We start from the raw sequence: 226,320 nt of genomic DNA on the forward strand, positions 1-226,320 counted from the left end.
AATGATGGTATCGAAAAATCGTGGCATTTCCAATGCGGTCCTCAATCTTCCCGATTCCGTGACGCATGGAACGGCGGCCAAGCTCGTCGAAATCAATCGTGGACTTGCCCTGGAAGAACAGGTCATCGACCTGAGCATTGGCGCGTTGGATACACGAACGGATTCACGAATCGATCGAGGTGTCATCGAGTTCGTACGAACGCGCTCCGATATCGTCCACGCCTTTGCGCCGGTCAAAGGGTTCCCGTTCTTGCTGGAATCCATTGCGGCGCGCATCGCGCGTTTGCATGACATCGCGTACGACCCGAAGAAAGAAATCCTGGTGACGCCGGGCGGCGTGAAGGGCTCGATTTCGGTGGCCTTCCACACGTTGCTGAATCCTGGCGACGAGGTGGTGATTCCCGTGCCCAATTGGCCGCACTACTCGGATATGGTGCGCCTGCACGAAGCCGTCCCGAAGACCATCCTGGTGACGGCGCGCGATGGCTTGACGGCCCCCGCACTCGAGAATGCCATCTCGGAGCGGACGAAGATGGTCGTCCTCGGCGATTGCATCAATCCAACGGGCAAGGTTTACTCGACCGAAGAATTGTCCGCCCTGGCCGAGGTCATCGCGGCGCACAATGTTCGCCGTGAGGCGCGCGGCGCGAGTCCGATTTACGTCCTGTTCGATAGCCCGTACGAAGCCCATATCCTAGGAGCCCGCGCCAAGACCTTTGCTGCCCTCGAGGCGGGGCTCGAGAATGGCACGCGCTGCTCCATGCGGCCATGGACGGTGGGGGTGACCGGGCCGGGCAAAACGTACGGCATGCACGGCGACCGAATCGGTTATCTATGTGGGCCGGCGGACATCGTGGATGGAGCTGCGCGCGCGCAGGTCAACCTCACATCTTTCGCGTCGACCTACGGACAGGTCGCCACGCACGTGGCGCTGCAGCCGGAGATGGACGAGGTGGCGACGTCGCGCGCGAAGAGCGCACGCGCCAATCTGGAGAGCATGCTGCAGGAGCTCAACGCGATTCCGTCGCTGCACGTTGCCCCTCCGCAGGGTGGCTATTTCCTGTTCGTCGACTTTTCCAACTACGCCGATGCGTACAAAAGGCACGGCTACGATCAGGCCGATCGCTTTCTCCTCAGCGAAGCCCGTGTCGCCACCATTTGTGGCAACCATTTCGCAGAGGGGGAGGCGTTGAATCACTTCGTGCGCATCAACTGCGGCCGCTCGCTCCATCTGGTGAGCAAGGCTGGCGCGCGCATCCGGCGGGCGCTCACGCGCTTGGTGTCCTGAAGTGCCAACCACGATGGGGGCTCTCAAATATTGCATCGTTGGCACCGGATTCGCGGGCACCTGCGCGCTATGGCATCTGGTCCAGCGCCTGACTGCACCGCACCAAAGCTCGTCGCCCGAAACATCGGCGATCACGATCATCACCGTGGAGCGCGGCACGGTGAACGGGCCGGGTTATCCGTATTCGAAAGACAATGTCCAGCTCGCCCACCGGTGCAACAACCAGGCGAGCACGATGTCCATCCATGGCAACGATTTCATCGATTGGATGACGGAGAACAAATCGCGCCTCATTCGTGATCATGCGGAGCTCGTGCTCGAAACGCACCCGGGCATCACGCTCGCCGATTGGCAGCCCGACAACGACGAATTCTATCCGCGGGCGCTGTTTGGGTTGTACCTCGAACAGCGCTTTCAGGAGGCTCTCGAGCGGGCCCTCGCCCATGGCATCCACGTGCACCAGTACATGCGTCACGAGGCCATCGATGGGCGTACCGAGGGAGAAACGTTCTCCCTCACCTTGCGGCAGCTCGACACGCACGAGGAGTTCACCATCGGCGGACTTGATCGCGTGCTCCTGAGCACAGGACACTGGCAGACCAAGGCCGCCGACGCGGTCGCGAAGAGCGATGGCTTCATGGCCTCGCCCTATCCGCCGGGCGCCGTGAAATCCGCCGTCGCGAACAAGGTGCGGTCGCAGCCCGGTCGCACCGAGCCACCGCGCGTGTTCGTGCAGGGGATGGGGCCCAGCGGCATCGATGCCATCCTGACCTTGTGCGACGAAGGCGAATTCACGTACACGCACGACGGCCACGTCGCATCGTACCGGGCGGCGGCCTTCCCCGGCGCAGGCGGTCCGCTCCACATCGTGGCGGGATCGCGCTGTGGGTTCTTTTCGCCCATTCGGGGGCCGCTCGCCACGTACGAGATGCACCACCTGACCGAGGAGCGCCTTGCGGCGATGCGGCGCGAGCAGAATGGGTACCTGAAGATCGACGCCATTCTGGAGTTGCTGGACCTCGAGCTGCGCCGGGCCACCGGCGGCGCCGTGGGATGGGCCGACGTCGTGAGTCCTCGATACCCTTCGGCGAGGGAAAAGCTCGCCGTCGATCTTCGGGATTCGTACACCGGCAACCTGGTGTACACGGTTGTCCTGAAGGCGAGGCGCATGCGCTTTTACAGCGTGCTCGAGCCACGCGACAAAGCCGTATACGATCGAATGCTGGATACGCACTTCATTCGGACGGCCGTTCCCATGCCCGCCGCCAATGCGGAAAAGCTACTCGCATTGATGGACGCTGGCGTGCTGAGCGTCGTGAAGCTGGGGTACGATGCGCCCGCGCCCGTGGTCGACGCCGACGGCGCATTTCGCATTGCGTGTCAGTCGGACGACGGACAACCGATCACCATCCGGGCAGACTGTATGATTCGCGCGAGCGCCCAAGATTTCGCGATGAATCTTCACCCTTCCCCGTTGATGCAGAATCTCCTGAGGCGAGGCGAGGTGGTGCCGCATGAAGAAGGTGGATATGTCACGGGCGGCATCGCACTCGCACCAGGTGGATATCGCGTGATGAAGCGCGCGGGTAGCGTTTGTATTCCGTCGGCGCACCTGGCATCCTTCGGGTCACCCGTGAGGTTCTGGCAAAACGAACGAAACTTCGCCGGCGCATTCGTCGAGGCTGCGGAATGGGTCGCCGACGAGTGGCTCGAGGTCGCGGTTGTCATGAGCGCGGCCGACAAGCCAAAACCGGCCGCGGGCCGCGGTCCGAGTATCGTCACCGTCGAAATGAGGAGATGAGCGATGGAGATGAAGGAATTCCATTACCAGGACGGCGTGCGGGTCAGCGTGTTCAACTTGGACCACAAGTCCATTCCGTATCATTTTCACAACCAAGTTTCGGACATGGTGTACTGCGCCAAAGGTCAGATCTCCATCGAGCTGCCCGACACGGGAGAGGTGTTCACCATCCATCCCGGCCAGATCTTCCAGGTCCCCAACCCGAGCAAGCACAGGTTCGTGAACTCCGCCCCCGTGGGGACTCCGGCTCGGTACGTGCTTTTGCAGCTCGGCACGTTCGACATCCACTTCATCCCCGCCGCCAAAGAAGTGGCGGCGAAGTTCGCGGGGCGCGCGCCGACGCACGTTTCGGACGGCGTCGTCTACATCGAAAATCGCAAAGACGACATCATCGAACTTGCAGATCGCTTCGAACGCGACAAGCCGGAAGTCTTGACCTCCGAGGAGCGCGACGACGTCGTGAAGGCGTTGAGGTTTCTCTCGTCCCAAGGGGTTCCGCAAGTGCATCCCCGTGCCGGTGCGACCCCATGATGCGCTGGAAGGCGCTCTGAGCCCGGTTCGAGGATATGGCCTTCGACGCAACGACCATCGCCGTCATCGTCGTGACGTTCTTCGTTGGCGGCTTGGTCAAAGGGCTGACTGGCCTCGGTCTGCCGCCCGTCGTCCTCGGCATCCTCACCGCGGCGATTGGGATCCAACCGGCGAAGGCGCTGATCCTCATTCCGACCTTTCTGACCAATGTTCTGCAGGCGTGTACCGGTGGTCGCGGCCGCGCCGTGACCGTGCGCACCTGGCCGTTTCTGGTTGCCGCCACGGCGCTGACGGCCTCCGGTGCCTTTACGTTGCATTACTTCGACGCATCGCTCATGTCGTCGCTGCTCGGCATGGGACTCATGATTTACGGTGTGCTGGGCCTGTTCAAAATGCGGCTGACCATCCGAGAGCGATGGGTGCACCCCACCGGGGTGATCTTCGGCGGCATCAATGGCTTTCTCACCGGATTGACCGGCTCGTCGGCGGTGCCGGGGATCTTCTACCTGCAATCGCTCGGGCTCTCGCGTGACGAGTTGATTCAGAGTATGGGAATCCTCTTTACGCTTTCGACCATCGGTTTGGCTTGGTCGTTGCGGATGCAGGACCTGCTCAGCGCAAACCTGGCCGTGATGTCCGCCATTGCCTTGATCCCGGCGACGATCGGAATGTCAATCGGAAACCGAATTCGCAAAGGGATCCCCGAGGAAAAGTTTCGAACGGTCTTTCACGTGGCTCTGCTGTCGCTCGGACTTTACATCGCCATCCGACACCTATCTCATTTAGGCTCTCACTAGGAGGAGGCAACATGAAACAGGCGCTACTCGCGGTGCTACGTGAGTTGGAAGAGTTCGGCAAAACCAACGATGCGGCAACGAGCGATCGAAGCCACAAGATGTTGAACATCACGCACGATACCGGCGTGTTCCTCGCCCTGCTCATCAAGGCTACGCGGGCCACCAATGTCTTGGAGATTGGCACCTCGAACGGTTATTCCACATTGTGGCTTGCCGATGCCGTGGGCGAGCGCGGCGTGGTCACGACCATCGAGCGAGCGCCGCACAAAATCGCAATGGCGGAAAAGAACTTTTCCCGCGCAGGGCTCGGCGCGCGCATCCGCCAAGTCAACGACGAAGCCGGGCAGTTCATCGCTTCGCGCGGCAATGGAGAGTACTCCTTCATCTTCTTGGACAGCGATCGTGAGCATTACGTGGATTGGTGGAGTTCGTTGCAACGGATCCTCCAGCCCGGCGGCCTGATCGTGGTCGATAATGCGATTTCGCACGCCGAGCAAATGGAAGGCTTCATCCGCCGCGTCGCCGCCTCGGAGGGCTATCTGAGCTCTCTGTCCCCCATTGGCAACGGCGAGCTCGTGATCTTGAAGGAGGCTGCAAGCTAACGTCTCTCGAGCAGCGCGCGCCCGATGGCCTTCGGCGGCTCGCTGCGCAGCACGAGGGACGTGGTGACGGCGCCGTAGCGCGCGATCGCATCGACGATGGTCTCCAGCTCGCCGGGCGACGGGATGAGCACTTTGAGGAGAAAGCAGTCTTCCCCGGTGAGGCGCAGCACCTCCACGATTTGAGGCATCTCCGCGAAGCGTTTGAGGCAGGGGCGGATGTTTTCGTGCGTGGTGCGCAGCCGAATGATGGCCATCAGCCCGAAGCCCAGCGCGCTCGGGTCGAGCCTGGCGCCGTATCCCACGATGATCCCTCGTTCTTCGAGGCGTTTCACCCGCTCCGAGGTGGCGGGCTGGGACAAACCGATGCGCCGGCCGAGATCGGAAATGCCGATCCGTCCTTCCGTTTGCAAAGTTTCGAGGATGGCCATGTCCATCCGATCCAGAGGGGTTCGTTTCGCGGTGCGTGCCATCTCGTACCTTCATTTCATCGGCTAGAACGACATTCTGCCGATGAGATCCTATGCCATCGTACCGAGAATTGCGCCACGATGTTCGCATGACGAATCAAGTGACGGATATCATCCTCGTCCCCGGGATTGGCAACTCGGGCGAGGCGCATTGGCAAAGCCGATGGCAGGAACGAAACGCATCGATGCGCCGAATGCGTTGTTCCGATTGGGACCGGCCCGATCTCGGCGAGTGGATCGCGGCGCTCGATCGCGAAGTGGCGGCCTCGAAGGAGCCACCGTGGCTCGTGGCCCATAGCCTCGGTTGTCTTTTGGTGGCCCATTGGGCCAGTACCGCCGTCGCGCGGGTCGCAGGCGCCTTTCTGGTCGCGGTGCCCGATCCGAGTTCGCCCGTATTTCCTTCGGAGGCGCATTCATTCGCGCAGGTTCCTGCCGCGCGCCTTCCGTTCCCGTCGCTCATCGTGGCGAGCACGGACGATCCCTACGCCTCCATCGATTACGCTTCGATGCGCGCTGCACAATGGGGAAGCCGCGTCGCGGTGGCAGGCGCGCTCGGGCACATCAATGGCGCGAGCGCCATTGCGGATTGGCCGCAGGGAAAAGAGCTATGGCGCGCCTTCGCGGCGGAGTTGGCTCGTGGCCAGGGCGGGAAAGACCTTGGACACTTTGTCGAGTAGGTACTCGCCATAGGTGCCGCGAAAATCGAACACGCTGCGCCCGTCCCATCGCGTCGTCTCTTCCAAGGAAGCGCGCGGCACGAGCGGACGCACGTCGGCGTCGAAGCTCGGGTCGAAGAAGAAGGGGAGCGAAAGCCGATCGCGCGCACTCGTATTCTTCACTCGATGCGGTGTCGACCGGTAGCGGCCGTAGGTCATGCACTCGAGCATGTCGCCGATGTTGCAGAGAAAGGTCCCCGGCAACGGCGGCGCCTCGATCCAGCCGCGGGCCGTTCGCACCTGCAATCCGCTTTCGTCGCTCTGCTTGAGAATCGTCAGAAGACCGTAATCCGTGTGCTCGCCCACACCCCACCGCGGCGTTTCCGCCGGCTCGGCGGGGTAATTGAAAATACGAAATAGCGTGAGCGGATCCCGAAGAAGGCTTGCGCTTACCTCACGCGCCTCGAGCCCGAGGCTTTCGGCGATGCCGGCCATCAGCCGGTGCCCGAGCTCCGTCATGGCCCTCATGTAGGAAAGGACCGCCTCGCGAAATCCACCCTCCGCTGGAAACAAATTCGGCCCATGGAGCGGCAGGCACGCCTGCACACGCGGATCCTCCAGAGCGAGCTCGGTGCCGAAATAAATGCCCTCTTTGGAATCGGGCACCCCCGACGTCAACTCGCCGCCCACTGGAAAATAGCCGCGCCATGCCCGCCCGCCGCGATCCATGGCAATCGCCATTTTCTCTTCGAGCGGCCGCGCGAAAAAGGCTCGTGCCCGCACCTCGAGCTCCGTTTGGAGCGACTCGGACACACCGTGGTTGCTCACATAGAAAAATCCATCCCGCTCGCACGCAACGCGGAGATCCGTCGCTACCTTTGCGCGCTGCGCATCGAGATCGACGACCGGGAGCTCGAGGTTCGACATTCTTCGTCCATGTTACCACGCCCCTACGGCCACTTCGCGCGGTACGCTGCTCGAATGGCTTGCTCGTCGTCGGCGGGTGGGGGCGATGTCAAATAGCGAAGTTGCAAATACGTGCATTTCAAGACGATGCCATCGAACATGTGCTCGTCGACGAAGCGGGCCATCTCGGCATGTGCGGCCGCCACCTTCGGCGCGTCCGGTTGAACGCGCGTAAAGTAGGCAATGTCCATGTCGAGTGACGCAAAATGCGCGTGGATCGCGAGTCGGTCAATCAAGAGGCCGGCTGCCGTCCCAGTCGGTCCGGTGCGGTCCCGCACGCTCGTCAGCAATTTTTCCACCGCGAGGTACTTCGCCCGCGCGTCCAAAAATCGTGGCGTGTCGCCGAACGCCGCATTCGGCCCGGTGTAGAGATCCCGGCCGGCGGTCTCCACATCGCGAAAATACGCCATCATGTCCGGTGCGAGCGCTGCCCCAAACCGGCGCACGACATGGTCGTTCAAGTAAGCTTTCACATCGAGCGCCGTATTCCAGGAAAGGGCTGCGACGAGGCGATGGTTCAATTCGTACGTGATCCAATCGGCAGGCTCGGAATACGTGCCCAGGCCCGTCGCGCCCAGAGTACGATAATGGGGAATATCCCCTCCGATGATCGTAGGAAGAACGACAGGCAGGGAGTGCCAGCTGTATTTCCTATAGTACTCGTAAATCGAAATGTCGCCCTTGAACCCGGCGTCGGCCCATCTTCGAACGAGTCCGTCGTAATAGACGTTGCGCGGATACGCCGTTCCGGAGAGCGGCTCGGCGTAGCTACGATCGTACGGAGCGAAATCGACGAGGGACGTCGCTTCGTACATCGATGCCGGAGACGGCGGGTCGGTCGCTGGTAGATAGGCGAGGCTCTCGAGTCGGACCGCGGGCGTTTCTTTCTTCAACGCATCGCCCAAATGCCGGGCGACGTGTGCCTGGGCATTCGAAACACTCCCAAACGCCTCCACATCGGCAGGAGTCCAGCGGGCGTTGTCCGGTGGCCACGCATCGAAAATCGCAATCTCCGGATGCGATTTCAAATAGGCGACGACGTTCTTCTCGTACTCGGCGAGTCCGGCCGGGTTGGAAACTTTGAATACGTTGTATCCATTCTCGTAATACCCAGGGTACGTAGTGGGCGGAATCCAGGACGTGTATCCATGGCCTCCCACCTCCAGCAGAATGCCGCGTTTTTCCAGCTCCGGGGTAAGATCGTTGCGCCACGCATCCCAACGCACGAGGCCCATGCCGCCGTAGTCGTAGGGAACGACGAGCGTATTCAGCTTGTTCTTCGCCATCCAATCGACGAGCTCGCGCATCGTTTCGTGGGTGTGGCTCCAGCCCTCTTCGACGTGCTTTCGTCGGTAGCGGAAGCTCGGCTGCTCGAGCACGTGCAGCGTCGGAATCCGAAGTGGATCCTGACGGATTATCGCCTCGGAAAAATCCCCTTCGCGGGTGCGATAAAAAGGATACGACGGCGCAAAGAACCGAGCCCCGGCTCGTTCGAGCAGATCGTAGACCGCATAGAGGGTGCTGCGGGGATGCCCTCCCGTCATGACGATACGATCGCGGTCGCCGGCGAGGACGAACGAATCGTCTTGCTTGCCGGAGAGCATCGCCGCGGCATCGTTCAACCACGAAGCAGAAAGCTCGCCCGCATGGGCCCCCGCGAGCAACACGACGGCACCGGGCAAGGTCGGCGCAGTATCTCCGGCGCGTAGCCGCCCCGCGTAGACCGGGAGCTTTTTTCCGGAGATGCGTTCGAGGTACGACTGCAGCTCGGACGCCGCGAACGCCGGCACCGGCGATGGCATCGGGCTCCACCACACGATGGCCGCACGGTCATCGATGACGAACTCCGTGCCGGCTTGCGGAGACTCCACGTGCGAGCCGCATCCGATGGCGGCCATGAGCGCCAAGAGCAAGACCGCGAGCCAGCATCGGTGCATTTCGAGAAGATAGCTCGCCTCAGGCGTGCTCGTCGGTGTAGGCCATCGGAGCGCGACAGGCGCGCCAAGCAGTGCTAGCGTCGGGCCCGTGTCCAACGCGGCTTCCCCTTTTCATGATCCTTCCCAACGTCCGCCGCAGAGCCGGAGGCGCGTCTTGCCGCGCTTGAGCATTGCCTCCGAGACACATTTTTCCGCGCCGGAGGTCTACGGCAGCAGGGCCATTGCGAACATTGCGCGCGCATTGCCCTTCGTCGAGCGCGCCTACGCCAGCGTTCGCTTCTCCATCCTGCGCCCCAAGCTTCTCAGCGTCATGGACCTGATGCTGACCGACGAAGGTCGCATCCTCGACGTCGGGTGCGGGTTCGGCCTGTTTGCCGCCTACTTCGGCCAGACGCAACCCAAGCGATCCATCGTCGGCATCGACCCCAATGCCCGCCGCATCGACATGGCGCGCGAGGTCGCGAAGTCCATCGGCTGCACCGCACACCGCTTTCACGTCGGCGACGTGCGCGATGTCCCGCTGCAGGGCAGCTTCGACGCGGCCTACGTGCTCGACGTCATGCACCACATTCCCGCGGAAGATCAGCGCCCCGTGCTCGAGCGTCTGCGCGATCTCCTCGTTCCGGGCGGCATGCTCCTCATCAAGGACATCACCACCGAGCCGCGCTTCGGACTCCTCTTCACCGAGGTGCTCGACCGGGTCATGGTCGGCTGGAAAGAGCCGCTCGCATACCGCCACCACCAAGATTGGGGCGCCATGCTCACGTCGCTCGGTTTCAAGGTGCGCATCGTGCGCGTGCCCGACGTGCTCCCGTACCCGCACGTCGTGATCGCGGCGACGAAGCTCTAGATCTTCCCGGTCATCGACTCGTAGCGCAGACGCCAGACCACGCCGATGGCCTCCATGAAGATCTTTCGGCTCATCTTCGAGGCGCCCAAGGTGCGGTCAACGAACACGATGGGCACTTCCTTCACCTTCATGCCGCGTCGCAGGGCGCGGTAGGTCATCTCGATCTGGAAGGAGTACCCGTTGGAGTGCACCGCACCCAGCTGGATCGCATCCAGCGCGCGGCGTGAGAACGCTTTGTAGCCGCTGGTCAGGTCCTTCACGCCGAGGCCCAGAATCGTGCGTGAATAGAACGACCCGCCTTTGGAAATGAAGTGGCGGCCGACCCCCCAGCCCTCCACGTCACCGCCGGGGATGTTCCGCGAGCCAATCACCACGTCCGCGCCCTCTTCCAGCGCCTGGAAAAAAGCAGGGAGGTACTTCACGTCGTGGGACAGATCCGCATCCATCTCGAAGAACTGGTCGTACCCCTCCGCCAAGCCCTGCAAGAAGGCCTGGATGTAGGCGGTACCCAGCCCGAGCTTGCCGGCGCGGTGCAGCACACGCACCTTCTTGTCCTTGGACGCAATGGCATCGGCAATGTCGCCCGTCCCATCCGGCGAATTGTCGTCCACCACCATGATGTCCGCCTCGGGTGCCGCACTCCGCACGGCATCGATGAACCGAGGAAGATTGTCCTTTTCGTTGTAAGTGGGCGTGACGATAAGGGTCCGTTTCATGGCTCTCTAGCGATGGGTCGGCGGCGCCCGCTGCAAGTGTACAGCGGGGTGAACGCGGCGACGTCCCCCGGAGGCCGCCTCGTCTGGACTCCTGCTCGTAGCCTCTCCTCGTCACCAGGTCAAACCAGTAGAATGGTGCGGTGAGCGTGAAGAGTCCGGTGCCGATTCCTTCGAGCCCGCGCCGCGTGGGCCTGGAATCCCGCGTGGCCGAGCTCGAAGAGGCGCTTGCCCGCGAGGTGCGTGTCACCAACGCGCTGCGCGAAGTGGGCCTGGCCCTCGGCACCACCCACGATCTCGACCAGGTTCTCGAGCTGATTCTCGAGAAAATCACCGACGCCCTCGATGCGGACCGCGCCACGCTGTACCTGCTCGACGAGGCCAAAGACGAGCTGATCTCCCGCATCGTCCTGGGCGACGAGGTGCGATCCATCCGCCTCAAGGTCGGTCAGGGCATTTCGGGACACGTGGCCCGAACCGGAAAGCCGCTTCACGTCAAGGACGCTTACAAGGATCCGCGCTTCAGCCCCGAGTTCGACCAGCTCTCCGGCTACCGCACCCGGTCCATTTTGGCCGGGCCCATGAAAAACCACCTGGGTCGCACCATCGGGGTGATTCAGGTGCTCAACAAGCGCCGCGGCGACTTCACCACCGACGATGCGGCCCTTCTGGCGGCGCTCGCCACGCAGGCCGCGGTGTCCATCGACAATTCGCGGCTGTTCCTGGCGACCATCCAGAAGAACATGCAGCTCATCGAGACCAAGGAGCAACTCGAGCGCCGCGTGCGCGATTTGAAGCTGCTCTTCGGGCTCGAAAGTGCGATGGCCCGCGCCTCCTCGCTCGAGGAGCTCTTCTTCGCCGTGCTCGGTGAGGCGATGCGCTCCTGCGAGGCGCGCGCCGCCGGCGTGGCCTTGCGCGATGCCGTGTCCGGCGCCCTCGCGATTCACCTCGTGGACGACAAGCACACGCGCCTTCGCCGCGTTTCGCTCGAGGAAGGGCAGGGCGTCGTGGGCACGGTCATGCGCCGCAACGATGTCGTTCTCGTGCGCGCGGACGGCGACAAGCGCGCGAGCAAGCTTCTCGACGACAAGCTCGGATTCCCCTGCCAGTCGGCCCTGGGCGTGCCACTCGAGGGTGAGGAAGGCGTCCCGATGGGCGCCGTCGTTCTCTACAACAAGCGCCACGAGAAGCAGTTCACCGACGAAGATCGCGGCCTTTTGCAGCTGATCACGGCGAATGCTTCCACCGCGATACAATTGCAACTTGCTCGCGAATCGCGCGAACGCGAGGAGCGGCTCACGACCATCGGCCGGCTGATGTCCGGCATGATCCACGACCTGAAGACGCCGCTCACCGTCATCCGCGGGTACCTGCAGATGATGCAGAAGGAAGACCGCCCGGAGACGCGCGAGACCTACGCCGAGCATGCGCTGAAGCAATTCGAGCATCTGAGCGCGATGACCCGCGACGTGCTCGAGTTCGCCCGCGGCGAGCGCACGGTGCTCATTCGCAAGGTGTACCTGAAGGAGTTCTTCGACTCGCTGAAGGCGCAGCTCGAACCGGAGTTCCAGCGCCGCGGCCTGGAGCTGGTCATCGAGCTGAACGACAAAGGCACCGCGCGTTTCGACGAGGGCAAGCTCCTGCGCGTGATCCACAACTTGGCGCGCAACGCCGAGGAGGCGATGGCGGACAAGGGCGGGCGCTTGCTGATCAAGGTCTCGCGCGAGAAAACACCGGACAACGCGCTGGTCATCACCTGTTCGGACACCGGCCCGGGTATTCCCAAGGAAATCGAGCATCGGCTCTTCGAGTCGTTCGTCACCAGCGGGAAGAAGGGCGGTACGGGCCTCGGGCTCGCCATCGTGAAAAAGAGCATCGAGGAACACGGCGGATCCATCACCGTGCACTCGACGAACCGCGGCGCCACGTTCAAGCTACGCCTTCCGCAGAAGTAGAGGGCTCTCTTCCCATGGCCATGGCGTCCCACAAGTTGCCGCGCAAGATACCGATGGCACGTATCGCTCTCGGCGCCATTGCGCTCGCGGCGTTGTTGCGGGCCGCGCCCGCGCAGGCGGATCGGGTGGGACGCGAAGTGCCGCCGTGGACCGATCCGAACGACCTTCCGCTGTCCTCGTGGATGCGATCCATCGTGACGACGCGGGGCGAGCCGGCGATTTTTTCGGTGCCGGGAAAGCTGGACAGCCGCCGCGGGACGATGATGCCCAACGCGCGTTTGCCGCTGTACGGCGCCAAGCGCGGGCCGAATTGCGGCGGGCGATGGCTGCTCGTGGGGCCGCTCGCCTGGGTGTGCTCCGACGTGGCGGACCCATCGCCCGACCCGGCATGGTCGGCCAAGGATCGCGAGCGCTGGGCGAGCGCGCCGACGAGCGATGGTCTGCCGTTTCGCTATTACCTGGTCGGCCAAAACGGCGCCTTCGGCTACGAGGACCCCGCGCGGGCCGAGGACGATACGCCCGCGCAGGAGTACGAAACGGGGTTCATCGTCGCGGGCGCCGAAGAGCGCGCCGTGGGCAATGGCCGCTGGATCCGTACGCCCCGCCGCCGATGGATCGCGTTGCGTGAGCTCTCGCCGCTGAGCCCCGCGAGCTTCCACGGCGAGAAAATCGCGGAGGAGGCGCGCGCCGTCGACGTGGCTTGGGTCATCTCCGACAATGCGAAGGTGCGCCGCGGCGCCCGGCCCAACGAGGCCATCACGGGCACGCGCCCGCGCCTCACGCGCGTCCCCTGGAAAGAGGAGCGCGCCGTCGCGGGTGGGGCCATGGTGCGCATTTCGGAGGATGGCGCGAGCCCCGAGGAATGGATGCTCGCGCGCGATCTCGCGCACCCCACGCCGTCGGAGCGCCCCACCGACGTCGCCCCCGACGAGCGATGGATCGACGTCGACTTGGCAACGCAGACCCTGGTTGCCTACGAGGGAACGCATCCCGTGTATGCCACGTTGGTCTCGTCGGGCCGGCCCACCAAGGGCGACGTCGAGACGGCCACCCCCAAGGGCGCGCACCGCATCTGGGTCAAGCTGGCGACGACCACGATGGACAACTTGGAGCGCGAGGACGCGGATCGCCGCTACTCGATTGAAGACGTCCCCTACGTCCAATTCTTCGACAAGGGCATCGCCCTCCATGGGGCCTTCTGGCACAAGGACTTCGGCCGCGTGCACAGCCATGGCTGCGTCAACCTGGCTCCCCTCGACGCCGAATGGCTCTTCAAATGGACCGCGCCACATCTGCCGGCGGGCTGGAGCGCGGTATTCCCCACGGCCTTGGAGCCGGGGACGATGGTCCGGGTGCGGTAGACCTTTCGGGCGAGAACTCGCAGTTCTCTCCGCTTTGGAAAAAATCGCCGCGTACGATTTCTGGATCGCAATCGGATGGTGGGGACACTCTACACATAGAACTTGGTGCTCATCCCGCAGGGCGGGATTGGTGCTTTCATCAATATGGCGCAAATTCAATTGCGCATTGCACGGACGGGAGCCCGTGACGACGCGAAGAAACGTTTTGCTCGGGATGTTGGGATTCCTGGGGGCGGCAGCATGTTCAGCACCGCCGGGCCCGGGAGGAAGGGGTTCGGGCACGGTGGTCTGCATCTGCGCGCACCCCGACGACGCAGAATCCGGCTGCGGCGGCACGCTCATTCGGCTCGTGCGAGCCGGCTTTCACGTCAAAGTCATTTACACGTTTGCCGGTGGTATTCCCGGCAAGACTGGCCGAGAAGTCGTGGAGACGAGGCGCGAAGAAGCCAAGCGGGCATGCAAACTCATGGGAGCGGAGCCTAGTTTCCTATTCGACGATCAAGGTGGTTCGAAGCTCGATACACCCTGGCTCCCGACGCTCATTGCCGATTTGAAGCAGGCAAACCCCGCCATGATCTTCTCCCACTGGTCGATGGATTCGCACCCGGACCATCAAATCGCAGCCCTCCTCGCCTTTCGCGCGGCCCAAGGTCTCGATGCGATGCCCGAAATGTACTTCTTCGAAGTCGAGCATGGCCGTCAAACCATGGCCTTCGACCCATCCGTCTACGTGGATATCACCGCCGTTCGCGCCGATAAGGTCAAAGCCCTCATGGCCCATGAAAGCCAAGAGCCCATGAAGCTCTACAAACGCGATCACGAGCAAATGGAACTATTCCGCGGCCGCGAAGCCGGCTACGCCGCCGCCGAAGCCTTCATTCCATTGAGAGCCGGCTACACGCGCCTCACCGACGCACTGGATTGAAACCGCTTCACGCCGGCTTCATGTACCAGACCTCGAGTCGGTGTCCGTCGGGGTCGAGGACGAAGGCCACGTAATCGTCGGGGCCATATTCCTGGCGAGGTCCTGGCGGCCCATTGTCTTTCCCACCGGACTCCAAAGCGGCCTTGTAGAATGCATCCACCTGCGCAGGGCTCTTCGCCCAGAAGGCGACGTGCATCGGGGTGTTTGCCTTGGTACCTGGCGGTGCACTGGCAAGGTAGAAGTCTCCATACTTCGTCGTGCCGTCGCCAAAGCCGGCCACGGAGACGGAGCCCGTCGTTTCCGGCGTGAGCTCCATCTCCACTTTGTAACCAAGCGGCGCGAGCACCGCGCGATAGAAGGCTTTGCTTCGCTCGAAGTCGCTCACCGCGAAGCTGATGTGGGCGATCATGGTGCCATCTTCGATGGGTCATCCGAGCCGCCCGTTGCTTCGTTGCCCTCGCTCGAAGGCGCAAAAATTCAACTTCGGTCCGCATGCCCCCCAGAATGGAACTGGCTAACTCAAGTGCGATACCGAGAGATAAGATGATTATCCTTTTGTATCGTACGCCTGCTCGCTGCCCGTGGATGCACGCCAAATCGACGTGGCCCGAGCCTTGCTCTTCATGCGCGCACGCTGCCCGTGGGACTTCGGCGTGACTTTCGACAACAGCATTTGGCGCAGAAAAAGCGGTCACGCCTCTTTCTCCCCGGGCGGCGTGCACCATGATGACCCTTCGAGAACGACAGGTGACGCGCGAGGATTGGCTCATGTTCGTCAATGCGTGCTTCGCATGCACCGGACAGCGAGAATTCTATTCCGACGCGCACGGGCAGTCCGTATCGATCGACTTTCTGCACCGCTACATCCTGGGCAATTACCGCCAGCTTTACGCGCGCGCCCTGGCCTGCGGCATCAACGACTTCAATCAGGCGCTCATCATCGTGAACCTCCTCGCGACGGGGAAGGCCGCGCCCAAGGACCATCGCGCCGAGGAGGGCGCGCTCATCACGCGCGCCCTGGAGCGCATGCCCCCGCACCGCGCGATGCACGTCGTCGAGCGCCTCGCCAAGCAGCGCGTGAACAATCGCCGAACGCGCGCCATCGTCGGGCGTTTTCTCGGGCGCCCCAAGGATCGCGACCTCCGCGCGGTGAAGTACCGCCGCTGCTTTCGCCGCGCGGCGCTGCATGCGCATTTGCGGCTCGACGGCGAGCTTGCAAGCTTCTTTCTGCGCGGTTGGAAGAGCCGCGTCTTCACCACGCCGCTCTTCGAGAGCTTTCGCCGCGCCCACTTCGGCAAGGACGCCGTCTACGACTTGCCGTACTCCATCGCGGAAGGTTTCGCTGCCAAGCACGGCATCGCGCGCGACGTATTCCTCCGCCGGATCGAGCCCAAGCTTACGCACCACGAACGTCTGCGCCTTCAAAACCGCAGCGCTGCGAGCCTCGATGAGGCGTACGCCTTGGATCCGACCAAGCTTTCTCCGACGAAGCTCGCGAGTTACATCCTTTCTCGGCCGCACGGCACCGGGCGAGACGCCCTCTGGAGCTCCACGCTTCGCGCGGTTCGCAAGACCAACGCGCGCTTTGGACGGGTCGCGTGCGTGCTCGACCGCAGCTACTCCTCGTATGGGTCCACTGAAAAGCGCCGCCGCCCCCTCGCCGTGGCCCTTGCCGTCTCGTACTTCCTTCGCGCGGCGTCTGCCGAGTACCGCGCGTTCTGGACGGTGCCCACCTCCGACGAGTTGCGCGTCGACGCCCGCGGTCAGACGGATCTCGCGACGCCCATCCTCGATGCGCTCGAGACGAATCCCGATCTTCTCGTCATCGTCTCCGACGGCTTCGACAACGATCCGCCCGGTGCCGTAGGCCAGCTCCTCCAAGTCGTTCGCACGCGCCTACGACGCGGAGCCCCGTTCATCGTTCACGTCAACCCGGTCTTCGATGCGGAAAGCTACGCGCCCAAGTCTTTCTGCCCCGCCGTGCCCACCATGGGCATCCGCGATGCCGAGGATCTTCCCACGTTGGTCCTTTTCGCCCGATTCGCCAGCGATGATGCCACCCTCGAAAGCGTAATCGAGCACCTCGACCGACGCGTGCGCCACTTCCTCCGAGTCACGTCATGATTTCCCATCTCCGAATCGCATCCCCGCAAGTGCTCGGCGGCATCCGCCTCGTGCCCCTCTGCCGTGACGACGCGCCCGGCGATTTGCGTATCCGCGCGCGCCACTACGAGGCGGTGCCGGCCATCGTCTCGCTCGACACCACCTGCTACGTCTCCTACGTGCCGCACGGCTTCGTCGTTTCCCACACGAAGGATGGCACGCAAGCGACCTTCGGCACCTCGTTGGGGGAGGAAAAAGGAAAGCGCGGGCGCGTGGTGAACCTCCTGCATCGCATGGTCAAGCGCGAGGACGAGACGCGTTTTCGTCTCTTGCCCCTTCATCTCGCGATGGAAGGATTCCTCGCGCTTCACTTCGATGGCCCGGACATCGTTTGGAACGAGTACTCCCAGCGGGCCATTCGCCGCGGCCTCGACCCGCGCATGGAGTTCAGCGTCGGCGGTGGATGCATCCGCGGCTTCGAGGAAGCTCTTCGCGTCTTCGAGATTCACCCCACGCAAGTAGGCGTCATGGTCTTCGTGGCCGAGGCGCTCGCCTCGGTCTTCGTCGTCTCCCATCCCGACGATTACCGGCTTCTGCATCGTAGCCTCCTCGAAGACTTCTTCGGCGAGCTGCTCTATCAGTACGCCGCCCTCTACCCGGAAATGCCACGCGCCGAGGCCACCATCGACGGCGCGAGGGTCTCCACGCTTGCCGAGCTTCGCGTGGAAGTCGCCCGCGTGCGCCGCGATTGGATCGAGTACACGCACCTGCTCGCCGACGGCTTCTTCCGTCGCGAGGTTCGCACCGAGACCGTGCGTCGACTCACGCCGTTCCGGCTCGAGCGCTTCATGCCCGAGTTCGATCCCGACCAGGAATGCCACATCGGCGAGCGCATCGTCCGCGACGACGGCACGCTCGAATACATGAAGACGTTCCGTCTCTCCGCCGCCCAAGTGCGCCGGGCCTACCTGCTCGAGCAGCTGTCCCGCGCGGGCTGGCACCTCGAAACGGCGGCCGAGCGCCTCCGGTGTTCCCGCCAGGAAATCGTCCAACGTCTCGAAAACGCAGGCTTTGGCTATCTGCTGAAGCCGCACCTGCGACTTTGCCGCTAAAGGCGAATCGGGATACCGTACGGGGGTGATCGGCGTCGTCTCCGCTATCCGCGATTTGGGCCGTCTGCGCGAGATCTCCACCGTGCTCGTGCGCCACGGCTTCGGCGAAATCGTTGCACGCGCCGGCTTCGGCGGGGGCAAAAAGCGCTCGCGCGAAGACGCGGCGCTCTCCGATGGGAACGGCGCCGGTCAAGTGGGGCAACTAGGGCAGGGGGCGCAACTTGCCGAGGGCACCGCGGAAGAGATCCCCGATGCCGAACGGCTCCGCGGCGAGGAGGAGAGAACGCGCATCTCCACCGCAGAGCGCGCCCGCCTCGTGCTGCAGGACCTGGGCCCCTCCTTCATCAAGCTGGGGCAGATCATCTCCACCCGCGGCGACATCCTCCCGGAGGAGCTCATCACGGAGCTGAAGAAGCTTCAGGACGAAGTTCCTCCCATCCCGTTCTCGGAGATCAAAACCGCCATCGAGACCAGCCTTTCGGCGCCGCTCGAGACCCTCTTCGTCTCCTTCGACGAACGGCCGCTCGCCACCGCATCCATCGGGCAGGTGCACCGCGCGGTTCTCGAGACCACGGAAAACGGCATCACCCGCAACGTGGACGTCGTCGTCAAAGTCCAGCGCCCGGGTGTCGCCGCCACCGTGGCACGCGATCTCGAGCTGCTCCACATCATGGCCGCCGCCATCGAGCGCGCCATCCCCGAGACGCGCATCTATTCGCCCATCGGCTTGGTGCAACAGTTCGATCGCTCGATCACCAACGAGCTCAATTACATGGTGGAGGCGGACAACGCGGAGCGCTTCGCGCAGAACTTCGCCTCCAAGCCCATCGCGCGTTTTCCCCGCGTGTACAAACACGTGAGCTCGAAGACCGTGCTCACCCTCGAGTTCTTCGACGGTCGCAAGGTCGACAAGGCCGTGGCCGATGGCTTCGACGGTCCGCGCATCGCGAAAGAGGCCCTCGCCGTGGTCATCAAAATGGCCTTCGAGGACGGCTTCTTCCACGCCGATCCGCACCCCGGCAACGTCATCGTGATGGGCACGCCCGAGCAGCCCATCATCGGTCTCATCGACGTCGGCATGGTCGGCCGCCTCTCGCCCGAGCTTCGCGACTACACCGTCGACCTCATGGTCGCCGCCTATCGGAAAGACTCCTACGGCGTGGCCGACGCGCTCTACAAAATCGGCCGCCCGACGAAGAAGGTCGACATGCGCGAGTACCGCGCCGAAGCGGCCATGCTCGCGGAGAAGTACTTGGGCCGCCCGCTTCGCGAAATCGAGATGTCCGCGATGATCCGCGATCTAGTGCAAGGCGCCATGAAGTACGGCATCGAGATCCCCACCGACTTCATGCTCGTCGGCAAAGCGCTGATGACCATCGAGGGCATCGGCAAGCAACTCGATCCTGATCTCGACGTCTTCGGCAGCGCGGGCCCGCACTTCATCGAGATCTTGCGCCTTCGCTATTCGCCGCAAAAACTAGGCAGCGAATTGCTGCGCGGCGTGGGCCAGCTCTCGCGCACCGGTTACGACATGCCGATGCAGGTCGGCGAGGTGCTCGAGGATCTCCGCCTCGGACGCCTCGCCCTGCGCACGCTGGATCCCGAGCTTCCGCGCGCCACGGATCGACTCGGACGGCGCATCTTCACGGGCGCCATCCTCGCCGCACTCATCACCAGCGGCACCTTGCTGCTCTCACACGGCGTCCACGAAGTGCTCGCCCAGGCCATGCTCGTCGTGGCCGGCGTCGTGTGGCTCGGGCACACCGTCCTAGATTTGTGGCGCGGCCCGAAGAAGCTTTAAATGAAATAAGCACCCGCGGCGCGTTTTCACGCACCGCGGGTGAAAGTCTTGGCCCTCGCCGCTGGTTTGGTACCGCGCGGGCGAGGAACGGGCTCAGATCTTCCCGAGGATGAACAGCGAGACGACGAGCGAGAAGAGAACGAGCGACTCGATGAGCGCCAGACCGAGAATCATCGGGGTCTGGATACGAGCGGCTGCACCCGGGTTGCGGGCGATGCCTTCGAGGGCTGCACTGGCAGCGCGACCCTGACCGAGGCCGCCACCGAGCACCGCGAGTCCGATCGCGACGCCGGCGCCGATCGTGCCCCACTTCCGGACGTCGCCATCGACGGCGTACTTGTCAGCGGTCTCGGCGGCAAAGGCGGCGGAGGAGATGAGTAGCGTCGCCAGGGCGGCGAGTACGGGAGCGAGCTTCTTCGAGGTCGACATCTTCAGGGGCTCCTTTAGGAGGTTCCCCGCGGGATTGCGGGGGCAAAACGGTGGTCAGCGATGTGAGTGCGTTTGCGAGCGTGCCGTTTAGTCGGAATCACTCGGTCCGCGCAAGAGCGTCGTTTGAGCAGGCAAGAGCGGGAGAGCAGCGAGGGGGCCTTTATCACGCGGGGGGCTGCACGGGAACCCGGGTGATGTCATGTTTTTTTCCGGGCTGATGGTCCTCGATGTGCTCGTCATGTTCCGTCGCCAACGAAATGTAGACGGTGGCCAGCAGGGTGAAGACGTACGCCTGGACGGCGATGACCAAGGTACCGAGCAGCATGACCGCCACCGGCACCACGAGGGCCACGAGGGTGTGGAAGATCGACACGAGAAGGTGGTCGACCGACATGTTGAGCATCAAACGAACCGACAGCGTGATCGGCCGGATGATCAGGCTCATCACCTCGAGCGGGAAGATGAGGAAGGCGAGCCACCAGACCGGGCCGGCCAGGTGCTTGATGTAGCCAATGCCGTTCTCCTTCAAGCCGTAGTAATTGAAGGCGAAGAAGACGACGAGCGCGCAGCCGAGCGTGATGTTCCACGACGACGTGGGGGGCGCAAACCCCGGGATGAGACCGAGCAGGTTGCCGAAAAAGATGAAGATGGCCGACGTGCCCACCACGGGGAAGTACTTCTTGGCGCGCTTCGGCCCCATGGCGTCCTTCATCGTGTCGTAGACGTAGCCCACGAACAGCTCGAGGAACGTGCGGGAGGTGAGCTTGTCCTCCGGAACGATCGCCTCGTCCGCGATGCCCTTCGGCGCCACGATCTTGGCCTTGGCCGCGAACGCCAGCAGCGAGAGCAGGATCACGATGAAGACGCTCACGACGAACGGCTCGATCGTGTGCGTCGTCACCTCCTGCCCGGTAGCCGTATGGCCGAGGGCGTGGGCGAAGTCCTTGAAGAAGGGCAGTTTCGCGATCAGGTAGGTGAAAAAGGAGGTGTGCTCCGGCATGTCGGCCTCCCCTCTACACTAAGGAGAGGACAATTTCACCCGGGAAAGAGACCCTGGATCACAATGCCGATCGGTAGTGCCCCAAGTCCCGCCAAAAATGGCAGCGGAAGGATGACTTTCAGCGACAAAAGAATGATGACCCCGCTGAAGAGGACCAGGAACTTAACGAGAACGACGGGGGCCCAGCGGGAGCCCTGCTGAGAAGGGTCGATGCCCGTGATGATCGTGACCATGCGCGTGATCACCCAGAGGTCGAGCACCGCAACGGCGACCCCCGCGGCCGTCGACACGGCGGTGTGCACGTCGAACGCGATGGCCGCGCCCAAGGTCAACAGGGCGCCCACGATCAGAACGGGACGCAGCGCGGGAATGCGCGCGCCGTTCTTTTCATCCGTGGTCATGGCGATCCCTCTCGCTGCTTTCTTCGTTCTCTCGGTCTTCTTTTTCGAGTGCGCGCTGTTCGAGTTGGGCCATGCGGAAGAGGGTGCGGAAGCTTGCGAACGTGCCGACCGTTAGCCCGATCCACACGAGGTAGCCGGTGCCGAGGCGCGCGTCGAGAAAGCGCCCCCCGAGAAAGCCGGCGGCAATGAGCGCGAAAAACTCGAAGCCCACCGCTGCATATCGTCCGAATTGCTTCACGTGTACGACATTCTAGCTGACGCCGGAGCTCCACGACGGCAGGAGTTTTCATGCGCAGCTCGAACCGCCGGGCTCTATCATGGCCGGTATGCACAAGCTTGAAATCGGTGTCTTTCTTACCGTTGCGCTGACATCGAGCTTGGCTTGGGCGCAGCAGCAACCCGCCGGCCCCCTTCCTCCACTGCCGCCGCCCACGCCTCATCAGCCTGCGCCCGCGCCGCCGCCGTACGTGTACCCGGGTCAAACCCAGCAGCCCGCACCACCGCCCCCGCCGCCGCAAGCCGCACCGTCACCGTACCCGGGAGGGCCCTACCTTTCGCAGGACATCCCTCCGCCCCCGCCGCCGATCGAATACGAGCCCGCGCCTGAGCCTGTTCACGCGCCGAACTATTCCTTCTACGCCGGAGCGTCGCTGCGCGCGTTGGGCTTTGGCGGCTACTTCTATACGAACGAGCTCGGCCGAGAGGAGACCACGGGCAATTTCCTTGGCCCCGGTCCCGCGGTCGAAGTGGACCTCGGCGCGCGACTCGGCAAGCACTACATCCCGTTCCTCTTTTGGGAACACGGATTCATGAGACAAGGTCATCGATTCGATGGAACCGATGCCACGTCGTCGAGTGATCTCATAGGCCTTGGATTCCGCTACGCCGCCGGCAACGTGGATCGCGCGAGTTTTCTCTCCGAACTATCCATCGGTCTGCGCACCGTGACGGTGAAGAACGGCAACGAGACCTTCAAGATGTCGACGTGGGAGCTTTTCCGCCTCGGCCTCGGAGCGGAAATCCGATTTTCGAAGTTGTTTACCATTTCGCCGATGGCCCACATCTCCAGCGGCGCGATGAACGATAGCGATGGAAGCGTGACCTTCAGCGCCGACGGCTCACGCGATTATGCGGCCGCGGCAGCTTCCGATCCGAATATTCGGGCGCCATTTCATCCAACGTTCGTCAATGGCCAAAATATCCAATCGGGAAGGAGCTATGTCGTAGTCGGTATTGGCTGCGGAGCTCACTTTGATATTTTCGGAAAATGAATTAGAGCAAAGGCATGTCGACGGCCGTCGGCGTTGATGGGTTGGGGAACGCGCCTTCGTGGCTGCGAGGCATTCGGGCTGCGGTGACCGTCCTCACGCGCGTGCCCGTGGGCGGCTTTCCGTATTCGGATGCGGACTGGCGATGGTCGGCGGCGTACCTGCCGCTCGTGGGCACCATGCTCGGGGCCCTGCTCTCCGGCGTGTGGATCCTCACCGTGCGCGCCGGGCTTTTGGTGGCCGCGGTCATGGCCGTCGGTGTTTCGCTCTTCATCACGGGGGCGATGCACGAAGATGGATTGGCCGACACGGCCGATGCGCTGGGCGGTGGGACCACGCGGGAGCGGGTGCTCGCGATTTTGAAGGACAGTCGCATCGGCGCTTTCGGTGCGGCGGCGCTGACCATCACCTTGCTTTTGCGTGTGGCGCTGCTCGAGCGACTCGGGCCCGTCGCGCCCATCGCGTTGGTCTTCACCCATGGCGCGGCGCGTCTCGGGCCCGTGTGGCTGATGGCGACGTTGCCCTATGTGACCGACGAGTCGGTGGCCAAGAGTCGATCCATCGTGGCCGCGGGTCGGGTGCAAGTGGCCGTTGCCACGGGATGGGTGCTCGTCGTGGGGGCGGCCCTCTGCTTGATGGACGCGCTCAACGTGTTCGAGGTCGTGTCGGCCTTGGCCGCGGCGGCCACCGTGTGCATGTTCTGCGCCTTCCGCTTTCAGGCTCGTGTGGGCGGCATTACGGGCGACTTCCTCGGCGCCGCCGAGCAAGTGAGCGAGTGCGCGATGCTGCTGACCTTGGCCATCGTGCGCGGCGGCCCACCTTGATCCTGTGGGTTGCACGGCATGCGCCGGTCGCGGATCCGGGAGCGCGCTGTTACGGCCGCACCGATGTAGCGGTGACCGTCCCGCACGATCGCGCGGCGGCGACGTTGGCGGCGTCCTTTCCACCGAATGAGCCACCGCCCGAGGCGGTGTGGACCTCACCGGTGTCGCGCTGCGCGGCCGTGGCCGAGCACCTCGCGGGGCATTGGCGTGCCGCCTTCCGCGTCGATGCGGCGCTGTACGAGATGAACTTCGGTGCGTGGGACGGCCTTTGCTGGACGGACATCCGCGCGCGGGATGGCGAGGCCTACGAGCGCTGGATGCGCGAGTGGGAGCACGTCGCACCGCCGGGTGGCGAAGCCCCGCAGGACATCGAGCGGCGGGTGCGGGCATGGTTGACGTCGCTGTCATTGGAGCCAGCCCAATCGCATGGGCTCGTGGCGCATGCGGGTGTGGTGCGGGCGCTTTATGTCGTGCTCGAGGGCTGCTCATGGCCCGATGCCATGGGGCGCACCGTCGAGCACCTCGCATGGGTCCCGTTTCGCTTGGGGCACTCTTGACATCGGATGCAGGCATCGACGAGCATGCGCGCCGTTGACAATTGAATCGCCTCGGGTGCCCGTAAGGGCACAACAGGGAAGCCGGTGAAATGCCGGCGCGGTGCCGCCACTGTATGTGGGGAGTCGTGCTTCGAAGCCACTCGATCTCGCTACTGAGACCGGGGAAGGGGAGCACGGCGCTGCAGCCTTCGAACAGCTGCTGAACCTACGAGCCAGGAGACCTACCCGGGGTTTCACGCGAGAGGTGCGCCATGCACTCTACTGCGTGGCGTTCGGGTGCGGATCTCACCCGGGCCACCGACCCTTCGATCGACACGTGCGTTTTGCTCGTCGGCCATGGGAGCCGAAATCCCGAGGCGAACGTCGAGTTCGAATCGCTGGCCGAGGTGTACCGAGCTACGGGCCGCCGCGTGCAGGTCGGCTACATCGAGCTCGCCCGACCACTCGTGTCCGAGGCTTTGACCTTGGCCGCACAATCGGCGCGTCGCGTGGCGTTGGTTCCACTTTTTCTTTTTGCCGCGGGGCACGTCAAAAACGATCTCCCGCTGGCCGTGGCGGAGGCGCGTCTCCGTTTTCCATCGGTGCAGATCGCGGTGGCGCCGCACCTGGGCGTGCACCCATCGCTGGTCGCCATGGCCTACGATCGGGCGGCAACGCAGCTCGGCGATGACGCGACGCGCGCGAAGACGCTGCTTCTCGTGGTGGGGCGCGGTTCGAGCGATCCCGATGCCAACGGCGAATTCTGCAAGCTGGCACGTCTTCTGGGCGAAGGCCGCGGGCTTTTCGACGTGCAGCCTTGCTTCATGGGCATCACGGCCCCGAGCGTCGAGACGGCGCTCGAGCGCATCGCGCGGGTGCGGCCCGAGCGGCTCGTGGTGTTGCCGTACCTGCTCTTCGCGGGGCGCCTGGTCGAGCGGCTCACGGCGCAGGTCGAGGCGTTTGCATTGCGCCATCCATGGATTCGCGCGTCCTTGGCGCCTCATCTCGGGACCGACGAGCGATTGCTCGCCTTGATGGACGAGCGGGCCCGCCAGGCACTCGAGGGCGAGTCCTTGTTGCCGTGCGACACGTGCCAATACCGGACCGCGCTGCCCGGCTTGGAGCAGCAGGTCGGCGGATTGCGGGCGCTGCTCTACAGCGTGCGCCACACGCTCACGCACGCGCAGGCGTCGATGCCGGTCCACGTGCACCGCCCGCTGAAGAAGCACGTGCTCGTGTGCCTCAACGCCGACTGCGTCGATCGCGGAAGCACCGCGGTGCTCGCGGCCTTGCGGCGTGAGGTGAAACTTTGTGGACGCGCGCGCGAGATCAAGGTCACGCGCACCGCGTGCATGGGCCGCTGCGGGGAGGGGCCGACGGTGGCCGTTTACCCCGACGGCGTTTGGTACCGCGGCGTTCGCGATTCGGACGCCGCCGAAATGGTGCACGAGCACCTTCTCAACGATCGGCTGGTTGGGCGGCTGGTCGACGACATTTTGCAGTGAATTCCAACGGGAGCGACATGATGAAGACAATTCTAGGGGTGGTCACCGCAGCGATTCTGTCCACGTTGGCCGCAGGCTGCAGCAGCTCGTCGGATCCGGGACCGGGGTGCCAGGAGAGCTACACGGTCACGTCGCAAGGCAGCTCGGGCAACTTGAAGAACCGTGCCTACGTCGCGAGCCGTGACTCGGGCAACATCACGGTCATCGACCTCGACACGCTCGAGATCGTGGGCTCCGCCAACACGTGCAGCCGCGGCTACCACATGGCCGAGCTCAGCGCGGACTTCACCAAGATTTACGCATCCAGCACGGACAACGGCAAAATCGACGTCCTCAACGCCCGCTCGCTGAATGTCACCAAGCGCGTTTCCGTGGGCGCGGATCCGTCGCATTTGAGCTTGAGCCGCGATGGATCGCTCATCGCGGTGGTCGACGAGAAGGACAACGCCGTCTCGTTCATCGACCCGAAGACCGACGTCGAGGTCAAGCGCCTGCCGGGCTTCTACACGCCGCACTTCGTGCGCTTCTCCGCCGACAACCGCCACGCCTACGTCGCCAACATGGGCGCGTACCACATCACGCGCGTCGACCTGCAGTCGCTCGCCATCGACGCGGAGATCGCGCTCGAGGGTCACGCAGGCCCGCCGGTAGCTGCAGCCGGCACCGAGGAGTTCGGCTTCGCGGACGCGCAGATCGACGAGAACGGCGTGCTCTGGGCCGCGCATTCGGGCACCGGGCAGGTGCTTCTCTACGATACGAAGACGCTCACCAAGCTGCCCGAGATCCGCGCCGGCGTGAATCCGTGGATTGTCTACGCCGAGCACCCGTTCAAAGGCATCGAGGCGCGCATCGTGCCGAACCATCGCGATCGCAGCGTGTCGCTGCTTCACCAGCTGCAGACCGTTTCGGCGGACACCATCGTCACGGAGGAGCCGGAGTCGTACGGCGTGAACTACACGCCGCTCGACCCCGAGAAGGCCTTCGTCATGAACCGGATGCGCGAAGAGATCGCGGTCATCGACACGCGCACCAAGAAGCGCACGGCGACCATTCCCGTCGGCGGCAACACCGAGACGGCGTCGACCACGGCCGATGGCAAGTACGTCATCGCTGCCGTGAGCAGCGCCAACCGCGTCGTGGTCATCGATGCGGTGACCAACGCGGTGGTGAAGACGTTCGACAACGTGGGCAACTACCCCTGGACGGTGACCATCCCGCAGGGTCAGAACTACTGCCACTGAGGCACCGGTCATGTCGCGGTTTGCCTCGTACACGCGGAAGCTTCATTTCACGGTGACGGCCATCGTCGGCGTGCAGCTCGTGGCTTGGGCGCTCACCGGGTTTGCCTTCACCTTGTTCGACTTCCGTGTGGTACGAGGCACCGATGACCGCGCACCGGTGGCGGCGCTCGATTGGGCGTCGGTGCGATTGCGCCCGGGCGAGATCGTCTCGGACGCGCAATCGGTGCGCCTGAAGATGCTCGACGCGCGCCCCGTCTACGAGGTCGTTCCCATGGAGGGCGAGCCGCGGTTGGTCGACGCGGCCGACGGCACCGCCGTGGCCATCGACGAGGCACGCGCCGCGCGCATCGCAACCAAGGCCTACCGCGGCGAGGCGCACGCGCGCAGCGTGGAGCGCAAAGACGACGAAGGCAAGGCGATCTGGGTGGTGCATTTGGACGATGCGCGCGCCACCGACGTCGCCGTGGACGCGGCCACCGGCGACATTGCTTGGTGGCGCAATGAAACGTGGCGCTCGTTCGACGTCCTCTGGTCGATCCACGTGCTCGGCTACGTCAATCGTCACAGCCCGGCACATTGGCCGCTTCGCATCGTCGGCTTCCTTGCGGCCATCGCGGCCACGAGCGGCGCGGGCCTCCTGCTGGTGCGGTTGGCGCGGCGCCTCTCGACTCGAAAAGCAACCCCAACCCGATAGGAAATACGATGGCTTGCCACGAGATTGCAGCACTTCGTCTGGGACTCATGAACATCCTCGGCGTGAACGACGAGGCCGAAAAGGCGCACGAGCTCGCGGAGCTGGGCGAGGCCGCGCGCACCCCAGGGCCGCTTGCCTCGCTGACCGTGGCCTCGGATCTCGACGGGCTGGTGAAGCTCTTCTCCACGTCGCTGGTCGACTTGAACGAGAAGGTCGCGCGCACGCCCGCCGGCGATCCCAAGCTGCCGTACATGCGAAGCTTGGTCGTGCTGACGAAGAAGGTCGAGCTCGAGTTGCGCGCGCACGTGGAGAGCTTGGGGCGCATGAACCGCGAGCTCGAGGAGATGCACGATCTCGTGCACGAGCTCTTTCCGGCGGAGTGACCCATGGCTGCGAACCCGAAGACCCTGCGCGTCGTGGCCGCCCATTCCGAGGGCACCTCCGCGCGCGTGCTCGAGATCGAGACGGTCGATGCGAGTCCGCTCACGCCCGTGGCGGGCAAGTACATCATCGTGAACACGGGCGTGATGGCGGGCGACAAGCCGGTCAAGCGCGCGTACTCGCTCACGTCGGCCTACGGGCCGGTCCATCGCGCGCGCCTCATGGTGAAGAAGCTCGGCCCCGGTTCGAGTGCGCTGCACGAGGCACCGCTGGGTGCGGAGTTCTCCTTCAGCGGGCCGTGGGGCAAGCTTTTGCCCGAGGCGGGTGAGCTGCCGCGAACGCTGGTCGTGGCCACGGATACCGGCATCACCACGGCCATCGGCCTGGCCACGCAGGCGAGCACGCTGTCGACGTGCCGCGTGGTCGAGGTGCTCTGGCTCCGCGGCGAGGGCGAGACGTTCTTGGACATCGACGACGTTCGACATCGCATCGAGGCCGCCGGCGTAAAATATGTATGTGCATCTATTTTGTCCGCGCACGATCCGTCGCGCGTGACCGACGCGTGGGCGCACGTCGAGGCGCGCGTCGCCGAAACGGGCGCCGAACTGGTGCTCGCCTCGGGCGACGGTGCGATCATTCACCCGCTTCGTGAGCGGCTGAAAGTTCCGGTGCGCATCGAGTGCTTCTTCCACAACCCGGAGAAGAAGAGCGCGTAAACGATGGACGCTCCGCGCGTGCTCCGCACCGTCGTTCCCCCGCGAAATCCGAAAGGACAGCGCGAAGGGTTTACCACGGGTGCGTGCGCCGCGGCCGCGGCCAAGGCTGCTACGCGTCTCTTGGTGCGCGGCGGGGCCTTGGTGGACATCGAGACCACGCTGCCCAATGGCCAGCGTCACACCTTCGTGCTCGAGCGGAGCGAACGCGAAGGTGACGTCGCTTGCTGCAGCATCGTCAAGGACGCCGGCGATGATCCGGACTGCACGCACGGCGCAGAAATCGTGGCCCAGGTGACCCTTCGCGCGGAGCCGGGCATCGAATTGCGCGGCGGCGAAGGCGTGGCCTGCGTGATGAAACCGGGCCTCGGGCTCGAGGTCGGCGGACCGGCCATCAACCCCGTGCCCCGCCGCAACATCACGCAGATGGTGCTCGAGGAAATCGCCGGCAGCGCCTTCCGCGGCGCCATCGTCACCATTTCCGTGCCCGGCGGCGAAGAGCTGGCGAAGCAGACCATCAACGCGCGCCTCGGGCTCATTGGGGGCATTTCCATCCTTGGCACCACCGGTATCGTGAAGCCGTATTCGACGGCCGCGTACAAGGCCAGCGTGGTGCAAGCCATCGACGTCGCCCGCGAGCGCGGCATCGACGTCTTGGTGCTCACCACCGGCGGCAAGTCCGAGGCGTACGCCATGCGCCTGTACCCGGACTTCGCCGAGGAGGCCTTCGTGCAGGTGGGCGATTTCGTGGGCGTCGGCGTCAAGCATTGCGCGCGCCGCGGTGCGCTTCGCGCGGTGGTCGTCGGCATGATCGGCAAGCTCTCCAAAATGGCCGACGGCAAAACGATGACCCACGCCGCAGGCTCCGAGGTGAACATGGAGCTCCTCGCCGGCATCGCGCGCGATCTCGGTGCGTCCGACGCAATCGTCGAGGAGATCCGCGCCGCGAACACCGCACGCCACGTGCTCGAGATCGCCGAGCGCGAGGGCATCACCACGGTGTGCAGTGCCATTTGCGAGCGCGTCGTGGGGCATTTGGGGCGGCATGCCGGTGGCGCCATCCAGGTTCACGCGGTGCTGGTCGATTTCAATGGGACGGTGCTCGGGCGATACCCGCCCGAGGTTACGGAGGTCCGCGGCTCCGCCGCGGCTGACTTTCAACGCGGAGGCTTCATGACGGACATGCGACAGATGACCGCGCTCGGACGCGGCATCGAGGACAAGAGCTTCGCCATCATCGACGCCGAGGTCGGCGCCCACGATTTCCCCGACGCCGAATGGCAAGTCGTGCGGCGAGTCATCCACGCCACCGCGGACTTCGAGTTTCGCTCGCTGATGCGCTTCAGCGGCGATGCCATCACCTCGGGGGTGCGTGCCCTTCGCGGCGGGTGCCCGCTGGTGGTCGACGTCAAGATGATCGCCGTCGGCCTCAACGAGCAGCGCCTCGCTTCGTACGGCTGCCACGTGCACTCGTTCATCTCCGACGAAGACGTGATCGCCACGGCCAAGGCGAACAACTCGACGCGTGCCATCGAGTCGATGCGCAAAGCCCACGCGAACGGCGTTCTGGACGGCGCCATCGTGGCCATCGGCAATGCGCCGACGGCGTTGCTGGAGGTGTTGCGGCTCGTGCGCGAGGAAGGCGCCCGCCCGGCGCTGGTCATCGGCGTGCCGGTCGGGTTCGTATCCGCCGAGGAGTCGAAGGATGCGCTCATTGCTTCCGAGGGGGTGCCCTTCATCGCCGCGCGAGGCCGCAAAGGCGGGAGCCCCATCGCCGTCGCCATCGTGCATGCGCTGTTGATGCTTTCCGCGCAAAACGAGGGGAGCGCGTCGTCGTGAAGCAGCGCGCCGTTACCGTGATCGGCATGGGCGACGATGGCTGCGCAGGCTTGACGAGCCGCGCGGCCAACGCCGTGGCACGCGCCCAGGTGCTCGTGGGCGGGGAGCGCCACCTGGCCTTCTTTCCGCAGTTCACCGGCGAGCGCATTCCGCTCAAGGGCGGGCTCGGCGCGGCACTGGATCGTGCCGCGCAGCTTGCCGAGGAGCACCACGTCTGCGTGCTCGCATCGGGCGATCCGCTGTTTTTCGGGGTGGGTCCCATGATTGCCAAGCGGCTCGGGACGGAGCACGTGGAGTTCCTTCCCGCGCCGAGCTCCATCCAGTGGGCGTTCGCGCGCACCGGCATCGCCTGGGAGGACGCGGACATCGTGTCGGTGCACGGGCGGAGCATCGATGGCTTCGTCGCGCGCCTTCGCCGCAGCACCAAGGTGGCCGTGCTCACCGACGCCGAAAACACGCCGGCCCGGCTGGCAGCGCGGCTCATCGAGCACGGCGACGGCGCGTGGAACGCGTGGGTCTGCGAGCGCCTCTCGGGCCCCGAAGAGCGCGTGCGCCGGTTCGCGTTGGCCGATCTCGCGGCGGAGAAGGACATCGACCCGCTGAACGTGCTCCTGCTCGTCCGCAGCGACGAGGCATGGCGCACGCCTCCGGCCATCCCGTACCTGCACGAGGACGCCTTCGCCAAGCGGATGCCCAAAAATGGGCTCATCACGAAGCGCGAGGTGCGCCTCTTGTCGCTCGCGTCGCTGGCCATCCGCCCCGACGCCGTCGTCTGGGACATCGGCGCTGGGTCGGGCTCCGTCTCCATCGAGGCTGCGATGCTCGCGCCGCGCGGCGCCGTCTACGCCATCGAGGTCGACCCCGAGGGCGTGGCCATCTGCCGTGACAACGTGCGCACCCACGGCACCGACAACGTGCACGTCATCGAAGGAAGGGCCCCCGAGGTGCTCGTGGGTCTTCCCGCGCCCGATGCCGTCTTCGTCGGCGGAAGCAAGGGAAGCATGGCCGATATCGTCATCGCATCGCTCGATGCACTTCGCCCCGGCGGACGCCTCGTGGTCAACGCCGTCACCATGGAGAACGTGGCCGAGGCCTACGCCGTGCTGCGCGCACGCGAGCTCGATCCGGACATCACCTTGGTCCAGATCTCCCGCGGCGTCCCGTTGGCGCGCTACCGCCGCTACGAGGCACTGAATCCGATTCACATCATGGCGGTGGAAAAAACATGACCGCGCTGGGAACCCTTTACGGCGTGGGTGCAGGCCCGGGCGCCTCCGACCTGCTCACCTTGCGCGCGGTGAACGTGCTCAAGTCCGTCGACGTCCTCGCGCTGCCGCGAAGCTCCGACTACGGCGCCTCCGTCGCGTGGGAGATCATCGCGCCTGCGCTCGGCGAGTTGGCCGAACTCCCGCCTTCGCAAACGCGCCTGCGCCTCACGTTTCCCATGAGCAAAGACCCGGCACGCGTGCGTCCCCACGTGGAGTCCGCGGTGAACGCCATCGGTGCGCACTTGGTGGAGGGGCGCTCTGTTGCCTTCGTCACCGAAGGGGACCCTTCCGTCTTTAGCACCTTCGGCTACGTGCGGCAGGAAGCGCAGAAGCGCTGGCCCGAGTTGCGGGTCGAGGTCGTGCCCGGCGTCACCTCCATCACCGCGGTGGCCTCCATCGGCGGGGTGCCGCTCGCCGACGGGCACGAGCGTGTGGCCATCGTGCCCGCGACCTACGGCGTCGACGACTTGGTCGACCTGCTTCGCCGCTTCGACACGGTGGTGCTCATGAAGCTTGGCGCAGAGATGCCCATCATCCTCGCCGCCTTGGAGCAGACGGGCCTCACCGACCGCGCCTTTTTCGTCCACAAGGCCACCATGGCCGAGCAGCGCTTCGAGCCCGACGTGCGCAAGGTGCGCGACGAGCATGGCGGCTGCTTCTCGATGCTCATCGTCAAACGCCGCGATCGCAGCGGCGTGCTTCTTGGGAACGAACCATGATCACCGCACGCCGCCCCTTCGCCGTCTACGCCATCACCCGCCACGGCATCGCCATCGCGCAACGCCTCATGGCCGGCCTTCCCGATGCGGATCTCTTCGTCTCCGCCAAGCTTGCCTCCCTCGCGCCCGCGACGGCAAAGCCTTTCGCGCTTCCCATGGGCCCGCTCTTGAAGGAGACGTTCACCGCCTACGACGCGCACATTTTCATCATCAGCGTCGGCGCGGTGGTGCGCATGATCGCGCCGCTCCTCGAGAACAAGAAGGTCGATCCGGCCATCGTCTGCGTCGACGACGCGGCCCGCTTTTCCATCTGCGTGCTCTCCGGCCACGTGGGTCGCGGAAATGTTTTCACCGATCGCGTCGCCTCCATTTTGGGCGCCGCGTCCGTGGTGACCACCGCATCCGACGCCATCGGCACACTCACCGTCGACATCCTCGGCCGCGACCTCGGGTGGACCCTCGACGACATGGATCGCAACGTCACCCGAGGCTGCGCTGCCGTGGTGAATGCCACGCCCGTTCTCTTCGTTCAAGAAACGGGGGAGCCGAATTGGTGGCCCCTCGACCGCGCGCTGCCCGAGGGCGTGCGTTATGCGACGAGCCTCGAGGGGGTCGATCCTGCGGCCTGGGAAATCTTGCTCATCGCGAGCGACCGCACGCGCCTCGACCCGGCGGCGTGGGAAAACTCCGTCGTGTACCGGCCCAAAAGCCTCGTCGTGGGCCTCGGCTGCGATCGCGGAGCGTCGATCGAGATGGTGGAGCGCGGGGTGGACGCGCTCTTGAAGGAGCACGGCCTGTCGCCCAAGTCGGTGAAGGCCATCGCCACCATCGACAAGAAAGGCGATGAGGAAGCCTTTCTCGCCTTGAGCGAACGCCGGCAGTGGCCACTGCGCACCTTCACGCCGGAGCAACTCGATGTCGTTCCCGGAATCGAGAACCCCTCGGAAACCGTGAAACGCTACGTGGGGGCGCGCGGTGTGGCGGAGCCGGCGGCGTTGCTCGCGGCGGGGGCGGAGAAACTCCTGGTGCCCAAGCAGACGTACACCGAAGAAGGCGCCGGGAGGTCGATGACCTTCGCCGTCGCACGCATTCCGTTTCCAAAGCGGAAGGAGATCGAGTCATGAGTGATGTCTTTGGTGATACGCCAGCAGCAAAAGGCGTGCTCTCGATCGTCGGCATCGGGCCCGGCGCGTCGCAACACACCTCGCCGGCCGCCTTGGAGGCCATTGTCTCGGCCGATGTGGTGGTCGGTTACATCACGTACATCAAGTTGGTGCGCGACCTCATCGAGGGCAAAGAGGTGATCCGCACCGGCATGACCGAGGAGATCGGCCGCGCCCGCGCCGCCGTCGAGCGCGCGCGCGATGGCGCCAAGGTGGCCATCATTTCCTCGGGCGACGCGGGCGTGTACGGCATGGCGGGCCTCGTTTTCCAGGTGCTCCAGGAGATCGGCTGGAAGCGCGGCGACTCGCCCGAGCTGCGCATCGTGCCGGGTATGACCGCGCTCAATTCGTGTGCCTCGCTGGTGGGTGCGCCGCTCGGTCACGACTTTTGCGCCATCTCGCTTTCCGACTTGCTCACGCCGTGGCCGGTCATCACCCGCCGCATCGAGGCTGCCGCATCCGCGGATTTCGTCATTGGCTTGTACAATCCGGCGAGCGGAAGGCGCACGCGTCAAATCGTGGAGGCGCACGACATCATCGCGCGCTACCGCCCGGGCAATACGCCGGTCGCCTTGGTGAAGAGCGCGTACCGCAAGCTCGAGAACGCGGTGCTGACCGATCTGGATCACTTCCTGGAGTTCGAGATCGGGATGCTGACCACCGTGCTCGTCGGCTCGAGCAACACGTTCGTCTTCGAGGGCTACATGGTGACGCCGCGCGGGTACACGAACAAGTACACCTGGGACGGCAACGCCATCGCAGGGCAAACGCCGGGGCGGTCGTTGGTGCTGCCGGAGGGCGAGTAATGTCGCGCGTGACGCGTCTTTCCGGCGCCATCCTGGCCGAGTCCCAGGGTGAGTATTTTTTGATTGGGAATACGAAGTCGCCGTGCGACTGGGCCGCCGCCGGCTTCGAACCACCGGGCGAACTCGATCCATTGAAGCGACCGTACATCCGTCTTTCGGGTCGCGGTTCAGGGGACGCGCGCGGGGGGGCCTTGATCCTCGACCTCGAAGGCGAACCCCTCGCCCAGGCCTTGGCCCAACGCTTCCTCATCGAGCGAAACGGCTCGGTGAGTGAGCGCCTCTGGCGTCTCGTCCTCCACGGCGGCGATCCCGACGCCGAGGGCATCCCCGACGCCGACGTCGACGCCCGCTGGCTCGGCGAAATCCCCGCCCCCCTTTGGCAAATCATCCGCGACACCGTCCTTCGCTGCCTCTAGGAATCCCATGCGCGTCTACATCATTGGAGCCGGTCCCGGCGATCCCAAGCTCATCACCCTTCGCGGCGCGGAGCTCATTGCGCAATGCCCCGTCGTTCTGTACACGGGCTCCCTCGTGCCGAAGGAGGTCGTCGCCATGGCGAGCCCCGAGGCCAAGGTGCTCGATTCCTCGAGCATGACCTTGGACCAGATCCTCGAGGTCATCATCGAGGCCCGCGACGCCGGCCATGACGTCGCGCGCGTGCACACGGGCGATCCGGCCATCTTCGGTTCCACCGCGGAGCAGATGCGCAAGATGGCGGAACTCGGCATCGAATACGAGATCATCCCCGGCGTCTCCTCGTTCACCGCGGCGGCGGCGGCCCTGGGACGCGAGCTCACCTTGCCGGAGCTCTCGCAGACCGTGATCCTCAGCCGCGCCGAGGGGCGTACACCGATGCCCGAGCGCGAGAAGCTGCAGGAGCTCGCCGCCCATCGCGCGACGCTGTGCCTCTTTTTGAGCATCACGTTGCTGCGCGACGTGACCGAGGCGCTGATCCCGTCCTACGGTGCCGACTGCCCCGTGGCCGTGGTGCACAAGGCCAGCTGCCCCGATCAGCGGATCGTGCAGGGCACCCTCGCCGACATTCGCGAAAAGGTGCGCGCCGCCGGGATCAAATCGCAATCGATGATCCTCGTGGGGCATGTTCTCACGGCCACGCACTTCGCCAATTCGAAGCTGTACGATCCCGAGTTCAGCCACCGCTTCCGCCGCGCCGTGCGTCCCCCGCGCACCACGGACGGAGACGCCTCGTGAGCACGGCGCAAAAAGAGCCGCCGCGTGGCCTGCTCGTGGTCTACACGGGGCACGGCAAGGGCAAGACGACGGCCGCCTTGGGCATGGTCTTTCGTGCCCTGGGGCGCGGTCTTCGCGTCACGGTGGTGCAGTTCATCAAGGGCAAATGGAAAACGGGCGAGCGCCTCTTTGCCGAGACATTGCCCCAGTTGCGCTTTCACGTCATGGGGCTCGGCTTTACATGGGAAAGCGACGACCTCGCGCGCGACAAAGCCGCAGCGCGCGCGGCTTGGGAAACGGCGCGCCAGGAAATCGCCTCGGGTGAGCGCGATTTGGTGGTGCTCGACGAGCTCACGTACACCTTCCACTACGACTTCCTCCCGCTGGAGGAGGTGCTCGAGGCCCTGCGCACGCGCCCTGCGCACGTGCACGTGGTCATCACTGGACGCAATGCGCCCGAAGCGCTGCTCGAGATGGCCGATCTGGTGAGCGAGATGGTTGCCGTCAAGCACCCCTTCACCGCGGGCGTGAAGGCGCAGATCGGGGTGGACTTCTGATATGAGCGACCTTGCGTTTCCGCGGCTCGTGATCGCCGGTACGTCCAGTGGGGTGGGCAAGACCACGGTCACCGTGGCCTTGGCGCGTGCCCTTCGCGCGCGTGGCCTTCGGGTGGCGCTGTTCAAGTGCGGGCCCGACTACCTCGATCCGACGTACCACGCGCGGGCCATCGACGCGCCTTCGCAGAACCTCGATGGCTGGATGATGGGCCACGAGGCCGTGCGCGCGACCTTCGCCCATGCCGCACGCGACGCCGACATTTCGCTCATCGAGGGCGTGATGGGCCTCTACGATGGCGCCAGCCCCACCGGCGAGGAAGGCTCCACTGCGGAAATCGCCAAGTGGCTCGAAGCGCCGGTGGTTCTCGTGGTCGACGCGGGCGGAATGGCCCGCAGCATCGCCGCCCTCGTGGGGGGCTTCGCGAGCTTCGACCCGAAGCTTCACGTCGCCGCGGCGATCGCCAACCGCGTCGGGAGCCGAAGCCACCTCGATCTTCTGCGCCGCGCCTTGCGCACGCCGCCGATCTTGGGCGGCTTCCCCCGCGATGAGGAACACGCCTTCGCCGAGCGCCACCTCGGCCTTCGCACCGCCGACGAAAGCGCCCTGCCGGCTTCGCTCCTCGATCATTGGGCGGAACAAGCTTCGTCGTGGTTCTCGCTCGACGCGCTTCTGGCCCTCGCCACGTCGGTGCTGCCCGTGCCCGTGCCCGTGCGCGTGCCCATGCCCGCGACCTCTGGCTGCCGCATCGCCATCGCCCGCGATGACGCCTTCCACTTCTACTACGCCGACAACCTCCGCCGCCTCGAATCCCTCGGCGCCGAGCTCGTGCCCTTCTCGCCGATGCGCGACGCGACGCTCCCCGATGCGGACGGCCTCTACCTCGGCGGAGGCTATCCCGAGGTCCACGCCGCGGCCCTCTCGGCCAATGTGGCCATGCGCGAAGCCGTCGCCTCCTTCGCCCAGGCCGGAGGCCCCATTTACGCCGAATGCGGAGGGCTCATGTACCTCACGCAGGCCATCGTCACCACCGACGGCGAACGTCACCCCATGGTGGGCCTCGTTCCAACGGAAGCTCGCATGTGCGCCAAGCTGCAGGCCCTCGGCTACGTCGAGGTCGAAACGCAAACGAAGACCATCCTCGGCGGCGCCGGTTCGCGCTTCCGCGGCCACCAATTCCGCTACTCCGAGCTATCCCCCGAGCCCCCGCCCAGCATCGAGCGCGTATATTCCCTCCGTCGCCGCCGAGGTGACGAAACCTCGCGAGAAGGCTTCCGCATCGGCAACGTCATTGCTTCGTACGTCCATGCGCACTGGGCATCCAACCCGCGCATCGCCGCATCGTTCGTCGAAAGTTGCGCCGCGTATCGAAAGACGCGCACGCCATGAACGCCAGCGCGCAACTGCTCCCGGCCCCCCTGGAGGTGACATTGGCCCTCGCCGAGCGCGATCGCTGGCTCATTGCCTCCTTCGCCGAGACCGTGCGCGCCTGCAGTTGGGCCATCGTGGGCGGTGGCCTCGCCGATGTTCGGCATGTCGCTTGGCTCGAAGTGCGCAATGGCGATCTTCGCCCTTCGGTCGATCCCGCACGCATGCTCACCGAGCGCCTTCACGCGCGAGGCCTCCATTTTGCCGTCGGGCTCCTCACGAGTGCAAACATTGCACACTACATCGATGACTCGGCGGAACAGGGCGGCGTGACCGCACGGTGCCTGGCCACCGTCGGTCTGGGCAATGCCCTTCGCGCGGGAGATCCGCCCTGGCTCGCGTGCCGTATCGGCACGATCAACACGATGGTGTACATCGACACGCCGCTCACGGACGAGGCGTTGCTCGAGGCCAGCGCCATCGCGACCGAGGCCAAATGCGCGGCCGTCCTCGAGGCCGGTGTTCGCAGCCGGATCAGCGGCCGCCCCGCCACGGGCACCGGCACCGACTGCACCGTCGTTGCCTGCGCGCGGTCCAACGCGCGCGGTGCGCCGTATGCGGGAAAGCACACGGCCATCGGCTCCGTCGTGGGCGGCGCCGTGGAGAGCGCCATTGCCGAGGGCGTGCGCCGCTGGAAGGAGACCTCGCCATGAGCTTTTCCCTCATTGGTGGCGGTGCCCGCTCCGGCAAGAGCGCGTTTGCACTTCATCGCGCGCTGCAGCGCGGACCCAAGCGGCTCTTCATCGCCACCGCGCAGGCCTTCGACGATGAGATGCGCGTGCGCATCGATCGGCACATCGCCGAGCGCGGAAGCGACTTCACGACGTTGGAGGCCCCGCACGATCTCGACGAGGCCATTGCCCGCGTCGCGCAGGATCCCCCCGACATCGCCGTGATCGACTGCCTCACCTTGTGGCTCTCGAACCTGCTTCTCGCCGATGCCCCGCACGAGGCCATCGAGCGTCGCGTGGACGCGTTGGCCGATGCGCTCGCGTCGGCCTCGTTTCACACGTGGCTCGTGACCAACGAAGTCGGCATGGGCCTCGTTCCCGAAACGCCGCTCGGGCGCGCCTTCCGCGATATCAGCGGCCGTGCCCACCAGCGGCTCGCGCGTTCGGCCTCGGAGGTGTACCTCGCCGCGCTCGGCACGGTGTTGCGTCTGCGCCCTGGGCCCGTGGAGCTCGCGGACCCATGATGGCGCCCCTCGTGCTTGCGGCCGCGTATGCCCTGGACGGCGCCTTTGGCGAGCCGCCGAATCGCCTCCACCCCGTGGCCTGGATGGGAAGCATCATCGGGCACGCCCGCCGCTGGGCGCTCGGTGCCCAAGGTCGATGGGGCCAGCTCGCGCGCGGTGCGATCGTGGCACTCGCCATCCCCGCCGCCTTCGCCGCAATGGCCCATGTCGTGGTGAATGCGCTGGGTCGCTCTGTGTGGCTCGCCACCTTGGGTACCGCGCTCCTGCTCAAGCCGATGTTCGCCGTGCGTGCGCTGCGCGATGCCGCCTTCACCGTGCGCGACGCCCTCGAGTGCGGCGATGTCGCGTCCGCGCGCCGAGGCCTGGGCAGCCTTTGCAGCCGCAAGGCCGACCATCTCGAGAAGGAGGCCCTGGTCGCAGCCACCGTCGAGTCCATCGCCGAGAACATCTCCGACAGCGTCGTCGCGCCGCTCCTGTTCTTCGCGTGCTTCGGCCTGGAGGGCGCCGTCTTCTACCGCGCCGTCAACACGCTGGACGCGATGATGGGCTACCACGGGCACCTGGAATACGCCGGAAAAGCCGCCGCACGCCTCGACGATCTCGCGAACCTCGTGCCCGCGCGCTTTGCCGCGTTGCTCTTGCTCGTGGCCGGCGCGCTCACCGGCGCACGCGTGGGGCGCGGCATCGCCATCCTCCGGCGCGATGGTGCCCGCACCGAGAGCCCCAACGCCGGATGGCCCATGGCCACCATGGCCGGGTTGCTCGGCGTGCGCCTCACCAAGCCCGATCACTACGCCCTCGGCGACGCCGTCCACCCCCTCGAGCCGGCGCACATCACGGCGGCGTGGCGCATCGCCTCGCTGGCCGCGTTGGGCTCTCTCGTCACCAGCGCGCTCCTGAGCCGAGGCCTCCATGGATAGCCCGGCGCACGGTGGCCCTGTCGACGACGAGCTCGCCGCCGTCGGTCTTCGCGCCGAGGACGTGCTCGACTTCAGCGTCAACGTCAACCCGTACGGACCATGCCCCTCCGTGCTGCGCGCCATCGCCGAGGCTCCGCTGCATCGCTACCCGGATCCCTCCGCCGCACCCACGCGCCGCGCGCTTGCCGCGCACCTCGATGAACCCGACGCGCGCGTCATCCTCGGCAACGGCGCCGTCGATCTTCTCTGGCTTCTCGCCCGCGCGTGGCTGCGCCCTGGCGATCTCGCTATGGCCATCGAGCCGACGTTCTCGGAAATGCAGCGCGCGGCCATGCAGGCCGGGGCGCGCATCCTCGAGCACCGCACCTTGCCGCGCAACGACTTCGCCCTCGACATTCCCGCGCTCGATGCGCAGCTTCACGCCTTCCGCCCGCGGCTCGTCTACGTCTGCAGCCCTTCCAACCCCGTGGGCGTCGTCACGCCGTTCGAGGTCCTCGAAGACTTGGCCGAGCGCCACCCGGACACATTGTTCGTGTGCGACGTCTCGTTCCTCTCGCTCAGCGCACACCACGGCATCGCGCGTCCTTCCCGTCGCATCGTGTGGGTCTGCTCGCTCACCAAGGACCACGCGTTGCCGGGATTGCGCATGGGGTATGCGGTGGCCCCCGAGCCTCTCGTCGCGCGCATGGAGGCCGAGCGGCCGCCGTGGTCGATCGGCGCGCCCGCGCAAGCTGCCATTCTCGCCACCTTCGAGCCCGAGGCGCAGCGCTTCGTCGACGAGAGCCGCGTCCGGCTTCTCCAAGACCGCGCCGCACTCGAGGCTCGGCTGCACCACCTCGACCTGCGCACGCACCCAAGCGACACCGTCTACGTGCTCGTCTATCTCGGTGGGCGGCGCCTTGCCACGGATCTGCGCCGCACCTTGCTGGAACGGCACGCCGTTCTGGTGCGCGATGCCACCTCCTTCGGGTTGCCCGGGCACATTCGCCTGGCGGCCCGCCCCTTACCCGACACGGAACTTCTCGTCTCCGCCCTTCGCCAAGAGCTTCGCCCATGACCGCCCGCACCCTCATGATTCAAGGAACCGCCTCCTCCGTCGGAAAGAGCATCGTCTGCGCGGCGCTCTGCCGGCTGTTTCGACAGCGGGGCCTTCGCGTTGCGCCCTTCAAGTCGCAAAATATGGCGCTCAATGCCTTCGTCACGCCCGATGGCGGTGAAATCGGTCGCGCCCAGGCCGTGCAAGCCGAGGCAGCGCGCGTGGTGCCCACCGTGGACATGAACCCCATCTTGCTCAAGCCCGAGGGCGACGCCCGCTCGCAGGTCATCGTGCTGGGCAAAAGCATCGGTAGCCTCGGGGCCGCCGACTACCACATGCGCAAGCCCGAGCTTCGCACCATGGTTCGCGAGTCGCTCGACCGGCTGCGCGCCACGCACGATCTGGTCATCATCGAGGGGGCGGGCAGCCCGGCCGAGATCAACCTCAAAGAACGCGACATCGTGAATATGTATGTTGCACATATCGCCGAGGCGCCGGTGGTCTTGGTCGGTGACATCGACCGCGGCGGCGTCTTCGCCGCGTTCGTCGGCACCATGGAATTGCTCGAGCCCCACGAGCGCGCCCGCGTCGGCGCCTTCCTGGTGAACAAGTTTCGCGGCGACGTGAAGCTGCTCGAGCCCGGGCTGCGCTTTCTGGAGGACCGCACCCAGGTGCCGGTGCTTGGCGTGCTGCCTTACGTGAAGCAGCTTCGCGTGGCCGACGAAGACTCCGTCTCGCTGGAGGAGCGCCGCGGGCGCCGGCGTGCGGGCGCGAACCAGATCGACATCGCCGTGGTGCGGCTGCCGCGCATCTCGAACTACGACGATTTTCAGCCGCTCGAGTACGAGCCCGACGTGGTGGTTCGGTTCGTGGAGCACGCGGATGCCGTGGAGGGCGCCGATCTGGTCATTTTACCGGGGACCAAAGCCACCATGGCCGATCTGGAGTGGCTTCATGCGACGGGCTTCGCCGACGCCATTGCCGGCCGTGCATCCCGCTCGGAGCCGGTCCTGGGCATCTGTGGCGGCTGCCAAATGCTCGGTGAGAGCATCGCGGATCCCCACGGCGTGGAGTCGCCGCAGGAGTTTGCCCGCGGGCTCGGGTTGCTCGCCTTCCACACGCGGTTCGGGCCCGAGAAGCGCACATGCCAAGTGCGCGCCCGAAGTGCCCGAGCGAGCTTTCTGGCCGCGGAAGGCGAAGAGCAGCTCTTTGGCTACGAGATCCACATGGGGCGTCTCGAGCGGCACACGCACGCCGCGGCGAGCTTTCGCATCCTCGCGCGCAATGGTGCCGAGGTTCACGAGCTCGATGGCGACGTCTCCGAAAACGGCGCCGTCGTGGGCACGATGATTCACGGCCTCTTCGAGAACGCCTCCGTGCGGCGCACCCTGCTGACGCACCTTCGCCGCGCGAAGGGCCTTCCCGATCTCGCACCTCCGGAGCCGGTGGCGGGGCCGCGGGACGAGTACGATCGCCTCGCCGACGTCGTTCGTGAGCACGTAAACATGGACCTTCTCGAGAAGTTGATTCAGTCATGATCCCGGTGCGCTTCGACGAAGCCGCGCGTGCGGCTCTCTATCGCGTCATGGAGCTGCGGCGCGACATTCGCCACTTCCGCCCCGGCGACATCGACGACGATGTGCTCGCGCGCATCCTCGGTGCCGCGGAGCTCGCGCCGAGCGTGGGCTTTTCGCAGCCTTGGGCCTTCGTCGTCATTCGCGATCCCGCGATACGTGCGCACATTCGTCAGAGCTTTCTCCGCTGCCGCGAGGCGGAGGCCGCGCGCTTTCCCGCGGATCGCCGCGAGGCGTACCTGGAGTTCAAACTCGAGGGCATCGAGGAGTCGACGCTCAACGTCTGCGTGCTCGCGGATCTGCGTCCGCGCGACGAAGCGATCCTCGGCACCACCGTGCAACCCGAGTCGGTGCGCGCGAGCGTCTGCTGCGCCGTGCAGAACCTCTGGCTCGCCGCGCGGGCGGAGGGCATTGGTATCGGTTGGGTGAGCATCGTCGAGCCCTCCGTCTTGCGCGAGGAGCTCGCGCTTCCGGCCGGCGTCGAGCCCATCGCCTACCTCTGCGTCGGCCACGCCGAAGAATTTCGCGAGCGCCCGCTCCTCGAGGAGAACGGCTGGCGGCCGCGCCGCACCTCGGTCATCCATCGCGATCGCTGGCCTTCGTCCGAGCCCTCCGCTCCGGCGCCCACCCCGCCGGATGTCCGCGGCTTGCCGGGCGCCATCCCTCCATATTGCGAGATCGCCCGCCGCGCATCCCTCGAGCACCAGCTGCTTCTCACCAAGCCGCCCGGCAGCCTCGGCCGCCTCGAAGAAGTCGCCGCCTGGTACGCGGGTGCCCACGGGCGCTTTCCCCCGCCGCGTCCCGAGCGACCGCTGGTGGCCGTCTTCGCCGCCGACCATGGCGTCACCGTCGAAGGCGTGAGCGCGTATCCCTCGTCGGTCACCGCCGGCATGGTCGCGAACATGATGGCCGGCGGCGCCGCCATCAGCGTGATGGCCCACCGCCTCGACATCCATGTATCGCTCGTGGACGTCGGCGTGGCCGGCGATCTCTCGGCGCTCCCCACGAACCCGCTCTTCGCTTTGCACCGCGCCCCCGTTCGCGCGGGCACCGCGAACTTCGCCCGCGAACCCGCGATGACCCGCGAGCAGGCCCGCCAGGCGATGGACGTCGGCGAGCAGCTCGCCCGCCGTGCCGCGTCCGACGATTACCAACTCCTGGCCATCGGCGAAGTCGGCATCGGCAACACCACGTCCGCCGCCGCGCTTCTCTGCGCCTTCACGGGCGCATCGCCCTCCGACGCCGTCGGCGCGGGAACCGGCATTTCCGATGCGATCCGACTTCACAAGGTTGCCATCGTCGAAGCCGCCCTGCGCCTTCACGCGCCCGATCCCGCCGACCCGCTCGGCGTCCTCGCGGCCGTCGGCGGACTGGAGCTCGCCGCCATGGCGGGCTTTCTTCTCGGCGCCGCCCGCGAGCGCATCCCCGTGGTGCTCGATGGCTTTCTCGCCAGCGTCTCCGCGCTCGTCGCCGCGGCCTTCGACCCTCAGGTCACGCCGTATCTCCTCGCCTCCCACGCCTCCGCCGAGAAAGGCGCGGGCCTCGCCACCGCGGCCCTTGGCAAGACTCCGCTCCTCGATCTCGGCCTGCGTCTCGGCGAAGGCACCGGCGCCGTTCTCGCCGTGGACTTGGTCCGCACCGCCGTGGAGCTCCAGCTCTCGATGGCCACCTTCGCCACCGCGGGCATTCGCCGCTAGGCGCCTGCGGGCGGGCTACTCGCAAATTCGCCGAATCTGCTGCTCCCGCGCGACAATCAACTCGGAAATCACGGGCCGCATCGCCGCGAAAGCCTTCGAGCGATGGCTCACCCGATTCTTCTCGTCCTCGGTGAGCTCGGCCATCGTCTTGTCCATGCCGGCCAGCACGAACAGCGGATCGTAGCCGAACCCACCCGAGCCGCGCGGGATGCTCGTGATACGTCCCTCGCAGGCCCCCTCGACGACTTTCGGTTCCCCGTCCTTTGCAAAGGGATCCACCAAGGCCAGCGCACATCGGAAGCGCGCCACGTAGCTCTTGTTCTGCGCCGCCGATACGGGATCGCCCAGCGCCTCCAGCTCGTCGAGCAGCGCTGCGTTGTTCTCCGAGTCGGTCGCGCGCTCGTGGGCAAAGCGTGCAGAATACACGCCTGGCCTTCCGTCGAGGGCATCGACCTCCAGCCCTGAGTCATCCGCGAGGGCCAGCATCATCGTCGCATGCGCCGCCGCGCGCGCCTTCTTCACCGCGTTCTCGATGAAGGTTCGCCCATCTTCCACGACGGGCAGCGCCTGCGGCAGAACGTCCGGCAGCGCAAAAATGTCCAGCGGGAGCCCCGCCAAGAGACCGCGGAGCTCCTCCACCTTGTTCCGGTTGTGCGTTGCCAGGACGAGCGAGTGCTTCACGCCGTCACCCGCCGCCCACGAGCAACGCATCGAGCGATACGCCCGCATCGGCCAGCGCCGCACGCTGCAGGCGCGTGAGCTCGGCCACGCCGGCGAGTGCCAGATCGAGCATCGCATCGATGCGCGCGCGCGGTGCCGGTGCGCCTTCGGCGGTGCCTTGCACCTCGATGATTGCGCCCGACGCGGTGGCCACGACGTTGAGGTCCACCTCCGCGGCCGAGTCTTCGAGGTACATCAGGTCGAGCGCCAGTTGGTCATTCTTGAGCAAACCGACGCTGGTCGCCGCCACCGGCTCCCGCAGAACGGGCCCGCTCAAGGTCCCGCGTTCGCGCAGCTTGGCGATGGCCAATGCCAGCGCCACGAATCCGCCGGTCACGGATGCGGTGCGCGTGCCGCCGTCGGCCTCGAGCACGTCGCAGTCGATGGTAATGGTCAGCTCCCCGAGCTTCTCCAGAAGCACGGCCGCGCGCAGGGCACGCCCGACCAGCCGCTGAATCTCTTGCGTTCTGCCGCTGGGCGCTTTGCCGCGTCCATCGCGATTTTCGCGGCGCGGCGGATTGGCGCGCGGGTGCATTTGGTACTCGGCCGTGAGCCATCCTTTGCCTTTGCCCTCGAGAAAGGCGGGCACCTTCGGCTCGACCGACGCCGTGCAGAGAACAATCGTGCCCCCCGCGCGGTAGAGCACCGACCCTTCCGAGGGACGATGAAAACCGAGAACCATTTCGACGGGGCGAAGCGCATCGAGCGCACGAGCATCGGGTCGCATGGCCCCCTACTTAGCGAGCCGCGCGCCCCGCGTCCATCGCCGACACCGCCCTGTCGCACGAGCACCTACGTGCGAACGATCCGGCGCCGCACGATTTCAAGCAACCGCCGCGCACGCCGCGCCGAATAAGACGCCAAGGGCCATGGGAACCGAAAAATCGAGCCATCGCGCCGCCGCCCTGGTTTTCGCCGCCGCATCCGCAGCATGCGCCGGAGAAACCGCCACCGCCCCGCCCCCTACGTCGCGCCCCTGGGCGTGTTTGGCCAAGGCGCCTCCGCACCCAAAGCCCCGAACCGAATCGGGCGAGGAGATCCCGCCGAACGAGATCACACCCCCGCGCCTGATCCCGAGTCCTCCGGGTCCTCCGCGCGTCATGAAATCGATACTTCCTTCCTCTTTGCCCGAGGGTCCCGTCTACCTTGCCGCCCGCTGCACCATTCACACCGACGGCACCGTCTCGGACTGCAGCATGATCTGCTCCCACCCCGCCTACGACGCGGTCACCCTCGAAGGGTTGAGTATTCAGCGTTACGAACCCGCCACCTACCGAGGCCGCCCCATCGAACTCGTCTACACCTTCACCTACCGCGTTCTGGGACCATGAAACGCGTCGCTCGAATTCTGGCCGCCCTCCTCCCGCTGGCTGTCTGCGGGTGCGAAACGGCCAACGCTCCGCCGCCCACCCTACTGCTAGTTCGATGGGAGCGCGTCCCGCTCTCGGCATCGGCCGACCCGCTCCCCGAGCCTCCTCCAGAAGACTCGGGCCTCGTCACGACGCCGGGGGTCAAGCCAGCGTGCTTTGCCAAACTATCCAAGCCACCCTTGGTACCGCGCTCCGGCGGCGAGCCGCCGAATCCGGACAAGCCCATGACGAAGCCTAGGCTCATCACCGGAAGCAACGTGCCGATCCTTCCCCGGGAAGTGCTCGTGCGTTCTTTGGAGCTCTACATCGTCGCACGGTGCACATTGCACAAGGAAGGCCACGTAACCGATTGCAGCTTCCTTTGCTCGTATCCAGGCGTGGACAAGGCGGTACTCGATATCCTTTACGAGCAGCGCTACAGCCCCGCAATCTATGAGGGCGTTCCTGTCGACGTGACCTATACGTTCCAGTTTCATATTGGGCCCCAATGAGAGGCGGACGATGATGTGCCGGCCGCAGATCTTCCCGCTTGCGGCGTTCCTTCTACTGGCCGCCTGCGGAGGTAAAAGGGCAAACGCCCCGTCGGGGACACTCCCGGAAAACTCGGGCCTCGTCACAACGCCCGGGGTCAAGCCCGCGTGCTTGACGCTATCCAAAACGCCGCGGCCGGAGTCGTCAGGCCTGCCCGTGGAGTGGAGCAAGCGCATGACGCGGCCTCGGCTCATCTCGGGAAGTGAGATAATTTTCTTTCCGGACTGGGTTATCCCGACTCTTCCGGCGGAGGTTTACCTCGTCGCTCGGTGTGTTTTGCGCAAGGAGGGAAGCGTCACGGACTGCAAGATGGTTTGCTCGCATCCGGGATTGGACGAGACTGTACTCGAGAACCTTCGGCAGCGGCGCTACATGCCCGCAACGACGTCCGAGGGCGATCCGGTTGATGTTACCTATACGTTCCAATTTCAGGTGATGGGCCCATGAAGCGCCCCGTTTGCATGCTCGCGGCCTTCATCCCACTGGCAGCCTGTGGTGGCGCAACAGCCAACGTCCCGCCTCCGGCCAACGTGCGTTCCGAGCCACCTTCCGAAAATTCGGGCCGCGTCACGACGCCGGGGGTGAAACCGGCGTGCACGGCAAACGTATCCGAGTACCCAACATTGGTCCCGTCTCCAGGCGCTCAGCCGGTGACGGAGGCGATCCCGACTCGTCCGGCGGAGGAGTACGTCGTTGTTCGGTGCATGTTGCACAAAGAAGGCCACGTCTCGGATTGCAACTTCGTCTGCTCATATCCGAGATTGGAAAAGACCGTTCGCGAGAACATCCAGGAGCGGCGCTACTCTCCAGCGACGCTCGACGGCGTCCCCGTGGATGCCACCTATACGTTCTCATTTCATATCGTTGGTCAATTTTAAGAACAATTCAATACGAGAACTGACGATGTCTCCACGCCCCGTCCTCCTCGCACTTTTGCTCGGCACGGCCCTTTTCGAAGTATCGCCCGCGGCGCGCGCGGCTGCGAATGCCGAGGGTGCGGTGCCCGTGGCCAAGGTTCCGTCGTGGGTCATTCCCGCGGAGCGGGCGCCGCACGCGCCGAGCAAAGATGCGGCGGAGCAGGGCGGCGTGATCGACGAGACCATCGACGACCAATATCGCGTTGCTTCCAGCGTCGAACACTACATGCATCGCGTGAAGCGCATTGTCTCGGCGGCGGGCGTGGATGAAGTCGGGCAGATGCAGATCGAATTCGACCCCAGTTATGAGCACCTGACCTTGCACCGTGTGAGCATCGTTCGTGCGGGGACCAGCATCGACGCGTTGACCACGGCGACCGTTCGCGTGACCGATGTCGAGCGCGAGGCCGATCAGCGCGTGTACAATGGGCGCCGCACGGCCCATGTGCTCATTCACGATTTGCGGGTGGGTGACGTCGTCGATTATGACTACACCCTCGAGGGACAGAATCCCGTTTTGGGGGGACGCTTCGTTACCGTCGAGCCGCTGGCGACCTCGCGTCCCGTGGAGTACCTCCGGGTGCGCATCCTCGCGCCGCCATCCCGATCCCTTACATTTCGCACCACGGGAATGACGCTCGATCCCGTTACCCGCGTGGCCGACAGCATGCGCGAGCTCACGTGGGAACGGCGGGATGTGCCCGAGCCGGTCTACGAGCGCGATGTGCCGAGCTGGTACGTTCAGCGGCCCAGGCTCGTCGTGAGCGAATTCGACTCATGGCGCAGCGTCGCGGCTTGGGCCGTTCCCCTTTTCGAAGAGGCCGGCCGTCCCACGGCGGAGATCACGGCCGCCGCCAACGACATTGCCCAAAAGCACACCACGCCCGCGGCGCGTGCACTCGCCGCGTTGCGGTTCGTGCAAGACGAAGTGCGCTACCTCGGTATCGAGATGGGGGCGAACTCGCACCGGCCTCACCCGGCCGCGGACGTGTTGAAACAGCGATTCGGTGATTGCAAAGACAAATCGGTCCTGCTCGTTGCCTTGCTGACCGCGATGGGCATCGAAGCACACGGCGTCTTGGTCGACTCGGATCTCCGAGAGCACGTCGAAGGAGAACTGCCCTCGCCGTATGCCTTCGATCATGCGGTCGTGCGCATCCTCCTCGAAGGCAAACCCATCTGGGTCGACCCAACGCGCTCCGCGGAACGCAGCGCTCTGGGGGATGCGCCATTACGGTTTGGAAAAGCGTTGGTCGCCGCACGTGACACGAATGGCCTTTCCACCATCGAGGCGCCCTTTCCCAAAGAACCCACCGTCGTAACGTACGAGTCCTTTCGATTCGGCGATACCGATGGACGCCTGGACGTGGTGCGTACCTTCCGCGACGCCGACGCGCGGGCGATGCGCCATCGGCTCGCTGGAATACCACGGGCCAAGATTCAAAAGCGCTACCTCGATGAATACGCCACCATGTATCCGACCATCGAAGTGGTTGAAGAGATGACGGTGGAAGATCGTCCCAACGAGGACGCGGTCGTTCTTCGGGAGCATTATGTGATGCCCCATGTCGTGAAAGATGGCGATTTCTCCGTGCGTGCCCGCGGCGTGACCGACATCGTCGGAACGACCCAATCGGCCAAGCGCAATGCTCCCCTCGGCATCGATTATCCGGCGTTCGAGCATCACCAGATCGACCTTTACACCGACGATGGGATCAAATTCCCCGAGCCACCCGACGAGAACTTCAACGATTCGGTACTCATCTTCACGCTTCGCTCCGAGACGCACGACAAGAGGACCGTTCTCGATTTCGAAGTTCGAACCCTTCGCGACTTCGTCCCGCCGAACGAGGTCGCCGAACACATGGCCCTGGTCGACCGGATTCGCGATGCGACCTATTTTTCGTTCACCCCATCCAACAAGCCCCGCAAAGGTACGTCTACCCCGCTGACATTGCTTGCGGCCATCGGTGCCCTCTTCGGCATCGTCGGCCTCGTCGTGGTGATTCGTCATGGCTCGATTTCCTGGCTGCTACGGCCCCGGTCGCGCGGCCACGCCACGGAACAACCGCGCCAACGCCGCAGCGGCAATGGCGATACCGCGGCGACGGCCACCTGGGTTCTGTCGCGCAGCGAAGCCGAAAAGCTCCTCCTCGGCCCACGATGCCATTGCGGTGCACGGTTCACGGGGCCGCTCCCCGACAGCACGTGGAGCGCGGTCTTGTTCGACGGGCGCACCATCACATCGGCCCGCGTCGTCTGTGCGAAATGCGATAAGACGCGCATTCGCTATTTCGAAATCAACTAGCTCCGAGTGATGGATACCAGCGATGGCCCGCGATTGCCTCGCGGCTCGGAGGCGCGCGCCGGTGCAATGGGCAGGGCGATGCGAAAGCTCGTGCCCCCGCCTTCGCGCGGCTCGGCGGTGACGGAGCCGCCGTGCGCGACCACGATCTGGCGCGTGATGGCCAAGCCCAGGCCGGTGCCCTCGCCCTTGGTCGAAAAGAACGGATCGAACACGCGGGGGCGGATCTCGTCGGGGATGCCGCCACCGCGGTCGTTCACCCGGACCACCACGCTCATGCCCTCGGCGCGCACGATCACGTCGATGTCGCCGCCTTGAGGCATCGCCTCGCGCGCATTGCGAAGCAGATTCAAAAGCGCTTGCCGGATCTGGGCCTCGTCGAACAACGCCGGCGGCAGCTTGTCGGCAATGTCGACCCGCACATGGCAGTCGGCGCGCTCGTTCTCGGCGCGCGAGAAGTTCACCACCTCGTTCACGGCGCCGGCGATGTCCTCGGCCTCCATGCGCGGGGAGGGGAGTCGCGCCAGGCGCAGGTACTCCTCGGACAGATGCTCGAGCCGCTGCACCTCGCGCGCAATCGCTTGCAGCAGCGCGCGCGACTCGCCGCGTGCGTCGGTGCGGGCGGCGAGTTCCTCCTCCAGGAGCTCGATGTTCAGACCGATCGAGGACAGCGGATTGCGGATCTCGTGCGTGACGTGCGCCGCCATTTTGCCGATGGCCGCAAGGCGCTCGTTGGAAAGCGCCTGCGCCTGCGCGCTCGCCACGGCGCCGACCATGCGCTCGAAGGCCATGGCCAAGTCGCCGATTTCATCCTCGGTGGGCGCCACCTCTTGCGGCGTCAGATCGCCATGGGCCACGGCTTGCGCCCTCTCGGTCACACGCGCCAGAGGCGCCAGCAGGCGCCGCGTGTGGATCGACACCGCGACCCCCACACCCAAGGTCAGCACCGCGAGCGCGATGAGCGCGTAGATGGCCCGCTGTTCGCGCCGTTGCGCGTCCTCGGAGATATGGTCCATCGAGACGCGCACCCGCTCCGAGATTTCGCGCACCCGCCGCTCGGCCGCGTGCTCCTGCGGGCCCGCCTCGACCAAGATGCGGTTGATGGCATCCTTGTCCCCCGAGTCCAGCGCCGAGAACAAGAGCGAGAACTGCTCCTTGTCGTCCTCGAGATCCGCCTCGATGGAGCCCAACTCCGCCGTCAACGACGCGGCCAGCGCGCGCGAGCTCGGGCTGCCCACGTCGGCGAGGCCCACCGCCAGCGCCTCGCGCGCCTTGGCGAAGGCTTGCGGGCGTGCATTGGAGAGAACCCGCAGCATCTCGCGGGCCGACAGCGGGTTGCGCTCGTCGGGGATGCTGTCGAGCAGCGCGGCCAAGGTTCCCTGGTTCGCGCGAAGCTGGCCCAGCGCAAGGGCCGCGGGCAGGTACCCGCGGGCGAGCTCCTCGCTGTCGAGCGCCGCACGCCGCTGGGCGACCACGCTCCAGCCCACGGTGACGGCGAAGGCCACCACCGTCACCGCGAACGACGCAAGCACGCGCGTCGCGATGGTCTTGCGCGGCGGGGCGACGCTCTTGCGATTCACGCGCTCCCCTCGTCCTTTCGCGCCCGCAGGCTCCGCGCCATCCACGTGACGATGTCGTCCACCGCCGTGCCAGAGGAAGCACGCCGCAATGCGTGCAGGCTCGAGGCGCAGCCCGTGATCACGCGCCCGCCGCCCGCGCGCGCATGCTCTTCGAGCCGTGTCTTCGCAATGATGCGCGCCGGCTCGGGCATGGTCAGCGGCAAGAGCCCGCCGGCACCCGAGCATGTGGCGCGCTCGCGCCGCGTGTCGAATTCCGCGGGCGCCTCGCCCAGAATGCGCGTGAGCACCGTGCGCGGTGCCTCGTAAATTCCGAGCCCGCGCCCCAGTTTACAGGGGTCGTGCCATCGCACGGGCTCGGTCGCGGGCTTTCCCAAGGTGGCAAAGCGTGTCGCCTCTCGGGCCGCCCACTCCACGAGCATGACGACCTTCGGCCCGACGTGCACACCGATCTCCGGGTAGTGCATCCGCAGCGCCGCCCCGCACCCTGCATCCACCACCGTCACCCGTTCGAAGTGCCGCAGCCGCTCGGCCATATCGGCCGCCGCGCGTCCGAAGCCCGGTGCATCGCCGGCCATGAGAAGCGGCATCCCACAGCAACCGTCGACCACGCCGACGTCTTCCCCTGCCAGCTCACGTGCAACCTCGAGCGCGTCCCGCGCTTCGTCCGGCGCCTTGTGCAAATAGGTGCACCCTACGAGCAACCCCGTGCGTGTCCCCGCCCGCCGATTCCCCAGGCGCCCGGCCGCCGTGCGCGTGCGCGCCTCGTGCTCGGCATAGCGTGCCACCGTGCGCGCAGCCCCCTCGGGCGCGATGCCGTACGCGGACCAAGCTGCCCGCGCCGCATGGAGCCCCGACGTGACGTCGTTGCGATGGTCGCACGACTCACGGCACCCGTAGCATCCGGTGCAGGCCCACGCCGGTGCGGCGTAGGAGGCCTCGCGCGGAACGTCGCCGTGCGCCGCGAAATAGGCCATCGACATTTTGCCCCACGGCGTGAGCGTTTCGCGCGGCTCCGCGTTCGACACGGGGCAGGCGCTCCGGCACAATTTGGGGCAAAATACGCAATTTTCGAGCGCTGCACGCTGCGGGTCCAGCAGGGGCAGCGCTTTCATCGGCCGCTGATCGGGTCGTCGTTTCATCGGTTCACGAGCGCATCATGCCACCGAACCGGCCGAGCGCAGTCGATCCCGCAGCTCCGCCATCGCCTCGTGCGGCCGATCGCGTTCCCGAAAGAGCTCCACCATCTTCTCGGCCATGTCCAAATTTTGCGCGCGCAGTTTTCGGCCGAAGTGCTCCTCCACGTAAGCCACCCCCTCGGGCGACCGCCGCCGCGCAAAGGCGACCGCCATTCTCAGCGAATTGGCCACCATGCCCTTCGGCGCCCACGAGCCCAGCATCGATCGCGACGTGAAGCGCACGAACCACTCCGCCCAAATCGTAGGCTTCCCATATTCGTGCCCGAGCTGCCGCGCTTCGTTGGCCGCGCGCAGCACGAGATCGAGAGCGTCCTTGTCGGCGAGCAGCTCGTCGATGGTGCCCATCACGTCGATGCCCATCATGACGGGCACGAACGTGAACGTCGTCGCCACGTTGGTCGCGTGCACCCCGGCTTGTGCGCGGCTTCCGATGCCCGCGGCCTCGAAGGCCTGCGCCAGCTTGTCGATCACCGGCTCCCGCCGTTCGGGCTGCTCGATCAACGTCGACGCCATCCGCGGGAGCCAATAGCGGTACGTGCCCTCGCGATCGTAGGCCACCACCCCAGGCATGCCCGGGAAAAGCCTCCCCGGACCGAGCGCCCCGTCCAAGTACGCCCGATGCTGCGGAAAAATCGGCGTCATCGTCACCACCGGTGCCTTCACCGGTGCGAGAAGCCCGACCAACCGTGCATCGATCTGCTCGAAGCGCACGCACACGAGAACCACGTCCGCGTCCTGCGGAATCGCCGTGACGCGCACCGGCTCCTCCAGCACCAGCGACCCGCCGGCGCCGTCCACCTTCTCGATCCGCAGCGGATTCACCGCTTCCGGCACGGAGCGCGTGACGAACGAAACGCGCACGGGGTCTTTCCCGCTCGCCAAGCGGACCCCGAAGACCGACCCGAGCGAACCCGCGCCGACGATGGCAACGTGCAAGGCCAACCCCCTGAATTTAGCGCCTTGCCTAACGATACGTGAAGCGCAGATCGTGGTCGCAAATTTTGAAGAGATCGCCCTCCGCAATTTGCTTGCGGGCGATGCGCTGGCCGTTGAACTCGACCCCGTTGGTCGAGCCCATGTCGACCATGAAATAGATCCCGTTCTGGAATTCGATCATCGCGTGCTGCCGGGACACGTTGGGGTCCTTCAAGGTCAGATCGCTCGATTGTTTGCCGCGGCCGATGACGAAGCGGTCCTTGCTGATGGGGATCTTTTCGCCTTGGTACATGACGCAGAGCTGCGGCCCCGCGTGGACCTGCGGCGGATAGCCGTTCGACGCCATCGGTTGCATGTGCCCCATCTGCCCCGGCATTGGCGGCATTTGTCCTGGCATGGGGGCGCGCGGAATCGGCGGGGGCACGCTGCGGGCAGGCGGCGGCACCGAACGCGGCACCGCGGGGATTTGCCCGCTCGGACCGCGCGGCGGCGGTGCGGGGAGGCCGTGCATCCCGCCCGATGTTCGCGCCGGCGGCGGTGGAAGAGGTCCCGGTGTCTGACGCGACGGACGGGCCGGCGGGGGAGGCAGACCGCCCGCACGCGGCGGTGGAGGCGGCGGCGGATAGCCTCCGCGCTCGGACTGCGGCGAGCCGCTCGGCGTGCTCGAAAATTGAGGGCGCGCTCCCGTTCCATAGCTGCGCTGCCGCGCGTACTGCTTCATCGCCTCATTGATGAGGTAATCGACGCTGCACTCGAGCTCGCGCGCCATCTGCTCGAAGGTCTCCCAGAGCACGTCGCGGCATTGGAAGGTTCGGCCGCTCTTCTTGTTCGGATCCGAGCTCATGACAAGATTCCCGTAGGCCTCCGGTTCCCTATCCTACTCGACTCCTCACTCTCCGGTGAGAGAGGGGCGTGTATGCATAGGGAGCCGGGCAATTTAGCATTAGGAGCCGCCGCCCTCCATCGAGGGTACGATGCAGAATTTTACAAACTCGCCGACGGTGTGGATCTCTTTGGATTCCTTCTCCGCCGAACCGGGTGCCTTGGCAACATCGCAAGACCACCCGCACTCGTCGTCTTTTTCGCACTTGGGGACGGCTTGGTTGTCGCCCTCCAGCGCCGTCACCGTGGACACATCGGCCTTCTTCCCTCCGTAGAAGTATCCGATGGCCGACAGCTTGGCCCCAAGCTCGTTGCTCTTCAAATAAGGAGTAATGGCCTCACGCGGCTTTTTCTCGCCGGCCGGCGCATCGAGTTTGGCGATGAGGCCACCGTAGGAGATCGGCTCGGTCATCCCCATCTTCTGGCCCGAGTTCTTCGGCAGGCGATTCATGAACTCGGGAAGGTCCTTCGTCGTCATCGTGCGAAGGACGAGCGAGGCGGCCACCCAGCGCACCTTCCACTTCTTCGAGGCGTCGAAGAGCGCGTACATCTTCGGGACGGCGATTTCCTTGGGCAGCTCGCCCAAGCGGGTGAACGCGAGATCCCGCACCGAGTCCGGCGTGTTGTCGTCCTTGGCGATGTCGAACAGCTTCTCGATGTCGGCGGCGTTGTTCTTGTCGACCCGCCCCTCGAGCGCCGCCAGCGCTGCCTTGCGTCGCTCCTCGCTGTTGTCACCTTTCGCCGCAAACCCGAGCGCGTAATCGATGACAGGCCGGCCGCCCACCTTCTTCATCGCGGTGAAGACCTTGATGAGCTCTTGCTCCTGGTACTTCTTGACCTGCTCGGTCTGCGCTTCCTTGCTGACGTTCGCCTTCGCGCGTTTGTTGGCTTCCTCGACGAGGGGCGTCTGCTTCTTGATCCACGCCTCCGAGTCGATCTGCTTGGCGATGGCCACGAGTTGCACGCTGGCCTTCTGCTTCGTCTCGGCGTCGCCCAAATCCGCGATGAGGCCCGCGATGCGGTCCGTCTTCGACGACTCCTCCTTGAGCAGGCCGGGCAGGGTCTTCACCGAATTGGCGCCGAGGTAGCGGAACATCTGCTCGATGCCGTACTGCTGCACCGTGTAATCGAGGCGCGCCTCCAGGTTCGACGTGGCCCATTCCGTGAGCGCCGTGGCCAGCTGCGCGCGGACGGCGTCGTCGGTCACCAGCGGCGGATCGTGCGAGAGCAGGGCAAATGCCACGTCCTTGAAGGGAACGCTGGGATCGGGCGGGGTCGTCCCGTCCTCTTTCTTCGCCGGGAGCGGCTGCTTGATCTGGTTGACCAGCTCCGGCACCAGCGATTCGAGCATCTTTTTGCGGTCTTCCGCACTGAGCGCGACGATGGCGCCCTCACGGGACTCGCCATTTTCGTCGACGTAGCCGTCGACCAGGTACGGGATTGCCCAGACTTTGCCCCCGCGGGGCTTCATCTTGATGAGGGAAAGCGCAGCCTCGACCCGCAGCGGCCACGCGTACTTCGCGTGCGTGGCCACCGCATAGAGCTTGCGCGGTCCCTGTTCCGTGCCTTCCCAACGGTGCACGTCGCTTTCGCTGACTGCGCACCCCGACAGGCCTACACCGGCCGCGACCGCAACGAGCGCCCACGACGCGACCCACTTTTTCATTCTTCCGGTCCTCGGCATCCCGCCTCGTCCCGCCGGCGAAAAGCCAGCGCTCCATGAGAAAGCTACGGTCCGGCGTGGATGCTAATCCAGTGGGGGCAAAGATCCTAGGGGTCACACGGCTTCTGGACACCTAGGCCTCCATTGGGTTACCTGTAGGCTGACGTACGGAAATGGCGCTCCCTCTTTTCGCTCCGCGACGCGCAGGCTCGACCGGGTTACCCGAAAACACGCGTGCGTCCTCGTTTTTGGGGAAGGACGCGGTGCTTCAGCCCCGCTGGCGGGAAGTCTCGGCCCTCCTCTTATGGACCACCGCCGTGTTCCTGGTGCTGGGGCTCGCGTCGTACGAGCACGATCCCGCGACGGGTCAGAGCACGGGCGAGGACTGGGTCGGCCCGGTGGGGGCGGCGTGCGCCCATGGCCTGGTGACCCTCATCGGGCTGGTGGCGTGGACCGTTCCGCTCGAGGCGGCGCTGCTGGGGATCCCCTTCGTGCGCGGGCAGAAGAGCACGATCACGCCGGCTCGCCTGGCGGGTGATGGGCTCATCGCGCTGACGGCGGCGGCGATGATTCAAGTGGGCTGGCCCGGGCGCCTGGCGTTCGGCCACCATGTCGCCGGCGGCTTGGTGGGCGAGTTGTTCGGTGAGCTCTCGCGGTCGCTGTTTTCGACGATTGGCTCGTTCTTGGTGGGCTTTGCCTTCCTCGGGCTCATTTTGATCGGGCGCGCGTCGTTCTCGTTCATCGCGCTCATTCGGTGGCTCGTTCGCCTCGGCGAAAAGAGCGCGCGCGGCACGGCCTCGGGCGCCAAGAGCGTGGCGGAGGCCTGGCAAACAGCCCGCCAGATCGAGCGCGAAAAGACCGAGAAGGCGCGCTTGGCCGAGCTTCCGCGCATTGGCGCTGCGGCGGAGGCCGAGGCGACCATCGCCGTGTTGCCGGAGGAGGCGGAGGACGACGCAAGCATCGAGCCGGCCGCCGACTCGAGCGAGCCCGCGTTGCCGGCGGAACTCGACATCGGCGAGGCCATGACCATCGACCCCGCCGAGGCGCCGAAGCGCCGCCAGAGGAAACCGCGCGCCCCGAAAGTCACGGCCGCCGCCCCCGCGACGGAAGAAGCCGCGCCGGCAGCTCCCGTTCCCGAAAAGGCCGACAAGCGCGCCGCCGATGTGCAGGTGGAGTCCGCGGCCATCGACGAGGGCGAGGAAGGCGTCGCCAAGGCCGGTCGTCGCAAACGAGCGCCCGCAGGGCAGGGGAAGGCGGCCGAACCCACCGCGCCGTCCGGCCCCACCATCGTCGACACTTCCGCGGCCCTTGCCCGCGAAGCCCCCGTTCCGGAGTTGGAGCCTTCCCCGGTGCCCGTCCCCGTGGCCTCGCCCGCGCCGGTTGCGGCGGCTGCTCCTGCTGCCGCCGCCGCAAAGCCCAAAGAAAAAGAGCCCACCATTGCCCCGCAGGCACCGGCTGCCCCCAAGCCGCCGAAGCTTGTTCCCGCCTTTGGATCCGGCTTCCGCCTGCCCTCGATCGAGTTCCTCATCGCATCCAAGCAGGACCCGAGCCTGGCGCTCGATCACGAGACCCTGCTCAAGAACGCCGAGCTCCTGGTGAAGACCCTCGGCGACTACGGCGTGAGCGGCAAGGTCGAGGACATCCTGCCCGGCCCCACCGTCACCACCTTCGAGGTGTCCCCCGCCGCCGGCACCAAAGTCTCCAAGGTCGCCTCGCTCGCCGACGATCTGGCCTTGGCCCTTGCGCGCAAGGTCCGCATCGTGGCGCCCATCCCGGGCAAGAACCGCATCGGCTTCGAGCTTCCCAACGAGCGCCGCATCCCGGTCAACCTGCGCGACCTCGTCGAGGACCGCCGCTTCCAGACGCTCGACGCGCCGTTGCCCGTCGTCCTCGGTCGCGACATCCTCGGCGCCCCCGTCTACGCGGACTTGGCGAGCATGCCTCACGTCATCGTGGCCGGTGCCACCGGCGCCGGTAAGAGCGTCGGTCTCAACGTCATGCTCTCGTCGCTCCTGTATCGGCGCACGCCCGAGGAGCTGCGTCTGCTCATGATCGACCCCAAGGTCGTCGAGCTCGCGCCGTTCGATCGGATTCCGCACATGCTCCTGCCAGTGGTCACTGACATGAAGCAGGCGGCGACGGCCCTCAAGTGGGCGGTCGACGAAATGGAACGTCGCTATCAGTTGTTCGCCGACGCGGGCACCAAGAACATCGGCACCTTCAATGCATGGGTCGACCGAGTCCACCGCGGCGAGGCGCGCAATCCTGCACCCAAGGTCGTCATCGCCAAGGACCACAATGGCTTGCCCGAGGCCATCAACCCCGATTTCACCAGCGGCGAGCAGGGGGAGGCCCCCCTTCCCGAGAAGCTGCCGCTCATCGTCATCGTGGTCGACGAGTTTGCCGACTTGATGATGCAGCAGGGCAAAGAGGTCGAGGCTGCGGTCGCGCGCCTGGCACAAAAGGCGCGCGCCGCGGGCATGCACGTCATCCTGGCGACCCAGCGACCCAGCGTCGACGTCATCACGGGCATGATCAAGGCCAACTTCCCGACGCGTATCGCGTTTCGCGTCGCCCAGAAGGTCGACAGCCGCACCATCTTGGACGAGCAAGGCGCCGAGCACCTTCTCGGCCGCGGCGACATGCTCATCAAGCTCAATGGCACGAACGAGACCAAGCGCGTGCAGTGCCCGATGATCACCGAGGAAGAAGTTCAGGCCATCACGGACTTTCTCCGCCTGCAGGGCGAGCCGGTCTACGACGAGAACATCCTCAAGCCGCGCGACGACGAAGGCGGAGGCGAGGAGGTCGAGGACGCCGAGCAGGATGCGATGTACGACGATGCCGTGCGCATGGTGGCGGACACCCGGCGCTGCTCCACGTCATGGCTTCAGCGCAAACTCGGCCTTGGCTACAACCGCGCGGCCCGCATCGTGGAGATGATGGAGCGGCGCGGTCTGGTCGGTCCGGCCAACGGCGCAAAAGACCGCGAAGTCCTCATCGATCCCATTTGACGAAGCCATCACCCGTGTGAAGGCTGTTGGGGGGAATGCGGAAGAGGAGATGAAGGTGGGAAACCTGCGCCACGCGGCCATATGCTCAACGGGAGGGCGCGGTAAGTCGCCCTCCCTAGTAAAAAATTCGCCCGGCGTCTACAAAAATTGTAAAGACACCCCTCCAAACACTCGACGGCTGGAAAAAAAACGCTAGACTCTGCCGGCGTTTGTGACCGACATGGCAATGAGCATGAAAATCGCTGCCGCGTACGAGCAGGGTCAGGTTTTGGGGGGCTCCGCCGCCCCAAGCCCCCGAGGCAGGCAGGTTTTGGGGGGCTCCGCCGCCCCAAGCCCCCGAGGCAGGCAGGTTTTGGGGGGCTCCGCCGCCCCAAGCCCCCGAGGCAGGCAGGTTTTGGGGGGCTCCGCCGCCCCAAGCCCCCGAGAAGATACGGACGCGCAGCTCCGCCGCAGCGGTGCAATCGGAGGATGGCGAGTGGCTGACGAAGCTGATCGCACGAGGCTCATCGGTGAAATTTCACGCGTGATTCGGGAGCCGGCGACGCCGGAAAGCACCCGAACAGCCGGCCTCACGTTGATTGGCTGGCTGGCGCGGCGGATGCCGGGTGAGAAGCCGCACGCGCTGGGCGTTGCCGAGGCGCGGGAGTCCGAGCGTCGTCTCGTGGCCATGAAAGAACTCTGTCCTGATCGGTCCCCCGAGCGGGACCTCGGACCCGAGACGCAGGCATCGCCGAAGTCGACGCTTCGGATTGCCCGCCGTCGGAGTCGCTGATCGCATCCAGGCAGAGCGGGCGGCGACCAGCGCTGTCCGTCGTTCCCCTCGTGCTCCTGGTCAGCGTGGTGACCGTGCTCGTGGCCGTGCGCCTGCGACGCCTCGGCACGGCGCGTTCGACCGTGCGAACCACCGCTTCCCAGGTGACCGATGCGTCGGCCCAAGAGGGCAACTCGTTGCGTGCTCCGGTGCTCACTGGAGCACCGGCGCGGGTGCCCGAGCAGACTGCGCGGATGCAACACGGCGATGCACACCGCACGCACCGCGCGCATGGTCATGGGCCCGTCGAGCCGAAGATTGCCTGGAAGACGCCGATCGGTGGGCCCATCCAAGGGCAAGTCGTCGCCTCCGCGGATGAATCGACCCTGTACGTCGCCTCGCTCGGCGGGACGCTGACCGCCCTCGGCCGCGACGGCCACATCGCGTGGAAGGTCGACCTGCACGGACGCGTGTACAGTACACCTTGTGTCGGCAACGACGGGACCGTGTACGTCGGAAGCGACGCACGGACCTTCTACGCCGTATCCCCGACCGGCACCGTGCGCTGGAAGCTCGACACCGAGTCCGACGCCGACACCGGGCCCGCGTTGGCCCCCAATGGCACGATCGTCTTTGCCTCGGGCCGCACCGTCTACGCGGTCGGCTCGGCGGGCACCATCGCGTGGCGCTTCCGAGCCAAGGGAAAAGTGTTCACGGCCCCCGCCGTCGCCGACGATGGGACCATCTACGTGGGGGCGCAGGACCATCGCGCCTACGCGTTGGCTCCGAACGGTACAGTCCGCTGGTCCGTGGATCTCGGGGCCGATGTCGATGGGGCACCCGTCCTCGGGGACGACGGTGCGGTCTACTTCGGGACCGACGCGGACGAGATCGTGCGGCTCGGCAGGGACAAAGGCGAAATCGTCTGGCGTGCCCGGGTGGGCGGGTACGTCCGTGGGGGGCTTTCGATCGGTCGAGACGGCGACGTGCTCGCGGGGGTCTACGGGCCTTTGCCGCGTCAGGTGCGCGTGGCCGCGGCGACCGGCAAGCTGCTCGGAGCCTTCGAGGTGGCGGGGACGGGCGCCCGCGATTTCGGCGTCCATGGCGGCGCGCTCGAAGATGACGATGGCACCCTCTACTTCGGTGGGCAGGACGATGCCGCGTATGCCGTGGACCGCTCTGGTAACCTACGCTGGCGTTTTGTAACGGGAGCGGATGTGGATGCACCGCTCACTTTGCTGCGGGATGGCTCACTCGTCGTCCCATCCGATGATGGTATGGTGTACCTACTTGCCGCCCCTGCGCATTAGCGCGTATCAGAAGGTAACGTGTCAGTCATGGACGGCATCCCGCCTGCCGCAAAAACCGACGCGGAGGACGTCGTTTGGGCCCTCCAGACAGCCGACGCTCTCTGGAAGCGGCATGAGAGGGTCGACGCCATCGTGTGGTTGCGAAGGGCCGCGCAAGCGGCCGCCGAGTCGCACAACGATGACCGGGCCCTGAGCCTCGCGCGATCGGCAGCCGAGCTTTCGGAGTTCATTGCTCGCAATCCGTCACCGCCCGGCCGGGCGAGCCGTCCTGAGGGAATGGACGAGCTCGCGGTCGAGGAAGTGGAGCCCATTCAGTTCGATGACGAGATGGTCACGAACTCCCGCGTGGCGAGCGCTCGGTCGCTGGCCGCGATCAGTGGCGAGGTGCCCGTGCCCGCCGAGCTGCGCGCGGCCACGGTGTCGCATGCGGGCGGTCCCGGTGCGAACAACGCCGGGGCTTCCCAAGAACGCGAGCGCCTGGAGTTACCAAAGCGCGTGGCTCCTCCATCGTCTTCGCAGCGCCGGGCCGCACCGCCGCCGCTGCCGCCGCGCCGGCCGCCGATCCCGCCGCTTCCACCTCAGCCCCCGATGCAACCGCGCTTGCCGGAGCCGACGATCAACGTCGAGGAAGAGGAGCTGCTGCCGAGCGCCAATCTGAAGCTGCTCGAGGACGACGACGAGGACGTCGAATCCGTGCCGACGCAAGATGCGCCGCCCCGCCCGGCCGCGGCCCTCCCGGTTCCTTCGCTGGAGCCGGAACCGGAGTCCGAGGCGGAGCCTGCGCCTTCCTCCGCGCTGACCTTCCTACCGGCGTCGGAGCCCGAGCCGGAGGCTTCCCGCTCCTCCGCGTTCGCAATGCTACCGGGGCCCGAGCCCGAGCCCGACCCGGATCTGCCGACCGACGCCGCGGTGTTCGACAGCGTGACGCAGAAGATCAAAGCCGACCTGCGTGCACTGGACGTGTCCGCGCGCCGTTCGGTGGCCGACGACAACGTGACGCCGCCAGCACCGGCCATCCCGGCCGCCTCGTTGCCGCCAGCGCCTTCGCTGCCCTCGGGCCCCGAGCTCACCGTGGCCGAGACGTCGCCGCCGCCGCTCGACCTGTCGTCGCTCGAGGCGTTCGCCGATTTGCCCGACGACGCCCGCGAGGCATTTGCCGCGGCCGCGGAGGTTCACGAGCTGCACGCGGACGAAGAGACCGCGGGCTTCGCCCTGGCCGTGGTCATCGAGGGCGAGGTCGATGTATGTGCAGCCATCGCCGACGCCGCAGGCGAACGCCTCGGCCCAGGCGCCGTGCTTCGCATGCGCGGCTCGGTGGGACCGGACGTGGCCGCGCGCTTCGTGTGCGCATCGGATCACGCGAAGGTGGCCACGTGGAACCTCGACGCCGTGGAGGAAGCTTTCCGCACGTGCCCCTGGGTGGAGAATGATCTGTGCTCCGCCGCGAACCGCACGCACGCCCTCGTGGGTTCGACGATGGGCCCCCTCGGAGAGCGGCTCGACGCGATGCTCCGCAAGCAGATCACGGATCGGCTCGAGGTGCGCCCGCTCGAACCGGGCGACGTGCTGGTCTCCAAGGGCCAGCCCGTGCCGGGCGTGATCCTGGTGGGTACGGGTTATTTGGAAGTGGTGCGTGAAGACGGCACCGTCATCGAACGTGTTTCGTCAGGGCAGTTCCTTTTCTCGAGCTCGATCCTGGGAGGCGGCGCCGCACCTGCAACGGCGCGCGCTTCGACGGAAGGCACCATCGTTCTGTTTGGCGATCGCATGGTGGCGCACGAGCTTTTGCTCACGTGTCCTCCCCTGCTCGAAGTTTTGGCGGGGATGTAAGTGCCGGAGAGGCGAGATTCCGGAACCCTCGAGATTGAGCGTCGCGTATCGTTCGCCAGCGTTGCGCTCGAGACGCTGAAACCCGGCGTCGTCTTGATGCAAAAGTACAAGATCGAGAGCGTTCTCGGTCGCGGCGGAATGGGCGTTGTGGTGGCCGCGCTGAACATGGCCATCGATCAGCGGGTGGCGCTGAAGTTCCTGACGTCGGAGAGCCAGCGGAGTCCGAGCTCGGTCGAGCGCTTCACGCGCGAGGCAAGGGCGGCGGGGAAGCTCAAAAGCGAGCACGTTGCGAAGGTGATCGACGTGGGGCGCGTCGATTTCGGCTCGCCCTACATCGTGATGGAGCTTCTCGAGGGCGGCGACTTGAAGCAGCTGCTCACCGACGACGGGCCGCTGCCGGTTTCCCGTGCGGTGGACTACGTGCTCCAAGCGATCGACGCCGTTGCGGAGGCTCACAAGCACGGGATCGTGCATCGCGACTTGAAGCCCGCGAATCTCTTTCTGACGAAGCGCGAATCGGGCGAGCCGATCATCAAGCTTCTGGACTTCGGGATTTCCAAGTTCCAAGACGTGACGGACGATTCTCCGGACCGTCCCGGGATCACGGTGACATCGTCCTTTCTCGGGTCGCCGGCCTATGCGTCCCCCGAGCAGTGTCGCTCGCCGAAGTACGTGGACGCGCGGAGCGATATTTGGTCGCTCGGGGCCGTGCTCTACGAGCTGGTCACCGGGAAGCGCCCCTTTCGCGGCGGGTCGGAAGCGGAGGTGTTCGCGGCGGTGCTCGAGCACGAGCCTCCGCCGATGCGATCCTTGCGGTCGGAAATTCCGTCCGCGCTCGAGGCGGTGGTCTCGCGTTGCTTGCGCAAGAAGCCCGAGGATCGCTTCCCCAGCGTGGCCGATCTCGCCGTCGCTCTGGTTCCACTCGGTACCGGTCAATGGAACGCGTGCGCCGAGCGCGCGGTGAGCCTCCTCGGCCATGACACGACGAGCGTCTCCAGGGAGCGCCGTCGCCGTTCGGGCCGGCGCTTTTTCATCGTCGCCGCGATCCTTCTCGCCGGCACCGGCGCCGCCGTCGTTGCCATGCGCCATCGCGCACAGGTTCCTCCCGCGCCCGAGCCCGTCGCCTCCGCGCCCGCGCCGCCCTCATCTCTCCCCGCCGCGACGATCAGCGCCCCCGAGCCTTCCGCAACGCCCTCCGTCACCGCCTCCGCCGTGCCCTCCGCAAAACCGGCGACCAAACCGAGCACCTCGGGCTCGGGCCGCTCCCGCACGCCCGACGGCGGCAAGAAAGAGCCCCCCTCGGTCGGCAGCCTCCTCGAAACGAGGCAGTGAGCTACTTCAAATCGAGAACGATGTTGTCGTGGCGAACGATCACGCTGACGTTCTGTTCCTTCACCCAAAAAATGCCCACGCTCAGCAAAACCTCGGCCTTGGGCCACGGGCCTTCAAGGTTCGTATCGACGGTGGTCGTACCCTCGAGGGCTACGGTGAGATGGCGCTTCTCGACATCGACGTGAATGTCGTATCGCTGCCATTTGCCCTCGACGGGTTTGGGGCCGGTGAAGGGGGAATCTGCATAGCCGGCGGCCCCGAGAAATTCCGATACCTCGCCGGAGTTGGTGGTGATTTTGAACTCGAGGCTGTGGTGATTCGCAGTGTCGGGTGCGAAGTCGAGGTGGGCGATGGATGCGTTGACGGGGCTGACGGGACCCTTCTCCATGAACAGGTCGAACGAAAGACGGATCTCCTTCGGAAGGCCTGGAAACTTCCGGACCATCATCGAGCGTTGGTCTTCCTTGTGCGCAACCTCCGACAGAAGCGCGAATGGCGGGGACACGACATTCGCCTCATCGACCGTGAGTCGGTTGGGCGATTCCGATACTCTGGTGAAGCCGTCGTAAAACGACTGCCCATCGTCGAAGTCGCGGCAGAACGTGACGGGGGTTTGCAGTTTTTGGCAGAAGCTTGGTGGCGCGGGAGGGGCGTCCACGCCGGCGTCCTTCGACAGGGCGGGAAGATCCTTCACGTCCAACAAGGAAGAGCAGGCCAGGACGCCGACCGCGCTCATTCCGAGAACGGCCCACCTCGCGCGCACTAGAATGTACCCTTGGCGGTGAGCCATGCGCTCCCCGAGCGCGGATCCGCCGAAGGAACCAATTGCCATCGCGCATGCGACGGCGTTGGGGTGCGCGGGGCCGTGAACCAGAGAATGCCTGCGCCCACCAGGGCGGCGCCGCCGGCGATGAAGGCCACCGTGGAGATGGCGCCGTCGGTTTTCACCTCGCGACCTAGCTCGATCGCGTCGTCGGGGCACCCTTCGGGGGTGCACTTGTCCTTGGCGTCGGACCACTTCGACGACGCCTTCAACCCGAACGCCGTACCCACGCCCAGTCCAACGACGCCCACACCCGCGACCACCACGGCCAGCGTTTTGCGTCCCGACCACGTGCTCGCAGGGGCCGATTCCGAAGGCTGCACGGGCTCCGGCTTCGCGGGCACCGGCTTCACGATGGGGGGCTGCTCCACCGGTGTGTCTCCTGCGACCGCGCGCTGCAATGCCGACGCGGGGATCACCACCTCGATGCTCGCGCGGGGCGCCACGGTCACGTGGGTCGACCATAAAGGCTTGTCGCCCAGCACCACTTCCAGCGCGTGCTCGCCCGGATCGATCGGCACCGCCGCCCCCAGCACCATGCGATCCACGGTCAGGCCGTCGCGATGAATGATGGCGCCCGGCGGCAGGGTCTCGGCCTTGATGGTCAACCGCGCCAGCTGCTGCGAAAGCACATGCGCCCGCTCCCGCGCGTAGTCCTGTCGCTCGCGTTGCTGCGCACGCATCGCCAGCTCCGCAGCCTCCACGTAGCGCGCCCACGCACTCGCGGTCTGCCCGGTTTGCTCGTAGCAATGTGCAAGGTTCAGCACCGTGCCCGCCTTCGGGTCGATGCGATGGCTGCTCTCGAACTTCGCGCACGCCTCGGCGTAGCGCCCTTGCTTCATCAGCGCCTTGGCGTCGTCGAACAGCGCCTGCGCCGTCACCGCGTCCGGTTGCGCCCCCGCTCCCGACTGCGCGCGGGCGGGCTGCACCGCCAGAAGGCACACGGCGGCCGCCATGGCATGCACCACCCTACGACGCATCAGAATTTCACCACGTGGCCGTCGCCGAAGGCCGCCTGCGGCGCATTCGGGTCGATGTCCCAGTGGAGCTCTTCGTTCCCTTCGGCGCCGGCGAAGCGCAGACCGAACCACTTCGCGTCCGGTGCGATCGAGGGGCGCCCGTTTCCGTAATACCGCGGAAACTTGATGCGAAACGCCTGCCGCCACACCGTCGTGTACGGGAAGTACGTCCGCTCCAGCGCGCCCGGCTTGGGGATCGCCTCGATGTTCACCGGTGCGGTCTCGTTGCCTTGGTCGTCGATGAGACGCACGATCCACGCGCTGTTCGGCTTCGTCAGATCGGTCCAGCGCCGGTTGCTTCCGTAGAGTGCGATGTAGAATGAATGCGTCTCCCGGGTTTCGTTCAGCGTCGTCTCCAAGAGCGTGCGCCGCTGATCGACCGTGAGGCGGAAGTCCTGGGCGTAGCGGATGACGTAGGCCCAGCGGAAGTCCCATGACTGGTACGTTGCGGTCACCGTGAGCAGGTCATCCAGCTCCGACAGCACGATGAGGCTGGCGTTGCGCGTCCAGCGCTTGAGCACCTGCGGATAATCGGACGCGACGTACTCGCGGGTGCCGGTTCCCATCGCCACCTTGGGGTCGCCGCAGCCGGACGAGCCCCCAAGGGTCATGAGAATGCCCGCCGCCATCACGAACGCCGCCCGCCGCTTCATGCCGAGCGATGCTACTACTTGCATCGCCTACCCGATGTTAGATTCCTACGATCTTCCCACCGTTCGAGAGCGACTTGCCCGTCATCCGCATGGCCCCCTGGAGGCCGAAACCGAAGGCCGCATGGCTGCCGTTGCCGCCATTTTGCGTGACGGGCACGACGGCGAGGACGCGGAAATCCTCCTGATTCGCCGCGCCGAGCGGGCGCGGGATCCCTGGTCGGGGCACATGGCCTTCCCCGGCGGACGCCGGGAATCGGTCGATCGCACCATCGTGGACACGGCCATCCGAGAGACGCGCGAGGAGGTCGGTCTCGACCTCGCCGCGCACGGTACGGTGCTTCACCGACTTCCCAACCGCGCCGCCACCGCGCGCGGCAAGATCACCGATCTCACGGTGGCGGCCTTCGTCTTCGAGCTTCCGCGCGCCGAAACGACGCTCACTTCCAATGGCGAGGTCGCCGAGGCGATCTGGACTCCATTGGGTCCGCTCGCGCGGGGAGAGACGGTGACGACCTTCGAGTACGTGCACGAAGACACCGTGCTGACGTTCCCCGGTTACCGCGTCGGGGAGCGCGTCGTCTGGGGTCTCACGTGGCGCATGCTGCAAGCACTTTTCACCGTGCTGCACGCATAACGCGAATCGCGACTACGCGTTCGCCGATGCCGTCTGCAAGGCGCTGAGCAACTCGCGCCGTGAATTGGGCCCGATGAGACCATCGGCGGTGATGCCGACCGACTCCTGGAAGGCCTTCAGCGCGGCGCGGGTCTTGGGACCGTCGAGGCCATCGACCTCACCCGGATCGAAGCCGAGGAAACCGAGCGCGGTCTGGACGCCTGCCGTGTTGGCGAGATCGATGCGGCCGAACTTTTCGGACTCATGAATGGTGTCGCTCATGGCTTACTCCTTCTTGTCCGTGATCTGCGCGATCTTTCCCGCCGAATCCCAGCAGAATCGCGTGTCGTGCTTCGTCGTGCCCGCGGTGCTCTCCACGTTGTAGCACTGCAAGGTGCCGAGCTTTTCGGACTTGGTGACCTTCGCATCCTTGAGACCGAGCGTCCCCAGAGGGTTCGCCTGCACCGTCTTGCCGCCGTACTTCGTGAGCGCTTTCTTCGTGCCAGCAGGGGTGCCGTCGAGCGCTCCGAGAAACTCCTTCATCTCGGGGCTCGCTTCCGGTTCCCCCGTTGCCGGTGCCGGAGTTGGGGCCGGCGGAGGCGGTTCGGGCGTGGGCGGCGGTGCCACCGGCGCGCTGGATGCCGTCGTCGTCGACGGCTTGGGTTTCTCTTCTTCCTTCGAGCACGCCATCGACGACAGAGCGCACAACGCAAGAAGCGGTACGTATGATCGCATGGGGATCCCTCCCGGAGGTGAATGACGCGAATGACGTTAGAACGGGTACGCTCAGTACTCCACGTTCAAAACGCCGAACGAACCGATGATGTACGGATTGGGTACGTTTTGCGGTTCGCGTCGCTCACGGCAGAGAATGACGTAGTCGGTCTCCCACGCGAAGGCCATGTGCTTCGAAATTCGCACGGCGACTCCCGCACCGAACTGCGTCGCGTACTCCTGGTTGCGCGGATAAAACGGCAGCAGATCCGGGTCGTAGCGCCACTCGCCCGCACCAACGTGGAAGAACGGCACGACGGGTCCGTCGCCCACGGTCAGGCGACCGATGAGCATGCGGCTCGAGCGGGTCAGTCGAATCTGATCCGATGGTACCGCCCCGCTGCCGGCGAGGGAGATGGCTCCCTTCCAGTCGCGTGCGATGAGTGACAACCTCAAGCGCGGCTGGAACTCGCCCTTCTTGGGATTCGGTTCCTTCGTTGTCCCCTTGTCGACACCGGCGGGCGCCCCCATGGTTCCGACGTGCGCGAATTCGAGAGTTCCCGCTCGAACCAATCCGTCCCGTACGGCCGGATCGCGCGATGGAAACATCGCTTCGAGCTCGACCAAGGAGGGCGCGCGTAGTCTTCCCGTGACATCGCTCGGCGTGTTGGTGCCGCGCGTTTGGGTCGACTGGTAAAAGAGGCGGACGCCTTGATCGATCAGCTTGCCTAGATCGAATCCGCGCCCAGGATCCCCAGGTTCAGCTCGTGCCTCGCCCGCGACGGTGCTGAGGCCGAGTATTGCTGCTGCCATGGCAACGATGCAGCGCATCCTCTTCACGATAGCAGGGGATCTTGTTGCGTCATCGCGACGACTACGCAAAAAACGTAGTCCATACGAGGCGTTATCTCGGGACATCGTTCTACGATCTCGTTCAGCAAGCTACATGCCCGTACTGCGTTTGACGCGGTGAGCGAGTGCGCTCGAGGACGGGCATCGCGCGGGACCCATAGGCGGTGCAAGATCCCGCCCGCGAAGCGCGTGGCGATTTTCCCCGTGTCACACTAGATACATGTCCTCGGCTGCGCGTTTCTGATCGCCAAAAAGCCGGGCGGCGATAGTGAGGTGGGACGAAGAAGGACGGATCGTTCGACCCCCAGCTCGCGCACTTCCCATTCGGGATACTGGGCTTCCATGTAGGTGTTGGCGTGCGTTTTGCTGCCTCTGCGGGCATGACAAGCCACCTCCCTCCGCCCCCGCGCCCTTGTGACGTGTTGCTCGTCGCGGAGCATGGCACCCGCTGGGCTCGATGGATGAGCGGACTCGCTGATGCAGGGGTGTCGCTTGCAGTCATCATCCAGCGCTCGCACGAATCGCCGGAGCGGTTTGCTCAGCGAGTGCGCGAACGCACCGCTGCGCTGGCCTTGGTGAAGAGGCTCCCGCCCACGGTCTTCTTCGTAGCTTCCCGTCGCATCGACGATCACAGCGAGCGAGGCCGCGCCACGCTCGCGCGCACCCTCGTGCAGACACTTGCACGTGCAGCGCGCCCTCAGGGGAAGCTGCTCCTTGCGTGTGACCGCAGCACCACCCATGAAAGCATTGTCGACATGAAGCGCATCGCAGCCAGCGAGGCGCTCCAACTCGGTCGCACGGTTCGCGTCGCCTCGGCGCATGCGGAGCGAGGGTCGTTCTTGCCGACGCCTCCCGAGCTCCCTCTTCCGGCTGCTTGATCTTTCGTCCCTCCCTCCAACGAACGAGAACGCCGTGAACTCTTCGCACGATTTCCCGCCTCCCTCGGGATCGCAGCTGACGCCCTACGAGCAGTCCGCGCTCGACGACGTCGTGGCCGAGTCGCTGTCACCGTACCGAACGCCGATCTCGACGTTGGTGCACGTGTTGAACGGCCCCGTGGCCTCGGAGGCCGAGCCCGACATGATGGCCCGCGGCATCTGGCGCTTCCTCGCCGCCGCCACCGATCTGGCCTCGCGCACGGTCCCGAGCGAGCGACTTCGTGAGCTGCGCCGTCTGGCCATGCGGCCGATGCGCTCGGTCGCGGACATCGCGCGGCTCGACCTCTGGGAGGTCGACGAGACCGCGCGATGGCTCGAGTCGAAGTACGCCATCATGGGTGCGCTCTTGGGGGTCGGCACTGCGGCCTTCGGGCTTCGCGGGCTCATGGTGGGCAAGCCGCTCGTGACGTGGCTGGCCATGCGGCAGATCAGCGAGTACGGCCGGCGTTATGGGTTCGACTTGAGCGATCCGCACGAGCGCACCTTCGCGACGCAGATCTTCGTCGCGTCGCTATGCCCGCGCCTGCTGCCGCGCGACGCCGCGCCGGACCATCTCTCCGCGGTGACGAATGCGGCGAAGCGCGTGTCACGCTTCGCCGGCGTGCTCGACATGGTGCGCGGGGTGGTTCGCAAGGTGATGCGCTCCAAGAAGGTGCGCGCGAGCCCGGTCATCGTGGCCGTCGGCGCGGCCGTCTACAGCGCGTGGTTCATGCGCGGCGTGGCGCGGACGGCGGCCATTGCCTACCGAGAGCGCTTCATCGCGCGCAAGCACCACGTGCCGGTGGCCGCGCTCGAGCCCTTCGAGCAAATGCCGCCTACCATGCCGTCGCGTAGCGAAGCTTATCCGCCTGCCCCATACGGAAGAAGCGACGAAGCTCGTCCCGCATCGGCAAGAGTCGGCGTGGTGCGATGAACTCGCGTTCGAGCCGCCGCGCGAACTTGGCCGCGGTGGCGTTCGCAACGCGGTAGCGATCGCCGGGCTCGCTGCCCGGCGCGTGCTGAAAGCGAACCTGCTCGTAGAGTCGCTCGCGCAGCGATTCACTGCGCGCCACGGACGGCGTCGAAGCCAGCAGCACGACGTACTTGTCGACCTCCGCCTGGAGCTCGAGCTCGAGTTGCGTCGCCCCGCGGTTCACACGCGCGCGCTCCGCGACATAGACGAAGTGGCTCACGCCCTCGATCAATTGGCAGAGCGCATCGAGGGAAGACGTGAGCGAGGGCAGGTGCAGCGCCATCTCCAGCACGCCGTCCTCGCCTTGCCGAATCCGCAACGATTCGCGTTCGCCTTCGCACACCGGCTGCACGAACGCGTGCACGTCGGGTGCGTCCTCGATCTGATAGAGGCGCTCCAGGGCGCGCTGCACCGTGCGCGCGAGCGCCCTTTCTCTGACCAGATCGACGCCGTTGCCAACGAGCTGCCGCTCGCTCACTGAAGAACCCCTTTGGGGCCGCGGGTGGGCACGAGCCCCTGGGAGCTCAGAGCTTGCGCGAGCTTGTCGCTTCCCGTCTTGAGCCAGCGCTCGTACAACTTGAGCAGACCCTTCGACCCGGCGGCGCCCTTGGCGATCGTGTCGTCGGCGACCTCGCCGATGATGGTCACCAACGTCGCGAACTTGTCCGAGAGCTCGCCGAAGATGTCCGGCGCGGCCTCCTTCTTGGTGTCCGTGGCGGCCGGCCCTCGAAGCAACATCGAGCTCGCGGTCCCATACGCGGTCTTCCCGATGCCGATGAGGTAGCTTTGCTCCACCCCACGCGCCTCGAAGTGGTCACCGAAGAACCCACTCGCGTACAGCACTCCGTCGCCCAGCGTACGCAACCGCTCGAATCGTTCGGCGGGCGCCGCGGTGTGGAGTGCTTCGTCGAGAAGGAACGCCAGAGGCCGATCCATGGTCTCTTCGGCGCGGCCATCCGGCCTTGCGAAATCCGCGAGGAGCCCGACGATGTAGGTCGTCGCACCTGCGGTGACGGTTACCCCCCGTGTCCGAATCGCCTCTTCTACGATCTGGTGGAAGAAGCCCGAGATGGAAACGGTTGCCACGATGGACATACCTGAAAGCTAACTTCCGCCAAGAAGTCGTGCAATTTCACGCTGATGCGTATGGTCGAGACTTCTTCCGGAAACAAGCACTCGCTGGGGTAGTGTGACAGCTCACATTGTGTTACATACGGCGACACTAACGGACGCAGCGGCTCATCCCAAAATGTACTTGAATCTCAGGCATGTAGAGCATTTTTGGGGCGCTCGTCATTTCCCGCTGCATGGACCTTGACCCGATAGGGAGCGCGATTATCTTGCGCGCGGCCCGTTAGCACTCACCCCAGATGAGTGCCAGCAATCGACCGGCCCAGCAGTTTCGGCGGGGTCGCTCTGCGTCCCCGTCCACCTGAAACACCAACGGAGAACATCATGTCGAACATTCGTCCGCTGCAGGATCGCATTCTACTCAAGCGCGTGAAGGAAGAAGAGAAGACCAAGGGCGGGATCATCATCCCCGACACCGCAAAAGAGAAGCCGATCGAGGGCGAGGTCGTTGCTGTCGGCAATGGCAAGATCCTCGAGAACGGCACCGTCCGTAAGCTCGACGTGAAGGTGGGTGACCGCGTGCTGTTCGGCAAATACAGCGGCACCGAGGTGAAGGTCGACGGCGAAGAGCGCCTCATCGTCCGCGAGGACGACATCCTCGGCGTCATCGAGAAGTGACCGCGGGTTCCTCGAAAATTCTCTGAAAAGACACGAAGAGGCTAAAAAATGGCAGCGAAAGAAATCGTTTACACCGAGCACGCACGGAACCTGATTCTCGCGGGCGTCAACGCGCTGGCGGACGCCGTCAAGGTGACCCTCGGACCGAAGGGACGCAACGTCGTCATCGAGAAGAGCTTCGGCTCCCCGACGGTGACCAAGGACGGCGTCACGGTTGCGAAGGAAATCGAGCTCGAGAACCGTTTCGAGAACATGGGCGCGCAGATGGTGCGTGAAGTCGCTTCGAAGACGAGCGACGTGGCCGGCGACGGCACCACCACGGCGACCGTGCTCGCGCAAGCGATCTACCGCGAGGGCAGCAAGCTCGTCGCCGCGGGCCACAACCCGATGGAGATCAAGCGCGGCATCGACAAGGCGGTCGAGGCGATCGTCGATGGGCTCAAGAAGCAGGCGAAGCAGACCAAGGATCCGAAAGAGATCGCCCAGGTCGGCGCCATCAGCGCGAACGGCGACAAGGAAATCGGCGACAAGCTCGCCGAGGCCATGGAGAAGGTCGGCAAGGAAGGCGTCATCACCGTCGAGGAGAGCCGCACCGCCGAGACGACGCTGGACGTCGTGGAAGGCATGCAGTTCGACCGCGGCTACCTCTCGCCGTACTTCGTCACGGATCCGGAGCGCATGGAAGCGGTCCTCGACGATCCGTACATCCTCATCAGCGAGAAGAAGATCAGCAACATGAAGGATCTTCTCCCCGTTCTCGAGGCGATTGCCCGTCAGCAGAAGCCGCTGGTCATCATCGCCGAGGACATCGAGGGCGAGGCTCTCGCCACGCTCGTCGTCAACAAGCTCCGTGGCACGCTCCACTGCGCCGCCGCCAAGGCCCCCGGCTTCGGCGACCGCCGCAAGGAGATGCTCAAGGACATCGCGACCCTGACCGGCGGTCAGGTCATCGCCGAGGATCTCGGCCTCAAGCTCGAGAACGTCACCATCAGTGACCTCGGCCGCGCCAAGCGCGTCACGCTCGACAAGGACAACACGACGATCGTCGACGGCTCGGGCAACAAGGACAAGATCAAGGGCCGCATCGCGGAGATCCGCGGCCAGATCGAGAACACCACGTCCGACTACGACCGCGAGAAGCTCCAGGAGCGCCTCGCCAAGCTGGTCGGCGGCGTTGCGGTGGTCAAGGTCGGCGCTGCGACCGAGACCGAGATGAAGGAGAAGAAGGCCCGCGTCGAAGACGCGCTCCACGCGACCCGCGCGGCCGTGGAAGAGGGCATCGTGGCCGGCGGCGGCGTGCCGCTCGTCCGCGCCCAGGCCATCCTCGACGGCATCAAGGTGAGCGACGAGCAGAAGTTCGGCGTGAACATCATCCGTCGCGCCATCGAGGAGCCGCTCCGCCAGATCGTGGCGAACGCGGGCCTCGAAGGCTCGATCGTCGTGCAGAAGGTCAAGGAAGGCAAAGACGACTTCGGCTACAACGCCGCGACCGACACGTATGGCAACCTCCTCTCCGAGGGTGTCATCGATCCGGTCAAGGTCGTCCGCACCGCGCTGCAGAACGCGGCCTCCGTTGCGAGCCTCATGCTCACGACCGAGTGCCTCGTTGCCGAGCGTCCGAAGGAGGAGAAGGCTCCGGCGGGCGGCGGTCACGCAGGTCACGGCCACGGCGACTTCTGATCGCGCCTAACGTCGCGTTGAAGTGAAGACGAGCCCCGGGCGGTTACCGCTCGGGGCTTTTCTCTATGTGTGGGTGAGCTCGCGCACGAGCGGGCCGGCACCGTAGACCTTGTCGAGGGCCTCGAGGATGACGGCCGGGTGCACGTTCACCGTGCGCTGCGTGCTGTCGCCGTAGACGAACTGGTTCGACAGAAAGCTGGCATTGCCGTCGAAGACGAGCCCAGTGAGTTCGCCCTTGGCGTTGACGAGGGGACTGCCGCTGCTTCCCGTGGTGATGTCATGGGTCGAGACGAAGTTGAACGGCGTGCTCGCGGCGAGCGAAGCCTTGGCAGCTTCCCACGGTGGCGTCAGCTTGTAAGGCACCTTTCCCGTCGCTCGGCCGTAGAGTCCCGCCACGTTGGTGCTCCACGGGATCGCCTTGCCATTCTCGGTGTACCCCTTCACGACGCCCACACTGAGGCGCAGGGTCGCCGTGGCATCGGGCGCGCCCTCGGTGCCGCGAATCGCGAAGACGGCTTGCGCCATGCGCTCACCTTGTTTCCGCGAGGGGGCTTCGACCTCGTCCTCGTAGCGCTTTCGAATGGCGCGTGCGTCGGGATCCAGGGCTCGCATCAAGACGATGGCCGGATCGGTCGAGTCCGCGATGGCTTGCTTGCCACCTTCGGCCAGCCTTCGTCGCGCGTACACGTCGAACAGCTTCGAGCCGGCGACCACTTCGCGCGCAGCCCGCGCGGGGGTACGGCCGCCCAGGAGCGTCTTCACGGCGGGATCGTCGACGCCGAGATGCTGCACGGCGGTTTCGATCCAGCTTTGCACCGCGATCACCTCGGGCTCGCCGTCGATGGGCGCCGGAGAAAAGAGTCCCAATCGAAGCGCAGCGAGATTGGCATCGCGGTATTCGCGCAATCGCTTGTCGTCTGCCGTTTCCAGCTCCGCTGGCAGACGAATCAACGTGCGCGCGATGCGCAGAATGCGCGAGTACGAGGCTTTCTCGAGGCACGCATACCGCTTGAAGATCTCCGCGTTCTTCTTCTGCGTGGTGCCGATGTCGTCGAAGAGGGAGCCATACGCCGCTTTCCATTTCGGCTCACCGTCGATGGCCCGGCGGAGGCTTGCTTCCTCGTCGCCCTTTCTCTTCATGAGCACGGGATCCTTGAGGCCCCGCAGCCATCCGCCGACGGCCTTGAGCAGATTCTCGTGCGCATGGAGCGTGGCTGCGGACTGGCGCACGGCCTCCGCGCCCTCGCGCGAGTAGATGCGCAGCTTGTCGACCATGCGGCGGCTATGGTCGAGCAGGTAAGGGTACTCCGCGTCGCGCAGCGTGGCGAGTTGGCTCATGCTCAGCAGGCGTTCCGTCGACTGCGGATGGCCACTGGCAAACAAGGTCTCGCCCTCCTTCGGGCCCGCGACGTTCCAGGACAGATACTCTTTCGGGTGCAGCGGCTGATCGTTCTCGTAGACGCGATAGATCGCGACGTCGAAGCCATAACGCGGATAAGCGAAATTATCGGTGTTCCCGCCGAAGTTGGCCATCGCCTGCTCCGGTGCGAACACCAAGCGCACGTCCGCGTAAGTCTTGTAGGTATAAAGGTCGTATTTCCCTCCTGCGTACAGGGGCACCACCTCACAGCGCGATCCCGCGCGCGTGCAACCCCGTTCGAGCTCCGCCATGACGCCCTTCATGGCCACGTTGGCCTCGGCGTCGTTCATGTCGGGTTTGCGCGCCGCCCGCACCTTCTCGGTCACATTCTCGATGGACTGCAGAACGCGCACCTCGAGCCCGGCGCACTTCCCCTCCGGGCCATCCCTGCCGGCGAGGAAGCCGTCTCGCATGTAGTCTTTTCCGGCGCGCCCGAGCCTATCGATGCAGTTCTCACCCACATGATGGTTCGTCAGGACGAGGCCTGTCGGCGACACGAACGACCCCGTGCCCTTGCCGAAGGCCACGCTGGAGAGGCGCACGTGATCGAGCCATCCATCGTCGATGCTCGTGTGGTGCTCCTTCTGAATGCGCTCTTTTGGAATCATGTCGAAGGGCCAAAGCCCCTCGTCGGCCCGCGCCTGCGTCGAGCCCGTGGTCACGAGCAACCAGGCAAGTGCACCTGCAATACGAATCGTCCTCACGGCGTGTTCTCCCAGAGTGTCTAAACCACACTCTCGGGAGGAAGGGAAAGCGTGAGGGCTTCGACCTTGGGCAGGGCGCGGCGCAATCGGGCGTGGACGAGTTCGGGCTCGAAGGGCCCGTCGAACCACACGACGAGCATGTAGAGGGCCGCGAACGACTCGGCCACGTAAAGGTCATCGCCGTCGCGGCTTTCGATGGACAGGTGCACGCCGCGGCGCATCTCCTTGGCGTGCGGGGCGATCTCCACGCGGTAGAAGCGATCGGCCGCGTAGTCCTCGGCGATGCCCGCCGAGCGTCCCTTCGTGCACGCGACGCACCAGAGTCCATTGCCTTCGTCGACGACGGCGGCAAACCTGGCGTGGCATGCCCCCGCCAGGTCCGCGAGGCAATCGTGCAGCACTTGCCATTCGGGGGTCGGGGACTCGAGGAGCATGGCGCGATCGTACGGCTCCTCGCCGTCGATGGGCAGCGCCAAAATCGGATGGGCCCCGTTCGCGTGACATGCCGCGGCGACATAGCTTTGCTGCATGAGCAAGGAACAGTTGCCCTTCGAGCGGCCCATCGACGTGTACCGGCGGCGCAATTTCCTCGTTACCGGGCTCGCGCTGGCATTGCTTCTCGGCGGGGCGCTTCTGCTCGTGATCGCCATCGGGTGGCATTTCACACCTGGCATCTTGGGCATCATGGGCGTGACGCTCGGGCTCGGGTTGTTGCTTTCGAACAAGCGCCGCGCGATGTGGGCCATGCGGCACCATGTGCACGTGCGAGCCGACGCCGCGGGCATCTGGGAGGAGGGCCGGCTCGTTGTCCCGCGGCAAAAGATCGCCCATGGCTATTTTCAACCGCGCCGAACGCTCTCGTCGGTGTGTCTGTACGACCGATGGCGCAATCTCGTGTTCGAGGCCGTGCTCGAGCAGCCCTTGGCTGCCGAGATGCTCCGTGCCTTGACGCTCGATGCGGCCAGCAGGCGCGCCAGCTATCACACGGTTTCGCCTGCACACGCGACACCGCTGCGGACCGTGGCGATTGTCCTGGCCATGATCGCGGGGGCCATGGGGCTCGGCACGCTCTCGAGCGCGTGCGGCGTGAACGGTCCCTTCTCCGCCATGTTCGGCATCGTCTTCGGCATCGCTCTGGGGCTGATTCTCGCCTACGTGCCTTTGTCGGTTACCGTGGGGATCGATGGAGTGGACCTTCGCTGGTTCCTGTGGAGACGGTTCATCCCGATGTCGAGAATCGTGCGCGCGGAGCCGGACGCCTTCGACGTGCGTTTGTGGCTCGAGGGTGGCGAGAGCGAGTTGATTCACGTGGGCATCTCGGAGAACGAAGCTTCGCCCGAGCGTCGCGATGCCATCGTTGCCCGCATTCTCGAGGTTTTCGCGGCGCGCCGCGGAGCATCCGCACAACACGACATTGCCGGCATGCTCGCCAAACGGGCGCGCAGCCACGCCGCATGGTTCGAGGCGCTCGCCGCCCTGCGAGCCAGCAAAGGCGGATATCGAGATACGGTCGTCTGCGCCGAGGATCTATGGGCGACATTGGAAGATCCCTCCGCCGCCGAAGACGTGAGGGGCGCGGCAGGATTTCTCCTTCGTCCTTCACTGGACACGGAAGGCAAGGCTCGCGTGCGGATCGCGGCCGAGGCCACGGCATCCCCCGCGTTGCGCACGGCGCTCGAAGCCGTGGCCGGCGAAGAGGAAGATCAAGCGGTCACGTCGATGTTGGAAGATCTGGCGACGCAGAGCCCCGATCAGCCCCGATGAGCGTAGAGCTGCGAGGCTGCATCGCGGAAAAATGCGAGCATGTCCTCGTAGCGGTAATGGGCATTTCGCCCGCTCGGATTGGGCACCACGAAGACGCGCGCCCCGGCGATGCGCTCCGGTTGCTCGCCGCAGGTGATGGCGGAGGTGTCCCCACGGAAGGCGCGGTAAACGGTGACGCCGACGAAGACGACGGCCTTGGGCCGGAAGCGCGCAATCTTCCGCTCCAGGATGCGCCGCCCCTCGTCGAAGTCCTCGCGGGTCAGGTCCTTCACGCCCGCCGTTTCACGCGCGACGATGTTGGTGATGCCGATGCCCTGCGCGAGAAGCTCGCGTCCCTCGCTCGGTAAGAAGCGCCGCTGCGTGAAGCCACCCTCGTGCATCAAGCGCCAGAATCCGTTTGCCGGATTGGCAAAGTGATGCCCCGCGCGCGCCGACGCGAAACCTGGGTTGATGCCCACGAAAAGAACGTCGAGGTCGTCGGCGATGATGTCGGGGACGGGGTCGCGGCGATGGACCGAGGCGGTAACTGGCGGTACCATGTCAAGCTAGCGTGGCCGACTTCAGCAACGATGCCAACACCAAGACCCAAGGGGGTGAGCACGTTGGGCAGGCCGAGCGCTTTCTGCGGGTTTTTACCGCGCGCGGTTCCTTCGATGTCGTGCTCGGCGATGGAACGTGGACGGTGGGGCGGGCGAGCGATGCGCACGTACGCATCGACGACTCGAGCGTCTCGCGCGTGCATGCGCGGCTTCACATTGGGGCGCACGTGCTCCTCGAGGACCTCGGCAGCGCCAATGGCACGCGCGCGGGCGGGCGCGTGCTCGAGCCCAGAAAGCCCGTGCTCGTCACCAGCGGCATGTCGCTCGAGTTCGGCGAGGCGCTCGGGGTCCTGCGCGAAGGGCGCGACCGCAGCCCCACGATGCAGAGCACCCAGGAAACCGGGGTACGGGGCGATGGCTCGGACGAAGACCGGGTCCTCCTTCGCGTAGCGCGTGCCGATTTGCCCGTGCTCATCGAAGGCGAGACCGGCGCCGGAAAAGACTACACGGTGCAGCGACTTCACGCGCGTTCGCGCCGGGCCACGGGCCCGCTGGTGCGCGCGTCGTGTGCCCTCGTTCGCGCGGGGCGGCTCGATCTCGGTGAGTGCTTCGATCGCGCGGTGGCGGGTACCTTGATCCTGGACGAGGTGACCAACCTCGATGCCCAGGGGCAGGCACTTCTCGTCGGCGTATGGGAAAGCGCCAGCGAAAAGACGAATCCCGCCGACATGGCCCGGGTGGTTTCGATGTCGTCCGTGGCCTTGGAAGAGGCGGCGGCCGCGGGCGCGTTTCGCCCTGATTTGTATTATCGCCTGGCGCATTTGACATTGCGCATTCCACCATTGCGTGAGCGCACCGACGAATTGATCGATATCGCGTCAGCGATTTTGGCCGAGCTCACCGAGACGCCGCCGCTTCTTTCGGCGGATGCCGTGCGGCTTTTGCGCGGTCATGCGTGGCCGGGCAACGTTCGCGAGCTGCGAATGGCCCTGGAGCGCGCGCTGGCCTTTTCCAATTCGCGCGTGCTGACCGCGAGCCATTTCCAAGGCATCGAGCCGCGTGCCGTGCAACCGCGGCGAATGAGCGCGACCCCGGTTGCGGATACGGCGCCTTCGATGAACCAAAGCCTCAAGGAGGCCGCCGAGGCAGCCGAATACCAACGCATTCTGGAAGCCTTGCGCGCGTGCAGTGGCAATCAAACGCGCGCGGCCAAGCTGCTCGGCATTTCGCGCGGCACGCTCATTTCGCGCCTGCAGCGGTATAACGTGCCGCGTCCGCGCAAATTGTGACACGTACCGTCCGTGTACCAGGTAGCAGCCGTGTACCAGGTGCCGGCGTCCACCCCAAGGGCACATTTCTCGATGAAATCGTGTGCTCGTCGTGCCATCTCGCGGGCACGCGCGGTGCAGGGCCCGCCTTTAGGCTTCATGCAGCATGCAAATAGTGGGAACTCCGAGATCACCCTGAAAATACGCCGGGCAGGGCGGCCGTGGTTCGTGACCTTGACGGGTTACGTCATTGCCCTCGTCGCGGCGCTTGCCGGCGTGGTCTTTTTCATCTCCGGAAACAGCGCCGCGGTACGCGCCGAACTCGCCGACCGCGGCCTCTGGGACGTGCAGGTCACCCTGCAAGGTCCGTTTGCCTATCGCTTCTCTGGAAAGAAGGGCGCGACATTGTGCACGGGCTCCATTTCGCGCACCCCGTTTTCCACGACGGTGACCGAAGTTTGCCAATGACGTCGCGTTCGAGTTTGTGCAGATTGGTGCCGCTTGTGAAGCATATTGCACAATCGTATCGCGGAATGATCGGCATTTATCGCATGGAATGACGCGTGCTCCGGCAAGGACGCATGCGGTTCCTTATCGTTTCCATTTCGCTTTTATCGCTTTTGACAGCGGGTCGCGCCTTCGGAGCCGACCCGATCTTCCCGGGGGCCCACCAGGGATCGGTGGGCGTGGCCACCGGGGTTCCCTTCGTCGGCATGGGCGAGTTGGCCTATGCCCCATCGGACGGGTTTGCCGTAGGTGCCATCGTCGGCATCACGCCGTTCGTATTCGGTGCCGGGCTGCGTCCACGCGTCGGGCTTCCGCTCGATGCGTCGGGCACGCGCGTGTCGCTGGTCACCCCGCTCATTTATTACCCCACGGGTGAAGGCTTTTTCGGGAGCGGCCCACCGTGGTTCCTCGCCCAGCCCGGCCTTCGCCTCGAGCGACGCTTTGGCGAGTCGCTCTATGCGCACGTCGGCGCGGGGGCGATTGCGGCGGTGGGCTTTCCCTCGCGCGACGAGCGTGGCGAGATGGTCGTCACGTACAACAACCGACGCGTCGTGGAGCGGGATACCCCATGGGGTATCTGGAACACCGTGGGCGCAGGCGGTGCCATCTCGGTGTTCGACCGCACCGCCGTGTTTGCCGACGCGATGCTCATCCTGCGCGGCATCCGCCCCGCGGGGCCCGAGTGGATCGGCGGGCCGCCCTTCGCGTTCACCCTTGGCGTCGTGCGGTCCCTGTGAAGGCGCTTCGCGTGCTCGCGCTCGTGGCCGCCGCTTGCGGCCCCATCACCGAGGGCGACAAGCCGCCGGTGGATCCATTCAAAGAGCTACTCGTCGTGGACGAGGCCGTGATGGCCCATCCCTCGTTCGCCTTCGAGCACGTGATGGCCCGTCTCGGCCTGGAGCCCGACGATGCGCTGCCGGGAACCATGCGCCCGATGGCCGTGGCCAATCGCATCGATCTGTCCGAGCAGACCCCCGGCGCCGGCGAAGGCCGCCTCGTCTTTGGCACGGCCGATGGCCCCATCACGCTCATTCTCGAGTTCCGCCTGCCCGGCGAGCGGAAAGACTGGGCCGTGCGGTGGCATGCCCTCGGTGCGCACCCGTCATTCGATGCAGAGTACATGAAAAGCCTTACGGCACTCGTCGATGATTTCGCGCGCCCCGAGCACCTCGCGCAGGTGCGCATCCATGACGCTCGCTCCGATCCGCCGGTGGTGCGAGAGCTCCACCTCGACCCGTCGTCCGCGCGCCTTCGCTTGATTCCGGCCGGTTTGCGGCGCACGCCCGCGCATTCGATGGACGGAAGCGCGGCCCTGCGCGACTTCGTCTCCTCGCACCGCGAGGCCATTCTGGAAGATCGCTACGAACTTCCCCAGGCCATGTTGGCCGAGCGCATCGAACTCGGACCCGGCCCATGGACCCTGCCTGGCATCGACGAGCCGCTGCGCCACGCGTTTGCCGCCGGCACCTGCGACGGTTGCCATGGTCAGGAAAACGCGACACTCGATGGGCGATTCCACATTTCGCCCCTTCGTCAGGGCACGGCGAAGCTTTCCCGCTTCCTCTTCGACCCCGAGCACCGCGAGGCCGACGATCTCACCCGCCGTGCCGCTCTTTTGCAGACTTACTTGGAGTAACGCTTTTGCAGCAGCGAAACCCGAGGTGGTAATTCACGTGGTACGCGCTGTCGATGGGCTCCACGTGCCAGCGCGGGTCGAAGTTGCAATGGTCCGGGTAGGCGCCCTGTTTGTTCGGCGTGGAGGCGGGGGTGGGCTCGCCCGGCTCCTTCGCGAGCTCGTTGTAGTACCAGGCGCTCCCTTTGAGTTGCGTGACCACCTCGTCGCCTCGACGGCGCATCATGATCTCGGCCACGTTGCCGTGTTGGTCGAAGACCCCGAAGCGTGAACGGCAACGCGGGTACGAGCCCGATGGCTCCGTCTCCGTCGCGCACGTGGCCCATGCCGTTTTGGAATCGCGCACGATGCAGGTGCGGATATGGCCCTTGTCGGTGTTGCACACCTCGAGATCCAGCTTGGATCCATAGGCGTAGCGCCAGTCCTCACCGCCCTCGGGATCGCCGCGGCAGGCCATGTTCCATTCGATGTCCGAGCACAGGCGCTTGCCCTGCAGCTCGCATACCTTCTTGGCCGAGGTCGGGGGCGCCCACACGAAGGGCAGCTCGCATGCCTTGTTCGGAAACTCGAAGACGTCGATGCAGAACCAAGGTGCTTTTCCCTTTTTCCAAATAGGCACCATGTTTTCCGCGCCGCACATCTCGCGCTGCTCCGCGGTTTGAACGGTGACGCCGCGAAGGCCCTCGAGGCACTGCTCGCGCGAAATGAGATGGCTCGCAATGGCCTTGTTGCCCTGGTTCATTCGGCTCGGGCCGTCGGTGCCGATCTCGCTGCGCAGAAAGCGATCGGGCTGAATGTGCCGCTTTTCCGCGGGCGTGAGGTTACGGATGTCGAACAAGGCGAGCAGCTCGTCCTGCGTCTCGCGATGGAGCAGCATGGGATCCGATGCGCCAACGCTGGCGTCTTCCGCATCGCTCGGCGCGCCCGCGTCGTTCATGTCTTTGGGCGCATCCGCGGCCGCATCCATGGGCGTTTCCGCCACCGCATCGTGCGCGACCTCCGGCGGTGCACCTTGGGGTGCGGGTGTGCGCCGGCACGATGCAAAAAGGATCATCGCCGCCAACACCGCCGCTCTGCGCATGCCCTATTATCGGGCCCCTTCACAGGGAGGTGTACCGTGAAAAACCTCATCATCCCCGCCCTCGTCGGTGTCGCCCTCACGTCGGCTGGGACCGCTCTTGCGGAAGACACCTGGACGGATCCGTTTCCTGGCGTTCGCCACTTGCATCGGGTGACGGAGAATCCGAATCAAAATATCAATGTGCTGGAGGTCGACCTCTGCGAAGACGGTATTTCGTTTCGTGCGACGAAGTTCGATGAGCGCGGGCAACGCACTTCGGACTTTGGCGCCTCGGTGGAGGCACAAGCCGCCGTCAATGGCGACTTCTTCGTGTCCGGCTTTGGCCTGGAGCGAGGAATTGCCGTGGGCGATGGCGAGCCGTGGCCGCCCTCGGACATTCCGGACGATCCGAGCACGGGCCAAGTGGCCATTGGGGAGAACCGTCTGGAGCTCATTCCCGATTGGGCCGTCCAGGAGACGGAGGACTGGATGCACGAGGTCGTGGGCGGAAGGCCCACGGTGCTCAGCGAAGGGACCATTCCCGATACATCGGGCCATGCGACGTTGTGCAAACGCAATCCGCGCACGGCCATCGGTTTGTCCGAGGATCGACGCACGCTTTTCGTCGCCGTGGTCGATGGACGGGCGACCACGCGCGTGGGCATGACCTGCACGGAGCTGGGTGAGCTCATGCAAGATCTCGGTGCGTACGATGCGCTCAATTTGGATGGCGGCGGCTCCTCGACCATGTGGCTCGAAGGCGAGGGCGTGCTCAATTATCCAACCGATGGCCGCGAGCGCACCGTCGGAAACCACCTCGCGCTCAGGGCCACGGGAGAAGGTCCCGCGCAAGCCTGTCCTCCATCGCGTGCCCCACGCGCCAAACGCACATCCCTCCGCAGCGGCGCGATCGAAGCCTCTCCGGATGGCGCGCAGTCCGGCAGTGGATGTGCGATGGCGCGCGGTTCCAGCTGGACGACGGGCACGGGCATCATGCTGCTGGCGTTGTTCGCCACACGGCTTCTTCGGCGCGCACGCCGATAGAGACCGCTTCCGCTCTGGAAAAATCCGGGATGCATTAATGTAAATATCCACCTCGACCGGAGGTCGCGTATACAACGGATGTGACTCATTCATTCCGGCGCCTAGCACCCGTGGCCATCTTGCTCGTGGCCGCGGGCGCCACCGAATGCTCCAGTTCTTCCTCGTCTTCGCCGCCCGATGCGGGAGGCCTGCCAGGCCCCTTCGGGCTCGACGCGCGGCCGTCGAATACGACGTGCCTGGCGCCGGACCGCCCCGCGAATGGCATCAAGCTCACCAGGGCATTTCCCGAGCTCGATTTCGAACTTCCGTTGGCGATGGTGCAAGCGCCCAACGATGCGAGCAAGTGGTACGTGGTCGAGCAAGGAATGGATCGCGGGCCGGCCGCGTCCATTCAGGTATTCGAGAATCGACCGGAGGTCGAAACCAAACAAGATTTCATTCGGTTCGCGTCCAACGAGGTGACCACGGGCCTTCCCTCGAACGAGGGCGGCCTATTGGGATTCGCCTTCGATCCCAATTACGCCATCAATCGCACGGCGTATCTCTCCTACACGACGCATAGCGCTTCCAGCCCCGTGGACATGAAGTCGGTGGTCACGCGCATCAAGCGCAAGGAGAACGTGAACGAGCTGGATCGCTCGACGGAGCGCACGTTGGTGTCCCCGGAGGGCAAGCCGCTCGATTTCGATGCACCCGCGATCGAACACAAGAATTCGGCCATGGTGTTCGACAAACAGGGTTACCTCTACATCGGCTTTGGCGACGGCGGCGAAGAGAGCGGCGAGAAAGGTCAGGATACGAAGGGCTTCTTCTCCAAGATCCTTCGCATCAAGCCCACCGATACGGAGCAGTACCTCATTCCCGACGACAATCCGTGGGCTCACGATACGAACGGCGATCTCAAGGAAACGTGGGCCCATGGCTTTCGCAATCCGTGGCGATTCAGTTTCGATCGCGAAACGGGCGTGCTCTGGGCGGGCGACGTCGGCGACGATACGTACGAAGAGATCAACAAGATCGAGCCGGGGGGAAATTACGGGTGGCGCATCATGGAAGGTGCGCATTGTACCGGCAGATATCCTTGTCCCCAGCCGGGGTTGGTCGATCCGTATGCCGAATACAAACATGGCAATGGCGACCGCGGCATCATTGGCGGGTACGTGTACCGCGGAAAGAACATCCCATTCCTCGTGGGATCGTACGTCTTTGCCGATTTGTCGTCGGGCCGCATCATGCGGATGAACCTGCAGACGCGGGCCATCGAAGATTTGGCCATGGCCGGCTTCAACGTTTCGTCCCTCGCCGAAGGAGCGGACGGCGAGCTTTACGTCATCGATTATCTGCACGGGAAGCTTTTCCGAATCGACCCCGCGCCGGGGGGCTCGCAACCGTTTCCGCAATCATTGTCGGCGACGGGGTGTGTGAACCCATCGAATCCGAAGGAGCCGGCACCGGGGCTCATTCCTTTCGACGTCAATGCACCGCTCTGGTCCGATGGAGCGAGCAAAAAGCGTTGGTTCGCCGTTCCCGATGGTACGAAGATTACGGTGCAGCAAGACGGCGATTGGGACTTTCCCAATGGCACCGTGCTGATGAAGCAGTTCGGCTTGGGCGACAAGTTGGTCGAAACGCGGTTGTTCGTGCGGCACCAAGACGGGGAGTGGGCCGGCTATACCTACGAGTGGAACGACGCGCAGACGGACGCCACGTTGCTGCCGTCCCTCAAGACGAAGTCCGTTGGGGGGCAGGAGTGGACCATTCCGGGCCGCACGCATTGCATGCAGTGCCACACGGCGGCGGCGGGGCGCTCGTTGGGACTCGAGAATGGCCAGCTCAATGGCGACATGTTCTACCCGAGCACCCAGCGCACGGCGAACCAGCTTGCCACCCTCGAGCACATTGGCATGTTCACGGCGCCGCTGGGGCAGATGGCCTCACTTCCGCGCTACCCCCGTCCCGATGGCACCGAGAACATCGAACTTCGCGCCAGGTCCTATTTGCATATCAACTGCTCCCACTGCCATCGCCCCGAGGGCGGCGGCGTCGGCCCGATGGACTTCCGTTTTTCGCAAACCGCGGGCGCCGCAGGTTTCTGCAGGGCGGAGCCCTTCTCTGGGGACCTGGGCATCGGAGGCGCTTTGCTCTTCATCCCGGGCGACCTATCGAAGTCGATCATCTCGCTGCGCATGCACGCGACGGATCTGGGCATCCGCATGCCACCGTTGGCGACGCAGGTCGTCCACACGGAGGGCACGAAGCTCATCGACGGCTGGATCACGTCGATGAGCAAATGCCCGTGAAGAGCGCGGTCAAGGGGGGGAAGACACGCCGATGGACCGGCTGTACGTGGACGTCCCGAGGTACCTTTCGGGACGCGGCCCGGACGGATCCAGCACCGGGTCCGTATCCGGTGTGCGGCTCGCTGGTTTGTTGCACCATACGGAAATGAAGTAGCGCTCCCCACGTCCGAAGGGGACCCCCACGGCCGCAAGGTCGGGCATGACGATATGGGATTCCACCGTGGTGATGTACACGGTGGTGTCCTTGCGTGAGACGGCGACCTGGCACGTGCCTTGGCCGTTTGCCCACGCGATTTCGGAGCCCACATCGAAGTTCGTGGCATCCCTGGCCGGAAGAACCATCTTTGCGGGCGCCGGGACGTCGGCTTCAGGTACGGAGCCGTCCGCCGAAATGGGGACGATCATGCTCGAGTGGGCGCCGCCGAACGAGCCGGGCGCTCCGGTTTCATAAGCCGAATATTCGATGGCCCAGGAAGCTCCGGGCACCTCCGGGACGACGAATTGCGCAGGCATGGTGATACCCGGATACTGGGAATTGACCCTCCCGTAGCTTCCGCCGAAGCTAAGATACAAAAACGTCTCGTAGATGGTCGTGCCCGGTGCCGGTCGAGCGACACCCGTTACGGTCATCGTGCTCGGGACGGGCGAAAAGGTCGGTTGGAATACCGTCTGACCACCTCGTCGAAGCCGCATGGGGGCGAATGCGAGTCCGGTATAATGTGTAGGGGGGCCGCCTCGAATGGCCGGTCTCTCGTACTCGAGCGCGAAGAATTGGCCGGTGAGCTCGGGGGCCGGCGCCGGCCAAAAGACCGCCGGATAGCCGGGGCCGATGCCGAGGCTCTCCGTGCCAATATCATCGCGCACCGCGAACGAGATGATCTCCGGGGGCGAGGGGCTTGGGTTATAATCGATGCGTATTTGCGCCGGGTAGGAGTAGTCACTGGCCTCTCGAAGCCGAATCGTCGGCGCGCGCGTCGTCAGTCCAGAGTAAACGTCGCCCTGGCCATCGATGCCGCAATACACATCGTACTTCGGCGGGACGTTTCGCAAGATGAAGCGGCCCTTCGAGTCGCTCTTGGTGACGAATCCGCCGCTGGCGACCTTGACGCCGACGACCGGTCCGCCGGTGCGGCCTTGAACGATGCCCACGACATCGTTCGGACCGGGCGGGCTGGTATCGGGTGGATTGGGAGGGGGTGGAATGGGCGGCTCGGGTGGATGGGGCGGCGGCTCGGTATCCGGCGTGTGTTGGGGCGTGTCGACCGGCGTTTTGCCGGTTATCGCCGATCCTCCGTTCGAACTTGCATCGTCATGGCCGGTGCATCCCGCCACGAGAAGAGAAGCTCCGCCCATGAAGAGGGCCCATCGCGAGATGCTCAAGGAAGTCAAGGTGCGAATCATAAGATCCTCAGGGGGTCGAGACCGTGATGGTGCGGCTATACGAGAAGCTCCCGAGAGTGCGCCACGTCCAATCCAGCACGGGGTCGGCGTCCGGTGCGCGGTTCGTCTCGCGCGCGCACCACACGTTCACCTTGAAGACCTGGTGTGGCGCGAGAGGTACGCCGACGGCCGAAAGATCGGGCATCGAGACGCGAGATTCGAGCGTTGTCACCCGAATGGATTTCCAAGTGTCCGTGGAGGTCACCTCGACGGTGCAAGCGCCTTCGCCTCCTTCCCATCCGATCTCGGAGCCCACGCCGAAATCCGTAGCGCCGTCGGCTGGCAAAATGATCTTGGGGGCCGAGGGCAGGGTGACGTCCGGAATCGAGCCGTCTGCGCCAACCGGTACGGACATGCTCGAATTCGCTCCACCGTAGGACCCAGGAGCGCCCGTGTCGAACGCGGAATACCGAATGCCCCACGAGGCGCCGTCAATCTCGGGTACGACGAAGTTTGCCGGGATCGTGCGGACGGGGAAGCCCCCATGGAGGATGGAGTACTGCCCGCCGAATCGAACGAGCAAATTCGATTCGTAGATAGTCATCCCCGGCGCCGGTCGAGCCACCCCCGAGACGGTGCTCGTTTTCGAGATCGGTGAAAACGTGGGTTTGAACGTTGCCTCTTGGTTTGGTGACAGCTTGATTGGAGTCGATGCAACACCGAGATAGCGTGTGGGGGCGCTTCCGTCGGTCGTCTTCTCGTACTCCAATGACCAGAGCGTGCCTGCGAGAGGGGATATCGGACCTGCCCACCAGCTCCATCGGATCACGGTGTTGCGGTCTTGCCCATCTTCGATGACGCTGGTGTCCCCGCCATCTTGCACCTCGAAGGAGACGATCTTCGAGTCTGGTGCTAGCGCCCCGGAATAGTCGATATTCTTCGGTGCGCCATTGAACCAGCCGTTGTCCTCACTTTGGAGTGTCGGCCTTCGCGTCGACAATCCGCGATACGCTTGACCACGGCCATTGACGCCCAACTGAACGTCGTATCGGGCCGGTGCGTTTCGCAAAACGAAACGGCCCCACGCATCGGTCGTGGTGACGTTTCCACCGATGGCGATGGTGACGCCGCCCACCGGCCCGCCCATGCGGCCTTGCACGAGGCCCACGACATCGTCAGGCCCCGGAGGCGGCTCGATCGGCTGGGCATCGCTGTACGCGTAAGCTTTCGACGAGCTGCCGGGGGCCGGCGTCTCGCCCTTGGAGGCGGCGTCGTCGTGGGCGGAGCATCCCGCGACGGCGAGCATGGTCCCGCTCAGAAATAAGAAAGTCCAAGATGTGTGGGGCGAGCAAGTCATGGAGCGCTTCATGGCGTATTCACTCCGGTTCGTTTCATTGAGGGGTGGAAACGTAGATATTGCGGTTATACAAGTAGGTTCCGAGCTGGACGCTGTCATCCAACACGGGGTCGGCATCTGGGCTGCGATGGGATAGCTGCACGCAATCCAAAAATAGTCTGTATTTTTGCCCCCGTTCGAGCGGCAAACCCACGTCCGAAAGGTCCGGCATCGTGATGTGCGATTCGGTGGTGGTCAGTTGGATGTAGCTCCCAGTGGGCAGGTTGGATATGCGCACGGTGCAGGCGCCTTGGCCGCCCTGCCAGGCGATTTCGGAGCCAGGCCCGAAATCCGCAGCGCCATCCAGGGGCAAGGTGAACTTTGGAGGGGCCGGCAGATCGACCGGCGGGAGCGAACCATCCACGTCAATCGGTACGATCATCCCGGAATGCGCACCGCCGGCCGAATCGGGGAACCGTGTTTCATAGGAATAATAGCGAATCGCCCACGAGGCTCCCGAAACCTCCGGCACGACGAACTCGGCAGGGAATTTCGTGGCGGGGGACGAGGTGTTGATCTGCGCGTAGCGACGCCCGTCGAGGCTCAGGAGCAAATAAGCATAGTAAACGGTCATTCCCGCTGCAGGTCGAGCGACAGCCGTCACCACTCTTGGCGTCTTGATGGGCGAATAGACGGGGGTGAAGCTGGCCTGTTCGCCCGGCGATGCATTCATGGGAGACGACGCAACACCGAGATAAAACCAGGGCGGCTCGCCATCTCTTGGAGGATCGTATTCGAACGACAAGAGTTTGCCCGTGAGTTTGGAGTCCGCCCCCGACCAATAGAGGGTCGAATCGAAGGCGTTGTCTCCCCGTACCCAGGAGTCGACTTGCTCGATGCCGATGTCGTCTCGTACGGCAAAGGTGACGCGTTTCGAACCAATCTGGGTCGCATTCGAATAGTCGACGTGAAGGGGGGCTTCGTTGAATCTCCCCTTGTCCTCGGCCCGAATCGTCGGCCTTCGCGTGGTCAGGCCCTGATAAACACCGCCCCTACCATTGACCGCGAAACGAATATCGTATTTCGCCGGTGCCTTCGGCAACACGAAACGGCCCCGCTCATCCGTCGTGGTCACGGTTTCGCCGCTCACGATGGTCGCCCCGCTCACCGGCCCGGACGGATACATCGACGACCCATTTCGACCACCTCGAAGCACACCCACGACGTCCCCCGCGCCCTCGCCTTGGCCGGTTTTGACGGAGTCGTCGTGATTGGATGCGCTCTCGTCGCCGTCGCTGGCGCATCCTGACGCGAGGGGCAGGGTCGCGCTTATGAGAAGAAGCCATTGCAAGGAAGCCAAGGTGCGTTTCATTCGTTGTTCTCGAGAGCCAGTGACAGGGAGATGCCGCCTGGGCGAAGGCGCGCGCTTTCGTGCACCTCTTGTGCCGTCCGGTTATTCGAGTTGCCGAGCCCTTTTCGATCGCGCGTGCTCTGACACCCGCGTCGTGCATGGCACCGGTGGGTATCGATGATTTTCTATCGTTTCGCCCGCAACTTTGGGGTCGTCCGGGCGATTAACTCGCCCGCGAACTCGGAGCCTGATCCATAGTGCGGCGGCATGCCCCCGTCGCCCGTGCCGCCCCCTCGTGACGAACACGATCTCCGTGTGCGGGCGCATTGTTTGACGGGGCGCACCTTGGGCGATCTCGCGCGTGAGCTGCGTTTCTCGTTGGGGCATGCCGCGTTGCACACCAAAGGAAAAGCGGGTGAGCTCGTGGAGCGGGCGCTCGGTGCCGGTCCGGTTGCGGGGCCTCCTTCCGACGGCGATCCCCGTAGTCTACTCGACTTTCCGCATCTCGGTATCGAGCTGAAAACGGTGCCGGTGGATGAACGCGGGCGGCCGCGTGAGTCGACCTTCGTGTGCGCGCTTCCTTTGGGGCACGCAGACGCCATGGAGTGGCGTGGTTCGTGGGTGCGCACGAAGCTGTCGCATGTGCTCTGGTTGCCCATCCTCACGCGCGAGCACGCGGCATGGAATGAGCGCCTCGTTCTCGAGCCGGTCTTCTGGCGCCCTTCGCACGAACAAGACGCGATCTTCCGTGCGGACTTCGAGGACGTGATGGGCGTCATCGCCAGTGGCGCCATCGAGCAACTCACGGCGCGGATGGGCCGCTGGCTCCAGGTGCGCCCGAAGGCGGCCAACGGTCGCGCGCGCACGATGGCGCATGGGCCCGACGGCGAGCCCATCGCGACCGTTCCGCGCGGCTTCTACCTGCGCACGCGTTTCACGGAGGCCATCCTTCGCGATCCGCGCGCCGTTCCTTAGGGCCGGAACTCGTTCGGGAGCTCGGGTTCCACCGGGCCTGGCGTTACGCTCGTCTGCTGCGCGGGCGACGGGCCGACGATTTCGAACCGCGGCTCGGCGATCCATACCTTGCCGGCGCCCGCGAGAACGACGTCGACCATGATGGTGCTCGCGTCGGCCGGAATGTCGAGCGTCACCTCGTAAGGTGTCCAGTCCGTGGTCCGTGCGATCGCACGTTCCGGTGGAGTACCCGCCGCGCCGAGAAATTTCGGCTTGTTCCACGTGGCGCCCAGCTTTTGCACTTGAGCACCGAGGCCGGCGCCGTACGTGACGTTCTCGCTGCGAAGCCACGCCGAAAAGCGCACGCGCTTGCCCAGGTACTTCGTCGCCTGAAACCTTTGCGAGAGGTGCACCGCGTCGCTTGGTATGGACGGTGTCGAACGGAGCAATCGGCTCGGCGTTCCCCGAAAGAGCACGGTGTTATCCACCTCGGTCGCAAAGCTCGTTGCCCCGTCCGGAGCCGTGTAGAGTAAGTGCCACGGATCCTTGGTCGCCCCGCCGAGCTCCGACTCGGCACGAATCGCCTCCGGTCCGCGCGCGATCTTCCACATGGCGCCACCGCCCACCACGGCCACGAGCGCCGCGGCCGCGAGCCAGGGCATGGGTCCGCGTGTTCGCTTCTCGCGCAGCCGCACGACCGCGTCCTGGATGGCGAGCTCCATGGACGCCTCCGCGGAAAGCCGTTTTGCGCACGCGATGCATCCGTTCGCGTGCTGCTCGATGCGTCGTTCCTCGGCCGGCGCGAGATGGCCCTGGACGAAGTCCATCAGCTCCTCCTCGGTGACGTGGGCCTCAGTCATGGCCATCCTCCAATGCCGTGCGAAGCGCGCGGCGTACGTCGCACAACGTCTGTCGCAAATGCTGCAGTGAGATCCCCAGGCGCCGAGCCACCTCGGCATGGGGCGCCGTCGGCTCCTCGTAGACGGCGAGAAAGATGCGCCGTGCGGCCGGTGCGCATGCGCGGAGCGCCCGCTCGACGGTGCGCACGTCCGCGCGGGCCAAAACGCGCGGCTCGTCCTCGTAGCCCTCGGGCCCGGCCAACCCGCGCAGCAATTCCCGCTGCCGCACCTGCTGCCGCCCCTCGTCGCGTGCGAGGAACTGCGCCTGTCGAATGGCGAGGCCGGGCAGCTCCAGGCTCGTCAGCTTGCCCTCCCGATGCCGCTCCATGAGCGTCAGCCAGGTGCGCTGGGCGAGATCACGTGCGCGATCGGGCGACAGGCCCATCGCGAGAAGCGCCAGAAACACGGACCGATCGTGGCGGGCGATGAGCTCGTTCCAGAGATCCGCGTCGAGTCGTTCCAGCGCCACGAGATTCACAGAGCATGGAACGAACGGCCCGCCCGCACATAGGGGCGGCTACCCGATGATTTTCGGAAACGCCTCCCGGATCCCGTCGAGGATGAACTGCATGGCCAGTGCCGCGAGGATGAGTCCCATGATGCGGCCAATCAAATTGATGCCGGTGCGCCCCAACACGCGGGCCACCACGGGGGCCGAGCGAAGCACCAGAAAGGTGATGAGCGCCACCGCCCCGATGGCCATGAAAATGGCCGCGTGCTGCGCGGGGCCTTCGGCTTTGCCGACGAGGACCATCGTCGTGGCGATGGCGCCCGGCCCGGACAAGAGCGGAATGCCCAACGGAATGACCCCCACGTCTTCCTTCGTCTCGGCCTCGGTGCGCTCCGCTTCCGTGCTGCGCAAGTCCGAGTCCTTGGCGCGCATCATCTCGAGCCCGAGGCCGAAGAGAACGATGCCGCCGGCAATCTTGAATGCCGAAAGCGTGATGCCGAAGAACTTGAAAATCAGCGTCCCGGCGAGCCCGAACGTCAACAGCAGAACGAGCAGCGTGACCGCTGCACGAAGCGCGGTACGGCGCTGTGCCTCGGGCGGCTGCGCGCCCACGAGCGCGAGAAAAACCGGGAGCGCCGCAAAGGGGTCGACGATGGAAAAGAGCGACCCGAAACAGAGCAAAGCATAGGTCGCGAGCGCCACGCCGCCTCAAATAGTGCCAAGTCTGAAAAAATGCACCCCCGTAGACGAAGTCTCGTCAGAGCCGGGCGATTTCGCCGAAGATGAAGGCGTGGCGAAACCCGTGACGATGCCGCTTCGAGCGCGTGGCGCGGCGCTGACCGCGTACGGCGACAAGCGCGACGGCGACGAAGTCACCATCGAGGGTGACATCGACCGGGTCACCTTCGAGAACGCCGAATCCGGCTTTCGCGTGATCAAGCTCGCGCGGGAAGGCGCCGAGCCGCTGACCGTGGTGGGCGTCTTTCCGCAGGTCACCGCGGGCACCCGCGTTCGCGTGCGCGGCCGCTTCGAACGCGATCGCAAACATGGCGAGCAGCTGCGTGCGCTTTCCGTCACCGAGATGCTCCCGACGACCTTGGTCGGCGTCGAGCGCTACCTCGGCTCCGGGCTCATCAAAGGCATCGGCGAGGGGTACGCCAAGAAGATCGTTGCCCAGTTCGGGATGGATACCCTGCGCGTGCTCGACGAGGAGCCGGAGCGCCTCGCCGAGGTCGACGGTCTTGGAAAAAAGCGCTCGGAAACCGTGGCCAAGGCCTGGCGCGAACAGCGGGCGGTGCGCGACGTCATGGTCTTTCTTCAGGCCCACGGTGCATCGGGCGCCTTGGCGGGGCGCATCTACAAGCGGTATGGCGCGGATGCCGTGCGCATCGTCTCCACCGAGCCGTACCGCCTCGCCATGGACGTGTGGGGCATCGGTTTCAAAACCGCCGATCGCATCGCCCAGGAGCTCGGTGTGGGGAGCAACTCGCCCGCACGGATGCAGGCCGGGCTCCTGCAGACGCTGAACGATGCGCTCGAGGCGGGCCACACGTGCGTGTCCGTGGACGACGCCATAGGGCGCGCGATGCAGCTCCTCGGATTCGACCCCGACGATGCCGCATTGGCCGAGCACGTGCGCGAGGCGCTTCGGGCCTTGGTGCGAGGGCACTACGCCGTGGCCGAGCTCGCGGACGGCGAGCCGCTCGTGTTCCTCACGAAGATTCACGCCGCCGAGGTGCGCGTCGCGCAGCGTCTGCTCGAGCTCACGCGGGCCAGCGCGCGCGAGCTCGGCGGGGCTGCTCAGGCCATGACCGAGTTCGAGCGCACCGCCGGCGTGGAGCTCGCGCCCGAGCAGCGCGATGCCGTATCGCGTGCGGCCGAAAACCCCGTGCTCGTGGTCACCGGAGGCCCCGGCGTGGGCAAGACGACCATCGTGCGCGCGATCCTATCGGTCCTCGAACGCGAGAGACTCGAGGTGCGGCTGTGCGCGCCCACCGGCCGCGCGGCCAAGCGCCTCGCGGAATCCACGGGCCAGCGCGCTTCGACGGTGCATCGGCTGCTCGAGTTCGAACCGAAGCGCGGCGAGTTCAAGCGAAACCGCGCCACCCCGCTCGAGTGCGACGTGCTCGTCGTCGACGAAGCGTCGATGATCGATTTGCCCATGGCCGATGCCATCACGCAGGCGCTCTCCGACGGCACGCGCTTGATCCTCGTGGGCGACGTCGATCAGCTCCCCAGCGTGGGGCCCGGCGCCGTCCTGCGCGACGTCATCGCCTCGGGCGCGGTGCCCTGCGTCCGCCTTACGCAGATCTTCCGCCAGGCCGAGCAAAGCCTCATCGTCCAGAGTGCCCACCGCATCAACATGGGCGAGCCGCCCGTGGCCTCGAACCGCCCCGACGCGGACTTTTTCCTCGTCGAGCGCGACTCGGCGGAGGCTGCGCGTGACACCATCGTCAAGCTGCTCACCCAGCACATTCCACGTCGCTTCGGCATGGACCCGCGCCACGATGTGCAGGTGCTCACGCCGATGCACCGCGGGGCGGCCGGCACCATCGTCCTGAACGAGGCCTTGCAGGCGGCGCTCAATCCGAGCGGGCCGCAACTCACGCGCGGTGCGCGCACGTACCGGTTGCATGACAAAGTCATGCAATTGCGCAATGACTACGACCGCGAAGTGTACAATGGCGACGTCGGCATCATCATCGAGGTCAACGCGGAACAAGAGACCCTCACCGTCCGTTACGACGACGAGCGCAAGGTCGTGTACGAAGTCGGCGATCTCGACGAGCTTGCGCTGGCCTATGCCGTGAGCATCCACAAATCGCAGGGGAGCGAATATCCGGCGGTGGTTTTGCCCTTCGTCACCGCGCATTTCGTCATGCTATCGCGCAATCTTCTTTACACTGCGGTCACCCGCGGCAAACGCCTCGTCGTTCTGGTGCACGATCCACGTGCTCTTTCGCTCGCGCTGGCCGAAGATCGGCGCGGGGAACGCCGAACGCGCCTCCAGGCGCGTCTTCGCGGTTGACGCCCCGGCCAACGCTGGTCACGCTGAGAATCGCCATGATCAAACGCCTCTTCGTCGGCCTCGTCTTGGGGCTCGTGATGGGCTCGCTCGTCGCCGCCGTCGTCGTGAAGGGGCTCGGTTTGACGTTGTTTTCACCGGCGCTCGCCTACGTTTTCGCGGCGGCTACGGGTGTCATCGTGGGGTTGGTCGCGGGCAAGCCCATCTGGGCGCAGGGAGGACAAATCGAGGCGGGCCTCAAGGCCGGCTTTGGCGCACTCGTGGCCGGGGGCCTCATGTACGCCATGCGCCGGTGGCTTCAGCTCGATGTGGACCTTTCGGGCTTTGGCGCGGGCGCCGGCTCGGTGTCGGAGCTTCCTGCCACCTCCCTCCCGCTCATTGCCGCCGTCCTGGCCGGTTTCTACTCGGCGGACAACACACCGGAGCCCGCGGGCGAGGGCAAGACGGAGTCGAAGCCGCGTCTGGCTACGAAAAAAGACGGCCCCAAGACCCGCATCGCCTCCAGCGAGGACGACGAGGACGACGCCGCCGACGTTTTGCCGGGAAAGCGCACGAAACGATAGAGGCTTTCTGCGGCTTTTCTTCGTCTCGCTTACCCGAGCAGTGCTCTAGGATGCCTCGCTCCAATGCGAACGGGGATCGGCAGGTGGAGCGTGAGCGCGGGGGCGACCCTCCTTTGCGTGTCGGTTGCCCATGCCGCGGAGCCGACCGATTCCAACAAGGCGCGCTGCGCCGCCTCGTACGAAGCCGCGCAGGTGCTGCGGCGCGAAGAGCGGCTCTCCGCCGCGCGGGCCGAGCTTCTCGTGTGCGAGGAAACCTGCCCCGAGAAGCTCGCCGAGGATTGTGCGAAGTGGCGGGACGAGCTCGCGCACCTCATGCCCACCGCGCGCTTTTTCGTGCGCGATACCGAGGAACGGTCGCTCGGGGGAGTTCGCGTATCCATCGATGGGCATGCCATCGACGGCGCGGCGGATGATTCGTCGATTCTCGTAGAGCCAGGGCGACACGTGTTTCGGTTCGAGCGCCAAGGCTATTTCCCTGCGGAGGTGCGCGCCGAGTTTCACGTCGGCGAACGCGATCACGTGGTGCATGTCGTTCTCGCGCCCGTGGATGCTCCGCCCCCCGCACCGGCGCCGCGGCCCGCCGAACGCGCGAGCCGCACGCCGTCGTACGTCCTCGGCGGCATCGGCGTGGCGGCGCTGGCGACGGCGGGAGGGCTCGCGATCAAGGGCTACGCCGACCGCGAATCCTTGCGCGATTCGTGTGCTCCCTACTGCGATCAGGCGGACATCGACTCGATTCGCACCTTGTGGTGGGTCGCCGGCGGTGTGGCCGCAGCCGGTGTCGCCTCCATTGGCGTGGCCATCGTCCTCTGGCCGCGCGAGTCGCCGTCGAAAGCCACTGCGACCCTCGCCCTCGGGCCCCGTTCCGTCGCGCTCACGGTTCCGTTTCGCTGACCCTCCGTCAACGGACGCCGTGGCGCACCATCAAGCGGTGCACCAACTGGCGCGAAATCCCCATGTCCGTGGCCGCACGGGCCACGTTGCCCTCGTGCGCGTGCAGCTTCTCGCGCAGGTAACTCGCCTCGAACCGATCGATCACGCGCTCGCGCGCATCGCGCCATGGCATCCCGAGCAGCGCATCGAAGTCGCGCCTCGCTTCGCCCTCCACGCCGTGAAATTCCAATGCGCGCTCGCCCATGTGCGGAAAGAGCAGGAGCCGCGACACCGTGTTTCGCAACTCGCGCACATTGCCCGGCCAATGGTGACTGGCCAGCATTTCCAAGGCGCCATGCGGCAAGTCGAGCACAGTGCGCGCGGGGATCTCCGACGCGAGAAATCGCTCCACGAGCAACTCGATGTCGTCCGTGCGTTCGCGCAGCGGTGGCACCATGCACTCGAACACCGCGAGGCGAAAGTACAGATCCTGCCGAAACTCGCCCGCGGCGACCGCCGCGTGAAGATCGCGATGGGTCGCCGCAACGATCCGGGCATCGAAGCTTCGCCATTCATTGGAACCGACGGGACGGTACTGCTTCGTCTCGAGGGCCCGCAGCAGCTTCGGTTGCTGATCGAGCGGCAGCTCGCCAATTTCGTCGAGAAAGAGCGTGCCCCCGTCGGCGGTGGCGAGGATGCCCGTGCGGTCCGTGTCGGCGCCGGTGAAGGCTCCTCGCACGTGACCGAAGAGCTCCGCTTCGAAGAGCGCCGGCGTGATGGCCGCCGTGTCGAAGATGACGAACGGTCCATCCGCGCGCGGACTCACATCGTGGATGGCCCGGGCCAAAAGCTCTTTGCCGGTGCCCGACTCACCGCGCAACAGCACCAACTCGGGCGATTGCGCGGCCTGATACAGCCGGTGAAAGAGCGCACGCATCACGGTGGAACCTCCGAGCGCGCCGCCGAAGCTCGCCTCCGGCCAGAGCGGAATTTCCGATGGCTCGCCCGTGACACGGATGCGCAAGCTCACCCCGCCGATTTGCAGAACGTGGCCCGGCGCCACGTAAGCTTCCTGGACGCGGATGTTGCTGACGAACGTCCCATTCTTGCTTTGAAGATCGCGGACGAGTATGCCCTGCGGCGTGATGCGGAACAGACAGTGACGCCGGGACACCGCAGGATCGGTCACGATGAGATCGCAATCGTTCCCCGTGCCCACGACCAAGGGGGCCAACCCGAACGGACGCGACACTTCCTGCGTGCTCGCCATGTTGGCCACCAGGACGAGGGACGGCAGGCTGGCCCGCCGGCGGTCGATGAGGGTGAGCGTCGTCGATTGGCTCATGGCGTGATAGGGTACCAATTGTGAGACGTATCGACCGGTACGTACTCCATGAAAAAATTGCCTCCGGCGGGATGGCGTCCGTGTACCTCGGCCAGATGGTCGAGGAAAATGGCCTTTTGCGCACGGTGGCCATCAAACGGCTCCACCCCCACGTGGTCGAGATGACGGGTGCGCACGCCATGTTCATGGACGAAGCGCGCCTCAGCGCACGAGTTCGGCACCCGAACATCGTGGCGACGCTGGCCGCGGCCCAGCACGGGCACGAGCTGCTGTTGGTCATGGAGTACGTGCACGGCGTCTCCCTGTCCTTCCTCGAGTCGCGCGCGCGCGAGGCCGAGGCGCGGATGCCCTTGCCGATCGTGAGCACCATTTTGGTGAACGTGCTCGAGGGCCTCCAAGCTGCGCACGATGCCACGGACGAAGGAGGCGAGCCTTTATTCATCGTGCACCGCGATGTCTCTCCGCAAAACGTGATCGTCGGCGAGGACGGGCGTTCGCGCGTGTTGGACTTCGGCATTGCGAAAGCCGCCGTGCGCCTGCAAACCACGCGCGAGGGCAGGGTAAAGGGCAAGCTGCGGTACATGGCACCGGAGCAGGTGTTGAACGACGCCGTCTCGTCTCGGACCGACGTGTACGGCGCGGCGGTCGTGCTGTGGGAGCTGCTCACCGGCCAGCGGCTTTTCGACGCGGCGAGCGAGGGCGCCATCGTGGCCAAGGTTCTCGAGGGCGTGGTGATTGCGCCGAGTCGCTTCGCGCGCGAGGTGCGGCCGGAGCTCGAGGCCATCGTGCTGCGCGGGCTCTCGCGCAATCCGGAGGAGCGCTTCCCCTCGTGCGGGGAGATGGCTTCGGCCCTTCGCGCCGTGCTGCCGCCGGCGGAGCAGCACGTCGTCGCCGAGTACGTGCGCGAGCACGCGGGGCATCTGCTCCGCGATCGCGCGGCCCTCATCGCGCAAATCGAGGGGGCCGGGCCCGATGGAAGCTTGCGGGCGGTGGCCTCGCCCGTGGTGAACGAGGCGGCGGGGACTTTGACGGTGCATGCGCCCCGGGCTCAGACACCGTTGTTCGAGCCCACACCGGTCGCGCGCAAACCGAAGCGGGGACGCACGGTCGCCATTGCATCGGCCGCGGTGCTGGGCATGGCGGGCCTTTCGACCTTCGCGCTGCGGGCCCGCACCGTCTCACCCGAGCCGAGCCCGCCCGCGCCCTCCGTTGCGTCGGCGGCCGCGTCGGCGCCGGTGCTCGTTGCATCCTCCGCGCACGCGGCACCGCCCGAGCCGGCGCCTCCTCCTCTTGCCCCCGATGCGGAGGCGCCGAAGGCGAAAGCCGTGCGGCCACCGCCTTCGGCTTCTGCACCGCCGCGGGTGCGCCCTTCGGCCTCGGCGAGCGCTCCACCGCGACCCGACAAGTCCGAGAACTGCGATCCCATGTTCATCGTCGGCGCCGACGGCATCCGGCGCGTCAAACCGGAGTGCCTCTGATGCCGCCGTTTCGGCTTCTTCTTTACGCGGCCAGCTTGGGCGCGGTGCTCTTTTCCGTGCGCGCCATGCTCATCGCCACGCCACCGCTCTGGGTGTCGGCCTGCGTCGCGCTCGCGTATGTCGGTTTGATCCTCGGCGGCGTCTTCGTCTTGCGGTGGCGTGCATACGTGGACGCGATCATCGCTGGCCCGCCCCGCGCGCGCGGTGTGGTGCTCACCTTCGACGATGGGCCCGATCCGGAGTGGACGCCGCGCGTGCTCGATGCACTCGAGCGCGCGAATGCCGTGGCGACGTTCTTCGTCATCGGCAAGAAAGCCGAGCAGCACCCGCAACTCGTGCGCGAGATCCTCGCCCGCGGCCACTCCGTGGGGCTGCACTCCTACGCGCACGACCGTCTCTTTTCCCTGCGTAGCGAGCGGCGCGTCCGCGACGATCTCGCGCACGCCATGCAGGTGCTCGCCGATATCCTCGGCGAGGCCCCCGCGCTGTTTCGTCCGCCGATCGGCCACACGAACCCCATCATCGCGCGGGTGGCCGACGCCATGGACCTCACCGTCATCGGGTGGAGCGTGAGCGGGCACGACGGGCTCGCGCGCGCCGATGCCGAGCACGTGGTGCGCCGTATCCGTCGCGGGCTGCGTGACGGTGCCATCGTTCTTTTGCACGACGCCGCGGAGCGGGGCACCCACGAGCCGGCCGGCGTCAAAGCCCTGCCTGCGGTGCTGGCCGCCATCACGGACGCACAGCTTCCCGTCGTGCCGCTCCGGAGCTTCCTCGCCGAAGAGTGCGAAGAGTGCGAAGACTAGAAGAGTCGTCGCCATATGCCTCGACGACCTTGCCGTGATAGGACCGCGGGACTACCTTTTCGCTATTGAAAGTGGTTTTCAACAGCCCTCCATGAGCGTCGCACCTCCCTTATTTCTCGGCGAGACCCACGTGGGCGTGACGGTGCGGGTCGTCGCGTTGGAGCTGGAACACGACTTCGTCGAGTGGCTTCGCGCCGTGGGCATCCACGAGGGCGTCCGCGTGACCGTGCTGCGCCGCGCCCTTTTTGGCGGCCCGATTCACGTGCGCACGGGCGCCGGGGGCGAGTTCGCGTTGAACCGGCAGCTCGCGCGCTCGATCCGCGTCGAGGAGGCACACCCATGAGTGCGACGCCCTGTCACGGCGAGGCCGTGGGATCCAAGGACGCGGCGGCCGCTTCGCATGGCAAGCCATTGGTCGCCCTCGTGGGCCGGCCAAATTCGGGCAAGTCGTCGCTCTACAATGCGGTGACCGGTGCGCGCGCCCACGTCGGCAATTTTCCTGGGATCACCGTCGACATCTTGGAGGCCGACATCACGCTTCCTGGCGGCCTCGCCGTATCCATGGCCGATCTGCCCGGGTTTTACACGCTCGAATCGGTGATCGATCCGGCCACGGACGAGGGCATTGCACGCCGCGTTCTCGATCAGGCCGTGGCCGAGGAGCGGCATCTGCTCGTGGTCCAGGTGATCGACGCCACGCAGCTCGCGTTGGGCTTGCGCCTGACGCGCGAGCTCTCCGCGCGTCCCTTCCGCCTTCTCGTCGTGGTTTCGCAGAGCGACGTGCTCGATGCGCAAGGCCGCTCCTTGGACGTGCACGCGCTTTCCGAGGCCATTGGGCTGCCGGTGCTCGCGGTCAGCGCGCGCGATCCCGCGACGTCGGCCAAGGTGCGTGAGGCGGCGGCCAAGGAGCTCGAGCGCGATTGGGATGGCGCATGGCGTGGGAAGCCTTCGTGGGAACCCGATGCGGTCGCCTCCAAAGTGATCTCCGACGTGGAATCCGCGAGCTCCGCGGCGCGACGACGGCGCGAGTTCACCTCCCGCGCCGATCATTGGCTTTTGCACCCCGTGCTGGGGCCCATCCTTTTTCTATCGATCATGGCGCTGGTGTTCGCCGCGGTCTTCCTCGTGGCCGATCCGACGACGAACCTGCTCGACGCGGCCATGGGCGCGCTCGGGGCGCGCGCGTCGAAGCTCCTGGGCGAAGGTCTTCTCGCGTCGTTCGTGGCGGATGGCCTTTTGGGCGGTGCGGGAACCGTGCTCGCGTTCATGCCGCAGATCGTGATCCTCACCGTGGCGATGGAGCTGCTCGAGGCGACGGGCTACCTCGCGCGGGGCGCATTCCTCGTCGATCGGCTGCTGCGCCTTCTCGGGTTGAGCGGTCGCTCGTTCGTCCCGCTGCTCATGGGCCACGCGTGCGCCGTTCCCGCGATTTCGGCAACGCGCATCGTGCGCGATCCGCGCGAGCGTCTCACCACGATCCTGGTGCTGCCGCTCATGACGTGCTCGGCGCGCATTCCGACGTACGCGCTGGTGCTCACCACGTTTTTCCCGGCGGGCAGCGCCTTCTTCAAGGCCTGCATCTTCGTGGGCCTGTACTTCGCGGGTATCTTCTCCGGCTTGATCGCGTCCTTCGTGCTGCGCCGCACGGCCACCAGCGGCCGCACGTTGCCGCTGGTGCTGGAGATGCCCGCCTACCGCGCGCCGCAACCGCGCGTGCTCCTTCGTCAAACGGTGCGCGCGTCGGGTCGCTTCCTCAAGGAGGTGGGCACTACCATTCTGGCCGCCTCCGCGGTGCTCTGGGTTTTGCTCACCGTGCCCGCTCCGTTCGGCCCGCGTGGGGCGATCGCGGACGATCCGTCGGTGCCTGCCCGCACGATGACCCTCGAGCATAGCGTCGGCGCGATGGTGGGCCGCACCCTCGAGCCCATCACGTCGCCGGTGGGTTTCGATTGGCGCATCAACGCGGGCCTCATCGGCTCGTTCGGCGCGCGCGAGCTGATGGTCAGCACCATGGGCATCATCTACGGCATCGAGGACGTGAGCGACGATCCGGCGCCGCTCTCCGAGCGCATGCGCGTTGCCAAAAAGCCCGACGGCGCCCCCGCGTACACCGTCCGCACCGGCCTCGCGCTGCTCGCCTTCTTCCTCTTCGCGTGCCAGTGCATGAGCACCGTCGCGGCCATCCGCCGCGAAACGAAGAGCATCCGCTGGCCCCTTTTCGTCATCGGCTACACGTACGTCATCGCCTACGTCGCCGCGTTCGCCGTCTACCAGATCAGCGGTATCTTCTTCGCGGGCAGCTGATCAGAACTTGATCGCAGGCAGCGTGATGAGCGTCTCGCCCGGTGCCACGGGGTTCGGCGGGGCCACGGACGGCGGCATTTCGTGCGCCGCCGGGATGGGATAGACGGGGCCCTCGCCCTTCAACAACTTGAGGAGCGCGATGGCTGCCGCAGTGATGGCCGGCTTGGCCTCGCCGTCGGTATCCAGTGCGTCGATGGCGTGGGCCAACAACGTTTCATCCAGCGTCCTCAGGGCGTCCTTGATCGGATCGCGGAACACGGACGGCAGATCGCGCAGCACGGGATCGCGTGCGAGGGCTCGATCGATCGGATCGGTGGTGTCCTCCGTGAGATCGGGGATCGTGTCGAAAGGCGAACGCGGCGTGTTGCTCATCGCCGAAACCGTAGGCGATTATAGCTGCGTAGGCGGGGGATTTCGTGCGGCGTTGGCAAAGAGATGCGGCACCCCCGCCGAGTGGCCTTTGCTGTACGAGGCGCAAAAGAGCACCAAATGCCACGGGAGCACGATGAAGGGCCACACGAAGTTGGCCGTCACGATGTTCACCGCTGCACGCGTCAGCAGCTCTTTGCGGGTGCAGGGCGGGCAGGCGATGCCCGTGCGCCGCTGCATGTAGAAAAAGACGAAGAGGAACACGAACCAATTGGCGTACGTGTATTTCTTGATGCTGTTCGACGGCTGCCCGCACACGGGGCAGGGGAGCAGATCTCTGGTCTCGTGCTCGCGGTACGGGTGCCCCGCGTGTGCGTGCGACCCCGGGTACGGCTGGGCGCCATAGCCTTGCTGCGCATACGGCGTCTGCTGCGGGTATGGCGCGCCATAGCCCTGCTGCGCATAGGCATCGCTCGCCGCTGGCGCATAGGCCTGTGGCTGCGCGTACCCCTGCTGTGCGGCGTACCCTTGCTGCTGCGGATACGAGGGCTGCTGCTGCACGTACGGCGGTTGCCCGTACGGCTGCGGATAGCTCTGCTGCTGCGGTGGCCCGTACCCCTGCTGCTGCGGGTAATAGCCTTGCTGCTGCTGCGGGTAACCTTGCGGCGCGTACCCCTGCTGCTGCTGTTGCTGCGGATACTGGCCCTGCTGTGCGGGCATGGCCACGGTGCCGGGGATCGGGGGCTTCGGTGCGCCGGATGAACCGGTCGCAGACTGAGGAGTCGATGGCTGATGAGGCCTATGAGGGCCGCGAGGCCCGAATGAAGCTTCGGACATAGGGGTCGAGTCTACCTTACGTCAGGTGGCGACGCCCTAAGGCATTGCTCAGACTCGAATGCCGAACGCCTCTTCGACGACACGCGCCACCCCGCCACCCTCGTCGCTCGTCTCGGGGAGCACGTCGGTGGCAGCATTTTTCACTTCATCGGGGGCCTGGCCCATCGCAAAGGAGCGGCCCGCCTTGGTGAGCATCGGAATGTCGTTCAGCCAATCCCCGACACTCACGGTCTCTTCCAGGGAAATGCCGTGGTGCTCGGCGATCCACTCCAGCGCGGAACCCTTGTTCCCGCCGCTCGCCCGCACGATGAGGCCCCAGGCGCCCAAAATGCGCCGAATCGGAAACATCGCCACCTGGGCGATATCCCGCAGTTCGTCTTGAATGCCGGAAGCCGCCTCCGAAATCTGGTCGGCGGTGCCCACGGCCACCACGGCGGTGATGCCCTCGCGCTCCTCCCAAACGGCGTGCTCGCAGACGCGAACCGAACGCTGAACATCGCTCGACCACGTGGCGACGTACCCTAGGTAGGGGTCGCCCGTCTCGTCGTACACGATGGCGTCGCGCGCAAAGACGAACGTCGCTGGGGCAGCGCGCTCGAAAATGCGCCGCAACGCTTCGGAGTGTGGGCCCTGGATTCCGTGATGCATCAGCGTCGTGTGCGTCGCGGCGCTCACCATGTGGCTGCCATCGACACAGCCGGTCGGACCCGAAAGCCCGAGGGTGAGCACGCTCGCCCGGGTGCCTGAATACAGGCGCCCGGTAATGATGCTGACGTGGGTTCCTCGCTCGACGAGCGCACGGAGGGCTTCGGCATCACGCGGATGCGGATTGCCGTGCGCGTCGAGGAGGGTGCCGTCCAGATCGACGGCGAGTAGCTTCGGCGAGGATTTCACTCCGCGGCGGCGGCCGCGGGATAGACGGAAACCTTTTTCTGCGTGTTGGTGCGGAACTCGTACTTCACCACGCCATCGATGAGCGAGAACAGCGTGTAGTCCTTGCCGACGCCCACGTTCTTCCCGGCGGCGATGGTGGTGCCGACCTGGCGTACGAGGATGCTGCCGGCGGTCACCTTCTCACCACCGTAAACTTTGGTGCCGCGACGTTGCGAGTTGGAGTCGCGCCCGTTGCGCGTGCTGCCTGCGCCTTTTTTGTGTGCCATGGCGGTCTCTCAGCCTCCCGTGATTCCAGTGATTTCCAAAGCGGTGAACGGCTGGCGATGGCCGGACTTGCGCCGGTAGTTCTTCCGACGACGGAACTTGAAGATGATGATCTTCTTGGCGCGATCCTGCGCCGTGATCTTCGCCTCGACCTTCGCGCCTTCGACGCGCGGCTGGCCGATTTTGAGCGACTCGCCGCCGTCACCGGCAACGAGCAGCACCTCGTCGAACGTCACCTTATCGCCGACTTCGCCCAGGAGTTTCTCCACGCGGAGCTTGTCGCCGGGGGCGACTTTGTACTGCTTTCCGCCTGTCTTGATCACCGCATACATGCTTTAGCCCTCTTGAAAAGCCGACGATCCTGGTTCCTTTTGCGACAAGCAGAAGGGGCGGACAGCGGCGGGGGATTGGGGGACGCGGGAGTATACGGATGGACGTCCCTTTGTAAAGCAACGTCGTGCTCGCGAAAAAAACTCGGTTCGAGCAGGCCCGGCCCTTGCTCCTGAGCCCTGGAAAACCCCTCTAACCCGGCGAGAACGATATGGAAATGCGTCTCTTTTCGAAGGTTTTGGGCCTGGCAGGCGCGCTTGCGGCGGCTGGGCTCGCTGGTTGGGCCTGCAGTGCCCCCGATCCAGGAGAACTCGGGGGATCCGATCCAGGCAAGACTCCGGGTGGGAACAAATTCGACGCCGGGCCGGGCCCGGGCAGCAACGATAGCGGCACGGGAGGGGATACCGGCGGTAACCCGTCGCCGAACTCGGCATTTCTGGAAGCGCCTGCCTACACGGCCACGGAGGGCGATAGCACGGTCAAAAACACGCATGCGAACCCGGCGGGGGAAAATTGCGTGCGTTCGGGCTGCCATGCACCTGGAAACGGAACGGGACCTGGCTTCATCATTGGCGGCACGATCTACAAGGATCGCGACGGGCTCAACCCGGTCGGCGCCGGGGTGGAGGTTCGGATCCGGGCCCCCAACGGCAAGGCCGTCAACACGTACACGGATCAACTCGGAAATTTCAGGATCCGGGCCGATAAAGATCCTGCTTTCGCGCAGATTCCCCAGGACTCGAAAATTGGCGTCCGCGCGGGTACGGCGACGGCCAACATCCAGTTGATGAACCAGACGATCAATGGGGCCGGGGAAACCTCGGGAGGCTCCTGCCAGCGATCGGGCTGCCACTCCGGCGGCGGCGCCCCCAACCAGCCCAAGATCTGGGTGACGGTGCCTTAGAGCGTCGCGTCACCAAAAGTGGCTCCGGGCGTGCTACTCGTCAACGCAGAACCATGCCGAACGGATACCTCGCGCTGGTGCTGCACGCGCACCTCCCATTCGTCCGACATCCCGAGCACGCTCGGCATCTCGAGGAGCGCTGGTTTTACGAAGCGCTGATCGAGTGTTACCTGCCGCTGCTCGACGCATTCGATCGAATGGCCGACGACGGCGTGCATTTCGCGCTCACCATGAGCATCACGCCGCCGCTGGCCTCGATGCTGCGCGATCCGCTGCTCTGCGAGCGCTTCGAGGGCCATCTGTCGCGCCTCGAAGCGCTCACCGAACGGGAGATGAAGCGGCTTTGGGGCGATGAACGCTTCGCCCACGTCGCCACCTTCTACCGCGAGGAGCTCACCCGTGTGCGCGAGGTATGGGACCGCCACCGCGGCGATGTCATCGGCGGCCTCGTGCGGCATTGGGATGCGGGGCGCATCGAGCTCATCACGTGCGCGGCCACGCATTGTTACCTGCCGGGCATGCTCCCGGCGCGCGAAGGCATTCGCCCGCAGCTCGAGTTGGGGGTGCGCGGCTTCGAAAAGCTCGTCGGGCGCAAACCGACCGGCATGTGGCTGGCCGAGTGCGCCTACCACCCGAGCTTCGATGCCGAGATCGCCGCCGCGGGCATTGGCTTCACCTTGGTCGACACCCACGGCGTGACCTTCGCGCGTCCGCGCCCGCCGTTTGGCGTGCATGCGCCCATCGTCTCGCCGGCAGGCGTGGCCTTCTTCGCCCGCGATGCGGAGTCGAGCCGCCAGGTGTGGTCGCGCGACGAGGGCTACCCCGGCGACCCGCACTACCGCGACTTCTACCGCGACATCGGCTTCGACCTGCCCGAAAGCGAATTGATGGGCGAGGTCGCCGGCGACGGCTCGCGCTTGATGACCGGCATCAAGTACCACCGCATCACCGGCAAGACGTCGCACAAGGAGCCGTACGAGCCCCGCATCGCCCGGCAGATTGCCTGGGAGCACGCGGGCAACTTCGTCTTCAATCGCGCCCTGCAGCTCCAGCACCTCTCGGCGCGCATGCCGGCGCCCATCATCGTTGCGCCGTACGACGCCGAGCTTTATGGCCACTGGTGGTACGAAGGACCGCGCTTCCTCGAATCGGTGTTCCGGCAGCTGCCGAACACGCGGGGCGAGGTGGAGGCCATCACCTTGCGCGCGTACCTCGAGCGGCATCCCGTGTCGGTGCAGGCCACGCCGGCGGCATCGTCGTGGGGAGCGGGCGGTTACGGCGAAGTGTGGGTTGGGCCCGAGGCCGCGTGGTCGTGGCGTCACGTCCACCATGCGACTCGCTACGTATCGTGGCTCGTGCGCAACCACCGGCACGTGGACGGTGAGCGGGGCCGCGCACTCGACCAAACGATCCAAGAGCTCTTGCTGCTCCAATCGAGTGATTGGAACTTCATCATCAAGACGGGCACGTCGCTCAAGTACGCGGAGTCGCGTATTCGTGCGCACGTGCACCGGCTGCGTCGTCTGGGCCACCTGGTTCAGACCGGTGTCATCGAAGGTGCGGATGCCGCGTGGCTGTCGGATGTGTCGGCTCGCGACAATTTCTTCCACCAGCTCGAGAGCGACACCTTAAGATCGGTATTCGACTGAGACCGAGAAAGACAAGAAGATGGCCACAATCGAACTTTCGGGCACGTACACGGCTCTGATTACGCCCTTCAAGGACGACGAAGAGCAGTCCATCGACTGGGCGGCCTTCGACGATCTGATCGAAGCGCAGATCGCCGGCGGAGTTCAGGGACTCGTGCCCTGCGGCACCACGGGCGAGAGCCCCACGCTTTCGCACCACGAGCACGAGCAGGTCATCGCCCGCACCGTGCAGCGTGCCCGCGGACGCGCGCAGGTGATCGCCGGCGTCGGCTCCAACTCGACCCGCGAGGCCATCGACCTGGCCCAGGCCGCCGAGCGCGCGGGCGTCGACGTGGTGATGGGCGTCGTGCCCTACTACAACAAGCCCACGCAAGAAGGGCTTCGCCGGCACTTCCTCGCCTTGGCCAAGGCCGTCTCCGTGCCGCTCATCGTGTACAACATCCCGTCGCGCTCGGGCATCGATCTGAGCGCCGATACGTTGGTGCGCATCGCGTCGGAATCCTCCAACGTGATCGGCACGAAGGAAGCCACCGGCAACGTGCTGCGCACGCAGGAGTTGGCCCGTCGCCTCGGGCCGCGTTTTGCCATCCTCAGCGGCGACGACGCGCTCACCCTGCCCATCATCGCCGCCGGCGGGCGCGGGGTCATCAGCGTCACCTCCAATGTGCTCCCGCAGCAGGTCGCGCAGGCCACCTCGCTGGCGTTGTCGGGCGATCTGGCCCGTGCGCGCGCCGCGCACCTGGCGCTGCTGCCGGTGCACGAGTCGATGTTCATCGAGGCGAACCCCGGCCCCGTGAAAGCGGCGCTCGCCGCGCGCGGGAAGATCAAAGAGGTGGTGCGCAGTCCGCTCGCTCCCGTGAGCGAGACCACGCGCACCAGCGTCGCGGCCACGATCGAGGCCTACCTCCGGGAATCGGCGGCATGAGCGACGCGCCGCGGACGCGGGTGGCCATCGTCGGGTCGGCCGGAAAAATGGGGCAAACGTTGGTGCGTCTCGCCAATGAGGATCCCGAGATCGAGTTGGTCACCGTCCTCGACCAAGGGGACGCGATGAGTGCGCTCGCCGCGTTTCCCGGCGCCGTGGCCATCGAGTTCTCCAGTCCCTCGGGCACCCGAGGCCTCGCGGAGATCGCGCCCAGCGCCGGCGTCTCCATCGTGAGCGGCACCACGGGACTCGACGACGCCGCGGTGCGTGCGCTCGACGAGGCGAGCCGCAAGGTACCCGTCTTCACGGCGGCGAACATGAGCATCGGCGTGCACGTGCTCGGTGTCCTCATCGAGCGCGCCATTGCCATGTTGGGCCCGGGCTTCGACCTCGAGCTCGTGGAAGCGCACCACCGACGCAAGGTCGATGCGCCGAGCGGTACGGCCTTGAAGCTTGCGTCCATCGCGCAGTCTGCGCGCGGCGCCGCGTCGCTCGTCCACGGGCGCCGCCCGGATTTGCGCGCGGCGCGCTCCCGCGAGGAAATCGGCATGCACGCCGTCCGCGGGGGCGACGTCATCGGCGATCACACCTTGTACCTGCTCGGCGACGGCGAGCGCCTCGAGCTCACCCACCGCGCCACGAACCGCGATCTCTTTGCCCACGGCGCACTCCGTGCGGCCAAGTGGCTCTCGACCCAGCCACCCGGCCACTACGGCATGGAGCACTTGGTCGGCAGCGCGAGCCCCTAGAGCCTGGGGCTCACCAGGCCATGTTCAAGTTCACGCCGCCGCCGCGCGGGCCCACGCTCGGCGCGACGTTCCACTTGCGCGCGTTGCTCTTGCTCGAGGCGCTTTCACCCCCGGACCCGCTTGCCGGGCCGTTCTTGGCCACCGCCTCTTTGCTGTGGTCCGTCAGAAGGAGAACCACGCCGGTGCCGACCAAGGCCACGCCTGCGCCGATGCCGATGAACTCCAACGTGCGCGCCGTTTTCGCATCCTCGTAGCGACTGCACGCGTCCGTGCGCGGACTGCAGAAGTCCGCCGGGGCCTTGGGATCTTTCGCGTCGTCCTTGTTATCCGACTGGAGCGAGAGAAAGCGCACGCCTTCGACTGCACCGAAGACGCCGGCGCCCACGCCCACGCCGATGAGCGTCCAGCCGATGACCGTGCGGGCCGACACGCCACGCGATGGCGGCGGCTTCGGCTCCTCTTCCTTCTTCTTCTCGATCACGGGCTCCTTCGGGCGCGCGACCACCGGCGGCGGCGGCCGCTCCCCGAGCAGCTTTTCCAGCAGACGATCGGCCACCGCCTGCAGCTTGGGATCCTTGGCGTCGGTCAGCGTGTCCGGGTATGTCTCGTTGGCCACGATCTCCCGATCGCCGCGCACCCACAGGTGCACTTCGGCCGTGACTTCCCGCGGGCTGGTGCGATTCACCCAGCCGTACATCACGCGATCGGCCTTGAACTCGTCGCCCATGCGCTGGGTGCACGCCGTGTCGGGGCGCTGCGGGCACTTGAGCGCCGCCGTCACCATGGAGAGGGACGTGGTGACGCCGCCGAGCGTCCAGTTCGACATCGCCCGCACGCGGGTGCGAAGTGCCGTGGTGAGCGCCTCGACTTGATCGTCGGCGTTGTCCGAATCGAACCCCAAGACGTGCACCGTGCGCACCGTTGCCGCGGGGGCGGCCGCCGGTGAGCCCGCCGCGGGCGTCGCAGTGACCGGCGGGGCCGCGGGCCTCGCCTGCGGTGCGGGCTGCGTGGTCGCAGAGCCCAAAGGCGTCTGCGCCGACGCCTTGGCAGGCAACGCGAGTCCAAGGAGCAAAGCGAGGGGGGCGAGGAAGCGGCTTTCGAGGTTCAAGGAGCGTAACTTTGCATCAGAAGGGGGCCAAAACTGCATCAGAAAACGACGCGAACGTCGAAACCGGCGCGCACACCGCCTTCACGCGGTGCAAAGTGAGGCAAAAATTGCACGCTCGCTCGACGCGGCGGGCGCGGGCCGTTGGCGGATTTGGGCGCATCCTTTTTCGCGGATGTGTCCGTGAGAAGCAAGTACGCCCCCGCGCCGATGCTCACCGCAGCCACCGCCCCGCCCACGATCCCGAGCAGCGAGGCCGTCTTCGCCGAATCGTAGTTGTCGCAGATGCCCTTCGCCGCCCCCGCATCGGAGCCGGCCCACGGCGCGGGGTCTCCACGACCCGCTTGGCAGATGGCTTCCTTGCTCGGCTTCTGCCCATCGATCTGATGGGCATCGCGAAAGTCTTCCGTCTCGGACTTGAGGCTCAGGAAGTGGGCAGCTTCGTAAATCGCGAAGCCACCTGCCGCTGCGCCCACGCCGATGAGCGCCCAGCCCGCGATGGCTCGGGTGTTCGTGCCACCACCTTCGTCGGCGCTCGATCCCGTCTCGCTTTCGACGGCGAGAGGCACGACGACGTCGGCGTCGGTCCCGCCAACCACGGTGACCTCTTTGCGTGCCGGTGCGTATCCCGACGCGCGCACCTCGATGACATGGCGGCCCGCCGCGAGCTCGAGGCTCGAGCGACCGTTCTCCAGCCGCCCTTTCTCGGCACCATCGACCCAAACTTCACCTTCCGCACGCCCTGCGCGCAGCGTGATGGTCGCGGTCTGCGGTGCGGTGCCGGTGAGGCGATCGACGATGCGCGCGGCCATGCGCCGCAGGTACTCGTCGTTCTGATCTTTCAGGTTGTCGCTGAAGACTTCCTTCACCGATGCGTCGGGCTTGCCGCGCATGAAGAGATGGATCTCCGCCGTGAGCTGTCCCCTGGCACTCGGCCCCATCTTCGACACGTGTCCGTAGATGAAGCGGTCCGTCTTCAACTGATCGGCGATCTTCTGCAGGCACGTCGGATCGGGTCGCGATGGGCAACGCAGTGCTGCGAGCAACATCCCGAGCGATGGCGACGTATCGGCCACCGGACTCAATTTCTCGCGGGCGCGCGAGCGTAACGCTACGCCGAGGGCTTCGGCTTGCTCGTCGGCATCTTCCGAGTCGAGGGGAAGTACGTGCAGCACCGAGCCACTTCGCGCCCCTTGCGCCTGCGCGCTGCGAGCAAAAAGCGATACGCAAAGGAGTATGGTCGCCGCGAGAAGCCACACATAGGCTAGACGCATACGCGAGAGATTATCCTGTGCGCATCACCGGAGGTAGCCATCGTTCGCGTTCGCTTCGCGCCCCAAAGGGGGATCGCACACGCCCCACCTCCGACCGCGTGCGTGAGGCGTTGTTCTCTATCCTGAGAGACGTCTCCGGCGACCGCGTGTTGGACCTTTATGCGGGCACCGGCGCGCTGGCACTCGAGGCGCTCTCGCGTGGCGCCGAGCATGCGACGTTCGTCGAGGAGGGCCGCGATGCGCTTGCGGCGTTGCGGTACAACATCGAGCAGCTCGATGTCGGATCTCGAACTACAGTGTTGCCCATGTCGGTGGAGCGCGCGGCTCGTGCGTTAGTGCGTACAGTAGACGACGAACGCTTCACATTGGTGTTCGCCGACCCACCCTACAGACTTATCCAGGGTGGGGAATTTGTGCAGAGCTTCGAGCCGATCATACACTCCGGCGGTATTGCGTCCGACGCAACGGTGGTGGTCGAACATGCGAGTGCCGATCCGCCACCAACCGTCAGCGATCTCGAGCTGCTCGAGTCACGGCGTTACGGCGACACCACCCTTAGCCTGTACCTCTACCGGAGCAGAATATGACATGTTGTATCCCCCAAATCCCTAGAGCATGTATATTCGGCGCGCGGCGTCCTGCCGAGTGAGCCAACGGTCGATGAGCGCGAGCACACCCCCGCCGCCCACCCACGGGAACGGCAAGTATATCGCCTTAGGGCTTCTCTTCTTATTCGGAATCGCTGGCCTCTTCGTATGGAAGATGGTCCTCGACAAGCCCGCACCCGCGGCCGTTGCGCCCCCGCCACCATCCGGGAGCGCCCCCCCCGCCACCACGTTCAGCCAGTCCCAGGTGGACGAAGTCCCTCCGCCGCCCCCGCCCGAGCCGGACGCTGGTCCGGTCAGGAAGGTGGCGTCGACGAACAACTCGCTGGCCGGATGCGAGGTGAAAACCTGCGCCGGAAGCATCACGTCCGATCTGGAGACGGCGTTGGCGTTCCGCGCCAAGCAGGCCCACCGCTGCTACGATCAGGCCCTGACGCAGGACAACACGCTCCAGGGCAAGGTTCAGATCACCCTGCGCATCGCCCCGAGCGGCGGCGTTTGCTCGGCGGGCGTGACCGCGAACGACATGGGCACTCCCGCCGTTGCGCAGTGCGTTGCCGGGTACTTCAAGTCCACCGGTCACTTTCCCTCCCCCAAAGGTGGCTGCGTCGACACGGCGGTTCCCATCTCGTTCGTCCCTGGCGGCCGCTAAAAGTCGCGGCCGCTACCACCTCCCCGCCCGAGCGGGCGACATCCAACCGGGTGCCATGGCCGACGAGGATCCGAAGAAGCGAGGGAGCAGTGCACCCCCGAGTTCACGGCCCTCGCGGCCAAGCGAGGTTCCACCCTCGTCCCGCGCGGGTGCGCCCACACCTCGGTCCACGCGGCCGCCGCAGCTCTCCACGGCATTTCGTCTGTCGGGCATCGACTTCGACCTGATGGGTGCTGCACGGCGCATCCTCGAGGGCGCGCTCGGTGTCGTTCCCGGCGAGCGCGTGGTCGTTCTCGTGGATCGCGCCCGCCGCGACATCGGGCTTTCCTTGGCCGATGCCGCGCGGAACATCGGCGCGCGCGCGGCGATTTTCTCGCTGGAGGAGTACGGCGACCGCCCCATGCGGCACATCCCGTCTTCGCTGCAGGAGGCTCTGGTCGACGCGCAGGCGAGCGTCTTCCTCGCGGGCTTCGACGACGGCGAGATGGCCCTTCGCTACGAGCTTCTCGCGCGCGTGCGGCACCTCAACTTGCGCCACGCGAACATGGTCGGCATCTCGCGGAAGTCGATGATTGGCGGCTTTTCCGTGGACCCTTCGCGCATTCTGGATGCGACGCGCGCGGTGCGGATGCGCCTTCGACCCGAGTCGGTGCTGCGCGTGCGCAGTGTGGCTGGCACCGATCTCGAAGTGCGGTGCGCGCCCTCGCTCCGTTGGGCGGAGTTCGTCGGAGTGCTTCGCCCCGGCCGTTGGGAGCATCTGCCATCGGGCAGCTTGGTGACGAGTCCCTCGTCCGTATCCGGCGTGTTCGTGGCCGATGCCGCCATCGGGACCGAGGCCGGGGCCCAGGTGGGGCTCCTCGACAAGACGCCCGTGCGCTTCGAGATCGACCAAGGCCTCTGCCGCTCCGTGCACTGCGACAACCGCTCGCTGGACCGGCACCTCATGGATTTCATGCGCCGTGAGGCCAGCTTGGATCGGGTCGGGTTGGCCATTTTGGGCACGAACATCGGCATCCATGCGGCCACCGGGGAAGTCACCTCGGACCAGAATTTACCGGGGATCCACTTGGGTTTCGGCGCCACCTACCCCGAGCACACCGGCGCGACGTGGAGTGGGAGGGCACAGATCACGGCGGCCGCGAGCACGTCGGATGTCGACCTCGACGGCGTGCCCCTGGTCCGCTCGGGGCGTTTGCTCGTGTAAAGTCTCGGTAACGACATGTCCGAGCATCCCGGCGGTGTACTTCTCAAGGTGGCCTACGACGGCACCCATTTCCGGGGCTGGGCCTCGCAAAAAGGCGGGGAGCGCACCATCGAGGACACGCTCAAGGGCGCCATCATGGCCGTCGACGCCCGCGCCAGCGCCCCGCGCGGAACGAGCCGCACGGACCGTGGCGTGCATGCCGAGGCGCAGATGGTGGCCTTCGACGCGACCTTGCCTTTGCCGCCGCGCGGCTGGGTGCTCGCGATCAACCAGCATTTGCCCGACGACGTGTGCGTCCGCGCCGCGCGGCTGATCCCGCCCGGCTACGTGCCCAGGTTTGCCGCCAAGGGAAAGCGCTATCGCTACCGGCTCGTGCTCGACCGCATCCGCGATCCGCTGGTGATGCATCGCGCCTGGCGCATCGGCTTCGAGCTGGACATCGACAAGATGCGCCGCGAGGCCCAATCCATCGTGGGTACACACGATTTTGCGGCTTTTCGCTCGGCCCACGACGAGCGGCAGGAAACGGTACGCACGGTCACCCGGGTGGCCATCGAGCCGGACGACCTGCACGGGCTCGACCTGCACGGGCGTATCCTGAGCATCGTCATCGAGGGGAATGCCTTTCTGCACAACATGGTGCGCATCTTGGTGGGCACGTTGGTGGACGTTGCCCGTGGGCAGTTGCCCGAGGGGACCATCGCCCGCGCGCTGGAGGGGCGCGACCGGCGCCTTTCCGGTGCGACCGCCCCCGGCCATGGCTTGACGCTCGAGTCGATCGATCTTCTCCTTCCTAGTGAAATGGTCGGGGAGCCATGGCCGCAGTAACCGTTCGTGAGCGCATACTGGTTCGAGCGCCCTCACCGGGGGAGGGCATCCAAATCGCGGGCCTGTGGCGCGAGCTCTGGGATGCGCACGAGCGCTGGGGAGGCTACCCCGGCACGCGCGACGAGCGGGTATATGCGCGGCTGGCCAACCGGCTCGACGAGGACGCACGCGTTCGCGGCGGACAGCCCGTGCTGGGGCGGCATATCCACTTGGTCTCCGCCATCCACGGCCAGGTTTGCGGCCAGGTGGAAGGCTGGTTCGAGCGCCACGGCGCCGAGGCGCGCACGCCGTACACGTGCGAGGTGCGCTCGCTCATCGTGCACCCCCGGGCGCGGGTGCTCGGTGCGGGAAAAGCCCTGCTGACGAACTTGGCGCGCATGTCGAACGAGCTGGCGCGGGGCGCCCCTTCGGTGCTGGCCGCCGAGGTGCTCGAGCCCAACCCGGCGCACGGTTTTTACGAGCGCCTCGGGTACCGCCCGGTGGCCTGGAGCACGCGCATGGTCGTTTCCCACGAACCGCGGGTGCGCGCGGGCGAGTTCGTGGCCCGCCCCGCCGAACCCCAGGATGCGCTCGCCCTGGCCGTTTTGGAGTCGATGCTCGCCGCACGAAGGCGCGCCGCCCACGACGAGCGGTTCGATCGGCCGCGGGCCATCGATGCCACCTTGGTCGGGGCCATCGCCGCGCACCTGGGGCGCCGGCACCGCGATGCCACCGAGCCGCACGAACTCGTCACGGTCGATGCGCGCGGGGACGTGCGGGCGGCGGCCAGCCTGGTCATTTCGCCGCTGGATCCGCCGTTTGCGCGGACGCGGCGTACCATCCTCGGCCGCTTCGCCATCGACCCGGCGCGCGAACCTCTTCCCGTGCTGGCTCCGCTCATCGCGCTCGCATGCCGATTTGCGATTGCAGCGGAAGCTCCCACCATGGAGCTCACCGATCTGACCCTTCCGGGCACGCCGCTCTACGACGCGACCTTGAGCCTGGGGGCCCACCCGTGGTCCCGCATCGTCACAAGATTGGCTTGAACGGCAGCATTGTGGAAATCTATCCCGTGATGAGCGTGATGCGTCCCCTTACTTTTCGCTCTTTGGTTGTCCTGGCCTGCCTCGGATTGTCCGCGCCCGCGTTGGCGCAGGCCCAGAAGGTGAGCGCGCAGTCGCAGGGGCCCTCGCCCGCGCAGGTGCAAGCTTCCCAAGCCGAGGCGCGCAAGCTGTCCGATGCCTTCGTCAACGTGGCCGAACGGGTGAGCCCCAGTGTCGTCCAGATCGACGTGACGGCCCGTGACGAGAACGCGGACCAGATTTTGCGCTGGATCGGCCGCGGCAGCAGCGATTCCCCGGTGGCGCGCGGGACCGGTTCGGGCGTGGTGTTCACGCCGGACGGGGCCATCCTGACGAACAACCACGTCATCGAGGGCGCGCTCACCATCAACGTGCACCTCCGCGACGGCCGCTTTTTGCCCGCGCGCCTCGTCGGACGCGATCCCGCGACGGACCTCGCGGTCATCAAAGTGGACACGCAGGGCCTCGTCGCCGCCAAATTCGCCGACAGCGATGCCATGAAGGTCGGCGAGTGGGTCGTGGCCATCGGCTCGCCGTTCGGCCTCGGCTACACGGTCACCACCGGCGTGCTCAGCGCCAAAGGCCGCGGGCAGCTCGGGATGAACCTCATCGAGGATTACCTGCAGACCGATGCGAGCATCAACCCCGGTAACTCGGGCGGTCCGCTGTGCGATCTCGAGGGCCGCGTGGTCGGCATCAACACGATGATCGTGGGGCGCGGCAGCGGAATCGGCTTCGCCGTGCCGTCGAACATGGCCCGCCGCGCGGCGGAGCAAATCCTGAAGAGCGGCCGCGTCGAACGCGCGTGGATTGGCGTGGGCGCGCAGGATCTTTCGCCCGAGCTGGCGACGGTGATGAAGGTCGACCCCCGGGCGGGCGCCCTGGTGAATGCGGTGGGTGAGAACTCGCCGGCCAAGCGCGCGCAGATCAAACCGGGCGATGTCATCGCGGCCGTGGCCGCGCGTCCAATCCACGACTCGCACGATTTAACACGGGAAATCCTCGCGCACGACGTGGGGCAGACCCTGGAGCTCGAGGTCCTTCGCGACGGAAAGCGCTACGGCACCAAGGTGACCTTGGCGGCGCGTCCCGAGGCGGCGGTGCCGCCCATCCCGGTGCAGCAGCAGGGGGTCCCGCAGCCGGGGCTCGGGCTCACCGTCCGCGATCTTACACCGCAGCAAGCGAGCCAGGCCGGTCTCCCGTCCAAGGCGCTGCCCCTCATCACCGGCATTTCCCCCGGATCTTCGGCGGATCGCGCGGGCCTGAAGGTGGGTGACGTCATCATCGAGGTGGATGGCACCGCGGAGCCTACCTCGTCGCAGGTGCAGCAGGCGGCGGCCGACGGGCAGCTCTTGTTGCGCGTGAGAAGGCGGGAATCGTCGTTTTACGCGGCGTTGAAGAAATAATTGACCGATTGACGGTAGCGGTGCCGCGGGGTACCCGTTGCCGCATGATCGAGGTTCGACAGATCGGTGAGGGGGGGAACCTTTCCGACTTTCTCAACGTGGTGGATTCCATCTACGCGGGCGACCCGCAGTACATCCGCCCGCTGGACATGTTCGTGAAGGACCAGCTCAATACGAAGAAGAACCCGTTCTTCGAGCACGGCGAGGCGGCGTTCTTCACGGCGCACCGCCACGGCGAGTGCGTGGGCCGCATCTCGGCGAGCATCGATCGCGAGCACCTCGATCGCTACAAAGACGACACCGGCTTCTTCGGCTTCCTCGACACCATCGACGATCCCGAGGTGGTGCGCGCCCTGATCAGCAAGGCCGAATCGTGGCTCGCGGCCCGCGGCATCAAGCGCGCACGTGGCCCCTTCTCGCTGAGCATCAACGAGGAGTCGGGCTGTCTCGTCCACGGCTTCGACACGCCGCCCGTGTTCCTGTGCTCGCACCACCGACCGTACCAGGGAGGCCTCATCGAGCAGGCCGGCTACGCGAAGGTGAAGGATATGTACGGGTGGAAGTACATGGTCTCGGAGATGACCCCTCGCGTGAAGCGCGGTCATGACGAGATTCGCTCGCTCCCCGAGGTGACCTCGCGCATGGGATCGCTCAAGGACATCGAGCGCGACGTGGGCATCTTCGTCGACGTGTTCAACGACGCCTGGTCGGACAATTGGGGCTTCGTACCCTTCACGCGCAACGAAGTGCGCAAGATGGCGGCGGACTTCAAATTGATTCTGCAGCCCGAGATCACCCGCATCGTATCCATCGACGGGGAGCCCGCGGCGGTGGCGGTGACGTTGCCGAATTTGAACGAGATGATTCCCGATTTGCGTGGAAGTCTATTCCCGCTCGGATGGGCCAAGCTTCTGTATCGGCTGAAGGTGCAAGGTCCGCGCAGCGCACGGCTCATCATTCTGGGCGTGCGGCGCAAGTACCGGAACGTGCGCAAGTACGCCGGGCTGTCGGCGTTTTTGTACGGCGAGCTGGCGCTCTCCGGAAAGCGCATCGGCATCGAGTGGGGCGAGCTCGGGTGGACCTTGGAGGACAACGGCGCCGTGAACGCCGGGATCAAGGTCATGGGCGGGAAGCATTACAAGACGTACCGGATTTACGAAAAGAGCCTGGGGACATGAAAGTACTGATCACGGGGGCCAGCGGTTTTCTCGGAAGCCACGTTGCCGAACAACTTTCGCTCGCGGGCCATCAAGTGCGCGCGTTGGTGCGAAAGAGCTCCAATCGAAAATTCTTGGAGTCGCTGCCGAACGTGGAGCTGGCCTACGGCGCCGTCGAAGAAGCCGACAAGGTGGAGGCCGCGGTCGAGGGTGTGGACGCCATCGTGCATGCCGCGGGCATCGTCAAGGCGCGCGATCGCGACGAGTTCCAAAGGATCAACCTGGGTGGCACGGTGAATGTGATCAGCGCGGCGAAGAAGCACGCGAAGAACATCCGCCGCCTGGTGTACATCTCGAGCCTCGAGGCGTGCGGCCCGTCGGAGACGGACACGCCGGTGCGGGTGGATCAGGAGAACCCGGTTACCGCGTACGGACGCTCGAAGCTGGCCGCCGAGAAGGCGATCCTGGCCATCAAGGACGAGATCCCCGTGGTGACCTTGCGCCCGACGGGCATCTACGGTCCGCGCGACATCGAGATCTACGAGGTCTTCAAAGCCGTGCAACGCCGCGTGCTTCCCGTCACGGGCGACGGCAGCTCCAAGGTGACGTTCACCTACGCAACCGACTGCGCAAAGGCCGTCATCCGCGCCATTTTGGCGGAGATCCCGAGCGGCCGAACCTACTTCATCACCGACGGCAAGGTCTACGTACAGCGCGAAGCCATGGAAGAAGTGGAACGCGCCATCGGCAAGCGCGCCTTGGTCCGCAAGGGCTTGCCCCTCGGCATCATCAGCGCCGTCGCCTTCGGCGTAGAGACGTACGGCAAGGTCGCGAACAAAGCTGTGATGCTCACCCGCGAAAAGGCAAACATGCTGCGCATGCCCTACTGGGTCTGCACGACCGACGACGCCATCGCCGATTTGGGCTGGAAGCCCGAGGTGGATTGGGTGCAGGGTACCCGGCTCACGGTGAAGTGGTACCGCGAGAACGGGTGGCTCTAATGGTAACGTTGTCGTCGCCGTCAAGGTCAACGACAACGTCAACGGGAACTTGGGCGCACCAAGGCGAGGGTGGTTCCGCTCAGGGCGAGGGTGGCAGCGGCGAACATGACGGACGTGAAGGAGCCCGCACGGTGGAGGAGGGCACCGGCGAGGGCTACGCCGCTGGTCATACCGATGTTGCGCGCCATTGCGGCGGCCGCGGCGGCGGTGCCCTGGCGGTCTTTGGGGGCCGCACCCATGATGGCGGCATTGTTCGGCGCGACGAATGCGCCCGCGCCGAGGCCGATGAGCGCAACCACGGGTGCGACGGCGACGGGTGACGCGTCGGCGGCGACGTAGGAGAGAAGCACGCAACCGGCTGCGATGGCCACCATGCCGAACGCGCAGGGCCAGCGTGTGCCGAAGCGGTCCGAAAGCCATCCCCCGATGGGCGCGACGATGGCCATCATCGCAGGTTGCGGCGTGAGAAGCAGACCCGCGTCACGGGCGGAAATGCCGCGCGCGTGCTGAAGCTGAAAGGGAAGAGAGAACGACAGCATGAACGTCGTCGTGTAGAGCAGCAAGGCGCCGGCGAGGCCTAGCCAAAAAGGCAAAGAAAATGTCCCCTGACCAGCGCCCCGCGTGCGTCGAACCTCACCCTCGACGAGCCACACCGTGGCCAACACCGTGCCGAGCACCGCGACCCCGCACAGCACGAGAAAGATGGAGCGCCAGCCGAGCGAGCCCACGAGAAGGCCGCCCAAGGTCGGCCCGATGACCAGCCCGAGGTACGTGAGCGAAAGCTGCAGGCCGAGCGCCCGCGCCCGGTGCGTGGGCGGAAAGACGCTCAGCACGATGGCCGGGCCCATGGACATCAGCATCGCGGCGCACACGCCCTGAAGGGCCCGCGCCGCAATGAGCGCAGCCAGCGAATGCGTGTGCGCGCAGAGAAGCGACGTCACGCCGAAGCCCGCGAAGCCCGCGACGAACACCTTCTTCGCGCCGAAGGCATCGCCGACCCGCCCGAACACCGGCAAAAGTACGGTGATGACCAGCAGGTACACCGTGAAAATCGGACTGATCTCGCCCGGGCCGAGCCCGAGCTCGCGCGCAATGACCGGCGCCGAAATGTTCACGAGGTTCGTGCTGAGGGCCGCCATGAAGGAGCCCACACCGCACGCGATCACGACGCGAATGCGGCGGGCCCGAAGCCGCGGGTCAGCCACGGAAAAGGTATCGCTTCGGCGCGGCCGTGGTCCGAGCGTCGCGGATCAAATGATGCTGCGGTGAAAGCGAACACACGGGATCCGTCGCCGACGCATCGCCCGTGAGCGCGAAGGCTTGGCAGCGGCATCCGCCGAAGTCCACCTCCTTGCGCTCGCAGCTGCGGCAAGGCTCGGGCATCCACGCATCGCCCCGGTAGGCCCGCAGCGCCTGCGAGTTTTCCCAGATGTCGCCCAGCGCCCGATCGCGCGCACTGTCGAACTCGAGCCCCGTGATCTGCATCGCCGCGTGGCACGGCAGAACGAAACCGCCAGGTGTCATGTGCACGAACCGCCGCGCCCAGCCGTCCATGCAGGCTTTGGGCGTCGTGGAGAAATAGTCGGGCTTCACGAAGAGCACGTCCATCTTTCCGCGAAGTCTCGCTTTCGCCTTGGCCGCCGCCACCGAGGCGCGCTCGAGTTGCTCGCGCGTGGGCAAGAGCGTGTCGCGATTCAGCAGCGCCCACGCATGGTACTGCGTGTTCGCGAGCTCCACGCGGTCGGCGCCCAGCTCCTCGGCCAGCGCGACGATGTCCTCCACCTCGTCGAGGTTCGCCCGGTGCAGCACGACATTGATGGTCAGCGGCAGCTCGAGCTCCTTCACCCAGCGCGCCGCCACGAGCTTGTGCGCATGCCCTTCGTAGCCCGCGATCTCATCGGCCCGCTCGGGCCGCGTGCTCTGCAGGCTAACTTGCACATGATCGATGCCCGCTTCTTTCAGCCCGACCAGGCGCTCGCGCGTGAGCGGCACCGTGCTGGTCACCAGGTTCGAATAAAGTCCAAGCTCGCGTGCTCGGCGCACGATGGGCTCGAGATCCTTGCGCGCGAGCGGCTCGCCGCCGGTGAAATGCACCTGCACGACCCCGAGCTCCTCCGCCTCCGTGAGAACGCGCAGCCATTGCTCGGTGGTCATCTCGTCGCGGTGATCGCGCAGTGCCGTCGGATTGGAGCAATAGGGGCACTTGAGCGCGCACCGGTACGTCAGTTCGGCGATGAGCGTGTACGGCCGCGGCGCACTCACGGCTGCTCCGGCAGGTCCAGAAGCCCGCGACCGGCGAGATCTTCCAAGAACTCCACGACGTCATGCTCGATGCGCTCCGCCGACGCACCTTCGCTCATGGCGGCGAGCTGCCGCGCGATTTCGGCCACCGTTCGCGTACCGTCGCAACGCTCGGCGATGGCCGCTGCGGATGCGCTCAATAGAAGGCCGCGTTCCGGATAGAGCAACATGTGCTGCCCCTGGTGCCGATCGAAACGGAGCCGCGCCTTCTTCGCCAGCTTGGGAACGGATGCCGCGGAGATCATGCCGGAAATTCCTTGCTCACCGCATCGAGCAGCGCCCACAAGATGTGGCACTTCGTGATGAGCGCCTCGATGCAGCGCTCTTGCTGCTCACGGCCGGTCGCATGGGCGAGCACGTAGTCGATCGCCTGCCGCGAATCGTCCCGTGCGCGGGTCACCCGCCCACGGAAGTACGCCAACGTGGCGCCATCCACCCAGGGATAGTGCGTCTCCCACGCGGCAATCCGGCGCGTCATGATGTCCGGCGAGAAAAACTCGGTGAGCGAGGACGCCACCGCCTCGACCAGCGGACGCTCGCGCACGAGCTGCACGTACGCATCGCACGCGAAGCGCACACCCGGCAGCACGCGCGAAAGGCTCTTCACCTCCTCGACGTCGAGTCCCACACCCGCCGCGAGCCGCTGCCACTGCGCCAGGCCACCCTCACCCTCGGACTTTCCATCGTGATCGACGATGCGTTGCATCCACGAACGGCGAAATGCCGGATCGTCCGATTTGGACAAGATAATGGCATCTTTGATGGGAATTCGCGTCTGATAGTAATACCGATTCAGCACCCAAGCTTGAATCTGCGTGCGCGAAAGCTCCCCGGCGTGCATGCGCACGTGAAACGGATGATGGTCGTGGTAGCGCTTTTCGCCTTCTTCCCGCAGCCTTGCCACGAAGTCGTCTTTGGAGAGTGCGCTCATAACGTGATGTCCATTCCGTCGAAGGCGATTTCGAATCCTGCCGACTCCACGGTGCGCCGCTCTTCCGACGAGTTGGACAGAATTGGATTCGTATTGTTGATGTGCGTATAAATCTTCCGGCCGGCCAGCGAAGATAGCCGCGCGAGGCTGCCTCGGCCATCGTCCACTTGGATTGGAAGGTGCGCCATGTCCTTCGCCACTGCATGCGACAGGCCCAATCGAACGAGTTCGTCCTCGCGGTAGAAGGTTCCGTCGAACAAGAGGGCCGAGTGCCCTTCGAGCTCACTCAAAGTCTCGAGGTGTGCGCAGGCCGTAAGGTAGACGGCGCTTCGCCGCGGCGCGCTACCGTCATGGAGCACGAGCCCGACATTGTCCTCCGGGCTCGGCGTGCCGTGGCCCATGAGATGGACCGGCAGCTTTCCCGGTGCGGCGAATGCACGAAGGTGAACGCCCGTGCTTTCTCCCGCGGCATCGCGAATTTCGGTGTCGCGCCCGATCTCGAGCCGGCGCCAGACCACGTGGCCCTCGAAGCGTTGCAAGGTCCGCAGGAAGGCATTGCTCTCGAGCCCGCGCCACACCGTCTCGGTCGCATAGAGCGCGAGTGGGTACGATTCCCGCAATGAAAAGAGTCCGAGAACATGATCCATGTCCCCATTGGTGAGCACGATGGCTCGAATCGGAGAATGACGCGGTGCCCGCGGCCAGAGTGCGCGGGTGCGTTTGATCTGCTCGAGGATGTCGGGCGATGCATTAAGGACGACATACGATTCCCCATCGCAGGTCGCCGCGACGGAGTCTTGTGTGCGTCCTTGAAAGTCAGCGTGGTTCCCCCGAACAGCAACACATTGGGGACAACCACAATTCCACTGCGGAAAGCCGCCGCCGGCGGCCGAACCAAGTACCGTGAGCCGCATCATTCCAACGGGATACTATCCGTAGTAGTCTTTGTTAAGAATGTTTACTAAGTGAATCGCTCGCGCTTGCGATATGTTCTCGGCGAGCTAACCAAGTCCACGAAGAAGAAAGGGAGCGAGAGACCATGACGACTTCGACATCCGTGACGTGGGAAAAGCCGACGGCCATCGAGATCAAGATGGACGCTGAAATCTCGTCGTACCAAGAGGAAGATCCGTGGCGCGAGGGCCCGCCCGTGTGCGAGCCCCAAGCGGAGAGCTGAGAAGCTAGCTCGCAAAGAGCTCCGTGAGCCAGGCACCCAACGCGTTCACACGCGCGTTGGTGCGAAGGTCGCGGTGGAAGACCATCCAAGCGTCGCGTGTTGGAAGGGGGGTGCGCGGCAGGATCCGAACCAGGCGAGGGTCGGCGGCCTCGAACGCGGTCGGCAAGATCGCGAGCCCGTGCCCCGAGGCGCAGGCCGCCACCAGCGTTACCGTTCGATTCGTCCGCAGGGCGAAGCGCGGTCGCGGCGCATGTTCGCGAAGCCAGCGCGCCTCCGGAATGTGGTCCAGTGACGTGTCGTACGTGAGCCACTCGTGCGCCGCGAGATCGCGCAGGCTGCGCGGGGGCGGGCGGCGGTCCACATAGGATTGACCCGCGTAAATGCCGTACTCGTAGCGCCCGACCCGGCGCGCGATGAGCGAGGACTCGCGCGGACGGGAGAGGCGAAGGGCCACGTCGGCCTCGCGGCGCAAGACGTCGAGCTCGCGCGTCTCGCCCACCAGCTCCAGGTCGATGCCCGGATGCCGCTCGCGGAAGGCCGCAAGGCGCGGCACCACGAGAAACGTCAGCAGGCCGTCGCCCGCGGTGAGCCGCACGGTGCCTTCGAGCCGCGCATCGGCCCCGCCGAGTTCGCGCTCGGCGTGCACGACCTCGGCCTCGATGCGCTCGGCGCGCGGAACGAGGGTGCGCCCCGCCTCGGTGAGCACGAGCCCCGCCGGCGTTCGCTCGAAGAGCCGCACGCGCAACGTCGTCTCCAGCGCGGCGAGCCGCCGTCCCACCGTGGTGGCATCCACGCCGAGCAACCGCGACGCGGCGGCATGCGTACCGTGCCGGCCCAGCGCCAAGAAGATTCGCAGATCGTCCCAGACCATGCCCTGCATTCTTGCACGATGAACATGCAACCATGGGTACTTCTGCAGGGCGGGCGAAAGCCTCACCTTGGTGGGCATGAAAGCCTTCGAACTCACGCAATACGGCTACGATGGTCTGCGCCTCGCCGAGCGCCCGCAACCTTCACCCGGCCCGGGGCAGCTCGTTCTTCGCATGCGCGCCGCGGCGCTCAATTACCGCGACCTCAGTGTCCTGCGCGGGGAGTACGCGAGCATGCCGCTGCCCGTGATCATGGGCTCCGACGGCGTGGGCGAGGTCGTGGCCACGGGCGCGGGAGTGACCAAGTTCGCCATCGGCGATCGCGTCTTGCTCCTGTACATCACGAATTGGATCGACGGCGCGCCGCCCGAAGAGAACATGCGCCGCCTGGGCGGGCCGCTCGATGGCACCTTCGCCGAGTACGTCACCATCCAAGAAGATGGCGCGGTGCACGCGCCGGCGCATCTTTCCGACGTCGAGGCGGCAACCTTGCCCGTCGCCGGCCTCACCGCATGGCACATGCTCTTTGCACAAGGTGACCTGCGCCTCGGGCAGTCGGTGGTCGTGCAGGGCACGGGCGGCGTGTCGCTGTTCGCGTTGATGCTCGCGCGGGCGGCCGGGGCCGAGGTCATCGTCACCTCGGGCAGCGACGAGAAGCTCGCACGTGCGAAAGCGTTGGGCGCGCACCACGTCATCAACTACCGCACGACGCCGGACTGGGACGTGCGCGTTCGCGAACTCACCCGGGGCCGCGGTGCCGATCACGTGATCGACGTGGCCGGCGGCGAAGAACTCACGCGATCCATCAAGGCCGCGCGCATCGCAGGAACCGTGTACGTCACAGGCTACGTCGCGAGCATGAACGCGAACCTCGCGCTGCTCCCGGCCATCACGAAACGCGTGCGCCTCCAAGCGGTCTCGGGCGGGCATCGTGCGAGCCTCGAGGCACTCGCACGCACCACGGAGTTGCATCGCGAAATCCGACCGGTGATCGATCGCACCTTCCACTTCACGGAGCTAAAGGAGGCGCTTCGCCACTTGGACAGAGGTGGCCACTTTGGAAAGGTTGCGCTTTCATTCGAGGGCACAGCCTCGTAGCCAGCATGCGATAAGGGGAGGATGCGCCTCCATCAATTCCACCCGTCGGGAAACTGTTACAAGGTCCGGTTGCTCCTGCATCACCTGGACCTGCCCGTCGAGCTCGTCGATGTCGATTACCTGGGTGGGGAGACGCGCACGCCGGCCTATCGCAAGATCAATCCAATCGGCCGCGTTCCGACCCTCGAGCTCGACGACGGTACGTTCCTTCCCGAGTCGCCCGCCATCCTCTGGTACTTCGCGGAGGGCACGCCGTACCTTCCTGCGGATCGACTGCAACGCGCGCGTGTGCTGCAGTGGATGAGTTTCGAGCAGTACGATCACGAGCCCTACATCGCGGTGGCGCGCAACTGGGTCAGTTACGCGGGGATACCGCGCGGTAAGGAGGGCGAGCTGCGCGAGCGTCAGGAGAAGGGGCGCAAGACGCTCGCCGTCATGGATGAGCATTTGCGGACGAGCGACTTCTTTGCGGCTACGTATTCCATCGCAGACATCGCGCTGTACGCTTACACACACGTGGCGCGGGAAGGCGAATTCGACCTCTCGCTCTACCCTCACGTGCTCGCATGGCTCGAACGGGTGCGGTCACAACCGCGTCACATCGGCATCACCGAGCGGCCATAACCGCGAAATGCACCCCAGCAGCATTGACGATGGCTCGAGCAGCGTGACAATGCCTTTGTGAACGCGTCGCGCAACATCCCGGTCATGCTCCGTCCGAGGGACGACGGTACGTACGAGGCCGAATGCTTGATGTTGCCTGGCTGCACGTGCGTCGCGCGTTCGCGGCAGCAGGCACTCGAGAAGATGCAGAACCTCGTCAGCGAGGCGTTGCGCGAGGAGAAGGTCGGCGCCACGCGCTACGAGATCGTCTACCTCGCGGTGGGTCGGTCGTCGTAACGCCGACCCGCGTGAAATAGGTCGGCGTGCGCTCGCGCGCGCTTCATCGATGTCTGTGACGTTTTGCCCCAGGCTTGGGCGACACGATGCGGATTTGCGTGATGCGGTGGCGCTTGCGCAGCATGTTTTTACGAGCCCGCTTTTTGCTTAGCCCTCCGAGGAATCGATGAGGGACGAAGCATGATGGTCCGCGAGGCGCCAAAGGGCTCCGTGTTGATCGTGGACGGTGACAAAGAAACACGCGCGAACCTTCGGCGCGCCTTGCCACCTGGAATGTTCCGCGTTGTCGAAGCGGCGGACGCATGGGAGGCGCTCGCCAAAATGGATTCGGCGGACACCATGTTCGATCTGCTGGTGCTCGACGTGTCGCAGGCGCGGCCGTCGACCCTGGAGATGACCCGACGTCTGCGGCGCGCCGAATCGACGGCGCACATTCCGATTTTCGCCTTCGCGTGGCGCCCGCTGACCGAGACCGAGGTGCAGAGGGCCGTCGAGCACGGCGTGACGGACTTCGTGTCGATGCCTTCGTCGCCCACGGCCCTGGCTGCGAAGCTTCGGGCGGCGGGCGAGCAGGTGAAGCTCGTTCGTAAGCTGCAGAAGGAGCTCGAGTTCGCGCAGAAGAACGCGACCGTGGACGAGCTCACCGGGCTGGGGAACCGTCGAGGTTTCGAGGCGCGCATCCTCGAAGAGAGCGCCTACGCCAAGCGGCACAAGGAGCCATTCGCGGTGCTCCTGCTCGATCTGGATCGGTTCAAGACGATCAACGACCGATTCGGCCATGAGGAGGGGGATCGCTTGCTCGCGCACTTCGCGGGCGCGCTGAAGACGATTTCGCGCGGCGAGGACGTGGCCTTCCGCTACGGCGGCGACGAGTTCGTGCTGCTTCTGCGCGCGTGCGACGCGAACCGCGCGCGCGATGTGGCGACGCGCATGCGGCTGCATCTGCAGCAGCACCCCTTTCGTTTTTCCGATGGGACGACGGATCCCGTGCCGTTCAGCGGCGGGGTGGCCGCGGTGCTCCCGAACGAGACATTCCTCGGGCAGGATCTATTTGCACGCGCCGACGTGGCGCTCTACCGCGCGAAGAACGCGGGGCGCGATCGCGTGTACGTGTGGGGCGTCGACGAGACGCGCGAGGGCAGTCCGGTGTCGGCGCGGCGTCCGAGCACCCTGCGCACGTTGGTGACGACGCCGTTCACCCCGACGACGTTGGTGCGCACGCTTCGGCAGGCGCGCGCGCTCATCTCGAGCGAAGACCGATGGATCTCGCGTGGCTTCGCGCAAGACCGCGAGGGGCGTTGGTGTCCGGTGGGAAGCGAGAGCGCGGCGCGCTTCAGTGTGCTCGGTGCGATCGTGCGCGTGGGTGGCGGCTCGCGCGATGTGCTTGCGCTGGCGCGCCGTGCTTTTCACTATATTGCGCCCGAGCTTTACGAGAAGCTGACGAACGAGGAACTGACGTTCAGTCATGCCGAGGCCATGGATCTGCTGGATCGCACCGTTGCGCGTCTCGATGCGACGGTATTGACGGTGAGGCCCCACACCGCGGACCCCGGCCGCACGGCTCCGTAGTACGCTCGACAACCCGTTTCGAAATGCTTTTGCGGGGAGGCGAGAAGAGCGATGCCCGAGTTCGACCAGCACCAGCCCACCACTTTTTGTCATAGCCAACTTGCAACGCGCGACGTGCAACGCGCGAAGGTCTTCTACAACGAGCTCTTTGGCTGGACGTTCGACGACGTGCGGCTGCCGAGCGGCGGCGTGTACACGCGCTGTAGTGTGCGCGGCCGCGACGTGGCCGCGTTTCGCCAAGCGGGTCGCGATGCAGGGTGGACGCTCTGCATTTCGGTCCACAACGTCGACACCGCCGTGCAACGCGCGACGCGCTTGGGTGGCCGCGTGCGTTCGGCCCCGAACGACGTGCTGCATTTGGGTCGCATGGCCACCATCGAGGATCGCGACGGCGCGACGTTCGGCGTGTGGCAATCGCAGGCGCGTGCGGTCACGCCGCTGGTGGGCGAGGTGTCCGCGGCCTGTTGGCACGAGCTCTCGGCGGACGATCCGGCGGACGCGCAGCAGTTCTACACGGAGTTGTTCGGCTGGCGCGCGCGCACGTCGCACGAGCTCGGGCGCGAGTACACGGAGTTTCGCTTGGGTACGCAGGCGGTGGGCGGCTTGGTGAAGACGCCCGCACCGCGCACGCCTCCATCGTGGATCGCGTACTTTTCCGTGCGCGATTGCGACTGGGCCGCCCGCATCGCCACCGCAATGGGCGGCGAGACAGTGGTCGCCCCGCGAGATCTTCCTACGGTGGGCCGCTTCGCCGTGATCCGCGATACGGAAGGATCGCTGTTCGGCATTTTGGGTTCGCGCCCTTCGTGACCGCGCGCCTCGGTGGTGAGTTCCGCGTGGCCTTGCTGCGCGGAATCAACCTGGGGAGCTCGAACCGGCTGCCCATGCCGGCGTTGGTGGCGATGTTCGAGGCCGCGGGCTGCGTGGACGTGCGGCACTATATCCAAAGCGGCAACATCGTCTTTCGCGCGAACGAGAAGCTCGGCGCCCGTCTCGGCTCGCTCATCGCGAAGCGCATCGCCGCCGATTATGGGTATGACGTTCCCGTGATCTTGCGCTCGGCGGCGGAGCTGCGCGAGGTGCTTCGGGTGAATCCATTTTTGGATCGGGGCACCGAGGGGAAAACCTTGCACGTCGCCTTTTTGGCAGCGGAGCCCGATCCGGCGCGGGTGAGCGCTTTGGATGCGAAGCGCTCACCGCCCGATTCCTTCGCGGTGGTGGGCCGCGAGATTTACCTTTACTGCCCGAATGGCGTTGGGCAGACGAAGCTGACCAACGCCTACTTCGACGCGAAACTCGGGACCACGAGCACCATGCGCAACTGGAACACGGTGCAGAAGCTGGTGGCGATGATGGAGTAAGGCATCGATTGCGCGAGTGCTATTTCGCGGTCGCCGGGGATGCCTTCATGCATCATAAAGTATGCATTACGCCGAATAATGCACAACATATGAAGCATTAGACAGCCCCGGCTCCGCTCGGAAGCGCGGGCTTGCGCTCTTACATGGCGAGGGCGTCGACGAGGGCGGGGATGTCTTTTTCGGCGACGGCGCAGAGGCCGACGCGGAGGGCGCCGCGGATGGGGACGACGTAGACGCCGCGCTCGCGCATGCGGGCGGCTTTTCCGGCGGCGTCGTCGGTGAAGACCGAGACGAAGAAGCCGCCGTCGTAGCGGGGGTAGCGGAGGTTTTTCGCGTGGGCAAGCTCGTTGAAGACGTTCACACGGTGGGCGAGCAGTTTGCGCGTGACCTCGCGTTCGGCGTCGGCGGCCGCTTTCAGGGCAGGGTCGGTGAGCAGCTGCGTGATGGCGCGCAGACCGCCCGCGTTGCAGTTGGACCACGTGCCGCGCGACGAGTAGGAAAGGGCATTTTCGGTCGCGGCGCGCTCTTTCTCCTCGGGGATGCATGCCACGAGCGCGCCGACGCGAAGTCCGTAGTGCGTGAAGGTCTTCGAGGCGCTCCACGCGAAGAGCAGACCGGCCTTGCCGAGGAGCGGCACCAGCTCGGGCAGATGATCCCACGGCGGACCCGCGCTGTAGGCGGCGTACGCCACATCGACGAGCAACGTGAGCGGGGCACGCTCGGCATGCGGCACGAGTCTCGCGACGAGGGCTTTCCACTCGTCGCGGTGCATCGAGTAGCCGGTGGGGTTGTGACAGGGGTCGTTGATGAAGAGCAGAACGCGCCCCTGATCCTGGATTTGCGTGGCAACGGCCTGGTCGAGGGCGTCGAGGTCGAGCTTGCCGTCACTCGAGAACATGGAGAAGGTGGCGACCTTTCGCTCGGCCTCGTCCGCCAGGGTCAAATAAGGTGCCCAGAAGTAGCTCGTGGTGAGCAGGGCCTGTCCGGCCTCGAGGAAATTGACGATGGCATGGCGCAGGGCCCCCGAGCCTCCGGGGGTCGCGACGGCGATGCTGGTGGCGCGAAGGCGCGGCTCGCCGCCGAGCAAATCGTTCTGCACAGCCTCGAGAAACGCCGGATGGCCCGCGATGGGGGCGTAGGCCGCCCAGTCGTCCGTCTTCGTCTCATGCACCACGCGCGCCGCCGTGGGCAACACGGCAAGGCCGCCCGCATCGTCGAGCAAGACGCCAATGGTGGCGTTGATGATGCTGTCCCCCTTCGCCTTGCGTGCGGTCGCCTCACGATGCAGCGAAAAAATGGGGTCATCCGATGGGCGGGTGCGGTGCGAAGGGATCAGGTGGATCACGGCGTCTCCGAGGCGCAGGGGTTGGTGGGGGAGGTGGACCCGAACGGGCCCCGCAAGTTTGTATGCCAGATTGTCACCGGCGCGTAGGGTGAAGCCCCGAACAGGTGCCAGCTTGGCCGACTTTGGTCCGCCCCCCACGCATCGATGCGGGAAAATCCACATGGCATGTACTATGCTCGCACCCGCGGGCGGCCACCTGCCGCAAGGTAACCATCGAATGCGCACGTTCTTCTCCTTACTTCTTCGCACCCTCGTCGCCGTGTGCATCGGGGCTCTGACTTGGAGCTTCACGGCGGACGCCTACGCGCAGTCCCTCACGTTCACGGCCATCAATGTTACGCGTGTGAAGCCGGATGGCAGCAACGCCCCAAGTCATCCGAGCGGCGTCCCGAACAACACGCTCACCCGCGACGACTGCATCCAGGACGTCAGTCTACGCCTCTCCCTGACGGTCGCTGGAACCCCGGACTCGAGCCACAACCTAGAGGCCTGGGGTGGAGGCGGGACTTGCGACCAGGTCTCTGCTAGGACCCCCAACACGGCGACGTGCGGCCGCGTCCGCGATCTTATCGGTGGGGCCTCCGTACGGGTCGGGACCCTGACAGTGGACATTCGGGTCCAGGACATCGCCGACCAGCAATCCGCGGCCTCGAAGAATGCTGGCCCATATAAGAGGGGCACCGCGGCAGCGTGTGATGCCCAAACGACCAGCGGTCCGCAAAGCACCAACGTTTATCTCTTGTGGCTCACCAGCCCCAGTGCGGAACAGCAAGGTTTGTTTACGCAGCCGGTTACGATCGATATGCGCGGCCCACCCGGTCCCACCGGCATTACCGCGGGTGAGGGCGATCGCGTCGTCAAGTTGAACTGGACTGCCACCCAAAATGCAGGCACCGAGGGGGTTCAAGGCTACAAGGTGTATTGTGCGCCCGTCGCGGACATCGATGCGGCTCCAGCGCCCGTCGTTGACGCCGGTGATGCCGGGCCTCCTGCATGTGAGGACGGCGGCTTTACGGATGGCGGCTTCGACGATGCTGGCAATCCGATACCGGGCCAGCCGATTGACGGCGGATGTGCGCCGCCGGTTTCGGACGGTGGCGGTGGCAGCAATTGCCCCAAGCCACCACTCAACGAATGCGCCACCGCGGGTGGAGCAATCTCCAACGGAACGACCGTCAAAGGGCTCACGAACGGCACGTACTATTCGTTTGCGGTAGCCGCGTACAACAAGTCGCAGAACGTTGGAGCTGTCTCGGACCCTGTCTGCGCGACGCCAGGTCCCGTAGCGGACTTCTTTTATCAGTACCGCCGAGACGGGGGCGAGGCGGGCGGTTGCGCTCTCGAAGGAGCTCCGGTGGCAAACGGAGTCACTATCGCCGGAGCCTCGGTTATCGGAATTGCGCTCTTGCGGCGACGTCGGAAAGGAAAGCGTTCATGAGACTCGCACCCGGGTGCGCTCTCGTTGCATTGACGGTAGTCGGGCTGCTTTCTGCCAAGCCGGCCTATGCCTCCGACGATGACCTGGTCTTGCGGCCGCGTCATGTGTATCGCGAATCGCCGCAGCACTTTGCGCTCGAATTCCGCTTCGCTCCGTACAAGCCGCAGATTGACGACGAACCGAGCCTCAATGGCAAAACGCCGTGGAAGGACACGTTTCGCGACAACCCCCGCCTGCTGTTCGCCGTGGAATTCGACTGGCAAGCATTGCGCATCCCGTATCTCGGCACCATTGGTCCCGGTGTGTCGATTGGCTATACGCGGATGAACGCCGTGGCGAACAAGATCGACCCGGTTACCAAAGAGCCATCGAACGTCTCGTCGGGCACCGACACCTCGCTCGAGCTCTTTCCGATGTACGCCGTCGCTGTTCTGCGTGCGGATGTACTCATGCGCGAAGTTGGTATTCCGTTCGTGCCTTACGGCAAAGCGGGTATCGGTTATATCCCCTGGCGCTCGTTCACCGAGGGCGGGACCTCTTATCAGGAGACGCCGGACGGCACCGTTTACGCTAAAGGTCAAACCTGGGGGCTCCACCTCGCCGCCGGTGTTGCCTTTCAAATGGACGTCATCGATCGCTACACGGCGAAGAATCTCGATAACACCATGGGGATCAACCACACGTATCTCTATGCCGAGTGGATGTTCGCGAACTACCGCGGCGTTGGCCAATCCAACGTGCTCTGGGTAGGGACCAGCACCTGGGTGGCGGGCCTGGCGTTCGAGTTTTGAGTACGCCCGTACAGGGCGATGATTCCGCGCTTTTCGAAGCGACACGAAGAATAGTGCGAAGCTCCTTCCGTGCACGTGTGCGAAGTGCACGGAAGAGAGCGCGCTGGGGAGCTATTGCTGGAAGAACTGGTGCGCGACATCCCATCTGTCGGGCATGCCACCAGCACCGATCAAATCGATTCTTCCTGGTCCCCACGAAACTGACCTTGGCACGTCCACGCGGACATACGGCGCGGAAGTAATAGGCTCCCAGCCTGACCATACGCCATTCTGGTAATATTTATGATAATTCCTAGTGTCCGTGCCCTGCATGAACACGTCCAGGCGTCCAGGGCCCCAGGATGAGATTCCCCCGATTTGTCGAACGGGGCCGCCCAAAGATTGCCACGCCGTCCACCGACCTGCCGAATATGACTTGAAAAGAACGGTGTTGTTTGCCCCTCGTCCGATTAGTTCGATTCGCCCTGGCTCGCTAGAAACGGCCTGTAACTCCTCCACCCAGGTACTCGGCTCGCCAACGATGTCGACCGTACCCCAGCTCGACCAATTGGCGGGATTACTTCCACCGCTGCCGGACTTGTGCCGTGCTTTGCCAAATCGGTCAGTTGCGAATACGTGAAAAGTAGGAGCTGACTTCCAGGCGGTGATGGTCGCGCCGTGAATACTGAGGTCGCGGTCCCCGAATTCCACCCAGTTGGACCAGCTGCCGTTATCGTACCAACCGTAAACGATCGACGTGGTTTGATCGGCTCGCGCAAAAGTGGTTCCCACAACATCGATTCGGCCGGACCGCGTTGACACACCGGAGAAGGAATGGGATTGAGGCGCCGTTGGCACGACTTGCCAGCCCGACCACAGGCCATTTGAAAGAGTATTGATCATCAAGCCATTGGGCGCTTGAGGGATCATCGCCAATGCGTGAAGCCGGCCAGGGTTTTCTGCCACCACCCCGACGGGTTCGGAATTATATCCTTGCGGGGTGCCAATCGGTTCCCAGTTCGACCAACCTGCCAACGCGGACTGGGCCGAATCCTCTTCCGCTGGCGAAGATGCAACCGCGTCTCTTGGTTCGAGCGTGATGGTGATTACGAATGCTCCCAGGGTGAGTCCGCCTAGTACTCTGCTCGCAGAGCGAAATGTCATTTTAGCCTCGTTGTTGGATAATGTCGCCGCTTCTTGAAAATAGCGTTATCAGGCAGCGACGTTGAATGGAGGCTTCCTAGAGTGATTTGCGAGTTATGAGAATAGCGATCTGGGTGTGTCGCTACCGAAGGAGTAAATCATGCCGAAAAGCGCGCGGGTCGACGAGCGTTCTGGAAGACACAACCGGAATTTTCGCGACGTCGCGACGGTTCTTTTGCCTTGTTCGAGCAAACGATGAGGGTGCCGGTTGTTCGTTAGGATCGATTGTTATGGCAATATGATGTGAGGCGAATCGACAATTGCTCGACGAGGTTCTGCGAACCAGCGAGGCGCCGTCGCGTGATCCTGAAGCTGGTGCACGTCACCTGAGAGCGTCTCTCATCGAAGGGTGATACACTTCACCCCATGGACCCTCGAAAGCCGATCACGCCCCTCGAAGCTCCGGGTGTTCGGAGCGAGTCCGTCCATGTGCCGCGCATCGACGAGCGGCTCGCGCCGCCTGAGACGCGGCTCGAGTATTTGCACGGGATCGAGCTCTTTGCGGCTCCGGTGGACCCACCGCATGCCACGCGGCACGCCGATGTAACGGCCGTATTGCGAACGGCGGTGGCCGACGGGTACATCGCGGCAGTCGATCTTCTGACGCGGACCGAGGACGCGAGTGACTTTGCGCCCCATGCGAGCATTTACCCGGCGGATCTCGATGGAGAAGGGCATCGGCGGCTCGAAGAGCTCGCCTTCGAAATCGCCAGTGAGCAATCGCTGAGTGTTCCTACGAACAAAGCGCGGGAGTTGATTCGGCGAGGTGTCCGCCGCGTCTTTTGCGTGCTCGTCAAGCAATCGCGCGTTCTCGAGTGGTCGCGCGAGGCCGATTCGTGGCAGACGCTCCTCTTGGATAGCGTCATCGAGGACCGTTGCTTCGTGGTGCCAATCAAGGTGCGCGCACTGCTCGAGGCGGCGGCTGCCGATGACGCCGTGGGGAGCGCGCTGCTCGAGAAGAAGAACCCGGTGGTCGTCTCGGCGCTGACGAACAGCAAGACGGAAGGCGTGTTAGAAGCCAAAGCATCGGCGCTCGTCACCGTCCTAGGGGCGCGGGGAATCGCCCTTGATGATGCGGCACGCGCCCGGATTGGGGCCGAACGCAATCTCGAGGTGCTCGATCGCTGGATCGTGCGTGCCGCGACGGCGACGTCGCTCGACGAGGTACTCGGCTAGCCCGCTCAGGCGGCAGCGAGGCGTTTGGCCAACTCGCCGCTGCGGTCCAGTTGGTGAAGCTCGTCGGAGCCACCGATGGGCGAGCCTTGGATGAAGATTTGGGGCACTGTGCGTTGGCCCGTGGTTTTGACCAGCCAGGCTCGCTTTTCGTCGTCGTTCGAAACGTCGATTTCTTCGAAGGCGATGCCCCGTTTGGTCAGCAGCTGCTTGGCGCGGGTGCAGTAGGGGCAGTAGTTCGTCGTGTAGACTTGGACGGAGGCGGTCGTGGTCATCGTACTGCCCGGAAAGTAGGGTCAGGGGCCGACCGGCGCAAGCGAAGAGCCTCGGGGGATGTTACCTTGGCCAGCCGATGGCAGCCGAGCAAACCATTCACCTCGAGCGCTACGCGGCGGACGCCAAGGCGCTCGTTGCAGGGGCCCAGTCGCTCGCGGACGAGCGCAAACACGCTCAAGTCGAGCCGATTCACCTTCTCGCCCGCGCGATCGACCGCGACCGTGGCGTCGCCGAGGTCTTCCGCAAAGCCGGGGCGGACCCGGCCGATGTGGCCGTCGAAGCGGAGTCGGCCCTTTCCCGTATCGGAAAGACCACCAGCGGCCTTGCGTACCTGTCCAACGCGATGCTCGAGTTGCTGCGCCGCGCGGAAAAAGAAGCCACGGGCAACACCGTCCAGGTCGAACACCTTCTGAACGCGCTCTCGCAGGAAATCCGTGGCGCGGCGGCCGTGGTTCTTCAGGCCTTTGCCCTTGGGCCCGGCTCCTTCCGCCCCCACATGGCGGCCCTTCGCAGTGTCCCGCGCGATCCGCCGGGTGCGGCGACCTCCTCCTCCGGCACGGGCGGCGACAACGGCGGTCGGTTCACGCAGGACCTGGTCGAGCGCGCCCGCCAAGGCGGTTTCGACCCCGTCATCGGACGCGATGCCGAAGTTCGCCGGCTCCTGCAGATCCTCGAGCGGCGGCACAAGAACCACCCCCTGTTGGTCGGCGATCCCGGCGTCGGAAAGACCGCCATCGTCGGCGCCCTCTGCATGCGCATCGCCGCCAAAGAGGTGCCGCAGAACCTGGCGCAGCTCTCGATTCTCGAATTGGAAACGGGTGCGCTCGTAGCCGGTGCACGCCTGCGCGGCGAAATCGAGGAGCGCCTGAAACAAGTCATCGGCGCCATGAAGGGCACGGCTGGCAGCGAGCGTGTGCTCTACATCAGCGGCATCGACTCGCTCCTCGGCCAAGGCGCAGCCGGCAGCGGTGTGGGCGATCTGCTCAAGCCCATGCTCGCCCGCGGCGAGGTGCGCCTGCTCGCGTCCACCACGCCGGACGGCCTGCGCAAAATGCAGGAACGCGATCCGGGGCTGCTCCGGCGCTTCCGCATCCTCACCATCGATGCCCCGCCGCCCGAGCAGGCCATCGAGATGCTGCGCGGCCTCGCGACCAAGTTCGAGGCACACCACAAGGTGCAAATCGGCGATCCTGCCGTCGTGGGTGCGGTGCACCTGGCCAAGCGCTACCTGCAAGATCGCGCGCTTCCCGATACGGCCATCGACCTTCTCGACGAGGCTGCGGCGCGCAAGCGGGTCGAGCTCGATGGCGTCCCGGCCGAGATCGACAACGCCATCCGCCGCCTCGCGTCCGTCAAAGCGCAGCATCAGTCGCTGCTCGACGACGACGACGCGATGAGCATCAAGACCCGCGAACGCCTCGAAAAAGAGATGGCCGCGCTCGAGCCTCAGGTCATCGAGCTTCGCGCCCGCCTCGATTCGCGCCGTGGGGCCCTCGCCGCCGTCAACGCACTGCGCGCGGAGCGTGAGCGGCTCGAGCAGCAATTGAACGAGGCGCGCGGTCGCCAGGATTTCGCGCGGCTCGGTGAGCTGGAACACGTCTCCATTCCCGACGTGAAGCGCCGCCTCGAGGCCGCGGAGACCGCGATGAAGCGCGACGACGGCGGCCGCACCTCGAACGTGGTGACGGAAGAAGACGTCGCCGTCGTGCTGGGCGATTGGACGGGCATCCCCGTCGCGAAGATGCTCGAGGCCGAGAGCGACAAGCTCCTCAAAATGGAAGAGCGCCTCGGTCAGCGCGTCGTCGGGCAAAACGAGGCGGTGCGGGCGGTCTCGCGCGCGGTGCGACGCGGACGTGTGGGACTGCGCGATCCGGGCAAGCCCATCGGGTCCTTCCTCTACCTCGGCCCGAGCGGCGTCGGGAAAACGGAGCTCGCGAAGGCGCTGGCCGAGTTCCTCTTCGACGACGAACAATCGATGACCCGCCTCGACATGAGCGAGTTCATGGAGAAGCACATGGCCCAGCGCCTCGTGGGCGCACCGCCGGGCTACGTCGACAGCGAACAGGGCGGCTTCCTGACCGAGGCCGTGCGCCGCCGCCCTTACAGCGTGCTGCTCTTCGACGAGGTCGAAAAGGCGCACGCCGACGTGTTCAACCTGCTGCTGCAGGTGCTGGACGATGGGCGGCTCACCGATGGGCGCGGCCGCACGGCGGATTTCTCGAACACCGTCGTCATCATGACGAGCAACATCGGCTCGAAGCGCATCCTGGAAACGGCGCCGAGCCTGTTCGAGACCGAGGAAGGCCGTGATGCCCTGCGCGACGTGCTCCGCGAGGAGCTGCGCAATTTCCTTCGGCCCGAGTTCTTGAACCGCATCGACGACATCGTCGTCTTCCGCCCGCTCAGCAAAACCGATTTGCGCGGCATCGTCGATATCCAACTACGACGATTGGAAAAGCTCATGGCCGATCGGGAGATCAAACTCGATTTGACCGAGGCCGCGAAAATGAACCTGGTGGAGCAGGGCTACGAACCGGCCTTCGGCGCCCGCCCGCTGCGCAGGGCCATTCTCAAGCGCCTGCAAGACCCCTTGGCCGAGCAAATTCTGGCCGGCGGGTACGCTTCCGGCAGCATCGTGAAAGTGGATGTGAAGGGGGACGAGTTCGTCTTCGAAAAGGGTTGAACGGTCCAGGTTGAGATGTCCCTATGAGTCTTGAACTTTTCGGTGCAGTCGAACCGCGGCAGCGGGACAATCCCGGCGGGGCCGGCAACATCCCCTATTCTGCAAATGAGGATCGCCATGAGGTCTGGCGACCCCCGCATCGGACAGCGGGCAAGGGCGCCGGCCTCGCCGGGATTGTCTCGCTGCCGCGGCTCGGCTTTCACGAGGGTTTCGATTTGAAATGCAACTCCAGGCTGTAAGGTCAAGGATGTCTCGCAGTGTACACATGGTTGGCGTATCCGGTACGGGCATGGGGGCGCTTGCGATCCTCCTTCGGGAAATCGGGTACGACGTTCAAGGGTCGGATGCGAGCTTCGATCCGCCCATTGGGCCGGCCCTCGAGGCGGCGGGCGTGAGATGCCTGCGCGGTTTTTCGGCGGAGCACATCACGCGGGATCTCGATTTCATCGTCGTGGGAAACGCCATCCGGCGCGATAACCCGGAGGCCCTCGCGACTGCGGAAAGCGGCGTGCGTGCGCTCTCCATGTCGGGCGCGCTGCGCGAGTTTTTCCTCACCGGCCGCCGCCCGCTCGTCGTGGCGGGCACCCACGGCAAGACGACGACCAGCGCCATGTGCGCGTGGCTTCTGCGCAATGCGGAGCTCGAGCCGGGGTACTTCATCGGCGGCCTGCCGAAGAACCTGCCCTCGGGCGCCGCGGTCGGCTCGTTGCGCCGCAAAATCGTGGGCAGCACCGCACCGCCCACACCGTTCGTCGTCGAAGGCGACGAGTACGACGCGGTGTATTGGCACAAGCAGCCCAAGTTTTTCGACTACGTCGGCGTCGGGGATGACGATGTCGTCATCGTGACCGGCGTCGAGCACGATCACGTGGACATCTACCCCGACGAGAAGACCTACGTCGCGCAGTTCGAGGAGCTCGCCCGCAAGGTGCCCGCCTCGGGGCTCATCGTGTGCGACGCCAGCCAGCGCGTGGCCGCGCGCGCCATCGCGGAAAATGCAAAGGCACGGGTCGCGTTCTACGCGCTCGAGGGCGACGACACGGGGGACATCACGCCCACGTGGCTCGGGGCCTACGCGCCCATCGACCTGGGGGGCATGCAGCCGTTCGACCTCTTCGTCGGCGGCATGGCCTGCGGCCGCTTCACCATGCACACCCCGGGCGCTCATAACGTGCGCAACGCCGTGGCGGCGCTTTGTGCGTGCGCAGACGGATTCGGTGTGCCCGTGTTGCGCGCGCGCACGGCGCTGGCGAGCTTCGAGGGCGTGCGCCGCCGGCAAGACTTGCTCGGCACACCGGGCGGCATCCGCGTGTACGACGACTTCGCGCACCACCCGACGGCGGTCCACGAGACGCTGGCCGCGCTTCGTGCAAAGCATCGCGATGGCCGCCTCTGGGCCGTCTTCGAACCGCGCAGTGCCACGGCCTGCCGCGCACTCCATCAAAAGGCGTACGCCTCGGCTTTCGGCGCCGCCGATCGCGTCCTCTTCGCGCCGCTCGGCCGCTCCAACGTCCCCGAGGGCGAGCGGCTCGACCTCGAGCTCCTCGCGCAGGAAATCGGCGAGCGAGCCCGGGCGATGCCCAGCATCGATTCCATCCTCGAGCTCCTCGGTACCGAGGCGCGCCCGGGTGACACCATCGTCTTGTTATCCAACGGCGCTTTCGGGGGGCTTCACAGACGTCTGCTCGGAAGGTTTGGTCCATGACACGGTCGTTCGATGTTCACGCGGAAAATGATCAACGCGCTCTCCTTGCCATCGCGCTCGATGTAGCTCGCGAGGCCGCCGAGCTCGTGCTCTCGGGCTGGCGAAAGAAGTTCACCGTCGATCTCAAGGGCCCCGTCGACCTGGTGACGGACTTCGATCGCGCGAGCGAAGCGCTCGTGCGCGATCGGCTCCATGCGCGCACGCCCTTCACGGTGGTCGGCGAAGAGGCGGGCGGCGACGCAAACCGGCTTTCCGACGAGGTGCGCTGGTACGTCGATCCCATCGACGGCACCACCAACTTCGTGCACGGCCATCCCTTCTTTTGCGTCTCCATTGGCTTGCTCGCCCACGGCCAGCCCCTCCTCGGGGCCATCGTCGCGCCCGCCCTGCGCTACGAGTTCACCGGCATCGCCGGCAAATTCGCCACCCGCAATGGCGAGCCTTGCCACGTGAGCGCGGCGACCGAGTTCAGCGAGGCGTTGCTCGCCACGGGATTCCCGTACGATCGGCGCGTCAGCGAGGACAACAACTTCGACGCGTTCGTGGCCATCAAGAAAAAGTGCCAAGCCGTGCGGCGTTGTGGCTCGGCGGCATTGGATCTCTGCTTCGTGGCCGAAGGCACCTACGACGGCTACTGGGAAAAGAAACTCAACGCGTGGGACATCACCGGCGGGTCGGCCATCGTCCTGGGGGCGGGCGGCCGTCTTTCGACCTACGGCGGAGAGCCGTTCAACGCCATGCGTGGCGATTTGGTGGCCACCAACGGCAAAATCCATGATGCCTTGCTGCGCGAGCTTGCCGAGGTTCAATCCAAGCGTACGACTAAGTAACGGCAAGCCATGTTCGTCCCCTTCCTCTTCGAGCTACGCGCGCGCAAAGTCAAAATAGGCGCCCAGGAGGCCATGTCCCTGGCGCGCGCCCTCGCCATGGGGCTGCACGATAGCTCGCTCGATGGCTTCTACCACGTCGCCCGCGCGGTCTGCGTCCACCGCGAGGGCGACTTGGACGCATTCGATCAAGCCTTTCTCTCGCATTTTCGAGGCATCGAAACGGCGAGCGTGAAGCTGCTCGACGAGCTCGAAGAATGGTTGAAGGACGCGCGCGCCCGCCGCGAGTTGTCCGAGGAGGAGCTCGCGCTTCTGAAGTCGCTCGACATGGAGGAGCTGCGAAAGCTCTTCGAAGAGCGCCTGCGCCAGCAGAAAGAGCGACACGACGGCGGCAACCGCTGGATCGGTACCGGTGGGACGAGTCCGTTCGGTGCGCAGGGCTCGCACCCCACGGGGTTGCGTGTGGGGCCCATGGGCGGAGGGCGCAGTGCCCTGGGCATCGCCGATGCGCGGCGCTACAAGCCGTATCGTTCCGACTTGGTGCTCGACATCCGCCAGATCGAGGTGGCATTGCGCAAGCTGCGCGCGTTCGCGCGGGAAGGGGATGCGCTGGAGCTCGATCTGGACGAGACCATCGCCGAAACGGCGAAGAACGCGGGCGAGCTGGAGCTGGTGCTCCGCCCGCCGAAGCGCTCCAACGTGCGCGTGCTCCTCTTGATGGACGTGGGCGGTTCGATGGATCCGCACGCCCACACGGTGTCGCTGCTGTTTTCAGCGGCCAAGCGGGCATCGAACATCCGCGAGCTGAAGACGTATTATTTCCACAATTGCATTTATGGCAATTTGTATTCGACGGAGCGATTCGTGGATCCGATTCGCGTGCGCGACGTGCTCGATCAGTGCCACGCGGACTACAAGCTGGTCATCGTGGGCGACGCGGCGATGCACCCGGGCGAGCTGCTGGGCGGCGGCGATTGGTCGTATTACGCGAGCAACCCGAGCGAGAAATCGATGCCGGGTATCCGGTGGATGCAGCTCATTGCGGACCACTTTCGCAAGAGCGCATGGCTCAATCCGGATCCGCCGCAATATTGGAAGGGCGGCACGGCGGAGGCGCTTTCCCAGGTCTTCCCCATGTACCAGATGACACTAGACGGCCTCGGCGAGGCCATCGCGCACTTGTCGCGTGGCGGCGTGCGAAAGCGCTGAGCCCTACTCGGCGGAGTCGACGTATTCGCTCAGTGCCCGCTGTGAATGCGGCTTGCGCAGAAGCGCGAGCGACTTTTCCGCGAGGCGGACGGCGTGGGCGCCGTGGTGGCCTTCGGCGATGTCCGAGGGCAAGCCATCGAGCGCGTCGAACACGGCGCGCGCTTGCGCGATGATGGGCTCCTCCGTGTCGAGCGCGAGCTCTTCGCGTTCGTCGACCGTGAGGCGGAAACGCAGGAGATCGCCCTCGTAGCTCGCGTCGTCCGTGGTGACGAGGACGCGCCGCTCGCGCTCTCCTTCGCGCGAGACCCGGACGCGGGCCGAGCCTCGCCCGGTGGAGAGCAGAACGTCGGTGTTGTCCTCGCGCCCGAACGCTGCACGCACGTGCGCGCGCGATTCGGTGAGGTACGACGCGAGATCCAGATCGTGCACGCCCAAATTGAGCAGCACGTCGCGGGCGCGCGAGCGGGGCGCGCCGACGCGGCAGAACGAGATGGTGCGAATGCGCGCGGGATCGAGCACGCGACGGAGCGCGCGCACCACCGGGTTGAAGCGCTCCGAGTGGCCCACGAAGAGCCGGCGTCCGCTGCGCTCGGCCGCCTCCACCATCGCCGCAGACTCCTCGGCGGTGGCGCCGATGGGCTTCTCGACGAAGACATCGCGACGCGCCCGCAGGGCCCGCAGCACCGTGGACATGTGCGCGGCGATGGGCGATGCGACGAAAACGACGTCGGCATCGGCAATGGCCTCGGTCTCCGAGGCATAGACGCGGATGTTCGCTGCGTTCGAGGCCGCCGCCGGATCCGGATCGTAGATGCCCGCGAGCGTCACCCTATCGGGAAGGGCCAAAAGCGCCCGCACATGGCGCCGGCCCATGATGCCGTGCCCCACCAGTGCTACCCGCCTGTTCGTTCCAACCGTGCTCAATGCGGCACGGTTGTAGTACACATCCTCAGCCGCCGACGCCGAATTTGAACGGGTAGCTCACGTTGGTCGGGGAATCGTTGGTGGGGAACTTCCACGAGCGGACCTGCCGCACCACGCAGCCTTCGACCCGCGCGTTGCTGAGCGTGGTCGATGCCACCGAAGCGCTCGGCACGGCGCCGGTGGGATCGATCTGCCAGGAGACGGACAGGCCGCCTCGCAAGTTGGGATTGCGCTGCGCTTCGCTTTCGTAGCACGCGCGCAGAGCGCCCATGTGCGCCTCCACCACGCGCCGCACTTGCTCGGGCGAGAGGCCGCCGTGCGAGGCGACGTTGCCACCGGCCGAAACGCGTGCTTCGCCGCCACCGCCGCCTGCTCCTGCACCGCCTCCAGGACCCGCGCCCGCACCGCGGCCCTGTCCACCGGCTCCACGCCCGCCTGCGCCCGCGCCTCCCACGCCCCCGCCGCCTTGGCCGCCGCCGCCACCGGTGCCGAGACCGAAGCCCGTGTTGAGCGTGCCCGCTCCGAACAAGGTACCCGCGGACGCGTAGCCACCGCCGCCACCGCCGGTGCCTTTGAGGTTCGTCCCCGTTCCCCCGCCCAGCTGGACGTTGCTCGCGTTCAATCCGGAGAGCGCGTCGGAGACCGTGTTGATCGTCTTCAGCGTGCGCTTGATCTCCTCGCCCGTGTCGGACGAAAGCACCTCGCTCAAGCCGCCGAAGTTCGCACGCGGGTGCACCTCGCCATCCAACTCGGTGCGGTCGTTCGGCCCCTTCTTGCCGAACTTCCCCTCGGTGCCCGCGATCTTGCGTCCGCCGCCTTGGTTCTTCTTGTCGTGCACGCCCGGGTCCTTCACGCCCGACGACCCACCCGAATCGGCGGCCGACGGCGCCGGCGCCATTTCGGCTTGCAGCGCGCGCCGCAATCCGAAGCGAGCTGCGAGCTCCTCGGGGCTCGTGAGCTCGAGGGGCTTTGCGATGGGCGGCGGCGTGGTGAGCGCACGCACCAAGCCGATGCCGCCCGCGTGCAGCACCACGCTGGAAAAGATGGCGAGCAGCACCAGCGCCTCGATGCCCCAACCGCCCTTGATGCGCTTGGCGGGTGCGTCCGTGTATTGAAAGAAGAGCGCAAAAAGCCCGTACTGCAAGACGCCGTAGTCGCCGGGCACGATGGGAATGGGCACGCCGCTTCGGGCGATGGACAGGGCGTCTTCGTCGCGCCCCCGCAGCCGCACGAAGCCCGAGCGCGCGCCGCGCGCATCGATTTCCCAGCCGCCGGCCACACCGCGCACGGGCACGGCGCTCATCTCGAGCCCGTCGGGGATCTCCGCAGGCTCGAACGATTGGCCCAGCGCCAACGTTTTCACCGAGAGAACGGTCGTACCCCATGTAAGGGATACGCGCAGATGCTGGGGAATTGTCGCTACTGCCATATTCGTCGAGGCTCTCAAGAGTAGCAAAGAGCGGATTAGAAATTCGGTTCCTTTCGCGTTTCCGAAAGCTCGCGCATAAATGTCCGATGTCCTAGATCTTCCGCGGCGAATTCGGCGCGCACGCGCCTTAGAAAATAGACGATTTGCGGACTGCGGAGTCGCCCTTCGATCTCCAATTCGCCAAATCGAAGCACACGCGCACCCGAGTCGAGGACCTTGACGTCGACTGAGCTGCCGCCATCACCAGCGGAAAGATCCGAGGCGGCATCGCTTGCGGGCGCGGTCGCGCCGGCATCTTTCACCGCGACGTGGGGTCGAGCTTTGCCTCCGCCCTTGCCGGCTCCCTTGGGCTTGGGGCCTGCCGCGAGCGCGAGGCTCGAAAGCGCAATGGCGACGGTGAGCATGGCCCAGAGCGCCGATCTCGTGCGGCGGTGGCGTCTCATTTCGGCGTCTCCTTCAGGCTCGCGAGGTACCGTTCTGCCTCCGGGCGCGCGGGGTGATCGCCCGGCGCATCCGCGAGAAACCGCGTGAGAAGCGGGCGCGCATCGGCCGGCCGCTTCAAGAATTCCACGTGCAGCACGGCGAGGTTGAACAGCGCCGCCACGTTGTGCGGCTCGCGTGCGAGCAGGCCTTCCAGCACGGAGCGTGCATCGTTCCATTTCTCCGTGCGCTCGCGGCTTCCCTGGCCACGAAGCGCGGCGGCGAGGCCGATTTTCGCTTCGCCGTCCTCGGGCGAGACCGCGAGGATGGCGCGGTACTGCTCCTCCGCCTTGGGGTACGCGCCCGCGCGAAGCAAGACGCTGCCCATGTTGAGGCGTGCCGTCGTGTCCTGCGGATCGAGCTGCGCGGCCTTCGCGAACGCCGCAAACGCGCGGGCGTCGTCACCGGCCGCCAGAAGGACGAGCCCCGTGACGCGCTCCGCGACGGCGCTCTTCGGGTTGGCCGTGCGCGCTTGTTGCGCAAGCAACGATGCCATGTCGCGCTCGCCCTTGGCGAGGTGGCACAACGCGAGTTCGGCCAACGCCGCGGCGTCGCCGGGCCGCTTGGCGAGGAGCTCGCGCGATTGAACCATGGCTTTGTCCACTTGCCCCGAATCGCGCAGCGCCGAGACGTAGCGCGCCTGCACGTCCGCCGCCTGCGGATGGCGCCGCAGGTAATCGCCGAGGATCTCGGCGCCGTCCTTGTTCTCCCCGCGCCGCGCTTCGACCTCGGCCAGGGCCATCACCACCTCGATGGTATCCGGCGAAAGCCGCTGCGCTTTTCGCAGCGCATCCTCGGCCCCCGCGAGATCGCCCCCGAGCGCGAGCACCACGCCGAGGTCGTAATGGGCTTCCCACAAATTCGGGTCGATCGAAATGGCCTCGCGAAAAAGCTGAATCGCGCGTTCGCGCCCGCTCGGCTCTTTGGCGGCGAGCGCGCCCTGCACCATTTTGGTCACCGCCGAGGACTGCGGGGCCGCGGCTCTTTGCACCGGCGCCTTCGCAGCCGGCTTCGAAGAGGCAGCTCCGCCCCCGCATGCGGGAAGGAGGGCGAGCGCTAGGCCGAGGAGCAGGCGCTTCGTCATTTGTCACCTCGTCGTGGACTCTCGAACAGCGGCGGAAATGGAGCCGGCGAGGCGGTGCGCACGTCCAGCCCCGTTTCCCGGAGCGGCGGATACAATTCGCCATTCAGCCGGCCGAGCGCCTCGCGCATCTTCGCCGTCCACCGGTTGTAGATGCCCAATTCGAGCGCCTTCTTCCAGCCATTTTCGTAGCTGTCGATGCTTCGCTCCTCCATGGGCACGACGAACTCTTCGATCTTCTGGCTGTACGCCTCTTTGTCGGCTCCCGTGAGGCGCGGTGGCACGGGCGCCTCGCGCAGGGCCTTGGCGAAGGCCTCGTACGCGTGCCCAATTTGGTAAAGCGCCGCCGTCGTCCACTCCGCCACGCCGAGAGATACCGTATCGAGAAACACCGTCGAGGCTTGCTTCAAGAGCTCCGCTTTCTCCTTCAACCGCGCGGAGAGCTGCTTCGTATCGCCCTGAATTTGAATCTTGTCGAAGCGGCTCAGAATGCGCTCCCCTTCGAGGTACCGTGCGCGCGCCGCGGCATAGCGCCCGTCAGGCCCGAGCTCGCCGCGGTACCGTTTCCCGATGGTGACCGCCTCCTTCAGCGACTTTTCCGCGCCGCTCTCCTCGTTGGCCTGAATCTGCGCCAGCGCCAGGAGAACATAGCCCTGAACGCGTCGGTCCTTGTTCTTCGATTTGGCCAAATACCTTTGATAGAGCCCCGCCGCCTCGCGATGGCGCCCGGCATTTTGATGCGCCTGGGCCGTGAGAAATACGATTTCCTCGGAGCCTGCCGCCGTCGGGTACTGATTCAAAAAGCGATTCCCATTGGCAACGGCTTTGTCATTTTCGCCCAGGGCCGCGCGGAGCACGACGGCATTGTGGGCGGCGTCTTTGGCGTGCTCGAACCGCTGATAATGTGGATATTCGCGCGTATTCGAGTTGGCAATGACCTCGTCGAACTCGGCCGCGTCGGAATAGAGTCCCATCGATTGAAAGGTCGTCGCCGCCGTCCATGCGCCCAGCGGTGACTCGGGCTTGTCCTTGTATTCGCGCCCGGTGACCAGCACCGCCGCTTCCTTCAACGTGGCGAAGTCACCCGCCTTCTGCGCGGCCAACTCCGCATTGACGCAAGCTTGCGCCGCGCGCGGATCACGTGGAAATTCCCGCGCCGCGCGAAGGTACGCCTTGGCGGCGCCCGCATGATCCCCGGCGGCGACCTTTTGCTCGCCCTGTTTGAACCCGGCCTGCACGATCAGCGCATCGAGCTTTCGCTGTGTTTGCGCATCCTGAAATGCGGGTGCTGCTTTGAGACGGCGTGCCCACGTCTCGATGTTTTCGTAGTCCTTCGACCGATTGAAGGAATCCAAAATGAGCTCCCCCGCATCGTGCGCCGAGGCACTGCGCGGAAAGCGCTCCAGCAGCGCACCCCAAATCTTCACAGCCGGATTGAAATTGCCTTGATCGTAATAGAGTTTTCCCTGCCGAAAGAAGAGCTCGGGCAGCGCGGGATCGTTGGGATAAAGCTGCGCATAGAGATCGAGCGCCTCGGCAAATTTCTTGTCCGCCTCGGTCTCTTGCGCCGCGCCGCCGGTACTCTTGGCAAAGCGCACCCGTTCGAGCGCCGCGAGCGCATTGTAAATGGCATCGTGGCGCATCGTTTTCAGCGGCTCGCGCGCGGCCTCGGCATCCGGGATCTTTTTCGCCGCGAACATGTAATGCGTGGCCGCGTTGGTGTTTTTGTCGAGGTGATAAAAATAGATATCACCCAGATAAAAATGAATCTGGTACGCCGTCGGGGCCGTGGCAAAACGCGATAGGTACACTTCGTAAAGTGCGGCGGCACCTTCGAATTCGGCGCGGCTCGTTTTATCGCGTTGCGCTTTGCCGTGAAGGTTCACGGCGTGTTCGCGAAGCTGCTTTTCGATGGCGGCCGACTCCGCGGGGTAGTTGGCCAGAGCACGCTCGTAGGTGGCGCGGAGCTTGGGGTAATCTTCGAGGATCGCGTAGCAGGTGGCAATGCGAAGCACCCACGCGCCGGCCTCGCGGCTCGTGGGCTCGAGCTTGAGTAGAAGCTCGTAGGCCTCGATGCTCCGTTCGTAGTGGGCCTGGTCGAAGAAGGTCTCGGCCAGCGCACGCACGACTTTGCCTGCGAAGCGCTCGCCGCCGATTTTCGTGAGGAACCCATGGACGTCGGCGGCGGTGTTGCGCTCGTCCTCGGTGAAGACCTCGACGAGGTACTTGAGGGCCTCGCCTTGCAGCTCGTCGAGCTGCTTGCGCTGTGCGGTGGTGGCGGCCTTTCCGCGCTTGTCGGTGACCTCGAAAACACTGACGAACCGGCGTGCCGCCTCGTCGCTGTTGCCCATACGCCAGTAGCACCACGCGCTCTTGAAGAGGGCGAGGCCGTACAGATCGCTGTCCTTGAAGCGGAGGACCTGTTCGTATTCGGCGAGGGCCGCGGGATAATCGTACTTCCCGTAAAAGATGGATTCGGCCTTGGCCATGTGGGCGTCAGGCGTAAATCGGGATCGTGGCCATTCCTTGAGGATGCGCTCGAAGCGTGCGACGGCTTCGTCGGATTTGCCTTGCTCGGTGGCGAGGAAGCCGTCGACGTACAAGGCGAGATCGTAATCCGAATAACGAGGGTAGTCGCGCAGCACGCGCCCGAAGAGGTCGCGGGCGACTTGGTAATTCGGTTGTGGGACGGCCCCGCGTTGGTCCGGCGGCCGCGTTTCCCAGGTTTTGAACCGAGCAATGAAGGCATCGCGCTCGGTTTCCCAGGTGAGCTCGCCCAGCCGTAGCAGCGCCTCGGGCATTTCCAAGGACTCGCGCGGCGATTCCTTGACGAAGGTCGTCAAAAGCCGCACCGCCTCCTCGCGCAGCGATTTGATCTGCGCCAAGTTGCGATCGATGCGCGCCTCCATTTGCGCGTGCAATTGCGCCCGCATGGCCTCCGGCACCCGCGTCCCACGTATGACAGGCCGTCCCGGCTCCCTCCGGGCCGTTTGCGCCGGGGTGGGGGAGCTCTGAACGACCACGCTCCGCTCGGCCGCCGCCTTCACCCCTTCGCGCGGCGCGGCGTGCACGGGGTGCGTGATGAGAAGAAAGAGAAGAATACCTCTCATTTGGCCCCTTCGCTGCCGACGAATTCGTCGGGCCAGTCGTCTCCCTCGAAGGGCCAGTATTCTTCGTTGTCTTTCAAATAGCGTGCGGCGTCGAGGGAATCGAGTGCGCCCGCCGGCAGAATCCCGCTTTGGATAGCCTCGATTTCCACTTCCAAGGCGCGCTTGCGTCCGAGTACGGATTCGATCCGCGCGAGGCGTGCGCGGCGGAGCAATCGAGACAATCGCAGATCGAGCCGCGTGAGCGAATCCTTCGCCAGGCGCGTTTCCGCGTCGGCGAGCTCGCGCCGTGCGGCATCGACGCGCCCCACGAGCGCGGGATCCATGCGAAGCCCGTCCGCCTGGCGCTCCAGCACCGCGCGTTGCCGTGAGACGATGCCGTAGCCATTGTCCAACCGCAGCAAGGTTGCAATCGTGCGCTGCGACTCCGTGGCGGCGCCGGATCGTGCGGCCGCGAGCAGCGATTGCATCCCGCCCTGATCCGCCATCGCCCGCCGAGCGATCTCCCGCACCGGCTCGTAACGCCGCACGAACGCGATGAGCTTCTCATCGGCCGCCGCGAACTTGCACTGCCCCAGGTCCACGTAGGCATCGAGTATCCATGCCTCGTCCTCGTAGGCATGGTGCACGCGCAGCGCTTTCAATTCGTCCAGCAGCTCGCGCGCGCCCTCGTAATCCTTTTTCTCGTAACGACCCGTCGCGCCCTCGTAGAGCGCCTCCGCGAGCCGATCGCTGTCGCGTGGCACCAAATAGTAATAATACCGCGAGTCGTCGAAGCGGTATTGCTCGTGCGCAATGCGACCCAAGGCCAACCGCGCCAAATCCCGCACGGCGAAATAGCGTTCGTCCGCGAACACCGGTGTCGTATTCGATTGCCGCGACGGGTCGGCCACCTTGCAAAACAGGTTTTCGCCCTCTTTGTATCGCCCGCGCTCGACCTGGATGAGGCCTTGCAGGTACGTCGCCTGCGCCCAAAAACGCGACCGCTGCGTCACGTGCGCATACGCGGCCAGCGCCCCGTCGGTATCGCCTGCGGCCTCCTTGGCCCGCGCGGTCAAATACCAAACCTCGCCCCGCGTTTCCTCGGACGCCTGCGGTGGCACCTCGCGCAGATCCTCGGCGAATGCCGCATACCGCTGCGACTCGATGGCCATTTCCACCAGCCGGCGCACCGCACGCCGCGCGTACGTGCCGCGGTCGTTCCAGGCCCCGCGCGTCTTCAGCACCCGGGTCAAATACGTGCGCGCGGGGGCGTACGCTCCCGCGGTGGCAAATGCGTCGCCTAGCAGATAAACGGCCGCGCGCCCGGCGTCGTCGGCCTCGAAGGCGCTGAAGCGCGGGTGCTCCACCACGGGCATCAGTCGCGCAATTGCCTCGTCGATGCGGCCCGCGTAGAGCAGCTCCTCGCCCTCGGCCGCGCGCACACGCACGTCTTCGAGCCGCCATTGCACCGGCACCGTCTTCGGGAAGGGGCTCGTTTTTGCACGCAGCAGTGCCAGCTCGCCGGTCAGTGCATCCAAGTTCGACGCAGGCGTGGCCCCGCCGAACTCGTTCGCCGGCGGATTGAGCGGCGATGCCTTCGGCGCAGTCTGGCCCCATGCCGTGCCGCTCGCGGCCAGCACGATGAGCAAGGAAAAGGAAAGGCGCATCATCCCCCGAATGGGAAGAAAATACTCGGGCCTACGGTGACGATGATGTCATTGACCAGATGCTCCTCACCCACGAGCACCTCCCTCAAAATGTGATCGCGAACGTCGAGGCGGATGGCAAACCACTTCCCAAAGTACCACTTCGTGCCAAGGCCGAAGCTCCCGGTGATGCCCCGCGACGTCGTATCGTCGGTGATGCCCGCGCCCAGTGCGGCGTTGAAATCGAACCGGGTGATGCCGCCCCCGGCCCACCGCACCTTGCCATAGGCGAACGACCACACGAGATGCCCGAAGTACAGCCGCCCCGGCTTGTCGCTGCGGTCCTGCACCTGGACCTGCGGGTAGCGGCGCTCGTAGCTGTCCGTCACGTCCGTGCGAAAGCGCGTGAAGGCCACGCTGGCCTCGAGGGCCAAGTCCTCCGAGAAGTGAAAGGTGTACGCCCCGCCGACGACCCAGTTCGAGGAGTACAGGTCGGCTGCGTAATATCCTCCCATGCCGGAAAACTCGTGCCGGAAGGCCTTCGTGAAGAGCCGGTCTTGCACCCCGCGGTAGTGGCGGCCGCCGACGAGCTCCGCCTTCAGCTCGTCGTCGACGCATTGGGCGCGGGCCTCACCCGCGACGCTCGACACCGCCAACGCACTGCCCAACGCAGCCAGCATGGACAGGAGGCTCACCGCACTTCCGGTCCCCGCGCGCATGTTCGATCCTGAGGTAGCAGGACGGCCGCGAAGGTGTCAATCTCGCGCCCCATGCGTGCTCGCCGCATTCAGGTTCCTAGGCATAACTCCTGCGCCCTGGCCATCGGGGGGCTCGACCCCGGTGGGGGCGCCGGCCTCGCGGCCGACCTCCGCGCCTTCGTCGCCGCCGATGTCATGGGCTGCGCCGCCATTGCGGTCATCACCATTCAATCGACGGCCGGCCTGCGCGGGGCCCGCCCGCTCGATGCCAAGGAGGTCATCGCCCAAGCCCGCGAGGTCGCGCAGCATCAGAGCGTGCGCGCCTTCAAAACGGGGGCCCTCGGCAGCGTGGAGAACGTCCGCGCCGTTGGCCGCTTTTTCCTGCGCCATCCGAACATCCCCGCCGTGGTCGACCCCGTGATGATCGCCACCCGCGGCCGCCCGCGTCTGCTGGACCCCACCGCCCTCGATGCGTTGCGGCGTGTGCTCGTGCCGCGTGCGGTGCTGGTCACCCCGAACATCCCCGAGGCCGAGGCCCTGGTTGGCACCCGCATTCGCGATCTCGACGGCGCCACGCAGGCGGCCCACGCCATCTGCGCCATGGGCGCTCGCGCGGCCTTGGTCAAGGGCGGTCACCTCGAAGGCCCCGAGGCCGTCGACGTCCTGGCCATCGACGGCAAGGTGCATCTCTTTCCGATGCGCCGCATTCCCGGCCTGGTCCTGCACGGCGGCGGCTGCGTGCTCGCGTCCCTCGTGGCCGGCCGGCTGGCGGCCAAATCACGCGGTATTGCGCCGGAAAACCGCGAAATCATCGAGGCCGTGCGCTGGGCCAAGCGCGCCCACGCCGCCGCGCTCCTGCAGACTTGGAACGTCGATCGGAGGTCCGTCGCTCGCGACGGCCGACTTTCAACGCAGTCTCAGACGAAGTCTTCGACGGAGCCCGCACCCTCGCGCAAAATCTCCGGCCGCGGCTTGGTCAAGTCGATGACCGTGCTGGGCACCATTCCGCCGGCGCCCGAGTCGATCACCAAGGCCAGGCCGTGAAATGTATCGCGGATCTCCCGCGCGTCGATGTGCGGATCTTCCCTATCGCGCTGGGCGGTGGTGGAGATGACCGGGCGCCCGAGCTCGCGGGTGATCGCGCGAATGACCTCGTGGTTCGGCACGCGAATGCCCACCGTCTTTCGCTTCGATTGAATCAGCTTGGGCACCTCGCGCGTGGCGTCCAAAATGAAACAGTAGGGCCCGGGCAAATAGTGCCGCAGGATGCGGTATGCCTGGTTTTCCACGATGGCGTAGCGCGCAATCTCGCTCAGGTCGGGACAGACGAAGGCAAGCTTGTGCGACGCATCCATTTGCTTGATGGAATAAAGCTTCTCCACCGCGCGCTTGTTCATCAAGTCGCACCCGAGGCCGTACACGGTGTCCGTCGGGTAGGCGATGACCTCGCCGGCCTCCAGGGCTTCGACCGCACGCCGGATCTTGCGCGGCTCGGGATGGTCGGGGCTGATCTCGAGCAACATCGCGGCGCATGATAAGCATGTAAGCGGATGACGTTGAACGAAATCCCTCTGTGGTTCTCCCGCACGTCGGTCATTTCATTCGGCCTGCTCTGGGGCAGCTTTCTCAATGTCGTCATTCACCGCGTTCCGCGCGAGCTCAGCGTGGTCCGCCCGGGGTCGCATTGCCCCGAGTGCGAAAAGCCCATCGCCGCGTACGACAACGTGCCGGTGCTGTCGTATCTCGTCCTACGTGGTCGAGCGCGCTGCTGCGGTGCCAAGATTAGCCCGCGCTATCCGCTGGTGGAGGCCCTCGCCGGGGCGCTTTCGCTCGCCATTTTCGAGCTGGTGGTGCGCACCCTTCCTGCGGACACCTCTCTTTTGCACGCGAGCGCCGTTTACCTGGTGGATCTCACGCTCTGCCTGGGGCTCCTCGCGGCCGCTTTCATCGATGCAGAGTACATGTATCTTCCCGACGCCGTGACGTTGGGGGGCACCGCGCTCGCGTTCGTCAGCGCGCCGCTTCACGGCCTGCCGTACCTCTCTTCGGGCATCGGCGCCGTTTCGGGCTTTCTCCTGGCCTGGCTGCCCTTCACGGTGCTCTACAAGCTGGTGCGCGGGCGCTCCGGCATGGGGCTCGGCGACGCCAAGCTTCTCGCGCTGGCCGGCGCATGGTTCGGCCCCCCGACGACGCTTTTCGTGCTGTTCGTCGGCGCCATCCAGGCCTCGCTCTGGGCGGGCGTCGTCTATCTGGTGCGCGGCAAAATCGAGGAGCCGGAGGCGGTGAAGCAAGACCGCGAGGAGCTCATGCGTGCCGCCCAAGACGGGGATGAAGAGGCGAAAAAGCTCCTCGACGAGGATCCTCTCGGCAAAGAGCCCGAGGGGATCGGTCAGTCGCCGATCGCCTTCGGGCCCTTTTTGATCCTGGGGATCCTCGAGTACTTGTTCCTCGGGGATATCCTTCTTGCCTGGATATCCCCGGAATACTGAAACCCGTACACGTTCCCGTTCCCGTACACGTTCCCGAAAGATCCGGAGAAGAAGATCGGGAACGGGAACGGGAACGTGTACGTGGACGGGAAAGACGAGCCTCTACTTACGCTGATCGAGCGGGACGTAGTTCTGCAACGTCGGACCCGTGTAGATCTGGCGCGGGCGGCCGATCTTGGTCGACGGATCGTCCATCATCTCCTTCCAGTGGGCGATCCAGCCGGGGAGGCGGCCCAGGGCGAAGAGGACGGTGAACATGTTCGTCGGGAAGCCGAGGGCGCGGTAGATGATGCCCGAGTAGAAGTCGACGTTCGGGTACAGCTTGCGCTCGACGAAGTAGCTGTCTTTGAGCGCCGCTTCCTCGAGGCCCTTGGCGATGTCGAGCAGCGGATCGTGGCCCTTCTTGGCGAGGACTTGATCGGCGCACTGCTTGATGATCTTCGCCCGCGGGTCGAAGTTCTTGTACACGCGGTGGCCGAAGCCCATGAGGCGGAAGTTGGACGTCTTGTCCTTGGCCATCTGGACGTATTTGCTCACGTCGCCGCCATCACGCTGGATGGCTTCCAGCATCTGGATGACTTCCTGGTTCGCACCGCCGTGGAGCGGACCCCAGAGGGCGCAAATTCCAGCGGAAATCGAGGCAAACAGGTTCGCCTTGGAGCTGCCGACGAGGCGCACCGTCGACGTCGAACAGTTTTGCTCGTGGTCGGCGTGCAGGATGAGAAGGATGTTCAGCACCTTCTCGATCTCGGGGTCGATCTCGTAGGGCTCGGCCGGGACGCTGAACATCATGTTGAGGAAGTTCGCGCAGTAGCGCAGCGAATTCCTCGGATAGACGAACGGCTGGCCGATGGACTTCTTGTAGGCGAACGCCGCAATCGTGCGAACCTTGGCCAAAAGGCGCGCGATGGTGATGTCGATCAGGTCCTTGTTGTCGACATCGAGCGCGTCCGGGTAGTAGCTCGACAGCGAGCACACCATCGACGAGAGCACCGCCATCGGGTGCGCCGTCGACGGGAAGCCGTCGAAGAAGTGCTTCATGTCCTCGTGGATGAGGGAGTGGCGGGTGAGCAACGTAGAAAAGCGAGACAGCTCTGCCTTGTCGGGGAGGTGCCCGTAAATCAGCAAATAGCTGGTTTCCACGAAGGTGGACTTCTCAGCGAGCTGTTCGATAGGGATGCCGCGGTAGCGTAATATTCCCTGTTCGCCGTCCAAATACGTGACGGCGCTCTTCGTCGACGCCGTGTTCATGAACGCGGGATCGATGGTGACGAGTCCCGTTTTGGCTCGCAGATTGGCGATATCGATCGCCTTCTCGTTCTCACTCCCCACCACGATGGGGGCTTCGAACTTCACTGTGTCGCTGACCTTGAGTTCGACCTTCTCGGACACGGCGGCCTCCGGTGGTTAAAAGGCGTCGCGCCACATCGACTCCGGCACGCGCGCAGCAATGACCTATCGCGTCAGGAGCATAGTGAAAAGCCCAAAAGAGCGCCAGGCGGATCGCCTCTAGAAACGTACGCCCAGGGTCGGGGCGACGGTAAAGACCCCATTCCACTGTCCGTTGTACGCGGTCGAGCGTACGGCGCCGCCGCCGACGGGAATGGAGACGATCAGCTGCTTGTACTCGATGAAGCCGCCAACCGCCCCGCCAAGGTGGATCGCGGTCGCGCCGTTGCCGAACCACAATTGGGGTTGCGCAAGGATCATGGGACCGCCGCGAAGGTCGCCGCTGCCGAAGCGGGCGCGGTAGCCCACATCGAGGCCCACCTCCGGGGTGGTGTGGCCCTCGTAAAAGAGGACTCCGAAGCGAGCCCCGAGGACGGCCGCGTGCTGCGTTCCAATGAGGACCTGGAAGGCCGTGAGGAAGCCCCCCGCACTTCGCGAGTTGCTGCTTTGAAAAAGCGCGCCGCCGTGGAGCGAGAGCTTCGTGGTGGGTTCTTCGTCGGTAGAAGCGGAAGAAGCGGGAGAAGCGGGAGAAGACGAGGGTAAGGAAGACAAGGAAGACGAAAGCTCACATTCGCCGTTGGCGAGGCACTTCTCGCCTTGGCCGCACGGCGGGTTGCAGCGGCTCACGCACGTGCCTTGGGCCGAGCAGAGATAGCCGCTGCGGCAGGCGGGGAAGCAGGGTATGTCCGCGCGTGCCGAGGAGGTGAGGGTAAGGAGAGGAAGCGCGACGAAGAGGGCACGAAAGCTCATGCCCTCGGGTTGTCGTCACGTTGCGCAATCCTTCATAGCTCGAAGCAATAAAGGCGCGCGGCCTTGTCGCACGTGAGCGTCGTTTGGGACTCGGTCCATTTCGGAGAGGTCTCGCCGGCAATGCCGACGAGGGCGTAGTTGCCGCTCGACTTGGTACGGAAGTCGGAGCACGTATCCACCGACGTCGCGCCCTGCGCCTTGGTGGCTGTCCAGACCAGCGACGAGGCATCGACGGGATGATTGAACTCGTCGCGATCGATCGCATGTTCGCCGCCCGCGGAGAGTTTTTCGCGCGACGAAAAGACGACGGTCGATCCATCGACGAGGGTCCATGAGTCGGTCCGGCTCCCGAGGCGATCGAAGGCGCGGTATGTTCCGCTCGAATAGCTGGAAATCCACGCCCGCCATTTTCCGCCGAGATTGGCTGCCTTTGCGGCGTCTCCGCATAGGCCGTCCGCGGCCTCGACGACGGAGCTGCCGTAGGCGAAGTCCCCCGTGAAGGTCTTCGAGGTGACGAAAACGCGTTTGCGGTAGCCCGCGACTTTCTGTTCCAGGCAGAGAAGCTTGCGGCGCCCGCATTCGGCGTTGCCCCCCGTCGTGTTGTTGTTGCTCCACGACAGGCAGTCCTCTCCCGTTGAGCGTCCGCTGGGAGACGAGCCGGTTCGGTAGTAGTCGTAACTCGAGGAGTACGACTCGCCGTACTCGTCCGAGAATGTATCTTCGATGGGGCCTGCGCCGATGCCCGCGCGATCGAGGAAGATCTTTCTCGAGCCATAGGTGCTGCGCGGGAGGCTCACCCAGGGGCCGTCGTTGTCGACGCGCTCGATGGCGTCCATGTTCCGGTCCGAGAGCCATGCGACCCAATGTCCACCGAGGACGGCGCCGTCGGCGGAGAGTTGGCAGAGGGCATCGGCCGCTTCGAGGCCGCTGAGGCGCCGGGCCGCCGTACGAAGGTCGCCATCGTAGAGCGATTTGGTGACGAAGACGCGCATGGGGGCGGGGGGTTGCGAGCCATTGCCGCTGTCGCCGCCATCGCTGCCAGGCGGGCCGCCATCGTCGTTCGGCCGATCGCCGAGGTCCTGTTGGGTCGTGCACGATGCCGCCTGCGCAAGAAGAAGGGGCGCGGCGAGTAGGCTGGCTAGCCAAGATCGTTTCATGGGTTGGTTCATCCTATTACGCCAAGGGAAGAGGATCTCTGCCCTGGCATTGTCGCCGCCTCGTACGATCCGTCACGGAGAGGCCAACGAAGCGTCGATGGCGGGGAGTAGGATGCTCTGCGGGTAGGCTTTGCGGAAGGCGTTGGCGCGACGTTGGGCTTCGTCGTGGCGACCGCCGAGGGCCAAGGCTTGGATGAGCACTGCGTCGCGTTCTTCGACGAGGTAACCGTGCGGCCACTTTTGGGCGTGGCGCTCGGCGGCGGCGATGGCGTCGTCGGGGCGTCCTCGGGCGAGTGCAGCGCGCGCCGCATCGAGGAGCTCGCGCTCGCGGGTGATGTCTCCTGCCTTTTCCACGTGCGCGTTGGAGGAGGGCTTGGGGGCCGGCTCGGGCTCGAGCGGCGGAAGGGCGGACGGCTCCTCCTCCAGGGTGGCGATGGGGGGTGGCGCGATGAAGGTGGGACGCGGTGCGCCGCGGAAATCCGAGGGCACGGGCGCGGAGACGGCAACCTCATGGAGCGCTGGCGTCTCGCCGGCTACACCCGTGGCGGTTTTGACGACGGTGCCGCCCACGGCGCCGCCGGCCACGAAGGCCGACACGGTGGCGGCGACCACGGTTTTCAGTCCGAAGCCTGCCGCGGTGGCGGCGCCCGCTGCGTGCATCGCGCCGGCGGCGTGGGCTCCGCCGTGCGCGAGGCTTGCGCCTCCGTCCATGCCGGGAGGCGCGTCGCCGCCGCCACCGTGACCTGCTGCGCCGCCGCTCGGGTCTCCGCCGCCACCGCCACCCGGGGGCCCGCCCAGGGCGACGGCCCATTCGACGTGGGAGAGCACGCGCGACTTCAGCGCGGGGTCCTCGTCGTAGGACTCCTTTTCGCGCGCGAAGAGCGCCGCGAGATCCGGCGGCAGCGGCTCGAAGTCGCTCATCGCGCACCCCCTGCTTTTTGCGCGACCGCAGCCGGTTGCGGCGTGTCGAGCGCCGCAACGGCGCGGCGGAAGTCTTCGCGTGCGAGCCGGAGACGCGAATAGACCGTGTTGACCGGGATGCCGAGTTGCTCGGCGACCTCGGGTGCGGCGAAGCCTTCGAGATCGCACATGACGATGACCGTGCGTCGATCGAAGTCGAGCGCCTCGAGCCCGCGCAGCACCAGATCGCGCGCCTCGGCGTTGGGGTTCTTCGAGGTGCCGCGTCGTTCGAGAACGTCGTCGGACACATGGCCGCGCACCCGCGAGAGGCGGCGGTAGTTGGCCGCGAAGCGCAGCGAGAACGAAAAGAGCCACGTGCGCAGCGGCCGCGAGGGATCGTACTCGGCGTGGCGTTGGTGGACGGTCACGAACAGCTCCTGGGCGACGTCCTGCAGATCGGCCTCGCGAACACCGAGCCTCCGGAGTGAACGGCATACGAAGCCGAACTCCGCCTCGAACAGGCTCCGAAACGAGGGAGCGAGTGCCGAAGCCTCCGGGGGTTGCACTGCCTTCATTTCAGCGTCAGGACGAACGCGAAGTCCAGCCCAGCCGTGACAGGCGGCGCAGTCCACACTTCACCACCGTCGATGACCAGCGTCGTCCGCACCACGGGAATGGCGCCTTCGACGGAAGCGCGGACGGACAAAACTTTGGTCAGCGGAATCATGTAGCCGCCGCGAAGCCCCACGGAGCCGAAGGCCGACGTGCCCAGGCTCGGATGCACGACATCGGGAGCGCGCCCCTGAAAGGCGCCGATGCGGCCCACCGCGCACCCGAGCCACGCACCGAAGTGAAAGCATGGAAGCAGTGCGCCCGAGTAAATGGTGGCATCGACGCGATCGCCCGAATCGACGCGCGTCGTGGTGGGCGTGAGTTCGGCGCGGCCCTCGGCCGACAGCGAGAAGACGCCGTAGCGGAAGCCGATCTCCATCGCCCCGCCCAGGGTCATCGTCGGTGCGAGCGCGAAGGAGACGACGCCGCCCACCGATGCGAGGAAGGCGACGGGCTCCGAGGGTTCGCTTGGGCGCGAAGGCGTTGGGTTGGTGCGGCGCTCGACGAAGACGACTTGCGGAGGAGGCGTGGGCTGCGGCTCGCCCGGCAACGTCGGCAGCGGTTCGGCCTTATGGAGCGCTGGCGTCTCGCCGGCTAGAGAAGTCGCTCCGGCGGGAGGCGGCGGCTCGGCGGCGGGCGCGCTCACGTGCAGCGGATCCAGCGCCATCGCCACCGTGGTGGCAAGCGCCGCGGCGAGCGGCTCGCATGCCTCGCCGGTGAACTCGCGCGTGCCGGCGGCGGGCCCACCGCGTTGCACTTCGGCGCGCGCGCGGATTTTCGCGCGCTCCTTGCGGAAGGACACGCTGACCGCGTGTTGCCCATCGGGGCGGAATGGGTCGTAGCCCAGTCGCGCTGCCACCAAATTGTGAAACGACGACTCGTCCGGACAGCCGGCCGTGTCGCCCGTTTCGTACGTCAATCGCGCCGTTTCATGCGGCGTCGTATCCGCCGCCCACGCCGGGCGAGGTGATGCCACGAGGCACACGACCGATGCGCAAACGACGTGCTTCCACATCCGTCGCTAATTCTTCCAGAAGCGCCGTTCGTCGGACTGCAGCAAGGCGAGGCGCCGCTGCTCCTGCATCACCGCGCCGTACGCCCGCGGAACGCGCACATCTGCGGCGAGCCGGTAGAGAACGCGAAGTGCCGCCTCGGCGTCGTCGTTCGCGCGGTGCGCATTTTCCAAGGCTACGCCAAGGCGCTGGGCGACCTCGCCGAGGGCCTTCGACTTTTCCTCGCGATGAATCTCACGCGCCCAGACCAGCGGATCGATCCAGTCGACGTCGCGCCGCAGTGCAGGGCACGGCTTCGCGTCGGCCTGCGGCTGATGCCCGGCGCGCCCGAACTCGTTGACGAGGAAGGCGCGGTCGAAGGCCGCGTTGTATGCCGCGGGAATGCAGCCGGCGAGCGCCGCGGCAATCTCGTGCGCAATCTCGTGAAAGCGCGGCGAGTCTTTCACGTCGTCGTCGCTGATGTGGTGAACCGCCCGCGCTTCTTCCGGGATGGGGATGCCCGGGTTGATGAGCCAATTGTAGCGCGCGATCACCTCACCATGCCGGCCGACGACCACGCCGACCTCCACGACGCGATCCACCGATGCATCGCGCCCGGTGGTTTCCACGTCGACGCAGGCCACGGGGATCTCGGACCAATCGATGTCGCCCGCGAACTCCTCCGCGAGGCCGCGCACGACGGCTCGAAGAAGGTGCGCGATGCCCGCGTAGTGTCGTCCGGTGGGAAAGCAGCCGCACCCGTCGGCTACCGCCCTACTCATGTGGCGAGCCTCATTTCTTGGCGTCTCGCGAAGCGTCGAGACCTGCGGCAGCGGATGTCGCAGGCGCGGGTGCCGCGGCGGCCTTGGGATCGACGCCGGCGATGGAGAGCTCCAGTGCGATCCACTCTTTCAGGCCCGACTCGGCGGTGCGCGCATCGAACTCGCGCCCGTTGATGTAGATGGTCGGCGTGCCCTTCACCTGGAGCTGGTCGGCCAGCTTCTTGTCGGTGGCGATGCGCTCGGTGGCCGCGGCGGAGTTGGCGTCGGCCTTGAACTTGGCCATGTCGAGCCCGAGCTCTTTGGCGTAGCTATCCAGGTCGCTCTGCTCGAGATGCTCGCGGTTGGCGAACATCTTCTTGTCCATCTCCCAGAACTTGCCCTGCTTGAACGCGGCATAGCCCGCGCGCGCGGCAATCTCGCCGTGCGGGTGCCCGGAGAGGGGAAGGAACTTGTACACGAAGCGCACCTTGCTCGAGTTCTCCTCCACCGTCTTGTCGAGGATGGGGGCGAACATCGCGCAGAAGGGGCACTCGAAGTCTGCGAACTCGACGATGGTCACCGGCGCCGACTCCGGCCCGCGCGACGGCGATCCGTCGAGGGGCACGTTCTTGATGGCCGTCGCATCGAACCGATTCTTGTAGGCCTTCTCGATCTGATCGCGCGATTGCCCGTCGCGCACGCCCTTGACCAGGAACTTGGCGGCCGGGGTGCACTTGGTGCAGGAGCGCTTCTCCTTCACGCATTGCGAGATGGGAACGGGCGTGTCCGCGCACGGCGAGAGGAACTCGTTCACGTACGTGGACCACTCCGTCTTCTCACGCGGGGTGAGGACGCTGGTGTCGACACCCGGCAGGTCGACGTTCGCGGGGGTTTGCGGATCCTTCGCCGCCTCGCCACCACCACCGCTCGCCGACGACTGCCCATGGCACGAGGCCGTCCGCATCACCGAACCGAGCGCCGCCACGAGAAGAAGGCCTGCCTTAAAATGTGCGAAAGTCATAGGCGGCGGGCAGCTTAGTCGCTGTCGCAGCAAAATCGTAGGGGCTATATAGTCCGCCGACGGCCCGGGCCCCCCTGGGCCCCGAAGAGCACCGAACCTCGATGAATTCCGACGAAGAGCAAGGCGAGTCGCAAAAACCCCAGCGCGCGCCCCTGCGCCTCATTACCGTGGGTGGCGGGCGAGGTGGGGTCGGCAAGAGCCTGCTCGCGCAGAATTTGGCCATTTATCTGGCCCAGCTCGGTAAAGCCGTCGTCCTGGTGGACGCCGATGCCACGGGGGCCAACCTGCATGCGCACTTCGGCCTCTCGGCGGCCCAGCGCGAGCCTTCGCTGGATCCCAACGACGTCAAAAGCTTCCAGCGTGCATTGATCCCGACCAGCGTGCCCGGGCTGAGCCTCCTGCCCGCCACGCACGATTCCATGGAGACGCCGTCCATCCAGCGGCCGGGCCGCAAGGGGCGGTGGATCGCCAAGGTGCGCACGCTGCCCGTGGAATTCGTGGTCATCGACGTGGGGCCCGGCCACGGCCATTTCGCGCTCGATGTCATGCTCGCCTCCGACGTGGGCATCGTGGTGACGGTTCCCGAGCCGCCGGCCATCGAAGCGACCTATCGATTCGTCCGGGCGGCGTTCGTCCGGCGTTTGCGGCGCGCTCTCTTTCGAGACCGCTTCCGTTTGCCGATTCTGCAGCGCGCCCTGAACGACTTGGGCGGCCTTCCCGGGCCGCTCGATCTGGTGCGCTCGGTCATCCGCACCGACCGCGCCCTCGCCACCATGGCCTGGGTGGAAGCACACCGGATGCATCTGCAACTCATCGTCAATCAGACGCGCGTCCGCACCGACTTGGAGCTCGGCACGTGGATGAGCGGCCTGTCGGCACGTCACTACGGCGTGCCGCTCGACGAGCTGGGCTACATCGAGCACGACGACACGGTGTGGCTCACGGTGCGGCGCAACAAGCCGCTGCTCATCGATAGCCCCACCTGCAAGGCCGCGCGCAACTTGGAGCGCATTGCCCGCCGCGTGGTGGCCTTGCTGGCCGCGCGCAACGAAAAGGGCGCATCGCCGCCGACGTTTCCCCTGGAAATGCCCACGCTTTACGCGGCCTTGGGCATCACGCGCACCTCCAGCGACGAAGAAGTGCGCCGCGCATACAAGCGGCAAAAAGAGATCTACGCGCAGGGCGGCCTGGCGACGGCATCGCTCTTGAGCGAGGACCAACTCAAGGCCGAGCGCGCGCGGCTCGACGAGGCGTACGACACCTTGCTCGATCCCGTGCGGCGGCGCGCGTACGATCTATCGACGTTCCCCGACACCGACGAGCCCGAGGCCTTGGCGGCCCGCGCGACCCGTCCGGCCTTGGCGGCGGAGCAAATCATGCTGCAGAACGAGCTCGCCCGCGAGATTGGCCCGGAGACGGAATTCACCGGGGCGCTCTTGCGGAAGGTTCGTGAGTCGCAGGCCATCGAGATCGCCGAGATCAGCGCGCGCACCAAGATTGCCAAAGCGCACTTGATTGCCATCGAAGAAGAGAACTTCGGTTTGCTGCCCGCCATTGTCTACGTGCGTGGCTTCGTGGCCGAGCTGGCCAAATATTTGAAGTTGGATCCGGCGCAGGTCCAAAAGACGTATTTGCGCCGCGTGCGCGAGGCGTTGGCGGTTTCGAGCGGCAAAGGCACGGGGTGAGAGCGGCGCTCGTCCTTTTCGTCGTCGCCTTCCTTCCGCGCATTCTCGTTGCGCATTTCTTGGCGGGCGAGCCGGTCTGGGATGGGCACTATTACGATTTCGGCGCACACCGCATTGCCCAAGGGCTCGGTTATTCCGATGACGTGCGCATCGGGGGCGTGCTCGTCTGGCACCCGTGGTGCCACTATCCCGTGGGCTACAGCGCATTCCTCGGGTTCTTCTATTTCGTATTCGGCGAGCGGGCCTGGGTGCCGAACGTGGTCAATGCCGCCGTGTCGGCGCTGCTGCCGGTGTTCACGTGGGCGCTTGCCCGCGAGGGCCTGAGCGAAACCCGTGCGCGGATTGCAGGGGCGCTCGCGGCGCTGCACCCGGGGCTCATTCTGTATTCCGCGCTGGTGATGACCGAGCCTTTGGCCGCATTGGCGACGTTGATGGCATTTTGGATTACCGTGCGGGACCGCAATCCCAAACGAGGTATTGCACTGGGCGCGCTCATGTTGGGCATTGGCGCATTGGTGCGCCCGCAGGCGCTCTTGGTCGCGCCATTTCTCGGTTTGCGACTATGGGACGCGCGCCAGGGCTGGGGACGCGTTTCGGTGGGCGCCATCGTTGCGTGCGCACTCGCGCTCGTTCCCGTGTTGCCCTGGACGGCGCGCAATTGCCGCGTGATGGATGGCTGCGCCCTGGTGAGCACCAACGCCGGCTGGAACCTGGCCATTGGCGCCTTTCCCCGTGCGACGGGCCGCTTCGAAACGCTGCGTTCGAGCGACGGATGCCGGGAGGTCACCGGCCAAGTGCAACAGGATCGCTGCTGGCTTCACTACGGCATGGATCAAATCCGGGAACATCCGCTTCATTGGCTTTCCCTCGTCCCGGCGAAACTTGGATTCACGTTCGACCACGAGTCCTTTCCCGTCGAATACCTGCGCGAGGCCAAGCCCCACGACTGGCCCGAACCCCGTCGCGTCGCCGCCCGTGATCTGCTCACCGCGGTGCATCGCTTTCTTCTCATCGGAGCGCTGTTCGGGTGCATCGCCTTCGTGCGGCGAGGCCGGCGTCCGATCTTTGCACAAGGACTGCTGGCAGCGTTTTCCGCGCTGCTGGTCTACGTGGCGGTGACCTCTCCCGCGCCGGCGTTCTGGCCATTGGCCGTCGCGTGCGCTCTGGTGCCATGGCTGCCGATACCCGGGCGCGCCGAGTGGTCCAGTGCTTTGCTTTTGCCGATATCTCTTTTGGCGACCACCGTTTTCGCGCACGCCGTATTCTTCGGTGAAGATCGGTATCACATGGTGGTCACGCCGGTTCTTTGCATTCTGGCTGCCGCGGGACTCCGAAAACCGGCGGCGCGGCGCGCTTAATAGTTGCGGCTCGGTTATCGTATTAACCAGCGACGCATGGATATTTTTCGCAAATGGGGTTTTGGCCTCCTGTTCGGCGCCATTCTTTCGTCGGCGTGCAGCGACGCTTCGACATCGCGCCAACATGGCGCCCCGAGCGAGCTCCGCGGTACGCTGGAAGTGGTGCACTACGACGATTTTCAGAATCGTCGCTCGGGCGAACAGTATTTCATCGTGACCCCGCAGGGGCGAATTCGCCTTCACCTGCCTCGCACCTCGGAGGGCGAAGCGTGGACGTCGGGCGTGCCCGTGACCGTGCGGGGTGCCTGGTCGGGCGACCAGCAATTCACCGTGACCGAGCTCGATGCGCAGCACCGCGTTACGACCCGCTCGCTCGCGGCCGAGCCGGTGCACCGCTCGCGAAAGACGGCGGTTCTTCTGGCGAATTTCTCCAACAATCCGTCGGATCAGCCGGTGAGCCCGGCGGCCGCCAAGTCAGGCTTCTTCACCGGTGCAGATTCGGCCAATGCGTTCTGGAAAGAGGCCTCGTTCAACTACGACGAGCTGATTGGCAAAGTGGATCCATCGGGTGACGTGTATGGATATTACACGCTCGATGTGCCCAATACCGATTGCGGGGCGAATTACGCGAGCTGGGGCGACAAGGCCATGGCGCAGGCCCAATCCGCCGGCGTCGATCTTTCGGGGTATGACCACATCTCCTTCGTGTTCGCCGCGGAATGCGGTGCGGCGTGGGGCGAGGTCGGTGGGCAAAAGACGTGGCTTTTTGCGAGCTGGTATCTTCCGGCGTCGTACCACGAGCTGGGGCACAACTTCGGTTTGAACCACGCCAGCGCGTACGCGTGCACGAACGATGCGGGCCAATGGGTGTCGATTTCCAATCGATGCGAGCACGGGGGCGAGTGGGAGTACGGCGACGCTTTCGACATCATGGGCGGCCCGGGGCACCTTCCCAGCGTGTGGAGCAAGGCCCGGCTCGGATATTTGCGCTCGGCGGCCATCACCACGGTGGACCAGAGCGGCACCTTCACGCTTTCGCCATCGTTCGAGACGAATGGCACGCAGTCGCTGCGCATTCTCAAAGAGGTCTCGGGCGGCGTGGCCTGGTATTACTACCTCGAATACCGGCGGCCGTACGGGCGCTGGGACAACTACGCTGCCACCGATCCGGTGGTGAATGGCGTGACGATCCGCTTGGCGCAAGATCACCTGCAGGGCAATGAAAAGCCGCGTCTCATCGATGCCACGCCGACGACGCAGACGTCCGAGGGCAAACGCAACTTCGCCGATGCGACGCTGGCCGCGGGGCAGACGTTCGACGATCCGCTGAGCGGTATTCGCATCACGGTGGATGGCCTTTCCGCGAGCGGAGCCCAAGTTCGAATTGCCGTGGACTCCAGCGCCGATCCGCCGAGCAACGGCACGGGATTGCGCGGGCAGTATTACGACAATGCGGATTTGACCTCGCTGAAGGTGACCCGGTTCGACCCCACGATCGACTTCGATTGGACGGGCCGCTCGCCGGATGCGTCGATTGCGCCGACGACGTATTCGGTGCGGTGGCAAGGGCAATTGCTCGCGCAAGCCACGGGGAAGCACACCTTCTACACCACGGCCAGCGACGGTGTGCGCCTCCGGGTCGATGGGCAATTGCTGATCGACGATTGGGTCGTTCAAGGTACCACGACGAAGAGCGCGGAGGTCTTGTTGAGCAAAGGCCAGCGTTACGCCATCGAGCTGGAGTACTTCCAGGACCAGGCCGCGGCCGTGGCCAAGTTGGAATGGGCCCTGCCCTCGGCGGCGCGCACGGTGGTGCCGGCGAGCCAGCTGTTCCCGGCCGGGGACGTGATGTTCAGCTCGGGTTTCGAGGTGGCGGATACGCAGCCGACGTGGGCCGACACCGTCGATTGGAGTTCGAATGTCACCCACGCCGAATCATCGATTCGCGAGGAGACGGCGCAGTCCGGTGTGCGCGCGCTGATGTACTCGGGCAATGACGAATCGGCGAGTACTTCGTACACGTACAACAAGGTATTCGACGTATCGATTCCGGTGTTTACGAATACGGCCCTTTCGTACGATATTTTTCCGCAGCAGAAGAACGGCACCTTCGTGGCCATCGATCTGATCTTCACCGACGGTTCGAGTCTGCGCGATTCGGGTGCGGTGGATCAATTCGGCGTGCAACTGCACCCGACGGCCCAAGGCCGCGGCGGCCACCTGGCCGTCAATGCGTGGACGCATCTTCAGTCGACGATTGGCGCGGTGGCGGCCGGCAAGACGATCGATCGCATTTTGGTGGCGTACGATCAGCCGGAGAGCACGGGAGCCTTTCGCGGATACATCGACAATGTCGTGGTGAGGTAAAACGGAAGAGGGAAGAACCGCCATGACGCCAAGAACGCCAAGATTTTTTTGTTCAAATCAATTCTTGGCGGCCTCGGCGTCTTGGCGGTTCCATTTTCTTCGGATTACTTCAGCGCAGTGCCCTTCAACGTCACGGTGCAAAGGCCGCTGCGGCCATTGAGCTCGGCGCTCAATGTCGTGCCGTTGAGGGTGAAGGCGGCGGAGGTGAAGGTCACGTTGATGGTCGACGAGCCGCCCGACAATGTGCACGCGGTCGATTCTTTGAGGCGCGCGTGGGTGGCGTCGGTTTCGACCAAGGTGAGGGGACAGTCTTGCACTTTGGTGACGAGTTCCCCGGCGGCGGCGCCTGCGGTGATGTCGAAGGTCTTTCCCGTTTCATCGACGACGTCCGCACTACAGGGTGACGTGACCTTGCTGCCCGACTGGAAGGTCCAATGCCCGAGGAAGGCGCTTGCGGCATCTTCCGAATCCTCGGAAGCGAATGCGGTGCCTGTCAGTCCAACGAGGGCAAAAGCGATCACGAGCGTCTTGTGCATGGATGCATACCTCCCGGAAATGAGGGTTCTCACCATCTAATTGCCGAGCTACACGCAGCTATGCGCCGAAACGTCATCCGCATGTCATTTAGGTGGGGCGACTTCGTAATTTGTATGTCCGGCTAAGATGTTTCCATCTTCGCTGCAGGTGCGAAATCGCAAGTTGGTGTGAGCCGAAATGCGTTGCTGAGGGCCCTCTCAGGAAACGACGGCGCAGCGCCGCGCGATTTCGCGCCGTGCGCGGTCGATGGAGGGATGCACATGCGAAAATGGGCCATCGTAGCCATCATGGTTTTGTCCGGATGCGCCGGCAACAGCGGCAATTCCAGTGACGACAACGGCACCTCACGCGATCCAGTGACCACCGGTGGTGATACATCGAATACGTCGAGTGAAGTGAAAGACGAGAAATCCGATGCGAACAAGCCGCCGACGAAACCGGATTACCGGCTCGTTTGCGGATGCCTCGTCAGCGACCAAAAGCCCATTCCCGCCGATCCGAACGATCCCAAAGGCGGCGATGGCAAGGTCGATGAATACCCGAACAAGCCCGCACCCGGCAAACCCTGCAAGATCCTCTTCGGTGGCTCTTCGCCGCAGCCGCCCGACAAGCCCACCGACCCCAAGCCGATTCCGGATCCGGACAAAGATCCCGGCAAGGATCCGGGGAAAGATCCCGGAAAGGATCCAGGGAAAGACCCTGGCAAGGAACCTCCCAGCAAGCCTATTCCGAGCGATGGCCTCGATGGCTATTACAGCTGCGTGACCGTCGAAGTGCCGGGCGGCCCTGGCAAGCCGACGCCCGGCGATCCCAAGCCCGTTCCGACCGACCCCAAGCCAATTCCGCAAAAGCCGTAAGCCCAGCGACGAATGGACCCGAATGGACTGCAGCCGTTCGGGTCTATTTTGGAAATACGCAAATGGCGTTGCAGCCGCCTTCGCATTTCCACTGTTTCAATTTGACGTCGCAATAACACTTCGGCGGTGGGCAACTGGCATTGCACACTTGCCCGTTCGGACACCCCACCAAGTTGCAGTCGAGCCCCGTCGTATCCGTGCAGCCCGTGTTGGCGCATAGGTTGCCGTGGCAACATTTAGGGCTGTTCGTGCATCCAGGCTCGCATGTCTGGCCCAGGTAACAGTGCTCCCCGTCAGCGCATTGGGCGTCCTGGATGCAGACACTGGGCGGCCCGCAGTTGCACACGGTGCAGCCGTTCACGTTGCCCGGCACCTTGATCGAGCCGGGCGGGCAGGCGTTGCAGCCCGCCGACAGGTCCATCTCCGCGCATGCCTTGCAGCTGCCAATATTGAGGTCCTTGCCGCTGCTCGCGCAGAGCATGCCCGGGCCGCACCCCTCGTGCGCTTTGCACGCCAGCGGCCCCGGAGGCGACTCACTGTCGGGCTTCTCCGGTTTTTCCGGCCCCGAATCTTTGGATTTCTGCTCGTCGTTGAGCGAGGACAGAATTTCACGCTCTGGGCTGCAAGCAGCTGCGCCGAGGGAGGTCGCGAAAAGCAGAACGGCTGCGTACGCCAGACGGGTCATCGAGGGAGAGAGCCGCCTTGGCGGCAAAAGAGCTCACGGATTTTACCTATTGTGAGCCGATTCGGCCGGGTCGAGGCTCTTTTCGGAGAGGATGCGCCGCGCCACCCGTCACGAATCCGAGGAATCTGCGAGTTTCGGTTCGCGCTACGAGGTGCCCGTGGTGGCCACGCCCAGCGACGGCGAGTTGGTCGAACGCATTCGGAAAGGGGACAGCTGGGCCAAGGAAGCGCTCTACCGCAAGTACTTCGGCGGGATCTGGGCGGTGGTGCTCCGACTCCTGGGCAACCGCGCGGACGCCGAGGACGTGGTGCAAGACACGTTCGCCATTGCCCTGACGGAGTTCGAGAACCTTCGGCGTCCCGAGGCGGTGGGCGCTTGGTTGATGCAGATTGCCGTGCGCCAGACCCATCGACGCTTCCGAAGGCGCAAGCTGCGGCGTCTCTTGGGCCTCGATCGCAGCATCGACGATGCCTCGCTCGAGTTGCTGGCGCACGAGGGAACGTCGCCCGAAGTGCGGGCCGAACTGGAAAAGGTCGACCGGGTGCTGGCGAAGCTGGCGCCCTCCCATCGCATTGCGTGGATGCTCCGCTACGTGGAAGGGGGTTCGCTCGAGGAAATCGCGGCGGCGTGCAGTTGTTCGCTGGCCACGATCAAACGACGCATCGTGGCGGCGGACGATGAGGTTCGAAAGCACGTAAGGATGGAGGAGGCGTAACGTGGCGGATCTCAAGACTCCCCTTCGGAAACACCTCGAGGACGGCTTCGACGAAGCCGACGTGCAACACAACTGGCGCGGTGTGCAGCGGCGGCTGGTGCGCCAGGAGCTCGGTTCGAAGCGGCCCGCTTGGATGATGGCGTTGGCCGCGGTGGCGATGATCGGTGTGCTGGTGCTCTGGGGCGCGGGTGTGCGCTGGACGTCGGCCGGGCCGCTGCGGTTGGCGGCGGGGCCGCTGCCCAGTGAGCTTGGTGTGCCTGGGGCGGGCGAGGCCGTGCGGACGGAGTTGTCGGATGGCTCGCGGGTGACGCTTGCGCCGAACACGCACCTGGAGGTGCTGGAGAACAGCGGTGATGCGTTCGTGACGGCATTGCGGCGGGGGCGCAGCAGTTTCGATGTGAAGCCGGGCGGGTCGCGGCGTTGGGTCATCGAGTGCGGGCTCGCGACCGTGGAGGTCGTGGGGACGGCGTTTTCGATTCAGCGCGATGGGGACAAGGTCGACGTCATCGTGGAGCGCGGGATCGTGCTGGTGCGCGGGGAGCTGGTGCCGGGGCGGGAGCGGCGGTTGACTGCGGGGGAGAGGATTCGGGTTGAGGTGGCGGGGGAGGAGTCGCGCGATGCTGGGGAGCCGGAGGATGCGGGGGACGTCGAGATGAAGGCGACGTTGTGGCGCTTCGAGCACGAGCGCGAGCGCGTGCACGATCACGATCACGTGAACGATCACGATCACGTGAACGATCACGACCAGGTGAACCCGAACGTGGATGCGGCGGTTGACGAGGTTGGGAGCATGCTGCGCGAGGCGGATCGGGCGCAGAGGGCGGGGGACAAGAAGAAGGCGGCGGAGGTTCTCCATAAGGTGGTGCGCGAGGCGCATGGGGACCCCCGGGCGGCATTTGCGGCGTTTTCGCTGGCGCGGCTCACCATGGACGAAGATCCGCGGGCGGCGGCGGAGGCTTTGAGCGCGATGCTCGAGGCGGGCGTTCCGCGCGGGCTCGAAGAAGATGTGCGCGCGCGGCTCGTGGAAGCCTATGCGCGCGCGGGCGAGCGCGAGAAGGCAGGGCAGGCCGCGGCGGACTACGAGCGGCGCTTTCCCGAGGGAAACAGGGGCGAGGAGGTCCGGCGCTGGGCGCGTCCTTGAGACATGGGCTCGCCGCGTGGCTCGCGGTGACGCTGTGGGGGACGGCCGGGATGGCGCAGACGAACGACGTACGCGTGCGGTTGCCGGCGTGTGCGACGGCGCCGTTCGACTACGACGAGTTCACCGAAGTGCTTCGCGTCGAACTGGCGCCCGATCCCGTGCTCGTGGGCACCGAAGAGGCCACCGTCGAGGTGGACATGCCGTGCCAGGGCGCCAGCCATGTCCTGATCCGCGTGCGCGGGGCGGCGGTCCGCAGAATGGACATCGGCGATTTGCCCGCCGGGGCAAGGCCACGCGGCATCGCCGTGGTGGCCGCGGAGTTGGTCCGCTCGGCGCGAAGTAGCCCGGCCCCGCCCGTCCCGCCGCCCAAGCCCGAGGAGCCGCCGCCGCCGTCGCCACTGCCCCCCGCCCCGCCGCCGGCGAAGGTGGACGCACCCCCGCGAACGCGTGCCGTCACGTGGGACCTTCGCGCGGCCGCGGAGGGACGCGTCTTTCTCGCGAAGCCCACGGCCCTCTTCGGGGCGAGCCTCGGCGGGCGCTTCCATCGTGTGCGCGGAGCCCTCGGTCTCTTGCGCGGCGCCGCCGACGACCGGCTCGGACGAACGGATCTCACCTTGGTCTACGGCAGCCTCGGTTTCGAGGTATGGCGGCTTTCGGCCGGGCGATTCGAGTTCGTCGCCGTCCCGCGCGCCGGCGCCGGGGTGATCGCCGCCGACGCCACGGCCAATGCCCGCTCCACGGGCCAGAGCTCGCGCGAGCCCTACCTCGATGGCGCCCTCGGCCTCGAGGCGCGCGTTCGCATCGGCGACGTTGCTTGGGCAACATTCGATGCGGACGCAGGCTACGCGCGCGGTCTCGTGGCCACCGCCGATCAGCGCGTCGTGGCGCGTCCCGACGGATTCTTCGTGGGTTTACGCGCCGGGATCGCCATCGCGCCCTGAAGACCTCGCAAAATTGCCTCCTGATCGCCACGGCGGGGCAATCCGCGCCGTCTCGTTCGGTTCCAAATGCCCGGAAATTGGCTCACTGCGTCGGCACGCCCGCTGCACTTGGCCCTCGTACCAACTCGCCGGCGAAGCAAACCGAAAGAGTCACCCTCCCTCCGCGGGGGGAGGGCCCGGAAAGGAGAGGAACGATGAATTGGGATAGCCTCAAAGGTGACTGGAAGATCCTCAAGGGCCAAGTTCGTCAAAAGTGGGGCAAGCTCACCGACGACGATTTGGAGCAGATCGCGGGTCAACGCGAGGAATTCCTCGGCCGTCTGCAGCAGCGTTACGGCTACAAGAAAGACGAGGCCGAACAGCAAGTGAATGACTGGCTGAAGACGGTGAACCGCTAAGGTTCTTCTTGCGACTCTTGCCGTGAGCCGTGATACATCCGCAATCCTAGGATGATCGGACGGCTCACCGGCAAAGTGCTCGCACACGAGGAAGACGGCGCGATCGTCGTCGATGTCGCGGGCGTCGGGTACGAGGTGACAGTGCCCCTGGGAACCGTGGGGCGCGCATCGACGGACGATACGGGGCGAACGACCCTGTACGTCCATACCCACGCGCGGGAGGATCAGTTGGTCCTCTTCGGCTTTGCGACCATCGCCGATCGCGTCGCCTTTCGCACCCTCATCGGCGTATCGAGCGTGGGCCCCAAAACGGCCATCGCCGTTCTTGGCGCGCTGCCTGCGCCGGATCTCGCGCGCGCCATTTCGGCGAAAGATGTGAGCAAGCTTACTTCGGTGCCGGGCATCGGCAAAAAGACCGCCGAGCGGCTCCTGCTCGAACTTCGCGACAAGATCGCGCTGGCGGGCGTCGTTCCCACGACCGATGGCGCCCCGACGGCCCGCGCACCGCAGGCCGCGCCCGCGCTGAGCACCGCCGAGCTCACCATCTCGGCGCTGACCCGCATGGGGTACAAGCAGACGGAGGCCGAGCGCGCCGTCAACGCCCTGGGCGACAAGGCCGACAAGGCACCCCTGACCGAGGTCGTCCGAGAAGCCCTCGCTCTCCTGGCGAAATAGGCAAAATAGACCCGGCTTTTCTTCCGCCTGGACCCCGCACTATAAGGAGCCATGGCGAAAAAACGCTTTCGGCAGGCGGCACGGCACGAACGCCGCTTCTTTCCTCAGAGCTCGGCCAACCCCATCCTGGTCCGCGTCATCGGCGGCGTGGGGGCGATGGCGCTCGGTGCGGGAGCGTGGGGACAACTTTTTGCGACGGAGCCCTTCAAGGCCACGCCGTGGCTGCTTGCCGCGGGGGCGGGACTCTTCGGCTTCGCCATTTGGTTCGGCACCAGCGGCGATCCCGTGCTGCGTGTAGGGGACGGCGGTGTGGGCATCGATCGCGGTACCATCCGTCGCATTGCTTGGCACGCCGTGACGGGCATCACCTGGGACTCGGAGAAAAAGAGCGTCGTGGTCAAAGGCCGCGACGAGGCCGATCAGGAGCTCACCGTGGCCGCCCGCGTAGCCTCGCAGCCGCAGGCCGCCGCTTGGATCCTCAAAGAGGCGCGCGAGCGCATCGCCGATCTCGTCTCCGTGCCGGAGGACGCCGGCGTGCCCGAAGCCGTCGATGATCCGACCGACCTTTTGCCGATGGACCCCTTGCAGGTCGTCGGCAAACGGTGCGCGGCCAGCAACCGAAGCATCGCCTACGAGCCCGACGCGCGCATCTGCACGCGCTGCGAGCGCGTCTATCACAAGGATTACGTCCCCAAGAAATGCGCCTGCGGCGCCCCCATGCCGCAAGTGAAGGAGAAGTCCGCATGACGATGCGTCCGGATTCGCTGGTCTCGCCCACCCTTCCCGCTGGTGCCTTGCCCGGCATCGTGGCGGTGCTCGGCGCTGGAACCATGGGCCAGGGCATCGCCCAGGTGGCCGCGCAAAATGGCTACCGCGTGCGCATCTACGACGCGGCCGCATCTCGCACGCACGAAGCCCGCACGAACATCGTCGCGCAGCTCGAAAAGCTCGTCACCAAGGGCAAATTGACCGCATCGGCCCGCGAGCGCGCCGTCGAGTGCCTCACGATCGCGACCAATCTGCGCGAGGCCTGTGCCGGCTGCAACGTGGTCATCGAGGCTGCCCCGGAAGACATGGCCCTCAAGGTCGCCCTCTTCCGCGAGGTCCTCGACGTGGCTCCGAACGCGCTGCTCGGCAGCAACACATCGTCGCTTTCGCTCACGGAGCTGGGCGCCAAAGTCGGCGCACCGGAGCGGGTCATCGGCCTGCACTTCTTCAACCCGCCGCCGGTGATGGAGCTGCTCGAAATCGTGCGCGGCATCGCCACCTCGGACGAGACGCTCGCACACGCGCTCGATTTGGCGAAGCACCTGGGCAAAACGCCCATCGTCGTGCGCGATTCGCCGGGTTTTGCCACCAGCCGCCTGGGCGTGCTGCTCGGCGCCGAGGCGATCCGCATGCTGGAAACCGGCGTCGCGAGCGCGGCGGACATCGACCGCGGCATGGAGCTCGGCTACCGCCATCCCATGGGGCCCCTCAAGCTGACCGACCTGGTCGGCCTCGACGTGCGCCTCGCCATCCTCGAGCACTTGCACAAGGAACTGGGCGAGCAATTCCGGCCACCGGCGCTTTTGCGCACGATGGTGCGCGCGGGCAAGCTCGGAAAGAAGACTGGCGAAGGATTTTACGTCTGGCAGGACGGTGTCGCTCACGCGAAATAATCATCCCCTTCTTGCACCGCCGCCCGGGCCGCCCTGGGATCTGCCGCCGCAAGAAGTTCCTTGGGCCTTCGTCGACCTGGAGATGACCGGTCTCAATCCGTCGCGCGATCGTGTGCTCGAGATCTGCATCGAGCGCGTGCGCGGCATCGATGCGGGCGCCGAGCCCGAGGGCGTGCTGGAGACCTTGGTCCTCCCCAGCGATTTTACGCCTGGAAATGTGCACATTCACGGCATCGACAGCGAGGCCCTCGCGGGGGCGCCGTCGTTCGATGCCGTGGCCGAGCGCGCGATCGAGCTGCTCGACGGCGCGGTGGTGGTGGCCCACGCGGCGGAGTGGGACGTGGCCTTTCTCGAGATGGAGCTGGAACGCGCTGGCCGTCCGTCGCCCGCGTCGTTGATGCATCCCGTGGACACGTTGATCCTCGCGCGGCGCGCGTTGGCGCTGCAGAGTTACTCGCTGAAGAACCTCGCGGTGTCGCTGGGCATCGACCATGGGCAGGCCCACCGTGCCGGGCCCGACGTGCGGGCCATGCGGCGCGTGTTCGAAAAATGTGTCGCCGAGCTCGCTCCGGTGAGCGCGCGCGATTTGTGGGAGGTGCGCATCGCGGCCCGTCGGGCGCGAAGTGCCATCGTCGCGGCCTGCGAGGAGGCGGTTCTCCATGAAAATACGGTACTTTTGACCTACCGACCCAGCCGTCGAAAGCCCGAGCCCCTGCTCATGGTCTTGACGGAAATACGTGCCGATCTCGACCCGCCGCGGGTGATCGGCTATCAGCTTCCGGGCCGCGGCCGGCGCGAACTTCGGGCCGATCGCATCCTTCGAATCGATCCTGCTCCGGCCGATCCTGCGACTTCATGATGGAGATTTTGACTATGCGATTGCGAAGTGCCCTCACGTTGCTGGCCTTGTCCCTCGGTGTGATGTCGTCGGTGGGGGCGACCGGCTGCGGAGGTGCGCAAGAGTCCGCACGCGCGCCGATGGCCGACAAATGGTTCCAACGGGCCAAGGTGAGCTACAAGAACGGAGACTTCGAGGATGCGCGCCAGTCGGCCGCATCTGCGCTGAAAGAGGCGCCGAACGATGTCGAAGTCCGTGTGCTCGCCGCGCGGATCGCGCTCATGCGGCTCGACTACCCCGAGGCCCTCAAGATGACCCAAGGCGTGGCGGGCACCGAGGCGGCGGGCCTTCGCGGTCGTGCGAACTGGTACGCGGGCAACCTCGAAGCCGCGGCCGACGATCTGGAGGCCGTGCTGCGCGATCCCGCGGTGAAGGATCCGTGGGCGCGCGATGTGGCGTCGCTGGCGCGCCGCGGGATGGGGCGCCACCCGTATTCGCTCGATGGAAATTTGGTCGGCAAGGTGGAGATGCCGCGTGCGGGCTCGGCGCTCATCGTGCCGTGCGAGCTCGAGGGCGAGCAAATTCTGGCCATGATTGCCACGGCCAATGGCGAGGTGGTGGTCGACTCGACGTCCCGGCGCGAGCCGGCCTGGGTGAATCTTTCCTTCGACGGCGTCGACATCAAGGACGTGCCCGCGCGCACGCAGGACCTGAGCGGGCTTTCGCGGCAGCTCGGGGCGCCCATCAAGGCGCTGCTCGGGGCGAACCTTCTGCGCCATGCCCACGCGACGTTCGATCGCCGCGGCGACCAATTCGTCGTGCGCCGGCACGAGGCGACGGCGCCGCCCGATTCCGCGCGGGTGCCGCTTTGGTACGTGCCCGATGGCGGCCTTTTGATGCGCGCCACCGTGTCGCCCAAAGACGATGGCAATGCGCTGCTCCTGGTGGACTCGTCGCAGTCGTACCTCGTGGCGTTGAACAACCCGGCGTGGCAAAAAGCCAATGTGGACGCAAAGACGATCCGCCCCGAGCCGGAGCTGCAGAACATGAAGACCGGCTCGTTGCCGGTGTTCCGGCTGGGCACGTTCGATCTGCCCATGCTGCCGGCCGTGCAGGGCATTCCGAACGACACGACGAAGGGCGCCACCGACGTGGAGCTCGGCGGCGTGCTCGGTGCAGGACTCATCGCCGTCTTTCGCGTGACGTTCAGCGACGAGGGCCGCTATGCGTGGCTCGAGCCGGATCCGGGGATGAACCCGAATGCGCAAAAGTCCGCACCCCCGCCGGCGGCCGCACCGCCGTCCGACACGCCGGCGCCGGCGCCGCCCGTGACCAAGCCCGGGGACAAGCCGTTGAAGTTGACGCCGCCCAAAGGCACAGCACCGGGGGGAGGAAAACCGGATGCCGCCAAGGTACCCGGACAAACCGCGAAACCCGCCGACAAGAAATGAGCACGACATGAGCACGTCCCATCCTGCCGTCGCACGCCTCGCGGTTTACGCGGGCAGCTTCGATCCCGTTTCCTTCGGTCATCTCGATTTGATCGAACGCGCGTCGGCGCTCTTCAGCGATGTCATCGTGGGGCTGGGCGTCCATCCGACCCGTCATCCGCTCTTCTCGCTCGAGGAGCGGATCGATTTGATCCGCAAGGTCTCGAGCCATCTGCCCAACGTGCGCGTGGAGTCGTTCGATGGCTTGCTCATCGACTACTGCCAGCAAGTGGGCGCACGGGTCATCGTCCGTGGCCTGCGCGCTGTGACGGACTTCGAGTACGAGTTGCAGATCGCCCACGCCAACGCGGACCTCTGCCCGACCATCGACACGGTTTTTTTGCCGTCCCGCACGAAACATAGCTTCGTCGCGGCGTCGCTCATCCGCGAAATCGCGAGCCACGGCGGCGACGTGAGCCGATATGCTCCCGCGGTGGTGGTGGACGCCCTCAAGGGCAAGTACGGGAAAAAAGCATGACGGTATCGGCGCGGTTGGAAGAGACGAAGAATGCGATTTTGAAGCGCGTTTCGGCGAAGCCGCGCGTGGGCGTGGTGCTCGGGAGCGGCCTGGGGCCGTTCGCGGACACGCTGGAGGGGCTTCAGAAGATCTCGTACTCCGAGCTGCCGCACCTACCGGCCTCGCGCGTGCTCGGGCACGCGGGCAACCTTTGCTTCGGCAAGGCGCGCGGCGTGGAGGTGGTGTGCATGCAGGGGCGCGCGCACTTCTACGAGGGGCACTCGCTCGATTCGGTGGTGCACGGCGTGCGGACGATGGCGCGTCTCGGTGTGTCGGCGGTGCTGCTGACGAATGCCGTGGGCGGTCTGGTCCCGACGTGGGGCGTGGGCGATCTCATGGTCGTGTCGGACCATTTGAACCTCACCGGGCAAAACGTGCTCATTGGACCGAACGACGAATCGCTGGGAACGCGCTTCCCCGAGATGAGCGAGGCGTACGATCCCGAGCTTCGCTCGATCGCGCACCAGATCGCGAAGGACAAGGGCATCACCTTGCGCGAGGGCATTTACGCGGGCCTGAGCGGCCCGTGTTTCGAGACGCCGGCGGAAGTGCGCATGCTGCAGATCCTCGGCGCGCACGTTGCCGGCATGAGCACGGTGCAGGAGTGCATCGCGCTGCGCCACATGCGGGTGCGCGTGGGGGCATTGAGCTGCATCACCAACGTGGCCGGCGGCACGGAGGGCAATCCGCCGAACCATCTCGAGGTGGAGGAGACCGCCCGCGCCAAGCGCGGCGAGCTCCAGACGATGCTCGAAGGTTGGATCGAAGCCGCGGGGCGCCTCTCGTGACGCCAGTGCCGCCGGTATTGTCGGTGTCGCCGGCTTTGCTGGACCAGCTCGTGGACGAGGCGAAGCTGGTGCGCGCCCGCGCCTATGCGCCGTACTCGAAGTACAGCGTGGGTGCCGCCCTCGCCACCGCGGGCGGCCGCATCTACACCGGCTGCAACGTGGAAAACGCCTCCTACGGCGCGACCATCTGCGCCGAGCGTTCCGCCATCGCCCAGATGATCGCCTCGGGCGACGACAAACCCGTCGCCTGCGCCGTCGCCACCGGCGGCACGACCCCCGGCTCGCCCTGCGGCATCTGCCGCCAGGTCCTCGTCGAATTCTCCCGCGACATGCCCGTCGTCCTCGTCTCCGTGACCGACGACGGCCGCGAAATCCGCCGCGACACCTCGCTTTCTGCCCTTCTGCCGGACGCGTTCGTCTCGTTCTAGTCCAGAGAAGATTGAACAGGGAGTGGGGGAGGCGGGGAGGGAAACAACGCGAATCCCACCGGATGCCAAGGCTTTTTTTGTTTTCAGTTGGCTTCGTGACCCAAGTGAAAACCCAAACCAGCCTCGGTGCGCGGTGGGATTTGTGCCGTATCCCTCCCCGCCTCCCCCCCTCCCTGTTCAATTCTCTGAGCTTTTTCGGTCATTGTTGAAGCACAGGCGTGGGGGGCTCGTTTTTGCTCCAGCACCAGACGGTGCCGTCGCGTTTCAAGGCGCAGGAGAACTCCTCGCCGAGGGCCAGGGCCGTGACGGAGCGGAGGCTGGCGATGGGGGCGGAGACGCAGCTTCGATCGCCGGTGGCCGATTTTTCGCGGGCGCAGGCGACGGTGGTGTCGGGCAAGATGGCGCACGCCTGATCGGCGCCGGAAGCGACGAGGCTCACGTTCTCCATGCCGGGGATGGCGCCGGGTTTCACGGCGACGCGTTTGCCCTCGAACCAGTCGCCCGGGACGCAGCGCAGACCACCTCCCCAGCAGCGCACGGAGCCCTCTTCGGTGCGCGCGCAGGTGTGTTCGCGGCCCGCGGCGAGTTGGGTCACCTTTTCGAGGTGGGGCACGTCGACGGGCATCCCGCGGTCGACGAGGTGGGGCACACCCAATTGGCGAAGTCGGTTCGAGCCCCAGCAGCGCACATTGCGCCCCGATGCGGGATCGGCGAGGCGCGCGCACGCGTGCAGGGCGCCGGTGGCGACTTCCTCGGTCTCCGTCATGCCGAACACCGGTGACGGGGCTTTGACCGCCGAGCCCTCGTGCACCTCGCCCCAGCAGAGGACATAACGATTCGGCTTTCGCGCGCACGTCATGTGGCCGGCCGCGCTGACGGAAAGCACCGCGTGGAGATCCGTGACGACGGCCGGTGTGGGGCGCCCGTCGGTCGTGCCATCACCCAGCTCTCCGTGCGCGTTCTGTCCCCAGCAGAGCAGCGACTGATCGCGCGCACGCCGGGCGCACGTGTGTTCGTCGCCGGTGACCAACATGTCCGCGTCGTCGAGCCCCGCGACCGCCACGGGCCGCGGGCGCGAGATCCGCGTGCCATCGCCGAGCTGCCCGGAGGTGTTGGCCCCCCAGCAAAGGACCTTCCCCTCCGCCGTGCGCGCGCAGGCGTGACCGCGGCCCACCGCGATGGCCACGGCGTGGATCGCCTCGCCGTTCGGGGCACGGGCCATGTCACTCGGGATGCGCGGAACCGTGGGCCGCCGGCGCGCACCGCAGTGCAGGGCGCCGGCGCTCAGCAGGAAGAAAACGACGGCACACGCCCGCCCGCGCATGCCTCATAGGGTACGAGATGCGCGCACAATGGCCAAAAATGGGTCGCCCCGGCGTCAGCGCCCGAACTTCTCCCAGCCCTCCGGCAGGGGGCGCTGCAGAAGGCGCTCGGTGCCCGCCTTGTCGAGCACCGCGAACGTGAATTGCCCCGTGTACGGCTTGAGGCCGCCTTGCGCGAGCTCGACGTCGACCACGATGACCCGATTGCCATTGCGCGCAATGCGCCCAACGCCCTCGATCGGCACGCCAATGCGCACCGGATTGGAAAACTTGCCTTGCAGGTTCGCCGTGAACCCAAACTTGCCCAGACAGCCGATCACCGCCCACGCCGCAATCTCGTCGGCCAACGTGGTGACGAGGCCGCCGTGCATGATGCCAGGCGGCCCTTGGTGCACCTCCCCCGGCAGGAACGTCGTGGTGACCGTATCGTCGCCAAGCTTCGAAAAACGCAGCCGAAACCCAATGGGATGATTCGGGCTGCACCCGAAACAGGGCTGCGACTCTCCGAACGTATTGGGATCGAGCGGCTCGGGATTGAATGAAGGCATCGGTCGAAACGCATACCATTCGCCCCGCAGGGCACGCCAACGCAAACGCCCATGGCGGGCTCGCCAGTTCGAGCGCCACTCGCTTCGAACTTACGTCCCATCGCGGCTTGCTTTAGGCTGGCCTTTGCATGAGATCGGTCCTCGTACTCGCATATTCGATGGCCACGTTGGTGGCATGCGGAGGCGGAAAGCCCGCCGCTTCACCGGGTGGTGACGGCACCACGCGCGTCACGCGGTTCGTGCTGGCGCCGGACGCCTTCAAGGTCGACAAGGTGGGCGGCAGCGATGGTTCGCTCGACCCGAACGGTGTCCCTGACGCCGTATTCGACGTCGGCCTCGACGGCCCCGCCATCGGCGTCGTGCTTCTTGCGAACGATGCGAACAACAAGCCCGTTGGCCAATGGGATACGTTGACCGGATCGGACAAGTTCCCCGAGGGCTCGGGCCTCTATTCGAGCCATGGCGACAGCACGCCCGGCCTCGTCCTGGAGGAGAAGGGGCAGCGTTTGAACCACAACGACGGCTCGATCTCGCCGCTCTCGGGCCATCACGACGTTACGATGTACGCCGAAATTGCCGATGTGGATGCGGCCAAGAGCCTCGACCTCATCCTCGTGACCGCCGAGGGCCGGCTGGTGCGGGGCGCGCACATCCCGTTTGGGGGTGCAGCCCCCAAATGACGCCGGCCGCCCCCCGGTTTCGCGGGAAAATGGGCGCAAAAGGCAGGGGCGTCTGGTTGGCCCGAAGCATGCTCCGCGATAAATTCGGAAACGCATGGCCTCCCCCCGCTTAGGACTCTTCGCCATTTTTGCGCTGGCCGCCGGCCTTTCCCCATTGGGGACGAGCGGCTGCACGTCGACCAGCGATTCGAAGTCGGACACCGGCGTTGGCGCCATCGTCTTCATGAAGCGCGTGCACACCGTCGTGGACGGGCAGGGCGTGCGCATCAACGTCTCGGGCGGCAACGGCCAGGTCATCGACTACGAGCGCTACGAGCCCGGGGGCAGCCTCGCCCTTCTCACGCCGCCGCGCGCGGACGGCAAGCTGGTGAACCTCACCGCCGCCTTCCCGCAGGCCGACCTCAATGGGGTCGATGTTTCGTTCGACGCGCGCCAGGCCGTCTTCTCGATGAAGAAGGACAAGAACGATCGGTATCATCTTTATACGGCGCAGCTCTCCGAAGGGGAGAATTACGAAGTTCATCAACTTACCGCGGGCGATTACGACGATATCAATCCCATTTATCTGCCTGGCCGGCGCATCGCCTTCGTGACCAATCAGATGTACACGGAAATGGGAACGCGCTCGGACGAGTACGAACATGCCCGCGTGGTGACGCAGCTGGCCACCATTTCCGTGGACGGCGGCGATGCCGACCGGAGGCTCTTTTCGCAGAACCTGTCGCACACGGTTTCGCCGTTCCTGCGCCACGACGGCAAATTGGGATATTCGCGCTGGGAGCATTTGGGCGCGGTGAACGACGTGAAGCTTTTCACGGCGAATCCGGATGGCACGAACATGATTGCCATTGCAGGCGAGCACGGAAAGCCGGCCAATTCGCTCATCAATGTCCGCGAGTACCAGCCGAACGTGATGATCGGCGTGGCCACCACGCGAAACCGTACGATTCACGCCGGTTCGTTGGTCAAAATCGACGCGCGCAACCAGGCCGATCCCGTGTGCCTCGATGCGAAGGCCAACCAAGCGGGCCACGCGTGCCTCGACGAGGAACATGTAACCTACACGGTTCTCACGCCGGACGTTCCCACGATGAGCACGCCCTCGCCGGCGGGGCGTTACCGCGAACCCGCCGTGCTGCCCGACGGGCGATTCCTCGTATCCTGGGCCGATGGTCCGGTGAACGATCTGTCCGAGCAATCGGAGACGCCGCCGGATTTCGGTATCTATCTTTACGATGCTGCGTCGGGCCGAAATCAGCTTTTGTACAATGACCGGGCCACGTGGGACCTCGGCGCGGTGCCGGTGGTGGCGCGGGCGGAGCCTCCGGTGATTGGCGATTTGGCGGGGCGGCAGGACACATCGTTGCCCGTTCGCATCGGCTCGATCGACGTGACGCAAACGAGCCTGGAGGACAAGGTCACCGGCGGGCAATTCAAAGATACGCCGCTGCGGGCGGCGCTGAAGGACGCCGTGGCGGTGCGCATCATCGAGGGATTCTCGAGCGAGGCGGCCAAAGGCGTGACCATGTTCGGGCTCACCATGCACGAGGGCGCGGCGGTGCTGGGCGAGGCGCCCGTGTACCAAGATGGCAGCTGGCTCGCGAACGTGCCGCCGTACATTCCCGTGCACGTGCAGCCGATCGACAAATTCGGTATGTCGATTCGCTCGCAGGGCCTCTGGATCCAGGGCGTCCCCGGCGAGGACCGACGCTGCGTGGGATGCCACGAGAGCCGCACGGGGCAGGGCGTTCCGCGCTATGGGCAGAACCCGACCATTGCCGAGCAGCGCCAGGCGCTGAACTTCGTGCAAGCGGTGGGCGACCGGTACGAGCTCCCTTGGGACAAGAACGAGACGGCGTCGAAGCCGTACGTGCAGCAGATTCTGAGCGCCAAGTGCGCGAGCTGCCACAATGCTTCGACCACGACGTATTACGAAGTATCGCGAACCGATCCGGGGACGGGCCAGACGACGCCGTACAAGATACCGGTCTTGGATTTGAGCGATACCAAGATTACCGCGTATTACGATCAGCAGGTGAAGGAGTGGAATGCGTCGTACGTGTCCATTTTCTATCCTTCGGCCATGGAGATGGGGCGCGTCACCGTGAAAGGGCAAGTGCCGAAAATGTGGGGCGTTCCCGGCAGCGCCCGCGAGTCCCAGCTGATTGCGAAGATCAACGTGAAGGCCAAGGACGGCTCGACCGCGTGGCCGACGCCGCTGCACCCGGAGGACAAGGGCACCACGCTCACCGACGAAGAGCGCCGGGTGCTCATCTTGAGCATGGATCTCGGCGGGCAATACTTCGCGCGGCAAAACACGGGATTCGTACCTTTCACCTCGGGGAACCCGGTCGCGCCGGGCACCAAGTACTAGGGGATGACGATGAAGATCACCGCGGCCATGTTGGGAGCCTTCATCGCCTGCGCAGCGTTGATGAACGGGCGCGATGCACGCAGCGACGCCTCGCCGGGCGCAGCCAATGCGGCGACGGTGTATGGGAACATTCCGCCCGACCAAATCGAGTTTCTGTCGTCGCCCGAGCGCATCAAGAGCATCGTCTCCTCGGGCTCGCCGGCGGCCATCTGGGAGACCTTGGAGCATGGCGAAAAGGTGGAGTGCCTCGAGTGCATTTCGTCCGTCGCGCCGCTGCTTTACGATCGGAACCCGGAGACGCGCGAAATTGCCGCGTGGTGGCTGCGGCGGCGCATTTTCGGGGTGTTCGGCCCAGGCGAGGTGTACGAGCAGACCGTGAAGACGCTCCAGGGCGATGCCGATCCGAAACGGCGCGCCTACGCCGCCGAGGCCCTGGGCGAATTTTTGGCCAAGCCGGGCATCGCCGCGTGCGGTGCGGCGCTCTCCGGTGATTCGGATCCGGAGGTGCGCGCAGCGGCGGCGGGGGCGCTGGGGCGCCTTCACGACGATGCGGGTGGAGCGCTGGCCAAGGCGCTGGGCGATGGCGATGCGCGCGTGAAAATCGCGGTGCTCGGCGCGGCCCCGCGCATCAATGGATGGACGGGTACGGCGGCGGTGGCCAAGCTCACCACCGATGCGGATGCGCTCGTGCGCCGCCATGCGGTGCAAGTGCTGGACACCTTGCAGGCCAAGGAGAGCCTGGCCAGCGTCCTCGTGCTGGCCAAGTCGGACCCCGATCCGGAGGTGCGCCTTTCGGCGTGCCACGCGCTGGGCACCTTCCACGATGCGGCGGCGCGGCCCGTGCTCGAGGAAATCGTGGCGAACGATTCGAGCACCTTCGTGCGCGATCAGGCCCGCATCGCGCTCCGGCGGTTGTAATCTGCGATCGTGCGCACGGTAACGGCTTTAGCGATCGCGCTGCTCGCGGCGGGATGTTCCAAGGAAGATCCTGCGGAGTCGTCGTATTTCGATCGGACCATCTCGCCCATTCTGACGACGTCGTGCGTGCGCACGAACACCGGGGCCGGATGCCACGTGGCCACGTCGAAGGGGAATGCGTTCGGCAATTTGGATGTGTCGAGTTTCGACGGCGTCAATCGCCGGCGTGACCTGCTCGCCGACTACGGGCCGTACGGGCAGGCGTCGTTCCTGGTGAAGAACATCCCCGATTTCCAGGTCGAGGTGCGCTCGTTCGATGGCCAGCGCACCGTGGTGACGACGGACATCAAGCACGCGGGAGGGCCTATTTTGGATCCGACCGCGGGCGCGTACCAAACCTTGCGCCGCTGGATTCAAAATGGAGCCACGCGCAACAACACCGGGCCCGCCCCGGCCTCGGCCGTGCGTCTTCCGTGTTCCTCGTTCGTGCCGGGGGCTGCGAACTTCGACCCGGCGGCCGATCCCGCACGGGCCGATTTCGCGACCTTTCGCGATCGCGTCAACCCCACCGTGCGGCGCAATTGTGCGGCGGGCAACTGCCATGGAACCACCGCGAACGATCTTTATCTGACGTGCGGCGACAGCCCCGAGCAGGTGCGCTGGAATTACTTCGCCGCCTCGCAATACCTGGCGCAGACACCGGAACAGAGCGAGCTGGCGCGTCGCCCGCTGGCTCCATCGCAAGGTGGCTCGTTCCATGAGGGCGGCGTCATTTTTCAGAGCGCATCCAACTCGGATTACACGGCGCTCCTCGATTGGGCGCGCGAACATGGGCCGCCGGACTTTGGCACCATCGATCCAAATTTCGCTTTTTTCGCCCACCGCGTGCAGCCGGTGTTGGTGAAAAAAGGCTGCATGATGCTCTCGTGCCACTCGGCGGCGCAGTTTCACGATTATCGTCTTCGCGGTGGCTCGGGCGGGAGTTTCTCCTTCGTGGCCACACGTCGCAATTACGACTTTTCGCTGGCGCAGCTGGCGCTGGAGAGCGAAGACGTCCAGGCGAGTCGTTTGGTGCGCAAGAATCTGTACCGGCGCGACGTCATTTTTGGCTCGCCGGGCATCGCCCACCGAGGTGGCCCGCTCTTCGAGGATTTCCAATCAGCGCAGGCATCGGGCCAGGCGTGCGAGGATGGCAAATACCAATACGATACGGATCCCATCGACAAGGTTCCCGCCTATTGCATGGTGCGCGAGTGGCATCGCCGCGAGCGTGCGGCGCGGGCCCCGGCGCCGCTCGAGGGCATCGTCTACGTGCAGCGCACGCCAGCCCCCGGGCCGGATCGGCCGCAAGACTTCGACGTGTACGCGCCCGGTGCGGAGATTCACCTGGCCAAGGCCAGCCTGAATGCGGCAGGCGAGCTGGCCGTGTCCGGCGATACCGCGCTTGGTGCGGGTTGCGGCTTGACCCGGGCCACGGCGGACATTCGCCGGCCGGCGGTGTCGTGGGATGGAAAGCGCATTGCCTTTGCCGCGCGAAGCTCGGCCAATGAGCCGCTGCAGATCTACGAGATGAACGCCGACGGGAGCGCGTGCCGGAAGCATGCGGCCATCAACGGTGGTCCCTCGAGCCAGAATGGGCTTTTGATTCACAATTTCGACCCAGCCTACAGCCCGCCGGATGGCGCCGGGGCCATGCACCTCGTCTTCGCGTCCACGCGCGGTAATTTGAATGGTACTGCCTACGATTACAGCGGCCCGCAGCGCACACCGGCCAATCCCGCGAAGCCCAATGCGAATTTGTACGACTTCGCACCGGACGGGCAAATTCGCCAATTGACGTACCATTTGAACCTCGAGCGGTATCCCAGTTTCATGCAGGACGGCCGCATCGTGTTCACCGCCGAAAAGCGAGCGGCGGATTTTTATCAATTGGCGCTCCGGCGCATCAACCTCGACGGTGGCGATTACCATCCTTTGTTCGCGCAGCGCGGGAGTATTGGCTACCGCGAGGCCACGCAGGTCGTGGAGCTTGCCGACAAGAACTTTGCGGCCATCTTCAGCGACCCGGCGGCGACCCACGGCGGCGGAGCCTTGGGCGTGTTCAATCGCTCGATCGGCGTTGATTTTACCAGCCCGAACGCGGCCGATTACCCCATCGATGCCTCGGTTCTCGACCCGGCGGCGCCGGCCTCGCCCGAGCCCTCGTTCTTTTTGCGCTCGCTGGGCTTCGTCGATCCGAGCGTGAACGCACACGGAAATGTGCCCACCAGCGCCGTGTTCACATCGCCGTCGGCGCTGCCGAATGGGAAGATGCTGGTCAGCTACGGATCGGCGTCGGATGCGGCGACCTTCGGCGGTGACTACGACGTGTACGAACTCGATCCGGCGACGGGTGCCAAGCGGAAGTTGTTCGGCGATGCGGGCGTGGCCGAGGTCGACGCGGTGGCGGTGTTCGGCCGCGTTTCGCGCGGCCTCTTCGCCTCGGCGGTGGACGAGCCCAATGGGTTTACCAGCATTCTGCCAGGCAAAGCGGAAGCCGATATCCATGTGTTGGATATGCCGCTTCTGGCCTCGCTGCTATTTCAAAATACGCCGACTGGACGCAGCCTCGAAGATGGATTGAACGGCGTCGAAATTTTCGAAGAGTTGCCGCCGCCGCTGGACATGACCAGCTTCGGTGCGGGCGGGGCAAACGTCGCGAAGGATGCGTTTGGCCAGGTCTTCGTGAAGCGGCGGCTTCTCGGCTCGGTGCCGCTCGGCTCCGATGGCTCGGCGCATTTTCGGGTGCCGGGCGGTTTGCCCATCGCGTTCAAGCTGCCGGAGACGGCGGCGTCGCGTGCGCATCCGTACCCGCGCATGCAGCGCGAAAGCATGGTGTTCGCGCCGGGCGAATATGCGCATCAATCGTTCAAGCGCGGCTTCTTCGACGGCCTCTGCGGAGGTTGCCACGGCTCGGTGAGCGGTCGTCCGCTCGACGTCGTGGTGCAGCCGGACATCCTTACACAAGCGTCAGATACCGTGTCGCGCACCGCGCCGCCGGTCGATTTGAACCTGCCGCCTTCGTCGCGTGGCCGCGTCGAAGGACCGTAATTGCACTGCGAAAAAAAGGATGCGACATAGGGGCATGCGTCTGTCTCCTTTGCCTCTTCTGACCTTTTCGGCGAGCGTTTCCGGTGTGGCCCTGGCGGTGGCATGCGGTGGCGGCGAGGCGGAGACGCCGCCTCCGGTGCAACCCGTCGGTGTCACGCCTGCGCCGATCGACGCCGGTGCAGCGACTTCGGAACTCGTGTCCATCGACCCGAAGGCCATCGACGACAGCGTCAAGCCTTGCGACGACTTTTACCAGTTCGCCTGTGGGCGCTGGATGAAGGAGACGAAGATCCCGGACGACCAAGCGCGCTGGGAGCGCAGCTTCGACGTGATCTTCGAGAACAACGAGAAGCTTCTGCGCGAGATCCTCGAGCGAGATGGCCAGAGCCCGCCTGCGGACGAAGCGTATTCGAAACCGCTCGGCGACTATTACGCCGCATGCATGGACGAAAAGGGCATCGAGACCGCGGGCGACAAGCCGCTCACGTTGCAGCTCGCCAAGGCGGGCCAGGTGAAGGACGCGAACACGTTCGCCCAAGTGATCGCCGAGCTCCACGGAACGGGGCAGCGGGCGCTCTTTGCTTTTACGTCGGAGCAAGATTTCGCCGACGCCACGCAGGTCATCGGCACCGTGCAGCAGGGTGGTCTGGGCATGCCCGACCGCGATTACTATTTGAAGGACGACCCGAAGAGCAAAGGCATTCGCGATAAGTACGAGGCGCACATTGCCGAGATGTTGCGTCTTTCGGGGGAGACGCCGGAGGCGGCCAAAGCGGGCGCCAAAACGGTTTTGCGGCTGGAGAGCGAGCTGGCCAAGGCCTCGATGACCAAGGTGGACCTTCGCGATCCGCACAAGGTTTACCATCGCCTGGAGCTCGCCGGGCTGAAGAAGCTTGCTCCGGATTTCGCGTGGGATACCTATTTGAAGGCCGTCGGCTTTCCCAACGTGACCGCCATCAACGTGGCCCAGCCCGAGTTTTTCAAAGCCGTGGGCCGAGTCTCCAAGGGGTTGCGTGCGGGCGGGAAGACCCTGGCCGATTGGCGCACGTATTTGAAATGGCACATTCTGCATGACAATGCGGCGATGTTGCCGGCGCGCTTCGTCGACGAGGACTTCAAGTTTCGCAGCGCCCTCACCGGCGCGCCCAAGCTTCTTCCGCGATGGAAGCGCTGCGTGCGCGCCGTGGACGGTGCCATGGGGGAGGCGCTTGCGCAGCCCTTCGTGAAGACGCGTCTGGGCGCGAAAGGAAAGACGGAGGCGCTCGAGCTCATTGGCGGCATCGAAACGGCCATGAAGGGCAGCCTGGAGGGGCTCGCCTGGATGGACGATCCGACGCGCAAGAAGGCGCTGGAAAAGCTGATGGCGATCAACAACAAGATTGCCTATCCCGACGTGTGGCGCAATTACGATGGGCTCGAGGTCAAGCGTGATTCGTATTTCGACAATGCGTTGCGCGCGCGGGCCTTCGAGGTGAAGCGCCAGCTCTCCAAAATCGGAAAGCCGGTGGACAAGAAGGAGTGGCAGATGACGCCGCCCGAGGTAAACGCGTATTACGATCCATCGCTGAACGAAATGGTCTTTCCCGCGGGCATTCTCGCGTATCCGTTTTTTGCATCCAACGCCGTTCCGGCACTGAATTACGGCGCCATTGGCATGGTGATGGGGCACGAGCTGACCCACGGTTTCGATGACGAAGGCCGCGAGTTCGACGCCTCGGGCAATTTGAAAGAGTGGTGGTCACCGAACGTGGGCAAGGAGTTCGATCGGCGTGCGGCGTGCGTCGTTTCGCAGTTCGACGGGTACGTGGCCGTCGACGATCTGCACGTGAACGGCAAGCTGACCTTGGGTGAGAACATTGCCGATCTCGGCGGGATCAAGCTGGCGTATACGGCATTCCAAAATATGAAAAAGGGAAAGGAGGTCCCCAAAGGGACACATCCCTACACGGTAGAACAGGAGTTCTTCCTGTCCTACGCGCAGAGTTGGTGCGGCAACATCCGGCCGGAGATGCTGCGCCTCCAAGTGACCACGAACCCGCACGCGCCGTCCAAGTTCCGCGTCAATGGACCGCTGTCGAACTTCACCGAGTTCGCCCGTGCGTTCTCCTGCCAAGAGGGCAGTTCCATGGTCCGCACGGGGGACAAACGCTGCGAGATTTGGTGACTACGTTTTCCAAATGACCATGTCGTCGCGGTGAATCAGTTCGGCGAGTGCGGCGCGGGCCTCGGGAAGTTCGTCTTGGGCTTTGCCGGCGACGACGACGGCGTCTTCGGCGGCGCAGCGCACGAGGGCACGGCCGATCTCGGTGCCGTCGTGCTCGAGGATGCGCACGGCGTCGCCGGAGCGGAAGTCGCCGCGGATGCCGAGGACGCCGATGGAGAGCACGCTTTTGCCGCGCGTGCGGACGGCGGTGGCTGCACCCGGATCGAGCACGATGTCGCCGCGCGGGCGGAGGGTGAAGGCGATCCAGTGCTTTTTCGCGCTCAGGCGCGAGGCCGAGGCCATGAAGTGCGTGCCGACGTCGGCGCCGGAGAGAACGTCTTCGATGATCTGGGGGCGGCGTGCGTCGGCGATCACCACGTCCGCACCGGCCAAGGTGGCGAGGCGGGCCGCCTGCAGTTTGCTGCCCATGCCGCCCGTGCCCACGCCCGCGGTCGACTTGCGCACGTAGCGCATGGCGTCCGCGACATCCTCGACCCGCGAGATGCGCTGCCCCGCCTCGTCGAGCAATCCGTCGACGTCCGAGAGAAGCAACAAGAGATCCGCCGAGACGAGCGAGGTGACCATTGCGGCGAGCTGGTCGTTGTCGCCGAACTTGATCTCCTCCACGCTGACCGAATCGTTCTCGTTCAGGATGGGCACCGCACCCGCCTCGAGCAATGCCCCCAGCGCCGCACGCGCATTGTTTCCGCGTACGCGATCCGCGAGGTCGGCATGCGTGAGCAGCACTTGGGCTACCGCGATGTCGCGGGCGGCGAAGGCCTCCTCGTAGGAGCGCATGAGCAAACTCTGGCCTGCGGCGGCCGCGGCCTGGAGCTTGGCCATCTCTTTCGGCCGGGTGCGGAAACCCAGCTTGCGCGTGCCCAGCGCAATCGCTCCGCTCGAGACGAGCAACACGCCGCGCCCGCCCTCGCGGGCCGTGTGGACCGCCTCGACGAGGCGTGAATAAACCGAAGGATCGCCCGCGAGCGTGCTGGATCCCAGCTTGATGACGACACGTCTCGCTTGTTTGATGAAATCGCGGTCAGCCATGTTTGAGGCATTCGTCGAACGCGGCATCGAGCCTGCGCACGATCAAATCGGGGAGGCTCGCCGCGCCGATGATCAGGCCGTCGACGAATTGCGTGATGTCGTCGCGCAGGTCTTCCGGCGCAATCTTGCGGGTTGCCCCCTCGGGCACCTCGATGCGCAAGGCCGCAAAGACCGACGCATCGATGGCCCGCCGCACCCGCCGCGCTTCATCGACGTCGATGCGGATGGAGACATCATTGCGTGCATTCTGCAAATAGCGATGGAACAGGTGCCCCAGGGCGAACGTGGTGGCTGCCGAACGGAGCGGTGGCAAGAAGCCGAGCGGCATGAACCGAACGAGGAACTTCTGCGTGGCGAACTTCATCGCCTGCGCAAAGATCCCGCGCGAGCCATCCGGCCCGTCGGGCTCCGCCAGGGCCGCGCGTGCCTCCGGTGTGATGGACAATCCGTGGCGGGCGGCCACGTCCTGCACGAGCGCCCCGCGCACGCGCCGCGCAATCGAATCGGGAACCCACGGCAGCGGCACCAAGCCAATGCTCCCCCCGATGGCGGTGTACACGCCAATTCGCCCAGCCCCGAGCGGATCTTTTTCCACGAGGCGCACCGGAGCTTCCTTGTCTTTCGAGAGCGGGTCCATGCCCCTACGTTACCACTTCAGCCGCCCCGTCGTCGTAGCTCCTCTTCGAGTTCCCGCACCCGCGCCTCCGCAGCTTCGCGTGCGCGCGTCTCGGCTTCGCGTGCGCGGGCTTCGGTTTCGGCTTCGTTCAGCACGAGATTTCCGTCGGCATCGAGAAGGCGCAGAGCCACGGGCCATTTTTTGATGGGACGCACCGCCCACGTGAGACGGAGGGTCGCGCAATGCGTGGTTTCCCCCTCCACCTGGCGTTCCACGAGATCTTCCTTGATGCGATCCCATGCTCGAAGGCGCGCCCCGGGGGGATCCTCTGGGTCGAACCGTATGAGCTCACGAACCCCGAGCTCGTGGTACCGCAGAAGCTTCTCCTCCCACTCGATCCCGTCCCCCTCGTTCGGGCTGATGATCTCCACCGCCAGATCCGGCGGGCCACCCCGCTCCCAGGTCTTCCAGGAACCTACGGCCGATTGCGGTGTGTTCATGCGGACGAAGACATCCGGCGAGAGGCAACGTTTTGGCGAACGCGCGTTCCAGTAAACGAACTGATCCGAATTGACCGAATTCGATTCACCCAGAACGAACTGCAGCAGTTCGAAGAGAAACGTACGCAAGAGCAGGTGGACGTAGCCTTCGGGCACTTCTTCCTCCTCCGGAAAATGCACCGGTTCGGGGTCGCGCACGTAGCGCACGGGCGGCAGGTCACGCAGTCTCGGTACAGCCGACTGGCTCATGTACAAAAGTGTACGCGTGCCTCTACGTTGCGTCGAGCCCTATGCAAAGGCGCGGGCGAGGGGGCGGAGTTCGACGATGACGGAGCGGGATTGGTTCGCGAGCTCGAGGAGATCGCGTGTGCCTAGAGAATCGCCTAGTTCCAAGGTGAGCTCGGAGCCGGAGGCTTCTACGCGTGCGCCGCGGGCCATAACCAGGCTTGCGAAGGTGGGAACGTCGCCGGCTACGCGCACGGCATAGGTGCGCTCGCGTGCGGCGAGCTCGGAAGGAATGCCTTGGGCCACCACGCGCGAACCCAGGAGCACCACCGCGTCGTCGGCCTCGAGGCAAAGCGGCGTGTCGAGTGGGGCGCGTGCGGCGAAGAGCAACCACGGGCGCGAATGCAGCGCGCGCGCCAGAATGTGGCTCAATGCGCGATAGCCAGCCTCGGGCAATCCCAATGTGGGATCCTCGAACGCGAGAACGTGCGCCTTCGTGGCCAGGGCCGCGGCCAGCACCGTGGCTCGGCGGGCAGCAATCGGCGCGGGCCCGAGCGGCGCGTTGGCCAGCGCCGTGAGCTCCAGCGCCTGCAACGCCTCGCTCGCGTGCGCCCGCGCGTCGGAACGCGAATGCCCCACGAGGCGAGCGCTCCACTCCACGTAACGGCGCACGGTCCACTTGGGGGGAAGCGCCGGATCGAGGGGGGCGCCGGCCACATGCCGCGATGCCAGCGCGTCCGCGCAGGGCGTGCCATACAAGGACAGCTCCCCGCGGGCGGGGCTGCGCATTCCGGCTGCCGCCTCGAACAAAGCGCGCGGCGCGCCGAGAATCACCACGTGATTTCCCTGCGTGGCCAGCGATAGCCCATCCACCTGCGGCGCGCCGTCTTCGTCGAGGCGGAGATTTTTCGCTTCCAGGAGCGGCGGCTGGTTCCCTGGCATGTCGATCGCTTACCATAGCCCATCGTGAATCCGAGGGCCCCGTTTCTCTTGTTCGGCGCGTCGTCTCTCTTGTGGGCGTTGGGCGCAGGGGCGTGCGCCAGCAATGATCACATCGTCGTGGAGCCCGTGGTCGTCGGAATGACCCGTGAGCTTCCGCCCTTGTACGACGACGGCGAAGCGCGCATCTACCAAGTCGGCACGCCGGTTCGTCTGCCCATACGAAGGACGCCCGGCATCGTGGCCGGCGACCTGCAAATCGAAGTTCGATTTACGATATCGAATCTCGACGACCAAAAGCACAGCGTGGAACTCCTCGTCGATCCGTGGAACGAGTTCGTTCGCTACAAGCCGGGCATCCAGGTGGTCAACGAGGAGCAGGTCACCCCCGACTTCAGCGGCTTCGACAAGTTCTTCATCGTGGGGCCGAAATCGCGGGTGGAGGGCATCATCACCCCCGATGACACCGTCGAGTTGGCCACGGATCTCGCCACCGCGCAGGCCGTGGTTGCAGCGCCGCCGGCCAACGCCAACGTGAACGGGATCCTGAACCGCATCTTCAATCTGCAGAACCGCTCCAGCGTTTTCGATCCAGTGATCTCGCCGCTGATTCCGAAAACGATTCCCGCGATGATTGGATTCGACCTCGGATTGCGCACGTACGAGCCGGGCAATGTTTCCGTCGAGGTCATCGTCGACGTCATCGACCTTCATGGCAAAGACTACGTGGTGACATCGGGCGATACGTCGGGCACCTTCGACGCCCCGGGCGCCGAACTCGTTCCGCCCAAGCCATAGCGCCACTCGATACCATGCCGCGACGTGCACGAGCCCCCGCCCCGCTACAAGCCCCGAACCGCCGTTCCGGCCGTCCCGAAAGCCGCGCGCTATCGCCGCGCGATTGGGCGGATGCGGCACTCTGGGCCATCGGCAAGAGCGGCCTTGCGGGGGTGACCATCGACGAGGTGGCGCGCACCCTGGGCGTCACCAAGGGAAGCTTTTACTGGCACTTCGAAGATCGACTCGCCTTGCTGCGCGCTGCGCTCGAGCGGTGGGAGGAGATTTGCACGCACGCCATCATCGAGCGGCTCGAGGCCTTGGAGCGCCCGCGCGATCGGCTGCAGCAGCTGTTCATGACCGTGTTCTCGGAGAACGAGACGTACGCGCCCATCGAGCTGGCCATTCTCTCTGCCGCCGAAAACCCCGCGGTAGCCCCCGTGGTGGCGCGCGTCGCATCGCGCCGGCTCGAGTACCTCGTCGATATTTACCGCCGCAGTGGCCTCACCCCCGCCGACGCCCGCTCCGCCGCGCTCCTCGCCTATTCGGCGCACCTGGGCCTTCTCCAAATGGCCCGCATCGCCCCGGACCAATTGCCCACAGCCTCCGCGCGCGAACGCTACGTCCGCTATTTATCGATGCGGCTCCTGCCGGACTAGAGCTAATGCCGTGCAGCTAACCCGTACACGTACACGTTCCCGTTCCCCTTCCCGATCTTCTTCTCGGGCTTTCGTGTACGGGAACGGGAACGGGAACGTGTACGGGAAAGAACATTCGCTAATTGAACGGCATTGGCTCTAAGGACAGCGGCACGTCGAGACGCGTTGTTCGCTGCTCGCGAGGGTGGCCTTGGCGTCGGTGCAGCGTGCGTCGGCGTTGCCGGCGATGCGGCAAATGGCGGCCACCGCGCGGCGCATCGAGGCGAGTGCGCGGCACGAATCGGCGCATGGGTCGGATACGGCTTCCTCGGCCCGGTATTGTTGGACGGCGCTCTTCGACTCCATCGACTTCGAGGCTGGCGCGGGGGGCGGGGCGGGGGCCGGAGCGCGCTCGGCTTGCGGCTGCTGTGGCGGGGCCGCCGGTGCGCGTGGCGCGCTGGCCCCGGCCGCATCGGCCGATGGTGCGTTGGTGGCACCGAGCTGAACTTTCGCGCGCTCCAACTGCGCTTGCGCTTCCTCCAGGGTGGTGGGCTCCGGTTCGGGAGGAGCCGCCGACATCGGGGCTGGCGCCTCGCTGGATCGAGCTCCACCGCAGCCGTTGATGACAAGGAACAAGAGAAGGGGAAGCAATCGACGATGGTGCATCGGTTTTTTTCATTCTACGAAGACGGCACGGCGAAGATCCACCCCTCGCTCAGGAGCTCGCTTGGTGTGCGGAAAGGTCTTATCGTGACGGCTGTCACGCAACTGTCACAAAGCCGGCGCCAGACCGACGCCTCCCGTATGTACTCGAGGTCAACCCTATGGCCCGTGTTCTAGTCGTCGAAGACGAAGCCGATTTGCGCGACATCCTCGAGTACAACCTTGCTCAAGCGGGGCATTCCGTGGAGGTTGCAGCGACAGGCGCCGAAGGCCTGCGCTCGGTGCGTTCCACCCCGCCCGATCTGGTCTTGCTCGATTTGATGCTCCCCGACGTGTCGGGCATCGAGGTTTGCAAGACGTTGAAGAAGACCCCCGCGACGCAGGACGTGCGGGTCATCATGGTCACAGCCAAGTCCGAAGAGATCGATCGCGTGCTCGGCTTCGAGCTCGGCGTCGACGACTACGTGACCAAGCCGTTCAGCGTGCGGGAGCTTCTCTTGCGTGTGCAAGCCGTCCTCCGTCGCACCGACACGGCGACGGTGCCGCATAGCCACTTCGGCGTGCTGCGCATCGATCGCCACGCACACCGCGTGTGGGTCGGCGAAGAAGAGGTCACGCTCACCGCACTCGAGTTCAAGCTGCTGGTGGCGCTCTTCGATCGCAAGAATCGAGTTCAAACTCGGTCGGTGCTGCTCAGCGACGTGTGGGGCATCGAGGCCGAGATCATGTCGCGCACGGTGGACACGCACGTGAAGCGCCTGCGCGAGAAGTTGGGCGACGCCGGACAGTACATCGAAACCGTGCGGGGCGTGGGATACCGGTTCTCCGAGTTCCCCGAAGCGGAGCATTGAGGCTAGGGGTTCGCCTCAAGCTATTTCTCGCTTCGTTTGCCGTCATTGCCATTTCCGTGACGATTGGGGATGCGTACCTCACGCATGCCATCGATCGGTACCTCACCAACGACATCGAGCAGGACCTGTTCGTCCGCGCGAAGCTGGTCGCGTTGGAGGCGAGCAATGCCCCGATTCCCGAGGGCGACCTCGAAGCATGGGATCACCTCGCAGACCGATTCGGCAGCGTGGCCGATGGCCGCGTGACCTTGGTGGCGAGCGATGGTCGCGTTCTCGGCGATTCCGAGGTGGACGCTGCGAAGATCTCCACCCTGGAAAACCACGCCACGCGTGAAGAAGTGGCCACCGCGCTCGCCAATGGTCACGGGCGCAGCACACGCCTCAGCGCCACGGTGCGCGAGCGCATGATGTACGCCGCGGTTCCATTCTTCGCGCGCGATGGGCGCGAGGCGGGGGTCGCACGCGTGGCCAAGCCGCTGCGCATGGTGGACGAGGCCATCGGTGCGGTGCACCGCATCGTGCTTTTCGCCTTCGTCATCGCGCTGGCCCTCGCGGTGTTTCTCTCCAGCGCCGCTGCGCAGCGGATGTCCGCCGTGGTGCGAAGCCTCACCGAGACCGCGCGGCGCATGAAGTCGGGCGATCTCGACGTGCGCACGCACATCTCCGGCTCCGACGAGCTCGCGGAGCTGGGGCACGCGCTCGATCAGCTCGCGGGAAGCCTGGAAAATACGCTGGCCGAGCTGCGGACCGAGCGCGATCTGCAGCGGCGTATTCTGGAGGGCATGCACGAGGGCGTCCTCGTTCTCGACGCCGAGGCTCGTGTGGTGACCATGAACCACGCGCTGCGCGAGATGCTGCTTCTGCCGGCCGATGCCGTCGGCAAAATGCTGCTCGAGGTGGTGCGCCACGCCGAGCTGCACATGCTGCTGGAGATGGCGCGCGCCGATGGGCAGTCGTCGGGTGAGCTCGAGCTGCCGGGCATCAAGCCGCGGCGTCTTCTCGTGGGCGCAACCGCGCTTCACGACGAGGGCGACGAAGGCATGATCGCGGTCATCGTGGACGTGACGGATCTGCGCCGGCTCGAGTCGCTGCGGCGCGATTTCGTGGCCAACGTCTCGCACGAGTTGCGCACGCCGGTGGCCGCGGTCCGCTCGGCGGCGGAGACGTTGCGCGGGGCGGTATCCGATCCGAATGCGGCGGTGCGCTTCATCGACATGATCGAGCGCAACGCGCAGCGCCTTCAAAGCCTCATCGAGGATTTGCTGGAGCTATCGCGCATCGAATCCAAGGAATTTCGCATCAAGCGCGAGCGAATCGACATTACGAGCGTGTTCCACATCGTCGTAGGGCTTTTCCGCGAGCGCGCCGAGCGCAAACAGATTCGATTGGAAATGCGTATTGCCAATCCGGTTCCGGCGTTGGAAACGGATCAGCGCGCATTGGAACAAATCCTCTCGAACCTGGTGGAGAACGCGGTCAAATACTGCCCTGCGGGCTCCTCCGTCACGCTTTGCGCGGAGACGAAGGGCGAGATGGTTCGCATTGCCGTGGAGGATACGGGCCCCGGCATCAGCGAGAAGCACCTGCCGCGACTTTTCGAGCGCTTTTACCGCGTCGACGCGAGCCGCTCGCGCGAACTCGGAGGCACCGGCCTGGGCCTCTCCATCGTGAAACATCTGACCGAGGCCCTCGGCGGGAAAATCTCCGTGGAGAGCCAGATTGGCAAGGGCTCCACCTTCACGGTGCAGCTCCGGGCCTCCAATTGGGGCGCGCAGAACCACGTTGCGGTAAGATAAGCCGCATGAGCGGGGCGGTACGGCGAACTCACGGGGCGACGTGGGCGGACATCGCGGACCGGCCCGAGGAGGACCGGCTCGAGATCGTCGGTGGGGAGGTCGTGCAAAAAGCGGCACCGACCTGGGATCACGGGCTTGCTCAAACCTCGATCAGCGCCTTTCTGGTGGGACCGTATCAGTGGGGCCGGGGGGACGGCCCCGGCGGATGGTGGTTCGGATCCGAAGTGGACATCGAGCTCGAGACGCACGAGGTGTACCGCCCCGACGTTGCGGGCTGGCGCAAGGACCGCGTTCCGAAGATGCCTCCTGGAAGACCGGTCCGCGTACGCCCCGACTGGAGCGCGGAAGTTCTGTCCAAGTCGAATGCGGAGCGAGACCTCGGCGACAAGCTATTCGGTGACCACCGTGCGGGCGTTCCCCATTATTGGATCCTCGATCCGCAACATCGAACGCTCACGGTGTATCGCTACGCAACAGAAGGCTATTTCGTCGCGCTCACTGCGGGCCGCGGCAAAAAAGTACGGGCCGAACCTTTCGAAGAAGTAGAAATCGAGATCGATTTGCTCTTCGAAGGCGCCGACTAACCCTATCGCGCATTCGGCGGCGGGTGCGTGCGCACGTGGCGGACGTCTTCGCCGCGGACCATGAAGATGACTTCTTCGGCGATGTTCGTCGCGTGATCGGCGACCCGCTCGAGGTACTTGGCGACCTTGATGACGCGGATGGCCGCGGGGATCTCCGCCGGGTTCGTGGCCATGAACTCCATCATCGAGCCCAGGATGCCACCGTAAAGGTTGTCCACCGTGTCGTCGCGCTCGAGCACCTGGGCGGCGCGGGTGGCCTCGCCCTCGACGAACGCGTCGAGTGCGTCGCGGAGCATCTGCTGCGCCTGATCGGCCATCTCCTTCAGCGCGACGCGCACTTGATCCTTGGCAACGCCGTGTCCTTCTTTGGCGCGCTCGGCGATGTTCACCGCCTCGTCGCCCACGCGCTCCAAGTCGGTGACCAGCTTCAGGGCGGTCGCTAGAAAGCGCAAATCGTAGGCGACGGGCTGGCGTAGCGCGAGCACGCGCAGAACCAAGGCGTCGATCTCCATCTCGTCGCGGTCGATGTGCCGGTCGATCTCCTCGACCTCCGCGGCGAGCTTCATCGAGTTTTCCCAAAAAGCCTCGAGCGCCAGGCGCAAGCTTCGCTCGCAGCGCGCGCCCATGGCGAGCGTGTGCGCGCGAAGCTCCCGGAGCTCGGCCTCGAAATCGCGGCTGGTGTGCGAGCTATGCATCTTCGTGGGGGGTACGGAAGGTCCACTCATTTTCTTCCACCAAAATGGGCCAGGCGCGAGGCCAGAAAGTTCGTCGCCCCAATGAGAACGATGAGTACGGCCGCGGTACCGGCGCTCACATCGGCGCGGTCCGGGCTAAGTCCCGCGGAATTCACGTACCAGAGGTGAACCGCCAGCGTTTCACCCCCGCGCATCGGATTGAGCGAATACGCGTCGGCCCGTGAAATGGTGGTTCCCGCCGTCATGACCAGCGGGGCGCTTTCCGCGAACACGCGGCCGATGGACAGCACGAGCGCGCTGAGAATGCCCGGCCACGCATAGGGGATCGTGACACGGAGCGTCGTCTGAACGGGGGTGGCACCCAGCGCCAAGCTGGCATCTTCCAGCTCGCGCGGAACGGAGCGAATGCTCTCCTCCGCGACGCCCACGACCAGCGGCAAGTTGAGCAGCGCGAGCACGAATGCGCCCGCGAGCAGCGAATAGCCCGCGCGCATTTCCACGACGAACACGAGGAAGCCGAAAAGGCCGTAGACGATGCTCGGAAGTGACGCGAGCGTATCGAGCGCCATCCGCACCACCGCGACGAATCGCCCTCCGCCGGCGAAGCGCGCCAGGTACACGGCCGCGCCGATGCCGATGGGCAGCGTGATCGCGGTGCTCAGAACCGCCGCGTACAGCGTGTTGAAGATCTCCGGCCCGACGCCTCCGCCCGCCGTGGTGTCGCTCGGCAGCGCGATGAGAAACCGCGGTAGGTGATCGCGGAAAAGCGCTGCGCACGCGACCGCGATGACCACGACGCCGATGCGCAGCTTGTTGCGGTGCGCCTCGAGCGCCTTCGCAAAGAGACGCTGCGCAAGAGCCGACACGCTCCAGGCGAGGCTCCCAAAGATGGAGGCCGCCAAGACGAAACGCACCGCATCCTCCCCGCTCACGTCGAGCAGCGGCGAGGGGTACACGGTGAAGCTCGTGACCTTGTGCCCACCGCGGAGGACGAGCACCAAGAGGCCCAAAATGTAGAGGCCCGCCAGGGCCAGCGCGCCCGTGGCCAGACCGCGCTCGAGCGCCGTTTCGACGAGACGGTGGCGCCTTCGCGTCCGCTGAAGCTCCGCCAGGGTGCTCATGCCTTCGACCCCCAGCGCCCGATGACGCGCGAGATCAGCACCACACCCGCGGAGAGAACCAGGAGCACCAGCGACATCGAGAACAAAACGTTGCTCGCGGTCGTGTTGGGCGTCGCATTCTGCATATCCATGACGATTTGTGTCGAGATGGTCGTGGCCGGTGAGAACAGATTCTCCGGCACGCGGCGTGCGCCGCCGATGACCATCTGCACGGCCATGGTTTCACCCGCGGCGCGGGCGAAGCCGAAGAACACGGCGGTGAAGAGGCTGCGCCCGGCGCTCGGGATGCAAATGCGAAACGCCGTCTGCCAAGACGAAGCGCCGAGGGCCGCACTGGCCTCGCGCAAGGTGCCCGACACGCGCGAGAGGGCATCCAGCGAGAGCAAAAAGACGGTGGGCGCGATCATGATGCCCAAGAGCACCGCGCTGGAGGCGAGGCCCTCGCCGCTCACCTGCACGTCCTCGCCGTGCAGCGCCCGCGCGACCCATTCCGCCTGGGGCACCAAGTGCACCAGCGCGAGCCAGCCGTACACGACGCTGGGAACGGCCGCCGCGATTTCCATCGTGCGGCGATAAATCGAGCGCGCGCTTTTCGGGGCCAGCTCGGAGACCCACACCGCCGCGAGCAGCGCGGGGATGGCCCCCACCAGCGCAGCACCGAGCGCGCTGATGGCGGTGCCGAAGATCAGCGGGTAGCCGCCGAAGACATTCGCCTCCGGCTTCCAAATTTCGCCGCTGAGAAGGCCACCAAGGCCGACGTCCTGGATGCCGCGAACGCCGGCCCGAGCAATGAAGAGGATGACGGCGGCGGTGGCCACCACCACGAAGAGGCCGCACGCCGCAATGAAGCCGCGAATGGCAATTTCACCCCACCGCGGTCGCGCGGACGCGCGCAACCGCTCGGCGGGCACGAATGGCGGAACTTCCTCTGCGACGGCGGATTTGGGTGACACGCGTCAATCCTTTTCGCGCGAGACCTTCATTTGCGTGATGGGGATGAATCCCTTCACGTTGGGGAGCACGCTATCTTGGAAAGCGGGCGAGAGAATGTAATCGAGGAATGCCTTGGTCGAGCCCGAGGCTTCGCCTTTGGTGTACATGTGCTCGTACGACCAGATCGGATAGGCGCCGCTGGTGATGTTCGCCGACGTGGGCTCCACCACGCCGCCATCGCCCTTGAGGCCGAAGGTCTTCAACTCGTCATCCTTGAAGGACAGCGCCAGGTAGCTGATGGCGCCCTTGGTTTGCTTGAGTTTCGCCACCAGCGCGCCGGAGTTGTCCTCCGTCTGCGACTCGACGAACTTGTCGCCGCCGAGCACGATATTGCCGAATACCGTGCGCGTACCCGAGCCGGCGGCGCGGTTGATGACCACGATGGGCTGCGACTCGCCGCCCACTTCTTTCCAATTCTTCACCGCGCCGGAGAAGATTTTCGCCAGGTCCTGCAGGCTGAGCGAGGCAATCTTTTCCGAATAGGGGCCTTTGTTGGCCATGGCCGCAAATCCAACGGTGGCGACCTTGTGATCGACCAGGCCGGATTTCAAATCATCGGGTGCGAAGATATCGCTGTTGCCGATATGCACCGCGCCGGAGGCCACGTCGGCCAATCCCTTTTTCGAGCCGCCCGCGGACACTTCCACGCTGGCGCCTTTGTTCTCGGCCTCGTACTTCTCCTTCGCGGCATTGACCAGCGGCTGCAATGCGCTGGAGCCGCTCGCGCGCACGGTGCCTTCCTTTTTGTCGGTCACGGCGGCGCTGTTCGTCGACGTGGAGGCGTCGGCCACCGCGGCGGGGGCGGGCGGCTGCGATTTGTCGCACGCACCAAGCAGTGCACAAGCAAGCGGCAAGGTACCAAGAACGCCCGTACGGAGCGCCGTCACGATGGAATTCATCAGCCAAATCTCCCTGTGATGTAATCCTCGGTCTCGCGATGCCGCGGCCGAGTGAAGATGGTGGAGGTGTCGCCCACTTCGACGAGGCGACCCATGTAAAAGAAGCCGGTCTTCTGCGACACGCGCGCGGCTTGTTGCATGTTGTGCGTGACGATGACGATGGTCACGCTATGCCGGAGGTCGGAGACGAGGTCCTCGACCTTGGCCGTTGCAATGGGATCGAGTGCGCTGCACGGCTCGTCCATCAAGAGCACCTCGGGCTCCACGGCGAGCGCGCGCGCAATACAGAGTCGCTGCTGTTGGCCGCCGGAGAGTCCCATTCCGGAATCGCTGAGACGATCCTTCACCTCGTCCCAGAGCGCGGCACGGCGCAGGGCACGCTCCACGCTTTCGGCGAGGACACGGGCGTTTTGCTGCCCCGCAATACGTAGCCCATAGGCAACGTTTTCGAAAATGGACTTGGGGAATGGCGTCGAACGCTGAAAAACCATGCCGACGCGGCGCCTTACGAGCACCGGATCGACGTCGGCCGCGTAGATGGGCTCGCCGTCCAATTCGACGGTGCCTTCCACTCGGATGCCTTCGACCGTGTCGTTCATCCGATTGAGCGAACGTAAAAAGGTGCTCTTGCCGCACCCGCTCGGTCCAATCAGGGCGAGCGATTCATGCTCGAGCACGTCGATCGTCACGCCGGTGATGGCCTTTTTGGCTCCATAATGGACGGAGAGGTCGGTCGCGCGCATCTTCACGGATGCATTCGCAGGCTCCGACTTGGCCTGGGCTAAAGCGATCATGTTCGCCGCACACTTTGGGAAGCACGGGAGGGGACGGGGTGAACTTCGTGTGACGATCGTGTGACGTGGCGCACCCTCTCCCACGCTTGACCCTGCTCACTTTGAGCGTAAAACTCCTAACGAATATGGAAGAGCGCGTTAACGTCCGTTTCGACTATCGCGTCTGCTTCACCGAGGGCGTCTTCACGAGCGACAATCCGCTCCTACGCTCCATTCTTTGCGAAGTGCCCGGTCAGGCTCCGGAGGTGACCCCGCGCCGGCATCGCGCCTGGGCGGTGGTCGATCGCGGCGTGATGGAGGCGTGGCCCGGGCTCGCACGGGATATGGAATCGTACTTTGCGGCCCACGGCGATCGCTTGGAGCTGATTGCGCCGCCCATGGTGGTACCGGGCGGCGAGGCATGCAAGAACGACGAAACCACCTTCCGCGATATTTTGAGGCACATTCACGAGCTGCGCATCGATCGGCATTCGTACGTGCTCGCCATTGGAGGCGGGGCCGTGCTCGATGTGGTGGGGTACGCGGCGGCGGTGGCCCATCGCGGTGTGCGGCTGATTCGGTTTCCCACCACCGTGCTCGGGCAGGCCGATTCGGGCGTCGGCGTGAAGAATGGCATCAATGCGTTTGGCAAAAAGAATTTCCTCGGCACCTTTGCCCCGCCGCACGGCGTTCTTTGCGATGGGCATTTCCTGACAACGTTGTCGCCGCGCGACCGCGTGGCCGGTATGGCCGAGGCGGTCAAAGTGGCTCTGGTGCGCGATGCCGCGTTTTTTGCCTGGATGCGCGAGCACGGCGCCGCGCTCGGTGCGGGCGACGCGGGGGCTTTGATGGAGCTCGTGCGGCGCAGCGCGGAATTGCATTTGCGCCATATCGCGACATCGGGGGACCCTTTCGAGAAAGGGAGTGCGCGCCCGTTGGACTTCGGTCATTGGGCGGCACACAAATTGGAATCGCTGACCGCGTATCGGCTTCGCCATGGTGAGGGCGTGGCCATCGGTATGGCGCTCGATACTTTGTATTCGGTGCACGTGGGGCTCGCGCCGCAGACGCTCGCCGATACGGTGATGGCGCTGCTCGAGCAATTGGGCTTCTCTCTTTGGGACGACGCCTTGTCCATGGCGGGGCCCGACGGGCGTCTGCGCGTGTTCGAGGGCCTCGCGGAGTTTCGCGAGCACCTGGGCGGCGATCTCTGCGTGACGTTGCTGCGCGGGCCGGGCGAAGGGGTCGAAGTGCACGACATTTCCGAGGACGGCATGCTCGCGTGCCTCGATCGGCTGCGAACGCGGGCGGCGGCACACCGATGAAGCTGCCCACCGCGGGAGAGCCGCACCTCACCTATTGTACGAACATCCACGCCGGCGAGACGTGGGGCGAGATCCGCCGCAACGTGGCCGAGCACGTCCTGGCCGTAAAGGCGCGCGTCGGGAGCGAGCGGCCTTTTGGCGTGGGATTGCGACTTTCCGGTCAGGCCGCCGAGGAGCTCGCGCAGCCTCGAGAACTCGAATCATTTCGCGATTGGCTGGGCGCGCACGGCGCGTACGTCTTTACGATCAATGGGTTCCCGTACGGCCAATTCCACGGTACGCGCGTCAAGGAAGCGGTGTACCTGCCCGATTGGTTCGACGAGGAGCGCGTTCGCTACACCGAGCGCCTCGGGGGCATTCTCGCCGCGCTCCTTCCGGACGGGGTCACCGGCAGTGTCAGCACGGTGCCGGGTGCCTTTCGGCCGCGTGTGCCCTCGTCGGAGGATGCCGCGCGCATGGCGAACAACATGCTGCGCGTGGCGGCGTCGTTTCATGCGCTGCACGCGTCGACCGGCAAGGTGGTGCGCCTGGCTGCCGAGCCCGAGCCCTTTTGCCACTTCGAAACGACGGACGAAACGATTCGGTACTTCCAGGAGCACGTCTTCTCGGGCGACGCGCTCGCGCGCTTCGAGGCCATGACCGGCCTCGGGCGGGCCGACGCGGAGGCGGCCGCGCGCCGGCACGCCGGCGTCTGTTTCGATGCGTGCCACATGGCGGTGGAGTTCGAAGACCCGCGCGTGGGGCCCCAGCGATTCGCCAGCGCCGGAATTGGCATTTACAAAGTCCAATTGAGCGCCGGGCTCGATGTTCGACTCTCGGGCGAGGAGGACGACGCGAAGCAGGCGCTCGCGCGTTTCGCCGACGATACGTATTTGCACCAGGTCGTCGAACACAGCGAAACGGGTTTGATTCGCTATTTGGACCTGCCGGAGGCACTCGAAGCACCGGTGGCGGGTCCGCGCCATTTGCGCGTGCACTTCCACGTGCCCATCTTTCGCGAAACGCTCGGCCCGTTTCGCAATACGCAGACGTACCTGCGGGAGCTGCTCTTGCTCCAGCGCGATCAGCCGGTGAGCGATCACCTGGAGGTGGAGACGTACACCTGGGACGTGCTCCCGGCCGAATACCGAAACGAGCACGTGGTCGATGCCGTCGCACGCGAGATGCAATGGGTCCTGGACGTGCTGGACGTGAGCCGGTGAGCTGGCGCATTTACCTGCGTCTCGGGCGCGTGTCGAACCTGCCCACGGTTTGGAGCAACACCTTGGCCGGTGTGGCCCTGGCGCAGGCGCCGAACGCCGCATGGCCGGTGGGGAGCGTCGCGGTGCTCATGGTGGCGTTCTCGCTCCTGTACATCGGCGGCATGTTTCTCAATGACGCGTTCGACCGCCACATCGACGCGCGCGAGCGCGCCAATCGGCCCATTCCGTCGGGCCAAATCGGTGCGCGCGAGGTGTTCGCCATTGGATTCGGCCTGCTCGGTGCAGGTGTGCTCGCCGTCGCGGTGCATGCGTTCGCATACGGCGCGGGGGTCGTTCCCATCGTGTCGGCCGTGGTCCTGGCCGGGATCATCGTCCTTTACGATGCATGGCACAAAGGAAATCCCATTGGGCCCATCATCATGGGGGCATGCCGCGTTCTCGTGTACGTGACCGCCGCGCTGTCGGTGACGATGCATCGCGGAACGCCGGTATTCGCGGGGGCGGCGCTGCTCTTGTCTTATTTGATTGGGCTCACGTATTTGGCCAAGCACGAGGGCGCATACCTCGCAGGCAAAATGCCGCGGTTTACGTTGCGTCGGTTTTGGCCGCTGGCCCTGCTCTTCATCCCATGCCTCGCGCTGCTTCCCATTTCCTTTGGCAGCACGCCGGCGCTGCTTCTCGATCTCGCGTTCTTGGCGTGGATCGTCTTTACGCTGGTGGACCTACGCCGCGGGGCGCCGGGGGCCATTCCGCGCACGGTGGTGCGACTCATTGCGGGGATTTCGCTTCTCGATGCCGTCCTCGTGGGACCGTCGCTCGGGGCCGCGCTCGCCCTCGGGGCTTTTGCGCTCACCCTATGGCTTCAGCGCTTCGTGAGCGGAACGTAGCGCGTGGTGGCGAAGCACATCTCGGGCGAGCCTCGTCCATCCCCTCGGCAGCAGACCCCCGGTTCGAACCAGGGGAGCCAATTCGATGGGCAATAGGTGCAGTCCGGCGACGGGAAGGTCGATAGCGAGGAAGAAGGCGGATACTTCGTCTCCTGGCAAAAGCCATCGCGGGTGGCCGGCTTTCCTCCGCTGCCGGGTACATACCACCAGCAGCCGAATCCGTGGCACGCCCAATCGGGACTCGTTCCCGGTGGACACTTCGGTGGAAAGCCGCAGTCGTTGGTCGCTCCAATGATTGCACCGGCGTTCTCGGGCAAACGCGCGGGGGCGTCGATGCAGTCCGATGGCTTGTCGATCGAACAGCAGACGTTCTCGTTGGGGTAAGTCAGCCAGCCGGTTGCGCACGGATGAAACGGCGTGCCGATGTACCGCATGCACGCGGGGGCGTTTTGCCCATTGTCTCCGGTGCAGCAGATGGTCGCATGCTCGTAGCCCGCGGGGCAGGGCGGGGCGTTGACGTTGACCGTGCTCGGTTCCACGGCAATGGGCCCCGTGTCGCTTCCGATGGAGACGGTGGGGTCGCCGCATCCGAGCATGGCCACCGTTCCGGCCGAGGCGAGTGCCATGCGTTTCAAAGATTGCCCCCCTTCTCGGGGGGGTGGGGCGGCGGAGCCCCCCACATACCTGGGCACGACCCGCGAACGCGTTCGGCGAGCGGCGAGCGCGGATGTTTCTCGAGAAACTGCGCGCCTTCTCGCGCGGCATCGGCCCCGCGCCCGCTCGCGCACAAGGCGAACACGTGCACCGCCGCGCGCTCCTCCGCGAGCGCGCTCTTTGGAAAGCGCCGGCCGTGTTCTTCGACCAAGGCCAGGGCGAGCGGCCCGTCGCCGCGCGCCAAAGCTTCGTGCGCGCGGGCCAACACATCCACCTCGTCGACCATGGCCAGCGGATCCACGCGCTCCGCGGAAGGCGCCGGCACCGCCGGCTCGATGGCCGATGCTTTGGGCACCGGGTGCTTTCGCGCGATCACCGTAGACGGCGGCGGGGCGGGGGAGGGAACCTCGTGCACCTCCGCGGGCTCTTCGTGCATCACCGCCGCCGGTCCGGGCTTGCTCACGCCTCTCGCGATGGGCGCAACGGACGCGGGCGCCGATACGACGGATACGATCTTACACGTCGATGGATCCGAATGGGACGCGACCCAATGCGTGGCGCCCACCCCCACCGTTCCCACGATGGCGACGGACACGACGGCCTTCGTCAGAAAGCCGCCCGTTCCCGCGGTCAGCGTTTTCGACGTGGCCGAGGCGGCCCCCGCCGCGCACGCACCCAAGGCGATCTTGCGCGCCACACGCGCGCGGATCCGTGCGCGATCGTCTTCCGTGGGCTCGTGTGCGCGCGCTGCGCGGGCGAGCAGTGCGCGCGCTTTCGGCGTTAGATCGCTCACGTGCGCCTCCGATCGCTGCGCGGCGCTTGGGCCTCACCTTGTTCGAAGCGCTCCAGCGCCGCCTCGAAGGCGCGCCGCGCGGCTCGAATGCGCGATGCGACGGTGTTCGGATTGACGTCGATCGCCTCGCTGATCTCGGCGATGGTCATCTCCTCCAGCTCCGACAAAACGAAGGCTTCGCGCTTGTCGTCGTCGAGCTCGTCGAGCAACCGATCGAGTACGCGCATGGCCTGGGCCTGTTCGGCGGAGGCATCGGGAGGGATCGACTTTGGATCGTGAAAGACATCGAGATCGGTCGCCTCCTTTGCTCCTGCGTGCGACGGTTTTCTCCGCTCCGTGCGCCGGTGTTGGGAGACGATGCGCCGCACGATGCCAAACAGCCACGTCTTGATCGAACCTTTGTGCTGGTAGTCGCCGAGCTTGCGGTGGACGACGAGAAAGATCTCCTGCACCACGTCGTCCAGCGACGAAGGGCTCACGCCCAGTCGCCGTGTGCTCCGCCATACGAATGCGAAGTGCTCCGCATAGACGTCGTCGAAATGGATCGCCGCCTGCGGTTCCCGGCGTTCCGGCGGGAACGATGGGTCATCCACCAGGTGCGGCGCGGTGACGCTGAGCGGCATACGATGCTGTGTTCCTCCGACTGAGTGGCCGGCCTTTTGCGCTTTTGTGACGGTGGAGCTCAAAATCGCACTTCCATGCCGAAGGCCATGCGCGCGCCCAGGGCCGAAGGGCGGTGCACGAAGCCGGCGTTGTCGAGCACGAAGCGTGGGCGCACCAACGCCACGGAAAGGCCCGTGTCGAAACGGATCGCGAGGTTGGGCGTGAGTCGGTAGGCGAAGAGGCCGCCCACGACGCTGGCGGTCCAAAAGGCCATGCCCGAGCCAGGCATGCTCACGCCAAAGCCGTCGCCGCCCATGGCCCCGGCTTCGAATCCGACGCACGCGCTGCTCTCGAACGGTGAACGCACGCTGATCGCGTAGCAGCCGCGGAGCATGCCCGTGGCCAGGTGAAAGCTGCCGCCGCCCGCGCCGGTCAAGCGCGCCGTGGCATCGGGGTAGTCCGCGCCCGCGGCCTCGATGCGCGCACGCCCGGGTGTCCATGCGACGAAGAGCCCGATGCCTGCCGCGGCGGTCGGCAGCGCACCAAGGTCGCCAAGGCCAAAGGCGCCCACCGCCACGAGGGTGGAGCCGTCTCTTTTGGGCGCGCTCCTCATTTCCCCGGGCGTGCGATCCGCAGCCACCGGCGGCGGCAACGTTGTTGGAGGCGTCGCCGGTGTGACTTCGACGGCGGAGGTTTGCGCGACCGTAGCCGGCGCTTCACGCACCGGCGTGACAGGCGTGCCAGGCGTGCCAGAGACGACAGGCGTCTCCGACGCGCGCGTGGCCGCCACCTGCGTTGGGTCGATGATCAGCGCCAAAATGAGCGCCGTTGCGTCGGCGGCCGCGCGGCACGAAGCTGCCGAAAGCGTGCGCTCCCCGCGTGTGCCGGCTTGCTCCGTGACGAGATCGACCTGCCACGCGCCATCGGGCGCTCGCTCGATGCGCACCCGCGCGCGAACGCGTTTTTCAGGGGCCACGGGCTGTCCCCCGAGAAGCCGATTCACCTCGACCTCGACGGCGCCTCCATCTCCGCACTCCGCGAGCGGGGCGCTCCACTCCAGCGAAACGGCGGTCTGTGCATAGGTCGACCGGCCGCTCAGCACCACCAACGTGGCAAGCGACAGCGGGATCGTCCTCTCAAGGAAGCAGTGCTGCATCGCAAGTAGGAGTTAGCACGAGCACGTTTCATTCCGACTCTGCAGGACCATTCCGACGTTGTGCGAGGTGAAGTCCCGCACGAATCCTGCTTACTCGCGACATAGAACGGTATCGCGATTCATCGCGGTGCCTATTTCGCTAGAGAACGTCACGATCCCTGGATCCGTTGAACCAAAAATTCGATGGACTTGCGATCCAGCTAGGGCGCCTCATTTGACGTTATCTTCCGAAATGGCGCGCGACCCACGCTTGTGCTCGGCTTGGTGCGGATTCTGCTGATTGCGCCAGCGAATAAGCATCTTCCACCCACATAGGTCGAGCCACCGGAGGTGCACGAAGGCCGGAGCCCGACGTGAACCTGAGAAGGGACCCACATTTCATGAGGAAGATCTGGACATGCGTCGTCGCGACGTTGCTCGCTTTCCCGCTGGCTGCAGGATGTGCGTCCTCACGCGATGAAAACGACCCCGCTGCGAACGGGGATGAAGAGATGGGCGAAGCCGACGCCGTGGCGACTGGCGAGAGTGCACTGGCAACCTGTTATTGCGCGGCACCCTATACGTGCAAACACTCCAGTTCCCCTTCGTACATGTATTCGGCGGCGTATTCGGCCATCAAACGCGCCGGCGTGACCGATTCGCAGCTCATTCAAACCTTCGGCGATGCCGAGGCGTCGGTGGGGACGCATTGCCCGGAGCCGGGAACCGGCTATTCGGCGGCCACCGACGTGACGTCGACGTCCGCACCGTGCACGCGGGTGCACAAGCTCCGCATGGAGGGCTTTGCCGCCTGGTCGCGCATTCCCCCGGCATTTGGTGCGCACATTCACGCGGTGTATGCCGGCACGCCGGTGTTGAAGCAATCGCTGAAGAATCAGATTAATTCGTTTTATCAAAAGCGAAATGGCCTGGCGAACAACGCCATCGACAATGTTTGCCCGATTAGCAATGCCGAAATCAATGCGGTAAAGGCCGTGCAGAACGGCGGGGGAGGCGGCGGCTCGACGAACTGCGTGGCGGGCGGCCGATACTGCGGCGGCGACAAAGTCTCGGGCGACTCGAACAAGTTGTATCGGTGCAATGCGGACGGCAAGTCGGCCACGCTCATTCGCACGTGCTCGCACGGCTGCAGCGTGAACTCCGGCACGGACGACAGCTGCCGCTGCGTCGCCGGCAGCGCCTACTGCGGCGGTGACGTCATCGACGGCGACGCCAACACGCTCTACCGCTGCGGCTCCGACGGCGTGTCCACCACGGTCATCAAAAAGTGCGCAAACGGCTGCCAATGGAACACGGGCAACGACGACGCCTGCAAGTGACCAGCTAAGCGCAAAAGAGAATTCACAGGGAGGCGGGGAGGCGGGGAGGACTGACGGCATGATCAGGTCGCGGAACGCTGGGTTTTGGGTTTTCAGTTGGCCCACGGAGCCAACTGAAACCAAAAAACTCCCCGCCTCCCCGCCTCCCTGTGAATTTCCCCTAGAGTGCAGGGATGCGCCTTGGGTATCTCGTGTTGCTTCTTGGGATGGTGGGATGCGCTTCGGCGCGGGTTCCTGCTAGTTCTTCCACCATGTCGTCATCTGCATCTTCCGCACGCCATATCAATCCGCCCGAGCTCGTTACGCCGCCTGGGTACAGCCATGTGGTGGAGGTGGGGCCCGGCCGCACGATTTACACCTCGGGCCAAATTGCCATCGATGCCAAAGGCAATGTCGTGGGCGCGGGGGACATGCGCGCGCAGATCGAGCAAGTTTTCTCCAACGTCCGCGCGGCCTTGGCGGCGGCGGGAACCGATTTCGCGCACGTCATCAAGTTGACCATCTTCATGACCGACGTGCGCCCGGAGACGCTCACCTCGTTTCGCGAGGTGCGCGATCGCTACATCGATGTGAAGCGCGCGCCGGCGAGCAGCCTCGTCCAAGTCTCGCGACTCGTGCGGCCCGAGCTGCTCGTCGAGATGGAAGCCATCGCCTACGTGCCGTGATCGAAAATGTGGCGTAGCACCAGGTCTTTGACTTGGGCGGCCTCCACCGGGCCTTCGGGAATCAGCGAAGGCTCGGTCGAGAGGAAGACGGGAGCGCGATCGGGCGTGGTGAGGCGGCCGTGTGAGCCTTTGACCAAGGTCGCATCGAGGGGAATGACGTCCATGAGCATGCGGAAGCCCAGTGTCTTTTGCGCGATGCGCGTTCCCACCCGCAGCATGGGCAGCCGCAACGCGGGATCGACGAACAATTCCGCGGGATCGTATCCCGGTTTGCGGTGGATATCGACGGTGCGCGCGAAATCGGGCGCCCGCTCGTCGTCGAGCCAATAGTAATAAGTAAACCAGGTATCTGGCTTCGATAACGCAATCAACTCGCCGGAGCGCGCGTGATCGAGGCCGGCGGCGCGCTTTTCGTCCTCGCCCAGCACTTGGTCGATGCCGGCAACGCCCTCGAGCAGGCGTTTGACCTCCGCAATGCGCTCTTTGCGGCGCACGTAGACGTGGGCCACTTGATGATCGGATACGGCGAATGCCTCGGAGCCGCCTGCATCGAGCTTCTCCAGCCCCAGCTCCTCCCGCACCCGCAAAAGCCCTGCATCGCGCAGCACGCGGTTGATGTGCACCGGCCCCGTCACCTTGGTGATGGCATATTCCGAGAGCACGATGACCCGCGCATCGTGGCGCCGGAAATGCTCCACCAGATCGCCCACGACGCCGTCGATCTCGCGCAATGCCGAAGCCATCCGCGGATCGTCCGGCCCGAGCCGCTGAAGATCGTAGTCCAGGTGCGGCAGGTAGACGAGCGTGAGGGTCGGCTTCTTCGTATCGAAAACGTGTTTTGCACAATCGGCAATCCACTGGCTCGAAACGATGCCGGCTTTGGGACCCCAAAAGTTGAAAAGGGGAAAGCTTCCCAGGCGCGCATTCAGTTCGTCACGAAGCTCGGCGGGCTCGGTGTAAATGTCCGGAATCTTGCGGCCATCGGCGGGATACAGCGGGCGCGGGGTCACCGCGAAATCCGCCGAGCTGTACATGTTGTACCACCAGAACAACTTGGCGCAGGAAAACGACGGGTCCCGCTTCTTGGCCGCGTCCCAGATCTTTTCGCCGCCCACCAGGTGATTCGATTGGCGCCAGAACCACACCTCGGCCAAATCGCGGAAGTACCATCCGTTGCCCACGCAACCATGTTCGCGCGGCGAAAGGCCGGTGGTGAACGTCGATTGCACGGAGCAGGTGACCGCGGGAAGCACGGTGTCGAGCGAGCGGACGCCGACGTCGCGCGCGAGCCGTGCCAGGTTGGGCGTGGCCTCGCCGATGAGATCGCGCGCGAGCCCGACCACGTCCAGAACGACGGTGCGGCGCATGCTCATGCCCGCCGCGGCGTCTGCCCGCGCAGCACCGAGTTACCCTCCCAGAGCTGCGACTGATCGACCAAGGGATGCTCGCCGAGGTCCTCTTTGGCGATGCGCCCGGTTTGACCGAAGAACGCAATGGGGTTCGCCCAAACGATGCGCGCGATGGCCTCTTCCGCGATGCCCACGCTGCGCATGTGCGCGGCCGTCTTGGGCACCTTCAGCGGATCGCTCATGCCCCAATCGGCCGCGCTGTTGATCAAAATGCGCTCCGCGCCGTATTTCTGGACGAGCAGCGCCATGCGTACTTCGTCCATTTTCGTATTTGGATAAATGGAATGTCCCGCCCAACAGCCGGTATCCAGCACGAGGGGGAGCGTCTCCTCGGTGTTGTGGTCGATGAGCACGAGCTCCTCGGGGAAGCGCTGCTCGCGCACCAGGGCCAGGCTTCGCTCCGTGCCGCGCTTCTTGTCGCGGTGCGGGGTGTGAATGAGCACGGGCAATTCGAAGCGTTTGGCCAGCTCCAAATGCTGCGCGAAATATTTCTCCTCGGCGGGGGTCTGATCGTCGAATCCAATTTCGCCGACCGCCACCACGCCGTCCTTTTCCAGGTACTTCGGCAAAAGGGTCATGACGTCGTCGGCGACGCGCGGATTGTTCGCCTCCTTGGGATTCAGCGCCAACGTGCAATAGTGCACGATGCCGAATTGGCTGGCGCGAAAACGCTCCCAGCCGATCAGCGCGGCAAAATAGTCCTCGAAGGTGCCCACGTGGTTGCGCGGCTGCCCGAGCCAAAACGCCGGCTCGATGATGGCGCGGATGCCCGCGGCGGCCATGGCCTCGTAGTCGTCGGTCGTTCGCGACGTCATGTGGATGTGTGGATCGAAGAACGTCACTTGGTCACCTCGCGCGCTATGTTGAGCAAGTACCCCAAATCGTCGGGAAGGGCGCGCCCTGCGGCCCGCCGTTCCGACGCGAAGTCGTTGGCCATTCGAACGAGCTCGTTCGATATGCGCTCCGTCAATCCAACGATGCGCGGCACACTCGCACCGGTGAAGAGAGCTTTGATGACCATTTGGCAAAAGTTCGCCTCGGGGAAATGCCGGGCGGGAAAGGGATTGTCGCAGCAGATCGCCTGAAAGATCGTATCGACGCTGGAGCGGCACGCCTCGACGGCGAGGGGCACGAACGGCTCCCCGTCGGGCAGAAAGGGAAGCGCACGCAATACCGCGGTGCGTTCGCGATTGTCGCCTTGCGCGTAGCACGCCTCCACGAGCTCGCGAAAGTCGTCCGCTTCGACGACACGCGCGGCGCGCGTGAGTGCGATGACCCGCCCCAACTCGTCGATACCCCAGGCCTCGAGCGACCAGGGAATGCCGTTCGCACGAAGCACCGCGGCCTCGTTTTCCTCGAGCGCGAGGGGCTTTTTGCCGAGTTTGCGCGAAAGCGACGAATAGTCCGCGAGAAAGCGATCTCGGCCGGACCATTCGGGGGGCTTCTCGGCGGATCTTTTTTGGAGTAGCGCCTCGAGTCGAAAGGCCATCTCGCTCATTAGGTTGCAGCAGAGTATACGGTATTCATCATGGGGCATCCCGCCAAACGACCGCGGAACAGCGCAAATGGTTCGAGCAACTGGAAGAGCCACGCCTCGCGCGCCCGTCTCCTCTCATTGTATGCCGAGGTCGATGCGTTGCTCGAAGGGTATACCTGCGATGCGAGCACGGAGTGTTGCCGCTTTGGCATCACCGGGCGCGAGCCCTATCCGACCGCGGTCGAGCGTGCGGAAATCGAACACGCGGTGGCTGCTCTGGGTGGTGAACGCGCCCTTGCGCGTCGCCTCCCCGTTTTTCCGGCGTCCGAGAAGGCTTGTCCGCTTCTCTCCGACGCAGGCCGGTGCCGCATCTATGCATCGCGGCCATTTGGGTGCCGTACCTTCTTTTGCGACCGCGCTGTCGGGCCGGGCAAGCTTCCGCGCCAGGAGATCCAACGCATCTCGCGCGACATTGCCGCCTTGTCTGCCTCCACCTTTCCCGCCGATCCACATCCGCGTCCGCTCACGCACACTTTGAGGAAAAACTGATGCGTCGTTTCGTCCTAGTTGGTTCGCTCACTTGGCTCTTTGCTTGCGGCGGCTCGGCCGGTCCGTCGGGGGAGGCTCCGCCGAAGACGCCCGCTCCGGCCCCGCCGTCCTCGATTTCAAACGCGCCGTCCGTTTCCGGGCACTCGATCGAGCTTGGGGCCATGGATCGATCGGTCAAACCGGGCGCGGACTTTTTCCTCTACGCGAACGGCAGCTGGTATGCGAAGGCCCAGATCCCACCCGATCGCAATTCGACGGGCGTTTTCACCCGGCTCACCGAGGAAATCGAGAAGCGCTCGCGCGGTCTTTTGGAGGAGGCCGCACGCCCGGGCGCGGCACCCGGGTCGACGGCGCAGAAGATTGGCGACTATTATGCGAGCTACCTCGACGAAGCGGCGATCGAGAAACAGGGGGTCGCCCCGCTTGCGCCCGCATTCGACCGAATTGCGAAAATCAAAGATGCGAGCAGCCTGGCCACGTACCTCGGTGCCACGTTGCGTGCGGACGTGGATCCTTTGAATGCGACGGACTTCCAGACCGGCCAAGTCCTGGGCCTTTTCGTCGAACAGGATCTGAACGATCCCTCGCGCTATGCGCCCTACCTGCTGCAGGGCGGATTGGGCATGCCCGATCGCAGCTATTACCTCGACGATGCGCCGCGCATGCAGGCTTTGCGCACGGCCTACCTTCGTCATTTGACTACGAACTTCCGCCTAGCCGGAATTGCCAATCCGGAGGTGAAGGCGCAAAACGCATTCGCGCTGGAAAAGAAAATAGCTCAATCCCACGGGACCCGCGCCGACTCGGCGGATGTTGGCAAATCGAACAATCCGTGGCCGCGCGCCGAATTCGACAAGCGCGCGCCTGGAATGAATTGGACGGCCTATCTCTCCGCCGCCGGGCTCGAACGCCAACCCTCGTTCATCGTATGGCATCCGAGCGCACTCACCGGACTCGCGGCGCTGGTGAAGTCGCAACCCATCGAAGTGTGGAAGCAGTATCTGATGGCGCGGGCCATCGATCACGCGGCCATGTACCTTCCGAAGGCCTTCGTGGACGAAAGCTTTGCCTTTTACTCGAAGGAGCTGCGCGGCACGGAATCGCCGGCGCCGCGGTGGCGAAGGGCGGCGAACGCGACGGACGATGCGCTGGGCGAGGCCGTGGGCAAGGTCTACGTCGAGAAGTACTTTCCGCCGGAAACGAAGCGCATGGTCGAGGGTATGGTGCACAACCTCGTCGAGGCCTTCGGCCGCCGCATCGACGCACTCACCTGGATGTCGCCCGAGACGAAGCGCAAGGCCAAGGAGAAGCTCGCGACCTTGAAGGTCGGCGTGGGGTATCCGGACAAGTGGCGCGATTATTCGGGATTGTCGGTCGTGCGCGGTGACGTACTCGGTAATTTCGAGCGCGCGGAGCTCTTCGAATACCGCCGCAATGTGCAAAAGCTCGGGCGTCCCATTGACCGGGACGAATGGGCCATGCTCCCGCACGTCGTCAATGCGGTGAATTTGCCGGTGCGCAATTCTCTGAACTTCCCCGCGGCGACATTGGTGCCGCCCTTCTTCGATGCCAACGCGACGGCGGCGGCCAACTACGGCAGCATTGGCATGACCATCGGTCACGAAATCAGCCATTCCTTCGACGATCAGGGGGCGCAGTTCGATGCGCGCGGTCGATTCGTCGATTGGTGGACGCCCGACGATCTGTCCCATTTTCAAGCCTCGGGCGCGGCACTGGCTACGCAGTTCAGCGCCTACAAGCCATTTCCGGACAAAGCCATCGATGGCAAATTGACGTTGAGCGAAAACATCGCCGACTTGGCCGGTCTCGCCGTGGCGTACGACGCGTGGCGGACGTCATTGAAGGGTGAACCTGCACCCGTCCAGGACGGACTTACCGGTGATCAACAGTTCTTTATTTCATATGCGCAGGGTTGGCAGAGCAAAGAACGCGATGAAATCCTACGTATTGCCCTAACGACCGATGGGCACGCTCCGGATCACTACCGCGTATTCACGGTGCGAAACATCGATGCTTGGTATTCCGCCTTCGATATTGCTCCGACGGATCCGCTTTTCCTCGCGCCCAATGCGCGTGTGCGCGTGTGGTAGCTTCTGCGGTGTTTCGTACGAATTGATTCTTGAATAAACGCGTTTGTTACGGTGAGCTTTTCGAGGCGTGCTAGAGAATGAGTCGAGGTCAGCGCAATCGTTTGCGCTGATCTGGATTTGCACGAGACGAACCACGCAACGGAGCAAGCCATGGTGCCCTTCGCCCGAGATTTTCGCTCGGTTTTCATGCGTTGGAAGTACCCGTTCATCCTCGTGGCCACGCTGTTTCTGGTGGCCCTCGGGTATTTCCTCGACGGTCGGCACGTCAACCGCGGAGCAATGGCATTGGCCGCGCTCGAAGCTGCGGAAGACGTGCGCAACATGGATGTCACTGGAGCGTGCGATCCGGCAACGCACCGGTGCAATGGGCCAGGCAACTGCTTCGTCGCCGGTACACCGGTGGCGACGCCCACCGGCGATCGTCTCATCGAGAGCCTCGCAGTGGGCGATGTCGTTCTCGCGCGCAACGAAGCGGACGACAAAGTCTCGCCGCGTCGCATTGCGCGCACGTTCACGCGTGGTGCACCTTCGTTGGTCGACGTGCGCGTCGTCACGGCGGATGGTTCGGGGGAGACGATCCGCTCGACACCGGAGCATCCGTATTACACGCGCGATCGGGGTTGGGTCGCGGCGAGCGATCTGTTTGCCAGCGAAGCGCTGCTCGACCGCAACGGCCGCGAGGTGCAGGTCGCGAACGTCGTTCCGATTGCGCAGTCGGCGATGGTCTACAACCTGGAGGTCGAGGCCGACCATACCTATTTCGTCGGCCGCACCGGCGTATGGGTGCACAACCAGTGCCCCGTCGACCCGGGTGACTTTTCACCTGGCGGCGGACTGCCCGGCAAAGGGGGTAAGGGAGGCAAGGGCGGTAAAGGAGGCAAGGGCGGTAAAGGCGGTAAAGACGGCAAGGGCAGTGGCCCCGGCAAAGATGGAAAAGGTGATGGTCCCGGGGCGAAATCGCCGCCGCCGGACAATACGAAGTCGCCCCCGCCGGACAAGTCGAAGTCACCGCCGCCGGACAATACGAAGTCGCCCCCGCCGGGGAATACCAAGTCTCCTCCACCCGGGAACGGCGGTAACACGAAGCACCCTTCGGGAGCCATCTTGGGGCCCGACGGAAAAGTGGTGGACGCGACGAACATCCCGCTCGCGAGCCCAAAGGACAAGACGTACTTTTGGTCAGGGTTCACGGACGGCGTCGGCGGCGAGGACGTCGCCAAGAAATACGCCCAACAGAATGGGGGCGAGACGTTGGAGTCGACCCTCGAGAAGAAGGGCCTCTACAAAAAGCCCCAGGACAGTCCAGACAACAAGATGCCGCAATGGGGGTCGCCCGGCGCGACGAAAGTTTGGACGGATGTGTCGCAGAACTTTGCTGCGGGGGCGTCCGGGAAGGTTTACGTCGTGCTCGGGGAAAACCGCCGGAAGGGCAACGTTTGGGATACCGAAGAGCTCGGGAAGCTGCAGAAGAACCCCAACGTGACGGAAATCATCGCCATCAATCCCAAGACGGGTAAAGAGACCCCCTACTGGAAGCCAGGGGATCCCCCCGGCATTCCGCCGGGATTCGAGAGCAAAACACCCTGAAAGCGAAGCTATGACCACCGTTCGAATCACCGGCATCAGCCGGGGCCAAATCCTCGTCAGAGTGGGGAATCGCACCTTGACCATTCCCGGCGAAGGGCACTTGGACGTGCCGGGCTCGCCGGGATGGCTCATTCAAGCCGCGGCCATCGGCGGATGGGATCCACCCCACGAGAACGATCCCCTCGGCACCGCCGAAAAGAAAGAGATCCTCGCCGCCGTTCTCCGCGAGCTCGACGCCCAGGGCACCCACTACACCGTCGAGGGCGAGGTGCGCTGACCGTTGTCACGACAATGAAGAAGGGAAGCGCCAGGACGCCAGGGGCGCCAGTGGAACCAACGGAACGCCAATAAACCAAATGAGGGTTTATTGTTGGTTCACCTGGCGATCCTGGCGACTCTCTTTTGGCGTCCTGGCGGTTTCTTCTTCAGAGCGTCACTCCGGGTCCGGCAGCCTCGCCATGGACAACGGAGGAAGCGGGATGCTGCGCAGCATTTCCTCTTCTTCCGCGAGCGGCTTCATCGTGAAGAAGGTGAGGTACACCGCGTCGCTGACGTGGTTGAGATGCTGCTGCAGATCGTCCACGTACTCGTGCAGCCCGCGCCCGAGGATCTCTTTCGTCTCGGCATAGGCGAGTTCCGCGGTGAGGCGCCCCAGCTCGCGCTCGGCGGCGTTCGTCCACGTGCCCAATGGCGCGCCGGTGATGGCGTGGAGTGAGCGCTCGGCCTTGTTGAGGCAGTAGCGCACCGAGCGCGGGAACTTGGGATTCAACATGAGAAAGTCGACGACCTTCGACGGGGAGATGCCGCCGTGCTTCTTGCGGTACATCTCGAAGGCGCTGGCCGAGCGAAGCAGCGCAACCCACTGCAGCTCGTCCACCGCGGTGCCGACGTCGACCGGCGACGGAAGCAGAATGAAGTACTTCACGTCGAGGATGCGCGACGTCTTGTCGGCGCGTTCGAGCAATCGCCCGAGGCGCCCGAAGTGCCATCCTTCGTTGTGGCTCATCGTGAGGTACGTAATGCCCACGAACAGGTGCGCTGCCTGCTTTACCGCCGCGAAGAACTCGTACGGTGCCTCCATGGCGGCGTCGCCTCGGCCGGCATCGAGCACCATGAGGTAAGCGCGATTGACCTGTTCCCACATCTCCGAGGAGATGATCTCGCGCACCGAGCGCGCGTTTTCCCGCGCCTTGCTCAGGCATGCGAGAATCGAATTGGGGTTGTCTCGGTCGAAGGTCAGAAACCGCAGAACGTTGTCCCGCGAGGGCTCTCCGTAACGCTTGTTGAACAACTCGGTGTCACCGGTGGTGCGCACCAGCGGCTCCCATTGCGCGTCTTCGTCGGAGAAGTCGAGCGCCAGGTGCAGGTTCACGTCGACGAAACGCGCGACGTTCTCCATGCGCTCGATGTAGCGATTCATCCAGTAGATCGCATCGGCAACGCGACTCAGCATTCAGTGGTTTCCGTTCTGCGCCCCAGGCCCGGCTTGGAGGGCCGTTCCTGATTGCGATTGCGACTGCGCCCCGTGTCCTGATTGCGACTGCGAGCCATGCGATTGCGACTGCGATTGAGTTTGCGAGCCATGGCCCGATGGCGACTGTATCTGCTGGGCAGAATGGGCGCCCTCGTCGGCGATGACCCACGTGTCCTTGCTGCCGCCGCCTTGCGACGAATTGACCACCAGCGAACCCTGGCGCAGGGCCACGCGGGTGAGTCCGCCCGGGAGCACGAAGATGTCCTCGCCGTAGAGCACGTAGGGACGCAAATCCACGTGGCGCCCTTCGATGCGGTCCTCGATGATCGTCGGCACACGCGACAATCCGAGCACCGGCTGCGCGATGTATTCGCGCGGGTTCTTCTGGATGCGGCCCTTGAACTCCTCGCGCTCCTCGGCGGTGGCCTTGGGTCCGATGAGCATGCCGTAGCCGCCCGATTCGTTGGCCGCCTTCACCACCAGATTGGCGATGTTCTCCAGCACGTGCTGCCGATCGCGCGCGTCCTCGCAGCGGTACGTGGGCACGTTGGGCAGGATGGCGCGCTCGCCGAGGTAATACTCGATCATGCGCGGCACGTAGGTGTAGATGACCTTGTCGTCCGCCACGCCATTGCCCGGGGCATTCGCCAGGGCCACCTTGCCGTTGCGGAACACTTCCATGATGCCGGGAACGCCGAGCAGCGAATCCGGCCGGAAGGCCTGCGGATCGAGGAACGTGTCGTCGATGCGCCGGTAAATGACGTCGACCCGATGGAAGCCCTTGGTGGTGCGCATGTGCACGCGCCCCTCGTGGACCACCAGATCGCGCCCCTCCACCAGCTCGACGCCCATTTGCTGCGCGAGGAACGAGTGCTCGAAGTACGCCGAATTGTGCACGCCCGGGGTGAGCACCACCACCGTGGGTGAAGAAGCATTGCTCAGATGCTGCAGCGTCTGCAGAAGCTTGCCCGGATAAATGTCCACCGGGCGGACACGCGACTGATTGAAGACCGACGGAAAAGTCCTCTTCATCACCGCGCGGTTCTCCAGCACGTACGACACGCCGGAGGGACAGCGCAGATTGTCCTCGAGCACGTAGAACTGCCCGTCGCGATCGCGCACCAAATCGGTTCCGACGACATGGCAGTAGATGCCACGCGGCGGGACGATGCCTTTGCACGCAGGGAGGAAGCCGGCCGCCGAGGCAATCAGCGAGGCGGGAACGACGCCATCTTTGAGAATCTTTTGATCCCCATATACGTCGGCGACGAACATATTGAGCGCGACGACGCGCTGTTTGAGGCCCTTCTCGATGGTGGCCCACGCTCCCGCGGGCACGACACGTGGAATGATGTCGAAGGGCATGATCTTCTCTTGCCCCGCGTCATTCCCGTACACGTTGAAGGTAATGCCTCGCGTCAAAAGCGCCCGCTCCGCCGCGACTTGGCGCGTACGTAGGTTTTCAGGCGACAACGATTCTAGCTTTTGCGCTAGCACCGTCGTTTCGGGCCGTGGGTGGTCCCCAGCCTCGAACATTTCGTCGTAAAAGCCGCCCGCGTCGTAGTTATCGAAGCGCACTTGTTGTCAGCTAATCCTAATCGCGATGTATTTCAGGAACGTTTCCTTTCGGCATTGTCGTCCACGAGATAGCGGCTGACAAGCTCGCAGGTGGCGTCGACGCGACGGGACAGCTCTAGCGGATCTTTGTTGTGAGAGATGCGGTCGGCCAGGACCTGCACCGTGACGACCACGACGTAAGCGGCCGCATCGAGATCTTTCACGCGGATCTCGCGCTGCCGCGCTTCGAGGTACTGGCGAACGATGGGGGTCGCACGAACCTCGATGTCCTTGAGGATCTCGCCCAGCTTGCCAATGCGCGGGATCTGCTCGGTGAGGATGCGGTGCACCACGGGATCGGCCCGGTGTGCGTCAACGATGGCCCAGATGACGGAGCGGACCGCATCGTGGATGGGCAACGTGGCCACTTCGCGCAGGCGCTCGAACATCACGGCGAAGAGCCGCTCGTGGTAGCGCTCCGCCAAGGCCACCGCGAGCGCCTCCTTGCTTGGAAAGTATTGATACAGGGAGCCCACACTGACGCCGGCGGCTTCGGCCACCTTGTTGGTGCTCGTGCGGTCGTAACCGACCTTGGTCAAAACGCGAACAGTAGCCTGCAGGATGGCCTCGACCGTGGCGTGGGATCGAGCTTGAACAGGCTGTTTTCTCGGGGCGATGGCGGGGCGCTTGGCCATGGGAATCGAGGCTCAGGATGCGAGTAGTAAATGCGAGTGAGTGCTCGCATATTCGACAGCATGAGGAAGCTGATGGCCACCATCAAGGGGGTACGTGCGTTCGTGACCGTGGTGCGCGACACGAGCAGCCTGGAGCCGATTTTCCAGCTGCGCGAATCGCTCACCAATCCGAAAATGCTTACGCCCATGATTGCCGACTTGAAGGAGCGCAGTGCGGAAGCGCGGACGGCGTTTCGCACGTTGCGAAGGCTGCCGCCGTGGAATTTCGCCTCACTCGACGCGCTTCCCGAGGGCTCGCTGGGCCGCCATTTCGCGGAGCACGTGCGCGCGGCAGGCATCGACCCGGCCGCGCTGCCGACGTTGCCGGCGCACGATGACTTCGGGTACGTGGCGGCGCATCTGTACGAGACGCACGACCTGTGGCACGCGCTGACGGGCTTCGACATCGACGTTGCGGGCGAGCTCGGGTTGCAGGCGTTCTATTTGGCGCAACAGCGTTCGGGGCTATCGCTCGCCATCCTTTCCGCGGGAATGTTGAACACCGCGATTTACGCCATGGATGACCGGGTGCGTCGTCTGGATGCGATCAGCGTGGGTTGGGGGATGGGGCGGTATGCAAAACCGATTTTCGGCATCGACTGGGAATCGCTACTTCCCCAGTCGCTCGAGGAGGTGCGGGCGCGCTACCGCATCGTGCCGGTGACCCAGGCGTTCAACCAAGTGAAGTTGGCAGCCTGATACTTTATTTCGACGCCGAGAAGATGACGGGGTAGGTGACGGAGACGGTGCCGCCGCCCTCGGGCTGGGGAAAGCTTAGATTGCCGAAGCTGCGCACGATGCATTGTACGACGGCATCGTTGCGAAGATCGGAGCCGGCGTCGGAGGCATTCGACACGGCGCCGTCCGCCGAAATGGTGAATTTGACGGCGACCTTGCCGGTCAAATTGGGGGTGTCGGCGATGCCCTTGTCGTAGCAGAGGCGAAAGCGGCCGTAACTCTGACGGGTGACGCGCTGGATGGTGTCGGCGGAAAGCCGGCCGTTCACGGCGATGTTGCCCGTGTGCATGTTCACGACCAGCGGCTTCGTGTTGGCGGCGACGGGCGGCGGCGGCGATGGAGGAGGAGGCTCGGCCGGGGTGGCGGCGTGCGGCGCTTTGCCCAACGTCACGGAGAAGAGGAACCGCGGAAGATCGTGGGTCGAGTCCAGTATGTGCACCACGGTTGCAATCGTATCTTCGTCGCGCGGTACGACGAGCAAGCGTGTCACGCGGTCTTCCCCGCGAAGGAGCGACCGGAAGACGCTGCGGCGCTGTTGATCGTCCGCGGCGGTGTCCCCGGTGGGCATGATCTGGCTCTTTCCGTCGGGCCGGAGCGCACGGGCCGAGGCTCCCTCGAGCGTGATGGTCAGCTGCGGGGCTTCCGCACGATCGAATTGCAGATCGATCGCACCATGGTCGTCGCCCGTGAGGCCGGTCCACGGTTCGGGAAGCTTGCGCCTCGCTTGCTCGTGGGCGGGCGCTGCGAGCACGAGTCGGTAACCGCGAAAGTCGCCACCCTTGGTTTGTGCGAGCACCGGCGCCATGGCTCGAAGGAGCACGCCGTACGTCGTCTGGGCGTCGACGACGAGCGCGGCGCGTTCATCCGCACGGCGGAACGCACGCTGAAGGAGGTCGGCATTTGCGGGGACGGGGGGCTCGTATCCGCCCGAGGCATCGATGGCGAGCTGCCCATCGCGCGTGACGAAAAGGGCAGGGCTTCCGTCGGCGTTCTCCCACCTTTCCTGCGCCGCGGGGAGCTTCAGGCCGGCGATGGCCTCGTAGTTTCGCGGTCGCGCGTACGTGGCGAGGTCCCTGGAGAAGGCGTGGGCATACGCCACGGTGGCCCCGATGGGGAAAAGGATGGCCACGGCCCATGCCGCCAGCGAGAGCCGCGGTGCGAGGCCCCGGCGTGCACCGCCCGAGAGAAGCACGGGAACGAGCAGGGCCCCGAACAGGAGCAACGCATCCACCATGCCGATGGTCCAGCATGCACCCGCGCCCGCGATGCCCTGCGCCAGAATGGCCGTACGCTGCCACGGGTCGACCGATTCGCCGGAAATGGCGTGCAGCGTGGATGCGAGGCCCAGCGAGCTGCCACTGCTCGCGAGAAAGAGCGCCGAACCGCTGGTCGAGACAGCGAGGACGAGCAACGTCGGAACGATGTCTCCGTCCACGAGGGCCGTGAGCGGCGCGCGGAAGGCGGCCAAAATGGCGGCGCCCACCGCCGCGAGCAAAATGAGGACGCCGGGCAGCGCGTGGATCTCCCTCAGGGCCAAGCGCAGCCCGAGGCCGGCGAGCAATCCGAGCACGGCGACTCCGCCCGCGATGCCCATCGCCGCACCCGAGGGGCGCGTCTTGCGCAGATCGATCGCGC

The 226,320-nt window shown here is 65.4% G+C and carries 218 protein-coding genes, 2 pseudogenes and 1 riboswitch (1 of these 221 running past the window's edge); of the genes and pseudogenes, 129 read left to right on the forward strand and 91 right to left on the reverse strand.

What is annotated here, in order from left to right:
- The first annotated feature begins 1 nt into the window (after window position 1).
- Genes LZC95_52050 through LZC95_52070 form a run of 5 tightly spaced genes read left to right on the forward strand, consistent with a single transcriptional unit; the run spans window position 2 to window position 5,019 of the window.
- On the forward strand, window positions 2-1,288 hold the full coding sequence (locus tag LZC95_52050) for a pyridoxal phosphate-dependent aminotransferase (GenBank protein WXA94945.1): 1,287 nt from the start codon (window positions 2-4) through the stop codon (window positions 1,286-1,288).
- A 13-nt stretch (window positions 1,289-1,301) separates the two neighbouring features.
- Complete coding sequence (locus tag LZC95_52055; protein WXA94946.1) at window positions 1,302-3,089, forward strand: FAD/NAD(P)-binding protein; 1,788 nt, start codon at window positions 1,302-1,304, stop codon at window positions 3,087-3,089.
- Window positions 3,090-3,092: 3 nt separating this feature from the next.
- Complete coding sequence (locus LZC95_52060) at window positions 3,093-3,620, forward strand: cupin domain-containing protein (GenBank protein ID WXA94947.1); 528 nt, start codon at window positions 3,093-3,095, stop codon at window positions 3,618-3,620.
- Window positions 3,621-3,655: 35 nt separating this feature from the next.
- A complete protein-coding gene (locus LZC95_52065; protein WXA94948.1) occupies window positions 3,656-4,417 on the forward strand; it encodes a sulfite exporter TauE/SafE family protein in 762 nt (253 codons plus the stop codon).
- Between the two features lie 11 nt (window positions 4,418-4,428).
- On the forward strand, window positions 4,429-5,019 hold the full coding sequence (locus tag LZC95_52070) for an O-methyltransferase (GenBank protein WXA94949.1): 591 nt from the start codon (window positions 4,429-4,431) through the stop codon (window positions 5,017-5,019).
- Here LZC95_52070 and LZC95_52075 read toward each other — a convergent pair.
- Window positions 5,016-5,447, reverse strand: coding sequence for an Lrp/AsnC family transcriptional regulator (locus LZC95_52075; GenBank protein ID WXA94950.1), 432 nt, complete (start codon window positions 5,445-5,447; stop codon window positions 5,016-5,018). The two genes, LZC95_52070 and LZC95_52075, sit on opposite strands and share 4 nt — an antisense overlap.
- Before the next feature lie 128 nt (window positions 5,448-5,575).
- Between LZC95_52075 and LZC95_52080 the strand changes: the two genes are divergently transcribed.
- Window positions 5,576-6,163, forward strand: coding sequence for an alpha/beta fold hydrolase (locus tag LZC95_52080; GenBank protein WXA94951.1), 588 nt, complete (start codon window positions 5,576-5,578; stop codon window positions 6,161-6,163).
- On the opposite strand, the gene LZC95_52085 is transcribed toward LZC95_52080, so the two are convergent.
- Together LZC95_52085 and LZC95_52090 are read right to left on the reverse strand one after the other, a co-directional pair.
- Window positions 6,092-7,069, reverse strand: coding sequence for an isopenicillin N synthase family oxygenase (locus LZC95_52085; GenBank protein ID WXA94952.1), 978 nt, complete (start codon window positions 7,067-7,069; stop codon window positions 6,092-6,094). The genes LZC95_52080 and LZC95_52085 overlap by 72 nt on opposite strands.
- A 23-nt stretch (window positions 7,070-7,092) precedes the next feature.
- Window positions 7,093-9,045: a DUF4838 domain-containing protein gene (locus LZC95_52090; protein ID WXA94953.1), complete on the reverse strand. Its 1,953-nt coding sequence runs from the start codon at window positions 9,043-9,045 to the stop codon at window positions 7,093-7,095.
- Window positions 9,046-9,208: 163 nt separating this feature from the next.
- Between LZC95_52090 and LZC95_52095 the strand changes: the two genes are divergently transcribed.
- Window positions 9,209-9,895, forward strand: coding sequence for a class I SAM-dependent methyltransferase (locus LZC95_52095; protein WXA94954.1), 687 nt, complete (start codon window positions 9,209-9,211; stop codon window positions 9,893-9,895).
- Here the strand turns inward: LZC95_52095 and LZC95_52100 are convergent.
- On the reverse strand, window positions 9,892-10,611 hold the full coding sequence (locus LZC95_52100; protein WXA94955.1) for a polyprenol monophosphomannose synthase: 720 nt from the start codon (window positions 10,609-10,611) through the stop codon (window positions 9,892-9,894). The two genes, LZC95_52095 and LZC95_52100, sit on opposite strands and share 4 nt — an antisense overlap.
- A 140-nt stretch (window positions 10,612-10,751) precedes the next feature.
- Here LZC95_52100 and LZC95_52105 point away from each other — a divergent pair, with 140 nt between their 5' ends.
- The 3 genes from LZC95_52105 (at window position 10,752) to LZC95_52115 (ending at window position 14,849) form a co-directional block, all read left to right on the forward strand.
- Entirely contained in the window at window positions 10,752-12,563 is a 1,812-nt protein-coding gene (locus tag LZC95_52105) for a GAF domain-containing sensor histidine kinase (GenBank protein WXA94956.1), read from the forward strand.
- 14 nt (window positions 12,564-12,577) lie between these two features.
- Window positions 12,578-13,924, forward strand: coding sequence for a L,D-transpeptidase (locus LZC95_52110; protein WXA94957.1), 1,347 nt, complete (start codon window positions 12,578-12,580; stop codon window positions 13,922-13,924).
- A gap of 184 nt (window positions 13,925-14,108) precedes the next feature.
- Window positions 14,109-14,849, forward strand: a complete 741-nt coding sequence (locus LZC95_52115) for a PIG-L family deacetylase (protein WXA94958.1) — start codon at window positions 14,109-14,111, stop codon at window positions 14,847-14,849.
- Between the two features lie 7 nt (window positions 14,850-14,856).
- Here LZC95_52115 and LZC95_52120 read toward each other — a convergent pair whose 3' ends face one another.
- Window positions 14,857-15,258, reverse strand: coding sequence for a VOC family protein (locus tag LZC95_52120; protein WXA94959.1), 402 nt, complete (start codon window positions 15,256-15,258; stop codon window positions 14,857-14,859).
- Window positions 15,259-15,572: 314 nt separating this feature from the next.
- Here LZC95_52120 and LZC95_52125 point away from each other — a divergent pair, with 314 nt between their 5' ends.
- From LZC95_52125 to LZC95_52135, 3 genes are read left to right on the forward strand one after another with little or no spacing between them, the layout of a single operon-like run.
- Window positions 15,573-16,973 carry a hypothetical protein gene (locus tag LZC95_52125; GenBank protein ID WXA94960.1) on the forward strand — a complete coding sequence of 467 codons (1,401 nt, stop codon included), beginning with the start codon at window positions 15,573-15,575 and terminating at the stop codon, window positions 16,971-16,973.
- The gene (locus LZC95_52130; GenBank protein WXA94961.1) at window positions 16,970-18,064 is read left to right on the forward strand and encodes a hypothetical protein; all 1,095 of its coding nucleotides are present in this window, start codon (window positions 16,970-16,972) and stop codon (window positions 18,062-18,064) included. The genes LZC95_52125 and LZC95_52130 overlap by 4 nt, the downstream gene beginning before the upstream one ends.
- A gap of 25 nt (window positions 18,065-18,089) precedes the next feature.
- Window positions 18,090-19,865, forward strand: coding sequence for an AarF/UbiB family protein (locus LZC95_52135; protein ID WXA94962.1), 1,776 nt, complete (start codon window positions 18,090-18,092; stop codon window positions 19,863-19,865).
- Window positions 19,866-19,958: 93 nt separating this feature from the next.
- Here the strand turns inward: LZC95_52135 and LZC95_52140 are convergent, their stop codons facing one another.
- The 4 genes from LZC95_52140 to LZC95_52155 form a co-directional block, all read right to left on the reverse strand.
- Window positions 19,959-20,294 carry an ATP synthase F0 subunit C gene (locus LZC95_52140; protein ID WXA94963.1) on the reverse strand — a complete coding sequence of 112 codons (336 nt, stop codon included), beginning with the start codon at window positions 20,292-20,294 and terminating at the stop codon, window positions 19,959-19,961.
- A 163-nt stretch (window positions 20,295-20,457) separates the two neighbouring features.
- On the reverse strand, window positions 20,458-21,294 hold the full coding sequence (atpB, locus tag LZC95_52145; GenBank protein ID WXA94964.1) for a F0F1 ATP synthase subunit A: 837 nt from the start codon (window positions 21,292-21,294) through the stop codon (window positions 20,458-20,460).
- Between the two features lie 35 nt (window positions 21,295-21,329).
- Entirely contained in the window at window positions 21,330-21,695 is a 366-nt protein-coding gene (locus LZC95_52150; GenBank protein WXA94965.1) for an ATP synthase subunit I, read from the reverse strand.
- A complete protein-coding gene (locus LZC95_52155; protein WXA94966.1) occupies window positions 21,682-21,933 on the reverse strand; it encodes an AtpZ/AtpI family protein in 252 nt (83 codons plus the stop codon). Before LZC95_52155 ends, LZC95_52150 begins: the two co-directional genes overlap by 14 nt.
- Window positions 21,934-22,021: 88 nt before the next feature.
- Between LZC95_52155 and LZC95_52160 the strand changes: the two genes are divergently transcribed.
- From LZC95_52160 to cobT, 24 genes and pseudogenes are all read left to right on the forward strand, one after another.
- Window positions 22,022-22,966, forward strand: coding sequence for a hypothetical protein (locus LZC95_52160; GenBank protein WXB00365.1), 945 nt, complete (start codon window positions 22,022-22,024; stop codon window positions 22,964-22,966).
- A 14-nt stretch (window positions 22,967-22,980) separates the two neighbouring features.
- A complete protein-coding gene (locus LZC95_52165; GenBank protein ID WXA94967.1) occupies window positions 22,981-23,787 on the forward strand; it encodes an adenosylcobinamide-GDP ribazoletransferase in 807 nt (268 codons plus the stop codon).
- Entirely contained in the window at window positions 23,784-24,344 is a 561-nt protein-coding gene (locus tag LZC95_52170) for a histidine phosphatase family protein (protein ID WXA94968.1), read from the forward strand. Before LZC95_52165 ends, LZC95_52170 begins: the two co-directional genes overlap by 4 nt.
- A 36-nt stretch (window positions 24,345-24,380) precedes the next feature.
- A riboswitch (cobalamin riboswitch) is annotated at window positions 24,381-24,588 on the forward strand.
- 7 nt (window positions 24,589-24,595) lie between these two features.
- Window positions 24,596-25,828: a sirohydrochlorin cobaltochelatase gene (locus LZC95_52175; GenBank protein WXA94969.1), complete on the forward strand. Its 1,233-nt coding sequence runs from the start codon at window positions 24,596-24,598 to the stop codon at window positions 25,826-25,828.
- 17 nt (window positions 25,829-25,845) lie between these two features.
- Window positions 25,846-27,069, forward strand: coding sequence for a hypothetical protein (locus tag LZC95_52180; GenBank protein ID WXA94970.1), 1,224 nt, complete (start codon window positions 25,846-25,848; stop codon window positions 27,067-27,069).
- Between the two features lie 10 nt (window positions 27,070-27,079).
- Window positions 27,080-27,763 (forward strand): PepSY domain-containing protein, encoded by a 684-nt coding sequence (locus LZC95_52185; protein ID WXA94971.1) that lies wholly within the window; start codon window positions 27,080-27,082, stop codon window positions 27,761-27,763.
- A gap of 8 nt (window positions 27,764-27,771) precedes the next feature.
- Window positions 27,772-28,146, forward strand: coding sequence for a DUF3209 family protein (locus LZC95_52190; protein ID WXA94972.1), 375 nt, complete (start codon window positions 27,772-27,774; stop codon window positions 28,144-28,146).
- Window positions 28,147-28,149: 3 nt separating this feature from the next.
- Window positions 28,150-28,860 carry an FAD-binding oxidoreductase gene (locus LZC95_52195; GenBank protein WXA94973.1) on the forward strand — a complete coding sequence of 237 codons (711 nt, stop codon included), beginning with the start codon at window positions 28,150-28,152 and terminating at the stop codon, window positions 28,858-28,860.
- 3 nt (window positions 28,861-28,863) lie between these two features.
- A pseudogene (locus tag LZC95_52200) lies at window positions 28,864-29,910 on the forward strand (cobalt-precorrin-5B (C(1))-methyltransferase).
- 129 nt (window positions 29,911-30,039) lie between these two features.
- Complete coding sequence (locus LZC95_52205) at window positions 30,040-30,696, forward strand: precorrin-8X methylmutase (GenBank protein ID WXB00287.1); 657 nt, start codon at window positions 30,040-30,042, stop codon at window positions 30,694-30,696.
- Window positions 30,693-31,925 carry a precorrin-6y C5,15-methyltransferase (decarboxylating) subunit CbiE gene (gene cbiE / locus LZC95_52210; GenBank protein WXA94974.1) on the forward strand — a complete coding sequence of 411 codons (1,233 nt, stop codon included), beginning with the start codon at window positions 30,693-30,695 and terminating at the stop codon, window positions 31,923-31,925. The genes LZC95_52205 and cbiE overlap by 4 nt, the downstream gene beginning before the upstream one ends.
- A complete protein-coding gene (gene cobI, locus LZC95_52215) occupies window positions 31,922-32,683 on the forward strand; it encodes a precorrin-2 C(20)-methyltransferase (GenBank protein WXA94975.1) in 762 nt (253 codons plus the stop codon). Before cbiE ends, cobI begins: the two co-directional genes overlap by 4 nt.
- Window positions 32,680-33,807, forward strand: coding sequence for a cobalamin biosynthesis protein (locus tag LZC95_52220; protein ID WXA94976.1), 1,128 nt, complete (start codon window positions 32,680-32,682; stop codon window positions 33,805-33,807). The genes cobI and LZC95_52220 overlap by 4 nt, the downstream gene beginning before the upstream one ends.
- Window positions 33,804-34,652, forward strand: coding sequence for a precorrin-3B C(17)-methyltransferase (cobJ, locus tag LZC95_52225; protein ID WXA94977.1), 849 nt, complete (start codon window positions 33,804-33,806; stop codon window positions 34,650-34,652). Before LZC95_52220 ends, cobJ begins: the two co-directional genes overlap by 4 nt.
- Window positions 34,652-35,068, forward strand: a complete 417-nt coding sequence (locus LZC95_52230) for a precorrin-3B C(17)-methyltransferase (protein WXA94978.1) — start codon at window positions 34,652-34,654, stop codon at window positions 35,066-35,068. Before cobJ ends, LZC95_52230 begins: the two co-directional genes overlap by 1 nt.
- A gap of 7 nt (window positions 35,069-35,075) precedes the next feature.
- Window positions 35,076-35,864, forward strand: a complete 789-nt coding sequence (gene cobM, locus LZC95_52235) for a precorrin-4 C(11)-methyltransferase (GenBank protein ID WXA94979.1) — start codon at window positions 35,076-35,078, stop codon at window positions 35,862-35,864.
- Entirely contained in the window at window positions 35,861-36,400 is a 540-nt protein-coding gene (gene cobO / locus LZC95_52240; GenBank protein ID WXA94980.1) for a cob(I)yrinic acid a,c-diamide adenosyltransferase, read from the forward strand. The genes cobM and cobO overlap by 4 nt, the downstream gene beginning before the upstream one ends.
- A 1-nt stretch (window position 36,401) precedes the next feature.
- A complete protein-coding gene (locus LZC95_52245; protein ID WXA94981.1) occupies window positions 36,402-37,787 on the forward strand; it encodes a cobyrinate a,c-diamide synthase in 1,386 nt (461 codons plus the stop codon).
- Complete coding sequence (locus tag LZC95_52250) at window positions 37,784-38,479, forward strand: adenosylcobinamide amidohydrolase (GenBank protein WXA94982.1); 696 nt, start codon at window positions 37,784-37,786, stop codon at window positions 38,477-38,479. Before LZC95_52245 ends, LZC95_52250 begins: the two co-directional genes overlap by 4 nt.
- Window positions 38,476-39,021, forward strand: coding sequence for a bifunctional adenosylcobinamide kinase/adenosylcobinamide-phosphate guanylyltransferase (gene cobU, locus LZC95_52255; GenBank protein WXA94983.1), 546 nt, complete (start codon window positions 38,476-38,478; stop codon window positions 39,019-39,021). The genes LZC95_52250 and cobU overlap by 4 nt, the downstream gene beginning before the upstream one ends.
- Complete coding sequence (cbiB, locus tag LZC95_52260; protein WXA94984.1) at window positions 39,018-39,941, forward strand: adenosylcobinamide-phosphate synthase CbiB; 924 nt, start codon at window positions 39,018-39,020, stop codon at window positions 39,939-39,941. Before cobU ends, cbiB begins: the two co-directional genes overlap by 4 nt.
- Window positions 39,934-40,998 (forward strand): histidinol-phosphate aminotransferase family protein, encoded by a 1,065-nt coding sequence (locus tag LZC95_52265; protein WXA94985.1) that lies wholly within the window; start codon window positions 39,934-39,936, stop codon window positions 40,996-40,998. The genes cbiB and LZC95_52265 overlap by 8 nt, the downstream gene beginning before the upstream one ends.
- Complete coding sequence (locus LZC95_52270) at window positions 40,995-42,515, forward strand: cobyric acid synthase (GenBank protein ID WXA94986.1); 1,521 nt, start codon at window positions 40,995-40,997, stop codon at window positions 42,513-42,515. Before LZC95_52265 ends, LZC95_52270 begins: the two co-directional genes overlap by 4 nt.
- A complete protein-coding gene (gene cobT / locus LZC95_52275) occupies window positions 42,512-44,248 on the forward strand; it encodes a nicotinate-nucleotide--dimethylbenzimidazole phosphoribosyltransferase (protein ID WXA94987.1) in 1,737 nt (578 codons plus the stop codon). Before LZC95_52270 ends, cobT begins: the two co-directional genes overlap by 4 nt.
- Window positions 44,249-44,263: 15 nt before the next feature.
- Here the strand turns inward: cobT and rdgB are convergent, their stop codons facing one another.
- Together rdgB and rph are read right to left on the reverse strand one after the other, a co-directional pair.
- Window positions 44,264-44,959 (reverse strand): RdgB/HAM1 family non-canonical purine NTP pyrophosphatase, encoded by a 696-nt coding sequence (rdgB, locus tag LZC95_52280; GenBank protein WXA94988.1) that lies wholly within the window; start codon window positions 44,957-44,959, stop codon window positions 44,264-44,266.
- The gene (rph, locus tag LZC95_52285; GenBank protein WXA94989.1) at window positions 44,934-45,695 is read right to left on the reverse strand and encodes a ribonuclease PH; all 762 of its coding nucleotides are present in this window, start codon (window positions 45,693-45,695) and stop codon (window positions 44,934-44,936) included. Before rph ends, rdgB begins: the two co-directional genes overlap by 26 nt.
- A 142-nt stretch (window positions 45,696-45,837) precedes the next feature.
- Here rph and LZC95_52290 point away from each other — a divergent pair, with 142 nt between their 5' ends.
- From LZC95_52290 to LZC95_52300, 3 genes are all read left to right on the forward strand, one after another.
- Window positions 45,838-46,299 (forward strand): energy transducer TonB, encoded by a 462-nt coding sequence (locus LZC95_52290; GenBank protein ID WXA94990.1) that lies wholly within the window; start codon window positions 45,838-45,840, stop codon window positions 46,297-46,299.
- Complete coding sequence (locus tag LZC95_52295; protein WXA94991.1) at window positions 46,296-46,829, forward strand: energy transducer TonB; 534 nt, start codon at window positions 46,296-46,298, stop codon at window positions 46,827-46,829. Before LZC95_52290 ends, LZC95_52295 begins: the two co-directional genes overlap by 4 nt.
- A gap of 943 nt (window positions 46,830-47,772) precedes the next feature.
- Window positions 47,773-50,094, forward strand: coding sequence for a DUF3857 domain-containing transglutaminase family protein (locus LZC95_52300; protein ID WXA94992.1), 2,322 nt, complete (start codon window positions 47,773-47,775; stop codon window positions 50,092-50,094).
- Here LZC95_52300 and LZC95_52305 read toward each other — a convergent pair.
- The 5 genes from LZC95_52305 to LZC95_52325 all read right to left on the reverse strand — a co-directional run bounded on the left by LZC95_52305 (window position 50,091) and on the right by LZC95_52325 (window position 56,351).
- On the reverse strand, window positions 50,091-51,671 hold the full coding sequence (locus LZC95_52305) for an ATP-binding protein (GenBank protein ID WXA94993.1): 1,581 nt from the start codon (window positions 51,669-51,671) through the stop codon (window positions 50,091-50,093). The two genes, LZC95_52300 and LZC95_52305, sit on opposite strands and share 4 nt — an antisense overlap.
- Complete coding sequence (locus LZC95_52310; protein WXA94994.1) at window positions 51,668-52,810, reverse strand: (Fe-S)-binding protein; 1,143 nt, start codon at window positions 52,808-52,810, stop codon at window positions 51,668-51,670. Before LZC95_52310 ends, LZC95_52305 begins: the two co-directional genes overlap by 4 nt.
- A gap of 15 nt (window positions 52,811-52,825) precedes the next feature.
- Window positions 52,826-53,809: a hypothetical protein gene (locus LZC95_52315; protein ID WXA94995.1), complete on the reverse strand. Its 984-nt coding sequence runs from the start codon at window positions 53,807-53,809 to the stop codon at window positions 52,826-52,828.
- 22 nt (window positions 53,810-53,831) lie between these two features.
- The gene (locus tag LZC95_52320; protein WXA94996.1) at window positions 53,832-54,647 is read right to left on the reverse strand and encodes an FHA domain-containing protein; all 816 of its coding nucleotides are present in this window, start codon (window positions 54,645-54,647) and stop codon (window positions 53,832-53,834) included.
- A gap of 99 nt (window positions 54,648-54,746) precedes the next feature.
- Window positions 54,747-56,351 carry a hypothetical protein gene (locus tag LZC95_52325; GenBank protein WXA94997.1) on the reverse strand — a complete coding sequence of 535 codons (1,605 nt, stop codon included), beginning with the start codon at window positions 56,349-56,351 and terminating at the stop codon, window positions 54,747-54,749.
- Between the two features lie 260 nt (window positions 56,352-56,611).
- Here LZC95_52325 and LZC95_52330 point away from each other — a divergent pair, with 260 nt between their 5' ends.
- From LZC95_52330 to LZC95_52350, 5 genes are all read left to right on the forward strand, one after another.
- Window positions 56,612-59,362, forward strand: a complete 2,751-nt coding sequence (locus LZC95_52330; GenBank protein ID WXA94998.1) for a DNA translocase FtsK 4TM domain-containing protein — start codon at window positions 56,612-56,614, stop codon at window positions 59,360-59,362.
- Window positions 59,363-59,837: 475 nt separating this feature from the next.
- Window positions 59,838-60,134, forward strand: coding sequence for a hypothetical protein (locus LZC95_52335; protein WXA94999.1), 297 nt, complete (start codon window positions 59,838-59,840; stop codon window positions 60,132-60,134).
- A 50-nt stretch (window positions 60,135-60,184) separates the two neighbouring features.
- Window positions 60,185-61,423, forward strand: a complete 1,239-nt coding sequence (locus tag LZC95_52340; protein WXA95000.1) for a PQQ-binding-like beta-propeller repeat protein — start codon at window positions 60,185-60,187, stop codon at window positions 61,421-61,423.
- Between the two features lie 27 nt (window positions 61,424-61,450).
- Window positions 61,451-63,253, forward strand: a complete 1,803-nt coding sequence (locus LZC95_52345) for a cyclic nucleotide-binding domain-containing protein (GenBank protein ID WXB00288.1) — start codon at window positions 61,451-61,453, stop codon at window positions 63,251-63,253.
- Window positions 63,254-64,585 carry a protein kinase gene (locus LZC95_52350; GenBank protein ID WXA95001.1) on the forward strand — a complete coding sequence of 444 codons (1,332 nt, stop codon included), beginning with the start codon at window positions 63,254-63,256 and terminating at the stop codon, window positions 64,583-64,585.
- A 1-nt stretch (window position 64,586) separates the two neighbouring features.
- On the opposite strand, the gene LZC95_52355 is transcribed toward LZC95_52350, so the two are convergent.
- Genes LZC95_52355 through LZC95_52365 form a run of 3 tightly spaced genes read right to left on the reverse strand, consistent with a single transcriptional unit; the run spans window position 64,587 to window position 67,104 of the window.
- Window positions 64,587-65,321 (reverse strand): hypothetical protein, encoded by a 735-nt coding sequence (locus tag LZC95_52355; GenBank protein ID WXA95002.1) that lies wholly within the window; start codon window positions 65,319-65,321, stop codon window positions 64,587-64,589.
- A 26-nt stretch (window positions 65,322-65,347) separates the two neighbouring features.
- Window positions 65,348-66,388, reverse strand: coding sequence for a tetratricopeptide repeat protein (locus LZC95_52360; protein WXA95003.1), 1,041 nt, complete (start codon window positions 66,386-66,388; stop codon window positions 65,348-65,350).
- Window positions 66,388-67,104: a hypothetical protein gene (locus LZC95_52365; protein WXA95004.1), complete on the reverse strand. Its 717-nt coding sequence runs from the start codon at window positions 67,102-67,104 to the stop codon at window positions 66,388-66,390. Before LZC95_52365 ends, LZC95_52360 begins: the two co-directional genes overlap by 1 nt.
- 10 nt (window positions 67,105-67,114) lie before the next feature.
- Here LZC95_52365 and LZC95_52370 point away from each other — a divergent pair, with 10 nt between their 5' ends.
- Window positions 67,115-67,714 carry a CoA pyrophosphatase gene (locus tag LZC95_52370; protein WXA95005.1) on the forward strand — a complete coding sequence of 200 codons (600 nt, stop codon included), beginning with the start codon at window positions 67,115-67,117 and terminating at the stop codon, window positions 67,712-67,714.
- Window positions 67,715-67,726: 12 nt separating this feature from the next.
- Here the strand turns inward: LZC95_52370 and LZC95_52375 are convergent, their stop codons facing one another.
- From LZC95_52375 to LZC95_52385, 3 genes are read right to left on the reverse strand one after another with little or no spacing between them, the layout of a single operon-like run.
- Entirely contained in the window at window positions 67,727-67,975 is a 249-nt protein-coding gene (locus LZC95_52375; protein ID WXA95006.1) for a peptidoglycan-binding protein, read from the reverse strand.
- 3 nt (window positions 67,976-67,978) lie between these two features.
- Window positions 67,979-68,428 (reverse strand): hypothetical protein, encoded by a 450-nt coding sequence (locus tag LZC95_52380; GenBank protein WXA95007.1) that lies wholly within the window; start codon window positions 68,426-68,428, stop codon window positions 67,979-67,981.
- Window positions 68,429-68,479: 51 nt separating this feature from the next.
- Window positions 68,480-69,238 (reverse strand): hypothetical protein, encoded by a 759-nt coding sequence (locus LZC95_52385; GenBank protein WXA95008.1) that lies wholly within the window; start codon window positions 69,236-69,238, stop codon window positions 68,480-68,482.
- A gap of 401 nt (window positions 69,239-69,639) precedes the next feature.
- On the opposite strand from LZC95_52385, the gene LZC95_52390 reads away from it, so the two are divergent.
- Window positions 69,640-70,137, forward strand: coding sequence for a hypothetical protein (locus LZC95_52390; GenBank protein WXA95009.1), 498 nt, complete (start codon window positions 69,640-69,642; stop codon window positions 70,135-70,137).
- Window positions 70,138-70,171: 34 nt separating this feature from the next.
- Window positions 70,172-71,110 carry an EcsC family protein gene (locus LZC95_52395; protein WXA95010.1) on the forward strand — a complete coding sequence of 313 codons (939 nt, stop codon included), beginning with the start codon at window positions 70,172-70,174 and terminating at the stop codon, window positions 71,108-71,110.
- On the opposite strand, the gene LZC95_52400 is transcribed toward LZC95_52395, so the two are convergent.
- Together LZC95_52400 and LZC95_52405 are read right to left on the reverse strand one after the other, a co-directional pair.
- Window positions 71,013-71,627 carry a hypothetical protein gene (locus tag LZC95_52400; protein WXA95011.1) on the reverse strand — a complete coding sequence of 205 codons (615 nt, stop codon included), beginning with the start codon at window positions 71,625-71,627 and terminating at the stop codon, window positions 71,013-71,015. The genes LZC95_52395 and LZC95_52400 overlap by 98 nt on opposite strands.
- Window positions 71,624-72,244, reverse strand: coding sequence for a hypothetical protein (locus tag LZC95_52405; protein ID WXA95012.1), 621 nt, complete (start codon window positions 72,242-72,244; stop codon window positions 71,624-71,626). Before LZC95_52405 ends, LZC95_52400 begins: the two co-directional genes overlap by 4 nt.
- Window positions 72,245-72,604: 360 nt before the next feature.
- On the opposite strand from LZC95_52405, the gene groES reads away from it, so the two are divergent.
- Entirely contained in the window at window positions 72,605-72,898 is a 294-nt protein-coding gene (groES, locus tag LZC95_52410) for a co-chaperone GroES (GenBank protein WXA95013.1), read from the forward strand.
- Between the two features lie 48 nt (window positions 72,899-72,946).
- The gene (gene groL, locus LZC95_52415) at window positions 72,947-74,578 is read left to right on the forward strand and encodes a chaperonin GroEL (GenBank protein ID WXA95014.1); all 1,632 of its coding nucleotides are present in this window, start codon (window positions 72,947-72,949) and stop codon (window positions 74,576-74,578) included.
- A gap of 63 nt (window positions 74,579-74,641) precedes the next feature.
- Here the strand turns inward: groL and LZC95_52420 are convergent, their stop codons facing one another.
- Together LZC95_52420 and LZC95_52425 are read right to left on the reverse strand one after the other, a co-directional pair.
- The gene (locus LZC95_52420) at window positions 74,642-76,702 is read right to left on the reverse strand and encodes a S46 family peptidase (protein ID WXA95015.1); all 2,061 of its coding nucleotides are present in this window, start codon (window positions 76,700-76,702) and stop codon (window positions 74,642-74,644) included.
- A gap of 20 nt (window positions 76,703-76,722) precedes the next feature.
- Window positions 76,723-77,232, reverse strand: coding sequence for a hypothetical protein (locus LZC95_52425; GenBank protein ID WXA95016.1), 510 nt, complete (start codon window positions 77,230-77,232; stop codon window positions 76,723-76,725).
- Here LZC95_52425 and LZC95_52430 point away from each other — a divergent pair.
- A complete protein-coding gene (locus tag LZC95_52430; protein ID WXA95017.1) occupies window positions 77,231-78,466 on the forward strand; it encodes a hypothetical protein in 1,236 nt (411 codons plus the stop codon). The genes LZC95_52425 and LZC95_52430 overlap by 2 nt on opposite strands.
- Here the strand turns inward: LZC95_52430 and LZC95_52435 are convergent.
- Complete coding sequence (locus LZC95_52435) at window positions 78,454-79,005, reverse strand: mismatch-specific DNA-glycosylase (protein ID WXA95018.1); 552 nt, start codon at window positions 79,003-79,005, stop codon at window positions 78,454-78,456. The genes LZC95_52430 and LZC95_52435 overlap by 13 nt on opposite strands.
- An 11-nt stretch (window positions 79,006-79,016) precedes the next feature.
- Between LZC95_52435 and LZC95_52440 the strand changes: the two genes are divergently transcribed.
- The 4 genes from LZC95_52440 (at window position 79,017) to LZC95_52455 (ending at window position 82,416) form a co-directional block, all read left to right on the forward strand.
- Window positions 79,017-80,294 carry a sigma 54-interacting transcriptional regulator gene (locus LZC95_52440; protein ID WXA95019.1) on the forward strand — a complete coding sequence of 426 codons (1,278 nt, stop codon included), beginning with the start codon at window positions 79,017-79,019 and terminating at the stop codon, window positions 80,292-80,294.
- Between the two features lie 138 nt (window positions 80,295-80,432).
- Entirely contained in the window at window positions 80,433-80,741 is a 309-nt protein-coding gene (locus tag LZC95_52445) for a hypothetical protein (GenBank protein ID WXA95020.1), read from the forward strand.
- 113 nt (window positions 80,742-80,854) lie between these two features.
- Window positions 80,855-81,517 carry a hypothetical protein gene (locus LZC95_52450; protein WXA95021.1) on the forward strand — a complete coding sequence of 221 codons (663 nt, stop codon included), beginning with the start codon at window positions 80,855-80,857 and terminating at the stop codon, window positions 81,515-81,517.
- Window positions 81,514-82,416 (forward strand): hypothetical protein, encoded by a 903-nt coding sequence (locus tag LZC95_52455; GenBank protein ID WXA95022.1) that lies wholly within the window; start codon window positions 81,514-81,516, stop codon window positions 82,414-82,416. The genes LZC95_52450 and LZC95_52455 overlap by 4 nt, the downstream gene beginning before the upstream one ends.
- On the opposite strand, the gene LZC95_52460 is transcribed toward LZC95_52455, so the two are convergent.
- Window positions 82,376-83,494, reverse strand: a complete 1,119-nt coding sequence (locus LZC95_52460; protein ID WXA95023.1) for a formylglycine-generating enzyme family protein — start codon at window positions 83,492-83,494, stop codon at window positions 82,376-82,378. The genes LZC95_52455 and LZC95_52460 overlap by 41 nt on opposite strands.
- Before the next feature lie 36 nt (window positions 83,495-83,530).
- Here LZC95_52460 and LZC95_52465 point away from each other — a divergent pair, with 36 nt between their 5' ends.
- Both LZC95_52465 and LZC95_52470 read left to right on the forward strand, forming a co-directional pair.
- Window positions 83,531-84,517: a phosphodiester glycosidase family protein gene (locus tag LZC95_52465; GenBank protein ID WXA95024.1), complete on the forward strand. Its 987-nt coding sequence runs from the start codon at window positions 83,531-83,533 to the stop codon at window positions 84,515-84,517.
- A gap of 110 nt (window positions 84,518-84,627) precedes the next feature.
- Window positions 84,628-86,817 (forward strand): PQQ-dependent sugar dehydrogenase, encoded by a 2,190-nt coding sequence (locus tag LZC95_52470; protein ID WXA95025.1) that lies wholly within the window; start codon window positions 84,628-84,630, stop codon window positions 86,815-86,817.
- A 9-nt stretch (window positions 86,818-86,826) separates the two neighbouring features.
- Here LZC95_52470 and LZC95_52475 read toward each other — a convergent pair whose 3' ends face one another.
- The 3 genes from LZC95_52475 to LZC95_52485 form a co-directional block, all read right to left on the reverse strand.
- Window positions 86,827-88,197 carry a carboxypeptidase-like regulatory domain-containing protein gene (locus tag LZC95_52475; GenBank protein ID WXA95026.1) on the reverse strand — a complete coding sequence of 457 codons (1,371 nt, stop codon included), beginning with the start codon at window positions 88,195-88,197 and terminating at the stop codon, window positions 86,827-86,829.
- A gap of 28 nt (window positions 88,198-88,225) precedes the next feature.
- Window positions 88,226-89,503: a hypothetical protein gene (locus LZC95_52480; protein ID WXA95027.1), complete on the reverse strand. Its 1,278-nt coding sequence runs from the start codon at window positions 89,501-89,503 to the stop codon at window positions 88,226-88,228.
- 85 nt (window positions 89,504-89,588) lie between these two features.
- Window positions 89,589-90,905, reverse strand: a complete 1,317-nt coding sequence (locus LZC95_52485) for a hypothetical protein (GenBank protein ID WXA95028.1) — start codon at window positions 90,903-90,905, stop codon at window positions 89,589-89,591.
- Window positions 90,906-91,151: 246 nt separating this feature from the next.
- On the opposite strand from LZC95_52485, the gene LZC95_52490 reads away from it, so the two are divergent.
- Window positions 91,152-91,859 (forward strand): DNA mismatch repair protein MutH, encoded by a 708-nt coding sequence (locus LZC95_52490; GenBank protein ID WXA95029.1) that lies wholly within the window; start codon window positions 91,152-91,154, stop codon window positions 91,857-91,859.
- Here LZC95_52490 and LZC95_52495 read toward each other — a convergent pair.
- The 3 genes from LZC95_52495 to LZC95_52505 are packed head-to-tail and all read right to left on the reverse strand — an operon-like array spanning window position 91,856 to window position 93,890.
- The gene (locus tag LZC95_52495; GenBank protein WXA95030.1) at window positions 91,856-92,698 is read right to left on the reverse strand and encodes a hypothetical protein; all 843 of its coding nucleotides are present in this window, start codon (window positions 92,696-92,698) and stop codon (window positions 91,856-91,858) included. The two genes, LZC95_52490 and LZC95_52495, sit on opposite strands and share 4 nt — an antisense overlap.
- On the reverse strand, window positions 92,691-93,206 hold the full coding sequence (locus tag LZC95_52500) for a sigma-70 family RNA polymerase sigma factor (protein WXA95031.1): 516 nt from the start codon (window positions 93,204-93,206) through the stop codon (window positions 92,691-92,693). Before LZC95_52500 ends, LZC95_52495 begins: the two co-directional genes overlap by 8 nt.
- Before the next feature lie 48 nt (window positions 93,207-93,254).
- Window positions 93,255-93,890, reverse strand: coding sequence for a MarC family protein (locus LZC95_52505; GenBank protein ID WXA95032.1), 636 nt, complete (start codon window positions 93,888-93,890; stop codon window positions 93,255-93,257).
- A gap of 88 nt (window positions 93,891-93,978) precedes the next feature.
- On the opposite strand from LZC95_52505, the gene LZC95_52510 reads away from it, so the two are divergent.
- The 3 genes from LZC95_52510 to LZC95_52520 all read left to right on the forward strand — a co-directional run bounded on the left by LZC95_52510 (window position 93,979) and on the right by LZC95_52520 (window position 97,670).
- A complete protein-coding gene (locus LZC95_52510; GenBank protein WXA95033.1) occupies window positions 93,979-96,216 on the forward strand; it encodes an ATP-dependent RecD-like DNA helicase in 2,238 nt (745 codons plus the stop codon).
- Between the two features lie 35 nt (window positions 96,217-96,251).
- Window positions 96,252-96,776, forward strand: coding sequence for a hypothetical protein (locus tag LZC95_52515; protein WXA95034.1), 525 nt, complete (start codon window positions 96,252-96,254; stop codon window positions 96,774-96,776).
- A gap of 63 nt (window positions 96,777-96,839) precedes the next feature.
- Complete coding sequence (locus tag LZC95_52520; protein WXA95035.1) at window positions 96,840-97,670, forward strand: hypothetical protein; 831 nt, start codon at window positions 96,840-96,842, stop codon at window positions 97,668-97,670.
- 7 nt (window positions 97,671-97,677) lie between these two features.
- Here the strand turns inward: LZC95_52520 and LZC95_52525 are convergent, their stop codons facing one another.
- Window positions 97,678-98,994, reverse strand: coding sequence for a sigma 54-interacting transcriptional regulator (locus LZC95_52525; GenBank protein ID WXA95036.1), 1,317 nt, complete (start codon window positions 98,992-98,994; stop codon window positions 97,678-97,680).
- 20 nt (window positions 98,995-99,014) lie between these two features.
- On the opposite strand from LZC95_52525, the gene LZC95_52530 reads away from it, so the two are divergent.
- The 4 genes from LZC95_52530 (at window position 99,015) to LZC95_52545 (ending at window position 103,582) form a co-directional block, all read left to right on the forward strand.
- Window positions 99,015-100,472, forward strand: a complete 1,458-nt coding sequence (locus LZC95_52530) for a serine/threonine protein kinase (protein WXA95037.1) — start codon at window positions 99,015-99,017, stop codon at window positions 100,470-100,472.
- Window positions 100,472-101,278, forward strand: a complete 807-nt coding sequence (locus LZC95_52535; GenBank protein WXA95038.1) for a polysaccharide deacetylase family protein — start codon at window positions 100,472-100,474, stop codon at window positions 101,276-101,278. Before LZC95_52530 ends, LZC95_52535 begins: the two co-directional genes overlap by 1 nt.
- A 91-nt stretch (window positions 101,279-101,369) precedes the next feature.
- Window positions 101,370-101,621, forward strand: a complete 252-nt coding sequence (locus LZC95_52540; protein ID WXA95039.1) for a FeoA domain-containing protein — start codon at window positions 101,370-101,372, stop codon at window positions 101,619-101,621.
- Window positions 101,618-103,582: a ferrous iron transporter B gene (locus LZC95_52545; protein WXA95040.1), complete on the forward strand. Its 1,965-nt coding sequence runs from the start codon at window positions 101,618-101,620 to the stop codon at window positions 103,580-103,582. Before LZC95_52540 ends, LZC95_52545 begins: the two co-directional genes overlap by 4 nt.
- Here LZC95_52545 and LZC95_52550 read toward each other — a convergent pair whose 3' ends face one another.
- The 5 genes from LZC95_52550 to rplU form a co-directional block, all read right to left on the reverse strand.
- Entirely contained in the window at window positions 103,583-103,954 is a 372-nt protein-coding gene (locus tag LZC95_52550; GenBank protein ID WXA95041.1) for a hypothetical protein, read from the reverse strand.
- An 18-nt stretch (window positions 103,955-103,972) separates the two neighbouring features.
- Window positions 103,973-104,677 carry a hypothetical protein gene (locus tag LZC95_52555; protein ID WXA95042.1) on the reverse strand — a complete coding sequence of 235 codons (705 nt, stop codon included), beginning with the start codon at window positions 104,675-104,677 and terminating at the stop codon, window positions 103,973-103,975.
- A gap of 159 nt (window positions 104,678-104,836) precedes the next feature.
- On the reverse strand, window positions 104,837-105,682 hold the full coding sequence (locus LZC95_52560) for an HAD hydrolase family protein (GenBank protein ID WXA95043.1): 846 nt from the start codon (window positions 105,680-105,682) through the stop codon (window positions 104,837-104,839).
- Window positions 105,679-105,948, reverse strand: coding sequence for a 50S ribosomal protein L27 (rpmA, locus tag LZC95_52565; GenBank protein ID WXA95044.1), 270 nt, complete (start codon window positions 105,946-105,948; stop codon window positions 105,679-105,681). Before rpmA ends, LZC95_52560 begins: the two co-directional genes overlap by 4 nt.
- Before the next feature lie 9 nt (window positions 105,949-105,957).
- On the reverse strand, window positions 105,958-106,278 hold the full coding sequence (gene rplU / locus LZC95_52570) for a 50S ribosomal protein L21 (protein ID WXA95045.1): 321 nt from the start codon (window positions 106,276-106,278) through the stop codon (window positions 105,958-105,960).
- Between the two features lie 215 nt (window positions 106,279-106,493).
- Between rplU and LZC95_52575 the strand changes: the two genes are divergently transcribed.
- From LZC95_52575 to dapB, 4 genes are read left to right on the forward strand one after another with little or no spacing between them, the layout of a single operon-like run.
- Entirely contained in the window at window positions 106,494-107,180 is a 687-nt protein-coding gene (locus LZC95_52575; protein WXA95046.1) for a hypothetical protein, read from the forward strand.
- 53 nt (window positions 107,181-107,233) lie between these two features.
- On the forward strand, window positions 107,234-108,829 hold the full coding sequence (locus LZC95_52580) for a DUF1957 domain-containing protein (protein WXA95047.1): 1,596 nt from the start codon (window positions 107,234-107,236) through the stop codon (window positions 108,827-108,829).
- A gap of 19 nt (window positions 108,830-108,848) precedes the next feature.
- The gene (gene dapA, locus LZC95_52585) at window positions 108,849-109,754 is read left to right on the forward strand and encodes a 4-hydroxy-tetrahydrodipicolinate synthase (protein ID WXA95048.1); all 906 of its coding nucleotides are present in this window, start codon (window positions 108,849-108,851) and stop codon (window positions 109,752-109,754) included.
- Window positions 109,751-110,503, forward strand: coding sequence for a 4-hydroxy-tetrahydrodipicolinate reductase (dapB, locus tag LZC95_52590; GenBank protein WXA95049.1), 753 nt, complete (start codon window positions 109,751-109,753; stop codon window positions 110,501-110,503). The genes dapA and dapB overlap by 4 nt, the downstream gene beginning before the upstream one ends.
- A 10-nt stretch (window positions 110,504-110,513) precedes the next feature.
- Here dapB and LZC95_52595 read toward each other — a convergent pair whose 3' ends face one another.
- Window positions 110,514-111,611, reverse strand: coding sequence for a hypothetical protein (locus LZC95_52595; protein WXA95050.1), 1,098 nt, complete (start codon window positions 111,609-111,611; stop codon window positions 110,514-110,516).
- 38 nt (window positions 111,612-111,649) lie between these two features.
- Window positions 111,650-112,882: a PEGA domain-containing protein gene (locus tag LZC95_52600; GenBank protein WXA95051.1), complete on the reverse strand. Its 1,233-nt coding sequence runs from the start codon at window positions 112,880-112,882 to the stop codon at window positions 111,650-111,652.
- Window positions 112,883-112,899: 17 nt separating this feature from the next.
- On the opposite strand from LZC95_52600, the gene rsmD reads away from it, so the two are divergent.
- The 8 genes from rsmD to LZC95_52640 all read left to right on the forward strand — a co-directional run bounded on the left by rsmD (window position 112,900) and on the right by LZC95_52640 (window position 120,796).
- Window positions 112,900-113,469 carry a 16S rRNA (guanine(966)-N(2))-methyltransferase RsmD gene (gene rsmD, locus LZC95_52605; GenBank protein ID WXA95052.1) on the forward strand — a complete coding sequence of 190 codons (570 nt, stop codon included), beginning with the start codon at window positions 112,900-112,902 and terminating at the stop codon, window positions 113,467-113,469.
- Between the two features lie 73 nt (window positions 113,470-113,542).
- Complete coding sequence (locus LZC95_52610) at window positions 113,543-114,139, forward strand: AgmX/PglI C-terminal domain-containing protein (protein ID WXA95053.1); 597 nt, start codon at window positions 113,543-113,545, stop codon at window positions 114,137-114,139.
- Between the two features lie 55 nt (window positions 114,140-114,194).
- Entirely contained in the window at window positions 114,195-115,343 is a 1,149-nt protein-coding gene (locus LZC95_52615; GenBank protein WXA95054.1) for a hypothetical protein, read from the forward strand.
- A 15-nt stretch (window positions 115,344-115,358) separates the two neighbouring features.
- Window positions 115,359-116,171, forward strand: a complete 813-nt coding sequence (truA, locus tag LZC95_52620; GenBank protein ID WXA95055.1) for a tRNA pseudouridine(38-40) synthase TruA — start codon at window positions 115,359-115,361, stop codon at window positions 116,169-116,171.
- Window positions 116,159-117,196: a GNAT family N-acetyltransferase gene (locus LZC95_52625; protein WXA95056.1), complete on the forward strand. Its 1,038-nt coding sequence runs from the start codon at window positions 116,159-116,161 to the stop codon at window positions 117,194-117,196. The genes truA and LZC95_52625 overlap by 13 nt, the downstream gene beginning before the upstream one ends.
- Before the next feature lie 38 nt (window positions 117,197-117,234).
- Window positions 117,235-118,638, forward strand: coding sequence for a trypsin-like peptidase domain-containing protein (locus tag LZC95_52630; GenBank protein ID WXA95057.1), 1,404 nt, complete (start codon window positions 117,235-117,237; stop codon window positions 118,636-118,638).
- 44 nt (window positions 118,639-118,682) lie between these two features.
- The gene (locus LZC95_52635) at window positions 118,683-119,816 is read left to right on the forward strand and encodes a hypothetical protein (protein ID WXA95058.1); all 1,134 of its coding nucleotides are present in this window, start codon (window positions 118,683-118,685) and stop codon (window positions 119,814-119,816) included.
- Window positions 119,813-120,796, forward strand: coding sequence for an NAD(P)-dependent oxidoreductase (locus LZC95_52640; GenBank protein ID WXA95059.1), 984 nt, complete (start codon window positions 119,813-119,815; stop codon window positions 120,794-120,796). The genes LZC95_52635 and LZC95_52640 overlap by 4 nt, the downstream gene beginning before the upstream one ends.
- A 38-nt stretch (window positions 120,797-120,834) precedes the next feature.
- On the opposite strand, the gene LZC95_52645 is transcribed toward LZC95_52640, so the two are convergent.
- The 5 genes from LZC95_52645 to pqqB are packed head-to-tail and all read right to left on the reverse strand — an operon-like array spanning window position 120,835 to window position 124,945.
- Window positions 120,835-122,001 carry an MFS transporter gene (locus LZC95_52645; protein ID WXA95060.1) on the reverse strand — a complete coding sequence of 389 codons (1,167 nt, stop codon included), beginning with the start codon at window positions 121,999-122,001 and terminating at the stop codon, window positions 120,835-120,837.
- Window positions 121,994-123,058: a pyrroloquinoline quinone biosynthesis protein PqqE gene (gene pqqE, locus LZC95_52650; GenBank protein WXA95061.1), complete on the reverse strand. Its 1,065-nt coding sequence runs from the start codon at window positions 123,056-123,058 to the stop codon at window positions 121,994-121,996. Before pqqE ends, LZC95_52645 begins: the two co-directional genes overlap by 8 nt.
- A complete protein-coding gene (gene pqqD, locus LZC95_52655; GenBank protein WXA95062.1) occupies window positions 123,055-123,342 on the reverse strand; it encodes a pyrroloquinoline quinone biosynthesis peptide chaperone PqqD in 288 nt (95 codons plus the stop codon). Before pqqD ends, pqqE begins: the two co-directional genes overlap by 4 nt.
- The gene (pqqC, locus tag LZC95_52660; protein WXA95063.1) at window positions 123,339-124,028 is read right to left on the reverse strand and encodes a pyrroloquinoline-quinone synthase PqqC; all 690 of its coding nucleotides are present in this window, start codon (window positions 124,026-124,028) and stop codon (window positions 123,339-123,341) included. Before pqqC ends, pqqD begins: the two co-directional genes overlap by 4 nt.
- Complete coding sequence (gene pqqB, locus LZC95_52665; GenBank protein ID WXA95064.1) at window positions 124,025-124,945, reverse strand: pyrroloquinoline quinone biosynthesis protein PqqB; 921 nt, start codon at window positions 124,943-124,945, stop codon at window positions 124,025-124,027. Before pqqB ends, pqqC begins: the two co-directional genes overlap by 4 nt.
- Before the next feature lie 122 nt (window positions 124,946-125,067).
- On the opposite strand from pqqB, the gene LZC95_52670 reads away from it, so the two are divergent.
- Window positions 125,068-125,205 carry a hypothetical protein gene (locus LZC95_52670; GenBank protein WXA95065.1) on the forward strand — a complete coding sequence of 46 codons (138 nt, stop codon included), beginning with the start codon at window positions 125,068-125,070 and terminating at the stop codon, window positions 125,203-125,205.
- Between the two features lie 4 nt (window positions 125,206-125,209).
- Here LZC95_52670 and LZC95_52675 read toward each other — a convergent pair whose 3' ends face one another.
- The gene (locus tag LZC95_52675; protein WXA95066.1) at window positions 125,210-126,172 is read right to left on the reverse strand and encodes a LysR family transcriptional regulator; all 963 of its coding nucleotides are present in this window, start codon (window positions 126,170-126,172) and stop codon (window positions 125,210-125,212) included.
- Here LZC95_52675 and LZC95_52680 point away from each other — a divergent pair.
- The 6 genes from LZC95_52680 to LZC95_52705 all read left to right on the forward strand — a co-directional run bounded on the left by LZC95_52680 (window position 126,153) and on the right by LZC95_52705 (window position 131,002).
- Window positions 126,153-127,172: an NAD(P)-dependent alcohol dehydrogenase gene (locus LZC95_52680; protein ID WXA95067.1), complete on the forward strand. Its 1,020-nt coding sequence runs from the start codon at window positions 126,153-126,155 to the stop codon at window positions 127,170-127,172. The genes LZC95_52675 and LZC95_52680 overlap by 20 nt on opposite strands.
- 21 nt (window positions 127,173-127,193) lie before the next feature.
- Entirely contained in the window at window positions 127,194-127,796 is a 603-nt protein-coding gene (locus LZC95_52685; GenBank protein WXA95068.1) for a glutathione S-transferase family protein, read from the forward strand.
- Window positions 127,797-127,880: 84 nt separating this feature from the next.
- Window positions 127,881-128,072 (forward strand): hypothetical protein, encoded by a 192-nt coding sequence (locus tag LZC95_52690; GenBank protein WXA95069.1) that lies wholly within the window; start codon window positions 127,881-127,883, stop codon window positions 128,070-128,072.
- Window positions 128,073-128,252: 180 nt separating this feature from the next.
- Complete coding sequence (locus LZC95_52695) at window positions 128,253-129,641, forward strand: diguanylate cyclase (protein ID WXA95070.1); 1,389 nt, start codon at window positions 128,253-128,255, stop codon at window positions 129,639-129,641.
- A 51-nt stretch (window positions 129,642-129,692) separates the two neighbouring features.
- A complete protein-coding gene (locus LZC95_52700; protein ID WXA95071.1) occupies window positions 129,693-130,451 on the forward strand; it encodes a VOC family protein in 759 nt (252 codons plus the stop codon).
- Window positions 130,448-131,002, forward strand: coding sequence for a DUF1697 domain-containing protein (locus LZC95_52705; GenBank protein ID WXA95072.1), 555 nt, complete (start codon window positions 130,448-130,450; stop codon window positions 131,000-131,002). Before LZC95_52700 ends, LZC95_52705 begins: the two co-directional genes overlap by 4 nt.
- A gap of 139 nt (window positions 131,003-131,141) precedes the next feature.
- On the opposite strand, the gene LZC95_52710 is transcribed toward LZC95_52705, so the two are convergent.
- Entirely contained in the window at window positions 131,142-132,347 is a 1,206-nt protein-coding gene (locus LZC95_52710; GenBank protein ID WXA95073.1) for an aminotransferase class I/II-fold pyridoxal phosphate-dependent enzyme, read from the reverse strand.
- A gap of 217 nt (window positions 132,348-132,564) precedes the next feature.
- Between LZC95_52710 and LZC95_52715 the strand changes: the two genes are divergently transcribed.
- The 3 genes from LZC95_52715 to LZC95_52725 all read left to right on the forward strand — a co-directional run bounded on the left by LZC95_52715 (window position 132,565) and on the right by LZC95_52725 (window position 136,934).
- Window positions 132,565-133,785: a hypothetical protein gene (locus tag LZC95_52715; GenBank protein ID WXA95074.1), complete on the forward strand. Its 1,221-nt coding sequence runs from the start codon at window positions 132,565-132,567 to the stop codon at window positions 133,783-133,785.
- A 29-nt stretch (window positions 133,786-133,814) separates the two neighbouring features.
- The gene (locus LZC95_52720) at window positions 133,815-134,576 is read left to right on the forward strand and encodes an MXAN_2562 family outer membrane beta-barrel protein (GenBank protein ID WXA95075.1); all 762 of its coding nucleotides are present in this window, start codon (window positions 133,815-133,817) and stop codon (window positions 134,574-134,576) included.
- A gap of 1,548 nt (window positions 134,577-136,124) precedes the next feature.
- On the forward strand, window positions 136,125-136,934 hold the full coding sequence (locus tag LZC95_52725; protein ID WXA95076.1) for a Uma2 family endonuclease: 810 nt from the start codon (window positions 136,125-136,127) through the stop codon (window positions 136,932-136,934).
- A 5-nt stretch (window positions 136,935-136,939) separates the two neighbouring features.
- Here the strand turns inward: LZC95_52725 and grxC are convergent, their stop codons facing one another.
- A complete protein-coding gene (gene grxC, locus LZC95_52730; protein ID WXA95077.1) occupies window positions 136,940-137,206 on the reverse strand; it encodes a glutaredoxin 3 in 267 nt (88 codons plus the stop codon).
- A gap of 77 nt (window positions 137,207-137,283) precedes the next feature.
- Here grxC and LZC95_52735 point away from each other — a divergent pair, with 77 nt between their 5' ends.
- The 4 genes from LZC95_52735 (at window position 137,284) to LZC95_52750 (ending at window position 143,631) form a co-directional block, all read left to right on the forward strand.
- Window positions 137,284-139,890: an AAA family ATPase gene (locus LZC95_52735; GenBank protein WXA95078.1), complete on the forward strand. Its 2,607-nt coding sequence runs from the start codon at window positions 137,284-137,286 to the stop codon at window positions 139,888-139,890.
- Between the two features lie 289 nt (window positions 139,891-140,179).
- Complete coding sequence (locus tag LZC95_52740) at window positions 140,180-141,595, forward strand: Mur ligase domain-containing protein (GenBank protein ID WXA95079.1); 1,416 nt, start codon at window positions 140,180-140,182, stop codon at window positions 141,593-141,595.
- Window positions 141,592-142,425 carry an inositol monophosphatase gene (locus LZC95_52745; GenBank protein ID WXA95080.1) on the forward strand — a complete coding sequence of 278 codons (834 nt, stop codon included), beginning with the start codon at window positions 141,592-141,594 and terminating at the stop codon, window positions 142,423-142,425. The genes LZC95_52740 and LZC95_52745 overlap by 4 nt, the downstream gene beginning before the upstream one ends.
- A 9-nt stretch (window positions 142,426-142,434) precedes the next feature.
- Window positions 142,435-143,631 carry a VWA domain-containing protein gene (locus tag LZC95_52750; GenBank protein WXA95081.1) on the forward strand — a complete coding sequence of 399 codons (1,197 nt, stop codon included), beginning with the start codon at window positions 142,435-142,437 and terminating at the stop codon, window positions 143,629-143,631.
- A gap of 3 nt (window positions 143,632-143,634) precedes the next feature.
- Here the strand turns inward: LZC95_52750 and LZC95_52755 are convergent, their stop codons facing one another.
- The 7 genes from LZC95_52755 to LZC95_52785 are packed head-to-tail and all read right to left on the reverse strand — an operon-like array spanning window position 143,635 to window position 152,999.
- Entirely contained in the window at window positions 143,635-144,555 is a 921-nt protein-coding gene (locus LZC95_52755; protein ID WXA95082.1) for a Gfo/Idh/MocA family oxidoreductase, read from the reverse strand.
- A gap of 25 nt (window positions 144,556-144,580) precedes the next feature.
- Window positions 144,581-145,984, reverse strand: coding sequence for an AgmX/PglI C-terminal domain-containing protein (locus tag LZC95_52760; protein WXA95083.1), 1,404 nt, complete (start codon window positions 145,982-145,984; stop codon window positions 144,581-144,583).
- Between the two features lie 35 nt (window positions 145,985-146,019).
- Window positions 146,020-146,427: a hypothetical protein gene (locus LZC95_52765; protein WXA95084.1), complete on the reverse strand. Its 408-nt coding sequence runs from the start codon at window positions 146,425-146,427 to the stop codon at window positions 146,020-146,022.
- Window positions 146,424-147,548, reverse strand: a complete 1,125-nt coding sequence (locus LZC95_52770; GenBank protein WXA95085.1) for a tetratricopeptide repeat protein — start codon at window positions 147,546-147,548, stop codon at window positions 146,424-146,426. The genes LZC95_52765 and LZC95_52770 overlap by 4 nt, the downstream gene beginning before the upstream one ends.
- Window positions 147,545-150,655, reverse strand: a complete 3,111-nt coding sequence (locus tag LZC95_52775; GenBank protein WXA95086.1) for a tetratricopeptide repeat protein — start codon at window positions 150,653-150,655, stop codon at window positions 147,545-147,547. The genes LZC95_52770 and LZC95_52775 overlap by 4 nt, the downstream gene beginning before the upstream one ends.
- The gene (locus tag LZC95_52780) at window positions 150,652-152,304 is read right to left on the reverse strand and encodes a hypothetical protein (protein WXA95087.1); all 1,653 of its coding nucleotides are present in this window, start codon (window positions 152,302-152,304) and stop codon (window positions 150,652-150,654) included. The genes LZC95_52775 and LZC95_52780 overlap by 4 nt, the downstream gene beginning before the upstream one ends.
- Entirely contained in the window at window positions 152,301-152,999 is a 699-nt protein-coding gene (locus LZC95_52785) for an outer membrane beta-barrel domain-containing protein (protein ID WXA95088.1), read from the reverse strand. The genes LZC95_52780 and LZC95_52785 overlap by 4 nt, the downstream gene beginning before the upstream one ends.
- A gap of 174 nt (window positions 153,000-153,173) precedes the next feature.
- Here LZC95_52785 and LZC95_52790 point away from each other — a divergent pair.
- A pseudogene (locus tag LZC95_52790) lies at window positions 153,174-153,797 on the forward strand (hydroxymethylpyrimidine/phosphomethylpyrimidine kinase).
- Window positions 153,798-153,895: 98 nt separating this feature from the next.
- On the opposite strand, the gene LZC95_52795 reads toward LZC95_52790, so the two are convergent.
- Window positions 153,896-154,501 (reverse strand): threonylcarbamoyl-AMP synthase, encoded by a 606-nt coding sequence (locus tag LZC95_52795; protein ID WXA95089.1) that lies wholly within the window; start codon window positions 154,499-154,501, stop codon window positions 153,896-153,898.
- A 27-nt stretch (window positions 154,502-154,528) separates the two neighbouring features.
- On the opposite strand from LZC95_52795, the gene LZC95_52800 reads away from it, so the two are divergent.
- Entirely contained in the window at window positions 154,529-155,467 is a 939-nt protein-coding gene (locus LZC95_52800; protein ID WXA95090.1) for a prepilin peptidase, read from the forward strand.
- A gap of 102 nt (window positions 155,468-155,569) precedes the next feature.
- Here the strand turns inward: LZC95_52800 and LZC95_52805 are convergent, their stop codons facing one another.
- From LZC95_52805 to LZC95_52840, 8 genes are all read right to left on the reverse strand, one after another.
- Entirely contained in the window at window positions 155,570-156,859 is a 1,290-nt protein-coding gene (locus LZC95_52805; protein WXA95091.1) for a citrate synthase, read from the reverse strand.
- Between the two features lie 117 nt (window positions 156,860-156,976).
- The gene (locus LZC95_52810) at window positions 156,977-157,666 is read right to left on the reverse strand and encodes a hypothetical protein (GenBank protein ID WXA95092.1); all 690 of its coding nucleotides are present in this window, start codon (window positions 157,664-157,666) and stop codon (window positions 156,977-156,979) included.
- A gap of 32 nt (window positions 157,667-157,698) precedes the next feature.
- On the reverse strand, window positions 157,699-158,823 hold the full coding sequence (locus LZC95_52815) for a hypothetical protein (GenBank protein ID WXA95093.1): 1,125 nt from the start codon (window positions 158,821-158,823) through the stop codon (window positions 157,699-157,701).
- A 72-nt stretch (window positions 158,824-158,895) separates the two neighbouring features.
- Complete coding sequence (locus tag LZC95_52820; GenBank protein WXA95094.1) at window positions 158,896-159,744, reverse strand: hypothetical protein; 849 nt, start codon at window positions 159,742-159,744, stop codon at window positions 158,896-158,898.
- Window positions 159,741-160,298, reverse strand: a complete 558-nt coding sequence (locus LZC95_52825) for a sigma-70 family RNA polymerase sigma factor (GenBank protein ID WXA95095.1) — start codon at window positions 160,296-160,298, stop codon at window positions 159,741-159,743. The genes LZC95_52820 and LZC95_52825 overlap by 4 nt, the downstream gene beginning before the upstream one ends.
- Window positions 160,295-161,350 (reverse strand): hypothetical protein, encoded by a 1,056-nt coding sequence (locus LZC95_52830; protein ID WXA95096.1) that lies wholly within the window; start codon window positions 161,348-161,350, stop codon window positions 160,295-160,297. Before LZC95_52830 ends, LZC95_52825 begins: the two co-directional genes overlap by 4 nt.
- Window positions 161,351-161,356: 6 nt before the next feature.
- Window positions 161,357-162,109 carry a 3'-5' exonuclease gene (locus tag LZC95_52835; protein ID WXA95097.1) on the reverse strand — a complete coding sequence of 251 codons (753 nt, stop codon included), beginning with the start codon at window positions 162,107-162,109 and terminating at the stop codon, window positions 161,357-161,359.
- 10 nt (window positions 162,110-162,119) lie between these two features.
- The gene (locus LZC95_52840; protein ID WXA95098.1) at window positions 162,120-163,109 is read right to left on the reverse strand and encodes a DsbA family protein; all 990 of its coding nucleotides are present in this window, start codon (window positions 163,107-163,109) and stop codon (window positions 162,120-162,122) included.
- A gap of 101 nt (window positions 163,110-163,210) precedes the next feature.
- On the opposite strand from LZC95_52840, the gene LZC95_52845 reads away from it, so the two are divergent.
- The 3 genes from LZC95_52845 to LZC95_52855 are packed head-to-tail and all read left to right on the forward strand — an operon-like array spanning window position 163,211 to window position 168,519.
- A complete protein-coding gene (locus LZC95_52845) occupies window positions 163,211-164,794 on the forward strand; it encodes a helix-turn-helix domain-containing protein (GenBank protein ID WXA95099.1) in 1,584 nt (527 codons plus the stop codon).
- Window positions 164,791-166,152, forward strand: coding sequence for a glycosyltransferase family 39 protein (locus tag LZC95_52850; protein ID WXA95100.1), 1,362 nt, complete (start codon window positions 164,791-164,793; stop codon window positions 166,150-166,152). Before LZC95_52845 ends, LZC95_52850 begins: the two co-directional genes overlap by 4 nt.
- A gap of 36 nt (window positions 166,153-166,188) precedes the next feature.
- Window positions 166,189-168,519 carry a PA14 domain-containing protein gene (locus LZC95_52855; GenBank protein WXA95101.1) on the forward strand — a complete coding sequence of 777 codons (2,331 nt, stop codon included), beginning with the start codon at window positions 166,189-166,191 and terminating at the stop codon, window positions 168,517-168,519.
- Window positions 168,520-168,623: 104 nt separating this feature from the next.
- On the opposite strand, the gene LZC95_52860 is transcribed toward LZC95_52855, so the two are convergent.
- Window positions 168,624-169,055, reverse strand: a complete 432-nt coding sequence (locus LZC95_52860) for a hypothetical protein (GenBank protein WXA95102.1) — start codon at window positions 169,053-169,055, stop codon at window positions 168,624-168,626.
- 261 nt (window positions 169,056-169,316) lie between these two features.
- On the opposite strand from LZC95_52860, the gene LZC95_52865 reads away from it, so the two are divergent.
- Entirely contained in the window at window positions 169,317-169,913 is a 597-nt protein-coding gene (locus LZC95_52865; protein WXA95103.1) for a hypothetical protein, read from the forward strand.
- A gap of 43 nt (window positions 169,914-169,956) precedes the next feature.
- On the opposite strand, the gene LZC95_52870 is transcribed toward LZC95_52865, so the two are convergent.
- Window positions 169,957-170,598, reverse strand: a complete 642-nt coding sequence (locus LZC95_52870; protein ID WXA95104.1) for a hypothetical protein — start codon at window positions 170,596-170,598, stop codon at window positions 169,957-169,959.
- A gap of 91 nt (window positions 170,599-170,689) precedes the next feature.
- On the opposite strand from LZC95_52870, the gene LZC95_52875 reads away from it, so the two are divergent.
- The 12 genes from LZC95_52875 to cdd all read left to right on the forward strand — a co-directional run bounded on the left by LZC95_52875 (window position 170,690) and on the right by cdd (window position 180,190).
- Entirely contained in the window at window positions 170,690-171,313 is a 624-nt protein-coding gene (locus tag LZC95_52875) for an RNA polymerase sigma factor (GenBank protein ID WXA95105.1), read from the forward strand.
- 1 nt (window position 171,314) lies between these two features.
- On the forward strand, window positions 171,315-172,454 hold the full coding sequence (locus LZC95_52880) for a FecR domain-containing protein (GenBank protein ID WXA95106.1): 1,140 nt from the start codon (window positions 171,315-171,317) through the stop codon (window positions 172,452-172,454).
- Window positions 172,451-173,395 carry a hypothetical protein gene (locus LZC95_52885; protein WXA95107.1) on the forward strand — a complete coding sequence of 315 codons (945 nt, stop codon included), beginning with the start codon at window positions 172,451-172,453 and terminating at the stop codon, window positions 173,393-173,395. Before LZC95_52880 ends, LZC95_52885 begins: the two co-directional genes overlap by 4 nt.
- Window positions 173,396-173,589: 194 nt before the next feature.
- Window positions 173,590-173,793, forward strand: a complete 204-nt coding sequence (locus LZC95_52890; GenBank protein ID WXA95108.1) for a CsbD family protein — start codon at window positions 173,590-173,592, stop codon at window positions 173,791-173,793.
- A gap of 51 nt (window positions 173,794-173,844) precedes the next feature.
- Window positions 173,845-174,468 (forward strand): Holliday junction branch migration protein RuvA, encoded by a 624-nt coding sequence (ruvA, locus tag LZC95_52895; GenBank protein WXA95109.1) that lies wholly within the window; start codon window positions 173,845-173,847, stop codon window positions 174,466-174,468.
- A gap of 51 nt (window positions 174,469-174,519) precedes the next feature.
- Complete coding sequence (locus LZC95_52900; GenBank protein ID WXA95110.1) at window positions 174,520-175,215, forward strand: hypothetical protein; 696 nt, start codon at window positions 174,520-174,522, stop codon at window positions 175,213-175,215.
- A 2-nt stretch (window positions 175,216-175,217) separates the two neighbouring features.
- A complete protein-coding gene (locus LZC95_52905; protein WXB00289.1) occupies window positions 175,218-176,129 on the forward strand; it encodes a 3-hydroxyacyl-CoA dehydrogenase family protein in 912 nt (303 codons plus the stop codon).
- Window positions 176,110-176,988, forward strand: a complete 879-nt coding sequence (locus LZC95_52910) for a 3'-5' exonuclease (protein WXA95111.1) — start codon at window positions 176,110-176,112, stop codon at window positions 176,986-176,988. Before LZC95_52905 ends, LZC95_52910 begins: the two co-directional genes overlap by 20 nt.
- Before the next feature lie 14 nt (window positions 176,989-177,002).
- Window positions 177,003-178,418 (forward strand): hypothetical protein, encoded by a 1,416-nt coding sequence (locus LZC95_52915; protein ID WXA95112.1) that lies wholly within the window; start codon window positions 177,003-177,005, stop codon window positions 178,416-178,418.
- A gap of 7 nt (window positions 178,419-178,425) precedes the next feature.
- Window positions 178,426-178,935: a pantetheine-phosphate adenylyltransferase gene (coaD, locus tag LZC95_52920; protein ID WXA95113.1), complete on the forward strand. Its 510-nt coding sequence runs from the start codon at window positions 178,426-178,428 to the stop codon at window positions 178,933-178,935.
- A complete protein-coding gene (locus LZC95_52925) occupies window positions 178,932-179,762 on the forward strand; it encodes a purine-nucleoside phosphorylase (protein WXA95114.1) in 831 nt (276 codons plus the stop codon). Before coaD ends, LZC95_52925 begins: the two co-directional genes overlap by 4 nt.
- Before the next feature lie 5 nt (window positions 179,763-179,767).
- Window positions 179,768-180,190: a cytidine deaminase gene (cdd, locus tag LZC95_52930; GenBank protein WXA95115.1), complete on the forward strand. Its 423-nt coding sequence runs from the start codon at window positions 179,768-179,770 to the stop codon at window positions 180,188-180,190.
- Window positions 180,191-180,389: 199 nt separating this feature from the next.
- Here the strand turns inward: cdd and LZC95_52935 are convergent, their stop codons facing one another.
- Complete coding sequence (locus LZC95_52935) at window positions 180,390-181,514, reverse strand: hypothetical protein (protein ID WXA95116.1); 1,125 nt, start codon at window positions 181,512-181,514, stop codon at window positions 180,390-180,392.
- Between the two features lie 54 nt (window positions 181,515-181,568).
- Complete coding sequence (locus tag LZC95_52940) at window positions 181,569-182,060, reverse strand: PaaI family thioesterase (GenBank protein ID WXA95117.1); 492 nt, start codon at window positions 182,058-182,060, stop codon at window positions 181,569-181,571.
- Between the two features lie 128 nt (window positions 182,061-182,188).
- On the opposite strand from LZC95_52940, the gene LZC95_52945 reads away from it, so the two are divergent.
- The 5 genes from LZC95_52945 to LZC95_52965 all read left to right on the forward strand — a co-directional run bounded on the left by LZC95_52945 (window position 182,189) and on the right by LZC95_52965 (window position 191,286).
- Window positions 182,189-182,740 (forward strand): hypothetical protein, encoded by a 552-nt coding sequence (locus tag LZC95_52945; GenBank protein ID WXA95118.1) that lies wholly within the window; start codon window positions 182,189-182,191, stop codon window positions 182,738-182,740.
- 94 nt (window positions 182,741-182,834) lie between these two features.
- Complete coding sequence (locus LZC95_52950) at window positions 182,835-185,114, forward strand: hypothetical protein (protein ID WXA95119.1); 2,280 nt, start codon at window positions 182,835-182,837, stop codon at window positions 185,112-185,114.
- A gap of 9 nt (window positions 185,115-185,123) precedes the next feature.
- Window positions 185,124-186,032, forward strand: coding sequence for a HEAT repeat domain-containing protein (locus LZC95_52955; GenBank protein ID WXA95120.1), 909 nt, complete (start codon window positions 185,124-185,126; stop codon window positions 186,030-186,032).
- Window positions 186,033-186,041: 9 nt separating this feature from the next.
- On the forward strand, window positions 186,042-189,122 hold the full coding sequence (locus LZC95_52960; protein ID WXA95121.1) for a hypothetical protein: 3,081 nt from the start codon (window positions 186,042-186,044) through the stop codon (window positions 189,120-189,122).
- A 34-nt stretch (window positions 189,123-189,156) separates the two neighbouring features.
- On the forward strand, window positions 189,157-191,286 hold the full coding sequence (locus LZC95_52965; protein ID WXA95122.1) for a M13 family metallopeptidase: 2,130 nt from the start codon (window positions 189,157-189,159) through the stop codon (window positions 191,284-191,286).
- Here the strand turns inward: LZC95_52965 and proB are convergent, their stop codons facing one another.
- Genes proB through LZC95_52985 form a run of 4 tightly spaced genes read right to left on the reverse strand, consistent with a single transcriptional unit; the run spans window position 191,287 to window position 194,658 of the window.
- The gene (gene proB / locus LZC95_52970) at window positions 191,287-192,375 is read right to left on the reverse strand and encodes a glutamate 5-kinase (GenBank protein ID WXA95123.1); all 1,089 of its coding nucleotides are present in this window, start codon (window positions 192,373-192,375) and stop codon (window positions 191,287-191,289) included.
- On the reverse strand, window positions 192,368-193,012 hold the full coding sequence (locus LZC95_52975) for a hypothetical protein (GenBank protein ID WXA95124.1): 645 nt from the start codon (window positions 193,010-193,012) through the stop codon (window positions 192,368-192,370). The genes proB and LZC95_52975 overlap by 8 nt, the downstream gene beginning before the upstream one ends.
- A 17-nt stretch (window positions 193,013-193,029) precedes the next feature.
- Window positions 193,030-193,740, reverse strand: coding sequence for a Uma2 family endonuclease (locus LZC95_52980; GenBank protein WXA95125.1), 711 nt, complete (start codon window positions 193,738-193,740; stop codon window positions 193,030-193,032).
- 39 nt (window positions 193,741-193,779) lie between these two features.
- Window positions 193,780-194,658, reverse strand: a complete 879-nt coding sequence (locus LZC95_52985) for a hypothetical protein (GenBank protein ID WXA95126.1) — start codon at window positions 194,656-194,658, stop codon at window positions 193,780-193,782.
- Window positions 194,659-194,682: 24 nt separating this feature from the next.
- Here LZC95_52985 and LZC95_52990 point away from each other — a divergent pair, with 24 nt between their 5' ends.
- Together LZC95_52990 and LZC95_52995 are read left to right on the forward strand one after the other, a co-directional pair.
- Window positions 194,683-195,453, forward strand: coding sequence for a hypothetical protein (locus tag LZC95_52990; GenBank protein ID WXA95127.1), 771 nt, complete (start codon window positions 194,683-194,685; stop codon window positions 195,451-195,453).
- Between the two features lie 14 nt (window positions 195,454-195,467).
- On the forward strand, window positions 195,468-196,091 hold the full coding sequence (locus tag LZC95_52995) for a TetR/AcrR family transcriptional regulator (GenBank protein ID WXA95128.1): 624 nt from the start codon (window positions 195,468-195,470) through the stop codon (window positions 196,089-196,091).
- A gap of 138 nt (window positions 196,092-196,229) precedes the next feature.
- On the opposite strand, the gene LZC95_53000 is transcribed toward LZC95_52995, so the two are convergent.
- Window positions 196,230-196,736 carry a hypothetical protein gene (locus LZC95_53000; GenBank protein WXA95129.1) on the reverse strand — a complete coding sequence of 169 codons (507 nt, stop codon included), beginning with the start codon at window positions 196,734-196,736 and terminating at the stop codon, window positions 196,230-196,232.
- Between the two features lie 158 nt (window positions 196,737-196,894).
- Here LZC95_53000 and LZC95_53005 point away from each other — a divergent pair, with 158 nt between their 5' ends.
- The 3 genes from LZC95_53005 to LZC95_53015 are packed head-to-tail and all read left to right on the forward strand — an operon-like array spanning window position 196,895 to window position 199,964.
- Window positions 196,895-197,584 (forward strand): response regulator transcription factor, encoded by a 690-nt coding sequence (locus LZC95_53005; GenBank protein ID WXA95130.1) that lies wholly within the window; start codon window positions 196,895-196,897, stop codon window positions 197,582-197,584.
- Window positions 197,581-199,380, forward strand: a complete 1,800-nt coding sequence (locus tag LZC95_53010) for an ATP-binding protein (GenBank protein ID WXA95131.1) — start codon at window positions 197,581-197,583, stop codon at window positions 199,378-199,380. Before LZC95_53005 ends, LZC95_53010 begins: the two co-directional genes overlap by 4 nt.
- Before the next feature lie 5 nt (window positions 199,381-199,385).
- Window positions 199,386-199,964, forward strand: coding sequence for a Uma2 family endonuclease (locus LZC95_53015; GenBank protein WXA95132.1), 579 nt, complete (start codon window positions 199,386-199,388; stop codon window positions 199,962-199,964).
- A 2-nt stretch (window positions 199,965-199,966) separates the two neighbouring features.
- On the opposite strand, the gene phoU is transcribed toward LZC95_53015, so the two are convergent.
- From phoU to pstB, 5 genes are read right to left on the reverse strand one after another with little or no spacing between them, the layout of a single operon-like run.
- Window positions 199,967-200,689, reverse strand: coding sequence for a phosphate signaling complex protein PhoU (gene phoU / locus LZC95_53020; protein ID WXA95133.1), 723 nt, complete (start codon window positions 200,687-200,689; stop codon window positions 199,967-199,969).
- The gene (gene pstA, locus LZC95_53025) at window positions 200,686-201,780 is read right to left on the reverse strand and encodes a phosphate ABC transporter permease PstA (protein WXA95134.1); all 1,095 of its coding nucleotides are present in this window, start codon (window positions 201,778-201,780) and stop codon (window positions 200,686-200,688) included. The genes phoU and pstA overlap by 4 nt, the downstream gene beginning before the upstream one ends.
- Complete coding sequence (pstC, locus tag LZC95_53030; protein ID WXA95135.1) at window positions 201,777-202,733, reverse strand: phosphate ABC transporter permease subunit PstC; 957 nt, start codon at window positions 202,731-202,733, stop codon at window positions 201,777-201,779. The genes pstA and pstC overlap by 4 nt, the downstream gene beginning before the upstream one ends.
- 3 nt (window positions 202,734-202,736) lie before the next feature.
- Window positions 202,737-203,672, reverse strand: a complete 936-nt coding sequence (locus LZC95_53035; GenBank protein WXA95136.1) for a phosphate ABC transporter substrate-binding protein — start codon at window positions 203,670-203,672, stop codon at window positions 202,737-202,739.
- Entirely contained in the window at window positions 203,672-204,415 is a 744-nt protein-coding gene (pstB, locus tag LZC95_53040; GenBank protein ID WXB00290.1) for a phosphate ABC transporter ATP-binding protein PstB, read from the reverse strand. Before pstB ends, LZC95_53035 begins: the two co-directional genes overlap by 1 nt.
- Window positions 204,416-204,591: 176 nt before the next feature.
- Here pstB and LZC95_53045 point away from each other — a divergent pair, with 176 nt between their 5' ends.
- The 3 genes from LZC95_53045 to LZC95_53055 are packed head-to-tail and all read left to right on the forward strand — an operon-like array spanning window position 204,592 to window position 207,859.
- Window positions 204,592-205,770 carry a 3-dehydroquinate synthase gene (locus LZC95_53045; protein WXA95137.1) on the forward strand — a complete coding sequence of 393 codons (1,179 nt, stop codon included), beginning with the start codon at window positions 204,592-204,594 and terminating at the stop codon, window positions 205,768-205,770.
- A complete protein-coding gene (gene eboE, locus LZC95_53050; protein ID WXA95138.1) occupies window positions 205,728-206,972 on the forward strand; it encodes a metabolite traffic protein EboE in 1,245 nt (414 codons plus the stop codon). Before LZC95_53045 ends, eboE begins: the two co-directional genes overlap by 43 nt.
- Complete coding sequence (locus LZC95_53055; GenBank protein WXA95139.1) at window positions 206,969-207,859, forward strand: UbiA family prenyltransferase; 891 nt, start codon at window positions 206,969-206,971, stop codon at window positions 207,857-207,859. The genes eboE and LZC95_53055 overlap by 4 nt, the downstream gene beginning before the upstream one ends.
- Here LZC95_53055 and LZC95_53060 read toward each other — a convergent pair.
- Genes LZC95_53060 through LZC95_53075 form a run of 4 tightly spaced genes read right to left on the reverse strand, consistent with a single transcriptional unit; the run spans window position 207,835 to window position 211,065 of the window.
- A complete protein-coding gene (locus LZC95_53060; protein ID WXA95140.1) occupies window positions 207,835-208,485 on the reverse strand; it encodes a hypothetical protein in 651 nt (216 codons plus the stop codon). The genes LZC95_53055 and LZC95_53060 overlap by 25 nt on opposite strands.
- A gap of 5 nt (window positions 208,486-208,490) precedes the next feature.
- A complete protein-coding gene (locus LZC95_53065) occupies window positions 208,491-209,306 on the reverse strand; it encodes a hypothetical protein (protein ID WXA95141.1) in 816 nt (271 codons plus the stop codon).
- Window positions 209,303-209,929 carry an RNA polymerase sigma factor gene (locus LZC95_53070; protein ID WXA95142.1) on the reverse strand — a complete coding sequence of 209 codons (627 nt, stop codon included), beginning with the start codon at window positions 209,927-209,929 and terminating at the stop codon, window positions 209,303-209,305. The genes LZC95_53065 and LZC95_53070 overlap by 4 nt, the downstream gene beginning before the upstream one ends.
- A gap of 59 nt (window positions 209,930-209,988) precedes the next feature.
- On the reverse strand, window positions 209,989-211,065 hold the full coding sequence (locus LZC95_53075; protein WXA95143.1) for a hypothetical protein: 1,077 nt from the start codon (window positions 211,063-211,065) through the stop codon (window positions 209,989-209,991).
- A gap of 380 nt (window positions 211,066-211,445) precedes the next feature.
- Between LZC95_53075 and LZC95_53080 the strand changes: the two genes are divergently transcribed.
- Window positions 211,446-212,384, forward strand: coding sequence for a hypothetical protein (locus LZC95_53080; GenBank protein WXA95144.1), 939 nt, complete (start codon window positions 211,446-211,448; stop codon window positions 212,382-212,384).
- A gap of 251 nt (window positions 212,385-212,635) precedes the next feature.
- Window positions 212,636-213,049, forward strand: a complete 414-nt coding sequence (locus LZC95_53085) for a RidA family protein (protein ID WXA95145.1) — start codon at window positions 212,636-212,638, stop codon at window positions 213,047-213,049.
- Here LZC95_53085 and LZC95_53090 read toward each other — a convergent pair.
- Genes LZC95_53090 through LZC95_53100 form a run of 3 tightly spaced genes read right to left on the reverse strand, consistent with a single transcriptional unit; the run spans window position 213,037 to window position 215,956 of the window.
- Window positions 213,037-214,422, reverse strand: a complete 1,386-nt coding sequence (locus LZC95_53090; protein WXA95146.1) for an alkaline phosphatase family protein — start codon at window positions 214,420-214,422, stop codon at window positions 213,037-213,039. The two genes, LZC95_53085 and LZC95_53090, sit on opposite strands and share 13 nt — an antisense overlap.
- Window positions 214,419-215,273, reverse strand: a complete 855-nt coding sequence (locus tag LZC95_53095) for a TatD family hydrolase (GenBank protein ID WXA95147.1) — start codon at window positions 215,271-215,273, stop codon at window positions 214,419-214,421. The genes LZC95_53090 and LZC95_53095 overlap by 4 nt, the downstream gene beginning before the upstream one ends.
- A gap of 23 nt (window positions 215,274-215,296) precedes the next feature.
- Window positions 215,297-215,956: an EboA domain-containing protein gene (locus tag LZC95_53100; protein ID WXA95148.1), complete on the reverse strand. Its 660-nt coding sequence runs from the start codon at window positions 215,954-215,956 to the stop codon at window positions 215,297-215,299.
- Between the two features lie 30 nt (window positions 215,957-215,986).
- Here LZC95_53100 and LZC95_53105 point away from each other — a divergent pair, with 30 nt between their 5' ends.
- The 4 genes from LZC95_53105 (at window position 215,987) to LZC95_53120 (ending at window position 220,459) form a co-directional block, all read left to right on the forward strand.
- Window positions 215,987-216,484: a YkgJ family cysteine cluster protein gene (locus LZC95_53105; GenBank protein ID WXA95149.1), complete on the forward strand. Its 498-nt coding sequence runs from the start codon at window positions 215,987-215,989 to the stop codon at window positions 216,482-216,484.
- A 161-nt stretch (window positions 216,485-216,645) separates the two neighbouring features.
- On the forward strand, window positions 216,646-218,595 hold the full coding sequence (locus LZC95_53110; protein ID WXA95150.1) for a M13 family metallopeptidase: 1,950 nt from the start codon (window positions 216,646-216,648) through the stop codon (window positions 218,593-218,595).
- Window positions 218,596-218,781: 186 nt separating this feature from the next.
- Window positions 218,782-220,182, forward strand: a complete 1,401-nt coding sequence (locus LZC95_53115) for an HINT domain-containing protein (protein WXA95151.1) — start codon at window positions 218,782-218,784, stop codon at window positions 220,180-220,182.
- A gap of 10 nt (window positions 220,183-220,192) precedes the next feature.
- On the forward strand, window positions 220,193-220,459 hold the full coding sequence (locus tag LZC95_53120) for an immunity 74 family protein (GenBank protein ID WXA95152.1): 267 nt from the start codon (window positions 220,193-220,195) through the stop codon (window positions 220,457-220,459).
- A 156-nt stretch (window positions 220,460-220,615) separates the two neighbouring features.
- Here the strand turns inward: LZC95_53120 and LZC95_53125 are convergent, their stop codons facing one another.
- The 3 genes from LZC95_53125 to LZC95_53135 are packed head-to-tail and all read right to left on the reverse strand — an operon-like array spanning window position 220,616 to window position 223,908.
- Window positions 220,616-221,635 carry an alpha-E domain-containing protein gene (locus LZC95_53125; GenBank protein WXA95153.1) on the reverse strand — a complete coding sequence of 340 codons (1,020 nt, stop codon included), beginning with the start codon at window positions 221,633-221,635 and terminating at the stop codon, window positions 220,616-220,618.
- Window positions 221,636-223,234, reverse strand: a complete 1,599-nt coding sequence (locus LZC95_53130; protein ID WXA95154.1) for a circularly permuted type 2 ATP-grasp protein — start codon at window positions 223,232-223,234, stop codon at window positions 221,636-221,638.
- Window positions 223,235-223,266: 32 nt separating this feature from the next.
- On the reverse strand, window positions 223,267-223,908 hold the full coding sequence (locus tag LZC95_53135; GenBank protein ID WXA95155.1) for a TetR/AcrR family transcriptional regulator: 642 nt from the start codon (window positions 223,906-223,908) through the stop codon (window positions 223,267-223,269).
- Window positions 223,909-223,980: 72 nt separating this feature from the next.
- Between LZC95_53135 and LZC95_53140 the strand changes: the two genes are divergently transcribed.
- Window positions 223,981-224,646 carry a Coq4 family protein gene (locus tag LZC95_53140; GenBank protein WXA95156.1) on the forward strand — a complete coding sequence of 222 codons (666 nt, stop codon included), beginning with the start codon at window positions 223,981-223,983 and terminating at the stop codon, window positions 224,644-224,646.
- Between the two features lie 4 nt (window positions 224,647-224,650).
- Here LZC95_53140 and LZC95_53145 read toward each other — a convergent pair whose 3' ends face one another.
- On the reverse strand, window positions 224,651-226,320 hold the 3' portion of the coding sequence (locus LZC95_53145) for an AgmX/PglI C-terminal domain-containing protein (GenBank protein ID WXA95157.1). The gene runs 493 nt beyond the window's last position; only the last 1,670 of its 2,163 coding nucleotides appear in the window; its start codon lies off the right edge, out of view; its stop codon occupies window positions 224,651-224,653.

This window comes from Sorangiineae bacterium MSr12523, assembly GCA_037157775.1.
Lineage (GTDB): Bacteria > Myxococcota_A > Polyangia > Polyangiales > Polyangiaceae > Pendulispora > Pendulispora brunnea.

Excerpts from the sequence above, each read along its gene's own strand:
- cobU (WXA94983.1), top strand. The coding sequence starts at position 38,476 with ATGAGCTTTTCCCTCATTGGTGGCGGTGCCCGCTCCGGCAAGAGCGCG.
- truA (WXA95055.1), top strand. The coding sequence starts at position 115,359 with ATGTCCGAGCATCCCGGCGGTGTACTTCTCAAGGTGGCCTACGACGGC.
- LZC95_52950 (WXA95119.1), top strand. The coding sequence starts at position 182,835 with ATGGCCTCCCCCCGCTTAGGACTCTTCGCCATTTTTGCGCTGGCCGCC.
- LZC95_52355 (WXA95002.1), bottom strand. The coding sequence starts at position 65,321 with ATGAGCGCGGTCGGCGTCCTGGCCTGCTCTTCCTTGTTGGACGTGAAG.
- LZC95_52310 (WXA94994.1), bottom strand. The coding sequence starts at position 52,810 with ATGAAACGACGACCCGATCAGCGGCCGATGAAAGCGCTGCCCCTGCTG.
- LZC95_52050 (WXA94945.1), top strand. The coding sequence starts at position 2 with ATGATGGTATCGAAAAATCGTGGCATTTCCAATGCGGTCCTCAATCTT.
- LZC95_53105 (WXA95149.1), top strand. The coding sequence starts at position 215,987 with ATGGGGCATCCCGCCAAACGACCGCGGAACAGCGCAAATGGTTCGAGC.
- rph (WXA94989.1), bottom strand. The coding sequence starts at position 45,695 with ATGCGACCCGATGCTCGTGCGCTCGATGCGCTTCGCCCCGTCGAAATG.
- LZC95_52550 (WXA95041.1), bottom strand. The coding sequence starts at position 103,954 with ATGAGCAACACGCCGCGTTCGCCTTTCGACACGATCCCCGATCTCACG.
- LZC95_52320 (WXA94996.1), bottom strand. The coding sequence starts at position 54,647 with ATGAGCTCGGATCCGAACAAGAAGAGCGGCCGAACCTTCCAATGCCGC.
- LZC95_52815 (WXA95093.1), bottom strand. The coding sequence starts at position 158,823 with ATGAAACGATCTTGGCTAGCCAGCCTACTCGCCGCGCCCCTTCTTCTT.
- LZC95_53045 (WXA95137.1), top strand. The coding sequence starts at position 204,592 with ATGGAAGAGCGCGTTAACGTCCGTTTCGACTATCGCGTCTGCTTCACC.
- LZC95_52120 (WXA94959.1), bottom strand. The coding sequence starts at position 15,258 with ATGATCGCCCACATCAGCTTCGCGGTGAGCGACTTCGAGCGAAGCAAA.
- LZC95_52515 (WXA95034.1), top strand. The coding sequence starts at position 96,252 with ATGATCAAACGCCTCTTCGTCGGCCTCGTCTTGGGGCTCGTGATGGGC.
- LZC95_53035 (WXA95136.1), bottom strand. The coding sequence starts at position 203,672 with ATGAATTCCATCGTGACGGCGCTCCGTACGGGCGTTCTTGGTACCTTG.
- LZC95_53110 (WXA95150.1), top strand. The coding sequence starts at position 216,646 with ATGGATCGATCGGTCAAACCGGGCGCGGACTTTTTCCTCTACGCGAAC.
- LZC95_53060 (WXA95140.1), bottom strand. The coding sequence starts at position 208,485 with ATGGCACTCGCCTCGGCCGGAACGGTGGCCATGCTCGGATGCGGCGAC.
- LZC95_52445 (WXA95020.1), top strand. The coding sequence starts at position 80,433 with ATGCAGCATGCAAATAGTGGGAACTCCGAGATCACCCTGAAAATACGC.
- dapB (WXA95049.1), top strand. The coding sequence starts at position 109,751 with ATGAGCGACGCGCCGCGGACGCGGGTGGCCATCGTCGGGTCGGCCGGA.
- LZC95_52835 (WXA95097.1), bottom strand. The coding sequence starts at position 162,109 with ATGAGTAGGGCGGTAGCCGACGGGTGCGGCTGCTTTCCCACCGGACGA.
- pqqC (WXA95063.1), bottom strand. The coding sequence starts at position 124,028 with ATGAGCGCACTCTCCAAAGACGACTTCGTGGCAAGGCTGCGGGAAGAA.
- LZC95_52700 (WXA95071.1), top strand. The coding sequence starts at position 129,693 with ATGCCCGAGTTCGACCAGCACCAGCCCACCACTTTTTGTCATAGCCAA.
- LZC95_52380 (WXA95007.1), bottom strand. The coding sequence starts at position 68,428 with ATGCGATCATACGTACCGCTTCTTGCGTTGTGCGCTCTGTCGTCGATG.
- LZC95_52945 (WXA95118.1), top strand. The coding sequence starts at position 182,189 with ATGAGATCGGTCCTCGTACTCGCATATTCGATGGCCACGTTGGTGGCA.
- LZC95_52975 (WXA95124.1), bottom strand. The coding sequence starts at position 193,012 with ATGGACCCGCTCTCGAAAGACAAGGAAGCTCCGGTGCGCCTCGTGGAA.
- ruvA (WXA95109.1), top strand. The coding sequence starts at position 173,845 with ATGATCGGACGGCTCACCGGCAAAGTGCTCGCACACGAGGAAGACGGC.
- LZC95_52750 (WXA95081.1), top strand. The coding sequence starts at position 142,435 with ATGTTCGTCCCCTTCCTCTTCGAGCTACGCGCGCGCAAAGTCAAAATA.
- LZC95_52765 (WXA95084.1), bottom strand. The coding sequence starts at position 146,427 with ATGAGACGCCACCGCCGCACGAGATCGGCGCTCTGGGCCATGCTCACC.
- LZC95_52780 (WXA95087.1), bottom strand. The coding sequence starts at position 152,304 with ATGATGCGCCTTTCCTTTTCCTTGCTCATCGTGCTGGCCGCGAGCGGC.
- LZC95_52220 (WXA94976.1), top strand. The coding sequence starts at position 32,680 with ATGATCACCGCACGCCGCCCCTTCGCCGTCTACGCCATCACCCGCCAC.
- LZC95_52635 (WXA95058.1), top strand. The coding sequence starts at position 118,683 with ATGATCGAGGTTCGACAGATCGGTGAGGGGGGGAACCTTTCCGACTTT.
- LZC95_52385 (WXA95008.1), bottom strand. The coding sequence starts at position 69,238 with ATGCGCTGCATCGTTGCCATGGCAGCAGCAATACTCGGCCTCAGCACC.
- LZC95_52760 (WXA95083.1), bottom strand. The coding sequence starts at position 145,984 with ATGGCAGTAGCGACAATTCCCCAGCATCTGCGCGTATCCCTTACATGG.
- LZC95_52955 (WXA95120.1), top strand. The coding sequence starts at position 185,124 with ATGAAGATCACCGCGGCCATGTTGGGAGCCTTCATCGCCTGCGCAGCG.
- LZC95_52540 (WXA95039.1), top strand. The coding sequence starts at position 101,370 with ATGAGCGTCGCACCTCCCTTATTTCTCGGCGAGACCCACGTGGGCGTG.
- LZC95_52725 (WXA95076.1), top strand. The coding sequence starts at position 136,125 with ATGGACCCTCGAAAGCCGATCACGCCCCTCGAAGCTCCGGGTGTTCGG.
- LZC95_52745 (WXA95080.1), top strand. The coding sequence starts at position 141,592 with ATGACACGGTCGTTCGATGTTCACGCGGAAAATGATCAACGCGCTCTC.
- LZC95_52375 (WXA95006.1), bottom strand. The coding sequence starts at position 67,975 with ATGAGCGACACCATTCATGAGTCCGAAAAGTTCGGCCGCATCGATCTC.
- LZC95_52150 (WXA94965.1), bottom strand. The coding sequence starts at position 21,695 with ATGACCACGGATGAAAAGAACGGCGCGCGCATTCCCGCGCTGCGTCCC.
- LZC95_52900 (WXA95110.1), top strand. The coding sequence starts at position 174,520 with ATGGCGAAAAAACGCTTTCGGCAGGCGGCACGGCACGAACGCCGCTTC.
- LZC95_52300 (WXA94992.1), top strand. The coding sequence starts at position 47,773 with ATGTCTCCACGCCCCGTCCTCCTCGCACTTTTGCTCGGCACGGCCCTT.
- LZC95_52110 (WXA94957.1), top strand. The coding sequence starts at position 12,578 with ATGGCCATGGCGTCCCACAAGTTGCCGCGCAAGATACCGATGGCACGT.
- LZC95_52230 (WXA94978.1), top strand. The coding sequence starts at position 34,652 with ATGTCGCGCGTGACGCGTCTTTCCGGCGCCATCCTGGCCGAGTCCCAG.
- LZC95_52995 (WXA95128.1), top strand. The coding sequence starts at position 195,468 with ATGCCGCGACGTGCACGAGCCCCCGCCCCGCTACAAGCCCCGAACCGC.
- LZC95_52825 (WXA95095.1), bottom strand. The coding sequence starts at position 160,298 with ATGAAGGCAGTGCAACCCCCGGAGGCTTCGGCACTCGCTCCCTCGTTT.
- LZC95_52575 (WXA95046.1), top strand. The coding sequence starts at position 106,494 with ATGCGTCTCTTTTCGAAGGTTTTGGGCCTGGCAGGCGCGCTTGCGGCG.
- LZC95_53120 (WXA95152.1), top strand. The coding sequence starts at position 220,193 with ATGACCACCGTTCGAATCACCGGCATCAGCCGGGGCCAAATCCTCGTC.
- LZC95_52610 (WXA95053.1), top strand. The coding sequence starts at position 113,543 with ATGAGCGCGAGCACACCCCCGCCGCCCACCCACGGGAACGGCAAGTAT.
- LZC95_52740 (WXA95079.1), top strand. The coding sequence starts at position 140,180 with ATGGGGGCGCTTGCGATCCTCCTTCGGGAAATCGGGTACGACGTTCAA.
- LZC95_52600 (WXA95051.1), bottom strand. The coding sequence starts at position 112,882 with ATGCGTCTAGCCTATGTGTGGCTTCTCGCGGCGACCATACTCCTTTGC.
- LZC95_52245 (WXA94981.1), top strand. The coding sequence starts at position 36,402 with ATGAGCGACCTTGCGTTTCCGCGGCTCGTGATCGCCGGTACGTCCAGT.
- LZC95_52965 (WXA95122.1), top strand. The coding sequence starts at position 189,157 with ATGCGTCTGTCTCCTTTGCCTCTTCTGACCTTTTCGGCGAGCGTTTCC.
- LZC95_53090 (WXA95146.1), bottom strand. The coding sequence starts at position 214,422 with ATGAGCATGCGCCGCACCGTCGTTCTGGACGTGGTCGGGCTCGCGCGC.
- LZC95_52785 (WXA95088.1), bottom strand. The coding sequence starts at position 152,999 with ATGCGCGCGGGGACCGGAAGTGCGGTGAGCCTCCTGTCCATGCTGGCT.
- LZC95_52460 (WXA95023.1), bottom strand. The coding sequence starts at position 83,494 with ATGCGCAGAGCGGCGGTGTTGGCGGCGATGATCCTTTTTGCATCGTGC.
- LZC95_52450 (WXA95021.1), top strand. The coding sequence starts at position 80,855 with ATGCGGTTCCTTATCGTTTCCATTTCGCTTTTATCGCTTTTGACAGCG.
- LZC95_52125 (WXA94960.1), top strand. The coding sequence starts at position 15,573 with ATGATGACCCTTCGAGAACGACAGGTGACGCGCGAGGATTGGCTCATG.
- LZC95_52870 (WXA95104.1), bottom strand. The coding sequence starts at position 170,598 with ATGACCCGTCTGGCGTACGCAGCCGTTCTGCTTTTCGCGACCTCCCTC.
- LZC95_53075 (WXA95143.1), bottom strand. The coding sequence starts at position 211,065 with ATGCAGCACTGCTTCCTTGAGAGGACGATCCCGCTGTCGCTTGCCACG.
- rplU (WXA95045.1), bottom strand. The coding sequence starts at position 106,278 with ATGTATGCGGTGATCAAGACAGGCGGAAAGCAGTACAAAGTCGCCCCC.
- LZC95_52345 (WXB00288.1), top strand. The coding sequence starts at position 61,451 with ATGGACGGCATCCCGCCTGCCGCAAAAACCGACGCGGAGGACGTCGTT.
- cobT (WXA94987.1), top strand. The coding sequence starts at position 42,512 with ATGATCCCGGTGCGCTTCGACGAAGCCGCGCGTGCGGCTCTCTATCGC.
- LZC95_53140 (WXA95156.1), top strand. The coding sequence starts at position 223,981 with ATGGCCACCATCAAGGGGGTACGTGCGTTCGTGACCGTGGTGCGCGAC.
- LZC95_52070 (WXA94949.1), top strand. The coding sequence starts at position 4,429 with ATGAAACAGGCGCTACTCGCGGTGCTACGTGAGTTGGAAGAGTTCGGC.
- LZC95_52295 (WXA94991.1), top strand. The coding sequence starts at position 46,296 with ATGAAACGCGTCGCTCGAATTCTGGCCGCCCTCCTCCCGCTGGCTGTC.
- LZC95_52430 (WXA95017.1), top strand. The coding sequence starts at position 77,231 with ATGAGCAAGGAACAGTTGCCCTTCGAGCGGCCCATCGACGTGTACCGG.
- LZC95_52820 (WXA95094.1), bottom strand. The coding sequence starts at position 159,744 with ATGAGCGACTTCGAGCCGCTGCCGCCGGATCTCGCGGCGCTCTTCGCG.
- LZC95_52085 (WXA94952.1), bottom strand. The coding sequence starts at position 7,069 with ATGTCGAACCTCGAGCTCCCGGTCGTCGATCTCGATGCGCAGCGCGCA.
- LZC95_53135 (WXA95155.1), bottom strand. The coding sequence starts at position 223,908 with ATGGCCAAGCGCCCCGCCATCGCCCCGAGAAAACAGCCTGTTCAAGCT.
- LZC95_52490 (WXA95029.1), top strand. The coding sequence starts at position 91,152 with ATGCCCCCGTCGCCCGTGCCGCCCCCTCGTGACGAACACGATCTCCGT.
- LZC95_52980 (WXA95125.1), bottom strand. The coding sequence starts at position 193,740 with ATGAGCCAGTCGGCTGTACCGAGACTGCGTGACCTGCCGCCCGTGCGC.
- LZC95_52940 (WXA95117.1), bottom strand. The coding sequence starts at position 182,060 with ATGCCTTCATTCAATCCCGAGCCGCTCGATCCCAATACGTTCGGAGAG.
- LZC95_52390 (WXA95009.1), top strand. The coding sequence starts at position 69,640 with ATGACAAGCCACCTCCCTCCGCCCCCGCGCCCTTGTGACGTGTTGCTC.
- LZC95_52205 (WXB00287.1), top strand. The coding sequence starts at position 30,040 with ATGCGACAGATGACCGCGCTCGGACGCGGCATCGAGGACAAGAGCTTC.
- phoU (WXA95133.1), bottom strand. The coding sequence starts at position 200,689 with ATGAGTGGACCTTCCGTACCCCCCACGAAGATGCATAGCTCGCACACC.
- LZC95_53080 (WXA95144.1), top strand. The coding sequence starts at position 211,446 with ATGAGGAAGATCTGGACATGCGTCGTCGCGACGTTGCTCGCTTTCCCG.
- rpmA (WXA95044.1), bottom strand. The coding sequence starts at position 105,948 with ATGGCACACAAAAAAGGCGCAGGCAGCACGCGCAACGGGCGCGACTCC.
- LZC95_52690 (WXA95069.1), top strand. The coding sequence starts at position 127,881 with ATGCTCCGTCCGAGGGACGACGGTACGTACGAGGCCGAATGCTTGATG.
- LZC95_52270 (WXA94986.1), top strand. The coding sequence starts at position 40,995 with ATGACCGCCCGCACCCTCATGATTCAAGGAACCGCCTCCTCCGTCGGA.
- LZC95_53115 (WXA95151.1), top strand. The coding sequence starts at position 218,782 with ATGCGTTGGAAGTACCCGTTCATCCTCGTGGCCACGCTGTTTCTGGTG.
- LZC95_52160 (WXB00365.1), top strand. The coding sequence starts at position 22,022 with ATGCACAAGCTTGAAATCGGTGTCTTTCTTACCGTTGCGCTGACATCG.
- LZC95_52685 (WXA95068.1), top strand. The coding sequence starts at position 127,194 with ATGCGCCTCCATCAATTCCACCCGTCGGGAAACTGTTACAAGGTCCGG.
- dapA (WXA95048.1), top strand. The coding sequence starts at position 108,849 with ATGGCCACAATCGAACTTTCGGGCACGTACACGGCTCTGATTACGCCC.
- LZC95_52580 (WXA95047.1), top strand. The coding sequence starts at position 107,234 with ATGCCGAACGGATACCTCGCGCTGGTGCTGCACGCGCACCTCCCATTC.
- LZC95_52165 (WXA94967.1), top strand. The coding sequence starts at position 22,981 with ATGTCGACGGCCGTCGGCGTTGATGGGTTGGGGAACGCGCCTTCGTGG.
- LZC95_52495 (WXA95030.1), bottom strand. The coding sequence starts at position 92,698 with ATGACTGAGGCCCACGTCACCGAGGAGGAGCTGATGGACTTCGTCCAG.
- coaD (WXA95113.1), top strand. The coding sequence starts at position 178,426 with ATGAGCACGTCCCATCCTGCCGTCGCACGCCTCGCGGTTTACGCGGGC.
- LZC95_52130 (WXA94961.1), top strand. The coding sequence starts at position 16,970 with ATGATTTCCCATCTCCGAATCGCATCCCCGCAAGTGCTCGGCGGCATC.
- LZC95_52250 (WXA94982.1), top strand. The coding sequence starts at position 37,784 with ATGAACGCCAGCGCGCAACTGCTCCCGGCCCCCCTGGAGGTGACATTG.
- LZC95_52175 (WXA94969.1), top strand. The coding sequence starts at position 24,596 with ATGCACTCTACTGCGTGGCGTTCGGGTGCGGATCTCACCCGGGCCACC.
- rdgB (WXA94988.1), bottom strand. The coding sequence starts at position 44,959 with ATGCGTTGCTCGTGGGCGGCGGGTGACGGCGTGAAGCACTCGCTCGTC.
- LZC95_52055 (WXA94946.1), top strand. The coding sequence starts at position 1,302 with ATGGGGGCTCTCAAATATTGCATCGTTGGCACCGGATTCGCGGGCACC.
- LZC95_52810 (WXA95092.1), bottom strand. The coding sequence starts at position 157,666 with ATGAGCTTTCGTGCCCTCTTCGTCGCGCTTCCTCTCCTTACCCTCACC.
- LZC95_52100 (WXA94955.1), bottom strand. The coding sequence starts at position 10,611 with ATGAAACGGACCCTTATCGTCACGCCCACTTACAACGAAAAGGACAAT.
- LZC95_52425 (WXA95016.1), bottom strand. The coding sequence starts at position 77,232 with ATGCAGCAAAGCTATGTCGCCGCGGCATGTCACGCGAACGGGGCCCAT.
- LZC95_52075 (WXA94950.1), bottom strand. The coding sequence starts at position 5,447 with ATGGCCATCCTCGAAACTTTGCAAACGGAAGGACGGATCGGCATTTCC.
- LZC95_52865 (WXA95103.1), top strand. The coding sequence starts at position 169,317 with ATGCGAAAATGGGCCATCGTAGCCATCATGGTTTTGTCCGGATGCGCC.
- cbiB (WXA94984.1), top strand. The coding sequence starts at position 39,018 with ATGATGGCGCCCCTCGTGCTTGCGGCCGCGTATGCCCTGGACGGCGCC.
- LZC95_52435 (WXA95018.1), bottom strand. The coding sequence starts at position 79,005 with ATGGTACCGCCAGTTACCGCCTCGGTCCATCGCCGCGACCCCGTCCCC.
- grxC (WXA95077.1), bottom strand. The coding sequence starts at position 137,206 with ATGACCACGACCGCCTCCGTCCAAGTCTACACGACGAACTACTGCCCC.
- LZC95_52525 (WXA95036.1), bottom strand. The coding sequence starts at position 98,994 with ATGAGCCAATCGACGACGCTCACCCTCATCGACCGCCGGCGGGCCAGC.
- LZC95_52195 (WXA94973.1), top strand. The coding sequence starts at position 28,150 with ATGGCTGCGAACCCGAAGACCCTGCGCGTCGTGGCCGCCCATTCCGAG.
- LZC95_52370 (WXA95005.1), top strand. The coding sequence starts at position 67,115 with ATGTTAGATTCCTACGATCTTCCCACCGTTCGAGAGCGACTTGCCCGT.
- LZC95_52180 (WXA94970.1), top strand. The coding sequence starts at position 25,846 with ATGATGAAGACAATTCTAGGGGTGGTCACCGCAGCGATTCTGTCCACG.
- LZC95_52065 (WXA94948.1), top strand. The coding sequence starts at position 3,656 with ATGGCCTTCGACGCAACGACCATCGCCGTCATCGTCGTGACGTTCTTC.
- LZC95_53095 (WXA95147.1), bottom strand. The coding sequence starts at position 215,273 with ATGACGTCGCGAACGACCGACGACTACGAGGCCATGGCCGCCGCGGGC.
- LZC95_52890 (WXA95108.1), top strand. The coding sequence starts at position 173,590 with ATGAATTGGGATAGCCTCAAAGGTGACTGGAAGATCCTCAAGGGCCAA.
- groL (WXA95014.1), top strand. The coding sequence starts at position 72,947 with ATGGCAGCGAAAGAAATCGTTTACACCGAGCACGCACGGAACCTGATT.
- LZC95_52185 (WXA94971.1), top strand. The coding sequence starts at position 27,080 with ATGTCGCGGTTTGCCTCGTACACGCGGAAGCTTCATTTCACGGTGACG.
- LZC95_52325 (WXA94997.1), bottom strand. The coding sequence starts at position 56,351 with ATGAAAAAGTGGGTCGCGTCGTGGGCGCTCGTTGCGGTCGCGGCCGGT.
- LZC95_52855 (WXA95101.1), top strand. The coding sequence starts at position 166,189 with ATGGATATTTTTCGCAAATGGGGTTTTGGCCTCCTGTTCGGCGCCATT.
- LZC95_52875 (WXA95105.1), top strand. The coding sequence starts at position 170,690 with ATGCGCCGCGCCACCCGTCACGAATCCGAGGAATCTGCGAGTTTCGGT.
- LZC95_52800 (WXA95090.1), top strand. The coding sequence starts at position 154,529 with ATGACGTTGAACGAAATCCCTCTGTGGTTCTCCCGCACGTCGGTCATT.
- LZC95_52905 (WXB00289.1), top strand. The coding sequence starts at position 175,218 with ATGCGTCCGGATTCGCTGGTCTCGCCCACCCTTCCCGCTGGTGCCTTG.
- LZC95_53070 (WXA95142.1), bottom strand. The coding sequence starts at position 209,929 with ATGCCGCTCAGCGTCACCGCGCCGCACCTGGTGGATGACCCATCGTTC.
- atpB (WXA94964.1), bottom strand. The coding sequence starts at position 21,294 with ATGCCGGAGCACACCTCCTTTTTCACCTACCTGATCGCGAAACTGCCC.
- pqqD (WXA95062.1), bottom strand. The coding sequence starts at position 123,342 with ATGATCTCCGCGGCATCCGTTCCCAAGCTGGCGAAGAAGGCGCGGCTC.
- LZC95_52840 (WXA95098.1), bottom strand. The coding sequence starts at position 163,109 with ATGACTTTCGCACATTTTAAGGCAGGCCTTCTTCTCGTGGCGGCGCTC.
- LZC95_52680 (WXA95067.1), top strand. The coding sequence starts at position 126,153 with ATGAAAGCCTTCGAACTCACGCAATACGGCTACGATGGTCTGCGCCTC.
- LZC95_52140 (WXA94963.1), bottom strand. The coding sequence starts at position 20,294 with ATGTCGACCTCGAAGAAGCTCGCTCCCGTACTCGCCGCCCTGGCGACG.
- LZC95_53000 (WXA95129.1), bottom strand. The coding sequence starts at position 196,736 with ATGCACCATCGTCGATTGCTTCCCCTTCTCTTGTTCCTTGTCATCAAC.
- pqqB (WXA95064.1), bottom strand. The coding sequence starts at position 124,945 with ATGATGCGGCTCACGGTACTTGGTTCGGCCGCCGGCGGCGGCTTTCCG.
- LZC95_52485 (WXA95028.1), bottom strand. The coding sequence starts at position 90,905 with ATGAAACGCACCTTGGCTTCCTTGCAATGGCTTCTTCTCATAAGCGCG.
- LZC95_52290 (WXA94990.1), top strand. The coding sequence starts at position 45,838 with ATGGGAACCGAAAAATCGAGCCATCGCGCCGCCGCCCTGGTTTTCGCC.
- LZC95_52630 (WXA95057.1), top strand. The coding sequence starts at position 117,235 with ATGCGTCCCCTTACTTTTCGCTCTTTGGTTGTCCTGGCCTGCCTCGGA.
- LZC95_52845 (WXA95099.1), top strand. The coding sequence starts at position 163,211 with ATGAATTCCGACGAAGAGCAAGGCGAGTCGCAAAAACCCCAGCGCGCG.
- LZC95_52775 (WXA95086.1), bottom strand. The coding sequence starts at position 150,655 with ATGAGAGGTATTCTTCTCTTTCTTCTCATCACGCACCCCGTGCACGCC.
- LZC95_52080 (WXA94951.1), top strand. The coding sequence starts at position 5,576 with ATGACGAATCAAGTGACGGATATCATCCTCGTCCCCGGGATTGGCAAC.
- LZC95_52715 (WXA95074.1), top strand. The coding sequence starts at position 132,565 with ATGCGCACGTTCTTCTCCTTACTTCTTCGCACCCTCGTCGCCGTGTGC.
- LZC95_52860 (WXA95102.1), bottom strand. The coding sequence starts at position 169,055 with ATGCACAAGACGCTCGTGATCGCTTTTGCCCTCGTTGGACTGACAGGC.
- cobJ (WXA94977.1), top strand. The coding sequence starts at position 33,804 with ATGAGTGATGTCTTTGGTGATACGCCAGCAGCAAAAGGCGTGCTCTCG.
- proB (WXA95123.1), bottom strand. The coding sequence starts at position 192,375 with ATGGCTGACCGCGATTTCATCAAACAAGCGAGACGTGTCGTCATCAAG.
- LZC95_52535 (WXA95038.1), top strand. The coding sequence starts at position 100,472 with ATGCCGCCGTTTCGGCTTCTTCTTTACGCGGCCAGCTTGGGCGCGGTG.
- LZC95_52795 (WXA95089.1), bottom strand. The coding sequence starts at position 154,501 with ATGTTGCTCGAGATCAGCCCCGACCATCCCGAGCCGCGCAAGATCCGG.
- pstA (WXA95134.1), bottom strand. The coding sequence starts at position 201,780 with ATGAGCACCCTGGCGGAGCTTCAGCGGACGCGAAGGCGCCACCGTCTC.
- LZC95_52060 (WXA94947.1), top strand. The coding sequence starts at position 3,093 with ATGGAGATGAAGGAATTCCATTACCAGGACGGCGTGCGGGTCAGCGTG.
- LZC95_52670 (WXA95065.1), top strand. The coding sequence starts at position 125,068 with ATGACGACTTCGACATCCGTGACGTGGGAAAAGCCGACGGCCATCGAG.
- LZC95_52625 (WXA95056.1), top strand. The coding sequence starts at position 116,159 with ATGGCCGCAGTAACCGTTCGTGAGCGCATACTGGTTCGAGCGCCCTCA.
- LZC95_53125 (WXA95153.1), bottom strand. The coding sequence starts at position 221,635 with ATGCTGAGTCGCGTTGCCGATGCGATCTACTGGATGAATCGCTACATC.
- LZC95_52545 (WXA95040.1), top strand. The coding sequence starts at position 101,618 with ATGAGTGCGACGCCCTGTCACGGCGAGGCCGTGGGATCCAAGGACGCG.
- LZC95_52695 (WXA95070.1), top strand. The coding sequence starts at position 128,253 with ATGATGGTCCGCGAGGCGCCAAAGGGCTCCGTGTTGATCGTGGACGGT.
- LZC95_53085 (WXA95145.1), top strand. The coding sequence starts at position 212,636 with ATGTCGTCATCTGCATCTTCCGCACGCCATATCAATCCGCCCGAGCTC.
- LZC95_52640 (WXA95059.1), top strand. The coding sequence starts at position 119,813 with ATGAAAGTACTGATCACGGGGGCCAGCGGTTTTCTCGGAAGCCACGTT.
- LZC95_52985 (WXA95126.1), bottom strand. The coding sequence starts at position 194,658 with ATGCCAGGGAACCAGCCGCCGCTCCTGGAAGCGAAAAATCTCCGCCTC.
- LZC95_53015 (WXA95132.1), top strand. The coding sequence starts at position 199,386 with ATGAGCGGGGCGGTACGGCGAACTCACGGGGCGACGTGGGCGGACATC.
- LZC95_52090 (WXA94953.1), bottom strand. The coding sequence starts at position 9,045 with ATGCACCGATGCTGGCTCGCGGTCTTGCTCTTGGCGCTCATGGCCGCC.
- LZC95_52360 (WXA95003.1), bottom strand. The coding sequence starts at position 66,388 with ATGCGTCGTAGGGTGGTGCATGCCATGGCGGCCGCCGTGTGCCTTCTG.
- LZC95_52935 (WXA95116.1), bottom strand. The coding sequence starts at position 181,514 with ATGCGCGGGCGGGCGTGTGCCGTCGTTTTCTTCCTGCTGAGCGCCGGC.
- LZC95_52925 (WXA95114.1), top strand. The coding sequence starts at position 178,932 with ATGACGGTATCGGCGCGGTTGGAAGAGACGAAGAATGCGATTTTGAAG.
- LZC95_52520 (WXA95035.1), top strand. The coding sequence starts at position 96,840 with ATGCGAACGGGGATCGGCAGGTGGAGCGTGAGCGCGGGGGCGACCCTC.
- LZC95_52405 (WXA95012.1), bottom strand. The coding sequence starts at position 72,244 with ATGTCCATCGTGGCAACCGTTTCCATCTCGGGCTTCTTCCACCAGATC.
- LZC95_52365 (WXA95004.1), bottom strand. The coding sequence starts at position 67,104 with ATGCAAGTAGTAGCATCGCTCGGCATGAAGCGGCGGGCGGCGTTCGTG.
- LZC95_52770 (WXA95085.1), bottom strand. The coding sequence starts at position 147,548 with ATGACGAAGCGCCTGCTCCTCGGCCTAGCGCTCGCCCTCCTTCCCGCA.
- LZC95_53100 (WXA95148.1), bottom strand. The coding sequence starts at position 215,956 with ATGAGCGAGATGGCCTTTCGACTCGAGGCGCTACTCCAAAAAAGATCC.
- LZC95_52615 (WXA95054.1), top strand. The coding sequence starts at position 114,195 with ATGGCCGACGAGGATCCGAAGAAGCGAGGGAGCAGTGCACCCCCGAGT.
- LZC95_52735 (WXA95078.1), top strand. The coding sequence starts at position 137,284 with ATGGCAGCCGAGCAAACCATTCACCTCGAGCGCTACGCGGCGGACGCC.
- LZC95_52190 (WXA94972.1), top strand. The coding sequence starts at position 27,772 with ATGGCTTGCCACGAGATTGCAGCACTTCGTCTGGGACTCATGAACATC.
- pstB (WXB00290.1), bottom strand. The coding sequence starts at position 204,415 with ATGCGCGCGACCGACCTCTCCGTCCATTATGGAGCCAAAAAGGCCATC.
- groES (WXA95013.1), top strand. The coding sequence starts at position 72,605 with ATGTCGAACATTCGTCCGCTGCAGGATCGCATTCTACTCAAGCGCGTG.
- LZC95_53005 (WXA95130.1), top strand. The coding sequence starts at position 196,895 with ATGGCCCGTGTTCTAGTCGTCGAAGACGAAGCCGATTTGCGCGACATC.
- LZC95_52265 (WXA94985.1), top strand. The coding sequence starts at position 39,934 with ATGGATAGCCCGGCGCACGGTGGCCCTGTCGACGACGAGCTCGCCGCC.
- LZC95_52830 (WXA95096.1), bottom strand. The coding sequence starts at position 161,350 with ATGTGGAAGCACGTCGTTTGCGCATCGGTCGTGTGCCTCGTGGCATCA.
- LZC95_52480 (WXA95027.1), bottom strand. The coding sequence starts at position 89,503 with ATGCTCGCCGTCGCGGGATGCTCCGCCCACGACGACGCCGCCTCCAAG.
- cobI (WXA94975.1), top strand. The coding sequence starts at position 31,922 with ATGACCGCGCTGGGAACCCTTTACGGCGTGGGTGCAGGCCCGGGCGCC.
- cobM (WXA94979.1), top strand. The coding sequence starts at position 35,076 with ATGCGCGTCTACATCATTGGAGCCGGTCCCGGCGATCCCAAGCTCATC.
- LZC95_52915 (WXA95112.1), top strand. The coding sequence starts at position 177,003 with ATGCGATTGCGAAGTGCCCTCACGTTGCTGGCCTTGTCCCTCGGTGTG.